At 72.5% G+C, this 228676-nt stretch carries 205 protein-coding genes, 2 tRNA genes and 1 pseudogene (2 of these 208 running past the window's edge); 108 read left to right on the top strand and 100 right to left on the bottom strand.

From position 1 onward, the window contains the following. Positions 1-882: the 5' portion of a glycerol kinase GlpK gene (gene glpK, locus FHU36_RS30270; RefSeq protein WP_185087161.1), read on the bottom strand. It extends 627 nt beyond the left edge of the window; 882 of the gene's 1509 nt are visible here — the first part of the coding sequence; the start codon lies at positions 880-882; its stop codon lies beyond the left edge, outside the window. A gap of 33 nt (positions 883-915) precedes the next feature. Beyond that, entirely contained in the window at positions 916-1683 is a 768-nt protein-coding gene (locus tag FHU36_RS30265; RefSeq protein ID WP_185087160.1) for an IclR family transcriptional regulator, read from the bottom strand. Between the two features lie 296 nt (positions 1684-1979). Between FHU36_RS30265 and FHU36_RS30260 the strand changes: the two genes are divergently transcribed. The 3 genes from FHU36_RS30260 (at position 1980) to FHU36_RS30250 (ending at position 6149) form a co-directional block, all read left to right on the top strand. Then, the gene (locus FHU36_RS30260; RefSeq protein WP_185087159.1) at positions 1980-2807 is read left to right on the top strand and encodes an MIP/aquaporin family protein; all 828 of its coding nucleotides are present in this window, start codon (positions 1980-1982) and stop codon (positions 2805-2807) included. 34 nt (positions 2808-2841) lie between these two features. Then, entirely contained in the window at positions 2842-4359 is a 1518-nt protein-coding gene (glpK, locus tag FHU36_RS30255; protein WP_185087158.1) for a glycerol kinase GlpK, read from the top strand. A 71-nt stretch (positions 4360-4430) separates the two neighbouring features. Further along, a complete protein-coding gene (locus FHU36_RS30250; RefSeq protein WP_185087157.1) occupies positions 4431-6149 on the top strand; it encodes a glycerol-3-phosphate dehydrogenase/oxidase in 1719 nt (572 codons plus the stop codon). Between the two features lie 5 nt (positions 6150-6154). On the opposite strand, the gene FHU36_RS30245 is transcribed toward FHU36_RS30250, so the two are convergent. Further along, entirely contained in the window at positions 6155-7114 is a 960-nt protein-coding gene (locus FHU36_RS30245) for a helix-turn-helix domain-containing protein (RefSeq protein WP_446685850.1), read from the bottom strand. 352 nt (positions 7115-7466) lie between these two features. On the opposite strand from FHU36_RS30245, the gene FHU36_RS30240 reads away from it, so the two are divergent. The 3 genes from FHU36_RS30240 to FHU36_RS30230 all read left to right on the top strand — a co-directional run bounded on the left by FHU36_RS30240 (position 7467) and on the right by FHU36_RS30230 (position 9949). Continuing rightward, positions 7467-8903 (top strand): vWA domain-containing protein, encoded by a 1437-nt coding sequence (locus FHU36_RS30240; protein ID WP_246502608.1) that lies wholly within the window; start codon positions 7467-7469, stop codon positions 8901-8903. 115 nt (positions 8904-9018) lie between these two features. Continuing rightward, positions 9019-9091, top strand: a tRNA-Ala gene (locus FHU36_RS30235). 108 nt (positions 9092-9199) lie between these two features. Further along, positions 9200-9949 (top strand): nucleotidyltransferase domain-containing protein, encoded by a 750-nt coding sequence (locus tag FHU36_RS30230; protein WP_185087154.1) that lies wholly within the window; start codon positions 9200-9202, stop codon positions 9947-9949. Between the two features lie 20 nt (positions 9950-9969). On the opposite strand, the gene FHU36_RS30225 is transcribed toward FHU36_RS30230, so the two are convergent. The 7 genes from FHU36_RS30225 to FHU36_RS30195 all read right to left on the bottom strand — a co-directional run bounded on the left by FHU36_RS30225 (position 9970) and on the right by FHU36_RS30195 (position 24377). Beyond that, positions 9970-10494, bottom strand: coding sequence for a hypothetical protein (locus FHU36_RS30225; protein ID WP_185087153.1), 525 nt, complete (start codon positions 10492-10494; stop codon positions 9970-9972). After that, complete coding sequence (locus FHU36_RS30220; protein ID WP_246502607.1) at positions 10487-11035, bottom strand: hypothetical protein; 549 nt, start codon at positions 11033-11035, stop codon at positions 10487-10489. Before FHU36_RS30220 ends, FHU36_RS30225 begins: the two co-directional genes overlap by 8 nt. Before the next feature lie 22 nt (positions 11036-11057). Further along, positions 11058-22199, bottom strand: a complete 11142-nt coding sequence (locus FHU36_RS30215) for a WXG100-like domain-containing protein (RefSeq protein ID WP_185087772.1) — start codon at positions 22197-22199, stop codon at positions 11058-11060. 66 nt (positions 22200-22265) lie between these two features. Next, the gene (locus tag FHU36_RS30210) at positions 22266-22601 is read right to left on the bottom strand and encodes a hypothetical protein (protein WP_185087152.1); all 336 of its coding nucleotides are present in this window, start codon (positions 22599-22601) and stop codon (positions 22266-22268) included. A gap of 5 nt (positions 22602-22606) precedes the next feature. Further along, a complete protein-coding gene (locus FHU36_RS30205) occupies positions 22607-23008 on the bottom strand; it encodes a YbaB/EbfC family nucleoid-associated protein (RefSeq protein WP_246502606.1) in 402 nt (133 codons plus the stop codon). A 98-nt stretch (positions 23009-23106) separates the two neighbouring features. Continuing rightward, a complete protein-coding gene (locus FHU36_RS30200) occupies positions 23107-23490 on the bottom strand; it encodes a UCP033725 family protein (RefSeq protein ID WP_185087151.1) in 384 nt (127 codons plus the stop codon). Then, positions 23487-24377 (bottom strand): SseB family protein, encoded by an 891-nt coding sequence (locus FHU36_RS30195; RefSeq protein ID WP_185087150.1) that lies wholly within the window; start codon positions 24375-24377, stop codon positions 23487-23489. Before FHU36_RS30195 ends, FHU36_RS30200 begins: the two co-directional genes overlap by 4 nt. A 201-nt stretch (positions 24378-24578) precedes the next feature. Here FHU36_RS30195 and FHU36_RS45925 point away from each other — a divergent pair, with 201 nt between their 5' ends. Then, a complete protein-coding gene (locus tag FHU36_RS45925) occupies positions 24579-24713 on the top strand; it encodes a hypothetical protein (protein WP_281394353.1) in 135 nt (44 codons plus the stop codon). A gap of 103 nt (positions 24714-24816) precedes the next feature. Here the strand turns inward: FHU36_RS45925 and FHU36_RS30190 are convergent, their stop codons facing one another. Beyond that, positions 24817-25779 carry a GlxA family transcriptional regulator gene (locus FHU36_RS30190; protein ID WP_185087149.1) on the bottom strand — a complete coding sequence of 321 codons (963 nt, stop codon included), beginning with the start codon at positions 25777-25779 and terminating at the stop codon, positions 24817-24819. A 72-nt stretch (positions 25780-25851) separates the two neighbouring features. On the opposite strand from FHU36_RS30190, the gene FHU36_RS30185 reads away from it, so the two are divergent. Together FHU36_RS30185 and FHU36_RS30180 are read left to right on the top strand one after the other, a co-directional pair. After that, positions 25852-27117, top strand: coding sequence for an MFS transporter (locus FHU36_RS30185; protein ID WP_185087148.1), 1266 nt, complete (start codon positions 25852-25854; stop codon positions 27115-27117). After that, the gene (locus FHU36_RS30180) at positions 27114-27788 is read left to right on the top strand and encodes a peptidyl-tRNA hydrolase (RefSeq protein ID WP_185087147.1); all 675 of its coding nucleotides are present in this window, start codon (positions 27114-27116) and stop codon (positions 27786-27788) included. Before FHU36_RS30185 ends, FHU36_RS30180 begins: the two co-directional genes overlap by 4 nt. 12 nt (positions 27789-27800) lie before the next feature. On the opposite strand, the gene FHU36_RS30175 is transcribed toward FHU36_RS30180, so the two are convergent. Further along, positions 27801-28775 carry a DUF3616 domain-containing protein gene (locus tag FHU36_RS30175; RefSeq protein WP_185087146.1) on the bottom strand — a complete coding sequence of 325 codons (975 nt, stop codon included), beginning with the start codon at positions 28773-28775 and terminating at the stop codon, positions 27801-27803. 162 nt (positions 28776-28937) lie between these two features. Between FHU36_RS30175 and FHU36_RS30170 the strand changes: the two genes are divergently transcribed. The 6 genes from FHU36_RS30170 (at position 28938) to FHU36_RS30145 (ending at position 35281) form a co-directional block, all read left to right on the top strand. Next, entirely contained in the window at positions 28938-29903 is a 966-nt protein-coding gene (locus tag FHU36_RS30170) for a hypothetical protein (protein ID WP_185087145.1), read from the top strand. A gap of 35 nt (positions 29904-29938) precedes the next feature. Continuing rightward, positions 29939-31900: an ATP-dependent zinc metalloprotease FtsH gene (gene ftsH, locus FHU36_RS30165; RefSeq protein ID WP_312891917.1), complete on the top strand. Its 1962-nt coding sequence runs from the start codon at positions 29939-29941 to the stop codon at positions 31898-31900. 86 nt (positions 31901-31986) lie between these two features. Continuing rightward, positions 31987-32637, top strand: coding sequence for a DUF937 domain-containing protein (locus tag FHU36_RS30160; protein ID WP_185087143.1), 651 nt, complete (start codon positions 31987-31989; stop codon positions 32635-32637). Between the two features lie 81 nt (positions 32638-32718). Next, positions 32719-33300, top strand: coding sequence for a Maf family protein (locus FHU36_RS30155; protein ID WP_185087142.1), 582 nt, complete (start codon positions 32719-32721; stop codon positions 33298-33300). A 10-nt stretch (positions 33301-33310) separates the two neighbouring features. Continuing rightward, positions 33311-34051, top strand: coding sequence for an EI24 domain-containing protein (locus tag FHU36_RS30150; protein WP_185087141.1), 741 nt, complete (start codon positions 33311-33313; stop codon positions 34049-34051). Positions 34052-34171: 120 nt separating this feature from the next. Next, a complete protein-coding gene (locus FHU36_RS30145) occupies positions 34172-35281 on the top strand; it encodes a DUF4192 domain-containing protein (RefSeq protein ID WP_185087140.1) in 1110 nt (369 codons plus the stop codon). A gap of 437 nt (positions 35282-35718) precedes the next feature. Here FHU36_RS30145 and FHU36_RS30140 read toward each other — a convergent pair whose 3' ends face one another. The 4 genes from FHU36_RS30140 to FHU36_RS30125 all read right to left on the bottom strand — a co-directional run bounded on the left by FHU36_RS30140 (position 35719) and on the right by FHU36_RS30125 (position 38518). Then, a complete protein-coding gene (locus tag FHU36_RS30140; protein WP_185087139.1) occupies positions 35719-36822 on the bottom strand; it encodes a CU044_5270 family protein in 1104 nt (367 codons plus the stop codon). Next, on the bottom strand, positions 36822-37409 hold the full coding sequence (locus FHU36_RS30135) for an RNA polymerase sigma factor (protein WP_185087138.1): 588 nt from the start codon (positions 37407-37409) through the stop codon (positions 36822-36824). The genes FHU36_RS30140 and FHU36_RS30135 overlap by 1 nt, the downstream gene beginning before the upstream one ends. 228 nt (positions 37410-37637) lie before the next feature. Further along, positions 37638-38078: a GNAT family N-acetyltransferase gene (locus FHU36_RS30130; protein ID WP_185087137.1), complete on the bottom strand. Its 441-nt coding sequence runs from the start codon at positions 38076-38078 to the stop codon at positions 37638-37640. Positions 38079-38173: 95 nt separating this feature from the next. Next, on the bottom strand, positions 38174-38518 hold the full coding sequence (locus FHU36_RS30125; protein ID WP_185087136.1) for a hypothetical protein: 345 nt from the start codon (positions 38516-38518) through the stop codon (positions 38174-38176). Between the two features lie 143 nt (positions 38519-38661). Here FHU36_RS30125 and FHU36_RS30120 point away from each other — a divergent pair, with 143 nt between their 5' ends. Further along, positions 38662-39249, top strand: a complete 588-nt coding sequence (locus FHU36_RS30120; protein WP_185087739.1) for a DUF1707 and DUF4870 domain-containing protein — start codon at positions 38662-38664, stop codon at positions 39247-39249. Positions 39250-39536: 287 nt separating this feature from the next. Here FHU36_RS30120 and FHU36_RS45920 read toward each other — a convergent pair whose 3' ends face one another. The 3 genes from FHU36_RS45920 to FHU36_RS30105 all read right to left on the bottom strand — a co-directional run bounded on the left by FHU36_RS45920 (position 39537) and on the right by FHU36_RS30105 (position 42590). Beyond that, complete coding sequence (locus tag FHU36_RS45920; RefSeq protein WP_185087135.1) at positions 39537-40196, bottom strand: septal ring lytic transglycosylase RlpA family protein; 660 nt, start codon at positions 40194-40196, stop codon at positions 39537-39539. Between the two features lie 393 nt (positions 40197-40589). Continuing rightward, on the bottom strand, positions 40590-42116 hold the full coding sequence (locus FHU36_RS30110; RefSeq protein ID WP_185087134.1) for an ATP-dependent DNA ligase: 1527 nt from the start codon (positions 42114-42116) through the stop codon (positions 40590-40592). Between the two features lie 99 nt (positions 42117-42215). After that, positions 42216-42590, bottom strand: coding sequence for an FKBP-type peptidyl-prolyl cis-trans isomerase (locus tag FHU36_RS30105; protein ID WP_185087133.1), 375 nt, complete (start codon positions 42588-42590; stop codon positions 42216-42218). Positions 42591-42982: 392 nt separating this feature from the next. Here FHU36_RS30105 and FHU36_RS30100 point away from each other — a divergent pair, with 392 nt between their 5' ends. After that, positions 42983-43420, top strand: coding sequence for a hypothetical protein (locus tag FHU36_RS30100; protein ID WP_185087132.1), 438 nt, complete (start codon positions 42983-42985; stop codon positions 43418-43420). A gap of 39 nt (positions 43421-43459) precedes the next feature. On the opposite strand, the gene FHU36_RS30095 is transcribed toward FHU36_RS30100, so the two are convergent. Next, complete coding sequence (locus tag FHU36_RS30095) at positions 43460-44899, bottom strand: GuaB1 family IMP dehydrogenase-related protein (protein ID WP_185087131.1); 1440 nt, start codon at positions 44897-44899, stop codon at positions 43460-43462. A gap of 97 nt (positions 44900-44996) precedes the next feature. Between FHU36_RS30095 and FHU36_RS30090 the strand changes: the two genes are divergently transcribed. Then, positions 44997-45449 (top strand): GyrI-like domain-containing protein, encoded by a 453-nt coding sequence (locus FHU36_RS30090; protein ID WP_185087130.1) that lies wholly within the window; start codon positions 44997-44999, stop codon positions 45447-45449. A 116-nt stretch (positions 45450-45565) separates the two neighbouring features. On the opposite strand, the gene FHU36_RS30085 is transcribed toward FHU36_RS30090, so the two are convergent. Then, positions 45566-46120, bottom strand: coding sequence for a TetR/AcrR family transcriptional regulator (locus FHU36_RS30085; protein WP_185087129.1), 555 nt, complete (start codon positions 46118-46120; stop codon positions 45566-45568). A gap of 89 nt (positions 46121-46209) precedes the next feature. Here FHU36_RS30085 and FHU36_RS30080 point away from each other — a divergent pair, with 89 nt between their 5' ends. Beyond that, positions 46210-47469: an FAD-dependent monooxygenase gene (locus FHU36_RS30080; protein ID WP_185087128.1), complete on the top strand. Its 1260-nt coding sequence runs from the start codon at positions 46210-46212 to the stop codon at positions 47467-47469. On the opposite strand, the gene FHU36_RS30075 is transcribed toward FHU36_RS30080, so the two are convergent. Then, positions 47422-48543 carry a CaiB/BaiF CoA transferase family protein gene (locus FHU36_RS30075; protein ID WP_185087127.1) on the bottom strand — a complete coding sequence of 374 codons (1122 nt, stop codon included), beginning with the start codon at positions 48541-48543 and terminating at the stop codon, positions 47422-47424. The genes FHU36_RS30080 and FHU36_RS30075 overlap by 48 nt on opposite strands. A 149-nt stretch (positions 48544-48692) precedes the next feature. Between FHU36_RS30075 and FHU36_RS30070 the strand changes: the two genes are divergently transcribed. The 4 genes from FHU36_RS30070 to FHU36_RS30055 all read left to right on the top strand — a co-directional run bounded on the left by FHU36_RS30070 (position 48693) and on the right by FHU36_RS30055 (position 53962). After that, on the top strand, positions 48693-50240 hold the full coding sequence (locus tag FHU36_RS30070; protein WP_185087126.1) for a serine/threonine-protein kinase: 1548 nt from the start codon (positions 48693-48695) through the stop codon (positions 50238-50240). Beyond that, positions 50237-51220, top strand: a complete 984-nt coding sequence (locus tag FHU36_RS30065; RefSeq protein ID WP_185087125.1) for an NAD(P)-dependent oxidoreductase — start codon at positions 50237-50239, stop codon at positions 51218-51220. The genes FHU36_RS30070 and FHU36_RS30065 overlap by 4 nt, the downstream gene beginning before the upstream one ends. Positions 51221-51351: 131 nt before the next feature. After that, a complete protein-coding gene (locus FHU36_RS30060) occupies positions 51352-52701 on the top strand; it encodes an FAD-binding oxidoreductase (RefSeq protein ID WP_185087124.1) in 1350 nt (449 codons plus the stop codon). 4 nt (positions 52702-52705) lie between these two features. Then, positions 52706-53962 carry an SAM-dependent methyltransferase gene (locus FHU36_RS30055; RefSeq protein WP_185087123.1) on the top strand — a complete coding sequence of 419 codons (1257 nt, stop codon included), beginning with the start codon at positions 52706-52708 and terminating at the stop codon, positions 53960-53962. Between the two features lie 82 nt (positions 53963-54044). Here the strand turns inward: FHU36_RS30055 and FHU36_RS30050 are convergent, their stop codons facing one another. After that, on the bottom strand, positions 54045-54491 hold the full coding sequence (locus FHU36_RS30050) for a MarR family winged helix-turn-helix transcriptional regulator (protein WP_185087122.1): 447 nt from the start codon (positions 54489-54491) through the stop codon (positions 54045-54047). Between the two features lie 94 nt (positions 54492-54585). Between FHU36_RS30050 and FHU36_RS30045 the strand changes: the two genes are divergently transcribed. Beyond that, positions 54586-55059 carry an SgcJ/EcaC family oxidoreductase gene (locus FHU36_RS30045; RefSeq protein WP_221496623.1) on the top strand — a complete coding sequence of 158 codons (474 nt, stop codon included), beginning with the start codon at positions 54586-54588 and terminating at the stop codon, positions 55057-55059. Here the strand turns inward: FHU36_RS30045 and FHU36_RS30040 are convergent. Continuing rightward, complete coding sequence (locus tag FHU36_RS30040; RefSeq protein WP_185087121.1) at positions 55040-56575, bottom strand: long-chain-fatty-acid--CoA ligase; 1536 nt, start codon at positions 56573-56575, stop codon at positions 55040-55042. The genes FHU36_RS30045 and FHU36_RS30040 overlap by 20 nt on opposite strands. A 146-nt stretch (positions 56576-56721) precedes the next feature. Between FHU36_RS30040 and FHU36_RS30035 the strand changes: the two genes are divergently transcribed. The 3 genes from FHU36_RS30035 to FHU36_RS30025 are packed head-to-tail and all read left to right on the top strand — an operon-like array spanning position 56722 to position 60453. Further along, positions 56722-58284 carry a GMC family oxidoreductase gene (locus FHU36_RS30035; protein WP_185087120.1) on the top strand — a complete coding sequence of 521 codons (1563 nt, stop codon included), beginning with the start codon at positions 56722-56724 and terminating at the stop codon, positions 58282-58284. Between the two features lie 33 nt (positions 58285-58317). Further along, positions 58318-59571 carry a cytochrome P450 gene (locus FHU36_RS30030; protein WP_185087119.1) on the top strand — a complete coding sequence of 418 codons (1254 nt, stop codon included), beginning with the start codon at positions 58318-58320 and terminating at the stop codon, positions 59569-59571. Positions 59572-59613: 42 nt separating this feature from the next. Next, positions 59614-60453 carry an alpha/beta fold hydrolase gene (locus tag FHU36_RS30025; protein WP_185087118.1) on the top strand — a complete coding sequence of 280 codons (840 nt, stop codon included), beginning with the start codon at positions 59614-59616 and terminating at the stop codon, positions 60451-60453. On the opposite strand, the gene FHU36_RS30020 is transcribed toward FHU36_RS30025, so the two are convergent. Beyond that, positions 60413-61654: a methyltransferase domain-containing protein gene (locus tag FHU36_RS30020; protein WP_185087117.1), complete on the bottom strand. Its 1242-nt coding sequence runs from the start codon at positions 61652-61654 to the stop codon at positions 60413-60415. The two genes, FHU36_RS30025 and FHU36_RS30020, sit on opposite strands and share 41 nt — an antisense overlap. A gap of 289 nt (positions 61655-61943) precedes the next feature. Between FHU36_RS30020 and FHU36_RS30015 the strand changes: the two genes are divergently transcribed. Continuing rightward, a complete protein-coding gene (locus FHU36_RS30015; protein WP_185087116.1) occupies positions 61944-63185 on the top strand; it encodes a cytochrome P450 in 1242 nt (413 codons plus the stop codon). Positions 63186-63189: 4 nt separating this feature from the next. Here the strand turns inward: FHU36_RS30015 and FHU36_RS30010 are convergent, their stop codons facing one another. Next, positions 63190-64743, bottom strand: coding sequence for a hypothetical protein (locus tag FHU36_RS30010; RefSeq protein ID WP_185087115.1), 1554 nt, complete (start codon positions 64741-64743; stop codon positions 63190-63192). A 589-nt stretch (positions 64744-65332) separates the two neighbouring features. Here FHU36_RS30010 and leuS point away from each other — a divergent pair. Beyond that, positions 65333-67816: a leucine--tRNA ligase gene (leuS, locus tag FHU36_RS30005; protein WP_185087114.1), complete on the top strand. Its 2484-nt coding sequence runs from the start codon at positions 65333-65335 to the stop codon at positions 67814-67816. Here the strand turns inward: leuS and FHU36_RS30000 are convergent. Next, complete coding sequence (locus FHU36_RS30000; RefSeq protein WP_185087113.1) at positions 67800-68285, bottom strand: hypothetical protein; 486 nt, start codon at positions 68283-68285, stop codon at positions 67800-67802. The genes leuS and FHU36_RS30000 overlap by 17 nt on opposite strands. 124 nt (positions 68286-68409) lie before the next feature. Here FHU36_RS30000 and FHU36_RS29995 point away from each other — a divergent pair, with 124 nt between their 5' ends. Then, positions 68410-71580: a S41 family peptidase gene (locus FHU36_RS29995; protein WP_185087112.1), complete on the top strand. Its 3171-nt coding sequence runs from the start codon at positions 68410-68412 to the stop codon at positions 71578-71580. A gap of 63 nt (positions 71581-71643) precedes the next feature. On the opposite strand, the gene FHU36_RS29990 is transcribed toward FHU36_RS29995, so the two are convergent. The 5 genes from FHU36_RS29990 to FHU36_RS29970 form a co-directional block, all read right to left on the bottom strand. Further along, complete coding sequence (locus FHU36_RS29990; protein ID WP_185087111.1) at positions 71644-72861, bottom strand: RNA polymerase sigma factor; 1218 nt, start codon at positions 72859-72861, stop codon at positions 71644-71646. Next, positions 72854-73195 (bottom strand): YciI family protein, encoded by a 342-nt coding sequence (locus tag FHU36_RS29985; RefSeq protein ID WP_185087110.1) that lies wholly within the window; start codon positions 73193-73195, stop codon positions 72854-72856. The genes FHU36_RS29990 and FHU36_RS29985 overlap by 8 nt, the downstream gene beginning before the upstream one ends. Before the next feature lie 82 nt (positions 73196-73277). Continuing rightward, a complete protein-coding gene (locus FHU36_RS29980; RefSeq protein WP_185087109.1) occupies positions 73278-73844 on the bottom strand; it encodes a hemerythrin domain-containing protein in 567 nt (188 codons plus the stop codon). Then, positions 73820-74011 (bottom strand): hypothetical protein, encoded by a 192-nt coding sequence (locus tag FHU36_RS29975; RefSeq protein WP_185087108.1) that lies wholly within the window; start codon positions 74009-74011, stop codon positions 73820-73822. The genes FHU36_RS29980 and FHU36_RS29975 overlap by 25 nt, the downstream gene beginning before the upstream one ends. Before the next feature lie 268 nt (positions 74012-74279). Further along, the gene (locus FHU36_RS29970; protein WP_185087737.1) at positions 74280-75284 is read right to left on the bottom strand and encodes a MalY/PatB family protein; all 1005 of its coding nucleotides are present in this window, start codon (positions 75282-75284) and stop codon (positions 74280-74282) included. A 323-nt stretch (positions 75285-75607) separates the two neighbouring features. On the opposite strand from FHU36_RS29970, the gene FHU36_RS29965 reads away from it, so the two are divergent. Further along, entirely contained in the window at positions 75608-76150 is a 543-nt protein-coding gene (locus FHU36_RS29965; protein WP_185087107.1) for a hypothetical protein, read from the top strand. 910 nt (positions 76151-77060) lie between these two features. Here FHU36_RS29965 and lexA read toward each other — a convergent pair. After that, entirely contained in the window at positions 77061-77768 is a 708-nt protein-coding gene (gene lexA, locus FHU36_RS29960) for a transcriptional repressor LexA (RefSeq protein WP_221496622.1), read from the bottom strand. A 3578-nt stretch (positions 77769-81346) separates the two neighbouring features. Between lexA and nrdR the strand changes: the two genes are divergently transcribed. After that, complete coding sequence (gene nrdR / locus FHU36_RS29955; protein WP_185087106.1) at positions 81347-81802, top strand: transcriptional regulator NrdR; 456 nt, start codon at positions 81347-81349, stop codon at positions 81800-81802. Further along, positions 81799-84618, top strand: coding sequence for a vitamin B12-dependent ribonucleotide reductase (locus FHU36_RS29950; protein WP_185087105.1), 2820 nt, complete (start codon positions 81799-81801; stop codon positions 84616-84618). Before nrdR ends, FHU36_RS29950 begins: the two co-directional genes overlap by 4 nt. 135 nt (positions 84619-84753) lie before the next feature. Here the strand turns inward: FHU36_RS29950 and FHU36_RS29945 are convergent, their stop codons facing one another. The 3 genes from FHU36_RS29945 to FHU36_RS29935 form a co-directional block, all read right to left on the bottom strand. Continuing rightward, positions 84754-85635, bottom strand: a complete 882-nt coding sequence (locus tag FHU36_RS29945) for an alpha/beta fold hydrolase (protein ID WP_185087104.1) — start codon at positions 85633-85635, stop codon at positions 84754-84756. A gap of 4 nt (positions 85636-85639) precedes the next feature. Continuing rightward, positions 85640-86056: a VOC family protein gene (locus tag FHU36_RS29940; protein WP_185087103.1), complete on the bottom strand. Its 417-nt coding sequence runs from the start codon at positions 86054-86056 to the stop codon at positions 85640-85642. A gap of 108 nt (positions 86057-86164) precedes the next feature. Next, entirely contained in the window at positions 86165-87154 is a 990-nt protein-coding gene (locus FHU36_RS29935; RefSeq protein ID WP_185087102.1) for an AraC-like ligand-binding domain-containing protein, read from the bottom strand. 46 nt (positions 87155-87200) lie between these two features. Between FHU36_RS29935 and FHU36_RS29930 the strand changes: the two genes are divergently transcribed. From FHU36_RS29930 to FHU36_RS29900, 7 genes are read left to right on the top strand one after another with little or no spacing between them, the layout of a single operon-like run. Beyond that, the gene (locus FHU36_RS29930; RefSeq protein WP_246502605.1) at positions 87201-87527 is read left to right on the top strand and encodes a PadR family transcriptional regulator; all 327 of its coding nucleotides are present in this window, start codon (positions 87201-87203) and stop codon (positions 87525-87527) included. Further along, on the top strand, positions 87524-88405 hold the full coding sequence (locus tag FHU36_RS29925; RefSeq protein WP_185087101.1) for a hypothetical protein: 882 nt from the start codon (positions 87524-87526) through the stop codon (positions 88403-88405). The genes FHU36_RS29930 and FHU36_RS29925 overlap by 4 nt, the downstream gene beginning before the upstream one ends. A 52-nt stretch (positions 88406-88457) precedes the next feature. After that, the gene (locus tag FHU36_RS29920; protein WP_185087100.1) at positions 88458-89303 is read left to right on the top strand and encodes a hypothetical protein; all 846 of its coding nucleotides are present in this window, start codon (positions 88458-88460) and stop codon (positions 89301-89303) included. Beyond that, a complete protein-coding gene (locus FHU36_RS29915; protein ID WP_185087099.1) occupies positions 89303-90184 on the top strand; it encodes a hypothetical protein in 882 nt (293 codons plus the stop codon). Before FHU36_RS29920 ends, FHU36_RS29915 begins: the two co-directional genes overlap by 1 nt. A gap of 9 nt (positions 90185-90193) precedes the next feature. After that, positions 90194-91966: a peptidoglycan-binding protein gene (locus FHU36_RS29910; RefSeq protein ID WP_185087098.1), complete on the top strand. Its 1773-nt coding sequence runs from the start codon at positions 90194-90196 to the stop codon at positions 91964-91966. Then, positions 91959-92633, top strand: coding sequence for an ABC transporter ATP-binding protein (locus FHU36_RS29905; RefSeq protein ID WP_185087097.1), 675 nt, complete (start codon positions 91959-91961; stop codon positions 92631-92633). Before FHU36_RS29910 ends, FHU36_RS29905 begins: the two co-directional genes overlap by 8 nt. Position 92634: 1 nt before the next feature. Continuing rightward, a complete protein-coding gene (locus FHU36_RS29900) occupies positions 92635-93810 on the top strand; it encodes an ABC transporter permease (RefSeq protein ID WP_185087096.1) in 1176 nt (391 codons plus the stop codon). Between the two features lie 5 nt (positions 93811-93815). On the opposite strand, the gene FHU36_RS29895 is transcribed toward FHU36_RS29900, so the two are convergent. Continuing rightward, positions 93816-94286: a pyridoxamine 5'-phosphate oxidase family protein gene (locus FHU36_RS29895; protein ID WP_185087095.1), complete on the bottom strand. Its 471-nt coding sequence runs from the start codon at positions 94284-94286 to the stop codon at positions 93816-93818. Between the two features lie 142 nt (positions 94287-94428). On the opposite strand from FHU36_RS29895, the gene FHU36_RS29890 reads away from it, so the two are divergent. Further along, entirely contained in the window at positions 94429-95526 is a 1098-nt protein-coding gene (locus FHU36_RS29890; protein ID WP_246502980.1) for a PrsW family intramembrane metalloprotease, read from the top strand. A gap of 12 nt (positions 95527-95538) precedes the next feature. Here FHU36_RS29890 and FHU36_RS29885 read toward each other — a convergent pair whose 3' ends face one another. Then, positions 95539-96882 carry an MFS transporter gene (locus FHU36_RS29885; protein WP_185087093.1) on the bottom strand — a complete coding sequence of 448 codons (1344 nt, stop codon included), beginning with the start codon at positions 96880-96882 and terminating at the stop codon, positions 95539-95541. 45 nt (positions 96883-96927) lie between these two features. Here FHU36_RS29885 and FHU36_RS29880 point away from each other — a divergent pair, with 45 nt between their 5' ends. Together FHU36_RS29880 and FHU36_RS29875 are read left to right on the top strand one after the other, a co-directional pair. Next, a complete protein-coding gene (locus FHU36_RS29880; RefSeq protein WP_185087092.1) occupies positions 96928-97449 on the top strand; it encodes a winged helix-turn-helix transcriptional regulator in 522 nt (173 codons plus the stop codon). A 32-nt stretch (positions 97450-97481) separates the two neighbouring features. Continuing rightward, entirely contained in the window at positions 97482-98102 is a 621-nt protein-coding gene (locus FHU36_RS29875; RefSeq protein ID WP_185087091.1) for a pyridoxamine 5'-phosphate oxidase family protein, read from the top strand. Between the two features lie 57 nt (positions 98103-98159). Here the strand turns inward: FHU36_RS29875 and FHU36_RS29870 are convergent, their stop codons facing one another. The 3 genes from FHU36_RS29870 to FHU36_RS29860 form a co-directional block, all read right to left on the bottom strand. After that, positions 98160-98312, bottom strand: a complete 153-nt coding sequence (locus FHU36_RS29870) for a hypothetical protein (protein ID WP_185087771.1) — start codon at positions 98310-98312, stop codon at positions 98160-98162. 122 nt (positions 98313-98434) lie between these two features. Next, on the bottom strand, positions 98435-98881 hold the full coding sequence (locus FHU36_RS29865) for a carboxymuconolactone decarboxylase family protein (RefSeq protein ID WP_185087090.1): 447 nt from the start codon (positions 98879-98881) through the stop codon (positions 98435-98437). 75 nt (positions 98882-98956) lie between these two features. Continuing rightward, on the bottom strand, positions 98957-99415 hold the full coding sequence (locus FHU36_RS29860) for a hypothetical protein (protein WP_185087089.1): 459 nt from the start codon (positions 99413-99415) through the stop codon (positions 98957-98959). 67 nt (positions 99416-99482) lie between these two features. On the opposite strand from FHU36_RS29860, the gene FHU36_RS29855 reads away from it, so the two are divergent. Further along, positions 99483-100622, top strand: a complete 1140-nt coding sequence (locus FHU36_RS29855) for an MFS transporter (protein WP_185087088.1) — start codon at positions 99483-99485, stop codon at positions 100620-100622. A 99-nt stretch (positions 100623-100721) separates the two neighbouring features. Next, positions 100722-100973, top strand: a complete 252-nt coding sequence (locus tag FHU36_RS29850; RefSeq protein WP_185087087.1) for a metallothionein — start codon at positions 100722-100724, stop codon at positions 100971-100973. A gap of 179 nt (positions 100974-101152) precedes the next feature. On the opposite strand, the gene FHU36_RS29845 is transcribed toward FHU36_RS29850, so the two are convergent. Then, positions 101153-102769 carry a ParB N-terminal domain-containing protein gene (locus tag FHU36_RS29845; protein ID WP_185087086.1) on the bottom strand — a complete coding sequence of 539 codons (1617 nt, stop codon included), beginning with the start codon at positions 102767-102769 and terminating at the stop codon, positions 101153-101155. Between the two features lie 128 nt (positions 102770-102897). Between FHU36_RS29845 and FHU36_RS29840 the strand changes: the two genes are divergently transcribed. Beyond that, positions 102898-103854, top strand: coding sequence for a DMT family transporter (locus FHU36_RS29840; protein WP_312891916.1), 957 nt, complete (start codon positions 102898-102900; stop codon positions 103852-103854). A gap of 52 nt (positions 103855-103906) precedes the next feature. Continuing rightward, positions 103907-104905 (top strand): ArsR/SmtB family transcription factor, encoded by a 999-nt coding sequence (locus FHU36_RS29835; protein WP_185087084.1) that lies wholly within the window; start codon positions 103907-103909, stop codon positions 104903-104905. An 89-nt stretch (positions 104906-104994) separates the two neighbouring features. Here the strand turns inward: FHU36_RS29835 and FHU36_RS29830 are convergent, their stop codons facing one another. Together FHU36_RS29830 and FHU36_RS29825 are read right to left on the bottom strand one after the other, a co-directional pair. Beyond that, entirely contained in the window at positions 104995-105726 is a 732-nt protein-coding gene (locus FHU36_RS29830) for a DoxX family protein (RefSeq protein WP_185087083.1), read from the bottom strand. A gap of 23 nt (positions 105727-105749) precedes the next feature. Further along, positions 105750-107291, bottom strand: coding sequence for an MFS transporter (locus FHU36_RS29825; protein ID WP_185087082.1), 1542 nt, complete (start codon positions 107289-107291; stop codon positions 105750-105752). A gap of 258 nt (positions 107292-107549) precedes the next feature. Between FHU36_RS29825 and FHU36_RS29820 the strand changes: the two genes are divergently transcribed. The 9 genes from FHU36_RS29820 to FHU36_RS29780 all read left to right on the top strand — a co-directional run bounded on the left by FHU36_RS29820 (position 107550) and on the right by FHU36_RS29780 (position 120844). Next, on the top strand, positions 107550-109682 hold the full coding sequence (locus tag FHU36_RS29820; protein WP_185087081.1) for a hypothetical protein: 2133 nt from the start codon (positions 107550-107552) through the stop codon (positions 109680-109682). A 135-nt stretch (positions 109683-109817) separates the two neighbouring features. Beyond that, a complete protein-coding gene (locus tag FHU36_RS29815) occupies positions 109818-112166 on the top strand; it encodes an AAA family ATPase (protein WP_185087080.1) in 2349 nt (782 codons plus the stop codon). A gap of 75 nt (positions 112167-112241) precedes the next feature. After that, complete coding sequence (locus FHU36_RS29810; RefSeq protein WP_185087079.1) at positions 112242-113228, top strand: ABC transporter permease; 987 nt, start codon at positions 112242-112244, stop codon at positions 113226-113228. Further along, positions 113225-114136: an ABC transporter permease gene (locus FHU36_RS29805; RefSeq protein ID WP_185087078.1), complete on the top strand. Its 912-nt coding sequence runs from the start codon at positions 113225-113227 to the stop codon at positions 114134-114136. The genes FHU36_RS29810 and FHU36_RS29805 overlap by 4 nt, the downstream gene beginning before the upstream one ends. Continuing rightward, positions 114133-116364 (top strand): dipeptide ABC transporter ATP-binding protein, encoded by a 2232-nt coding sequence (locus FHU36_RS29800; RefSeq protein ID WP_185087077.1) that lies wholly within the window; start codon positions 114133-114135, stop codon positions 116362-116364. Before FHU36_RS29805 ends, FHU36_RS29800 begins: the two co-directional genes overlap by 4 nt. Positions 116365-116383: 19 nt before the next feature. Then, on the top strand, positions 116384-118078 hold the full coding sequence (locus tag FHU36_RS29795; protein ID WP_246502603.1) for an ABC transporter family substrate-binding protein: 1695 nt from the start codon (positions 116384-116386) through the stop codon (positions 118076-118078). Positions 118079-118122: 44 nt separating this feature from the next. After that, a complete protein-coding gene (locus FHU36_RS29790) occupies positions 118123-119232 on the top strand; it encodes a winged helix DNA-binding domain-containing protein (RefSeq protein ID WP_312891915.1) in 1110 nt (369 codons plus the stop codon). 14 nt (positions 119233-119246) lie between these two features. After that, on the top strand, positions 119247-120089 hold the full coding sequence (locus tag FHU36_RS29785) for a PhzF family protein (RefSeq protein ID WP_185087076.1): 843 nt from the start codon (positions 119247-119249) through the stop codon (positions 120087-120089). Between the two features lie 107 nt (positions 120090-120196). Beyond that, positions 120197-120844, top strand: a complete 648-nt coding sequence (locus FHU36_RS29780; protein WP_185087075.1) for a dihydrofolate reductase family protein — start codon at positions 120197-120199, stop codon at positions 120842-120844. An 82-nt stretch (positions 120845-120926) separates the two neighbouring features. Here the strand turns inward: FHU36_RS29780 and FHU36_RS29775 are convergent, their stop codons facing one another. The 6 genes from FHU36_RS29775 to FHU36_RS29750 form a co-directional block, all read right to left on the bottom strand. Then, positions 120927-121781 carry a 5-oxoprolinase subunit C family protein gene (locus FHU36_RS29775; RefSeq protein ID WP_185087074.1) on the bottom strand — a complete coding sequence of 285 codons (855 nt, stop codon included), beginning with the start codon at positions 121779-121781 and terminating at the stop codon, positions 120927-120929. Next, positions 121778-122401: a 5-oxoprolinase subunit B family protein gene (locus FHU36_RS29770; RefSeq protein WP_185087073.1), complete on the bottom strand. Its 624-nt coding sequence runs from the start codon at positions 122399-122401 to the stop codon at positions 121778-121780. The genes FHU36_RS29775 and FHU36_RS29770 overlap by 4 nt, the downstream gene beginning before the upstream one ends. A gap of 88 nt (positions 122402-122489) precedes the next feature. Then, positions 122490-123245: a LamB/YcsF family protein gene (locus tag FHU36_RS29765; protein WP_185087072.1), complete on the bottom strand. Its 756-nt coding sequence runs from the start codon at positions 123243-123245 to the stop codon at positions 122490-122492. 22 nt (positions 123246-123267) lie between these two features. Further along, a complete protein-coding gene (locus FHU36_RS29760) occupies positions 123268-124038 on the bottom strand; it encodes a thioesterase family protein (RefSeq protein ID WP_185087071.1) in 771 nt (256 codons plus the stop codon). A gap of 173 nt (positions 124039-124211) precedes the next feature. Further along, entirely contained in the window at positions 124212-125756 is a 1545-nt protein-coding gene (locus FHU36_RS29755) for a hypothetical protein (protein WP_185087732.1), read from the bottom strand. 123 nt (positions 125757-125879) lie between these two features. Next, positions 125880-126104: a hypothetical protein gene (locus tag FHU36_RS29750; RefSeq protein WP_185087070.1), complete on the bottom strand. Its 225-nt coding sequence runs from the start codon at positions 126102-126104 to the stop codon at positions 125880-125882. A gap of 153 nt (positions 126105-126257) precedes the next feature. Here FHU36_RS29750 and FHU36_RS29745 point away from each other — a divergent pair, with 153 nt between their 5' ends. From FHU36_RS29745 to FHU36_RS29735, 3 genes are all read left to right on the top strand, one after another. Next, positions 126258-126827, top strand: coding sequence for an HhH-GPD-type base excision DNA repair protein (locus FHU36_RS29745; RefSeq protein ID WP_185087069.1), 570 nt, complete (start codon positions 126258-126260; stop codon positions 126825-126827). Between the two features lie 194 nt (positions 126828-127021). Beyond that, positions 127022-129115, top strand: coding sequence for a SpoIIE family protein phosphatase (locus FHU36_RS29740; protein WP_185087068.1), 2094 nt, complete (start codon positions 127022-127024; stop codon positions 129113-129115). Between the two features lie 242 nt (positions 129116-129357). Beyond that, on the top strand, positions 129358-130998 hold the full coding sequence (locus tag FHU36_RS29735) for an RNA polymerase sigma factor (RefSeq protein WP_185087067.1): 1641 nt from the start codon (positions 129358-129360) through the stop codon (positions 130996-130998). 358 nt (positions 130999-131356) lie between these two features. Here the strand turns inward: FHU36_RS29735 and FHU36_RS29730 are convergent, their stop codons facing one another. Next, positions 131357-132091 (bottom strand): YaaA family protein, encoded by a 735-nt coding sequence (locus tag FHU36_RS29730; RefSeq protein ID WP_185087066.1) that lies wholly within the window; start codon positions 132089-132091, stop codon positions 131357-131359. Positions 132092-132214: 123 nt separating this feature from the next. On the opposite strand from FHU36_RS29730, the gene FHU36_RS29725 reads away from it, so the two are divergent. Then, entirely contained in the window at positions 132215-132472 is a 258-nt protein-coding gene (locus FHU36_RS29725; RefSeq protein ID WP_185087065.1) for a hypothetical protein, read from the top strand. Positions 132473-132501: 29 nt separating this feature from the next. Here the strand turns inward: FHU36_RS29725 and FHU36_RS45005 are convergent, their stop codons facing one another. Beyond that, positions 132502-133071: a DUF418 domain-containing protein gene (locus FHU36_RS45005; protein WP_312891914.1), complete on the bottom strand. Its 570-nt coding sequence runs from the start codon at positions 133069-133071 to the stop codon at positions 132502-132504. 21 nt (positions 133072-133092) lie between these two features. Next, positions 133093-133341 carry a hypothetical protein gene (locus FHU36_RS45000; protein WP_246502602.1) on the bottom strand — a complete coding sequence of 83 codons (249 nt, stop codon included), beginning with the start codon at positions 133339-133341 and terminating at the stop codon, positions 133093-133095. 312 nt (positions 133342-133653) lie between these two features. Between FHU36_RS45000 and FHU36_RS46580 the strand changes: the two genes are divergently transcribed. After that, a complete protein-coding gene (locus FHU36_RS46580; RefSeq protein WP_185087064.1) occupies positions 133654-134352 on the top strand; it encodes a GNAT family N-acetyltransferase in 699 nt (232 codons plus the stop codon). A gap of 118 nt (positions 134353-134470) precedes the next feature. On the opposite strand, the gene FHU36_RS29710 is transcribed toward FHU36_RS46580, so the two are convergent. Further along, positions 134471-134701, bottom strand: coding sequence for a DUF7455 domain-containing protein (locus FHU36_RS29710; RefSeq protein WP_185087063.1), 231 nt, complete (start codon positions 134699-134701; stop codon positions 134471-134473). A gap of 246 nt (positions 134702-134947) precedes the next feature. On the opposite strand from FHU36_RS29710, the gene FHU36_RS29705 reads away from it, so the two are divergent. Then, a complete protein-coding gene (locus FHU36_RS29705; protein WP_185087062.1) occupies positions 134948-137014 on the top strand; it encodes a DNA gyrase/topoisomerase IV subunit B in 2067 nt (688 codons plus the stop codon). A gap of 342 nt (positions 137015-137356) precedes the next feature. On the opposite strand, the gene FHU36_RS29700 is transcribed toward FHU36_RS29705, so the two are convergent. Beyond that, positions 137357-138085: a tyrosine-protein phosphatase gene (locus FHU36_RS29700; RefSeq protein WP_185087061.1), complete on the bottom strand. Its 729-nt coding sequence runs from the start codon at positions 138083-138085 to the stop codon at positions 137357-137359. A gap of 353 nt (positions 138086-138438) precedes the next feature. Between FHU36_RS29700 and FHU36_RS29695 the strand changes: the two genes are divergently transcribed. Together FHU36_RS29695 and FHU36_RS29690 are read left to right on the top strand one after the other, a co-directional pair. Next, positions 138439-139626 carry an MFS transporter gene (locus tag FHU36_RS29695; protein WP_185087060.1) on the top strand — a complete coding sequence of 396 codons (1188 nt, stop codon included), beginning with the start codon at positions 138439-138441 and terminating at the stop codon, positions 139624-139626. Between the two features lie 62 nt (positions 139627-139688). Further along, positions 139689-140666, top strand: coding sequence for a zinc-binding dehydrogenase (locus tag FHU36_RS29690; RefSeq protein ID WP_185087059.1), 978 nt, complete (start codon positions 139689-139691; stop codon positions 140664-140666). Here the strand turns inward: FHU36_RS29690 and FHU36_RS29685 are convergent. Further along, complete coding sequence (locus FHU36_RS29685; protein WP_185087058.1) at positions 140663-141157, bottom strand: beta-class carbonic anhydrase; 495 nt, start codon at positions 141155-141157, stop codon at positions 140663-140665. The two genes, FHU36_RS29690 and FHU36_RS29685, sit on opposite strands and share 4 nt — an antisense overlap. Positions 141158-141295: 138 nt before the next feature. On the opposite strand from FHU36_RS29685, the gene FHU36_RS29680 reads away from it, so the two are divergent. Further along, complete coding sequence (locus FHU36_RS29680) at positions 141296-141610, top strand: hypothetical protein (protein ID WP_185087057.1); 315 nt, start codon at positions 141296-141298, stop codon at positions 141608-141610. Between the two features lie 26 nt (positions 141611-141636). Here FHU36_RS29680 and FHU36_RS29675 read toward each other — a convergent pair whose 3' ends face one another. Continuing rightward, complete coding sequence (locus FHU36_RS29675; protein WP_185087056.1) at positions 141637-142200, bottom strand: thioredoxin family protein; 564 nt, start codon at positions 142198-142200, stop codon at positions 141637-141639. A 51-nt stretch (positions 142201-142251) separates the two neighbouring features. Here FHU36_RS29675 and FHU36_RS29670 point away from each other — a divergent pair, with 51 nt between their 5' ends. Beyond that, positions 142252-142623 (top strand): VOC family protein, encoded by a 372-nt coding sequence (locus FHU36_RS29670; protein ID WP_185087055.1) that lies wholly within the window; start codon positions 142252-142254, stop codon positions 142621-142623. Between the two features lie 48 nt (positions 142624-142671). On the opposite strand, the gene FHU36_RS29665 is transcribed toward FHU36_RS29670, so the two are convergent. The 5 genes from FHU36_RS29665 to FHU36_RS29645 all read right to left on the bottom strand — a co-directional run bounded on the left by FHU36_RS29665 (position 142672) and on the right by FHU36_RS29645 (position 152282). Then, positions 142672-145728 carry a glycoside hydrolase family 3 N-terminal domain-containing protein gene (locus tag FHU36_RS29665; protein ID WP_312891913.1) on the bottom strand — a complete coding sequence of 1019 codons (3057 nt, stop codon included), beginning with the start codon at positions 145726-145728 and terminating at the stop codon, positions 142672-142674. A gap of 120 nt (positions 145729-145848) precedes the next feature. Beyond that, on the bottom strand, positions 145849-148239 hold the full coding sequence (locus tag FHU36_RS29660) for an ATP-binding cassette domain-containing protein (RefSeq protein WP_185087053.1): 2391 nt from the start codon (positions 148237-148239) through the stop codon (positions 145849-145851). A gap of 262 nt (positions 148240-148501) precedes the next feature. Continuing rightward, on the bottom strand, positions 148502-148858 hold the full coding sequence (locus FHU36_RS29655; protein ID WP_185087052.1) for a VOC family protein: 357 nt from the start codon (positions 148856-148858) through the stop codon (positions 148502-148504). An 82-nt stretch (positions 148859-148940) separates the two neighbouring features. After that, positions 148941-149390, bottom strand: a complete 450-nt coding sequence (locus tag FHU36_RS29650) for a helix-turn-helix transcriptional regulator (RefSeq protein ID WP_185087051.1) — start codon at positions 149388-149390, stop codon at positions 148941-148943. Positions 149391-149720: 330 nt separating this feature from the next. Beyond that, on the bottom strand, positions 149721-152282 hold the full coding sequence (locus FHU36_RS29645) for a DNA gyrase/topoisomerase IV subunit A (protein WP_246502601.1): 2562 nt from the start codon (positions 152280-152282) through the stop codon (positions 149721-149723). 337 nt (positions 152283-152619) lie between these two features. Here FHU36_RS29645 and FHU36_RS29640 point away from each other — a divergent pair, with 337 nt between their 5' ends. After that, the gene (locus FHU36_RS29640; RefSeq protein WP_185087050.1) at positions 152620-153441 is read left to right on the top strand and encodes a TauD/TfdA dioxygenase family protein; all 822 of its coding nucleotides are present in this window, start codon (positions 152620-152622) and stop codon (positions 153439-153441) included. Here the strand turns inward: FHU36_RS29640 and FHU36_RS29635 are convergent. Next, positions 153438-154280, bottom strand: coding sequence for a hypothetical protein (locus tag FHU36_RS29635; protein ID WP_185087049.1), 843 nt, complete (start codon positions 154278-154280; stop codon positions 153438-153440). The two genes, FHU36_RS29640 and FHU36_RS29635, sit on opposite strands and share 4 nt — an antisense overlap. Before the next feature lie 127 nt (positions 154281-154407). Between FHU36_RS29635 and FHU36_RS29630 the strand changes: the two genes are divergently transcribed. Continuing rightward, a complete protein-coding gene (locus tag FHU36_RS29630) occupies positions 154408-156522 on the top strand; it encodes a RecQ family ATP-dependent DNA helicase (protein WP_246502600.1) in 2115 nt (704 codons plus the stop codon). A 508-nt stretch (positions 156523-157030) separates the two neighbouring features. On the opposite strand, the gene FHU36_RS29625 is transcribed toward FHU36_RS29630, so the two are convergent. Continuing rightward, complete coding sequence (locus tag FHU36_RS29625; RefSeq protein WP_185087048.1) at positions 157031-157924, bottom strand: carbohydrate kinase family protein; 894 nt, start codon at positions 157922-157924, stop codon at positions 157031-157033. A gap of 181 nt (positions 157925-158105) precedes the next feature. Between FHU36_RS29625 and FHU36_RS29620 the strand changes: the two genes are divergently transcribed. The 4 genes from FHU36_RS29620 to FHU36_RS29605 all read left to right on the top strand — a co-directional run bounded on the left by FHU36_RS29620 (position 158106) and on the right by FHU36_RS29605 (position 163625). Beyond that, positions 158106-160928 carry a bifunctional acetate--CoA ligase family protein/GNAT family N-acetyltransferase gene (locus FHU36_RS29620; protein WP_312891911.1) on the top strand — a complete coding sequence of 941 codons (2823 nt, stop codon included), beginning with the start codon at positions 158106-158108 and terminating at the stop codon, positions 160926-160928. Between the two features lie 83 nt (positions 160929-161011). Next, entirely contained in the window at positions 161012-161602 is a 591-nt protein-coding gene (locus FHU36_RS29615) for a DUF5998 family protein (RefSeq protein ID WP_185087047.1), read from the top strand. Positions 161603-161661: 59 nt separating this feature from the next. After that, positions 161662-162789: an alkaline phosphatase family protein gene (locus FHU36_RS29610; RefSeq protein ID WP_185087046.1), complete on the top strand. Its 1128-nt coding sequence runs from the start codon at positions 161662-161664 to the stop codon at positions 162787-162789. A gap of 23 nt (positions 162790-162812) precedes the next feature. Then, positions 162813-163625 carry a sulfurtransferase gene (locus FHU36_RS29605; RefSeq protein ID WP_185087045.1) on the top strand — a complete coding sequence of 271 codons (813 nt, stop codon included), beginning with the start codon at positions 162813-162815 and terminating at the stop codon, positions 163623-163625. Here the strand turns inward: FHU36_RS29605 and FHU36_RS45915 are convergent. The 4 genes from FHU36_RS45915 to FHU36_RS29585 form a co-directional block, all read right to left on the bottom strand. After that, the gene (locus FHU36_RS45915; RefSeq protein ID WP_185087044.1) at positions 163565-166288 is read right to left on the bottom strand and encodes a CHAT domain-containing tetratricopeptide repeat protein; all 2724 of its coding nucleotides are present in this window, start codon (positions 166286-166288) and stop codon (positions 163565-163567) included. The genes FHU36_RS29605 and FHU36_RS45915 overlap by 61 nt on opposite strands. Before the next feature lie 545 nt (positions 166289-166833). Next, on the bottom strand, positions 166834-167280 hold the full coding sequence (locus FHU36_RS29595) for a hypothetical protein (protein ID WP_185087043.1): 447 nt from the start codon (positions 167278-167280) through the stop codon (positions 166834-166836). Next, positions 167277-167813 carry an RNA polymerase sigma factor gene (locus FHU36_RS29590; RefSeq protein ID WP_185087042.1) on the bottom strand — a complete coding sequence of 179 codons (537 nt, stop codon included), beginning with the start codon at positions 167811-167813 and terminating at the stop codon, positions 167277-167279. Before FHU36_RS29590 ends, FHU36_RS29595 begins: the two co-directional genes overlap by 4 nt. A 68-nt stretch (positions 167814-167881) precedes the next feature. Beyond that, entirely contained in the window at positions 167882-168895 is a 1014-nt protein-coding gene (locus tag FHU36_RS29585) for a S8 family peptidase (RefSeq protein ID WP_185087041.1), read from the bottom strand. A gap of 175 nt (positions 168896-169070) precedes the next feature. Between FHU36_RS29585 and FHU36_RS29580 the strand changes: the two genes are divergently transcribed. Beyond that, positions 169071-169565: a DUF3145 domain-containing protein gene (locus FHU36_RS29580; RefSeq protein ID WP_185087040.1), complete on the top strand. Its 495-nt coding sequence runs from the start codon at positions 169071-169073 to the stop codon at positions 169563-169565. Between the two features lie 253 nt (positions 169566-169818). Here the strand turns inward: FHU36_RS29580 and FHU36_RS29575 are convergent, their stop codons facing one another. The 9 genes from FHU36_RS29575 to FHU36_RS29535 all read right to left on the bottom strand — a co-directional run bounded on the left by FHU36_RS29575 (position 169819) and on the right by FHU36_RS29535 (position 178079). Next, positions 169819-171243: a carboxyl transferase domain-containing protein gene (locus tag FHU36_RS29575; RefSeq protein ID WP_185087039.1), complete on the bottom strand. Its 1425-nt coding sequence runs from the start codon at positions 171241-171243 to the stop codon at positions 169819-169821. Continuing rightward, positions 171244-172476 carry a beta-ketoacyl-ACP synthase II gene (gene fabF, locus FHU36_RS29570; RefSeq protein WP_185087038.1) on the bottom strand — a complete coding sequence of 411 codons (1233 nt, stop codon included), beginning with the start codon at positions 172474-172476 and terminating at the stop codon, positions 171244-171246. A 65-nt stretch (positions 172477-172541) separates the two neighbouring features. Continuing rightward, positions 172542-172781: an acyl carrier protein gene (locus FHU36_RS29565; protein ID WP_101788494.1), complete on the bottom strand. Its 240-nt coding sequence runs from the start codon at positions 172779-172781 to the stop codon at positions 172542-172544. A gap of 85 nt (positions 172782-172866) precedes the next feature. Beyond that, entirely contained in the window at positions 172867-173823 is a 957-nt protein-coding gene (locus FHU36_RS29560) for a beta-ketoacyl-ACP synthase III (protein WP_185087037.1), read from the bottom strand. Next, a complete protein-coding gene (locus FHU36_RS29555; protein WP_185087036.1) occupies positions 173820-174716 on the bottom strand; it encodes an ACP S-malonyltransferase in 897 nt (298 codons plus the stop codon). Before FHU36_RS29555 ends, FHU36_RS29560 begins: the two co-directional genes overlap by 4 nt. A 103-nt stretch (positions 174717-174819) precedes the next feature. Next, the gene (locus FHU36_RS29550) at positions 174820-175944 is read right to left on the bottom strand and encodes a PucR family transcriptional regulator (protein WP_185087729.1); all 1125 of its coding nucleotides are present in this window, start codon (positions 175942-175944) and stop codon (positions 174820-174822) included. Between the two features lie 153 nt (positions 175945-176097). After that, the gene (locus FHU36_RS29545; protein ID WP_185087035.1) at positions 176098-176529 is read right to left on the bottom strand and encodes a DUF350 domain-containing protein; all 432 of its coding nucleotides are present in this window, start codon (positions 176527-176529) and stop codon (positions 176098-176100) included. Further along, the gene (locus FHU36_RS29540) at positions 176526-177674 is read right to left on the bottom strand and encodes a glutathionylspermidine synthase family protein (RefSeq protein ID WP_185087034.1); all 1149 of its coding nucleotides are present in this window, start codon (positions 177672-177674) and stop codon (positions 176526-176528) included. The genes FHU36_RS29545 and FHU36_RS29540 overlap by 4 nt, the downstream gene beginning before the upstream one ends. Positions 177675-177677: 3 nt before the next feature. Further along, positions 177678-178079, bottom strand: coding sequence for a hypothetical protein (locus FHU36_RS29535; protein ID WP_185087033.1), 402 nt, complete (start codon positions 178077-178079; stop codon positions 177678-177680). A 96-nt stretch (positions 178080-178175) separates the two neighbouring features. Between FHU36_RS29535 and FHU36_RS29530 the strand changes: the two genes are divergently transcribed. The 3 genes from FHU36_RS29530 to FHU36_RS29520 all read left to right on the top strand — a co-directional run bounded on the left by FHU36_RS29530 (position 178176) and on the right by FHU36_RS29520 (position 180553). Then, positions 178176-179201 (top strand): PHP domain-containing protein, encoded by a 1026-nt coding sequence (locus FHU36_RS29530; RefSeq protein WP_185087032.1) that lies wholly within the window; start codon positions 178176-178178, stop codon positions 179199-179201. A 180-nt stretch (positions 179202-179381) separates the two neighbouring features. Next, on the top strand, positions 179382-180101 hold the full coding sequence (locus tag FHU36_RS29525) for a helix-turn-helix transcriptional regulator (protein ID WP_185087031.1): 720 nt from the start codon (positions 179382-179384) through the stop codon (positions 180099-180101). A 92-nt stretch (positions 180102-180193) separates the two neighbouring features. Continuing rightward, positions 180194-180553 carry a VOC family protein gene (locus FHU36_RS29520; protein WP_185087030.1) on the top strand — a complete coding sequence of 120 codons (360 nt, stop codon included), beginning with the start codon at positions 180194-180196 and terminating at the stop codon, positions 180551-180553. Positions 180554-180752: 199 nt separating this feature from the next. Here the strand turns inward: FHU36_RS29520 and FHU36_RS29515 are convergent, their stop codons facing one another. From FHU36_RS29515 to aceE, 3 genes are all read right to left on the bottom strand, one after another. Then, positions 180753-181694 carry a maleylpyruvate isomerase family mycothiol-dependent enzyme gene (locus FHU36_RS29515; protein WP_185087029.1) on the bottom strand — a complete coding sequence of 314 codons (942 nt, stop codon included), beginning with the start codon at positions 181692-181694 and terminating at the stop codon, positions 180753-180755. A 95-nt stretch (positions 181695-181789) separates the two neighbouring features. After that, complete coding sequence (locus FHU36_RS29510; protein WP_185087028.1) at positions 181790-183286, bottom strand: alpha/beta hydrolase; 1497 nt, start codon at positions 183284-183286, stop codon at positions 181790-181792. 159 nt (positions 183287-183445) lie between these two features. Continuing rightward, entirely contained in the window at positions 183446-186193 is a 2748-nt protein-coding gene (gene aceE / locus FHU36_RS29505; protein WP_185087027.1) for a pyruvate dehydrogenase (acetyl-transferring), homodimeric type, read from the bottom strand. 569 nt (positions 186194-186762) lie between these two features. On the opposite strand from aceE, the gene FHU36_RS29500 reads away from it, so the two are divergent. From FHU36_RS29500 to FHU36_RS29465, 8 genes are all read left to right on the top strand, one after another. Further along, positions 186763-186945, top strand: a complete 183-nt coding sequence (locus tag FHU36_RS29500) for a DUF1918 domain-containing protein (RefSeq protein ID WP_185087026.1) — start codon at positions 186763-186765, stop codon at positions 186943-186945. A 9-nt stretch (positions 186946-186954) separates the two neighbouring features. Next, positions 186955-187362 carry a secondary thiamine-phosphate synthase enzyme YjbQ gene (locus FHU36_RS29495; protein ID WP_185087025.1) on the top strand — a complete coding sequence of 136 codons (408 nt, stop codon included), beginning with the start codon at positions 186955-186957 and terminating at the stop codon, positions 187360-187362. 116 nt (positions 187363-187478) lie between these two features. After that, positions 187479-187907, top strand: coding sequence for a DUF3052 domain-containing protein (locus FHU36_RS29490; RefSeq protein WP_185087024.1), 429 nt, complete (start codon positions 187479-187481; stop codon positions 187905-187907). A gap of 41 nt (positions 187908-187948) precedes the next feature. Beyond that, positions 187949-188398 (top strand): peroxiredoxin, encoded by a 450-nt coding sequence (locus tag FHU36_RS29485; RefSeq protein ID WP_185087728.1) that lies wholly within the window; start codon positions 187949-187951, stop codon positions 188396-188398. 14 nt (positions 188399-188412) lie between these two features. Further along, positions 188413-188721, top strand: coding sequence for a hypothetical protein (locus FHU36_RS29480; protein ID WP_185087023.1), 309 nt, complete (start codon positions 188413-188415; stop codon positions 188719-188721). Positions 188722-188767: 46 nt separating this feature from the next. Next, positions 188768-189718 carry an ROK family protein gene (locus FHU36_RS29475; protein WP_312891909.1) on the top strand — a complete coding sequence of 317 codons (951 nt, stop codon included), beginning with the start codon at positions 188768-188770 and terminating at the stop codon, positions 189716-189718. 17 nt (positions 189719-189735) lie between these two features. Continuing rightward, positions 189736-189807: transfer RNA gene (locus FHU36_RS29470), tRNA-Val, on the top strand. A gap of 1249 nt (positions 189808-191056) precedes the next feature. Further along, positions 191057-192628 (top strand): TROVE domain-containing protein, encoded by a 1572-nt coding sequence (locus tag FHU36_RS29465; RefSeq protein WP_185087022.1) that lies wholly within the window; start codon positions 191057-191059, stop codon positions 192626-192628. A 91-nt stretch (positions 192629-192719) separates the two neighbouring features. Here FHU36_RS29465 and FHU36_RS29460 read toward each other — a convergent pair whose 3' ends face one another. After that, positions 192720-193448 carry a LysR family substrate-binding domain-containing protein gene (locus FHU36_RS29460; RefSeq protein ID WP_312891908.1) on the bottom strand — a complete coding sequence of 243 codons (729 nt, stop codon included), beginning with the start codon at positions 193446-193448 and terminating at the stop codon, positions 192720-192722. Between the two features lie 54 nt (positions 193449-193502). Here FHU36_RS29460 and FHU36_RS29455 point away from each other — a divergent pair, with 54 nt between their 5' ends. The 9 genes from FHU36_RS29455 to FHU36_RS29415 all read left to right on the top strand — a co-directional run bounded on the left by FHU36_RS29455 (position 193503) and on the right by FHU36_RS29415 (position 199642). After that, the gene (locus FHU36_RS29455; protein WP_185087021.1) at positions 193503-193874 is read left to right on the top strand and encodes a DUF5997 family protein; all 372 of its coding nucleotides are present in this window, start codon (positions 193503-193505) and stop codon (positions 193872-193874) included. 217 nt (positions 193875-194091) lie between these two features. After that, positions 194092-194937: an SDR family oxidoreductase gene (locus FHU36_RS29450; RefSeq protein WP_185087020.1), complete on the top strand. Its 846-nt coding sequence runs from the start codon at positions 194092-194094 to the stop codon at positions 194935-194937. Between the two features lie 219 nt (positions 194938-195156). Then, complete coding sequence (locus FHU36_RS29445) at positions 195157-195318, top strand: hypothetical protein (RefSeq protein WP_185087019.1); 162 nt, start codon at positions 195157-195159, stop codon at positions 195316-195318. A gap of 146 nt (positions 195319-195464) precedes the next feature. Next, entirely contained in the window at positions 195465-195974 is a 510-nt protein-coding gene (locus FHU36_RS29440) for an NUDIX domain-containing protein (RefSeq protein WP_312891907.1), read from the top strand. A 136-nt stretch (positions 195975-196110) separates the two neighbouring features. After that, on the top strand, positions 196111-196635 hold the full coding sequence (locus tag FHU36_RS29435) for a P-loop NTPase family protein (protein WP_185087018.1): 525 nt from the start codon (positions 196111-196113) through the stop codon (positions 196633-196635). 163 nt (positions 196636-196798) lie between these two features. Then, the gene (locus FHU36_RS29430; protein ID WP_185087017.1) at positions 196799-197080 is read left to right on the top strand and encodes a hypothetical protein; all 282 of its coding nucleotides are present in this window, start codon (positions 196799-196801) and stop codon (positions 197078-197080) included. A gap of 318 nt (positions 197081-197398) precedes the next feature. Continuing rightward, positions 197399-197767 carry a hypothetical protein gene (locus FHU36_RS29425; RefSeq protein WP_185087016.1) on the top strand — a complete coding sequence of 123 codons (369 nt, stop codon included), beginning with the start codon at positions 197399-197401 and terminating at the stop codon, positions 197765-197767. Between the two features lie 47 nt (positions 197768-197814). Further along, positions 197815-198198: an Imm10 family immunity protein gene (locus FHU36_RS29420; RefSeq protein ID WP_185087015.1), complete on the top strand. Its 384-nt coding sequence runs from the start codon at positions 197815-197817 to the stop codon at positions 198196-198198. Between the two features lie 157 nt (positions 198199-198355). Next, a complete protein-coding gene (locus FHU36_RS29415; RefSeq protein WP_221496619.1) occupies positions 198356-199642 on the top strand; it encodes an FAD-dependent monooxygenase in 1287 nt (428 codons plus the stop codon). A 13-nt stretch (positions 199643-199655) separates the two neighbouring features. Here FHU36_RS29415 and FHU36_RS29410 read toward each other — a convergent pair whose 3' ends face one another. Then, complete coding sequence (locus FHU36_RS29410) at positions 199656-200420, bottom strand: hypothetical protein (protein ID WP_185087014.1); 765 nt, start codon at positions 200418-200420, stop codon at positions 199656-199658. A 370-nt stretch (positions 200421-200790) separates the two neighbouring features. On the opposite strand from FHU36_RS29410, the gene FHU36_RS29405 reads away from it, so the two are divergent. Genes FHU36_RS29405 through FHU36_RS29395 form a run of 3 tightly spaced genes read left to right on the top strand, consistent with a single transcriptional unit; the run spans position 200791 to position 202376 of the window. Beyond that, positions 200791-201480, top strand: a complete 690-nt coding sequence (locus FHU36_RS29405; protein WP_185087013.1) for a helix-turn-helix transcriptional regulator — start codon at positions 200791-200793, stop codon at positions 201478-201480. 60 nt (positions 201481-201540) lie between these two features. Further along, entirely contained in the window at positions 201541-201966 is a 426-nt protein-coding gene (locus FHU36_RS29400) for a hypothetical protein (protein WP_185087012.1), read from the top strand. A 59-nt stretch (positions 201967-202025) separates the two neighbouring features. Beyond that, a complete protein-coding gene (locus FHU36_RS29395) occupies positions 202026-202376 on the top strand; it encodes a cupin domain-containing protein (RefSeq protein WP_185087011.1) in 351 nt (116 codons plus the stop codon). 45 nt (positions 202377-202421) lie between these two features. Here FHU36_RS29395 and FHU36_RS29390 read toward each other — a convergent pair whose 3' ends face one another. Beyond that, positions 202422-203036, bottom strand: coding sequence for a CGNR zinc finger domain-containing protein (locus tag FHU36_RS29390; RefSeq protein ID WP_312891906.1), 615 nt, complete (start codon positions 203034-203036; stop codon positions 202422-202424). 34 nt (positions 203037-203070) lie between these two features. Here FHU36_RS29390 and FHU36_RS29385 point away from each other — a divergent pair, with 34 nt between their 5' ends. Together FHU36_RS29385 and FHU36_RS29380 are read left to right on the top strand one after the other, a co-directional pair. Further along, a complete protein-coding gene (locus FHU36_RS29385) occupies positions 203071-203934 on the top strand; it encodes an SCO6745 family protein (RefSeq protein WP_185087009.1) in 864 nt (287 codons plus the stop codon). Continuing rightward, complete coding sequence (locus tag FHU36_RS29380; protein ID WP_185087008.1) at positions 203931-204446, top strand: GNAT family N-acetyltransferase; 516 nt, start codon at positions 203931-203933, stop codon at positions 204444-204446. Before FHU36_RS29385 ends, FHU36_RS29380 begins: the two co-directional genes overlap by 4 nt. Here the strand turns inward: FHU36_RS29380 and FHU36_RS29375 are convergent. Next, entirely contained in the window at positions 204441-204953 is a 513-nt protein-coding gene (locus FHU36_RS29375; RefSeq protein ID WP_185087007.1) for a class I SAM-dependent methyltransferase, read from the bottom strand. The genes FHU36_RS29380 and FHU36_RS29375 overlap by 6 nt on opposite strands. A 149-nt stretch (positions 204954-205102) precedes the next feature. Between FHU36_RS29375 and FHU36_RS29370 the strand changes: the two are divergent. Continuing rightward, a pseudogene (locus FHU36_RS29370) lies at positions 205103-206295 on the top strand (RNA-guided endonuclease InsQ/TnpB family protein); the annotation flags it as partial. Between the two features lie 93 nt (positions 206296-206388). Here FHU36_RS29370 and FHU36_RS29365 read toward each other — a convergent pair. Further along, positions 206389-207321, bottom strand: a complete 933-nt coding sequence (locus tag FHU36_RS29365; RefSeq protein WP_185087005.1) for a DMT family transporter — start codon at positions 207319-207321, stop codon at positions 206389-206391. A 39-nt stretch (positions 207322-207360) separates the two neighbouring features. Here FHU36_RS29365 and FHU36_RS29360 point away from each other — a divergent pair, with 39 nt between their 5' ends. Then, entirely contained in the window at positions 207361-207915 is a 555-nt protein-coding gene (locus FHU36_RS29360; protein ID WP_185087004.1) for a MarR family winged helix-turn-helix transcriptional regulator, read from the top strand. Here FHU36_RS29360 and FHU36_RS29355 read toward each other — a convergent pair. Beyond that, complete coding sequence (locus tag FHU36_RS29355) at positions 207896-209080, bottom strand: glycoside hydrolase family 64 protein (RefSeq protein WP_185087003.1); 1185 nt, start codon at positions 209078-209080, stop codon at positions 207896-207898. The genes FHU36_RS29360 and FHU36_RS29355 overlap by 20 nt on opposite strands. A gap of 203 nt (positions 209081-209283) precedes the next feature. On the opposite strand from FHU36_RS29355, the gene FHU36_RS29350 reads away from it, so the two are divergent. From FHU36_RS29350 to FHU36_RS29340, 3 genes are read left to right on the top strand one after another with little or no spacing between them, the layout of a single operon-like run. Further along, positions 209284-210048 carry a methyltransferase domain-containing protein gene (locus tag FHU36_RS29350; protein ID WP_185087002.1) on the top strand — a complete coding sequence of 255 codons (765 nt, stop codon included), beginning with the start codon at positions 209284-209286 and terminating at the stop codon, positions 210046-210048. Positions 210049-210094: 46 nt separating this feature from the next. Next, entirely contained in the window at positions 210095-211072 is a 978-nt protein-coding gene (locus tag FHU36_RS29345) for a GlxA family transcriptional regulator (RefSeq protein WP_185087001.1), read from the top strand. 2 nt (positions 211073-211074) lie between these two features. Further along, on the top strand, positions 211075-211680 hold the full coding sequence (locus tag FHU36_RS29340) for a DJ-1/PfpI family protein (protein WP_185087000.1): 606 nt from the start codon (positions 211075-211077) through the stop codon (positions 211678-211680). 33 nt (positions 211681-211713) lie between these two features. Here the strand turns inward: FHU36_RS29340 and FHU36_RS29335 are convergent, their stop codons facing one another. Next, positions 211714-212595, bottom strand: coding sequence for a hypothetical protein (locus FHU36_RS29335; protein WP_185086999.1), 882 nt, complete (start codon positions 212593-212595; stop codon positions 211714-211716). Beyond that, complete coding sequence (locus tag FHU36_RS29330) at positions 212592-212921, bottom strand: PadR family transcriptional regulator (protein WP_185086998.1); 330 nt, start codon at positions 212919-212921, stop codon at positions 212592-212594. The genes FHU36_RS29335 and FHU36_RS29330 overlap by 4 nt, the downstream gene beginning before the upstream one ends. A 119-nt stretch (positions 212922-213040) precedes the next feature. Between FHU36_RS29330 and FHU36_RS29325 the strand changes: the two genes are divergently transcribed. Next, positions 213041-213310, top strand: coding sequence for a DUF1876 domain-containing protein (locus FHU36_RS29325; RefSeq protein ID WP_185086997.1), 270 nt, complete (start codon positions 213041-213043; stop codon positions 213308-213310). Between the two features lie 35 nt (positions 213311-213345). Beyond that, a complete protein-coding gene (locus FHU36_RS29320) occupies positions 213346-213861 on the top strand; it encodes a GNAT family N-acetyltransferase (RefSeq protein WP_185086996.1) in 516 nt (171 codons plus the stop codon). A 78-nt stretch (positions 213862-213939) separates the two neighbouring features. On the opposite strand, the gene FHU36_RS29315 is transcribed toward FHU36_RS29320, so the two are convergent. Together FHU36_RS29315 and FHU36_RS29310 are read right to left on the bottom strand one after the other, a co-directional pair. Continuing rightward, positions 213940-214257 carry a hypothetical protein gene (locus tag FHU36_RS29315; protein WP_185086995.1) on the bottom strand — a complete coding sequence of 106 codons (318 nt, stop codon included), beginning with the start codon at positions 214255-214257 and terminating at the stop codon, positions 213940-213942. 83 nt (positions 214258-214340) lie between these two features. Further along, positions 214341-215288 (bottom strand): helix-turn-helix transcriptional regulator, encoded by a 948-nt coding sequence (locus FHU36_RS29310; protein ID WP_185086994.1) that lies wholly within the window; start codon positions 215286-215288, stop codon positions 214341-214343. A 52-nt stretch (positions 215289-215340) separates the two neighbouring features. Between FHU36_RS29310 and FHU36_RS29305 the strand changes: the two genes are divergently transcribed. Further along, positions 215341-216474 (top strand): epoxide hydrolase family protein, encoded by a 1134-nt coding sequence (locus FHU36_RS29305; protein ID WP_185086993.1) that lies wholly within the window; start codon positions 215341-215343, stop codon positions 216472-216474. Here the strand turns inward: FHU36_RS29305 and FHU36_RS45910 are convergent. Next, positions 216471-216698, bottom strand: coding sequence for a CDGSH iron-sulfur domain-containing protein (locus FHU36_RS45910; RefSeq protein WP_221496617.1), 228 nt, complete (start codon positions 216696-216698; stop codon positions 216471-216473). The two genes, FHU36_RS29305 and FHU36_RS45910, sit on opposite strands and share 4 nt — an antisense overlap. Positions 216699-217073: 375 nt before the next feature. On the opposite strand from FHU36_RS45910, the gene FHU36_RS29295 reads away from it, so the two are divergent. Both FHU36_RS29295 and FHU36_RS29290 read left to right on the top strand, forming a co-directional pair. Continuing rightward, positions 217074-217832: a hypothetical protein gene (locus FHU36_RS29295; protein ID WP_185086992.1), complete on the top strand. Its 759-nt coding sequence runs from the start codon at positions 217074-217076 to the stop codon at positions 217830-217832. Positions 217833-217975: 143 nt separating this feature from the next. Further along, entirely contained in the window at positions 217976-219898 is a 1923-nt protein-coding gene (locus tag FHU36_RS29290; protein ID WP_185086991.1) for a Xaa-Pro dipeptidyl-peptidase, read from the top strand. A gap of 237 nt (positions 219899-220135) precedes the next feature. Here FHU36_RS29290 and FHU36_RS29285 read toward each other — a convergent pair whose 3' ends face one another. The 9 genes from FHU36_RS29285 to FHU36_RS29245 all read right to left on the bottom strand — a co-directional run. Further along, positions 220136-222991: an RNA polymerase sigma factor gene (locus FHU36_RS29285; protein WP_185086990.1), complete on the bottom strand. Its 2856-nt coding sequence runs from the start codon at positions 222989-222991 to the stop codon at positions 220136-220138. A gap of 100 nt (positions 222992-223091) precedes the next feature. Continuing rightward, entirely contained in the window at positions 223092-224066 is a 975-nt protein-coding gene (gene hemB, locus FHU36_RS29280; protein ID WP_185086989.1) for a porphobilinogen synthase, read from the bottom strand. A gap of 2 nt (positions 224067-224068) precedes the next feature. Continuing rightward, positions 224069-224869, bottom strand: a complete 801-nt coding sequence (locus FHU36_RS29275) for an aspartate/glutamate racemase family protein (RefSeq protein ID WP_185086988.1) — start codon at positions 224867-224869, stop codon at positions 224069-224071. A gap of 1 nt (position 224870) precedes the next feature. Next, the gene (locus FHU36_RS29270; RefSeq protein ID WP_185086987.1) at positions 224871-226046 is read right to left on the bottom strand and encodes an FAD-dependent oxidoreductase; all 1176 of its coding nucleotides are present in this window, start codon (positions 226044-226046) and stop codon (positions 224871-224873) included. Beyond that, a complete protein-coding gene (locus FHU36_RS29265; protein WP_185086986.1) occupies positions 226043-226771 on the bottom strand; it encodes a maleate cis-trans isomerase family protein in 729 nt (242 codons plus the stop codon). Before FHU36_RS29265 ends, FHU36_RS29270 begins: the two co-directional genes overlap by 4 nt. Then, positions 226768-227196 carry a glutamyl-tRNA reductase gene (locus tag FHU36_RS29260; RefSeq protein ID WP_185086985.1) on the bottom strand — a complete coding sequence of 143 codons (429 nt, stop codon included), beginning with the start codon at positions 227194-227196 and terminating at the stop codon, positions 226768-226770. The genes FHU36_RS29265 and FHU36_RS29260 overlap by 4 nt, the downstream gene beginning before the upstream one ends. Next, positions 227181-227465, bottom strand: a complete 285-nt coding sequence (locus FHU36_RS29255; RefSeq protein ID WP_185086984.1) for a tautomerase family protein — start codon at positions 227463-227465, stop codon at positions 227181-227183. Before FHU36_RS29255 ends, FHU36_RS29260 begins: the two co-directional genes overlap by 16 nt. A 25-nt stretch (positions 227466-227490) precedes the next feature. After that, complete coding sequence (locus FHU36_RS29250) at positions 227491-227748, bottom strand: hypothetical protein (RefSeq protein WP_185086983.1); 258 nt, start codon at positions 227746-227748, stop codon at positions 227491-227493. A gap of 8 nt (positions 227749-227756) precedes the next feature. Continuing rightward, on the bottom strand, positions 227757-228676 hold the 3' portion of the coding sequence (locus tag FHU36_RS29245) for an MFS transporter (protein ID WP_185086982.1). It continues 670 nt past the right edge of the window; only the last 920 of its 1590 coding nucleotides appear in the window; its start codon lies beyond the right edge, outside the window; its stop codon occupies positions 227757-227759.

Below are 228676 nucleotides of genomic sequence, written 5' to 3'. Positions count from 1 at the left end.
CACCTGGTAGCCGACCGTGGTGAGCAGGCCGTGGGAGGAGCGGACCGGCTCGTTGCCGGTGTTGAGCATGAGGAAGCTGCCGGTGCCGTAGGTGCACTTGGCCTCGCCCGGCGCGAAGCAGGTCTGGCCGAACAGCGCCGCCTGCTGGTCGCCGAGCGCGGCGCCGATGCGCACGCCGGGCAGGACCCGGCTGGCCACGCCGTACGTCTCGGTGGACGGGCGGATCTGCGGCAGCATCGCCCGCGGCACGCCGAAGAAGTCGAGCAGTTCGGCGTCCCACTCCAGGGTGGCCAGGTCCATCAGCAGGGTGCGGCTCGCGTTGGTGACGTCGGTCAGGTGCAGCCCGCCATCGGGTCCGCCGGTGAGGTTCCAGATCAGCCAGCTCTCCATCGTGCCGAACAGCACCTCACCGCGCTCGGCCCGCTCGCGCAGCCCCGGTGTCGCGTCGAACAGCCAGCGGATGCGCGGGGCCGAGAAGTAGGTGGCGAGCGGCAGGCCGCAGCGTTTCTGCACCATCGACGCCTCGGGACGGGCCGCCAGCTCGTCGACCAGGGCGTTGGTCCGGGTGTCCTGCCAGACGATGGCTCGCCGGAGCGGCAGCCCGGTCCGCCGGTCCCACAGCAGGGTGGTCTCGCGCTGGTTGGCGATGCCGATCGCCGCGATCTCCTCCAGGCCGACGCCGGCCTGCCGGAGGGCTTCGGGGGCGATGCGCTCCAGGTTGCGCCAGATCTCCATGGCGTCGTGCTCGACCCAGCCGGGACGCGGGAAGTGCTGGCGGTGCTCGCGCTGCGTCACCGACACCAGGCGCCCCTGCTGGTCGAAGATGATGCACCGCGTCGACGTCGTACCTTGGTCGATGGACATCACATAGCGCATGACCATGTCGTTCACCTCGGTAGGTGTGGAAGTGGCTGTCTACCAGCGTGAGGCACCGAGGTCCCGGGACACCGCGCGCGCGGCGTCGCGCACGAACGTCACCAGGGTGGTGTTGGGCTGGCCTTTGGCGTCGCAGACCCGTTCGACGGCGCCGGTGATCCCGATGGCCCCGACCACCAGACCGCCGTGGCCGCGGATGGGCGCCGCGATGGCCGCCTCTCCCACGGTCATCTCCTCCACCGAGGCGGCCCAGCCCACCTCGCGGATGGCGGCGAGGGCGCGGGCCAGTGCCTTGGGCGCGACGATGGTGCGGCGGGTGAACGCGTCGAGCGGGCCGTTGCCGAGTGTGGCGGCGGCGCCCGAGTCGAAGGCCAGCAGCACCTTGCCCAGCGCGGTGGCGTGCATCGGCAGCAGGGAGCCGACGTCGAGCGTCTGCAACGAGTCGTCGGGGCGGAAGACGTGGTGCACCACGAGGACCTGGCCGTCGAGGACGGTGCCGATCTTCACGGATTCGCAGCTCCGCGCCGCGAGCGCGTCCGCCCAGTTGATCGCGCGGGAGCGGAGCTCGTTGACGTCCAGGTAGCTCGTGCCGAGGTGGAGCAGGGCGGCCCCGAGCTGGTACTTGCCCGTCGCGTCGTCCTGCTCCACGAAGCCGACCAACTGCAGGGTGCGCAGCAGGCCGTGGGCCGTGCCGCGTGGCAGGCCCAGCGAGGTGGCGATCTCTCCCACGCCGAGCCTGCCGGAGCTGCGGGCGAGCAGACGCAGGATCGCCGCTCCCCGCTGGATGGACTGCACTGGACCTGGCACGGTCCAGAGCGTAGCCCTCCCCCGGTCGTTGTTCGACATTGTCGGCAGAGCCAACCGGAAAATCTACGCATACCCGCTCATACTGGAAGAACTGTGGGCTGGGTCATAGCCCCTAGACGATAAACCGGTATGTCATAGCTGACTAGTGTTCGACATTGTCGGCACCTTGCCGTTGACCCGCCCGTTTTCCTCACCTAGCTTCCAGTCAGCTGTGAGGCACCCCAGCGCCTCACCGGACGTCCTGCCTGCGACGACGCCTGCTCTGGCGCGGTAGCGAGGCGGGTGAGGAGGAAACCATGGCGGAACGGCTCAAAGCCCGAGGACTGCTCGGGGAGATGGCCGCCGAGTTCGCGGGCACCATGATCCTGATCCTGTTCGGGGTCGGCGTGGTGGCGCAGGTCGCGGCGGCCGGCATCGGAGATCACGACAGCATCGCGTGGGCGTGGGGTCTCGGCGTGACCCTCGGCGTCTACGTCGCCGCCCGGACCAGCGGCGCGCACCTCAATCCCGCCGTCACCATCGCGCTGGCGGCGTTCAAGGGCTTCTCCTGGCGCAAGGTGGCCCCCTACGTGCTGGCGCAGACCGTGGGGGCGTTCGTCGCCGCGCTCCTCGTCCGCTTCAACTACGCCGAGGTGCTGACCAAGGCCGACCCCGGCCTCACCATCAAGACCCAGGGCGTCTTCTCCACGCTGCCGGGCAACGGCACCCTGCCGGTCGGCACCTGGGGCGCCTTCGGCGACCAGATCATCGGCACCGCGATCCTGCTGTTCCTCATCCTCGCGATCACGGACATGCGCAACAACGCGCCGCTCGCCAACCTCGCCCCCTTCATCATCGGTCTGCTCGTGGTGGCGATCGGCATGGCCTGGGGCACCAACGCCGGCTACGCCATCAACCCCGCCCGCGACTTCGGCCCCCGGCTGGCGTCGTTCCTCACCGGGTACGAGACCGCCTGGCAAGATCAGTACGGTCAGCTCTACTTCTGGGTGCCCATCGTGGCCCCCGTCATCGGCGGCCTGATCGGCGCCGCCCTCTACCAGCTTCTCGTGGGCCGTTTCCTGCCCGTCGACGACGACACCGAGCCGGGCCGCGTGCCGGAGAAGACCTCGTACGAGACCGTCTGACCCTTCCCACCCCCTTTCTAGGAGGCACGATTCCATGCCGGACTTCGTCGGAGCCGTCGACCAGGGCACCACGAGCACCCGCTTCATGATCTTCGATCACGGCGGCAACGAGATCGCCCGTCACCAGCTCGAACACGAGCAGATCCTGCCCCAGGCCGGCTGGGTGGAGCACAACCCGACCGAGATCTGGGAGCGCACCCGGGCGGTCATCGAGACCACGCTGAACAAGGCGAGCCTCAGCGCCTCCGACCTGGCCGCGCTGGGCATCACCAACCAGCGCGAGACCACGGTGGTGTGGAACCGCCGCACCGGCCGGCCGTACTACAACGCCATCGTCTGGCAGGACACCCGCACCGACCGGATCGCCTCGGCCCTGGACCGCGAGGGCAAGGGCGACGTCATCCGCCGAAAGGCGGGCCTGCCCCCGGCGACGTACTTCTCCGGCGGGAAGATCCAGTGGATCCTGGAGAACGTCGACGGGGTGCGCGAAGCGGCCGAGGCCGGCGACGCGATCTTCGGCACCACCGACACGTGGCTGCTGTGGCACCTCACCGGCGGCGTCGACGGCGGCCTGCACGTCACCGACCCCACCAACGCCAGCCGCACCATGCTGATGGATCTGGAGACGCTCGACTGGGACGACGAACTCCTGTCGTTCTTCGGCATCCCGCGCCGGATGCTGCCGGCGATCGTGCCCTCCTCCCACGCGGAGGCGTACGGGCGCACCCGGCCCGGCGGCCCGCTGGGCGGTGAGGTCACGCTCGGGGGCGTCCTCGGCGACCAGCAGGCCGCCACCGTCGGCCAGGTGTGCTTCGAGGTCGGCACGGCCAAGAACACCTACGGCACCGGCAACTTCCTGCTGCTCAACACCGGCACCACCCCGGTGCGCTCGCAGCACGGCCTGCTCACCACGGTCTGCTACCAGCTCGGCGACCAGGCGCCGGTGTACGCGCTGGAGGGCTCGATCGCGGTGACCGGCTCGGCCGTGCAGTGGCTGCGCGACCAGCTCGGCATCATCTCCGGGGCGAGCCAGAGCGAGTCGCTGGCCCGGCAGGTGGACGACAACGGCGGCGTGTTCTTCGTGCCCGCCTTCTCCGGGCTGTTCGCCCCGTACTGGCGCTCGGACGCCCGCGGCGCCATCGTCGGGCTGTCGCGCTACAACAACAACGCGCACATCGCCCGGGCCACCCTGGAGTCGATCTGCTACCAGAGCCGTGACGTCGTCGAGGCGATGCGCCAGGACTCCGGAGTCGCCCTCGACGTGCTCCGGGTGGACGGCGGCGTCACCGCCAACGATCTGTGCATGCAGATCCAGGCCGACGTCCTGGGCGTGCCGGTCTCCAAGCCCGTGGTGGCCGAGACCACCGCGCTGGGCGCGGCCTACGCGGCCGGCCTGGCGGTCGGCTTCTGGAAGTCCTGCGAGGAGCTCAAGCAGAACTGGCAGGAGGACCGCCGCTGGGAGCCCCAGTGGTCGCAGGACCAGCGTGACACGGCCTACGCCACCTGGAAGAAGGCCGTCACCCGCACCCTCGACTGGGTCGACGTCGGCTGAGCCGGGGCGACGCCCGGGGGCGGGTGCCCCCGGGCCCTCTTCCTGACTTTCATGAAATGAGGAGCTTTACTGTGACATCTGTACCGCTGGGACCGGCGTACCGCGCGGAAGCGCTGCGGCGGATGGGCGAGAGCGAGTTCGACGTGCTGGTCGTCGGCGGCGGTGTCGTCGGGGCAGGGGTGGCGCTCGACGCGGTGTCCCGTGGCCTCTCGGTCGCCGTGGTCGAGGCCCAGGACTGGGCGGCCGGCACCTCCAGCCGCTCCAGCAAGCTCATCCACGGTGGCCTGAGATACCTCGAACAGCTCGACTTCCGGCTGGTCAGGGAGGCGCTCAAGGAACGTGACCTGTTGCTGACCCGGCTGGCCCCCCACCTGGTGCGCCCGGTGCCGTTCCTGTTCCCGCTGCGGCACCGGCTCTGGGAGCGGTTCTACGTCGGCGCGGGCATCGCCCTCTACGACCTGCTCGACGGCGCCCGCACCCTGCCCCGGCACCGTCACCTGAGCCGGCGCCGCGCGCTCGCCGCCGCGCCGTCCCTCAACGCGCAGGCTCTCGTCGGCGCCGTCCAGTACCACGACGCCCAGGTCGACGACGCGCGCTTCGCGATGACGCTGGCCCGCACCGCCGCCCAGTACGGCGCCGCGGTGGCGACCAGGGCACGGGTGACCGGGCTGGTCCGCGACGACGGCCGGGTCACCGGCGCGCGGGTGCGCGACCTGCAGAGCGACGACGAGATCGTGGTGCGGGCCCGCCAGGTGATCAACGCCACCGGAGTGTGGACCGACGAGACGGGCGAGCTGGCGGCCACCCAGGGAGGCCTGCGCGTGCGCGCCTCCAAGGGCGTGCACATCACCGTCCCCCGGGACCGGATCACCCTGCACACCGGCCTGATCCTGCGCACCGAGAAGAGCGTGCTGTTCACCATCCCGTGGGGCCGGCACTGGATCATCGGCACCACCGACACGGACTGGAGCCTCGACAAGGTCCACCCGGTGGCCAGCCGCGCCGACATCGACTACCTGCTCGACCACGTCAACCAGGTGCTGGACACGCCGCTGAGCCACGACGACATCGACGGCGTCTACACCGGCCTGCGGCCACTGCTGGCCGGAGACGCCTCCGACACCGCCAAGCTGTCCCGGGAGCACACCGTCGCCCGGCCCGCGCCGGGGCTCGTGGTCATCGCGGGCGGCAAGTACACCACGTACCGGGTGATGGCCAGGGACGCCGTCGACGTGGCCGTGCGCGACCTGGGCACGGCCGTGCCCCCGTCCGTCACCCACCGGCTGCCGCTGCTCGGCGCGGAGGGCTACGAGGCGCTGCGCAACGCGCGCACCCGGCTGGCCGCCCGCGCCGGGCTGGACGTGGCCCGCGTCGAACGCCTGCTCACCCGGTACGGCTCGGCCGTCGTGGACGTCCTCGGCCTGGTCGAGGCCGACCCCACGCTGGGCGAGCCGCTCACCGGCGCCGCCGACTACCTCAAGGCGGAGGCGGTGTACGCCGCCTCGCACGAGGGGGCGCTGCGGCTGGAGGACGTGCTGGTCCGCCGTACCCGCATCTCGATCGAGGAGCGCGACCGCGGCGTCGCCGCCGCGGTGGAGGTGGCGGCGCTCATCGCCCCGATCCTGGGCTGGGACGAGGAGGACGTGCGGCGCGAGAGCGAGCGTTACCGGGCCATGGTGCAGGCGGAGATGTCGGCCGAGTTGCAGCCCGACGACGCGTCGGCCGACGCGGCGCGGGCGCGGATCTGGGAGCCGTTCGATCCGCGCACCGGCTCCCGCGCGGTCGCCTGACCCGGTCAGCCGGTGTCTCTGCCGCCGAAGGTGCGGCGGTAGGCCGAGGGGGAGATCCGCATGGCGCGGGTGAAGTGGTGCCGGAAGGTCACCGGGCTCTCGAACCCGACCGCCAGCCCCACCTCCTCCACCGGCACGGTCGTGCCCTCCAGCATCGGCAGGCTGGCCGCCACCCGCTGCGCGATCACCCAGCGCAGCGGGCTCGTGCCGGTCCGCCGCCTGAAGTGCCGGAGGAACGACCGCTCGGACATGTGCGCCGCCCCCGCCAGGCCGGCCACGCTGATCGGCTCGGCGAGGTGGTCCAGCGCCCAGTCCATGGCCCTGGCCACCGCGTCGTCGTCGGCCACCGGCCCGACGGCGGCCTCGATGAACTGCGCCTGCCCGCCCTCCCGGTGCGGTGCGATGACCAGGCGGCGGGCGATCGCGTTGGCCACCTTCGGGCCGTGGTCGCGGCGCACCAGGTGGAGGAGCAGGTCGAGCCCGGCGGCGCTGCCCGCGCTGGTCAGCACGTCACCACTGTCGACGTACAGCACCGAGGGGTTGACCCGCACCTCGGGGTAGCGCCGCTGGAGCAGGTCGGTGTGCTTCCAGTGGGTGGTGGCCTCGCGGCCGTCCAGCAGGCCGGCCGCCCCCAGCGCGAACGCGCCCGAGCAGACCGACACCATCCGGGCGCCCCGCCCGTGCGCCAGCCGCAGCGCCGCCACCAGGTCGTCGGACACGTGCCCGCGCACGTCGGGGACGCCGGGCACGATGACCGTGTCGGCCGAGGCCAGCGCGTCGAGCCCGTGGGCGGCCTGCATGGTGAACCCGCCCAGCGCCCGCATCGGCTCCCGCGTCTCGGCGCACACCTTCAGGTCGTACCAGGGCACCTCCAGCTCGGGCCGCGGCAGGCCGAAGATCTCCACGACGCAGCCCAGCTCGAACGGCCCCATCCCGTCGAAGGCCAGCACGGCGACGGTGGGCAGGCGCGTGGCGAGACGGGTGGGCGTGGCGAGCGCACGAGGCATGGCGGCATGGTAACCGGAGACCTCGCCACCGGTTAGTCCCGTATGCCCGATCGGGCGGTGGTAACGAACGGGTGCGGCGAGGACACCGGCGGGTGTCGCCCGGTCCCTTACGGACGGCCCTGAACCCGCCGCCAGGACGACCGGCGCGGGCCGGAGGTCGCCGGTCGGACACGGCCGATCACACGCTGATCGCGGTTTGCGCTCGCTTGCGTCACCGGCCCGGCCACCCGGCGGCGGGAGCCGTCGTACGGCATGGAGGTGGTTCGCAGTGAAATTCCGCCCTTTGGTAGCAAGTGTCGGACTTATCGGATTGCTCACGATCGCGGCGTGCGGCGGCCCGGGCGGCTCGCAGAGCGGCGCCGCAGACCGGGCCCCCGAAGCCGCCGCCGAGCAGGCCCCGGGTGACCAGGGCCGGCCCGCCCGATCCCCCCTGCAGAACGACCAGGACACCACCAGCGCCCAGATCTCCACGATCGCCCTCGACGTGGACACCGCCTCGTACGACTACGCCCGCCGCGCCCTGAAGGAGGGGAACCGGCCCGAGCCGGGACGGATCCGGCCGGAGGAGTTCGTCAACGCCTTCAAGCAGGACTACGCCGAACCCCGGGGCGACGGTTTCACCGTGCACCTCGACGGGGCGCGGCTGCCGACGGGCGACGAGGCCATCCTGCGGGTGGGGCTGCGGACCCGCGGTTCCGACGCCGCGGCCCGCCGCCCCGCGAACCTCACCTTCGTGGTCGACGTGTCCGGGTCCATGGCCGAGACGGGCCGGCTCGACCTCGTCCAGCAGGCCCTGCACACGCTGCTCGACCAGCTCGCGCCCGGCGACCAGGTGTCCATCGTGTCGTTCAGCGACCAGGCCCGGCTGGTCGCCTCCATGACGCCGCTCACCGCCAGGAGCGAGCTGCACGCCGCCGTGGACCGGCTCGCCGTCGACGGCGGCACGAACCTCGAGGCCGGAGTGGTGACCGGCTACCAGGAGGCCGCCAGGGCGTTCCGGCCCGCCGCCACCAACCGCGTCATCCTGCTGTCCGACGGCCTGGCCAACCAGGGCGAGACCGCCTGGCAGGCCATCCTCGACCGGGTCAAGGAGCACGCCGGCCGGCAGGTCACGCTGCTCACCGTCGGCGTGGGCCGGGAGTACGGCGACGAGCTGATGGAGCAGCTCGCCGACAACGGCGACGGCGCGGCCGTGTACGTCAGCACCAGGGAGGAGGCCGAGAAGGTCTTCGTCTCGCAGTTGCCCGCGACCCTCGACGTGCGCGCCCGCGACGCCAAGGCGCAGGTGGTGTTCAACCCGTCGGTCGTGGACGGCTACCGGCTCGTCGGATACGACAACCGGGCCCTGACGGCCGAGGAGTTCCGCGACGACGACCGCGACGGCGGCGAGATCGGCCCCGGCCACGCCGTCACCGCCCTCTACTCCGTGAAACTCAGGCCCGGCGCCACCGGCCAGCTCGCCCAGGCCACCGTCCGCTGGCAGCACCCCGACACCAGGGCGCCGTCAGAGGAGAGCCGCTCCATCGACGCCGGAGAGCTGGGGGAGTCGGTGTGGGACGCGCCGCTGCGCTTCCAGGTGGACGTGGTCGCCGCCGCCTTCGCCGTCCACCTGAGCGACCGGCAGGCGTTCGGCATGGACCTGCCGGCGCTGAGCACGCAGGCCAGGCGGCTGGCCGGCACCGCTGAGGACCCGATGGTCACCGAACTCGCCGGCCTCATCGACACGGCCCACTCGGTGACGGGCTGACCCCGCCCCGCTCCGGCACCCGGCGCGCTCCGGCCGGCCCCGTCAGCCACGGGCCGGCCGGAGCGCGCGTGTGCGTGCATGGCCGCGGATTCCGATACACTGGTGCACGCAGCACGGGGCTATGGCGCAGTTGGTAGCGCGCCTCCATGGCATGGAGGAGGTCTGGGGTTCGAATCCCCATAGCTCCACTTTTCCGAGATCCCGCCCTGGTCAGGGCGGGATCTCGTCGTTTGGGGCGCACCGCCGTCCAGCGGCCGCCCGCTCGCCGCCCGGACCGCCCGCCTCCTGGAGGAACGATGACGGCCACCCTGCCCGCCTGGCTGCCCGCCTGGCTGCCCCGCGTCCCCGGCGAGCAGCCGCATCCGGTGGCGTTCGCGACGGTCAGCGGAGCGCACCTCTACGGCTTCCCGTCCGCCGACTCCGACGTGGACCTGCGGGGCGTGCACGTGCTGCCGGCGGAGCTGGTCGTGGGGCTGCGCACCGGGCCGGAGACCCTGGAGCGCACCTGGACACGCGAGGGAGTCGAGGTGGACCTCGTCACGCACGACCTGGCGAAGTTCTGCCGCCTGCTGCTGCGCCGCAACGGCTACGTGCTGGAGCAGCTCCTGTCGCCGCTGGTCGTGACGTCCTCGCCGGTGCACGAGGAGCTGGTCGCGCTGGCGCCCGGCTGCCTGACCCGCCACCACGCCAAGCACTACCTGGGCTTCGCGCGGACGCAGTGGCGGCTGTTCGGCAGGACGGGCGAGCTGAAGCCGCTGCTCTACACCTTCCGGGTGCTGGCGACCGGGCTGCACCTGATGCGGGCCGGCGAGCTGGAGGCCGACCTGACCCGCCTGTACGCGTACGGCCCCGCGTACCTGCCGGACCTGGTGGCCGCCAAGCGGGAGGCGGAGCACGGGGCGGCGCCGCCCGTGCCCGCGGCCGGCGACGACGTGGCGCGGATGACGGCCGAGCTGGAGGCCGCGAGCGAGGCGTCCGCGCTGCCGGCGGTCGCGACCGCGCACGACGGGCTGCACGATCTCGTGGTACGTGCACGGCTGGGCTGACCCCGCCCCACCCGAGCGCCCTACTGGGTGGCGCCCCGCAGGCTCTGCTCGTAGAAGGCGAGGTCGCTTTCCAGGCGTTCGCGGGTGAACCGGTCGGGCTCCCGCTCGCGGGCGGAGGTGCCGAGGGGTGTCCAGAAGGCGGTGGGCGGCAGCTCGTCGGCGCCCTCCGGCAGGAACTTGAGCGCCTCCGCAGCCGCGTCTCGGGCCAGACGCCAGCCGTCGGCGGCGCCCGGGGCGGACAGCAGGTCGTCCTCCAGGGCCTGGCGGGCGTAGGCGGCGCCGGTCAGCACCCATGCGCCGGCGTCGACGAGGGTCGAGACGCCGGGCCCGAAGGACAGGCCCTCATGCCGGGCCGCCGCCTCGGTGGTGTGGGGGACGCGCAGCTCGATGTGGTGCTCGCCACGGTCGTAGACCAGCGTCCAGGAGCCGGGCCCCTCAGTGATCGTCGTCCACGGGCGGTGGTCGGGGGCGCCGCCCGGCTCGCCCTCCGCGACGGTCAGGCTGATGTGCAGGTAGGCCTCGGCGATGGTACGGGCTTCACGCATGGCCGTCGCCCCTGCCGGTGGCCTGGGCGGCCAGGTCGCGGTAGGTGTCGCGGACGACGAGCAGCCGGTCCAGCGCGAACCTGCCCGGCTCGGCGGCGCGCACGCCGCGGCCCTGAGCGGACCAGAACGCCTCGTCGGGCACCTCGTCCTGACCTGGTGGCACGAACTTGACGACCTCCTCGACGGCGGCCGTGGCGATGGTGAGCGCCTGCCGGGCGGCGGCCGGGTCGTCGGCGGGGACGTTGCCCGCCGTCAGGTCGGCCACCCAGAGCCATTCGCCCGCGTCGAGGAGCTGGGACGGCTCGCTCCCGCCGAACGTCGGGAACTCACCGGTCAGCGTCTCCCGCTCCGGCAGAGCGAAGAGGAACTCGCGCAGCCTGCCGCAGTCGGCGCAGCCGCCCGAGTAGCGCGAGACCAGCTCGCCTCCGGACTGGGTCAGCGTCGTCTCCCAGGTGGTCTCGACCGAACCACAGACGCACGGGTGCAGATCGAGGTACAGGTGTGCCTCGTCCCGTGTGCGGGCCACCGCGAACGGCATCATGCCTCCCTTGCTTTCAAGACCATCATGTCAGGACGCGTGGCTCGCTCTCCCCCGGCGACGCGGGGGCCGGGGGCTCGTCCGGACCGTCGGGCTCGCCGGGTTCCGTCGGCTGCGCCGGTGGCGGGGTGGCCGGTGGCGGAGTCGTGGGCGGCGGTGTCGTCGGTGGTGGCGTGGTCGGCGGAGGTGTGGTGGGTGGCGGCGTGGTGGGTGGCGGTGTGGTGGGCGGCGGTGTGGTCGGTGGTGGCGTCGTGGGGGGCGGTGTCGTCGGTGGTGGCGTGGTGGGTGGCGGTGTGGTGGGCGGCGGAGTCGCGGGGTCGGACGGCCGGGGCGGAACGGTGGGCTCCGCGGGCCGGGTCGGGTCCGAAGGCCGGGTGGTGGGCTCCGCCGGCCGGGTGGAAGGCACGCCGGTGGACGGGGTGGCAGGGCCGTCCGGGTCGGCGGACCGCTCAGGCGGCGCGGACGGGGTGGCGGCAGGGGTGTCGGGCTCGGCAGGCGGCTCGGCCGGCTTCTTCGGCGCCGGGCCGGGCTCGCGCGGGCCCTGCCGGTCGAGCTCGTCGGCCGCCGGCAGGCCTGCGCGCCTGCGGATCTCCTCCTCCGGAAGCCACCAGCCGGTGCCGTTGGCGAGCTTTCGCATGCGCTCCCAGAACTCGCGCCGCGACTCGCCCCTGACGCTGTGGTCGAGCATCGCGGTGAGCTGGGCGGCGAGCGGCGCGGGCAGCGCGGCGCGGGCGGCGTCGCGGCCGGGCGAGCGCCTGCCCAGCCCGTGAGCCTCCGCCACCCCGACGAGCTGGTCGAACCGGCCGGAGCGCTGCTGGGGCGTGGCCGTGCGGACCTGGTGGATCAGCTCGTGCAACTCGGCGACGAGCTGGGCCTTCGCCACGAACGCCGCGCTCTCCGCGGTGACCGGGCCGGTCCGCGGCACGCCGGACGCCGTCGCGACCAGGCCGGCCACGGTGACGGCCACGGCGCGCTCCACGAACGGCACCGGGTAGGTGCGGTTCACGGTCAGCACGTGCACCCCGTCCCGCTCGGACAGCTCGACGGGGCCGGCGATCGGGGTGTCGCTGACGACCACCCGCACCGGGACGGGCGTGCCCCGGCGGGTGGTGACGTCCACCAGGCCCGAGCCGTACGCGGTGGTGGTGGCGCCGTGCAGGGCGGCGGCGCGGGTCAGGGCGGCGACGGCCGCGGTGACGGCGTGGTGCGGGGCGCGGCCGGCGAACTCGTTGATGGCGTCCAGGTGCGCCGCGGGCAGCAGGCCGGCGCGGGCCGCGCCGATCTGCCGGGCCGTGGCCCCGTCGGTGCCCGGCGTGAGGCCCGCGTTGCTCAGCTCGGCCCGGAGCTGGTCCTCCACGAAGCCCCGCTCCAGCAGGGACGCCTCGGCGCGGGCAGCGATCAGCGCCCGGATGCGGACGAGCGTGGCGGCGTCGCCGCGCCGGAGCTCGGGGACGGCGTTCAGCGGGCCGGGGACCAGCGCGTCACCCGGCGGCAGGCCCGCCTGCCTGGCGACGGCCTCGGCGATGAGCTCGGCGACGCGCAGGCGGACGGCCGACCCGTCGGCGGGCGAGACGGCCACCGACAGCCGGCCGGGCTCCGACGCGCGAACCGCCACCTGTCCAGGCGGAAGGTCCGCCTCGGCCACGTCGAGGGTGAGGTTCCCGGCGGGACCGGAGACGGTGAACGTGCCGGAGGTCACGGGTGTGACGCTCGCCTGGGGAGTGCCGTCCGGGGTGACGGAGGTGACACCGGCCAGGTCGGCGAGCGTGCCGAGGCCCACGCCGGTGGTCGGCAGCGCGCCGATGGAACCCGCGTGGAAACCGGGCTCCGTCTGCCGCCCGGCCGACCACGGGAAGGACGGGTGCGCCTGGCCCTGCTGGAGCAGGGCGTCGGCCAGGGCACGCAGCTCGTGCGTCCACTTGCGCACGTCGTCGCGGGTCTGCGGCGTGGGATTCCGGTCGTACGCCGCCTGGGCGGCCACCCACCGGCGTGACAGGTGCCGGAACTCGTCGAAGCGGGCCGATACGCACTCGTCGCGGCCCACCGACGGCCGCAGCGCGGACATCCAGCGGCGCAGCACGCCCTGCTCCGACCTGGCCGCGTCGGCGGCGATGCGGCGGCCCGCGTGCGAGATCTCGTGCAGCACCGCGCGGGCGAGCTGGTCGTTGGCCGTGCGCGGCGGCACCGCCATGGCCCTGGTCCGCAGGTCCGTCTCGCCGACGTTGCCGGGGGTGATCTCGCCGATCGAGACGTCGAAGCGCAGCGTCCCCCACGACTCCGTCCGCACGGTCAGCGTCGAGCCGGACCACGTCCAGCCGAGCACCTTGCCGCCGAAGTCCGAGACCCGCAGGTCGCGCTCCACCGCCTCCTTCAGCTCGGCGAGCGTCACGTCCGGCAGGTGGGGCGCCCGGCCGTCGGCGACGAACGCCGAACCGGCGACCTCGGGGGCGTTCACCGACGGCGCGCTCGCCGACATCCCCTCCGAGCCCATGGCCCGGGCACCGCCGACGGGGTCGGTGTCGCCGTCCGGCTGCGGCGTCGGCCAGATCGCGCCGTGGTCGTGCACCGAGGACACGTCCACGCCGAGGCCGACCAGCTCGGACAGGACCCGGAGGGCGAAGCGCTCCTGCGTGCGCGGTCCCTCGTACACCTGACGCAGGTTCACGCGGGCGTCGTCGGCGAGCCGCACAAGCTCGGGGTCGAGGGTGGCGAACGCCGCGGCGAACCCGCGGTCGTGCTCGTCGCCGACCAGGGCGCCCTTCGGAGAGGCGAGGAAGACCCGCTCGGTGCCGTCCGGCTCCGTGATGCGGACGAGCACGTCCTCCCCCTTCACGTGGGCGTCGATCCGGGCCTGCAGCAGCGACGTCCAGGGCCGGGTCGGGTCGCTCTGCCGGGCGGCGCCGTCGGCGGGAGCCGGGGTGTTGTCGCGGAAGAGCTGCCACTCGGGGCCCAGCGTGCCGCCGGACTCCAGGATGGCGGTCATCGCCTTGTAGTCGGTCTCGGACATGATGACGACCGCCTCGCCCGTGGCGGCGTCGGGGATGTGGACGGCGTCGCCCTGCTTCTTCGGGCCCTCGGGGGTGAGCGCCTCCCGGACCAGGGTGAGGCCGTAGCGCGTGGAAAGCCGGACGATGACGGCGTCGTCCTTCTCGAACCGGCTCATCTCCCGGCGGATGCCGCCGCCGTCCGACACGCTCACCGACGCCTGCTCGCCGACCGAGGCGCCGCCGCTGAGGCCGCTGGCGCCGTGGTCGATTCCGGTGCCGCCGCCGATCGGGAAGGCCATCCCGCCGGAGCTGGACGAGCCGGTGGTCCGCTGGATACGCCAGACCTGGCCGATCTCGACGTTCTTCAGGCCGCGGGCCAGCACCTGCATGTCGGTCGACGACGCCTCGATGCGCATCGTCACCGCACGGTTGCGCAGCCCGTCCACCGGCAACGTCATCTGGTGTCCCTGCTCGCCGTTCATGCGCTCGAACAGGGTGGTGGTCGCCGTCTCCGACAGGAGGTTCAGCAGCTCGGTCTCCAGCCCCTCGACGCCGTCGCCGAGCAGCTTGTCGTTCCTGAGCGCCTGGGCGACCTTCCTGTACAGGTCGGTGCGGACGGAGTTCGCGGCGAAGCTGTGCGGCAGCGTGACCTGCCTCGGGTCGTAGCGCCTGGGCGGTTCGGCGGCCTGCTCCCCGGCGGTCCTGACGAACCCGCTGGGGATGAGCCGCACCATGGTGCCGTCCAGCACGATCGGGGCGCTGGTCACCGTGGGGCCCGCCTTGACCCCCACGCCGGCCGCGCGCACCTGCTGCGGGGTGCGCTGCACCTCGACGGTCATCTTGAACTTCTGGCTGACCCGCTCCATGCCGTCGCCGAACATGGCCACGCGCTGGATGCGGGTCTCCTGCTCGGCGGCCGAGCCGGTGGCCCCCTGGCCGCGGTCGGTGCCGACGGAGGCGTTGTTGCCGTGCCCGCCGGCGGACATGTCGCCGCCGGCGTTCACCGCGTTGCCGGTGGACCGGGTCTCCGCCAGGATCTGTTCCAGGTAGGTGTAGTCCTGCCAGATGCCGCCGATGTCGTGGACGTGTTCCAGGAGCACCGCCGGGTCGTCGGTGAAGTCGCCCCGGACGTTGACCACGATCTCCTCGCGCCGGCCGAACGCGTCGAACGGCGTGTAGTAGCGAAGCTGGAGCCCCTCCTCGCTGAAGATCGTGTCGATCGGGCCCGTCCAGCGGTCGTCCCCGAAGATCTTGCGCAGGCTGTCGGGGATCACCGGGTCGGACAGCGCCTGCGCGGAGACGGACCCGACGGCGTCGCGGACCGCGTCCAGGAGGTGCACGTCCTCGCCGTCCCGCTGCAGTCGCGCGGTCTCGATGAGGGTGTAGCCGATCCGATCCCGCAGCCACGACGGGATCTGTGCCTCCTGGACGGCCTCGACCAGCTTTTCGGCCCGCATGAGGAAGTCGTCCACCCGCGTGAGGATCGAACCGGCGTCCACGAGCGGCTTCAGCGCGTTGATCAGTGCCTGTGGCGTGTGCCTGTCGGCCAGCGGGACCGGAGTGGGGGACTGCCGCAACGCGGCCAGGTAACGCTTGACGAGCGGCACGGCGACCGCGCGGTCCATCTTGAGGTTGCCGTCGAGGAACCGCTCCACCACGTCGGCCATCTGGGCCAGCGGCAGGTTCATGGTGCCCTCGGCGTACATGCGCAGGACGTGACGCTCGGGCACCGTGTAGACCATGGCGCCGTCGGCCGTCCGGCCCACCGGCTCCGCGCCGGTCGGGCCGCCGGACACGTCGAACGCCACCTTGGCCACGAAGACGTACTGGTTGCCCGTCTCGATGGCGAGCCGTTCGCGGCCCCAGATGGACAGGTCGGTCTGGGCGCGGGCGTGCCCGCCGGAGTGGGCGCCGCCCACCTTGCCGCCCTCGCCCGAGCCGTCGGCGTGCTGGTGGCCCACACCGGCCGAACCCTCGACCTTCCCGCCGTGCGACCTGGCCGAGGTGACGCCCATGCTGGCCAGGGTGAGGTTGATCTTGCCGTTCACGTCCTTGACGACGCCGACGAGTGTCGAGTCGCCGATCGTCGCACGCACCTCGGCGGATCCCGTCGACGGGGTCACGCCCTGGGGCCGGACGAGGAGGCTGCTGCCGTACGCGCCCGTGAACATCTCCGGGTGGGCGGTGAGGGAGTAGCCGTTGACGAGCTCGGTGAGGTGGTGGTAGGCGGGCGAGTCCGGGTCCGTCATGTCGAGCATCCCCTGCAGCGTCTCCAGGAGGTTGCCCGGGTCGACCTGCTGGGCGGTCAGGTACTGCCGCACCTCTTGGGGAGTCTCGAACGTCTCGCCGTACGGCGACGGACCGTCCACGGGAAGCAGGTCACTGGAGATCAGCACGTGGGCGGTGCCCTCGCGCTCGGCCAGCAGCTCCGGCTCCCCGTCCGCGTGCAGCATCTCGACCCGGGCGGTGTGCCGGACGGCGAACTCCGCCAGCGGCGAGCCGTTCTCGTAGAGCCGCACGTTGTTGATCGTGAGGCCGTTCGTGTGCGAGGTCGTGCGGGAGTAGTCCCTGCCGCCGCCCGCGCTGAGGTTGGGGCTGATGCCTTCGGTCTTCTCGGGCACGACGTGCTTGACGCCGACGCCGGCGCCCCAGCCCGCGTTCTCCGTGCGGCTGTGCGACCAGACGTTGGTGTCGCTGCCGATGGGCAGGTTGGCCACCGCCTCGGACTCGAGGACCCTCACCAGCTTGGGCGGCGTCCTGCCGTGCTCGTCGGTGAAGTGCTGTTCGAGGGTGACGCGCAGGGTGATGACCTTCGGCTGGTGACCGCTGCGCCGGACGACCAGTTTGATCGGGATGCCGTCAGCGGCGGCCTGGTTGTAGCCCGACTGCAGCCGCTTCTTGTCGATCTGCTGGTCGATCTCCTGCTCGTTGAGCATCTGGCTGAGCCGTTCGAGCCGGTCGGTGCTGTAGACCCGCTCACCGTTGACGATGGGCGCCAGGATGCCCTTCTCGCGGAGCTTCTTCTTGACGTCCTCTCTCAGCTGCTCGGCTTCGTCGATGGCTCCCACGCGGCCCGGTCCGGCGCCGCGCACCTTGCCGGGCTCCGTGCCGTAGATGGGCGGCAGCTCCGCCTTGCGGCCCGGCGGCGGATCCGGGGTGCCGTCGTCGCGGTAGACCCGTTCGCCGTTCTCGACGGTGAACGCCTCGGCGTCCACGGGCAGGCCGTACTCGTGGGCGTCCTTCTCGGCGAACCTGAACAGGCCCTTGCCCTCGCCCCTGATCGGGCCGATCTCCGTGTCGTCGTCGATCAGCCGCCCGGTGACCACGTAGTCGAACTCCACCTCCACGCCCTGGGAATGGCCGGTGAAGCGCTGCACGCTCGGATGGTAGGTGACGCCCTCCACGCTCAGCCCGTCCGAGACGGAGGCGCCCGTGGACCCCCGCCCGCTGGGGCCGAACCCGACCGCGTACTCCCCGTCGCCCGGGTAGGCGTCGACCGTCGGCAGGCCGGCGATGCCGAGCGTGGCGGACACGCCATTGGACCGGCCCGCCGTCTGGTTGCCCGTGGCCTTGACCACTTCGACGCGCAGCCGCTCCTGCCAGTGCTCCGTGCTGGCCGCACCGACCCGCTGGGCGGTCTTCAGCCGGGGTACGGCCTTGATCTGGAGCTGGACGAACGGCTTGCCGTCGACGTGGATGATCCGCCGGATGCCGCTCGGGTCGTTGACGGCCTCGTCCATGCGGCCGTACAGGTCGTCGATCATGGCGGTGTAGAGCTGCCGGCGGGCGACGCTGCCGAGGGGGAAGTGCTTGTCGCCCAGCGCGCGCGCCGTGTCCTCGGCCAGCTTGACGAGCCCGGTCAGGCCCAGCGCGACGTATTCGGGGAAGGGCGTCTTGCCGGCCTCCTTCTCGGGCAGCCGCGCCTCGCCCGGTGGCGGGGGCTCGGTGTAGGCGTGGGAGACGTAGACCCGCAGGTTCGTGGGGTCGTTCTGGTCGCCGTGGTCCACGGTGACCGGGTCCGACCAGTTCGGCTGCTTGGCCGTGCGCACCCGGACCGTCCAGGCGGCGGCCGCGTCGTAGGCGATGGACTCGCCTCGGTCGTCCGCCACGCCGCCGGGCAGGGCGGGGTTGCCGGCGCCGCCGGTGAGCGACCTGCTCAGGCCGGCGTTGCCCGACACGCTCAGCTCGACGTGCTTGAGGAAGTCCTTGGCGGGGCCTTCGGGCAGCATCTGGACGAAGGTGTGCAGCTTGTGGCCGACGTTGTAGCCCTGGCTGTGGTTGGCGGAGGCTCCGATGCTCCGGCCGCCCTGCGGCAGGATGCCGTTCATGATCTCGGAGGCCACCTTGGTCGCGCCCAGCACCTCCACCAGGTCGGAGGGCGTGATGTGGATGAGCAGCTCGCCAGGCGTGCCGCGGCCCACCCGGACCAGCGCGCCGTCGCCGGAGATGATCCGGCTGAACTCCTCGAACAGGACGCGCTCCAGCGCGTCCGGGGTGAAGGTGTGGTCGATGCCGTTCCGCCACATCAGCTCGTTGACCGTACGGGTGAGCCGGTTGAGGTGCGGCAGCCGGTCCGCGGGGACGAAGCTGGGAGCGGCCTCCGAAGGGGGCGCCGTCTGCCGCAGCGCCTCCTGGAAGTCCGTCAGCCAGTTCTGGGCCTGGTCCGCCAGCGCGGCCAGCCTGTCGGAGGACGGCGGCGTGCCCTGCTCCAGCGCGGTCAGCAGGTCCTCGTAGGCCTCCCGCGCGTGCTCGGCGTACTCGCGCGCCTGCTGGTAGTTGTCCGCGATGCGCCCGTGCCGGTTGGCCTTGGTCTGGGCCTTCTCGGCATCCGCGAAGGCCTTCCTGGCCCGTTCCGGCGCGCCGCGGTCACGCTGCTCCAGCGCGGTGTAGTGCTCCGCGAGGTTGACCACCGCCTCTTCCATCGCCGTGGCCGCGGACTCGCGCTTGGAGTTCTCGCGCTCGGTCAGGCCCTCGACGGTCCTGGTCAGCGAGTCGATCGTGTGGCGGACGTAGGAGGTGAGGTCGGACAGCGGCGTGTCCGGCGCCGGCGGTGCCGCGGGCGTGTGGTGCTGTCCGCTCGACCACGGGGGCAGCGGCGGCGTCTGACCCCGCTCGCGCAGGTCGTCCAGCACCCGGTTGATCTCGTGCGCCCAGACGGTCCGCTCGTCCATCGTGGCCGCCGCCCGCCACTTGTCCGACAGCAGGCGGAACTCGTTGAGCCGCGGCAGCACGCAGGAGTCGGTACTCGGGCCCGCGGGGGTCCGTGAAAGCCAGCGCCGCAACATGCCCTGCGGCCGGCCGGCGGCCTCGGCCGTGTCGTCCTGGATGTGGTGGGAGATCTCGTGCAGGACGGCGCGGGCCAGCGACTCGTTGGGGCTGCGCGACGCGATGACCATGGTGATCGGGTCGGTGCCGGTGCCCCCGGTCGATCGGGCCATGTCGTCCCCGACGGGGCCGACCGTGACCCGGTAGTGGAGCGTGCGCCCGGACCTCGTCTTGACCACGAGGAGATCGGACGACTCCGGCCAGGTCAGGCTGAGGACGTGGCCGCCGAAGTGCGTCAGGGTCAGCTCGGCCAGGACCGCGGCGTGCACCTCCGCCACCGTGGCGTTCGGGTGGTGCGCGGGCCGACGGTGCTGGAACAGGGACTGCGAGATCTGCTCGGCGGTGACGGTGCCCGGCCGGCTCGTCGTCGCGGTGCTCGGGCCCGTGGTGGTCGAGCCCGTGGTGTTCGGACCCGTCGGGGAGGAGAACGCCGCCAGCCGGTCGGCGATCTGCTGGGCGGCCGTGTCGTAGAAGCCCGGCCGCAGCCCCGCGTCGGGGGCGGGGGCCCGGGCCGCCAGGTTCGCCGCGATCCGGTCCGCTCTGTCGGAGCCGGAGGTGTCCACGTCCAGGCCCTCCGCGGCCGCGTCCGGGGCGGCCTTGGGGTCGACGTGCGCGAGCTGGTCGAGGCCCTCCATGGCGCCCTCGGCCGGGGCGCGGCCGGCCGCGACGGCGATCTCGGTGCCCAGCGCGGCCGCCGCCGCGGCGCGCAGCCGTTCGGGGCTCGTGCCCTTCGCCGTCCGGATCATGACCAGGTCCTGCACCCGCTGCAGGGCGTCCGGCGTCAGGGTGACCACGCGGCCGCTCGGGTCGGTGATGAGCAGGCCGCCGCCGTCCAGCATGAGCCCGTGCGCGAACGCCGTGCGCTGGACCTCGGCGACCGTCCGCTGCGCGATCAGGGTGGCGAGGTTCTCGGCGGACGCGTTGGCGCTCGCGGCGGCGGTGGCGGGGTTCGCCGTCTGGCCGGGTGTCTGGGTGGGCGCCTGGCCGGGTGGCGGCGCCGTCTGCTGGGCCGTCTGCTGTGCCGTCTGCTGGGCCGCCTGCTGACCGGCCGGCTGGGCGGCGCCGTTGTCGGGCGTCCCCTGGTTCGCGGGCTGGCCGTTCGCAGCCGCCTGGCCGCTGTCCGGGGCCTGCCCGGTGTCGGGAGCCTGGACCGCCGGGGGGGACTGGGGTGGTGCCTGCCCGGTGGTGGGCCCCTGGCCCTGCGCGGGCGGCTGGCCCTGCGCGTCGGGCTGGCCCTGCGCGGGCTGTCCAGGTGCGGTGGGCTGGGTGGTGGGCGCCTGGGGCGAGCGCTGGTTCGCCGGGGTGGACGGGTCGTCGCCCTGGTCCGGCTGCGGGCCTTCGGGGGCGGGCTGCTGACCGCCCTGGCGCCCGGCGGCCGGCGACTGCGGCGACGCGGGCCCGTTCGGCGCGGAAAGCGCGTTCTGCTGGGTGGCGGACGAGGCAGTGGACGGGACGCCGGGCGGCGTGACCTGCGAGCCCGTCCGCTGCGGCGTGGCGGGTGAGCCCGGTGCGGGCGTGCCCGGCTGGCCCGCCGGCGCGGGACCGGTGGGCGAGCCCGGGGTGGGCGAGTCGGGCGAGGGCGAGCCGGGCGGACCGGACGGACCGGGGCCGGTCGGCGGCTCTGACCTGGTGGACATGGCCTGGTTGACCGCCCGGTCCAGGTCGCTGCGCGCCGCGAGGTCGGTCGCCCGGGCCAGCGCCGCGCTCGGGTCGGCCAGCGCCATGGCCACGTCCGGGTTGAACGGGCTGATCGTCCCGGTGCGCCCGACACCGCCCATGAACCCGCCGACGAACGCCTCCGGCCCGGGCAGCACGAGCCGCTGGTTCACCACCAGCTCGCCCAGCATGCTGCCGCCCGGAGAGGCGATCATGTTGTTCAGGCCGGTGTTCAGCGCCCGCTCCGGGAAGCGCATGAACGCGTTCCCCCAGCCGGGCGCGTCACCGGCCATGCGGCTGAGCCGGTCGATGCCGGGAATCTGGCGGGTGAGCCTGGAGATCCGGTCGGCGAACCTCATGCCGAGCGCGGCGCCGCCTCCGGCGCCGACCACCGACACCGCGGTCCTCTTCCAGTCCCACTCGTCGCGGGTGCCCATCCGCCACTGCTTCCACTGCGTGTAGGCGTCGATGAAGCCCTCTTCGCCGATCTCCTCCACGAGTTCGCGGCCCAGCGGTGAGGCCAGCAGCCGGGAGACGCCCGAGACGACGGCGCTCAGCACGGTCGTCCGGGCGACCGCGGCGGAGACGAAACCGCGGCCGGCGTTGATGGCGAGCACCTCGAGGATCCGGCCGACGGCCCGGCGCGCGGCGGCCGCGTACGGGCCGACCAGCCAGGCGGTGGTGCCCGCGGAGAAGAACGCGGCGACCAGCGCGATGAACGCCGCGATGACGGCCACCCAGAAGGCCACGTTGATCGAGATCTTGGAGTACTGGGTCTCGCGGGCGAAGGCGTCGAACTGCCTGGCGTAGCCGTCGGCCGAGGCTGCCACGCCCCCGGCCCCGGCTTCCATGCCGAACAGCTCGGCGACCCGCTTGATGTGGTCGGGGGTGCCGGGGGCGTCCCAGCCGTGGACGAAGCTGTTGACGGCCTTCTCCGTCGGGTCCAGGGCGTTGAGCACGGCGGCCGCCGTCCGCTCGTGCGGTCTGCTGAGCGCCCAAAGCCCGCTCTCGCTTGCCTGCGGCCAGGCCTGGCCGGAGGCAAGCAGGGGGATCAGGACATGGTTCACCCAGTCCGGCAGGGCTTCCGTCTCCCATACCGGCTGGATGTCGGTGGCCGACGTGCCGCCGCTCCCGCGGAACGTCTCACCGCCGGGGACGTCGCTGTTGACGTCACCGTTCCCATGCCCGTAACCCGCCATGTCACCCCCGCCCCGATCCCGTCACCTGCCGTCGCCCGTCGTCCCGGGCCGTGTCGAGGGTGCCGCTCAAGCCCCCATGAGCAACTGCTTGATGCGTTCGGCCTCGAAATCGTCGGCGGCGACCGAGATGGAGATGGTGTCGCGCATGGTGGGGCCGGCCGCCTCGATCTGGCCGAGGACGCGGCGTGCCGTCTGGACCATCTTCATCGGCCCACCGCTCTTGAGGAGGGCCTGCTGGAACCTGATGCCCTCGGCGCCGCCGCCCCACGGGGCCGCGGCGACCTGTCCCTCGATCTCCGTGACGGCCTCGTCCCACTCCTTCTTGAGGTCGGAGACCATCTCTCCCCACATGGAGATCCCCGTGGCGCAGAGCCGTTCGCTGAATCGCACTCCATCGCGCATCCTGCTCACCTCTCCCCGGTCATACGCTCCGCGAGCTGTCGCATCACGGTCTCGATGTCACCGTCGATGTGAGCCGCCATCTGCTCGGGCGGGATCACGGGCTCGAAGATCTCCACGACGCGTTCCCGAGCCTTGGCGGCGGCGCGGCCGACGGTCTCCGTGATGGTGTCGGCGAGGTGCCTGGAGTCGGGGCGGCGGTAGACCCGCGGGTCGATGTCGAGCCGGACGAGGTCGCCGCGCGGGCCCACGGTGGCCGACACGAGCCCGTCGCGCGACGTCTCCGTCACCTGGACGGCACGGGCCTTCTTGTGCAGATCGAGGGCCTCGTCCTGCATGCGCATGAACATGGAGCGCAGCTCCTCCGCGTACGCCTGCATCCCCGCGGCTTCCGGTGACCCGAACTCCAACGCTTCACCCCGACACCAACAGACACAAATTCCACTTCTGAGACTGATTTTCCAAAAAGTTAACAAAGTGCACAAGAGGTAAACGGAAAACGTCTATGTCACAGGATCACGGAGTGCTGGCGCAGGGCGGTCACCTCGTGCCGGGGCGCGCGGCCGCGGTGGACGCCGCGCTCCACCCGTTCGAGGCCGAGCCGCCGGGCCACGGTGACCCGCCCGCCGACGTACTCCAGCAGCAGGTCGCCGTCGCGCTCGCCGTACACCTGGAACGGTTCGCCCCGCCACTCGCAGACCGTCGTGACGAACACCGCGGCCTCGCACTCGGCGGCCGGGACCGCCCGGACGAAACAGCCCGGTGCCACCTCCTCGAACCCCTCGGCGGGCAGCGGGCCGCGCAGCCGCAGCCACAGGCCGTCGTCGCGGGACTCCGGCGTGGCCTCGTAGTCCGCTCCCTGCCAGCGGGCCCGATAGCCGGACCAGATCACGCGCTCTCCTCGCGCCGGGCGTGCTGGATCAGGAACCACCGTCCCGTGTCGCCGTCGTAGACGGCGCGGCGCCGCTCGACGCCCTCCACCGTCAGCTCCATGACCAGGGCGCCGTGGGTGAGGAGCACGCCGTCGACCTTGTACTCGCGGATCACCCGGCCGGGGCTGGGCACGAGGCCGAGGCCGACGAAGGGCGGCTCCTCGACCACCCACCCGGCCACCGCGGCCATGCCCTCCTCGTCCAGCCCCCCGTACGGCGTGCGGTAGAGCGCGGGCCCGGCGGCCCGCCAGCGCAGGATGTTGACCGACCCGTCGGGCGTCACCATCTCCGGCTGCCCGAGGGCGGCGGCCAGCACGGTGGGCGTGGCGATGTGCGCGACGTCCATGGCGTGGTGGCAGTAGCCCGACACCCGGGTCTCCCCGTCGCCGAACAGGGCGTGCAGATCACCGGGCCGCAGCAGCTTCTGCACGACCGGCATCTCCGACCCCGGGACGAGGGCGAGCTCCTGGGCCATGGTCGGGACGGCCAGCCGGGCTACCGTCCCCGACTCCAGAGGGAGGCCGATCGGCAGGCCGGGGTTGACCGCCAGCCCCCAGCGCGGGTCCGGCCACTCGGCGGCGAGCTCTGTGAGCGAGCTGACCCGGTAGGTCGCGAAGCCGGTGATCGCCCGCATCGCCTCCACGGAGGTGAAGGCGGCCACCCAGGTGCGCCCGCCGCCGTCCATGGTCGCCCAGACCGGCCGCTCCCGCCCGGCCGCCGCGGCCTCGGTGATCGGCAGCGCGAAGTCGGCGCCGCGCAGCAGGGCCAGGCCGCGGGCCACCTCGCCCGCGGCGAGGACGTCGCGCAACCGCTCCTCGAATGGACTTTCCGGCTCCCATCCCCCCATGGGGGCCTACTTTAGGCGGGGATCTTGGTCGGCATGGAGAGCGGGCCCGCCCTGCCCCCCGTCCTGCCCCCGCCCTGCCCCGGCCGGCCGCCGGATTGGCAGGATCGCGGCGGAAAGCGGCAGGGTTTCGGGTGATCTGTCCGGCATCGCCCATGCCACGCTGGAAGGGGGATCTGTCCCGACAAGGATGAGGAGAATTCCATGCGACGTATCGTCTTGGCGCTGGTGGCGGCGGGGGTCATGGCCGCGGGTCTCGCGGCGGCCACCGCGACCGCCGCCGTGGCCACTCCCGGTGGACCGGACAGCGTCCGGATCACCGACAACCGCGACATGTAGCGGATCCGGCCGGTGCCCGCCCGGACGGGCGGGCACCGGCCGGACGCGCGAGAGGCCGGTCATGGCCGGCGACCGCCACCGCGGAGAAGCCGTCGTGCGCGGATCAGCCGGTGCGCGAGGTGCGGCGGAAGGTGTGGCGGTAGGCGAGCGGGGCGACGCCGACGGCCGCGTGCAGATGCTGGCGCAGGGAGACCGCCGTACCGAAGCCGGCCCGGCGTGCCACCTCCTCCACCCCCAGATCGGTCGTTTCCAGCAGATGCCGGGCGTGCTCGACCCGCTGCCGGGTCAGCCAGCGGGCGGGGCTCATGCCCGTCTCCTCGCGGAAGCGCCGGGTGAACGTGCGCACGCTCATCCGGGCGTGCTCGGCCAGCGCCCCCAGGTCCAGCGGGGCGTCCAGGCGGGACAGCATCCAGGCGCGCGTCTCCGCCGTGCTCGCCCCCGCCGGGTCGGGGAGCGGGCGCTCGATGTACTGGGCCTGCCCGCCGTCGCGCCAGGGCGGCATGACACAGCGCCGGGCCGTGCGGTTGGCCACCTCGCTGCCGTGGTCGCGCCTGACCACGTGCAGGCACAGGTCCAGCCCGGCGGCCACCCCGGCCGAGGTGAGCACGTCGCCGTCGTCGATGAACAGCACCGACGGGTCCAGCCGCACCCGGGGGAACAGCGCGGCGAAGCGCGCCGCGTCACGCCAGTGTGTGGTCGCCGGCCGGTCGTCCAGCAGCCCCGCCGCCGCCAGCACGAACGCGCCCGTGCAGATCGACATGACCCTGGAGCGCCCCTGCAGCGCCTCGCGGACCGGCTCGGGCAGCGTGCCGTCCACCACCGCCGGACCGCCGTGGAGGCCCGGCACCAGCACCGTGTCGGCGGTGTCGAGCACGTCGAGGTCGTGGTCCGGCAGCACCGAGTATCCGGCCGAGCAGCGCACCGGCTCCCTGCCGGGGGAACACGTCACCACCTCGTACAGCTTCTCGCCCGACGGTGACTCCGCCGCCCAGAACACCTGCCCCGGCACCCCCAGGTCGAGCGGGGCGAACTGGTCGAGCACGAGGACCGCCACACGATGAGCCATGGCCGGATTCTTTCATATCCTGGCCTCCCGGCCACTCGTCGGACCGGCCGGAACTCCCCGAGGATGTCACCCATGACGTTGAGCACCACCCCCGCACGCGCCGGGCGGCTGCACCGTGCCTGGTTCGTGGCGGCCGTCGCGTTCGTGGCCATCCTCGGCTCGGCCGGCTTCCGCGCCACCCCCGGCGTGCTGATCAACCCGCTGCAGGAGGAGTTCGGCTGGAGCACGGGCACGATCTCCCTCGCGGTCTCGGTCAACCTGGTGCTCTACGGGCTCACCGCCCCGTTCGCCGCGGCCCTGATGGACCGCTTCGGCATGCGCCGCGTGGTCGCCTGCGCCCTGCTGCTCGTCGCCGTGGGCAGCGGGCTCACCGTCTTCATGACGGTGAGCTGGCAGCTCCTGCTGCTGTGGGGCGTGCTGGTGGGTCTCGGCACGGGGTCGATGGCGCTCGTGTTCGTGGCGACGGTGACCGACCGCTGGTTCGTCAGGCACCGCGGCCTGGTCACCGGGGTGCTCACCGCCGCGGGCGCCACCGGGCAGCTCGTCTTCCTGCCCGTGCTGGCCTGGCTCGCCACCGGTCCCGGCTGGCGGGCGGCCTCCCTGACCGTGGCCGGCGCCGCCCTCGCCGTGGTGCCGTTCGTGTGGTGGCTGCTGCGCGACCACCCCGAGGACGTGGGCCTGACCGCCCTCGGCGCCGAGCCCGGCGTCACCCGCCGCGCGCCCGCCACGGGCAACGCGGCCGCCCGTGCGCTGGGCGTGCTGCGCTCGGCGGCGCGCACCCGCCCGTTCTGGTATCTCGCCGGGGGCTTCGCCATCTGCGGCGCCAGCACGAACGGCCTGGTCGGCACCCACTTCATCCCCGCCGCGCACGACCACGGCATGCCCCAGGGGACCGCCGCCGGGCTGCTCGCGGTGATCGGCGTCTTCGACATCGCCGGCACGGTGGCCTCCGGCTGGCTCAGCGACCGGGTGGATCCCAAAGTGCTGCTCGGCGTCTACTACGGGCTGCGCGGGCTGTCGCTGATGGTGCTGCCGAGCCTGTTCGCCGCCACCGCCGAGCCCAGCATGCTGATCTTCATCGTCTTCTACGGGCTCGACTGGGTGGCGACCGTGCCGCCGACCGTGGCGCTGTGCCGCCGGATCTACGGGGCGGACGGGGCCGTGGTCTTCGGCTGGGTCTTCGGCTCCCACCAGGTGGGAGCCGCCATCGCCGCCGTCGGAGCCGGCCTGACCCGCGACCACCTGGGCGCCTACGACCTCGCGTGGTACGCCTCCGGCCTGCTGTGCCTGGCCGCCACCGCGATGTCGCTGGCCATCAGGCATGCTAGGAGCCGATGAACGACACCGAGCTGATGGTCCTGCCCCTCGTGGTGCGGATCGAGAGGGCCGCGCCGCCCGAGCGCACCGACGCGCTGGAGGCGGCGGCGATGGCCGTGCTGAGCCTGCTCGACGACCCGGGGGAGTGGGGCGCCGAGGTGCGCGCCTGGGAGTCCACGGGCAAGATCCGCAAGGTGGTGCGCCGCGCCAGGGGCGCCGAGTGGCGGCGGGCGGCCGCGCTGCCCGGCCGCACTCTTGAGCACCGCACGGCCGAGGTGCGCGTCCACCCGCCCGTGCCGCTCGACGACTGGCCGCGCGACCTGGCGCGGCTGCAGGTGTCCGGCACCGAGCTGACCGACTCCGGCGATCCGGAGCCGGTCGTGGCGGGCGCGGCCGGACCGCCCGTGCTGTGGGCGAACCCGCGCCTGGCCATGTCGGCCGGCAAGGCCATGGCACAGGCCGGGCACGCCGCCCAGCTCGCCTGGTGGGCCGGCGGGGCGGCCGAACACGACGCCTGGCGGGCCGCCGGGCTGTCGGTCCGCGTGCGCACCGCCGCCCCTGACGACTTCGCGGCGAAGGTCGCGGCCGGGCTGCCCGTGGTGCGTGACGCCGGGTTCACCGAGATCGAGCCGGGCTCGTGCACGTTCGTGGCCGAGGCGCCCTGGTTGTACGGGCGCCTGACCCGCTCCTGAGGCGGGGCGCGGTCACAGCGCGAAGACGTCGGCCAGCACCCCGCCCGCCGGGGTGATCCGGGCGGGCGACGGGCTGTCGTAGACCACCATCAGCCGGCCGTCGGCGAGCACGGCCAGGCCCTCGGGATGGTCGCACCCGACGCCGTACGGCAGCTCGGCGAGCGTCTCCAGCTCGTCCGACGGCACCACCTCGCCCGACTGCCTGATCCGCCAGCGCATCACGCGCACCGGCCCGTCCAGGTCCATGCTCGGCCCGGTGAGCAGCAGCAGGTCGTCGCCGTACGGGCACAGGTCGCGGACGCCGAGCCCGCCCAGGTCGAGGAAGTGCTTGCGCGGCGGCTCCGGCAGCCGCAGCCGCCCGCCGCCGGCCTCGACGGGCCGGACCTCCAGCACCATGGCCCAGCCTCGCAGCACCGGCCCGCGCAGCCCCAGGTAGACCCGCTCGTCCCGGACCGCTATGCCCTCGACGTCGAGACCGTTGTCCTTGCCCGGCAGCGCCAGGAACGGCGCCAGGTGCGCGTCGTCGCGCAGGTGGGCGGCGATGTTGTCGGCGCCGGACAGGATCGAGCCCGCGCGCGGCTCGTTCGTGACGGGGTCCAGCGGCAGCCGGACGAGGACGAACCGGTTCTCCTCCCTGATCACCGTGGCGAGCCGCCTGGCGGCCTTGGCGGGGTCCTTGGACTTGACCCGGCGCCGCTTGAGGCTGTGCGAACCGACCGCCCACAGGTGGCCGTCCGCCCTGGCCAGGCCCTCGATGTCGGCCTCGTCGTCCGGGCCAGCGGGCAGGGGCACGTAGTCGGCCAGCCGGAACGTGCGCTGGGCCCCGTAGTGGTCGCCGGTCCACGCCAGGTGCTCGACGGTCGCGGTCTCGTCGCCGGCCACCCACAGGCCGGTCCCGTCCTGTCGGAGCGCCGACAGGTTCGTGTGCGTCCGGGCCGCTCGCGAGGCGGGGTCGAACCGCAGCTCCACCTGTTCCACGAGCCCCATGATTGCACTTCGGTTGCTTCATAAGCGGAATGGCTGGATATGTCGTACGCTCCCGTCGTGCTCGATGGGGATGTGGGGACTGATGGTTCCCGTGGGAATGCGACCGTGAGACCGGGAACCCCTGCCTCTCCGCCCAGACGCTCCCGGATCGGCGATCTGCCGATGCGGGTCATCTACCGGGGGCTGGCCGTGGGCGTGACGGTGGCGGTCGCCGCCGTGGCGCTGGTCTTCGTGCTCCCGCAGGAGCCGGACGGGGTCGCCGCGGGGCCGATCGCCGCGCCATCGACCCCGCCGTCCTCGTCCGGCCCCGACCCCGCGTCCTCGGCCTCGTCGTCGGCCCTGTCGTCGGCTCTGCCGTCGGCTCTGCCGTCGGCTCTGCCGTCGGGAACGCCGCAGGCGGTCGCGGCGACCGCCGCCGCGGCCACCCCGCTCGCCTCCGGGTCCGCCGCCACGGCGGGTCCCGCATCACCGGGTCCCGCGTCGCCGGATCCCACGTCGCCGGATCCCACATCGTCGGGTCCCGCCTCGTCCGGGAGCGTCACGTCGGCCACTCCCCGGCCCACGCCCACTCCCGGCGCGTCGCTGGCGCCCGGCTACACGGCCATGGAGGCCCTGTACGCCGACGCCCGCCTGCCTCGGCTGCCGGAGAGGGTCCAGCGTGTCCCGCTGCGCAGTGCCGGCAAGTACGTGATCAGGGACCGGCGGAGCGGGCTGGCCGTTCCCCGGCTGGGCCGCCCGTGGAAGACGTACGGACCGGCCCCGTTCACCAGCAGGCAGGTGCTCCCCAAGGCGCGCGGCACCCAGCAGCGCGGCATGATCGTGACCTGCCCGCTGCCCATCGAGGCGCAGGAGCACCCCCGCGACACCGCGCTGCTGGCCGCCCGCTGGACGCTCAACCACCACCCGGAGGGCGCCACCATCAGGTGGTTCGCCTCGCAGCCCGTCAAGGACGGCTGGATGCTCGCCTACCAGGTGAAGTACGGCAAGCGCACCTCGCGGGCGGCGGTGGCCGTGGTCGACGGGGGAATGTCCAAGCCCGGTCTGGTGTTCGTCACTGTGCCTGACGCACAGAAGAAGCGCTGGCACGACATCACGCGGGTCGTGTCCGGGGTGCGTGCCCTAGGGTAGAAGATCATCATTGCGGCGATATGGGGAGTGACGCCGTGGAACGCTCGGAAACGCCGCAGCCGCCGGACCAGCGCACCGGGACACCGAAGGCGCCCGACCACAAGGGCAAGTCCAAGCCGCCATGGCGGACCGAAGGGCTCCCCGGCACACCGGGGGGCCGACCCAAGATCAACTGGTGGCGGTTCGCCGTCACCCTCTTCGTCGTGTACGCGGCGTTCTTCCTGGTCTCGTCGTTCACCGACAGCGGACAGGTCGAGACGATCTCCTACACCCAGTTCGTCCAGCAGGTGAACGCCAAGAACGTCAAGGAGATCTACGCCACCGGCCTGTCCGTCGAGGGTCACCTGAAGGCCGCGGCCAAGGACCCCGACAGCGGCAACCAGACCTACACCGAGTTCACGACCGAGATCCCGGCGTTCGCCGACACCGACGAGCTCTCCGGGCAGCTCCAGTCGGCCGGGGTGGACATCAAGGCCGAGCCGATCAGCGGCGGCCGTGGCTTCTTCCTCAACCTGTTGCTGTCGCTGCTGCCCGTGCTGCTGCTCGCCGGGCTGTGGATCTGGATCATGCGCCGGGGCGCCAGCATGATGGGCGGCGGCGGGCTGGGCGGGCTCGGCAAGTCCAAGGCGGCCAAGCCGGTCGAGGCGGCCAAGGTGCGGGTCACGTTCGAGGACGTGGCGGGCATCGACGAGGTCGAGAACGAGCTGGTCGAGATCGTCGACTACCTCAAGGACCCCGCCAAGTACCGCCGGCTCGGCGCCAAGCTGCCCAAGGGCGTGCTGCTGGCCGGCCCTCCCGGCACCGGCAAGACGCTGCTCGCGCGGGCCGTCGCCGGTGAGGCCAAGGTGCCGTTCTTCTCCGCGAGCGCGTCGGAGTTCATCGAGATGATCGTCGGCGTGGGTGCCTCCCGGGTGCGCGACCTGTTCGAGGAGGCGCGCAAGGTGGCGCCGTCCATCGTCTTCATCGACGAGATCGACGCCATCGGCCGGGCGCGTGGCGGCGCGGGCGGCATCGGCGGCCACGACGAGCGCGAGCAGACGCTCAACCAGATCCTCACCGAGATGGACGGCTTCTCCGGCGCCGAGGGCGTCATCGTCATCGGCGCCACCAACCGGCCCGAGGTCCTCGACCCGGCCCTGCTGCGTCCCGGCCGCTTCGACCGCACGGTCCAGGTCGGGCTGCCCGACGCCGCCGGCCGCATCGCGATCCTGCGCGTGCACACCCGGGGCGTGCCGGTCGACGACACGGTCAGCCTGGAGCAGATCGCCCGCACCACGCCCGGCATGACCGGCGCCGACCTCGCCAACCTCGTCAACGAGGCGGCGCTGCTCGCGGCCAAGCGCGGCAAGGAGAAGGTCACCGGCGTCGACTTCGCCGACGCGCTGGAGAAGCTGCAGCTCGGCGCGGCCCGCAGCATCGTGATGCCGGAGGAGGAGCGCCGGCGCACCGCCTACCACGAGGCGGGCCACGCGCTGCTCGGCATGCTGCAGCCGGGCGCCGACCCGGTCCGGAAGATCTCGATCATCCCGCGCGGCCGGGCGCTCGGCGTCACCCTCTCCACCCCCGACAGCGACCGCTACGCCTACGACGAGCAGTATCTCCGCGGCCGCATCGCCGGGGCGCTCGGCGGCATGGCGGCCGAGGAGGTGGTGTTCGGAGTGATCACCACCGGGGCGGAGAGCGACCTCGAACAGGTGACGATGATCGCCCGTGGCATGGTCGGCCGCTGGGGCATGTCGCAGAAGGTCGGCCCGCTGACCATCCTGCCCTCCGACGGCCAGCAGCCGCAGGCCTCGCCCGCCACGCTGGCGATGGTGGACGAGGAGGCGCGGCGGATCGTGGACGAGTGCTACGAGCGGGCGCTCCAGGTGCTGCGCGACAACCGCGACAAGCTGGAGGCGATCGTCGTGGCCCTGCTGGAGCACGAAACCCTCGACGAGGCCGACGCCTACGCCGCGGCCGGGGTGACGAGCGCGAGCGTCCCGGCGGGCGCCTGAGTCTCGGCTTTCCCGAGAATTAGCGCAAATCGGGATATAGAGGGATTTAGTGGTGGGAAGTCCCCCGGAGAGGAGGGGGGACTCCCATGACACTGCACGAGGAGCTTCTCGCCCGGCTCGGCGACCCAGGCATGGAACAGATCGCCGGGATGCTCGGCTCCGGCCAGCCGGCCGCGCGCACCGTGCTCCTGGCGGTCTCCGGCACCATCGTCGGCGGCCTCGCCCGCAACACCGGCGACCTCGACGGGGCGGAGGCGCTGCGTGCCGCGCTGGACGACCACGCCGACGCCGACCCCTTCAACGGCGACGTCGCCTCCCTCATGCGCGACGGCCAGAACATCCTCGGCCACGTCCTCGGCGGCCGCGGCATGGAACAGGCCACGGCCGTGATCTCCCGGCTGGGCGGCGTCGACCCGGCCGTCGTCATGAAGATCCTCCCCCTGACCGCCCCCATGGTCATGACGCTGCTGGCGACGCGGGCCGGCGACCACGACATGGACGCCGAGGAGGTGGCCGCGCTCCTCGACAGTGAGGCGACGGCCCTGCCCGACGACGTGCGCGCCGTGGTGAGCGACCTGCTGGCCGACATCTACGGCCACGCCGCGTACCCGCGAACCGGCGGCTACCGCGACACCCCGCCCGACACCTACGGCTCCCCGCCGCCTGGAGGGGCGGGCACGTACGGCGACATCATGCCCGGAGGGACGGGCATGTACGGAGACCCCCTGCCCCCGTGACCACGCTGCCCCGTGACCACGCTGCCCGGCCGACGGCCGGCCCGGAGCAGCCGCTCCGGTGGTGGCCGGTAAGCTGGGACAGTGATCGTTCTGGCCTCAGCCTCGCCCGCCCGTCTCGCCCTCCTGCGCAGCGCCGGCCTCGACCCCAAGGTGATCGTCAGCGGGGTGGACGAGGACGCCTACTCCGCCCACTCGCCGGCCGCGCTCAGCCTCGTGCTGGCGAAGGCCAAGGCGGCGGCGGTCGCGAGCGGGCTGGACGAGGGGCTGGTCATCGGCTGCGACTCGATCCTCGAGCTCGACGGGCGCCCCTACGGCAAGCCCGCCAGCCAGGAGGAGGTCGCGGAGCGGTGGCGCGTCATGCGCGGCCGCACCGGCCGCCTGGTCACCGGCCACTGCGTCATCGACGTGGCGGCGGGCCGGCAGGCCGCCGAGGTGGCCACCACCGTGATCCGGTTCGGCCGGCCGACTGACGAGGAGGTCGCCGCCTACGCCGCCACCGGCGAGCCGCTCGCGCTGGCCGGGGCGTTCAGCATCGAGGGGCGCGGCGGCTGGTTCGTCGAGAGCATCGAGGGCGACCACGGCAACGTCCTGGGCATCTCCCTGCCGCTCGTGCGCCACCTGTTCGAGGAGCTCGGCTGCGCGGTGACGTCGTTCTGGCGCTAGCCTGCCGGGCATGCGATCAGTGCGTGACTTCCTGGCGGGCCTGGGGTTCTTCCTCCAGGGGATGAGATGGGTGGCCGGGAACGGCCGGTGGTGGCTGTTCGGCCTGATCCCCGCGGTGATCGCTTTCGCGATCTACGTCGCGGCGCTGATCTACCTGGGGACGAACGCCCTGTCGCTCGCGGAGACGTTCACGCCGTTCGCCGACACGTGGGCGTGGCGTGAGGCGTTCCGGGTGATGGTGGCGATCGCCGTGTTCCTCGGCGGTCTGGCGCTGGCCGTGGTGACGTTCACGGCGGTGACGCTGGCCATCGGCGACCCGTTCTACGAGAAGCTCTCCGGGGCCGTCGACCCGCTGCCCGGCGAGGCCGACGAGCCCTGGTGGCGCACGCTGCCGCGCTCCCTCAGGGACAGCCTGGTGACGCTGGGCTACGTGCTGCTGTTCACCGTGCCGCTGTTCGCGCTGGGCTTCGTGCCCGTGGTGGGGCAGACGGTGGTGCCGGTGCTGGGGGCGGCGGTGTCGGGGTTCTTCCTCACGGTGGAGCTGACGACGCAGGCCCTGGAGCGGCGGGGCATGGCGCGCAAGCAGCGCTTCGCCCTGCTCCGGGGCAACAAGGCGACGTCGCTCGGCTTCGGGGTCGGGGTGTTCCTGCTGTTCCTGGTGCCGCTCGTGTCGGTGGTGCTGATGCCGGCGGCGGTCGCGGGTGCTGCCCTCATGGTTCGCCACCGCCTCTCTCCGCATCCGATCCCCTGAGGGCCCCGGGGACCCGCGTTCTCGCCGCTCATCCACAACCCGAGCGCCGTCAGCGCGCGTTGTCCCCAGAACCTCCTTCGGCTCCCCGCGGCCACCCCCACCCCCGGCACCCTCGTGCCCATGACGACCAACACGTCCGACCCCGTCCTCACCCTGACCACCCCCGCAGACATCCTGGCCGCCGTGCCCTACCTCGTGGGCTTCCACCCGGCCGACAGCCTCGTCATCATCGGCCTGGTCAACGGCCGGATCCAGGTGGCGGCCCGGTGGAGCCTGCCGTTCCCCTCCGGGACTCTCGCCCCCTTGGGGTCGTTGTTCGCGCGGGAGGCCATGACCCAGGTCGTGATCGTCGGCTACGGCTCCGGCGAGCAGGTCACCCCGGCGGTGGACGAGGCGCGGGCCCAGGCGGCCAAGGGCGGAGTGGAGGTCGAGGAGGCGCTGCGGGCCCACGAGGGCCGCTACTGGTCCTACATCTGCGACCTTCCCCACTGCTGTCCGGCCCAGGGCACCCCTTACGACCCCGTCGCCGGCAGGGTCGCCGCCGAGGCGACCGTTCGCGGCATGGTCGCCCTGCCCGACCGGCGCGCCCTCGAACGGACCACCGCCCCCGTCGCGGGCCCCGTCAGGGCGATGCGCCGTGCCACGGCCGAGGTCGTCGCCGACATACGCGCGGGGCTCGCGGCGGCCGGGCGGTCCGGTGCCGGCGCCGACGCGTTCGCCAAGGAGTTCGTCGGCCAGGGTCTCGTCCGGGTCCGGGCCGCCCTGGCCGCCCACGCCGCGGGCGGGCGGGTCGACGACACCGAGGCGGCGCGCATCGGCCTCGACCTGGCGGTGATCCGGGTCCGCGACGAAGCCTGGACCCTCATGGACGAGTCCCACGCCGGCCTGTGGAAAGACCTCATGCGCCGCCTGGAGCCCCGCTTCACCCCGCCCGCCGCGACGCTGTTCGCCATGGCGGCATGGCGCGGCGGCGACAGCACCCAGGCCACGATCGCCCTCGAACGCGTCCTCGCCCTCGACCCCGGCTACTCCATGGCCAACCTGCTCATGCACGCCCTGCAGAGCCTGCTCTCCCCGAGCATGCTCCGTGGCCGCCTCCCGACTCCGGCCGAGCTCGACACGGCCATGGGCGTTCCCCACGCCGGCTGGCTGCTTCCCCTGCTCACCCTCCTGGACCAGGAACCTCACGACGACCCGGTCGTCTGCTCGCCCGCCCCTTCTCCCACCTGAGCTGGTCCGCCCACCCGCGCCGAGCGACCAACCCGCGCGACCCCCACCGGCACACCCGCTAGGCGGGCTCCCCCTCCCGTGCCGTGCGGCCTGCCGCCGATGGTGATCGCAGGGCCGGGCGAGGTGCGGGGTTGGGCCTGCCGACGCGGAGCGAGCGGTGCGCGCCTGAGAGCCTGCTGACGAAGGGTTTGGGGGTCGCTGAATCCTCGAGGATGGCTGAGGGCGGAGCGGCGCTCGCCCAAGACCGTGGCATGACGCGGTCGCAGGGACACCGCTCTTGTCTTCCAGCGCCGCCACGCCCTTGTGCAGGTCGCGACCCTGTGCAAGGGCGGCTGGGGCACGGACTACGGATCGGATGGCGAGCGTCGAGCTCTCTTCAGGGCGGTCTCGTTGATCACGCGGGGTTACTCCAACAACCCCGCAACTTGATGATCGAGTCAGCAGAACATCGGCTTGCCAGCGTCCTTCGGAATCTCCGGCATGGAGTCGACGACCTTCACTGTCATCACCGCCGTACTGGCGCCAGGAATCTCTCTGACCTGTCCGCCCTCCTGCCGCCCGATCCAGCTTCGGTAGCCAAGGAACCGGTAGGTGGCCGACTCGAAGATGAGCTCCCCACGTTCCCAGCCGTCGGGGCTCTCAAGCTTGAGCGAGGCGCCCACCCCGTGTCGTCCGGCGGGGTCGGTGAGGTCTGGGACGATGGTCACGGTCGTCAGCTTCGACAGCGCGCCGAAGACCGTGGCCCTGCTCTGGGAGGAGGTGAGCGGGTCCTGCGCCAGCCTGAGCAACGAGCTCGCGACGACCTTCTCGACCCGCATGTTGATCTCGTTCTCGCCCAGGGCCGTCTCTCCTCGTCTGCGCTGGTCCGACCGGACGAACGTCTCCGCGTCCTGGCGGATCTTCGCCAGAACCCGATCCGGATCGGTGGGAAGATCGGCGGCCTGGAACGGCAGGCCCAAGGAGTGCTCGTGGCACTGCCCAGCACGCTGATACTCCACCGTTCCGGGGGATTGCACGTGCTCAGCGCGCCCGCTGGTGGCGCGTGTTTGCCCGTACGTCGAGCGCGTCAAAGCCTTGCCGGGATCCCCGGCGGGCATCCATACCTCTCGGCGCACGTCCTGGGTGTACTCGCCCTCGGAACCGGAGGCGAACGTGACGTTCTTCTGGTCGACGTAGACGAACTGCCCCGGCCCGGGCCGCACATCCTCCCGTGCCGCGACCGAGGCCGCATGCCGGAGCAACTCGGCGGCGCTGGCCGGAGGGGTCCCGAACGGGGCGGAGTCGTGACCGCCACGCACCATGACCAGTCCCGCGGTCACCGCCGCCGCGAGGCCCACGGCCACGCCGGCCCTCATCGCCCACCAGCCGGCCGGGAAACCGTGAAGAGGCCGCCGACGTGACCGCGCCGGCTGACGGTGGCCGCTCCCGATCCGCTCGGCCTCGATCTCTTCGGCCACCAGCACCCATGCACGCGCGGTCACATCGGGCGCGGGTTCGGGCAGGCTGTCGTGGTGGTCCTTGATCGCTTCGAGTTCGTTCATCACAGTGCCTCCCCGGCGGGACCGATGATCTTGCGGAGTTTCTTGCGGGCGCGGTTGAGACGTGATCCCACCGTTCCCTGAGGTATGCCGAGAGCCTCGGCCACCTCCTCGTAGCTGAGTTGGGCGCAGGCGACCAGCAGCAGGACGTCCCTGTCCCCGGCCGAGAGCCTGGCGAGACCTGCGGCCAGCCGCGGTTGCATGACCGCCGCAGAGACCCGCTGTATTACGCGCTCGTCGTGACTGGCGATCTCCACGGCATGGGCGCTTCTGGCCAGCGCCCGATACCTGCGCGCCTCACCGCGGTGGTGCTCGGCGACCAGGTTGGAGGCGATGCCGTACAGCCAGGGCCGCGCGCTGGAGCAGGTGAGGTCAAAGCGGTCCCGGCTGCGAAAGGCGCGCAGAAAGGTTTCCGCGGCGAGGTCATCCGCGGCCGACTCGCCCAAGCGCAGGTGAACATAGCGGTGGATGGATGCGAAATAGCGATCGAAGACGGCGCCGAAGCGGTCAGGGTGACGCCACGACGCCTCTATCACTTGCGCGTCGGTGCCCTCGCTGGGAGGCGCCGAATCTTTGGGGGGAGCTGTCATGCATGCCGGCCTTTCAGGCGGTTACGTTGGAACACCCCTAGTTCGGCGAACCCCCGATTCCTCTTCACGGTCCATCACGGCTTCCACGGCCGCCGGTTCATCGCGTCGCGCGTCCCAGAGGATTGCCTATGACCCGAAGATGACCGCATGCCGGCGATCTCCTGACCCTGCCACAGCACCAAAGCCCTTCGTCAGCAGGCTCTGAGGGTCGACGCCGGGCGGGGGCCCTCAGCGGACCGGCAGCGCTTTCTCGTAGCAGCGGCTCAGCGGGTCGTGCACATACTTTCCGTACGGCTCGACCCGCGTGTACGCGCACGTCTCGTACAGCGCGATGGCCTCGGGCTGCCGGGTTCCGGTCGCCAGCCGCAGCCTGCGGTAGCCCTGGTCGCGGGCCAGGTCCTCCAGCGCCCCGAGCAGCGAGCGCGCGATGCCGCGCCCCCGGTGGCCCGGCACGACGTACATCCGCTTCAACTCCCCGGTGAGGTCGTCCAGGTGCTGGACGGCGCCGCATCCGACCGCCTGCCCGTCGACCGCGGCGACCAGGAACCGGGCCCCGTCGCCGACCTGCGAGCGCCCATCGGGCCCGTAGCGGGCCACCAGTTCGCCGAACGCGGCATCGAGCAGGACGGCGAGGTCGACGTCGGTGCGCGGCCGCTCTTCGATCACCATGCCGACATGATGGAGAGCCTCCCCCGGTGAGGCGGCACGGGGCGTGAAAGGTCGAGTCGGCGGCTGTCTGAGGTCAGGGTGGTGGTGGAAGGGGATCAGAGGTGGTCGCCTTCGCGGCGGCGGCGTTCGTTGTAGGCGCGCATCCGCGCGGGATAGCCCGTGAGCTGGACGTCGTACACCGGCAGAGCGAGGTCGCGGGCCACCTTGTGGATCACCGCGGGGGAGCCCACCCGGCGCCGGGTCCATTCGCCGTCGTCGGCGACCGCGACGGCGGTCGTGTCGGTCGCGAACGTCTCCGGCTCCACATAGAACTCGACGCCACGCCGCGACCGGGCAAAGGCGATGAGCGCTTCGATGTCGGCGTCGGTGGCCTCACGGTCGAACTTCGCGATCTTAGGACCGCGTAGCCGTCGGATGCCGTAGCGGTCTCGCCATCTCATGCATCCTTTTTATACCGTCAAACGCTTGAGCGCGCCCGGGGTTGATCTAGGGGACACATCCGGGATCCTCCCGATGGCCACAGTGCGGAAGTAAGGAGCAGGATGAGAGTGACCGCCCCGATCTAAGGAGAGGCATGGGTGTTATGGCTGGGGTATCCACACCCGCGGGCCCGGGACAGGTGCCGCCGGCTCACCTGCGCGTCACCAACCAGGACCGCGAGCACGTCGTCGAGCACGTCAAGGCGGCCTACGCGGAAGGGCGCTTCGACAAGTTCGAGTTCGACGAGCGGCTGGAGCGCGCGATGACCGCGCGCACGCACGGCGACCTGATGCCGATCATGACGGAGTTGTACGGTGAGCAGGCGGTGCCCGCGCACCGGCCGATCCCCGCGCCGCCGCGGCGTCACGAGGCGCCGCCGGAGAGCAACGAACGGCTCGGCGCGTCCGCGGCCCACCTGCTCGCGGCTGTGGGCTTCCCGATCGCCGGGCCGCTGATCCTCATGCTCACCGGCGGCAAGACCTCGCCGTACATCCGCCGCCACGCCGTCGAGGCGCTCAACTTCCAGCTCACGATGCTGGCGGCGACGATCCTGCTGCCGCTCACCGTCATCGGCATCCTGCTGGTCCCGGTGATCTGGGTGGGAGCGTTCGTGCTCTCCATCGCCGGAGGCATCTCGGCGCTCTCGGAGAGCCCGTTCCGCTACCCGCTCACGATCCGGATGGTGAAGTAGGCCGGAGAAGGTCGCGGTGCCGGCCGGCGCCCGGGCAGCGGAGCGGCGCGGCCGGTGAGGTCGCGGTGCGGGCCGGCGCCCGGGCAGCGGAGCGGCGCGGCCGGTGAGGTCGCGGTGCGGGCCGGTGGGCCTGGGTAGCGGTGCCGCGCGGCCGGTGAGGTCGCGGTGCGGGCCGGTGGGCCTGGGTAGCGGTGCCGCGCGGCCGGTGAGGTGGCGGTGCGGGCCGGTGGGCCTGGGTAGCGGTGCCGCGCGGCCGGTGAGGTGGCGGTGCGGGTAGGGGTGCGGGGTCAGCGGGCGAGGACCTCGTACTTGACCGTCATGACGCCCGCGCCGGTGTTGCCGATCGAGGAGAAGGCCGCCTCTGACAGGTCCAGGCAGCGGCCGCCCACGAACGGGCCGCGGTCGTTGATGCGGACGGTCACCGAGTCGCCGTTGGCGGGGTTGGTCACGCGGACCTTGCTGCCGAAGGGCAGGGTCTTGTGCGCGGCGGTCAGCGCCGAGGGGTTGAAGCGCTCGCCGTTGGCCGTCTGCTGGCCCTCGTTGTAGTACGACGCGCCGCAGGTGCCGCGCGAGAGCACGCGGGTCTTGGGCTTGGCAGCCTGCTTCTCGGACTTCACCGTCTCGCCCTTCTGGCGGGCGGCGGTCTTCGGGGCGGCGCCGGTGCGGGCCTCGGCGGCGTTCGCGGTGAGGCGGGCGGCCTTGGCGCCGTCGGGCGAGCCGGCGTCAGCGGCGGCCTGAGGGGTGGCTGCAGGGGTGGACGAGACCGACGGCGCCGGCTTGGCGGCGTCGGCGGAGACGGAAGGCCGTGGCTGGGACGGGCGCGCCTCAGGGGACGTGCCGAGCGGCGAGACGCCGGCCGCGGTGGTGGCCTTGGAGGCGTCGTCGTTGGCGACGGCCGCCCACGCGGTGGTGGAGGCCGCGGCGATCACGGCTGCGCCTGCGGCCACGGTGGTCCACCGGCGCCTGCCCGGTGCCGTCGCGCGGGAGAGGGGGTTCGGCGTGGACGATTCGGTACGCGAGTGCTGGCCCAAGGAAAACCACGGTCCTAGCTAGGGGACAGAACGGGGGGCGGCCGGGACGAGGAGGAAAAGGGGTGCCACCGGCCGGTCCGGGGCGGGCGGAGGAGGCCCGCGTCCGCAACGGGGAAGACCATATCGGACAAACCACTAGTAAAGGCAAGATAATGCCACATTCAGTGGCATATCTTACTTTGGTAACGGGATCTTCCTGAGGCGCGGGATCCCGGTGACCAGGCAGCTCTCCAGGCGCGCACGGGGCATCGGTCGCCGTACGGGGAAGACGCGTCAGTCGGGGCGGTGACCGCCGTCAGCCCCGCCGGATCACAGCACCAACGAGCGGACGGTCTCCACCGTGTCGGCCTCCTCGGCCCGCTTGTCCGGGCGGTAGCGCAGCACGCGGGCGAACCGCAGCGCCATGCCCCCCGGGTAGCGCGGCGAGCGCTGCACCCCGTCGAACGCGATCTCCACCACCAGCTCCGGCCGCACCGTGACCGTCCACGCGTCGGCCGGACCGTCGGCCAGCTCCAGGAATCGCTCGGTCTGCCAGGCCAGCAGCTCGTCCGTCAGCCCCTTGAACGTCTTGCCCAGCATGACGAACCCGCCGCCCTCGGGGTCACGGGCGCCGAGATGGAGGTTGGACAGCTTGCCCTCGCGCCGCCCGTGCCCCCACTCGGCCGCCAGGACGACCAGGTCGAGCGTGTGGCGGGGCTTGACCTTCACCCAGCCGGCGCCTCTGCGGCCCGCGGCGTACGGGGAGGACAGCGACTTGACGACCAGCCCCTCGTGCCCGGCCTTGACCACGTCGGTGAAGAACGTCTCCGCCTGGGCCACGTCACCGGTGACCAGGCGCGGCGTGAGCAGTGCTGCTGGGACCGTGCGCCCGAGGATCCCCTGCCGCTCGTCGTAGGACAGGTCGAGCAGGTCGGCGCCGTCGACCCGCAGCGCGTCGAAGAAGAACACGCTCAGCGGCGTCCGCTCCCGCAGCCGCGCCACGTCGAGCTTGCTGCTCACCCGGCTCGCCGTCACCTGGAACGGGTGCGGCCGCCCGTCGGGGCGCAGCGCGATCACCTCGCCGTCGAGCACCAGATCGCCGGACGGCAGGCCCAGCACGGCCTCCACCAACTCCGGAACCTGGGAGGTGATGTCCTCCAGCGCGCGGGTGAAGACCCTGACCTCGTCATCCGCGCGGTGCGCCTGCACCCGGATGCCGTCGAGCTTCCACTCCAGCGCCGCCGGGGCGCCCGCCTTGTCCAGCGCGGCGGCGACGTTGGGCGCGCTGCCGGCCAGCATGGGCGAGACCGCCCGCCCCACCTCCAGCTTGAACGCCCGCAGCGCCGTCACCCCGCCCGCGAGCGCGGCGGCGCCCACCGCGGGCAGCCAGCCGCGCAGGGTCAGGGCCCGCCGCACGTCGGCCGCCGGAGCCCCGGACGCCTTGGCGACGGCCTCGATCATCACCCCGTCGAGCGCGCCCTGGCGCAGCTCGCCGCCGAGCAGCCGCAGCATGAACGCCTGCTCCTGACTGGTCAGCCCGGCGAACAACTCGTTCACCAGGGCCCTGCGCGCCGCCTGCGAGCCCTGCCCGGAGACGGCCTTGATCGCGGTCAACCGCGCGTCGACCTCGGCCAGCGTGGCCGTGGCCGCCAGCCTGGGCTGCGGCAGGTCCTGGAGGGTGCGCCAGCCGACGCCGATCTGGCGCTGCGGCAGCTCGCCGGAGAGGTAGGCGATGGCGATCTCCGCCTCGCCCGCGCCCACCCGGCCGAGCAGCTCGGCCAGGTGGCCGATCTTGCCCAGGCGGGCCGGAGTGCGCGTCACCGCCTCGGAGACCCGGACGACCTCGATCAGTAGCACACCGCCTATGGTGCCTCAAGACGCCGACATTTCCCCACCTGGAGGTCGGCCGGAGAAAAGGCGGGGCCGCGAGCGACCCCGCCCGGACCTGCCCGCGGGCTAGCGGACGGCCAGCAGGTCGACGACGAAGATCAGCGTCTCGCCCGGCTTGATGGCGGCCCCGGCGCCCCGGTTGCCGTAGCCCAGGTGGGGCGGGATGACCAGCTTGCGCCGGCCGCCGACCTTCATGCCGGCGACGCCGCGGTCCCAGCCGGCGATGACGCGCCCGCCGCCGAGCGGGAACTCGAACGCCTGGCCGCGGTTCCACGACGCGTCGAACTCCTCCCCGGACGAGAACGCGACGCCCACGTAGTGGACGCTGACCTGGTGGCCGGGCTTGGCCTCGGGGCCGTCACCCTCCACGATGTCGACGATCTCCAGATCGGCGGGCGGGTTGCCCTCCGGGAAGTCGATTTCCGGCTTCTCGAGTGCCACGAAACGCTCCTGTTGACGATGACTGCGAACCCGACGACTCTATGCGGTCGGGATAGGGTCGTCGGTCATGGCGGCCCTTTCTCCCGACGGGATCCTGCTCACCGGGCGCGTCGCGGTGGTCACCGGCGCGGCCCGCGGGCTGGGCCGCGCCGTTCCTGACCGGTGACCTGGCGCGGTTCGTGACCGGCACGACCGCGCACGTCGACGGCGGCATCCGCGCCGCAGGCGGCCGGCGTCGCATCGGCTGGTCCGGAGATCGATCGAGGGTTTCCGTCAACCCCCGCGCGCTACGGGCCGGCCGAGATCGCCTGGTTCCGTCAGGGGGTGGAGGCGGGCGTCGTTCCGCTCGCCGTCAACCGCCTGCCGGAGCTCTCGGCGCCGATCCGGTCGAGGTGCGGGCGTCGCGGGAGGAGGCGCTGCTGTGCGGTGTCACCCGCGAGGACGTCTCCAGGTTCGAGCTGACGGTCGCCGGCACCGCCCGGCTCCACCCCGGCGCGTGCCTCAAGTGGTGGAAGGACGGAAAGGACCAGCACGGCTTCTTCCAGCCCCTGCCCGGCACCACACTGAGCTCCGATCTCACAGCCGAGCGTCCGGTCGAGGTGTTCCTCGACGGGCGGGCCTTCCACGGCTTCGCCCTGCGGGGCACGGCCAGGGTCGGGGTCACCCTGGAGGACGGCGGCCGGGCCTTCGCCGACGCGGCGCCGGACCCGTGGGGGCAGGGCGTGGCGCTCTTCGGCGGGCAGGGCGCGCGGCCCGTCCAGCGCAGCGAGGAGATCACCGGGTACGCGGCCGACGGCGACGTCCTGTGGACGTACCGGCTGCCGGACTGACCGGCGGGCGGGACGGTCGCCCGTCCCGCCCGCGCGGCGTCACCAGCTCTGGTGCAGCGGCATGCCCTCGGCGTAGCCGGACGAGCCCTGGATGCCCACCACGGCGCGCTCGTGGAACTCCTCCAGGGTGGTGGCCCCGGCGTACGTGCACGACGACCGCAGGCCCGCCACGATGGCGTCGATCTGGTCCTCCACGCTCGGCCGGCGCGGGTCCAGGTACATGCGCGAGGTCGAGATGCCCTCCTCGAACAGCGCCTTCCTGGCCCGTTCGAACGCGCTGTCCTCGGCCGTGCGCAGCCGCACCGCGCGGGCCGAGGCCATGCCGAAGTTCTCCTTGTAGCGGCGCCCGTCGGCGTCGGTGCGGGTGTCGCCGGGCGACTCGTACGTGCCCGCGAACCAGGAGCCGATCATCACGTTGGCCGCGCCGGCCGCCAGCGCCAGCGCGACGTCGCGCGGGTGGCGCACGCCGCCGTCGGCCCACACGTGCCGCCCGAGCCGGCGGGCCTCGGTCGAGCACTCCAGCACGGCGGAGAACTGCGGCCGGCCCACGCCGGTCATCATCCGCGTGGTGCACATGGCGCCCGGCCCGACGCCGACCTTGAGGATGTCGGCGCCGGCGTCCACCAGGTCGCGCACGCCTGCCGCCGTCACCACGTTGCCGGCCGCGACCGGCACCGCCGGGTCGAGCGCCTTCACGGCGCGCAGCGCGGAGATCATCTTGTCCTGGTGGCCGTGGGCGGTGTCGACGACCAGGCAGTCGATCCCGGCGTCCAGCAGGTCGCGGGCCCTGGCGGCGACGTCGCCGTTCACGCCGACGGCGGCGCCCACGCGCAGCCTGCCGCCGGCGTCGATCGCCGGCCGGTAGAGCGTGGCGCGCAGCGCTCCCGTGCGGGTGAGGATGCCCACCAGGCGGCCCTCGCCGTCCACGATGGGCGCCAGCCGGTGCCGGCCCTCGTGCAGCCGGTCGAAGGCGACGCGCGGCTCCAGCCCGGTGGGCAGCGTCAGCAGTTCGCTCGACATCACCTGCGAGAGTTGGGTGTACATGTCGACGCCCTCGCAGTCGGCCTCGGTCACCACGCCGACCGGGCGGTTGTCCCAGTCGACGACGATGACCGCGCCGTGGGCGCGCTTGGGCAGCAGTCGCAGCGCCTCGCCGACGGTGTCGTGCGGCGTCAGGGTGAGCGGCGTGTCGTGGATGAGGTCGCGTTCCTTCACCCACTTGACCACGTCGGCGACCACGTCGATGGGGATGTCCTGGGGGATCACGGCGATGCCGCCACGACGCGCCACCGTCTCGGCCATGCGGCGGCCGGCGACGGCGGTCATGTTGGCCACCACGATGGGAATGGTGGTGCCCGTGCCGTCGCGCGTCGACAGGTCGACGGAGAGGCGGGAACCGACCGAGGAACGCGACGGGACCATGAACACGTCGCTGTAGGTCAGGTCGTGATGCGGCTGGAGGCCGTTGAGAAACTCCACGTTCGTCCATCTTATGTGGTGACAGGCTCATCTTGGGGTTTCCCCCTTTCCCGGGGCCTTATGATCTGCCGGGACAGTCGAGGGGGATGGAGGGCCTGTGGAGATCACAGACCGCGATGAACTGACCGTGGTCGGCTTCGTCGTCCGCACCACGAACGCCGACGAGCTGGACCCCGCGCGGGCCAGGCTGCCGGCGCTGTGGCAGCGGGCCGGCGCGCCGGGGGCGTTCGCGCACGTGCCGGGACGGATCGACGAGCACCTGTACGCGGTGCTCACCGACTACGAGAGCGACCACCACGGGGCCTACACGCAGGTCGTCGGCATCGGCGTGCGCACGGCGCCGCGCCTGCCGGAGGGGATGGTGGCGGTCCGCGTGCCCGCCGCCAAGGCGTTGCTGGTGGCGGCCCGCGGCACGATGCCGCAGGCGATCGTGGACGCGTGGCAGCAGGTGTGGAAGCACACCGAGTCGGGCGGCACGCCGCCGCGCGCGTTCACCACGGACCTGGAGGTGCACCACCCCGACGGGGTGGATCTCTACATCGCCGTCTGACCGCCCGCGCCCCGGACCGCGCCCCGGACACCGCCCGCGCCCTGGACCGTGGCTCGGACCGCCCCGGACCGCCCGTGCCCCGGGCCGGGGGATCGGCCGGGGGCCGTGTGCGGGCGTCAGGACGGGGCGGCCAGCCCGAGCGCGGCCGCCGCCGCCTCGACCGCCGGCCCCTTGACCTCCTCCAGCGGCAGGTGCGCGTACTCGACTGAGCAGTCGGACATCCCGCCGAGCGCCACCGTCGCCCGGACCCGCTGGGCGACTGAGACCTCGGGGCCGAGCAGCAGCGAGGTGAGTCGCCGCCGCCAGCCGAACATCCGCTCCGTCAGGTCCAGCTCGGTCAGCGTCGACACGTCGCGCATGATCATGACGATCACCTCGCGGTGCCGCCACATCAGCTCGAAGTAGTCCTCCAGGAGCAGCCGCGGGCCGCCGGGTCCGCGATCCGGCGCCTGCTCGCGCGCGGTCACGAAGCGGTCCGTGTCGTCGATCATCGGCTGGATGATGCTGCGCACCAGGTCCTCGCGCGAGGCGAAGTGGTAGTAGAGCGCGGGCTTGGTGATGCCGAGCCGGTCGGAGATCTGGCGCAGGCTGGTGTCGCGCACGCCCTGCGCCGCGAACAGCTCGCGCGCGACGGCCTGGATGCGGGTCCTGGTGTCACTCTGCCTCGCCATACGGCCAGCGTATCCCTTACCTATCGTTAAGTAAGTCCTTGTGGTCGTGGCTCGCGCCGACTTACCATCCGTTAAGTAAGGAGGCAGTCATGCACGTACTGATCTCCGGCGCCAGCGTCGCCGGACCCGCCCTCGCGTACTGGCTCGTCCGGTACGGCTTCGACGTGACGGTGGTGGAGCGCGCCCCGGCGCTGCGCAAGGCCGGAGGGCACGCGGTGGACCTCTTCAGGCCCGCCATGGACATCGTGGAGCGGATGGGCCTGCTCGGCCCCGTCCTGGACCACAAGACGGGCACCGAGCGGCTGGTCATGTCCGTGCCCGGCCGCGCCCGCCCCGTGGAGATGGATACGCGCCGGCTCGTCGCGGCGATCTCCGACCGGCACGTCGAGATCATGCGCGACGACCTCGGCGAGATCCTCTACGACGCCACCCGCGACGACGTCGAGTACGTCTTCGCCGACTCCATCGCCGCCATCGGCCAGGACGGCGAGGTGCGGTTCGACAGCGGGCGGGCCCGCGGGTTCGACCTGGTGATCGGCGCGGACGGCCTGCACTCCAACGTCCGCCGCCTCGTCTTCGGCCCGGAGTCGCGCTTCACCACCTGGATCGGCGCCTACCTGGCCGTCGCCTCCGTGCCCAACCACCTGGGCCTCGACGGCCGGATGGAGGGCGTGCTCGACATCGACCGGCTGGCCGGCATGTACGGTGCGGCCGGCCTCGACGAGGCGCGGGCCCTGTTCCTGTTCCGGACGCCGGAGCCGCTCGACTACCACCACCGCGACACGGCGCGGCAGCGGCGACTGCTGCGCGAGCACTTCGCGGATCTCGGCTGGGAGACGCCCCGCCTGCTGGACGAGGCCGACCGCGCCGAGGCGTTCTACTTCGACTCCATCACCCAGCTCCGCCTGGACACCTGGTCACGCGGGCGGGTGAGCCTGGTCGGCGACGCCGGATACTGCCCCGGCCCCGCCGTCGGCGGCAGCACCAGCCTGGCCGTCGTCGGCGCGTACGTCCTGGCCGGCGAACTGGCCCTGGCGGGCGGCGACCACGAGCGGGCCTTCCCCGCCTACGAGGCGGAGATCGGCGACTACGTACGGCGCAGCCGCGCCTTCGCGCTGAGCGCCGCCAAGCGCCTGGTGCCCCGCTCCCGCCTCGACCTGTGGGGGCTGGCGCAGGCGGTCCGGCTCCTCGCGGTGCTGCCCACCACCGTCACGCGGGCGGCGAGCAAGATCGGCGCCGGTGGGGCGCGGCTGCACGACTCGATCCGGCCGAAGGACTATCCGGCGCTCCTGCGGTCCGCCTCAGGCCAGCACGCCCTGGGCGCGGAGCTTGGCGGCGACCTCGGCTGACAGGCCCCACACGGACAGGTCGGCCAGCCTGGTGGCCGGGGCCAGCTCGGCGGCGGGCGCGCCGAGCAGGCGCGGCGCGGGGCGCGGCTGGGTGACGCCGCCGACGTCGACGAACGTGCCGCGCGCCACGTTGTGCGGGTGCTCCGCCGCCTCGGTCATCGACAGCACGGGCGCGACGCACGCGTCGGAGCCCTCGAAGACCGCCTCCCACTGCGCCCGCGTCCGCGACCGGAACGCCTCCGCCAGGCGTGCCCGCAGCGCCGGCCACTGCGTCCGGTCGGCGCGGTCGGGCAGGTCCGTCAGCCCCATGCGGGTGACCATCTCGTCCCAGAATTGCGGCTCCAGCGGTCCCACCGCCACGTACCGCCCGTCGGCGGTCTCGTAGGTGTCGTACATCGGCGCGCCCGTGTCGAGCAGGTTGGTGCCGCGCGGCCCCCAGAAGCCGCTCTGCACCCCGTGGGCGAACATCGCGAACAGCAGGGCCGACCCGTCGACCATGGCCGCGTCGATCACCCGCCCGCGGCCGGTCCGCTCCCGTTCGAGCAGGGCGAGCAGCACGCCGTAGGCCAACATGAGGCCGCCGCCGGCGAAGTCGCCCAGGATGTTGATCGGCGGAGTCGGCGGCCCGTCCGCGCGGCCCAGCAGCGACAGCACGCCGGAGATCGCGATGTAGTCGATTTCGTGCCCCGCGGCCGGAGCCAGCGGACCGTCCTGCCCCCACCCGGTCATCCGGCCGTAGACGAGCCGCCCGTTGACCGCGTGCAGGTCGTCCGGCCCGATGCCGAGCCGCTCGGCGACGCCCGGCCGGAACACCTCGATGACCACGTCGGCGTGCGCGGCCAGTTCCTTGAACGCCGCCACGCCCTCCGGCGCCTTCAGGTCCAGCCCGACCGTCCGCTTGCCGCGGTCCATCACGTCGGTGCGCGGCCGGTCGGAGACGGCGGAGACGCGGTCCACCCGCAGCACCTCGGCGCCGTGGTCGGCGAGCATCATCCCGGCGAACGGCCCGGGCGCGAGCCCGGCGAGCTCCAGCACCCGCACCCCGGCGAGCGGGCCCTGGGGGGTTCCGGTCATGGATCTCTCCTCACGTGCGAGCCGTCGGCGCCGCACCCAGTAGAATAACATTCGGTGAACTGTGGCAAGCCGCCTTCCCGACCACCCCGCGAACCAAGGTCATGTATGGGAAACTTGCCCACTGATCGGGTGGTCTACAGGGGTAGGACATGGTTTCGGAAAGCACGCCGCTGATCGCCGGGCGTTACCAGTTGCTCCGTGAGCTGGGGCGTGGCGGCATGGGAGTGGTCTGGGAAGGCCGCGACACGCTGCTCAACCGGCAGATCGCGATCAAAGAAGTGCTGCTGCCGGACGGGCTGCCGCGCGCGGACCAGGAGCGGCAGCTCCTGCGCACCGCCCGCGAGGCCAGGACGGCAGCCAAGCTCAACCACCCGTCGGTCGTCGCGATCTACGACGTGGTCGAGGCGGACGGCCGCCCGTGGATCATCATGGAGCTGGTGCGCCATCCCTCCGTCGAGGAGGTCGTCGCCAAGACGGGCGCGCTGCCCATCCGGCAGGCGGCCGACGTCGGCAGGCAGGTGCTCTCGGCGCTGCGCGCCGCCCACCAGGCGGGCATCCTGCACCGCGACGTCAAGCCGAGCAACATCCTGCTCTCCGACGACGGCAGGGCGGTGCTCACCGACTTCGGCATCGCCACGGCGGAGGGCGACTCCTCGCTCACCAGCACCGGCATGGTCACCGGGTCGCCGAGCTTCCTGGCCCCCGAACGGGTGCGCGCCGCCGAGGCCGGGCCGCCCTCCGACCTGTGGTCGCTCGGCGCCACGCTGTTCGCCACGCTGGTGGGCCGCTCGCCGTTCGAGCGCGGCGAGCCGATGGCCACGCTCAACGCCCTGCTCAACGAGGAGCCGGACTACCGCCGGATCCCCCCGGTGATGCATCCGGTCCTCAAGGGCCTGCTGCGCAAGGAGCCGGAGGACCGGCTCACCGCCGAGGAGGCCGACGGGCTGCTCGCCGAGATCGTCGCGTCCCGGCCGGCCGGCTACGACCTGGACGTGGCCGAGCCCCGGCCGTCGCGCGGACGGGGCCGGACCCTCGTCGCGGCTGCCGCGGCGGCGGTGCTCATGCTGGGCGGCGGCACGTTCGCCTACTTCAAGCTCACCCCGCCCGCCGAGGGCACCTCCGACGTCGCCGCGCGCGCCGCCGCCAGCAGCCCGCTGCCCGCCACGCCCGTCGCCTCCACCGCCGCGCCGAGGTCGTCGGCCAGCCCCACCCCGTCGGCCACGCCGACGCCGACCCGGGCGGTCGCGGCAGTGCGGGCGTGGAGGTCGCCCGACGGCTGGTCCATCGCCCGGCCCACCGGTTGGCGCGGGGCGCGTAGCGAGGCCTACACCGAGTGGACGCGGCTCGGTGGGCGGGCTCACCTCGGCGTGCGGGCCGTCTACGTCGTCCGCGACCCGTACCAGCTCATGCGCGACTCCGAGGACGAGCTGCGGGGCGCAGCGCCGGACCTGCGCGTGGTCGGCCGCAGGGCGATCACGCACCAGGGGGCCAAGGCCGTGGAGTGGGAGTTCGCCTACACGGCCGGCGAGGGCGCCGCGCCGTGGGCCCGGCAGGGGGAGAGGTACCGGGAGGTGCGCCGCGTGATCGTCGCCGCCGACGCCGCCTACGTCGTGTCGTGGACGATGCCCGAACCTCAGTGGAACCGCACCAGGAGCCTGATGCGGCAGGTCGTCACGAGCTTCACCGTGGGCGCATGACGCCCTGGACGCTCCTGGCCCTGCCGCCGCTGCCCGAGGAGGCGCTGCGCAGCCTGCTGGCGCCGCTCGGCGACCGCGTCGAGCTCCGGGTGCCGGCCGCCCGTGACCGGGCGGCGCTGCTCGTCGCGCTGCCGGAGGCGGAGATCGTCCTCGGCGACTGGACGGGCCTGCTCGCGCTCGACGCCGCGGCCGTCGCGGCCGCGCCGCGGCTGGCGTTCGTGCAGCAGCCGTCGGTGGGCGTGGACGGCCACGACCCCGCTGCGCTGGCCGCCGCGGGCGTGCCGCTGGCCAACACCGCGGGCGTCAACGCCGTCGCGGTGTCGGAGTGGTGCCTGGCCGCCGCGCTGTCGCTGGCGCGCAGGCTGCCCGCCGCCGACGCCGCCGTCCGCGCGGGCGGCTGGCCCCAGCTCGACCTGGGCCCTCGCGAGCTGAGCGGCCGGCGCGCCGGCATCGTCGGCTTCGGGCCGATCGGCGCCGCGTGCGCCGGGTTGTTCCGCGCCCTCGGCTGCCAGGTGTCCTACTGGACGCGTACGCCCCGCGAGGAGTCCGGCTACCAGGACCTGGAGGCGCTGGTCGCCGATTCCGACGTGCTCGTCGTGGTGATCGCCCTGACCGCCGAGACCCGCGGCCTGGTCGACCCGAGACGGATGAAGCGGGGCGCGTTGCTCGTCAACGCCGCCCGCGGCGGCGTGGTGGACCAGACCGCGCTGGCCGCCGCGTTGCGCGACGGGCACCTCGGCGGCGCCGCGCTCGACGTCTTCGAGACCGAGCCGCTGCCCGCCGGCGACCCGTTGCGCGAGCTGCCCGGCGTGCTGCTGTCGCCGCACGTCGCGGGGGTGACCCCGGAGTCCACCGGGCGCCTGCTCGAAGCCACGCTGGCCAATCTTGAAGCGGTCCTCGACGGGCGTCCGGTGGCCCACGTGCTGAACGGGGTTTCAGCCCGGGTCGAACGCAGATTTCCGGATATGTCTACCTTTTAGGCGCTTCACCTGGCACGATAAACAGTTTTCGTGTCTTTAACGACCCCGCTCTGTTCGATGTCGTACCTGGGAGATACCTTCTTACGGACGATCTCTACCAGCTCAAGGGGGTGCTTGAGGTGACGACGACGATGTCGACACACCGACGGGCAGTAGAGCAGATCCGCCAGTCCTACGCGGAGATCCCCGGCGGCGCCCCGCCCAGGCTCGCCAAGGCCACGTCCAACCTCTTCAGGTTCCGTGACCCGGGCCGCACCGCCAAGCTCTCGGCCAGAGACCTCGACGAGGTCATCAGCGTCGACCCGGTGACGATGACGGCCGAGGTCCAGGGCATGACGACCTACGAGCACCTCGTCGACGCCACGCTGCCGCACGGCCTCATGCCGTACGTGGTGCCCCAGCTCAAGACCATCACCCTGGGCGGGGCCGTCACGGGCCTCGGCATCGAGTCCACCAGCTTCAGGGACGGCCTGCCGCACGAGTCGGTCGAGGAGCTCGAGATCCTCACCGGCGACGGGCGCGTCGTCGTGGCCCGCGACGACAACGAGCACCGCGACCTGTTCCGCGCCTTCCCCAACTCCTACGGCACGCTCGGCTACGCCCTGCGCATCAAGATCAGGCTCAGGCCGGTCCAGCCGTACGTCAGGCTCACCCACATCCCGTTCACCGACGCCGGCAAGTGCATGCTGGCCATGCAGGAGATCTGCGAGCGGATGGAGCACGACGGGGAGCGCGTCGACTTCGTCGACGGCGTGTTCTTCGGCCCGCAGGAGATGTATGTCACGGTCGGCCGCTTCGCCGAGCGCGCCCCCTACGTCTCCGACTACACGGGCATGCGGATCTACTACCAGTCGATCAGGCGGCGCCAGCGCGACTGGCTGACGATCCGCGACTACCTGTGGCGCTGGGACACCGACTGGTTCTGGTGCTCGCGCGCCTTCGGCGTGCAGCAGCCCGTGGTGCGCTCGCTCATGCCGCGCCGCTGGATGCGCTCCGACGTCTACCGCAGGCTGGTGGCGCTGGACCGCAGGTTCGGGGTGACGGCGCGGTTCGACCGGTGGGCCGACCGGCCGGTGCAGGAGTCGGTCATCCAGGACGTCGAGACGCCGGTCGAGCGGGGGGCCGAGTTCCTCGAGTTCTTCCACGACAAGGTCGGGATGACACCGGTGTGGATGTGCCCGCTGCGGTCCTCCTCCACCTGGCCGCTCTACCCGCTGGAGCAGGGCAAGCTGTACGTCAACTTCGGCTTCTGGGGCATGGTGCCGCTGCCGCGCGGGCAGTTCGACGGCTACTACAACCGGCTCATCGAGAACACCGTGCACGAGCTCGACGGGCACAAGTCGCTCTACTCCACCTCGTTCTACGCCCGCGAGCAGTTCTGGCACCTCTACAACGGTGACGCCTATTGGCCGGTCAAGCGGGAATACGACCCGGACGGGCGCCTGCTGGACCTGTACGACAAGTGTGTGCGGGGAAGGTGAGCAGATGCTGGCATCCATCTTCGAGAAGATCGTCGGCCCCGAGGCGAACATCGCCTTCCAGGCCTACGACGGCAGCAAGGCGGGGCCCGACGGGGCGGACGTCACCCTGGAGGTGAAGTCCCCCATCGCGGTGGCCTACCTGGCCCAGGCCCCGGGCGAGCTCGGCCTCGCCCGGGCGTACGTGGCAGGGCACATGGACGTCCACGGCGACATGTACACCCTGCTGGACCGCATGTGGAACATCACCACCAACGACCTGACGACGGCCGGGAAGCTCGCCGCGGTCCGGTCGCTCGGTCTCAAGCCGCTGCTCATGCGGGTGCCGCCGCCCCCTCAGGAGGTGCGGCGCAGCGCGCTGGCCCGGCTCGGCTCGCGCCACGCCAAGCAGCGTGACGCCGAGGCCATCCACCATCACTACGACGTCTCCAACCGCTTCTACGAGTGGGTGCTCGGCCCGTCCATGGCCTACACCTGCGCGGTCTACCCCTCCGAGGGGGCGACGCTGGAGGAGGCGCAGTACGCCAAGTTCGACCTGGTGGCGCGCAAGCTCGGCCTCAAGCCCGGCATGCGCCTGCTCGACGTCGGCTGCGGCTGGGGCGCCATGGCCATGCACGCGGCCCGCCACTACGGCGTCAAGGTCCTCGGCGTGACCCTCAGCCGGCAGCAGGCCGAGTGGGCGCAGCGGGCCATCGCCGAGGCCGGGCTGCAGGACCTGGCGGAGGTCCGCCACATGGACTACCGCGACGTGACCGAGACCGGCTTCGACGCGGTCAGCTCCATCGGCCTGACCGAGCACATCGGCAAGGACAACCTGGCGTCCTACTTCTCGTTCCTCTACGGCAAGCTCAAGCCGGGCGGGCGGCTGCTCAACCACTGCATCACCCGGCCGACCGGCACCGAGAAGACCTTCAACAAGGGCGGCTTCATCAACCGCTACGTCTTCCCCGACGGCGAGCTGGAGTCGGTCGGCCATCTGATCAGGCAGATGGAGGACACCGGCTTCGAGATCCACCACCAGGAGAACCTGCGCCAGCACTACGCCCGGACACTGCGCCACTGGTGCGACAACCTCGACGCCAACTGGACCGAGGCCGTCCAGGAGGTCGGCATGGGCACCGCCCGGGTGTGGGCCCTCTACATGGCCGGCTGCATCGTCGGCTTCGAGCGCAACAAGGTGCAGCTCCACCAGGTGCTCGGCGTCAGGCTCGACGACGCCGGCCAGGCCGGCGTCCCCCTCCGCCCCGCCCGCGACTGGCCCTGATCCCGCGCACGGCTCCGGCGGCGACCGCCCGCCGGAGCCGCGGTGACGGCCGTGGCCGGCCGCCCGGCTCGGCGGATGAGCGTCAGCCCCGCCGGGCGCTGATCAGCTCGTCGGTGGCCTCGCGGTAGGCCGTGGCGGCCCGGCCGAAGTAGTCGAACAGCGTGGCCAGCTCATCCTCCGAGTAGCTCCCCAGCACCTCGCCGATCCGCCGCCTGGTGCCGGCCAGCACCTCGTCCAGGCCCTCCGGCTGCCCGGTGGTCTCCACGATCACCTTGCGGCGGTCGACGGGGTCGGGCACCCGGCGAACGTGCCCGCCCTTCTCCAGCCGGTCGATGAGCCGGGTGGTCGCCCCCGTGGTCAGCCCTGTGCGTACGGCCAGCTCGCCGGAGGTCAGCGGGCCGGACAGGTCGAGCAGGTTGAGCGCGTAGTAGTCGGTGGCGTTGAGCCCCGCGGCCTCGGCGGTGGCCAGGCTGTTGAGCACCATCGCGCTCAGGTACCGGCGGAAGACCTCGGTCGGCGGCGTTGACATCCGGAATTCCTCTTCTCTAATCTAATATCTGCAAGCGTGCAGATAAATCCTCGGTGCAGATACTGTTCTGAGGAAGCTATCAGAGGAGTTGCTCATGGCCATGACCCAGCCCGCAGAGAAGGCCGTCCGCGAGCTGTTCGCCGACCTGCGCGACGCCTGGGACCGCGGCGACGGCGACGCCTACGGTGCCTGCTTCACCGAGGACGCCACCTACACGACCTTCGTCGGCACCGTCTACCACGGCCGGGCCGACATCGCCGCCGGGCACCAGGCGCTGTTCGGCGCGTTCCTCAAGGGCACCCGCATGTACGAGCAGATCGACGAGATCCGCTTCCTCGGCCCCGACGCGGCCGTCGTGGTGGGCAGGGGAGAGGTGGCCAAGAAGCGGCCCCGCGAGCTGGGCAAGGTGCAGACCTACACGCTCGTCCGCGAGGCCGACGGCCGCTGGCGCATCGCCGCCTTCCACAACACCAAGCGCAGGAGCCTGATGGAGGCCGTCTCCTTCCGGCTCCTGCCCGCCAGCAGGCCCCTGGGCGCCGCCCCCGGCGCTAGCGCAGCTCGCGCTTGAGGATCTTGCCGGTGGCGGTCATCGGCAGCGCGTCGCGGAACTCCACGATCCGCGGATACTTGTAGGCCGCCATGTTCTCCCGGCACCAGGCGATCAGCTCCTCCTCGGTGATCGCCGAGCCGGGGGTGCGGATGACGTAGGCCTTGACCTCCTCGCCGTGGGAGTCGTGCGGCACGCCCACGACGGCGGCGAGGGAGACGGCCTCGTGCGTCATCAGCACCTCCTCCAACTCCCGCGGGTAGACGTTGAAGCCACCACGGATGATCATGTCCTTGGCCCGGTCGATGATCGCGTAGTAGCCGTCGGCGTCGCGGGTCGCGATGTCGCCGGTGCGGAACCAGCCGTCGTGCATGACCTCCGCTGTGGCCTCGGGCCGGTTGTAGTAGCCCTTCATGATGTTGTGGCCGCGGATCGCGATCTCGCCCGGCCCCTCGCCCTCGACCGTCTTCCAGTCGCCGTCGATCAGCTTCATCTCCACGCCCCAGATGGGCGTGCCGATCGTGCCGGGCTTGGTGGGCCGGCCCGGCTGGTTGAAGCTGGCCACCGGCGAGGTCTCCGACAGGCCGTACCCCTCCAGGATGCCGATGCCGAAGGTGCGCTCGAAGTCCCTGAGCACCTCCACCGGCGAGGACGCGCCGCCGGCCACCGCCACTTTCAGCGTGTCCGGCACCTCGGCGCCCTCGGCGTGGATCTTCGTCAGCAGGCCCCAGTACATGGTCGGCACCCCGGCGAAGAACGTGACGCCCTCCCGGCGCATCAGCGCGAGGGCGTCACCGGGCTCGAAGCGCGGCATCAGCACGACGGCGGCGCCCCGGCGGAAGCCGGTGTTCATGATGACCGTCTGCCCGAAGGAGTGGAACAGCGGCAGCACTGCCATGAACACGTCGCCGTCGGCTGCCGACGGGAACATCTCATCGCAGACCACGACGTTCATCAGCATGTTCTGGTGGCTCAGCTCGGCGCCCTTCGGCTGTCCGGTGGTGCCGGAGGTGTAGAGGATCACCGCGGTGTCGTCGCCCGAGGTCTGCACCGTCTCGAACTCCGCCGGCATCCCGCCGAGCGCCGCCCAGATCGACTCGCCGTGCACCGACTCGGTGGCCAGCGGCGTGGCCGGCAGCACGAAGAAGTGCTCGCAGCCCTCGGCCGCCTCGAAGCCCGCCCGGCCCCGCTCGCCCAGCGGCAGCTCCGGCGTGCCCTCGAAGCAGAACAGCGCCTTGGCCTCGCAGTCGTCGAGGTGGTAGGCGATCTCCCGGCTCTGCAGCAGCACGTTCAGCGGGACGACCGTCGCCCCGGCCTTGAGGATGCCGTAGTAGACGAAGGGGAAGTACGGCAGGTTGGGGCAGGCCAGCGCGACCTTGTCGCCCTTGCCGATGCCGCGCGAGACGAGCAGGTTGGCCACCTGGGACGCCACCGTGTCGATCATGGAATACGGCAGTCGCATGTCGCCGAAGACCACGGCCGTGCCGTCGGGGTTGTTGCGGGCGCTGTCCTCCAGGACGACAGACAGGTTGAGCATGGACGCCTTCCTCCCTCTTCGCGGCTTGCGCGCTATCCTCGCAGCGCACCCTACCGGCCAGTAGGTGACGAGGGCCACACACGGTTATGGACGAGCCTGTCCGCCTGGAGTAAGCAGGTACCACGTCGCTCATCCCTGGAGGAGTCATGGAGTACGACTACGTGATCGTCGGCGCGGGGTCGGCCGGCTGCGTGCTGGCCAACCGGTTGTCGGCCGATCCGGGGGTGTCGGTGGCGCTGGTCGAGGCGGGCGGTCGCGACGACAAGCTGGAGATCCGCATGCCCGCGGGGTTCGCCAAGCTGTTCAAGACCGCCTACGACTGGAACTACACCACGGCCAAGCAGCCCGAGATGTCCGGCCGGGAGCTCTACTGGCCGAGGGGCAGGGTGATCGGCGGCTCGTCGTCCATCAACGCCCAGATGTGGGTGCGCGGCCACCGGCTCGACTACGACCAGTGGGCGGTGCCCGGCTGGTCGTACGAGGAGGTCCTGCCGTACTTCAAGCGGGCCGAGCGCCGGGCCGGCAGCAACCGCGGCGGCGTGTACGGCGAGGCCGGCCCGCTGTACGTCTCCGAGCTGCGCAGCCCCAACATCACCACGGCCGCCTTCCTGCGTGCCTGCGCCGAGCTGGGACTGCACCGCCTGGACGAGCTCAACGGCCCCTCCAACGAGGGCTACAGCCCGACGCCCGTCAACCAGAACCGCGGCCGCAGGTGGAGCGCCGCCGACGCCTACCTGCGTCCCGCGCTCAAGCGGTCCAACCTCACGGTGATCACCGGCGCGACCGTGGACCGCGTGGTCTTCGACGGCACGCGCGCCACCGGCATCGAACACAGCGGGGGCGCCCAGATCAGGGCCAGGCGCGAGGTGATCCTGGCGGCGGGCGCCATCGGCTCGCCCCACCTGCTCATGCGCTCGGGCGTGGGCGCGGCCGACGAGCTGCGCGACGCCGGCGTCGCGCTCGTGCGCGACCTGCCCGAGGTCGGCAAGAACCTCCAGGATCACCTCTCCTCGGGGGTGTTCGTCCAGTGCCGGCAGCCGGTGACGCTGACCAAGGCCGAGTCGATCGGCAACCTGCTGCGCTACATCGTGCTGCGCTCCGGCATGCTCACCACGAACGTGGGCGAGGCGGTCGCGTTCGTGCGGACCTCGCCGCGGGAGCCCGCCCCCGACATCGAGCTGATCTTCGCGCCCGGGCCGTTCATCGACCACGGGCTCACGCCGCCGACCGGCCACGGCCTGACCGTCGGCGTGATCCTGCTGCAGCCGGAGAGCCGCGGCAGGGTCGGGCTCAACGGGCGCGACGTGGTGATCGACCCGGCCTACCTGTCGCGGGAGGCCGACGTCCGGCGGCTGGTCGCCGGCCTGAAGACGGCCAGGCAGATCTTCGCCACCGCCGCCATGAAGCCGTACGCGGGCGGGCCGATGCCGCCCTACCAGGGGCAGGAGAGCGACGACGAGCTGGCCCAGTGGGTGCGCGAGCGCGGCGAGACCCTCTACCACCCGGTCGGCACCTGCCGCATGGGCACGGACGAGGAGTCGGTGGTGGACCCCGAGCTGCGGGTGCGCGGTGTCGAGGGGCTGCGGGTCGTCGACGTCTCCATCATGCCGACGCCGAATCGCGGGCACACCCACGCACCTGCCATCATGATCGGGGAGAAGGGGGCGGACCTGATCCTGGCCCCCGGCGGGGGGCGTGAGCGCCCTTGACGCAACTGAATCACTCGCACAAGGCTGGTACGCATGACGCTCTACGCCGACCTGGAGATGTCGCAGCTCGACTTCTGGGGGCTGCCGCAAGCCGCGCGGATGGAGGCCTTCCGGAGGCTGAGGCGGCTCGACCGGCCGGTGTTCATGCCGGAGCAGACCGTGCCGTTCATCAAGGCCGGCCCCGGCTACTACGCGCTCGTCCGGCACGCCGACGTGCTGGAGGCCAGCCGCGACGCCGAGGTCTTCAGCAGTGAGCCGTGCGCCAACAGCATCCCCGACATGCCGCGCTGGCTCGCCGTCTACTTCGGCTCCATGATCAATATGGACGACCCGAAGCACGCCAGGCTGCGCCGGATCGTCTCACGGGCGTTCACCCCGCGCGTCCTGGCCAAGATGGAGAGCGACCTGGCCGCGGCCGCCGCCGAGATCGTGGACCGGGCCATCGAGGAGGGGCCGCAGGACTTCGTCACGCAGGTCGCCGCCAGGCTCCCGGTGCGCGTCATCTGCGACATGATGGGCATCCCGCCCGACCAGCACGACTACGTGCTGCGCCGGACCAACGTGATCCTCGGCAACGTCGACCCCGAGTACAGTGGCATCGGCGTCGAGATGGGCCGCCTCAACACGGCCCGCGGCCTGATCAGGCTGTTGCGCGCCGGCCGCCAGCTCAGCCGCCTGGCCATGCGGCTGGGCAAGGAGCGCCGCCAGCGGCCGACGGGTGACCTGGTCAGCCTGCTGGTCAACGGCGAGGAACGGCTCACGTCCCAGGAGCTCGGCTCGTTCTTCATCCTGCTCGTGGTGGCGGGCAGCGAGACGACCCGCAACGCCATCTCCCACGGGCTCAAGCTCTTCACCGACCATCCCGCCCAGCGCCGCCTGCTGCTGGACAACTTCGAGGGGCTCATCGGCAAGGCCTGCGACGAGATCATCCGCTATTCCACACCGGTGATCCAGTTCCGCCGCACGGTCACGCGCGACCACGAGATGAACGGCATGACCTACCGCAAGGGCGACAAGGTGCTGCTGTTCTACAACTCGGCCAACCGCGACGAGTCCGTCTTCACCGACCCCGACGTCTTCGACATCACCCGCGACCCCAACCCGCACGTCGGCTTCGGCGCCCCCGGCCCGCACCACTGCCTGGGCGCCCACCTGGCCCGCAGGGAGATGATCGTGATGTTCCGCGAGCTGTACAGGCGGTTGCCGGACATCAAGACCGTGGGCGAGCCCGACTACCTGCTGTCCAACTTCATCAACGGGATCAAACACCTGCGCTACACGTACTGATCCCCCATGCCCGGCCAGGTCCGGGTGCTAGGTTACGCAGCCATGGAGATCAGGACTATCCACGCCAATGGTGTGGAGTTCGCGTATCTGGCCGTAGGGGAGGGGCCGCTGGCCCTGTGCCTGCACGGCTTCCCCGACACGGCGCACACCTGGCGCCATCTGATGCCCGAACTGGCCGCGCGTGGCTACCGCGCCGTCGCGCCGTTCACCCGCGGGTACGCGCCGACCGAGATCCCCGCCGACGGAGCCTACGAGGGCGCCGCCCTGGTGTCGGACGTGCTCGCCCTGCACGAGGAGCTCGGCGGCGACGAGGACGCGGTCGTCGTCGGCCACGACTGGGGAGCCTTCCCCGTGTACGCCACGGCCGGGCGCTTCCGGCGGGCGGTGGCCATGGCCGTGCCGCCCGCCGGCGCCCTGCTGCCCGGGCTGCTGGAGTACGAGCAGCTCAAGCGGTCGTTCTACGTGTTCCTGTTCCAGACGTCCCTGGCCGAGATGGCCGCGTCGGCGCCGGGCTTCCTGGAGAGCCTGTGGCGTGACTGGTCGCCCGGCTACGACGCCCACCAGGATGTCGACTTCGTCCGGCGCAGCATCGGCCGGCCCGCCAACCTGGCGGCGGCCATCGGCTACTACCGCGCCATGCTCGGCACCACGCCGCCGTCCGGCCGCTACCCGGAGGTGGCTCCCGGGCCCACCGGACCGGTCCTCTACCTGCACGGCGAGCGGGACGGCTGCCTCGCGCCCGGTGTGGCCGCGGCCGTGCTCGACCACCTGCCCGAGGGGTCCCGCGCCGAGCAGGTGGCCGGCGCGGGACACTTCCTGCACCTCGAACGGCCCGAGGAGGTCAACCGGCTGGTGCTCGACTGGCTCGGCCCGGCCTCCTGACCCGCCGGCCGAGCACCGCGATCACCGGCCGCCGCCCGGACAGGCTCACCTCCAGCGCCTCCTCCACCCGGAACCCGCGCCACTCGTGCGGCGACCCGTGGAGCAGGGCCACGACCATGCCGTCCGCCGCCAGCACCCGGCTCACCTCCCGCCGCAGCAGGTCGCCGTCCGCCGCGAGCCGGCCCGCCGGGGGCACCTGCCGCCCCCAGGGCGGGTTCACCAGCACCCGGTCGGCCACGCCATCGGGCACCGGCAGCCGCCCGGCGTCCGCCCGCACCCACCGGAACCCCCCGCCGCCGGGCGGGGCGGCGAGGGGTTCGGGGGCGCGGAGCGCTCCGGGGGAGTGCCCGGCGAGCGGGCCGGTGCGGGCGCGGGCCGCGTTGGCGGCGGCCGCGCGCAGCGCGGCGGGGTCGAGGTCCACGCCCAGCAGCCGCGCGTGCGGCGCGAACGCGTACGCCTCGACGAGCGTCGTCCCGGCCCCGCAGCACGGGTCGAGCACGGTGACCGGCTCCCCCCGGCGGAGCGCGGCGGCGTCCGGTGGCACGGCGTGTCCGGCCGTCCCGACGTGGCGGGGTGGGGCGGGGTCCGGGGGGAGGGCGAGCCGGGCCATGGCGGCGGCCAGCGGCGGGTGCAGCGTCCCGCGTATCGACCCCAGCTTGTACGGCCTGCGGTGCAGCGGCCGGCCTGCGGCGCGTACGGCGATCACCGCCAGGTCGTCCTCGATCGTGACTCGCCACGCCATCGCCCCCTCCGGGGGCACCCGGCCGCCGCGGCGCGCGTGGTAGCGCAGCCCGAGCGGCCCGGCCAGCGCCTCGCCGACCGTGTCCTCGATGTCGAAGCGGGTGTAGGGGCGCCGTCCCACGAACGTGGCCGACACCTCGAACCCGGCCCCGGGACCGCCGCCGGCGTCGCCGGGACCGGCGGCCCCACCCACGACCCGCCGGAGCCTCACCAGCTCCTCGACGTCGATGTCACGGGCCGCCGCGGCCAGGCGCCGCAGGCAGGCCCGCTCGGGCCCGATCCCGTCCACGACGGCCGCCGCCAGCAGCACGTCGTCGGCAGTCCGCAAGCGCAGCAGCTCCGGCCCCGGCGCGGTCACCTCGAACCACACCTCGCGGTGGCGCACCCGCCGCACCTCACCGCCCCACGACAAGATCTCGGCGGCCACCAGGGGCTCGATGCCATGCACGGCCCTGGCCACGGCAAACGTATACGCGGTGGGCCGCCTCCAGCGGCGCACCGCAGGTAGCGGAATCCGCACCTACGTGTCCTTCTCCCACGTCGCGACCCGGGACGGCGGCCGGCCGTCCCGCATCGCCGGCGGTGGGTCGTCCTCGGCCCGCCGGCGGGTCGCTAACGCAGGAAGAAGAACGTCATGGCCGCACCCTAGCGATCGGCCCGGCGCGGACGCCAGCGATTTTCGCGTCGCGTACGTACGGCGTACGTCATAGCCATTGACGCGGAAGGGTGCTTCTCCGAATGATGGCCTCATGAGCGCCGTCGACTTCGATCTGTCCGAGAGCGACTTCTGGGCCAGGCCCATGGCCGAGCGGGAGGAGGCGTTCGACCGGCTGCGCGCCCTGGAGACGCCGGCCTTCTTCGAGGAGATGGAGGTCTCCTTCGCCCCCAAGGGGCCCGGCTACTACGCGCTGGTCAAGCACGCCGACATCGTCGAGGCCAGCCGCAACCCCGAGGTCTTCTGCTCGGGCGACGGCGGGGCGACGAACATCCCCGACATGCCCGCGGAGTTCGCCGAGTACTTCGGCTCCATGATCAACATGGACGACCCACGCCACGCCCGCCTGCGCCGGATCGTCTCGCGGGCCTTCACCCCCAAGATGGTCAGGCAGTTCGAGGCCGACGTGGAGACGGCAGCCGCGAAGATCGTGGACGACCTGCTCGCCAAGGGCCCCGGCGTCGACTTCGTCACCGACGTCGCGGCCCGGCTGCCCCTGAAGATCATCTGCGACATGATGGGCATCCCGGAGCGCGACTACACGTTCGTCTTCGACCGCTCCAACATCATCCTCGGCGGCTTCGACCCCGAGTACACCGGCGGCGACATGACCACCGTCGCCGAGCGCCTGCTCACCGCCGGCATGGAGCTCCAGCAGCTCGTGCAGGACCTGGCCGCCTACCGCGCCGAGCACCCGACCGGCGACCTGACCTCCTCGCTGGTCAACGCCAACATCGACGGCGAGCGGCTCACCATGCAGGAGCTCGGCTCGTTCTTCATCCTGCTCGTGGTCGCGGGCAACGAGACGACCCGCAACGCCATCTCCTACGGGCTGCGCCTGCTCACCCGGAACCCCGACCAGCGCGCGCTGTGGCTGCAGGACATCGACGGCCGGGCGCCCCGCGCGGTGGAGGAGATCGTCCGGCTCGCCTCACCGGTCAACTTCATGCGTCGCAAGGTCACCCGCGACTTCGAGATGAACGGCCACCTGTACCCCGAGGGCCACAAGGTCGTGCTGTTCTACTGGGCGGCCAACCGGGACCCCGAGGTGTTCGACGACCCCTACCGGTTCGACATCACCCGCGACCCCAACCCCCACGTCGGCTTCGGCGGGCCGGGACCGCACTTCTGCCTGGGCGCCCACCTGGCCCGCCGCGAGATCACGCTGATGTTCCGCGAGCTGCTGCGGCGCGTCCCGCAGATCGAGGGCGGCCGGCCCGACCGCCTGCACAGCAGCTTCATCAACGGCATCAAGCACATGGAGTGCGTGTTCTAGCCGCCTACGGGTTCGCCGTCACCTTGAGCTGCCGGACGACCGTGTTGACGTCCGGCAGCAGCTCCTTCGCCGTGGCCGGGATCGACATGTAGACGATCGCCGGGACGTCGTTGCCGGTGTTGACGGCGGCCGTGACGATGGTCGCCCGCTGCGTGGCCGAGGTCAGCGAGTAGGCGATGAGCTGGCCGGAGGCCGAGCCGACCTTCAGCGGCTGCTGGGCGATCTTGCGGACCTTGTTGTCCTCCGGGAAGAACTTCTTGCGCGCGTTCACCACGACCGCCTTGATCACCGGCTCCAGGTCGGTCTTGGAGGTGTGGAACGAGGCCATCCGCTCCGGCAGCGGACCCGTCATGACCTGGGCGTAGACGCCGGGGCCCGTCTGGACGTACTGGCGGGTGTCGAAGCCGTACGTGCCCTGCACGGTCGGGCGCTGGTCGAGTTGCCAGGTGCCGCCCAGGCGCGGCACGGTGACCCCGGCCTCGGCGTCCTGCACCACGCCGATGACCGGCGCGGCCTTGCCGCGGTACCTCGGCAGCGGCGGGATCGAGGTGGCGCGTCTGGTGGCGCTCACGCTGGGGGAGGGCTTGCCCGTGGGCGTGGCGGCGGTGGCCTTGGGGTCCTCGCCGGCCAGCGGGCCCGCCAGGAAGGCCCAGCCGAGCGCCGCCACCAGCGCGATCGCCACGGACCCCGCGAGCGCGTAGATCCAGATGGGCCGGCCCTGCTCCTCGTCGAGCTGCTCGGCCTCGCCCATGGCCTCGTAGTTGTCGCCGAAGACCGTGTTCCAGAGCTCCTGCTGGCGCTCGGGCGGCGGGGTGCGCGAGCCGCTGATCTGCCCGGCCGTCACGAACGGGCGGTCGGGGTCGGACGGGTCGCGGCTCAGGTTCGCGCCCGGCCGGGCGTGGTCGCCGGGGAACTGGCCGTCCCCGGGCGGGGCGGAACCGGGGTCGCCGGCCACGTGCTCGTCGCCGGGGTGCGCCCGGCCGCGGGGCACGGCGCGGTCGTCCAGCGGCGTGCCGTCGTAGCGGCCCCGCGGCGTCGCCTCCGGACCGTAGGGGTCCTGCTGGGCGGCGTTCGGGCCGTACTGGCCCTGCGGGGCGGCTCCCGGGTGGTAGGGGTCCTGCTGGGCGGCGTTCGGGCCGTACTGGCCCGGCGAGGCGCCGTTGGGGCCTGCGCCGTACTGACCTTGCGGCGAGCCCTCGGGGCCTGCGCCGTACTGGGGGGCCCGGCCCTCGGGGCCCTGGCCGGACGCGCCCGGAGGCGTGGGGCGGCCGGCCGGCCCGTGGGCGGCCGTGCGGTCCATCGGGTCGCCGCGGTCCGCGGGGGCGGCGGCCGGGCCGGGCTGCGCGTCGGCGCCCGGCCAGGGAGCGGGCGAGCTGAGGTTGGACCACGCGCCCGCCGACGGCCTGGCCTCCTGCCAGGCCGGCACGGGAGCCGGCTGCGCGGTGGACGGGTCGTCGCCCGGGCCCGCCCAGGAGGGGTGCGACGCCGGCGGGCCGGACGACTGCGCCGGTGACTGGCCCGTGGACTGGCCCGAGGACTGGGCCGAGGAGGACGCCACCGTGACGTCCGGCCAGGACGGCTGCGAGGGGGACTCGGGCCACGACGTGGGAACGTCCTGGCGACCACTCTCGGGCCAGGACGTGGGAACCTCGCGCCGGGGGGCCTCCCGCGGAGGCACCTCGGGCCAGGACGGTGGGGGGTGCGGTGCTCCGGAATGCTCCGTTGCCATGGCTCCCGTACCTCCTGGTGGTGTTATGTCCTCGTTTGGCGCATGGCGCATGATCTCATGGGATTTTCCAGGAGACTCAGCGCGTTCCGCAGCGAAACGAGCGAAGCCATAGGGATCCGTCGGCGGGTCCTGCATGGGCAGGCCGGCCGCGGATCCGTCGAACTCCGCCCGAGGTCTCACGGGGTCGAGGGTAATCTAATGGGACATATGAGGTCACAACGGATAGATCACCATCGGGTATCGCGTGACCTGAAGTGTCTATTGTGCCGGTGCGCCCGCGTCGAGTATCGGCAATCCCCTGAAGAGGTGCGCTAGGCTTGACCTATGCGTGCCGCGACCCTGCTTCTTAGCGGGCCGCGACGGCCCTGAGGTCTCGCCGTCGCGGCTGCCCCTCGTCCTGCGCACGAGGGGTTTTCTTATGGGTCCGAGTCGAGCCAGAAGGACAATCGCCGTGAGTGAGTACGATCCGCAGGCGCTGCAGGCCAAGTGGCGGCAGCGATGGGAGGAGCTGGACCCGTTCCGGGCGGGTGAGGACCCCGCCGACCCCCGGGAGCGGCGCTACATGCTCGACATGTTCCCCTACCCCTCCGGCGACCTCCACATGGGCCACGGCGAGGTCTTCGCGATCGGCGACGTCGTCGCGCGCTACTGGGTCCAGCGCGGCTACAACGTGCTGCACCCCATCGGCTGGGACTCCTTCGGCCTGCCCGCCGAGAACGCCGCCATCAAGCGCAACGCCCACCCGGCCGAGTGGACCTACGCCAACATCGAGACCCAGGCCCACTCCTTCAGGCGCTACGCGATCTCCTTCGACTGGTCGCGCCGCCTGCACACCAGCGACGCCGACTACTACCGGTGGAACCAGTGGCTGTTCAACCGGTTCTTCGAGCGCGGCCTGGCCTACCGCAAGGGCGGCCTGGTCAACTGGTGCCCCAACGACCAGACGGTGCTGGCCAACGAGCAGGTCGTGGCCGGCAAGTGCGAGCGCTGCGGCGCCGACGTCATCCGCCGTGAGCTGACGCAGTGGTACTTCAAGATCACTGACTACGCGCAGCGGCTGCTGGACGACATGCGGGAGCTGGAGGGCGGCTGGCCCGAGCGCGTGCTGACCATGCAGCGCAACTGGATCGGGCGCTCCGAGGGCGCCGACGTGCTCTTCGAGATCGAGGGGCGCGAGGAGCCGGTCCACGTCTACACCACGCGGCCCGACACCCTGTTCGGCGCGACGTTCTTCGTGGTGGCCGTCGACGCGCCGCTGGCCGACGAGATCGTCACCGACGAGCACCGCGAGGCGTTCGAGGCCTACCGCGCCGAGGTCGCCAAGCTGAGCGACATCGAGCGGCTGTCCACCGACAAGGAGAAGACCGGCGTCTTCCTGGGCCGCCACGCGATCAACCCGGTCAACGGCGAGCGCATCCCGGTCTGGGCCGCCGACTACGTGCTGTCCGACTACGGCCACGGCGCGATCATGGCGGTGCCCGCCCACGACCAGCGCGACCTCGACTTCGCGCTGAAGTTCGGGCTGCCGGTCAAGGTGGTCGTGCACACCGGCCTGGCCGACCCGGGCGAGACCGGCGAGGCCACGCCCGGTGAGGGCACCCTGGTCAACTCCGGCCCGCTCGACGGGCTGACCAAGGTCGAGGCCATCCGCAGGATCATCGAGGTCCTGCGGACCGGTGGCAAGGGCACCGCCTCGGTCAACTTCCGGCTGCGCGACTGGCTGCTGTCTCGCCAGCGGTTCTGGGGCACGCCGATCCCGATCATCCACTGCGTCGACTGCGGCGAGGTCCCCGTCCCCGACGACCAGCTGCCCGTCACGCTGCCCGACCTGCGCGGCGAGGCGCTGTCGCCCAAGGGCGTCTCCCCGCTGGCCAGCGCGACCGACTGGGTCAACGTCGAGTGCCCCAAGTGCGGTGGTCCCGCCATGCGCGACACCGACACGATGGACACCTTCGTCGACTCGTCCTGGTACTTCCTGCGCTACTGCTCGCCCGGCTACACCGACGGCCCGTTCGACGTCGAGCAGGTCCGCAAGTGGGGCCCGATCGACCAGTACGTCGGCGGCGTCGAGCACGCGGTGCTGCACCTGCTGTACTCCCGGTTCTTCACCAAGGTCCTGCACGACATGGGCATGGTCGACTTCACCGAGCCGTTCCTGCGCCTGCTCAACCAGGGCCAGGTGATCAACGGCGGCAAGGCGATGTCCAAGTCCCTGGGCAACGGCGTCGACCTGGGCCAGCAGATCGACGCCTACGGCGTCGACGCGGTCCGGCTGACCATGGTCTTCGCCGGGCCGCCGGAGGACGACATCGACTGGGCCGACGTCTCGCCGGCCGCCTCGCAGAAGTTCCTGGCCCGCGCCTTCCGGGTGATGGACGAGGTGAGCAGCGCGCCCGGCGTCCCGTTCGACGGCGGTGACCTGGAGCTGCGCAAGTTCACCCACCGCACGATCGACGAGGTCACCCGGCTGGTCGACTCCCACCGCTTCAACGTCGCGGTGGCGCGCATGATGGAGCTGACCTCGGCCGCGCGCAAGGCCATCGACTCCGGGCCCGGCGCCGCCGACCCCGCCGTGCGCGAGGCCGCCGAGACGCTGGCCGTCATGCTGTCGCTGGTCGCCCCCTACACGGCCGAGGAGGGCTGGGAGCGGCTGGGCCGCACGGGCACGGTGGCGCACGCCGGCTGGCCGGTCGCCGATCCGGCCCTGCTGGTGCAGGACTCGGTGACCTGCGTCGTCCAGGTGGCCGGCAAGGTCCGCGACCGCCTGGAGGTGTCGCCCTCCGTCGCCGAGGACGACCTGCGGGCGCTGGCCCTGGCGTCGGACAAGGTCAAGCCCTACCTCTCGGGCGAGCCGCGCAAGGTCATCGTGCGCGTGCCCAAGCTGGTCAACATCGTCCCCTGAGGTGTCGGCACGCCGGCCGCGCGTCGCGCGGCCGGCGGCTACAGCTCGCGGAGCGCGTGGGCAGCTCGTCCAGCACCAGCCCGAGCCCGATGCCCAGCAGCCAGGCGTCCTTGGCCAGCGGGATTCCCTGCTGAGACGGCCGGAGGCTGCCCTCCTCCCGCATGCCCGGCGTCTTGAGGTAGAGGCCGAGCAGCCCGCCCGCGAACCCGGTCAGGGCGGCGCCCGCCAGCAGCGACGGCACCGCGGGGACGAGCAGCGCCACCCCCATCGCGATCTCCGCCTTCGACAGCAGCCGGGTGAAGGCCTCGGGATCGAGCTTGCGCAGGAACGGATACGTGCCGGCGGCCATTCCGTGCACGCCCTGCGCGGTCTCCCGGTCGGCCCTGGTCTTGGACAGGCCCGAACTCAGGAAGAAGGCGCCGGCCGCCACGCGGGGCGGCATCTGGTACACCCGGGCGAACGTCATCATGATCCCTCGCAGTGTCTCTTGTGAGGTATCACCCCTGCCCAGGTGCCCTGCGCCCATCCCTGCCCGCCCACCAGGGCACGACAAATTTCCGCCCCTCCACTATCGGCGGCATTAGTGTTCACGTGTGACTACTGGCGCATACCTGAGATATCCGCATCTGCACGGTGATCTGGTCACCTTCGTCGCCGACGACGACGTCTGGCTGGCCCCGCTGGCGGGAGGCAGGGCCTGGCGGTTCACCGCCGACCGTATCCCCGTGTCGTACCCGAGGTTCTCCCCCGACGGCGCCCGCATCGCGTGGACCAGCCACCGCGAGGGGGCGCCCGAGGTGTTCGCCGCCGAGGTCGACGGGCCCGAGGGCGACCGGCTCACCCACTGGGGCAACGCGATGACGGGTACCCGGGGGTGGACCGGCGACGGCGACGTGCTGGCGATCACCTCCTTCGGTCAGGGCGGGCGCAGCCGGATGTGGGCGTACGCGGTCCCGCTCGACGGCGGGCCGGCCAGGCGCCTGCCGTACGGGCGGGTGAGCGACGCGGCGACCAGCGGCGACAAGGTCGCCACCGTCTCAGCCCTGTGGCGCGAGCCGTCACAGTGGAAGCGCTACCGGGGCGGCACCGCCGGCAAGATCTGGGTGGACGCGCAGGGGGACGGCGAGTTCACGCGGCTGTTCGCCGACAGCACGGCCCAGCACTGGTCGGTCATGTGGCTGGGGGAGCGGCTGGCGTTCCTGGCCGACACCGACGGCGTCGGCAACCTCTATTCCGCCCTGCCCGACGGCACGGACCTGCGGCGGCACACCTCCCACGAGGAGTTCTACGCCCGCCACGCCTCGACCGACGGGCGGCGGGTGGTCTACAGCCACGCCGGCGACCTGTGGCTGCTGGACGGCCTGGACGCCGAGCCGTACAAGCTGGACATCACGCTCAGCGGCCCGCGCCCGGCCCGCGCCAAGCGCCCGGCGCCGGCCCGCGTCGGCGGCTTCTCTCCGGACGCGACCGGGCGGGCGAGCGCGGTCGAGATCCGCGGCACCGCCCACTGGGTGACCCACCGCGACGGACCCGCAGGCACACTGCGCGCCCAGCCGGGCGTCCGGGTACGGCTGCCGCGCGTGCTCGGCGGCGACGGGTCGGCCGTCTGGGTGTCCGACGCCTCCGGCGAGGACGGGCTGGAGATCGGTACGCCCGGCGGCGAGATCCGCACGCTCGCCGCCGGAGAGCTCGGCCGGGTACTCGACCTGGCCGTCGCCCCCGACGCCAAGCACGTGGCCGTGGCCACCCACGACGGGCGGCTGCTGCTCGTCGACGTCGAGTCCGGGCAGAGCAGGGAGCTCGACCGCACCACCAACGGCGACATCAACGGGCTCACGTTCTCGCCCGACTCCGCCTGGCTGGCCTGGGTGCACCCGCACCAGCGGCCGCTGTCGCAGATCAGGATGGGCCGCGTCGACGGCACCTCCGTCATCGACGTGACGCCGGTGCGCTTCGCCGACTACGACCCCGTCTTCACCCGGGACGGCAGGCACCTGGCGTTCCTGTCGGTGCGGACGTTCGACCCGGTGTACGACGCGCACGTGTTCGACCTGGCCTTCCCCTCCGGGTGCCGGCCGTACCTGGTGCCCCTGCGGGCGACGACGCCCTCGCCGTTCGACCCGAACCTGCAGGGGCGGGGGTTCAACGGCGAGGACGACAAAGCCGGCAAGGACGACAAGGCGGGTAAGGGCGGCAAGGACGGCAAGGACGACGCGCCGCCGCGGACGGAGGTCGATCCGGACGGGCTCGCCTCCCGCGTCGTGCCGGTGCCCGTGCCCGCCGGTCGCTACGACAACCTGCGCACCGCCAAGGACGCGCTGCTCTGGCTGCGGCTTCCGCTGACCGGCCAGCTCGGCGACGGCACCGAGCCGGCAGGCGAGGTCGTCCTCGAACGCTACGACCTCAAGAAGCGCTGCAAGGTGGAGCTGGGCAGGGAACTGCGGGCGTTCGAGGTGAGCGGCGACGGCACCCGCCTCGTCCTCAACGGCAAGAACGGCCTGCAGACCCGCTCGGCCGGTGAGGGCGACGAGGTGGTCACCATCGACCTCGACCGGGTGTCGGTCCAGCTCGACCCGGTCGCCGAGTGGCGGCAGGGCTACCTGGAGGCCGGCCGCCTCATGCGCGACCACTTCTGGCGGGCCGACATGAACGGCGTCGACTGGCAGGGCGCGCTCGACCGTTACCTGCCGCTCGTCGAGCGCATCGGCGCCTACTCCGAGCTGATCGACCTGCTCTGGGAGGTCCAGGGGGAGCTCGGCACCTCCCACGCCTACGCCCGGCCCAGCGCCGCACCGGCCGACCCGCGCCGCCGCCAGGGCCTGCTCGGCGCCGACCTGGCCCGCGACGACGACGGCACGTGGCGGGTGACGCGGATCCTGCCGGGCGAGACGTCCGACCACGACGCGCGCTCGCCGCTCCTCGCACCCGGCGTCGCCGTACGGGAGGGCGACGCGATCGTCGCGGTCGGCGGGCGGCCCGTCGACCCGGTGCGCGGCCCGCTCGCGCTGCTGGCCGGCACCGCCGGGCGGCCCACCGAGCTGACGGTACGGCCCGCCACCGGCGGCGACCCGCGCCGGGTGGTCGTCACCCCGATCGACGACGAGACCACGCTGCGCTACCACGACTGGGTGGAGGGCCGCCGGGCCTTCGTCCGGGAGGCGTCGGGCGGCCGGCTCGGTTACCTGCACGTACCCGACATGGTGGCGTCGGGATGGGCGCAGTTCCACCGCGACCTGCGGACCGAGATGGCCCGCGAAGGACTCGTCGTGGACGTCCGCGAGAACGGCGGCGGCCACACCTCCGAGCTGGTGCTGGAGAAGCTGTCACGCCGGGTCAGCGGCTGGGCGCACGCCCGCGGCTACGAGCCCACCCGCTACCCCGACGACTCGCCGCGCGGGCCCATCGTGGCCGTCACGGACGAGTTCGCCGGGTCCGACGGCGACATCGTCAGCGCCGGCATCAAGAACCGCGCACTCGGCCCGCTCGTCGGCACCCGGACATGGGGCGGCGTGATCGGCATCGACTCGCGTTACTCGCTGGTGGACGGCACGGTGGTGACCCAGCCCCGCTACTCCTTCTGGCTGGAGGGGCCCGGGTGGGGCGTGGAGAACTACGGCGTGGACCCGGACGTGGAGGTCGTCATCACGCCGCAGGACCGGGTCGCCGGACGTGACCCGCAACTGGAGAAGGCGATCGAGCTGGCGCTGGCCGCCCTGGAGGAACGTCCGGCGGCCACCCCGCCGGACCTGCCCCCGCTCCCGTAGCGGCACGGGCGGGGGCCCGGGGCACCTCCCACCCGGGTCCCCGTCCGGCAGGCCCCGGTGCGATCAGGCGAGGAGTTCGTCGGCGCGGTCCAGCAGCGCCCGGCGCTCGGGCTCGACGGCGGTGCGGGCGGCGGCCCGGCGGAAGAGGGCGGCGGCGTGGCCGCGGTCGCCCAGGCGGGCGACGAGGCCGGCCCGCGCCGCCAGCGCCAGCGGATAGTCGTCCAGCGCGCCACCGGCACAGGCCTGCTCGATCAGCGCGAGCCCGGCCCGCGGCCCGTGGGCGTACCCGTGGGCCACGGCCCGGTTCAGGGCGATCACCGGTGAGGGGTGCAGCCGGGCGAGCCGGTCGTACCAGCGCGCGATGGCCGGCCAGTCGGTGGCCTCGGCGTCGGGCGCGGTGGCGTGGTGGGCGGCGATGCGGGCCTGCAGCGCGTACGGACCGTCACCCCGGACCCTCCCCAGCACCTCCAGGCCCTCGGCGATCGCGGCACGGTCCCAGCGGCGCCGATCCTGCCGGTCGAGGGGGAGCAGGCGGCCGTCCGCGTCGCGGCGGGCCTCGCGCCGGGAGTGCTGGAAGAGGAACAAGGCGAGCAACGCCGAGACCTCCGGCTCGCCCGGCGGCAACCGGTCCAGCAGCCGGGCGAGCCGGATCGCCTCGTCGGCGAACGCCGGCTCTCCACCGGCGTCGTATCCCCGGGTGAACAGCAGGTACAGCACGGCGAGCACGCCCGGCAGCCGCTCGGCGAGCTCCTGCCCGCTCGGCACCCGGTACGGGATGCGGGCGTCGGCGATCTTCGCCTTGGCCCGGGTCAGCCGCCGGGTCATCGCCGACTCGCTGACCAGGAACACCCGGGCGATGTCGGCGGTCGGCACCCCGCAGACCGTGCGCAGCGTCAGCGCCACGCGCGCCTCCAGGGAGAGCGCGGGATGGCAGCAGGTGAAGATGAGCCGCAGCCGGTCGTCCACCACCTGCTCCCGTCCGGCCGGGGCCGGGTCGGCGAGCTCAGCCAGTTCCTGCAGCTTGCGCCGCTCGACGGACGCGCGGCGCAGCACGTCGGTGGCGCGGTTGCGGGCCACGGTCATGAGCCAGCCGCCCGGGCTGGCCGGAACGCCGTCCCGGGGCCACCGTTCCAGGGCGAGCGCCAGCGCCTCCTGGGCGCTGTCCTCGGCCAGCGTCCAGTCGCCGGTGACGCGGATGAGGGCGGCGACGATCCGGGCGTACGAACCCGCACTCGCCGCCGCGACGGCCTCGGCCGTCGCGGCGGGACGCGGGTCAGTCATGCGGCCCGTCACCCAGTGAGGCGAACGGCCGCAGTTCGAGCCGTCCCAGCCGGGCCATCGGGTGGGCGCGGGCGACCTCGATCGCCTCGTCCAGATCGGCGCACTCCAGGATGTCGTAGCCCACGATCACCTCCTTGGTCTCGGTGAACGGCCCGTCGGAGACGAGGAGTTCGCCGTCACGGACGCGGATCGTCGTCGCGGCGGACGTCGGCGCCAGCGCGTCACCGTCGAGCCGCCGGCCGCGGGCGTCGTTGTCGGCCACCCACGTCTCGACATCGTCCGTCAGGTCGGTGTCCGGTTCGCTGTCGGTGCAGACGAACATCATGTACTTCATTCTTCGCTCCTCGGTGTCGAGTTCTCACCAGGGTGACGAACGGGCCACCCCGATCCGGACACCGCGCGAGCGCCGAATCCTGTCAGGAACGTCCCCGGCCCGAGATCGCGTCGCGGATGCGGTCCACGAGGCCGGTGCCGGGCCCGAGGAGCTTGTTGGCGGGCGGGGTGTCGGGCGCGGACGGGTGCGGCCGGGTCGGCGCCACCTTCTTCGCCCGCTGCACCTTGGCGCCCAGCTCGGTGAGCTGCTCGGGGGTGCAGGCCGCCCGCAGCCGCGGGAACAGGTCGTTCTCCTCGTCCTGGATGTGATGGCGGATCTGCCGCATCAGCTCCTCCAGGGTGGGCCAGAAGTCGTTGTCGCCCGGCTCCAGGGCCTCCAGCCGCTTCATGGTCTCCTCGGCCTCGGCGTGCTCGGCGATCTCGTGGTCGGCTTCCTCGTCGCCGCCGGGCACGTGCTCGCGCACCGCGGGATACAGGAACTGCTCCTCGGCCACCGAGTGGCGGACCAGTTCGATGACGACCTGCTCGGCCAGCGTCTTGGGCCGCTCGCCGATGGCGCCGACCATCGTCTCCAGCTCGGTGAACATCTCCTCGACCTCGCGGTGGTCGGTCACCAGGACCTCGATCACGTCCTGCTGCTGCTCGCCCATGTCCCCATCCCTTCCTCGACCGGATGCCGGGCCTCCTCACCCCGAGGCCCGGCCTGTCCTGCTCGGGCATCTGCTTTCCAGTCAGGGAGGGCGAAAACACGGACCACCGTCACGATCATCACGACCGTCACCGTCATTACGACCGACATGGCCGTCACCACCGTCATGGCGTCACCACCGTCATGGCCGTCACCACCGTGACGACCGTGAGGGCCGCACCGGTCACAACCGCGGACCGACCACGCCCGCGACTGGCCACGCCCGCGACTGGCCACGCCCGCGACCGGCCACGCCCGCGACCGGCCACGCCCGCGACCGGCCACGCCCGTGACCGGTGCGGTCACGCCCGGTGCGGCACGTCCGCGACCGGTGCGATCACGCCCGGTGCGGTAACGCCCGCGACCGGTCCGGTAACGCCCGGTGCGGTCACGACCGTCACGGCCAGAGGCGGTCCAGGATCTCGGTGAGGATCGCCTCGGTGGTCGCGAAGTTGAGCCGTACGTGATGCTCACCACCGGGGCCGAACGCGGCGCCGTCGCTCAGCAGGACCTTGTTCTCCCGCTCCAGCACCTCGGCCATTCCCGGCCGGCCGTAGTCGAGCCAGGCCAGGTAGGTCGCCTGCGGCACCCGGTAGCCGACCGTCTCGGGCACCCGGGCCGCGATCAGCTTGCGGTTGCGGTCGAGCAGGGCCCGGGTCTCCTCCAGCCATGCGTCACCGTGTCTCCAGGCCGCGACGGTCGCCTCCGCGCCGAACAGGTTGGCCGAGCCGTACAGGAAGGGTGGTTGCGCGTCGAGCGCCTCGCGCAGTTCCGGCACGCCGACGTGGGCGACCGAGCACCGGATGCCGCCCAGGTTGAACGCCTTGGTGGCGGAGGTCAGCGTGACCGTCCGTTCGGGCAGGAGGGTCGCGAACGGGATGTGCTCGTGCGGCGCGTACGTGAGATCGGCGTGGATCTCGTCGGCGATCACCAGCAGGTCGTGCCGTTCGGCGTGCTCGGCCAGTTCTTCGAGCTCCTGCCTGGTGAAGACGCGGCCGGTCGGGTTGTGCGGGTTGACCAGCAGCAGGACCCGGCATCCGGCCAGGTCGGGAACCTCGAACCGCCACGAGTCGCCGTCGGGACGGAACTGCACGGGCCGCAGCGGACGCTCCATGTCCTCCAGCGTGGCCAGGAACGGATGGTATGTGGGGGTGTGCACCGCCACACCGTCACCGGGCCGCGTCCAGACGTGCAGCAGAACCTGGAGCGCCTGGTTGACGTCGGTGTAGGCGCGCACGTACTCCGGTGCGGCCCGCCAGCCGTAGCGGGAGGCCATGCGCTCGGCGAACGCCTCGGCGAGCGGGCCGCCCCCGGGGCTGTCGAGCCAGGTCGGATAGCCGAGGTCGCCTTCGGCGCGGCGCTTGAGTGCCTGGACGACCGCCGGTGCGGTGGGCAGGTCCATGTCGGCCACCCAGGCGGGGATAACCCCTGGGCCGGCCTTGGCCCACTTCAATCCATCGTGTGTGGCTTTGAGGTCAGTTAGGAGCTTTGCGTCACTCACCGCATCAGTCTAGATATCCGGCTTTCCCTGGTCTCAGCGGGCTGATCTCCCCGTGGCCGGCCCGGCACGACAGCGAGATGAAGGCGAAACGACGTTGATCGGTAAGCGGGAACCCCTACCGTCGCGGGGTCCGGAGCGGGGCCGCCCACCGCACAGCCCATGTGCGGGGACGACCTCGCGCAGCCGAATCCAGTGCCCCACCGGCGCTGCAAGCAAGGGAACACATGATCAAGACACGTAAGATCGCCATGGTCGTGACGGCCGCGACGGCGGGACTGGTGCTGTCAGGAGCCCCCGCGAGCGCGAACGTCGGCGCGGGCGCGGCCACCGCGGGGGCGGGCACCGACACCAAGCCGCTCATCGAGATGGTGACCGGCAAGGGCTTCTTCTACACCGCGAGCAGCACGGAGGCCGAGCGCGCCGAGACGGTCCACCGGTTCAAGCGCACGGCGACTCCGCTGGGGCTGGTGGCGACCAGTCCGTTCCCGGGCGGCACACCGCTGTACCGCCTGCGTGCCGCGAACGTCTCCTCCTACCTGGTGACCGCCAGCGAGAGCGAGGTCGCCTCGCTGACCGCCTCCGGGAGGTTCGTGAAGGAGGGCGTGGTCGGCTACATCGGCAAGACAGGAGCCACGGCCAAGCGCCTCTGGCGGTTCCACTTCGACAACCAGTCGAAGTGGCGCATCGCCATCACGGCGCACAAGGACTCCATCGTCGCGAACGAGCCCGGCTGGAGCCTCGACGGCCCTGTCGGCTACCTGCGCTGAATGATCTCGCCGGGCGGTGTGAGAGCTCGCCGGGCGGTGTGACTCGCAGGGCGGTGTGACTCGCCGGGCGGCGTGAGAGGAGGCACGGCCTCCTCACTCTCCCTCACACCGCCCGGCGGCACTGGCCTCGACCAAGCGCTCAACAACCCTGCGACGGCCGGCGGGCGGTGGTGGCGGCCAAGTGGTGGCTGGGAACGGTGATCCAGGCGCGGCGGTGAAGACGTCCAGGGGACGTCCGGCGGGGAGCAACTCGCCGCGGATCTTGGGGAAGCCCGCCTCCGGATGCTCTGCAGCGGTGGACGCAACGAGTGACAGCCACGACATGCCGGGCGTTCCAGAGGTCGTCGAGCTCGGCCCAGCTGCGCTTCGGCCCCACGCCCGAGCGACCACACCCGGACGTGGGGCCGAAAGCAACGACTCTCGTGCCTGCCACTGCTCATCAGTCAGATCTGCCCGCACACCGTGATCACCGCAACGCGAGGCCACACAGAGATCGCCTCAGGGTCAAGCCGCCGTCCGACCTGCCGCGACGCGCCGTCACCGTCCACCAGGGACGCATGACCACCGGCACGAGCCGCCCCCGAGCCGCACGCCTGGTCGACGCCAGGCTCGTCCCCCTGGCTACTGCCGCTGAACCGCATGCGATCTCGCGCCCTACGGGCCGCTGCCTGTCGCCAGCGGCGACTGCCGAACCGCGTGTGACCTCGTCCTTACGGGCGACTGCGGAACCACGTACGACCTCGTCGCCAGCGGCGACTGCGGAACCGCGTGTGACCTCGTCCCTACGGGCGACTGCCAGTAGGGACGAGCGACCTCTACCTCTACCAGCGATGTCGGTAGCACGGGCGATCTCGTCCCAAGCGGCGGCCGGGACCACGTGCGACGACCGACCGGCTGGCGTGACAGCCGGTCAGAGCCGGCGCAGCACCGCGACCACCTTGCCGAGGACGCTGGCCTCGTCGCCGGGGATCGGGTCGTAGTTGGGGTTGTGCGGGACCAGCCAGACGTGACCGTCCTTGCGCTTGAACGTCTTGACGGTGGCCTCGCCGTCGATCATGGCGGCCACGATGTCGCCGCTCTCCGCGACCGGCTGCTGGCGGACGACGACCCAGTCGCCGTCGGCGATGGCGGCCTCGATCATCGAGTCGCCGGTGACCTGCAGGAGGAAGAGCGTGCCCTCGCCGACGAGCTGCTTGGGCAGGGCGAAGACGTCTTCGACGCTCTCCTCGGCCAGGATCGGGCCACCGGCGGCGATCCGGCCGACGAGCGGCACGTAGGCGGCGGTGGGCCGGTTGACCGTCGAGTCCTCGCCGGCGGCTTCGGGGTCGACCCAGAGCACGGGCTCACCGGGCAGACGGACCTCCAGGGCGCGGGGCCGGTGCGGGTCCCGGCGCAGGTAGCCCTTGCGCTGCAACGCCGTCAACTGGTGCGACACGCTGGACGTGCTGGTCAGCTGCACGGCCTCGCCGATCTCGCGCATGGACGGCGGATATCCGCGCTGCTGCACCGAGTCGCGAATCACTTCGAGAATCTTGCGCTGCCTGGGAGTCAGGCCCAGGGAGTCGCGTCGGCGCACCGCGAGGTCGGTGACCCCGTTTGCGTCATCTCGCTCGCTCATGCTCTCCTCCTTGCCAGCCGGGTCGCCGCAGCCGGCGCACCTCCCGGTCCGTGGTCTTCATGTCGCACACAGCGACCGTATCTCTGTTGAAGATCATCTTCAAACAATTGTTCGAGTCTTCCTCGAAATTGTCGCCAGTGTGGTGTACAACATCGTACGGGAGTTCGATCGACACCGTGTTCGATTTGCTGATCATTATCGGGGCTTTTTCTCGGACTGCGACGGTGTGGGAGGTCATCATGCGAACGACCACAGTCATCGACCTGACCGACGACGACACCGGGCGGCCGAGCCGGTTTCCCGGCGCTGTCCAGCACCGTTCCGGTCCCGCGAGGCGCGGGCCCAAAACACGGGCAAACCATGCGCTGAGCCGTTCACATGGCAATTTCGCCCGATGTCGTAGTTCGCGGGCGGGGGTGACACCGAGGCGCGACGTGCCGTTCACCGGGAGTCGTGCCGACGGGGCGGGTGCCCCGGTCTCGCGGGAGGCGGGCGTTTCGCGCCCTGAGGCCCTTTCTCGGCGGCGAAGCGGATCACCTGCCCGGCCCTCGACGGTGCGGGGGTTCGAGGGCCTTTTATGACGCCCTTCCGGCCTGGTCGGTGGTGGAGGGGTTGCTTGAGCGCGGGCCGGCACGGGACGGGCGGTTCCAGGCGGGCCACTTGGAGGGGTGGGGGTTCTCAATGCGGGAGGACAGGTCGCGGGGCGGCGGCGTGTCATCGGGCGGGGCCGAGGTTCCGGAGAGGGGGGCGGCTCTCGTGGAGAGGCACGACCAGATGGGCGGTGTCGAGCCAGGCCGGCTGGGCGGTGCCGGGTCAGGCCGGACGAACGATGTCGAGCAAGGCTGGATGGACGGTGTCGGCCCAGTTCGGAGAGCCCGGGTCGGGTCAGGCGGTCGGACAGGCTCTCGGCGTGGTGCCGTGGGTGAGGAAGGCGGTGCCCCACACAGCTCCAGACGTGACGGCACGCAGGGCTCCGGGTCGCATGACGGGGCAACCGGTCCGTCGCGGCGTCTGCCCGGCACCGCGAGGGCCGAACGCCGCTCTCCGGCGGGTGACCCGCTGGCGGGCGTTCCTTCGGCACACGGTTCTCCGGCCGGAGACTCCCAGGCAGGTGCCGCGCCGCCAGGAGACTCCTGGGGAGATGATTGGTTGCCAGGAGACTCCCCGGCAGTCGACTCTCGGGTGGGTGGTCCTGGGGTGAGCGAGTCTCGGGTGGGTGGTCCTGGGGCGGGCGGCTCTCGGGTGGGCGGCTCTTCGGCAGGCCGTCGCCGGCCGCAGCTTTGGCTTGTGCCGCCTCCGCGAGCCGAGGCGGACTCTGACGACACCACCCCACCGGTCAAGGGCTCCCGAGGGCGGCCCAGATCGGACCGGGAAGCGCGGCGTGCCGTTCGCCCGGACCGGGACGCGCGAGACACCGCCCGACCGGGCCAGGACACGCGACGCGTCACTCGGCAGGACTGGGACGGGCGACATGTCGCGCGATCGGGCCAGGACACGCGAAATGTCGCCCGGCAGGACCGTGACGCGCAGGGTGCAGCCGCGTTGGGCCAGGACGCAGCACGTGCCGCCCAAGTGGGCCGGGACGCGCAACGTGCAGTCCGGCCGGGTCAGGACACGCGGACCGCTGTCCGGCTGGGCAAGGTGGTGCGCGATGCCGCACCACGAGGCCGGGGGAGACGTGACGCCGCGCCACCGGTTGACGGGGTTCGGGATGAAGCCCGGCCGAACCAAGGGGCGCAGGACGCCACGGTGCGGGGCCGGGACGGAGGCGCCGGCTCGCCGGTCCGAGGGGTTCGGGACGCCGCTCTGCGGAACCGCATGGATCGGGATGCGGTGCGGCGAGATCGCGGGGTGCGGGACGCCGTCAATCGGGATCGTGGGGAAGCAGAGGTCGCTCCGCGGGGCCATGGGGGACGTGGCACCGCCTGGAGGGATCGTGGGGAGCGTGACGACGGTGGGCGGAACCGTGGGCAGGGCCACGGTGCGGCCCTGCCGGATCGTGGGGGTGATGCCGCTCCGCGCGATCGTGTGGAGCGAGGTGAGGCGCGGGGGGAACGCGGGGTAGGCGATGCCGCCTGGCGCGAACGTATGGAGCGAGGTGCCGTCCGGACGGACCGTGGCGTAGGTGATGCCGCTCCGCGTGATCGTGTGAAGGGAGGCGGCGCGAGGCGTGGGAAGAGCGCTGGGGCGAGGCAGGATCGTGGGAAGCGGGGGTCTGTGCGGCGGGATGGCGCGGAGCGGGATGGCGTCGCTCCGGGGCAGAAGGTGCGGGATGCCGTTCCATCCGGTCGAAGGGTGCGGCCGGGGTCGTCACCGGGTGGGGCGACGGGTATGGGTCAGCGGGGTGCGCAGAGGTGGCCGCGCGGGTCGCGAGGGGCGGGTCGTCGGCATCTCACCGTGGTGGCAGGTGGCGGCGAGGGTGCTGTTGCGAGAAAAGCGGCTCAGCGGTCGTTCCGGCGCAAGGGACGTGGGCGGCCGGTCTCGCCGCCCGTACGTCTGACGCGGCGGGGGAGGGCGGCGGTGCTGGTCTGCATGGTGCTGCTGTCGCTCGGTGGGTTCTGGCTCGGCACGCGAACGGCGAGTCATGCGGAGGTCCGTCCCGCATCTCGCCAGACGACCGTCGAGTCGGGTCATCGCCAAGGGGTGGTGCCTTCGGCTGCGGCGGACCGCTCCCGCAGGGGCGGCGCCCTTGAGGCGGGGTCTCGCGGGGTGAGTTGACCTCCGTCGGCCACCACGTGCGGCTGGTTGAGTCGGTCGGTACACCATGGGTCACGGCCCGGTGGAGTTGGCCGGTGTGTCACGGATCGGTGCTGGTGGAGTTGTGTGACTCCGTGTCGGGATCGATGGAGCTGTGTGACTCCGTATCGGGACCGATGGAGCCGTGTGGTTACGCATGGCGGCTGATGGAGTCGTGTGGTTCCGCAGCGGCGGGTGATGGAGCTGTGTGACTCCGTGTCGGGACTGAGGAGTCGTGTGGGTCCGCGTGGCGGCTGGTGTAACCGTGTGGCTCGGGCGTCGCGGTCGATGGAAACGGTGGCCGGTGGGCGTCGTGGTGGTGGGACGCCGGTTGGTGAGGTGTGCGTCCTGGGACCGGGACGAGGGACGGTGACCGGTGGGGGCGTGGCCGCAGGGGAGTGGGGTGGGGCGGCCCCAGGAGAGTTGGTGGTGTCCGGCTCCGGGGAGTGAGGGGTAGTCGGCGGGGCATACGGCTGGGTCGTTCGGTGTTTCTCGGCCGTGGGGTGCTTGGGCGGGGGTGGCCTGGGGGCGCGGCGTGGCTGCTGGGACAGATGGTCCAGAACGGCGCGGATGTGGCCGGACGGCGCATCTGAGGGCGACACGCCGGGCCGCCCGGGCAGGGGCGGGGCTGATCAGCGACTTCCCCGGCGCGTGCCCGGCCAACTTGCGTTCATGGTCGCGCGCTTCTACGGTTGGACCACAACATCTAGTAGTTACACCGATGTAGTTCACCACACCTTGTGTTTTCGTGACCGCTCCATGGTTTGCCATGGGGCGTGCGTGAGCGTCCCGCGAGGGGGGTTCGGCGTTTGTGGTGACCGCCGGTGGAGGAGGCGAAACGCGTGCATTGTCCGTTCTGTCGCCATCCTGACACCAGGGTCATCGACAGCCGCTCGACGGACGACGGTGCCGCCATCCGGCGTCGCCGCACCTGCCCCGAATGCGGGCGCAGGTTCACCACCCAGGAGACCGTACTCCTGATGGTGAGCAAGCGCAGCGGCGTGACGGAGCCGTTCTCCCGGGACAAGGTGGTCGCGGGCGTGCGCCGGGCCTGCCAGGGCAGGCCGGTCAGTGAGGACTCACTGGCCCAGCTCGGCCAGCGGGTCGAGGAGGCCATCCGGGCCAAGGGCGCGGCGGAGCTCCCCTCCAACGAGGTGGGGTTGGCGATCCTCGGGCCGCTGCGGGAGCTGGACGAGGTCGCCTACCTGCGGTTCGCATCGGTATATCGCGGTTTCGAGAGCCTGGCGGACTTCGAGGCCGAGATCGAACAGTTGAAGGCGGAGAAGGGGGAGTCATGACGGAGACGGCCAGCGGTTCAGTCGCGCGCGGTGGCAGTGGAGGCAAGCGCCCGCGCAAGGGCCTGAAGATGAAGCGGATCTTCACCACGCCCGGGGTGCACCCGTATGACGAGATCACGTGGGAGCGCCGCGACGTCGTCATGACCAACTGGCGCGACGGCTCGGTCAACTTCGAGCAGCGGGGTGTCGAGTTCCCCGAGTTCTGGTCGGTGAACGCGGCCAACATCGTGACGACCAAGTACTTCCGTGGCGCGGTCGGCACGCCCCAGCGTGAGTGGAGCCTGAAGCAACTGGTCGACCGGGTCGTCGGCGTCTACACGCGCACGGCCGTCGAGCACGGCTACTTCGCGGGTGAGGAGGACGCCGAGATCTTCGACCACGAGCTGAAGTACGCCCTGGTGCACCAGATCTTCGCCTTCAACTCCCCGGTCTGGTTCAACGTGGGCACCCAGTCGCCCCAGCAGGTCAGCGCCTGCTTCATCCTCTCGGTGGACGACCAGATGGAGTCGATCCTCGAGTGGTACAAGGAAGAGGGCGTGATCTTCAAGGGCGGGTCGGGCTCCGGCGTCAACCTTTCGCGCATCCGCTCGTCCAAGGAACTGCTGTCCAGCGGCGGCACGGCCAGCGGCCCGGTGTCCTTCATGCGCGGCGCCGACGCCAGCGCGGGCACCATCAAGTCCGGCGGCGCCACCCGCAGGGCCGCCAAGATGGTCGTGCTCGACGTCGACCACCCCGACATCGAGGAGTTCATCGAGACCAAGGCGCGCGAGGAGGACAAGATCCGCGCGCTGCGCGACGCCGGGTTCGACATGGACCTGGGCGGCAAGGACATCGTCTCGGTCCAGTACCAGAACGCCAACAACTCCGTCCGCGTCTCCGACGAGTTCATGCGCGCCGTGGAGAAGGGCGACCGGTTCGGCCTGCGCGCCCGCCTCACCGGCGAGGTCATCGAGACGGTCGACGCCCGCGACCTGTTCCGCAAGATGGCCAAGGCGGCCTGGGAGTGCGCCGACCCGGGTGTCCAGTACGACGACACGATCAACGACTGGCACACCACGCCGGAGACCGGCCGGATCACCGCCAGCAACCCGTGCTCCGAGTACGTGCACCTCGACAACTCCTCCTGCAACCTGGCCAGCATCAACCTGCTGAAGTTCCTGAAGGACGACAACACCTTCGACATCGCGAACTTCGTCAAGCTGACCGAGCTGATCATCACGGCGATGGACGTGTCGATCACGTTCGCCGACTTCCCGACCGAGAAGATCGGCGAGACCACCCGCGCCTACCGGCAGCTCGGCATCGGCTACGCCAACCTGGGCGCGCTGCTCATGGCCACCGGCCACGCCTACGACTCCGACGGTGGCCGGGCGGTGGCGGGCGCCATCACCTCGCTGATGACCGGCGTGTCCTACCGGCGCAGCGCCGAGCTGGCCGGGGCGGTCGGCCCGTACGACGGCTACGCTCGCAACGCCGAGCCGCACAAGCGGGTCATGCGCAAGCACGCCGCCGCCAACGACAGCCTGCGCACCATCGCCTCCATGGACAACAAGATCCACGCCGAGGCGTCGCGCCAGTGGTCGGAGTGCCTCAAGCTGGGCGAGAAGAACGGCTACCGCAACGCCCAGGCGTCGCTGCTCGCCCCGACCGGCACCATCGGCCTGATGATGGACTGCGACACCACCGGCATCGAGCCCGACCTGGCGCTGGTCAAGTTCAAGAAGCTCGTGGGCGGCGGCTCCATGCAGATCGTCAACCAGACGATCCCTCGCGCGCTCAAGCAGCTCGGCTACCTGCAGGAGCAGATCGAGGCCATCGTCGAGTACATCGCCGAGCACGGCCACGTCGTCGACGCGCCGGGGCTGCGCAAGGAGCACTACGAGGTCTTCGACTGCGCGATGGGCGAGCGGGCCATCGCCCCGATGGGCCACGTGCGCATGATGGCCGCCACCCAGCCGTTCCTGTCGGGCGCCATCTCCAAGACCGTCAACCTGCCCGAGTCGGCCACGATCGACGACATCGAGCAGGTCTACATGGAGGGCTGGCGGCTCGGCCTCAAGGCGCTGGCCGTCTACCGCGACAACTGCAAGGTCGGCCAGCCGCTGTCGGCCGGCGGCAAGAAGGACGACGCAAAGGACGCCAAGCCGGCCGAGCCCGAGGTCAAGGTCATCGAGGTCAACCGCCCGACCCGGCGGCGGATGCCCAACCAGCGCCCGAGCACGACGACCCGCTTCACGGTCGGCGGCGCCAAGGGCTACATGACGGCCTCCTCCTACCCCGACGACGGGCTGGGCGAGGTCTTCCTGAAGATGTCCAAGCAGGGCTCGACGCTCGCGGGCGTCATGGACGCCTTCTCGGTGGCGATCTCCATCGGCCTCCAGTACGGGGTGCCGCTGGAGACGTACATGAGCAAGTTCGTCAACATGCGCTTCGAGCCGGCCGGGATGACCGACGACCCGGACATCCGGATGGCCACCTCGGTGATGGACTACATCTTCCGCCGCCTGGCGCTCGACCACCTGCCGTACGACGAGCGGGCCGCCCTCGGCATCTTCTCGGCGGCCGAGCGGGCCGCCCAGCAGCGCGGTGAGGACCCGGCCGCCCTGCAGGAGACGGTCGACCGCGAGGCGCTCGCGCAGTCGGCGCCGATCGAGGAGAGGCCCGAGCCGCAGGCGTCGGCCAAGGAGCTGACGCTGGAGAGCCACCAGCGCTTCACGGCCGACGCGCCGCTCTGCATGACCTGCGGCACCAAGATGCGCCCGGCCGGCAGCTGCTACGTCTGCGAGGGCTGCGGCTCGACCAGCGGCTGCAGCTAGCACCCGCGACGCCCGGCCTGACCGGCCGGGCGTGACCACGCCCACCGGCGAGGGGGATCCGGACCATGGTTCCGGGTCCCCCTCGCCGCTCTCGCGTTCCGCGGGACGGCCGATCTCTTCCTGGCCGGCGACTTCCTAGCCGGCGACGAAGAACTCCAGGAGCTCCGGTGCCAGCGACCGCGCCGCCACGGCGTGGGTCTGGCCGTCGAGGACGCGATGGGCCGCGCCGGGCACGGCGGCGGCGACCGCTCGGCCCGCGTCGCGCATCCAGCGCGGGCTGTCGGCGCCGTTCAGCACGAGGGTGGGGGACCTGATCGAGGTGAGCAGCTCCGTGGGCAGGGCGTTGCCCGGACCCATGACCGCGGCCTCGTAGGCGAGCGTGTGGGCGAGCGCCTCCAGGCCGGGCCAGGAGGGTTCGGCGCGCATGGCGGTCACCGCCTCGGCCGGGACCTCGGCGGCCGCCACCATGAACAACTCGACCGCGTCCCCGCGCCGGCCCTGCCGCACCAGGCCCTCCAGTGTCGCCGCGAAGCCGGCGGGCAGGCTCGGCGCGCCGGCGCCGACGTGGTACGGGGGCTCCCACAGGGCGAGCTTGCCGACGGCCGGGTCCCGGGCGGCGGCGGTCAGCGCCAGCGCGGCACCGGACGATCCACCGAAGAGCATCACCGGCCCGCCGGACGGCTCACCGGAGAGCGTCACCGGCCCGCCGGACGACCCACGTGCCGACGGGCTCGCCGGGCCGCCCGAAGCTGCCAGGGCGACGAGAGCCGCGAGGTCCTCGACCTCCCGCTGGGCGGTGTGGGGCGGTGTGTCGCCGCTGCCGCCCCGGCCGCGGCGGTCGTAGTTGTAGACCGAGAACCACGGCGACAGCGCGACCGCCACCTCCCGCAGGGTCGGATGGTCCTTGCCGGTGAACGCGCCGTGCACGAGGACCAGGGGCGGCCCGGTGCCGGACCGGTGGAACGCGATGGGGGTGCCGTCGGCCGAGGTCACCTCGCCGGCCACGAGGGTGTCCATGCCGTCAGCTCGCCGGGGGCACCAGGCACAGGGCCGACCACTGGTGGCCGTCGGGGTCGGCGAAGCCGCGCTGGTAGCGCATGCCGTCGTTCAGCGGTTCGCCCACGGGAGTGGCACCGGCGGCGAGGGCCTGGTCGGCCAGTTCGTCCACCTCCTGCGGGGTGTCGAGGCCCAGGACGAGGATCACCTCGGTGCTCTTGCCCGGGTCGGCGACCTCCGCCCGCGCGTACGAGGCGAACGTCGGCTGGGCGAGCAGCATGACCTGGGTCCGCTCGCTGATGACCACGGAGGCCATGTCGTCGGTCGCGCCGTAGAACGGGAACCCGAGCGCGGTGAAGAACGCCTTGGACCTGGCGAGGTCGGACACCGGCAGGTTGACGAACAGCGTGGCGGACCGGGTGGCGGGCTGGGTGCCGGACATCGGTGGCTCCTCTTCCGGGGTGGGGGATGCGTACGTCTCCAGTGTGCTGACCGGCGCCCCGCCGGGCTTGTGTTCCCGTGCCGCCCGCTTGACGATCCGTGCCAGGCGTCAGAGCCGGGCGCGGCGGTACTCGACGGGCGGCATCCCGTACGCCTGTCGGAACACCCGGCTGAAGTGGGCCGGGTCGGGCAGGCCCCAGCGCGCGGCGACGCCGCCCACGGGCACGTCGCGCAGGGCGGGGTCGGCGAGGTCGCGGCGGCAGCGCTCCAGGCGGCGGTGCCGGATCCAGGCGGCCACGGTGCTGCCGCGCGCCTCGAACAGCCGGTGGAGCTGGCGCGGCGAGACGTGGCAGGCGGCCGCGACGGTGCGGGGGCCGAGGGCGGGGTCGGAAAGGTTCGCCTCGATGAAGGCGTCCACGCGCAGGGACAGCGTCCGCGCCCGCGACTCCTCGGGCAGGGCGCCGGCCTGCTCGGCCCGCTCGGCGACGACGGTGGCGAGCAGGTCCATGACGACGGTGGACAGCCGGGCGGCGCTGGCGGGTGAGTAGGTGTCGAGGTCGAGGGTCACCCGGCGCAGCAGGGGCGCGGCCAGTGCGGCGGTGCCGTCGTCCGTGGCGATCGGCACCGCGGTGAGGCGGGCGACGGACTCGTACGGCAGCGGCAGCGCCTCGCGGGGCAGGCTGAACACCGCGAGGTCCACGCCCGCGGTGTAGCCGAGCCGGTAGGGCCGGGCGAAGTCGTAGACGGTGAACTCGCCCGGCCGCAGCCGGGTGGACCTGCCGTCCTGCTCGACCACGGGGCCGCCGGCCAGCGCCAGCACCATCCGGTAGAGTTCGCCGCCGCCCCGGCGGATCAGGCCGGGGGTGCGGTGGACGCTGTGCGGTGTGGAGGTGCGCACCCTGCCGACGCCCACGGGTCCGAGCGGCCCGGCGTCGATCTCGCCGCGCAGCGGCGCGTCGGGGTCGATGCGGATGTCGAGCGGGCCGAGCGTGTCGCACACGATGCTCCGCCAGGACTCGTGGCGCCGGGCGGGCGGCACGTCGTCGGTGCGGATCAGGACGGACATCTCGTCGCCCTTCGTCGGCTGGTTGCCCGCCATCGTAGCCCCGCCGCCGCACGGCGCGAGGCGTGTTATGTTCGGCGGCATGCCCAGGGGGACCGGTGAAGTCAGCGAGCCCATGTACTACGTGCTCACCGCACTGCTCGACGGGCCGTTGCACGGCCACGCGATCATGAAGGTGGTGGCCGAGCTGTCGGGCCGGCGGGTGAGCCCGTCCGTGGGCACCCTCTACGGCGTCCTGGAGCGGCTCAACGACCGGGGCCTGATCGTGGTGGACCGGGAGGAGACGGTCGCGGGCCGCAACCGGCGCTACTTCCGCCTGGCCGAGGAGGGTCGCGCGGTGCTGGAGGCCGAGGCGCTGCGCATGCAGCGGGCCGCCGCCCTGGTCATCGACCGCCCCGCCACGGCGTGACGCCGCTCGAACGCCGCTACCGGCTGCTGCTGCTGGCCTATCCGCGCGCCTACCGGGCCGCCCACGGCGAGGAACTGCTGGGTGTCCTGCTCGACTGCGCCGAGCCGGGCCGTACGGTGCCGGAGGCGCGTCAGGCGGCCGGGCTCGTCGGCGGCGGGCTGGGCGAGCGGGTGCGGCACGCGGCGCGGGGCGACGCCTGGCGGGACGGCCTGCACCTGGGCGTGACGGCCGTGATGGCCGCGCAGCTCGCGGTGCTGTTGCCGTACGCGCAGACGGTTCCCGTGTGGGCGCTGGCGTCCGCGTTCGGGCTGCTGGCCGTGCTGCGCGGCCGCGTGTGGGCGGCGCTGGCCGGCGCGGCGCTGAGCGGGGCGAAGGCCATGATGATCGCCACGGCGTGGCAGCCGGTCGACGTGACGCTGCTGCCGGTCTATCCGGGGTTCTTCGCCGGCCGGCCGCTGTTCGCGGCGAGCGGGCCGGCGATCGTCGCGGTGGGGTACGCGGTGGTGTGCTGCGGCCTGCTGGTGCTGGCCGCCGGGGACCGGCCGCGACCCCGGTCCTGGTGGTGGTTGGCGGCGGTGCCGCCGGCGGCGTGGGCGGGGCCCGCCTGGATGCCGGACGGGCCGGCGCCCGCGATCGGCCTCGGCCGGCTGGCGCTTGAGGTGGGGGTGCTGTGCCTGGCCGTCTGGGCGGCGCGCAAGGCTCGTGACGCGCGCTGGGCGCTCGCCGCCTCGCTCTACCTGCTGGTGGTCTCCGCCCAGCTCGCGGAGCATCTCACCGGCCTGACGCGCCAGCATCTGGCCTACTGGGGACTGCTGGCGGTGCTGACGGCCGCCGCGGCGTTCGTGCCGGGAGACCATCGCCGCGCCGTCCTGGATTGACCATACTCCGTTAAACGGAGTATGGTCCTCTGCCATGCCCAGACGATCACTAGTGGCTGCGGCCTTGCTCGGCGTGCTCGCCGGATGCCGGATGAGCACGACGGTGCAGTCCTCGGCCGCGCCCGCACCCGAGAAGGACACGGCCCGCCAGATCCAGGCGGCGCTGGCGGACTGCATGAAAGGCAGGGGCTTCACGTACGTCCCGTTCGTGGCGCCCCCGCTCGAGTTCGGCGACGAGCAGGAGAAGGCGCACGGCGGCGACCACGCGGCGATGAAGGCGGAGCGCTCGAAGCGGGGCTTCGGCGTCTTCTACCACCTCGTTCATCCGCACCAGCCCAAGGACGTCGACGACCCCGGGGCCAACCCGAACTGGAAGATCAAGAGGGATCTTTCGCCCGCCCAGCAGGAGGCCTACGACAAGGCGGAGCCGTCCTGTCAGGCGGAGGCGATCACCAAGGTCACCGGCAAGGTCGTGAAGTCCGAAGAAGACCGGTTCGCCCAGATCAACCGGCTCATCGACCAGACCGTGAAGCGTGAGCTCGACGGGGACCCGGAGCTCGTCGGCCTCGCCTCGGCCATGGCCGACTGCCTCTCCGGCAAGGGCCACCGGATGACCTCGACCAAGCCGACGGCCCTGCACACCTGGGGGTGGGACCTGTTCACCGCGCAGAAGAACGAGATCGCCAAGAACGACGACATCCCGGACACCGGCCTGCCCGAGGGCGAGTACTACGAGCCGAGCCGGTTGAGCCCCGTGGAGGCGCGCCGTCACCTGGACCGGGAGATCAAGGTCGCCCTGGACGACCTGGAGTGCGGCAAGGACTTCTACGCGGCGTACCAGCCGAGGTTCCGGCAGATCGAGCGGCGGATCAGCGAGCAGTTCGGGGTGATGGGCTGATGATCGTACGATCGGCGCCCGCGGTGGCGGCCCTCGCCCTGGTCCTCGGAGGGTGCGCGACGAGCACGGCCACGCCGCCGTCGGCCACGTCCACGTCCACGTCCACGTCCACGTCGCGACAGGACCGCGAGCACCAGGTGCAGGTGCTCAAGGCCGACTGCATGAAGGGCAAGGGCTTCAGGTACGTCCCGTTCGTCTACCCGGACACCCCGCCGTCGGAGGAGGACCGGCGACTGCAGTCCGGCGACTACGAGGCCGACAAGGCCTACCGGGCGAAGTACGGATTCGGGATCTCCTCCATACTCGTCTACCGCGACGAGCTGCCGGGGAGCGTCACCCCGCCCGAGAATCCCAACCACGCCATCAGGAACGACCTGTCGGACACACAGCAGAAGGCGTACGCGAAGGCCTCCGACACCTGCGAGGCCCAGTCCATCAAGAAGGTCACCGGCATGGACGTCACCTCCGCCCATGACCACGGACTGAAGGTCAACGTGCTGATCAGCCGGCGCATGCGGAGCGAGGTCGACGGGGACCCCCAACTGGTGCGGCTCGCCTCCGCGATGGCCGACTGCATGGTGGCCAAGGGCCACCGGATGACCTCGGCCAAGCCGCTGGACGTCGCCAAGTGGGGCGGCGCGATGATCGGCCGGGAGTTGCACGAGCTGGCGCGCAAGGACGACGAGTCGATCCCCGCGTACGACCCGGACAACGACTCCGGCTACCTTCCGAAACTCTCGCCTGCCGAGGCCCGCCGCTTCCTGGACAGGGAGATCAGGCTGGCCCTGGACGACCTGGAGTGCGGCAAGGACTTCTACCGCGTCTACCGGCCGAAGGCCGAGAAGATCGCGGCCGAGGTCGGCGAGCGGTACGGCCTGTAGCCGACGATCATGAAATCCCCTCGTAAGGTTCTGCTCATCGTGCTCGCCGGCGTCCTCGTGATCGCGGGCGCCGGATGGGCCGTCAGCACCCGCCTGCGCTCCCCGGCCGACGAGGCCGCGCTGCGCAGGCCGCCGAGACCGTCGCTGGTCACGGCGCCCGTCGAGCGGGTCAAGCTGACCAGCACCGTCGTCGTCAGCGGCACCCTGGAGTACGGCTCCCCCCTCGCGGTCACGCTGGCCGGTGTCGTCGGCGGGCAGGACGCGCTGCAGCGGGCCACCCGGGCGCCGCGTCCCGGCCGGCTCAGGGAGGGCGGCCTGCTCATGGAGGTCAACGGCCGCCCGGTGTTCGTCCTCACCGGCAAGGTGCCGATGCACCGCACGATCGTCCCCGGCGCGAAGGGGGCCGACGTCAGACAGCTCCAGCGGGCGCTGCGCCGGCTCGGCCACCGGCCGCCCGTCACCGGGGTGTTCGACCGGGCGACCGTCGCCGCCGTCACCCGCTTCTACGCCAGGAAGGGGTACACCGCCCAGCAACCGACCCTGGAGGCCAGGCAGCAGCGCGAGACGCTGCGCAAAGCCGTACGGACCGCGCGCGAGACCCTCGCGGCGGAACGCAGGGCGCTCGACGCCGGCCGGGACGTGCTGCCGCTGAAGACCAGGATGAGCAACGCCGAGGCGGACCTGAAGGCGGCCGAGCGCGCGCTCGACCGGGCCGTGCGGCAGCGGCTCACTCCGGAGGAGGAGACGAGGTGGGACGCCGCCGAAGCCGCCGTGCGGGCCGCCGAGGAGAAGCTCCTGGAAGCCGAACAGGCGCTCGCCGAGGCCACGAGGCCGCCCACCGCCGCACCCACCGCATCCACTGCCGGGCCCACGCCCACGACCACAGCACCCTCTCCGGGACCCGCGCCCACGCCGCCCGCCGACACCCGGTTGCCGGAACTCCGGGTCGCCAACGCCCGGGCGGAGCTGGACGCCGCCCGGGCGGCTCTCGACCGGCTGGAACGCGAGGCCGGCGAGGCCCGGGCCGGGCGGCTGGAGGAGGCGCGCAAGACCGTACGCGACAGGAAGGAGGCCCTGCGGACCGCCGAGCAGGCACTGCGCCAGGCTCGGCACCTCTCACCGGCGCGGCTCAAGGTGGCCGGCGCGAAGGAGGACCTGGCAGCCGCGGGGGCGCTGCTCGCTGAGTTCGAGCGCACGTACGGCACCACCATCCCGCCCGGTGAGATCGTCTTCTTGCCCAAGCTGCCCGTCCGCCTGCACAAGACGCAGGTCAAGGCCGGTGAGACAGTCGAGAAGGCGGTCGCCACCGTGACCGGCTCGTCGTTCGTCGTCGCGGGCGCCGTCGAGGCCGCCGACGCCGACCTGCTCAAGGAGGGCATGCGGGCGGTCATCGAGACCGAGACCGGCAGGACGTACCCCGCCACGCTGACCGCCATCGGGGAGCGGGCGGCCGGCGTGGCCGCCAGGCAGAAGGACGACGGCGAGCAGGAGGCCGGCTCCGAGCCCGTCCTGATCACCCCGTCGTCGGCGGCCGGGCTGAAGCGCTGGTCCGGGGAGACGGTCACGGCCCGCGTGACGGTCGGCGCCACCGGCGCGCAGGTGCTGGCCGTCCCGTCGGCCGCCGTGGTGACCGCCGCCGACGGCCGCCCGCGGGTGCAGGTCGAGGTGGCGCCGGACCAGGTCAAGGAGGTCGAGGTGCGCACCGGGCTCACCGCGGACGGCAAGGTCGAGGTGACCGGCGACCTGCGCGCGGGCGACCGGGTGGTGGTGGGCGGTGTCTGAGCCGGTCATCGAGCTGGCGGGCATCGGCCGCGACTACGCCGCCGACCCGCCCGTGCGCGCCCTGTCGGGCGTCAGCCTGAGCGTCGGACGGGCCGACTACCTGGCCGTCGCCGGCCCGTCCGGCTCCGGCAAGTCCACCCTGCTCAACGTGCTCGGTCTGCTCGACCGGCCGTCCACGGGCAGCTACCGGCTCGACGGCGTCGAGACGACGACGCTCGCCGACGGCGCGCGGACCAGGCTGCGCGGCCGGCGCATCGGGTTCGTGTTCCAGGCGTTCCACCTGCTGGCACACCGCAGCGTGGTGGAGAACGTGATGCTCGCCGAGCTGTACGGCCGGCACCCCCGGCGCGGGCGGCGCGAACGCGCGCTGGCCGCGCTGGAGCGGGTCGGGCTCGGGCACCGCGCAGGGTTCCCGCCCGACCGGCTGTCCGGCGGCGAGCGGCAGCGGGCCGCCATCGCCCGCGCGCTGCTCGGCGGCCCGTCCCTGCTGCTGTGCGACGAGCCCACCGGCAACCTCGACAGCCGCAACACCGAAGGCGTCCTCGACCTGTTCGACGAGCTGCGGGAGCAGGGCCTGACCATCATCGTCATCACGCACGAGAGCGAGGTCGGCGAGCGGGCCGCGCGCCGGGCCAGGATCGTCGACGGCGTGCTGACGGAGGAGTGACATGGACGTGCGCGACCTCGCCGGCGAGGCTCTCGCCGGGATGCTGGCCCGGCCGGTCCGGACGGCGCTCACCACGCTCGGGACGGTGCTCGGCATCACGACGCTCGTCGTCACGCTCGGCGTGGCGGCCACGGCCGGCAACCAGATCGTCGGCCGGTTCGACGAGCTGACCGCCACGGCCGTCACCGTGGACGTGCCCGAGCACGACTCGCCGCTCGTGGCCTGGGACGCCGTCGACCAGGTGACCCGGCTGCGCGGCGTGTCGTCGGCGGCGGCGCTGGCCGAGAGCGACGAGAGCGCGAACGTCGCCGTGCGCGCCAACCGGCTCGTCGACCCGACCAGGGCCGGTGGGCGGACGCTCACCGTGGTGTCCGCCACACCCGGCCTGCCGTCCGCCGCGCGCGGGCGCATGATGCTGGGCCGCTTCTTCGACCAGGGGCACGTGGCCAGGAAGGAACGGGTCGTGGTGCTCGGTGAGCAGGCGGCCCGGCTGCTCGGCGTCACCAGGCTCGACCGGTCGCCCGCCGTGTTCATCGGCGAGCAGCCCTACACGGTCATCGGCGTTCTCGGCGACCTGCGCCGCGAGCGCAACCTGAGCAGCGCCGTGCTCATCCCGCCCACCATCGGCCGCAGGTTCGGACTGCGCGACGTCACCCGGGTGCTGGTCAACACCCGGCTCGGCGCCGCCGAGCTGATCGCCGGGCAGGCGCCGGCCGCGCTCAGCCCCGGCCACCGCAACCTGCTCCAGGTCACCGCCCCGGCCACGCCGACCAGGGCGCGGGACGCCGTGCAGGGCGACGTCAACGCCCTGTTCCTGATCCTCGGGCTGGTCTCGCTGGTCGTCGGCGCCGTCGGCATCGCCAACGTCACGCTGGTCACGGTGATGGAGCGCAAGCCCGAGATCGGGCTGCGCCGGGCGCTGGGCGCGGCGCGCCGGCACATCGCGGGCCAGTTCCTGCTGGAGTCGACGCTGGTCGGGCTGACGGGCGGGGTGATCGGCGCCAGCCTGGGGGTGGCGGCGATCGTGGCGATCTCGGCCGCCCGGCAGTGGACGCCCGTGCTGGACGTGCGGCTGGCGGCGGCGGCGCCGCTGGCCGGGGCCGTGGTGGGGCTGCTGGCCGGGCTGTATCCGGCGCTGCGCGCCGCCCGCATGGAGCCGGTCGAGGCGCTGCGCTGAGGGGGTCAGGGTCGGGTGGCCGGGACCACGGTCCCGTACAGCCGCGTCACCCGCAACCTGATCACCATGCGCCGGTCGGCGACCATCCGCCGCAGGTACGCGGCCTCCTCCGCCGCGTCGCGGGGCTCCGGCCGCAGGGCCAGCAGCTCCCGGCTCACCTCGTCGCCCGGCTCGGTGCTCACCGGCGACAGCTCCGCCAGGCCCTCGGCCACCGCGAACGACCCGAAGTCGTCGCTGGCCACGTAGAGGGCGCCGCGCGGGTCCTCGTGCAGCCGGCCCACCTTGAGCCGGTCGGCGGTCGTCGAGATCCGCACCACCCGCTGGGCGGGGTCCCAGGCGTACCGGACCGTGGACACGTGGGGGCGGCCGCCGCCCGTGCCGGTCGCCAGCGCGCCGAACCGCTGGCTGCCCAGCAGGCTCGACAACTGCTCGTCCCCGAGAGGCGCGCCGCCCGGTCCGTGGCTTTCGTCCGGCATTAGTGATTTTCCTCCCTCTTTACGGGCACTGTACCGGCGTTCCGCAGAAACGCACGGGTGGATCGGGGCCCGCAAGCGGCCGTCAAGCGTCCGTAGATGCCGCGGATCCATAGTGGGAGGCCCCAGGGAGAAAGGCGTGACGATGACGGTCCACCTTCGGTCCGCGCTGCCGATCCACCGGCCCAGCAAGGCCCTGCTGATCGGCCTGGTGATCTCGAGCCTGGCGGCCGTCGTCGTGCTCGGGATCTTCATGGCGGGCGGCGGGCCCGTCGGCTTCGGCCTGTCGCTGCTGCTGGCGGTCGCGCCGCTGCCCGTGCTGCTCGCCGCGGTGCTCTCCCTCGACCGGCTGGAGCCGGAGCCGCGCCTGCACCTGGCGTTCGCGTTCGCGTGGGGGGCGGGCGTGGCGGTCGTGCTGGCGATCGGGCTCACGCTGGCCGGCGAGGCGCTGTTCGCGCGGGCCGGGTACGGCTCGCAGGTGGTCGACGCGGTGGGCACCGTGTTCCTGGCGCCGGTGATCGAGGAGGCGCTCAAGGGGTCGGCCTTACTGCTGCTCCTGCGCCGCAGGCGGGAGATCGACGGGCTCACCGACGGCATCGTGTACGCCTCCCTGGCCGGGCTCGGCTTCGCGGCCGTGGAGAACGTCGGCTACTACCTGAGCGCGTACCTGCAGGGCGGGATGGGCGCGACGATGCAGCTCTTCCTGATCCGGGGGCTCATCGACCCGCTCGGCCACCCCGTCTACACCTCGATGATCGGCCTCGGCGTGGCCTACGCCCTGACCCGGCGCGGGCCCGCCCGGCTGGCCATGATCCCGCTCGGCTACCTCGCGGCGGTCGTCCTGCACGGGCTGTGGAACGGCGGCGCCTCGATGCAGTCGCTGCCCTGGCTCGGCGGCGCCTACCTGGTCATCATGGCTGCGCTGGTGCTGCTCGTCGTGGTGACGGTGCGCGAGCGCCGGCAGCTCGTCGGCCGGATGGGGGCCTACCTGCCCTGGTACCGGTCCACCGGGCTGGTCACCGAGCAGGACATCACGATGCTGAGCTCGCTGCCCGGCCGCAGGCGCGCCCGGAAGTGGGCCAGGGGCGAGGGCCTGGGCCGGGCGATGAGCGACTACCAGCAGGCGGCGACCGAGCTCACGCTGCTCCACCTGCGGGCCGAGCGCGAGGGCGTGGACCCGGACCGGTTCGCCGCCGAGCGTGACGCGCTGCTCGACGTCATGGCGCGCGCCCGCCGCTGGTAGCGCGTGCCCTGCTCAGCGACGGGTGAGCAGGGCCACGAGCGCCATGGCCGCCGTCAGCGCGACGCACGCGGCCACCGCCACGGTCGTCCCCTGCGCCGGTCCCCACTGCGCGACGGCCCCCGCCACGCCGGCCGCCCCGAGCGAGCTGCCCACGTAGCGGGCGGTGTTGTTGACCCCCGAGCCCATGCTCACCCGGTGCGCCGGCACGCTCTCGATCGCCAGGTGCGTGATCGAGGAGTTGATCAGCCCCGACCCGACCCCGCTCACCGCGAGCCCGGTGAGGACGAGGTCGAGCCGGAACAGCGAGCCGACGCCCAGCAGCGCCGCGAAACCGGCCGCGGTGAGGGCGAGCCCGGTCGCCAGGCGCGCGGCCGAGCCGAGCCGCAGCCGCCCGCCCAGCAGCGACCCGGCGAACGAGAGCACCGACCAGAGACCGAACAGCAGGCTCGTCTGCAGCGGCGTCAGCCCGTGCGCCTGCTGCAACACGGTCGGCAGGTAGGCGAGCAACCCGACGATCGCCGCCCCGACCACCAGCGCCCCGCCCGTCGCCACGAGGAACACCGGCCGCCGGAACAGCCCCAGGTCGAGCAGCGGCTGCGGTCGGCCGCGCTCCACCGCCACGAACGCCGCGACCAGTACGGCCGCCAGCGCCAAGGCCCCGACCACGACCGGGCGCGACCAGCCGAGACGCCCCTCGGTCACCCCCGCGACCAGCGCCGTCACGCCCAGGCCGAACAGCATGACCCCGGGCAGGTCGAGCCGGCGCGGATCGGCCGAGCGCGACTCCGCCAGCCTGCGGGCCGCCACGACCGCGAGTGCCAGCGCCGAGACGGCCGTCAGCCAGTGGATCGCCCGCCAGCTCGCCGCCGCGGCCAGCGCCCCGGACAGCAGCGGGCCCACCGCGGTGCCCAGCCCGATCATCGCCCCGTACCTGCCGGTCGCCCGCACCCGGTCACGACCCGCCGGATAGGCGTGGCCGACCAGTCCGAGGCTCGCCGCGAGCATCGCCGCCCCCGCGCCGCCCTGCGCGAAACGCGCCACCACGAACACCGGCACGGACGTGCTGAGCGCCACCGCCGCACTCGCCACCGCGAGGACCGCCGACCCGGCCACGAGCACGCGCCGGCGTCCGTGGTCGTCGGCCAGTCCGCCTGACACCAGCAGCAGCGCCGACAGCCCCAGCGCGATCGAGCCGAGGATCCACACCGGGCCCGTCGGCCCGGCGCCGAGCGCCCGTGCCGTGTCGGGCAGCGTGACCATCGGCGCGGTGAAGGCGGTCAGCACCAGCAGGGGCGCGGCGGACGCCACGGCCAGCGTCGTCCCCGGTCGCCTGGTCAGTTCAGTCATTGAACTCATGGACGGGACGGTACCACGGTTCGGTGAATGAACTAAGGTGGGTGCATGGCGCTCGGCAAGAACTACGACGGCCAGGACTGCTCGCTGGCCAAGGCCCTGGAGCTGATCGGCGAGCGGTGGACGATGCTCGTCGTCCGCGACGCCCTGTACGGCGTGCGCCGCTACGGCGACTTCCTGGCCCACCTCGACATCCCCCGGGCCGTCCTGTCGCAGCGGCTGACCACCCTGGTCGAGGCCGGCGTGCTCGACCGGCGCCGCTACCAGGACACCCCGCCGCGCGACGAGTACGTCCTCACCGAGACCGGCCGCGAGCTGTGGCTGCCCCTGCTGGCCCTGTCGCACTGGGGCGAGCGCCACCTCACCCGCACCGGCCCGCGCCGGCTGTTCTTCCACGCGGCCTGCGGCGGCCGGCTCGACCGGGCCGCCACCTGCTCCGGCTGCGGTGCCGGGCAGGTGCCGGTCGAGGAGGTGGAGGTACGGCCAGGCCCGGGCCTGGAGCACCTCCGCGACGACCCGGTCAGCGCGGCCCTGCGGGTGCCCCACCGGATGCTGGACCCGCTCCCCTGACAAGATGGGGCCGGACTTCGAAGGGAGATCGTATGAGCTGGGTGGAAATCGGGTCCGAGACCGAGTTGCGGGAGCTGCTGGGCGAGGTCAAGCCGCGCGCGGCCACCAAGGAGCGGCCCCGGCTGCACGAGCGGGACCGGCAGTGGCTGGCCGCCTCGCCGTTCTGCCTGATCGCCACCTCCGACGCGGAGGGCGGCTGTGACGTGTCGCCGAAGGGCGACCCCGCCGGCTTCACGTACGTCATCGACGACAGCACGATCGCCATCCCCGACCGGCCCGGCAACCGCAGGGCCGATGGCTTCCACAACATCCTGCGCAACCCGCACGTCGGGCTGCTGTTCCTGATCCCCGGCCGCAACGAGACCCTGCGGATCAACGGTCGCGCCCGGCTCCTGCGCGACGCCCCGTTCTTCGACGAGATGATCGTCAAGGGCCACCGTCCGCACCTGGCGATCGTCGTGGAGATCGACCAGATCTTCTTCCACTGCGCCAAGGCCTTCATGCGCTCCTCGCTGTGGCGGCCCGACCGCTGGGGCCCCGACCCGCTGCCCTCGCACGCGGCGCTGGTCAAGGAGGTGCAGCAGGTCGAGGAGCCGATCGAGCGGCTCGAGGCGTACTACGGCGACTCCTACGCCAATCAGCTCTACGCCTGACGGCGGACGGACGACGGCCCGCGCCCCCGTGAAGGGGGAACGCGGGCCGTTCGGTCGCTAGGCGGCGGGCGTCGGCCCGCCGGGGAAGCGGATCACGTTGCGACCGGTGTAGGCGCGCAGGTCGACGACCTTGGGATCGGGGGGTGCGGGCCTGCGGCGGCCGGCCGAACGGATGTCACGAACCTTGTGCCTGACGACATGCGGTGACACCACCGCCAGCCTCTTCAATGGAGCCCCCCGTGATGTTGCTGTTACCAAAGTTATCTACAGATACATCCGTAAGGCCAGTGTAAGAAGAGACTCGGCAGGGAAATCGTGTGCCGGACGTCTCGCTACGCGCCCGCCGGCACCTGGCGGGTCGGGACGGCGATCCGGTTCCAGGCGTTGATCATGGCGATCGCGACCACGAGCGTCGCGAGCTGCTCGTCGTCGTAGTGCCCGGCCGCCTCCTGCCACACCTCGTCGGGCACGGCCACCCGGTCGGCCAGCCGGGTCGCCTCCTCCGCCAGCGCGAGCGCGGCCCGCTCCGCCGGGGTGTAGCAGGTCGCCTCCCGCCAGGCCGCCACCGACCAGATCCGCTGGTCGCTCTCGCCGCTCCCCTGCAGGTCGCGGCTGTGCATGTCCACGCAGAACGCGCAGCCGTTGATCTGGCTGACCCGGAGCTTGAGCAGCTCGATCGTGCCGTGCGGCACGCCGCTGCCGGCCAGGAAGCCCTCCACGGCGAGGAAGGACTTGAACGCCTCGGGGGCGAGTTCCGCCACGTTGAGCCGTGGGCTCATCGTGAACCTCCTTGAGTCGGGATGTCGTACCGAGCCAAGGACGGGACAGCCCCGCCGGATGTGACAACCTCGCCGCTACCCCTGGCAGTTGCCCCAGGAGGTGCGGCCGCCCCACGCCGTGATCTTGTTGTCCGGGTCACGGGTCCAGCCTTCGTACGTCACGCACTTCCAGCTTCCGTCGACGTGGCCGGTCTCGGCGTAGTAGCGGTAGCGCTGCACGTCCTCCGACCTGCCGCCACCCTTCACCACCAGCCGTGCGCCGGTGACCGTGCGCTCCCCGGCCCAGCGCGTCTTGATCGCGGCCACGCAGTTCTTGCCGCTGCGCTTGCTGTACATGAGGTAGACGTGCCCGTATACCGTTCCCTTGCGCGTCTTCATCGCCCGGTGACCGTCCTTGACGCGGTGGAAGCCCTTGCCGCAGACCTGCTCCGGGGTGTAGGCGGCCGTGGCGTGGGCGGCGGCGTGGGCGGCGGCGGGCGTGGCGGCGATCCCGCCGGCGACCAGGGCGGCCGCGATGATCGTACGCGTGAGCACGGTGCTCCTTCCGTCGAATGGCATCGTCGATCTTTACCATGGGCTGACGACCGCGTGAGGGGAATCGGTGAAATATCGGGGCACTCCGCTCATCCTGGTCTGCGCGGCCTGGGGAGCCTTCTGGGGCGCGTGGTCCGCGCTGCTGCCGGCGGTCAAGGACCAACTCGGCGCCTCGACGGCCGAGCTGGGGTTCGCGCTGACCGCCGTGCCCGTGGGGGCGATCCCGGCGATGGCGCTGACCGGCCGGCTGGCCCGGGGGAGGGAGCGCGAGGCCCTGCTCGGGGTCACGGTGCTCTTCGCCGCCGCGGTCGCGGCGATCGGGTGGACCCGGTCCCCGGCGGCGTTCGCGGTGACGCTGCTGCTGCTCGGAGCCGCCAGTGGCGCGCTCGACGTCGCCCTCAACCTGGCCACCGGCCGGGCCGAGCGGGAGAGCGGCCGCAGGCTGTTCCAGCCGGTGCACGCGGCCTTCCCCGTCGCCGTCATCCTCGCCGCCCCGGCCACCGGGCTGGCCCGCCAGCTCGGGCTCGGCACGGAGGCGGTGCTGGCGGCCGTCGCCCTGCTGGCGGTCGCCGCCGCGGCCGGCCTGCTGCGGCTGCCGATGGGCCGCGGCCCCGCCTCCGGCGGGCACCGCGAAGGTCGGCGCCGGTGGTCGCACGCGGTGGTGCTGGGCGGGCTGGCCGCCTGCGTGCTCGTCGTGGAGAACGCGGTGGAGCAGTGGTCGGTGCTGCTGCTGGAGGAGCACCGCGCGGCGTCGGCCGTGCTGGCGGGCGCGGCGCCCGCGGCGTACATGGCGGCACTGACCGCGGGCCGGCTGATCGTCCAGGCGCTGCCTCCCGTGCCGATGCGCGCCCTCTACCTCGTGGCCGGGCTGGGCGGCGGGGCGGGCATCGCCCTGGCAGGCTGGGGCGGGCCGGCCGGGCCGGGCTTCGGCCTCGGCACGGGCCCCGGGCCGGTGGCGGTCTCCCTGGCGGGCTTCGCGCTCACCGGCCTCGCCCTGGGCCCGGTGGTGCCGGCGCTGCTCAGCCGCGCCGCCGCCGACGACCCGGGAGGCACGCTCGTGTCGGCCGTCTCGGCCATCTCCTACACGGCCTTCGTCGCCAGCCCGGTCCTCGTCGGCGTGCTGGCCGCCTGGCAGGGCCTGCCGGCGGCCCTGGCCCTGCTCGGGCTGCTCGCCCTCCCGCTCCTGGTCCGCGCGCTGCGCCCCTGACCTTGTTCGGCACCTGGCCCGAATATGGGCAGCGGTTGGGACAACCCGGGCACGGGACCGGGTATGGCACCCGCGAGCCCGCAGCCCGAGGAGAGCACCATGGCCGTCTGCGAAACCTGTGGCAACGACTACGACATGTCGTTCGACGTGCACGCGCAGGGCGCGGTGCACACCTTCGACTCCTTCCAGTGCGCGATCCAGGCCATGGCGCCCATCTGCGAGCACTGCGGCACCAGGGTCATCGGGCACGGCGTCCAGTCGGGCGAGCACTGGTACTGCTGCGCCCACTGCGCCCGCCAGGAAGGCAGCGACGGCATCGTCGACCGCGTCATGGCCGGGATGGCGCGGTAGCGGTCAGCCCGCCTCCTCGCCGGCCACCGCGAAGCGCCGCCCCTCCTGGTCGGAGCGGGCCGGCGCCTCGCTGAGGCCGTCACGCAACTACAGTCCGGCCGAGCATGTCGGCCAGGCTGACCAGCAGCCAGTGCTCTTTGTCACCATCCCCTCATGGCGGCTGAGCCGATCATCCACGCTCAGCCGTCGCCCGGGCCGTGCGCGCCTCGCTCCCTCATCCAGTCCGGCAGCATCCTCTTGTTCATGTCCCAGCCCTCCAGCACGTCCCTCATGTGCCGGTAGCCCAGGAAGGGCAGCTGCACCTCCTTGAACGGGATCTCGTCCAGCACACCCTCCGACGCCCGCAGGCGATGATTGCCGTCGACGACGAACATCCGGCCTTCGTGGTGCACCACGAAGATGGCGCGGCCCACCCACCCGTCCCGCGTCATGTTCTCCCGGATGCGCGCTATCTTCTCCTGGCTGTACTGCCCCGCGGGCGGATCGGTCGGCTCGAAGCGGTACGGGGAGGCCGTCCCGGCGCTGGGCGGTGTCGCCTGCACGGCCACCGGCGGGGGCGGCTCCTGCGCGACCGGCGGTGCCGGTTCCCGGGGTTCGGGTGGTGTCGGGCGCTGCGCGAGCGGGGGTGTCGGGTCCGGGGGTTCGGGTGGTGCCGCCCGCTGTGGGAGCGGGGGTGTCGGGTCTGGGGGTTCGGGTGGTGCCGTCCGCTGCGCGACCGGGGGTGTCGCCGTGGGAACGTCCGGTGGTGCAGCGGTCCCCGCTCGCGCCGGCGTGGCGGCCCGCTGCGCGGTGGCGGTGGCGCGGGGGCTCCGGGCGGCGAGAATCCGGCGCAGGCGGGCCTGGACGCCGCGGACCACGGCGTGGCCGAGGAGCTGTTCGAGCCGGCGACGGAAGGCGGTCACGAAGCGCTTGGCGATGCCCCGCAGCCCGGCGATCACCGCCCGCGCGTTCAGCGCGCCGATCCCGCCGCCGAGGACGGTCGCCATCGCGGCCCACACCAGCGCGGCGGCCACGAGGCTCGCCAGCACGAGCAGGAACCGTTTGACGCCCGCGACGAAGCGGGCGGACAGGTCGTGGAAGTCCGCCAGGGCGTCCAGCGCGGCGGCGAGGCTGGACAGGTGCCCGGAGTCGTCACCCTCGTGGTGGTAGCCGGCCCAGAACGCGATGGCGGTCTCGATGGCGTCCCCCGCGTTGTTCACCCTGGCGTGCCCGACGGCGTGGTGGGCGAGGGGGATGATCTCTGTGGTGAGCGCGCCGGCGCAGGCCCGGTAGGCCACGGCGCACGCGCGTAACCGGCCCTCGTCCTGGGTGGGCCACGGCACGCCCAGCATCGCGAAGGCGGTCTCCAGGCTCGGCGGGAGCATCAGGCCGTGCTCCTGGTCGGCCGTAGCCGGTGCGGCCCCGCGCGCTTCGACCGGCACGCGGCCGGACGAGTCCGGTACCCGGTCGGAGTTCGCGAAGCGGGTCGCGCTCGTGGCCGGATCCACGACGCCGTCCAGCGCGAGAACGGTGGCCAGGGCGGAGCCCCGGGCGGTGGCGTGCAGGTCGGCCATCGTCTGAAAGCCCGCGCCGCTCCCGTGGAGGTTGGCGTGCAGGTGACGGCAGGCCGTGCCGAGCAGCTCGTTGACCTGGTCCATGGCCATGCTGACGACGCCGACCCCCCAGGGCGAGCGTCCGCCGCCGGCGGTGACCGCCAGCAACGTCTCGGTGTGCCGCCCGAACAGCTCGGTGGCCTCCCTCAGGTCCCGCGCGGCCCGGGTCAGCGACGCCTCATGGATCTTCACTCCCGATCTCACCGGCACATCATCGGGGAGGCGCCTTCGACTACGCAGCAGCTTTGCGGTCGAAAATGCGGAAATATCCCTGCGACTTCGGTAGCCGCAGCCGCTACGCTCCGGGTGGCTCATCAAGCGGGAGGCACGGCGTGCGGATCAAGAACGCGGGGCGGTGGCTGCCGGGGTTCGTGGCGCTCGCCGCGATCTGGGGCAACAGCTTCTTCTTCATCAAGGTGGCGGTGGGGTCCCTCCATCCTCTGCAGGTGTCGTTCGGGCGGATGGCCGTGGGGACCCTCACGCTGCTCGTCGCCCTGGCCGTCGGCCGGAAGGCGCTTCCGCGCGACCCTCGCCTGTGGGGTCACTTCCAGGTGGCCTCCGTGGTGCTCACCACGCTGCCCTTCACCCTCTTCGCGTACGGCGAGCAGTACGTCTCCTCGGTCGTCGCGTCGATCTGGAACGCCACCACGCCCCTGTGCACCCTCGCCTTCACCCTGCTCCTGCGCACCGAGCGGGCCACCCGGAGCCGCGTGGCCGGGCTGGGGCTCGGGTTCGCGGGCGTCATGGTGGTGCTGGGCGTGTGGCAGCCGCTGGGCGGCGGGCAGCTCGCGGGCAGCCTGGCCTGCTTCGCCGCCGCGATGTGCTACGGCGTGGGCGGCGCGTACCTGGGCCGGTTCGTCACCGGCCGGCGGACCGAACCGGCGGTGGTGCTGGCCACCGGACAGCTCCTGAGCGGCACGGCGCAGCTCGCGGTCCTGACGCTGCTCGCCGGGGTGCCGCTGGTCGACACCACCGTCCCGGCGGCCGTCTGGTGGAGCATGCTGGCGCTGGGCGGGCTCGGCACCGGGACGGCGTACCTGCTGCTCTACTGGGTGCAGGTGCGTGCCGGGGTGACGACGACGTCCACGGTGACCTACCTGCTGCCGGTGTTCGCGGCGCTGTCGGGCGTGCTGGTGCTGGGGGAGGCGCTGACGTGGAACCAGCCGGTGGGCGCCGTGGTCATCCTGGCCGCCATCGCCCTCACCCAGGGGGTGCCGTTCCGGCGCGGGCGCCGGCGCGAGGCCGTGGCCGCCGAGCCGGGCGACAGGCGAGAGGAAAGGCGCCTGTAAGCCGGGAGTAAGCCCTCCGCTCTACCGTTCCGGCCACCGACAAGAACGACTTATGGGGGCCGAAGTAGCCAAGACCAACGTGTGGAGCGAACTGCGCATCTCATCCACGCCGCACCTGTCCGTGTCCATGTCGTCCAACCTCACTGTGCTCGCCATGATCGCCGACGCTCTCGCGGGCCGGCGGCGGGGGCTGCCCGAACCGCTGCGCAGAGCCATCGCCTCCCGGGTCGGCCGGTCGGGACACGCGGCCGTGCGGCCGCTGGCGGCGCCCGGCTACTCCGTCGCGCCCGACGCCGTCGTCCCGCGCGCTCCGGTGGGCGACGTCTCCGTGCACAGCCAGATCAGCGCGCTGCGCGACACCTCTCCGGACACCCTGATCAGAGACCTGGAACAGGCATTCGGCGCCGGGCCGTTGCCCGGTCACTGGCGTGCCGCCGCCGATCGCCCGGCGCAGTGGCTGAGCGGGTACGCCGACGCGCTGACCGACGTCTGGAACGCCGTCGAGCCGTTGTGGGAGCGGGCCCTGCCGCTGCTGCGCAAGGAGGTCGAGCGGATCGGCGTCGCCAGCGTGCGCGGTGGCCCCGAGCTCCTGTTCGGCTCCCTGACCGACCGCATCGTGGGCACCGAGGACGGGCTGCTCATCGGCGACATCGAGGCCAGCCGGTTCGAACTCGGCGAGCGGCCGGTCATCCTCGTGCCGATGCTGGCGGGCCGGGACGCGCTGATCGTCAGCCTGGACAACCCCGAGGTGGTGTGGATCGGCTACCCGCTGCCCGGCGCGGAGTCGCTGTGGCGCCCCGGCGCCGCCCCGGCCGTGGACGAGCTGTCGGCGCTCGTCGGGCCCGTCCGCGCCGCCCTGCTCGACATGCTGGACCGGCCCATGACCATGAGCATGCTGGCCGCCCGCCTGCAGATCGCGCCCAGCGGGCTCACGTACCACTGCGACCGGCTGAGCGCCGCCCGCCTCATCGTGAGGGAGCGGCGCGGCCGGGAGGTGTGGATCAGCCGGACCGAACGGGCCGGAGAGCTGCTCGGACTGTTCCGGGGCTGACGCCACCGGGCATCCACCCGCGGCCCCGCTCGCTGGGCGCACGCGACGTCATCACCGAGGGTGCGGCCCAGGTCGCCGAGGGTGCGGGCTCAGTCGCCGGATGGAGCACGGCGGCCGCGCGGCCGCGGCTTCTTGCTGCCGGCCACCAGCGTGTCGCCGGGCACGGCGGAGGAAGCGGACTCGTCGGCCGGTGCGGGGTCGGCGACGGGGAGGTCGGCCGCGGGCTGCGGAGCCGTGTCCGCCATGCGGTCCGCCAGGTCGCCTTTCGACCCGCCGGGCGCGCCGTCTCCCGCCGCGCCGCCCTCCGCCCGGGCGTCGGCGACAGGGGTCCCGCCCGCGGCGGTCCCGGGGGGATCGTCCGGGTCGCGGAGGGAGGCGATGACCCGGTCGGCCTCGGTGTCGGCGGCGAACTCGCTGGCCGCGGCCGACTCCCTGCGCCGGATCACCACCATGTGGTCGACCGACACGCGCCCCGCCCCCACCACGGCGAGCAGCAGCGCCGCCACGCCGAGCAGGATGAGCTCGTTCAGGCTGATCGGGTTGAGCGGCGGCGCCACCAGGAAGACCGCCAGCGACTCGGCGAACAGCAGCAGCCCCACCACCGGCACGATCAGCCCGGCGATCAGCAGCGCCCCGCCGATCAGCTCGGCCAGCATGGTCACCGTCGCCCAGGCCCGCGGCGCGGGCGCGCCCTGCGCCAGGAAGTCGGCCCCCGTGGAGTTGAGGCCCTCCTCCAGCTTGTGCCAGCCGTTGGCGAAGACGATGCCGCCCACGCCGAGGCGGGCGACTAACGCGGCGATGTCACGGAGGGCCTGTTTCACGGTAGATGTCTGCCCGGAGGGGGTCATGGCACACCTCGATCACGGCGCAGCAGCACGGCCACGGCGACGGCGGTGAGGCTGAGCAGGACGACGCTCACGACCACGGTCGTGTGCAGGGCGTTGACGAAGGCCCACCGGGCCGCGGACAGCAACGCGTCGCCGGTGCTACCGCCCATCTCACTCGCCACGTGGGCGGCTCCGGCGAGCGACTGCCGCGCCTGGTCCATGCCGACCTCGGGCACTCCGGGCACGGGTCGCAGCCCCGGCGCGTAAACGATCGCGGTGATCGTGCCGAGCACGGCGACCCCCAGCCCGGCCCCCAGCTCGTACGCGGTCTCCTCGATGGCGGCCGCGCCGCCCGCGTGGGACTCCGGACAGGCCGACATGATCGTGTCGGACGCGGCGAGCAGCGCCACCTGGACTCCGAACCCGATGCCCACGAAGCAGATCGCGAGCATCACCGGATGCCCCTCCACGCCCCAGCCCAACGTCGGGGTCAGGGCGAGCGCGACCAGGCCGAGCCCGCCGCTCATAGTGCCGCGCAGGCCGAGCCGGGGCAGGATGTGGGCGGCCGCGAGCCCGCCCGCGATGGCCGACAGGACGAGCGGCAGCATCCTGACCGCGGCGCGCACCGGGCTGTCGCCGAGCACGAGCTGGAGGTACTGGGCCAGCATGAGCTGCAGCCCCACCAGCGCGAACACGCCCAGCAGCACCCCGGCCACCCCGGTGGTGAACCCGCGGTCGCGGAACAGGCCCACCTCCAGCAGGGGCGTCGCCAGCCGCGACTGCCGCCGGACGAACCACACGAGCAGCGCCACCCCGCCCGCGAAGATCGCCAGAGCGGCGCCGACCGGCATCAGGCTGCCCGACCCGGCCTCCTTGAGCCCGAACGCCAGGGCCAGGATGCCCAGCACGGACAGCACCGCGCTCAGCCCGTCCCACGCGTGGTCGGCTCGCCCGCGCGACTCCGGCAGCAGCCGGACGGCGGCGGGCAGCAGGACGAGCAGGATCGGCACGTTGACGAGGAACACCGCGCCCCACCACAGGCCCACCAGCACCCCGCCGATCATCGGCCCGACCGCGGCGCCGGCGGCGGCGACCGCGCTCCAGACGCCCAGCGCGATGGCCCGTTCGCGGCGGTCGGTGAAGACCTGGCGGATCAGCGACAGCGTGGCCGGCATGATCATGGCTCCGCCAACGCCGAGCAGCGCCCGGGACAGGATGAGGGCGAGCGGGGTGGGGGAGAAGGCGGCCGCGGCCGAGGCCACCCCGAACAGCACGAACCCGGCCAGCACCAGCCGTTTTCGCCCGTAGCGGTCGCCCAGCGTGCCGAACATGATCAGCAGCGGCGCCACGACGAGCGAGTACACGTCGATGATCCACAGCAGTTGCACCGCCGAGGGCTCCAGCGCCGCGGTGAGCGCGGGAACGGCGATGTGCAGGACGGTGGCGTCGACGGTGATCAGCAGCAGGCTCAGGCAGAGCACCAGGAGGATCGCCCAGCGGTTGTCCTGTGGCTGCCGAGCCGCACGCCGGATGACGGGCGCGGCCTTCGTGACGGTCATGGGCCTCCTTGCGGGCCGGTCCGGTCACAACTGGCCCGCACGTGCTGGTGCTCGCCGCCGCCGCGGAACCCGCCGGCTCGTGCCTCGCTCTCTGCTCTCGGGCTCCCTGGCTCCGGCCTGCGTGGCAGCTTAGGCCATGGCATGCACTTGGTATAGCGGTATCGACGCATCCAAGGTCCCCACCCGTACCTCTCTAGAGAGATACAGCCCTATGTCGGGATCTGTTCAAGGTTCACCCACCGGCCGACGATGGGCAGCGTGGGGATAGCTCGAAATGGTAGCAAAAGTGACGAAAAAGCGGACAAATCCTCACGCGAATGGTGTGCGGAGGCCGCCGCCCGGCTCCACGCCGAACGCCCCGAGGACGCGCTGAGCGCGGCCCGCGCCGCCGCCGACCTGGACCCGGCCGGCGAGTGGCCGCACCGCCTCACCGGGCTCGCCCTCGAACGGCTCGGCCGCGACCGCGACGCCCTCCCACCGGCCCGGCACGCGGTACGGCTCGCGCCCGGCTCCTGGGCCGCCCGGCTGGGGCTGGCCACGGTGCTCAGCCACCTGCCCGGCCACTGGGACGAGGCCGCCGGCCAGGCCGCGCTGGCCCGCAGGTACGCGCCGGAACGCCCCGAACCCCTCGTCCTGGAGGGCGACCTGGCCCTGCTGCGCGGCACGCACGATCGCGCCGAAGCCGCCTACCGGACCGCCCTCGACCTCGACCCCGGCCACCTTCAGGCCCGCGTCAACCTCGGCCTCGCGCTGCTGCGCTGGGACCCGGCCCGTGCCCACCACGACCCCGCCTGGCCGATCGACCCGCGGGAGACCGGCCGCGCCAGACGGGCGCTGGAGGTGTGGTCGCGCCAGGCCCACCTCCTGGCGGCACTCGCCACGGTTGCGGCCACGACGCTCGCGACGGCCTTCGACCTCGGCGGCCCGGCCGGGATGGCAGGGCTGGCCGGGCTCGCCGCCCTGGTGCCGCTCACGCTCCGGCAGGCACGCCGGGTGCGGATCTGGCGGTGGGTGCCCGCGATGCTCGCCCGCGATCCGTGGCTCGGCGCGGCCGTGCTGTCGGCGGTGGTGTCGGTGGGGGCGTTCGCCGGGTGGCTCGGATCGGCCCTGCTGCCGGGAACGTCCCCCTTCCTGGGCCCGGTGTGGGGCGGGCTGGGGCTGATCGCGGTGCTGAGCGGGCCCGCGCACGCGGCCCTCCGCCTGCTCGCCCAGACCTGGCGCGGCCACCCCCTCCAGGCCCTCTCCCTCTTCACCACCGCCTCCTTCATCCCCCACCCCGCGAACGCGCCCGGCACGGACGGACCGGAGGCCACCTCCGACGCGAGCACCACCGAGGAAGGGGCGGCGCAGCACGACGCGGGCGGCCCGGCGGAGCGGGCGGAGCGCGCGGCGCGAGGGGACACGGGGGCGGGCGGCGTGCACGGGGTGCGGGTGGCCCGAGGAGACGTGGGGGCAGGCGGCGTGCACGGGGTGCGGGTGGCGCGGCGGAACGCGGGCGTGGCGCTGTGGATCCTCATCGGCCGCACCTGGTCGGTCCTCGCCGCCCTGACGGCCGTCGCGCTCGTCGCCGAACCGCGGGCGGCCCCGGTCGCGGTGGCCGCCGGAGTCCTCGCCGCCGCCGCACCGTACCCGCTGCTGCGCGCCTTCTGCCGCGTCCCCCGCCCCGCTGATCACGTCCACCGCGCCGCCGGCCGCGGCCCCCGTCCTGCTGATCACGTCTACGGCGCCTCCGGCCAGGTCCCTCGCCCCGCTGATCACGTCCACCGTGGCTCCGGCGGCGTTCCCCTCTCCTCCGGGCGCGCGCGGCGCGGCGTCGGTGCAACCGGGCGTGCGTATCGCGACGACCCCTGGCCGGCCGGCGCCGTCGTGCTGCTCGTGCTCGCCGCCGCCGGCTGCGCGGCGGGCGGCGCGCTGGGAGCCGTCTGGGCACGGCTCGCGGGCCCGGCCGCGCTGGCGGTCGTGGCGGTCATGTTCGCGCTGCTGTCGGCGCGCGCCTGGTGGCGCGGCGTGCCGGGCCCCTGGCGGTCCTCCCTGCTGCGGTGCGACCTGCCCGCCGGCGCCGACCCGTCCGTGCCGCTGCATCCCCGCGTACGGCGGGCGTTCGCCTACGCCCGGAGCGCCGTGCTGACCTTCGGCGACCCCCTCGGCCCCCGGATGGTGGGCGCCGCGACCTCGGTGGGGCCGGCCGGCGACCTGAGGGTGGTCGTCGAGGACGAGGCGTGGCAGGCGGTGGAGGCGGACCCGAGAGTGGCCGTGTTCGCCGCCGACCCGGAGCGCGGGCGGCACTGGGTGGAGGTGCGCGGCATCGCCGTCGCCGGACCGGGCAGCCTGCGCGTCACCCCCAAACAGGTGCTGGTAGGGGAGTTCCCGGGGCGGCACCAGCGCCACTAGCGCGACCCCCGGCGCCGGGCGGGCCCGTGGGGCGGGGAGTCGCGGGGGCGCCGGCCGTCACCTTCACCTGGCGTGTCAGGTCCGCCCAATCGGCCGTCCGGTGCGGTATAACCGGGGGCGGACCGGGGAGGCGTGATGCGTGAGTCCGGCAGGACCCAGGCCGCTGGGCGGGCCGCGGCGAGGGATCTGTTCGAAAGGGTGCGGCTGCGCTACTTCCGCCTTCCCCCGGCCGTCCGGCGGGTGATGTACGCCGGCGTGCTCATCGGCTCCGTGGGCCTGGCCGCCGCGCTCGGCTGGGACCTGTGGCAGACCTTCCTCATCACGCTCATCGTGCTCGGGTTCGCCGCGCTCGCGCTGCGCTTCCCGCGCGCCGCCGCGACCGCCCTGGTGGTGGGCGCCTGGGCGGCGCTGGTGCCCGTCATGAGCGTGCTGTTCCCCGGACGATCGCCGGCCCCGACGCTGCTGCTCGTGCTCGCCGTGCCCGTCGTCGCCGCCGCCCACCTGATCCGCTGGGTGGCGCCGTGGCTGACCGCGCTGCTCGCCCTCGTCCCCGCCGGGCTGCTGGCCGCCGCCGTGTCGCCGGTCTCCGACGGCATCGCCGTCTGGGTCGCGTACGGCGCCGCGGCGGTCGTGCTGCTCTACCGCTTCGTGCTCGCCCGCCGGGCCAAGGCCGAGCTGACCACGCGCGAGCAGGAGCAACTGCGCGTCCGGGTGCGCGAGGGCCGGCCCGGCCCCCAGGCGGACAAGGCGGCGGCGCCGCCCAGCATCTCGGTCGAGGAGGCGCTGGGCGAGCTGGAGAGCATGATCGGTCTCGCGCCGGTCAAGGAGCAGGTCCGCTCCATCGCCGCCTCCATCGAGGCGTCCCGGCTGCGCGCGGAGGCCGGCTACACCTCCGGGCGGCCGACCCGCCACTTCGTGTTCGTCGGCCCGCCGGGCACCGGAAAGACCAGCGTCGCCCGTACCCTCGCCAAGATCTTCTACGCTTTCGGCCTGCTGGAGACCCCGTACGTGGTCGAGGCGCAGCGGGCCGACCTGGTGGGGGAGTTCCTCGGCGCCACCGCCATCAAGACGAACGAGCTGGTGGACCGGGCGCTCGGCGGCGTGCTGTTCATCGACGAGGCGTACGGGCTGGTCAACTCCTCCGACGGGCAGCCCGACCGGTTCGGCGCGGAGGCCGTGCAGACGCTGCTCAAGAGGGCCGAGGACGACCGCGACAGACTGATCATCATCCTGGCCGGCTACGAGCAGGAGATGACCTCCTTCCTCGCCTCCAACCCCGGCCTGGCCAGCAGGTTCGCCACCAGGGTGCGCTTCCCCAGCTACTCGCCCGCCGAGCTGGCCGAGATCACCGGGCTGCTGCAGCGCCGCCGCGGCGACACGATGGCCACCGACACCGGGGCCGCGCTGCTCGGCCTGTTCGAGGACGTGCAGCGCCGCGGCCTGGTCGACGAGCTGGGCAACGCCCGGTTCGCCCGCAGCCTGGTCGAGGCCGCCGCGCAGGCCCGCGACGTGCGCGTGGTGGGCGCGGGCGGCACCCCGACCACCGAGGACCTGGTCACCACGACCACGCCCGACGTGACCAAGGCGTTCAACGAGCTGACCGCCCGCTTCCGCGGTTACGAGGCCACGCCCACCCTGGAGGAGGCGCTCGGCGACCTCGACCGCATGGCCGGGCTCGCCCCCGTCAAACGGCAGGTCCACGCCATCGCCGCGCAGCTCCAGGTGGCCCGGATGCGCCAGGAGCGCGGCCTGCCCACGCCGCAGCAGATGCGCCACTTCGTGTTCGTCGGCCCGCCCGGCACCGGCAAGACCACCGTCGCCCGCGTGGTCGGCCGTGTCTTCGCCGCGCTCGGCCTGCTCGCCCGGCCCGACGTGGTGGAGGCGCAGCGCGCCGACCTGGTCGGCCAGCACCTCGGCGCCACCGCCATCAAGACGAACGAGCTGGTGGACCGGGCGCTCGGCGGCGTGCTGTTCGTCGACGAGGCCTACAGCCTGGTCAACCCCGGCTACTCCGGCGGCGACGCGTTCGGCGCCGAGGCCGTGCAGACGCTGCTCAAGAGGGCCGAGGACGACCGCGACCGGCTCGTCGTCGTGCTGGCCGGCTACGAACGCGAGATGGACGCCTTCCTGGCCACCAACCCCGGTCTGGCCAGCCGGTTCAACCAGCGCGTCGCCTTCCCCAGCTACACCCCCGACGAGCTGTCGGAGATCGCGGTGCTGCTGGCCGAGAAGGCGGGAGACCGCTTCGACGAGGCGGCGCTGCGCGACCTGGACGAGGTCTTCACCTGGGTCTGCGAGGAACGGCTGATCGACGGGCTGGGCAACGGCCGGTTCGCCAGGTCGCTGTTCGAGCGGGCCGCCATGCGCCGTGACGTGCGGCTGGCGGCCGTGGCCGCGCAGGGCGGCTCCGCCACCTCGGCCGAGCTGACGACGATCACGAGTGACGACGTGCGCACCGCGGTGGACGAACTCTCCGGACGTTGAGCCCGCACTTGCGTGCACCCTCCCCCGCGCATGGTGTAGCTATATGACTACGCACCGTGCGCGGGAGGGGGGACGATGGCGGGGTTCCTGGCCCGCAGGCTGCTCAACTACCTCGTGCTCGTCGCCGTCGCCGCCAGCCTCGCCTACCTGCTGGCCGCCACCGCCCTCGACCCGCGATCCAACTACGCCGACCGCACCCCCAAGCCGCCGGCGGCGGTGGTCGACGCCCAGCTCACCGCCCTCAACCTCAACGACCGCACGCCGCTGGTCCAGCGCTACGCCACCTGGGCGGCCGGGGTGCTGCACGGCGACTTCGGCAGGAGTGTGACGGGCTCGCCGGTCGGCGACGACCTCAGGCGGCGGGCCGGTGTGACGTCCCGGCTGGTGCTGCTCGGGCTGGTCTTCGGCAGCCTGGCGGGGGTGGCCGTCGGCGCGCTGGCCGCAATCGGCCAGTACGGCTGGTTCGACCGGGTGTCGGCCGGCTTGTCGCTCGCGGTGCTGGCCGTGCCCGTGGTCGTCCTGGCCAACATGCTCATCCTGGCCGGCACCTGGGCCAACGAGCGCCTCTTCGGCCACCAGGTGTTCCTGGTGAGCGGCGAATACAGCGACGGGCTCGACGCCGGGCTCTGGGGGCAGGCGGTCGACCGGCTCCAGCACCTGCTTCTGCCCACCGTGTCGCTGTCGCTCGGGCTCGTCGCGGTGTTCAGCCGCTACCAACGCAACATGATGCTCGACGTGCTCGGCGCCGACTTCGTCCGGACGGCCAGGGCCAAGGGGCTCAGCCGGAGCGCCGCGCTCACCCGCCACGCGCTGCGCACGGCGCTGATCCCGGTCGTGACCTACTTCGCGTTCACCTTCGGAGTCCTGCTCACCGGCGCCACCTTCACCGAGAAGATCTTCGGCTGGCACGGGCTGGGCGAGCAGCTGATCAACTCGATCTTCACCAACGACGTCAACACGGTCGCCGCCATCTCCGTCCTCGCCGCGGTCGCCGTCCTGTGCGCGGCGCTGGCCGCCGACCTGCTGCACGCCGCGCTCGACCCGCGGGTGAGGGCCGGATGACGCTGTCCGACGAGGAACTGGCCGAGGACCTGACCCGTAGCGGCCCGGAGCCCCCGCCGCCCTCCAGGGGCCGGGTGGTGGCCCGTCGCTTCCTGGCGGTCCCGCGCGGGCGCGTCGGGCTGGCCACGCTCGGCCTGCTCTTCCTGCTCGCCTTCGCCGGCCCGCTGGTCAGCCCTTGGTCCTACACCGATCGCGACTTCACCGCCTTCCTGCAGCCGCCGTCGGCCGCCCACTGGCTCGGCACCCTGCAGACCGGCGCCGACGTCTTCGCGGTGACCCTGCGGGGCATGCAGAAGTCGCTGGTCGTCGGCCTGCTCGCGTCGCTGGTGTCCACCGCGCTGGCCGCCCTGGTGGGCGCCTTCGCCGGCTACTTCCTCGGCTGGACCGACCGGGCGCTGACCTGGCTCACCGACCTGCTCCTGGTGCTGCCCGCGTTCCTCATCCTGGCGATCATGTCGCCGCTGTTCGGGTCGGGGGCGTGGGTGCTGTTCGTGGTCATGCTGGCGCTGTTCCTGTGGATGGTCACCTCCAAGATCGTCAGAGGGATGACGATCTCGCTCAAGCAGCGCGAGTTCATCCAGGCCGCCCGGTTCATGGGCGTCCCGCCGGTGACGATCATCTTCAGGCACGTGCTGCCCAACCTGTCGTCGCTGCTCGTCGTCGACGCCACCCTCAACGTCAGCGCGGCCATCCTCACCGAGACGTCGCTGTCGTACTTCGGGTTCGGCATCCAGCCGCCCGACGTGTCGTTCGGCACGCTGATCGCCGACGGCGCCAGGACCGCCGTCTACGCGCCGTGGACGTTCTGGTTCGTGGCCGGGCTGCTGGTGGTCACCGTGCTCGCGGTCAACCTCGTCGGCGACGCCCTGCGCGACGCGTTCGACCCCGCCGCCACGAGGGCGCGATGACCACCGCGCCGGCCACCGAGGCCCTCCGGACCGCGCCCGTCCTGGAGGTGCGCGACCTCAACGTCTGGTTCGGCGACGTGCACGCCGTGCGGGGGGTCGGCTACGAGGTGCGCCCCGGCGAGGTCCTCGGCATCGTCGGCGAGTCCGGCTCCGGCAAGTCGGTCACCTCGGCAGCCGTGATGGGCCTGCTGCCGCGCGGGGCCCGCGTCACCGGCTCGGTGCGGCTGCACGGCAGGGAGCTGGTCGGCGCCCGCGAGAAGGAGCTGACCGCGCTGCGCGGCCGGGCCATGTCGATGGTCTTCCAGGACCCGCTGTCCGCCCTCACCCCCGTCTACCGGGTGGGCGACCAGATCGCCGAGGCCGTGCGCGTCCACCAGCGGGTCACCAAGGAGCAGGCCCTGGTCAAGGCCGTCGCCCTGCTCGACCTGGTCGGCATCCCCAACCCGGCGCAGCGGGCGCTGGCCTTTCCCCACGAGTTCTCCGGCGGCATGCGGCAGCGCGTCGTGATCGCCATGGCCATCGCCAACGACCCCGATGTGATCATCTGCGACGAGCCGACGACCGCGCTCGACGTCACCGTCCAGGCGCAGGTCCTGGAGGTGCTGAAGACGGCCCAGCGCGAGACCGGCGCCGCGATCGTCATGATCACCCACGATCTGGGGGTGGTGGCCGGGTTCGCCGACCGGGTGATGGTCATGTACGCGGGCCGCCCGGTGGAGGTGGGCGACGTGGACGACGTCTACTACCGGCCGCGCATGCCGTACACGGTGGGGCTGCTCGGGTCGATCCCGCGCGTCGACCGCGACGGGCGGCGGCCGCTGGCGCCCATCGAGGGCAGCCCGCCCTCGCCCGCCGCGCTGCCGCCCGGCTGCCCGTTCGCGCCGCGTTGCGAGCTGCGGGCGCCGGTGTGCGACGAGGCGGAGCCGCCGCTGTTCGACGTCGGCCCCGGCCACCGGGCGGCCTGCGTCCGGTGGGAGGAGGCGGGCCCGCGCCCGGCCGCCTCCGGCATGGCCGGCGACCGGGACGCCACGGGTGCCGCGGGTGCAGCGGGCGCAGCGGGTGCCGCGGGCGCAGCGGGTGCGGTGGCCGGCGCGCGGGTGGCGGGGGTGCGGCCGGAGGCGCCGGTGCTGCGGGTGGAGGGGCTGGTCAAGCACTACCCGCTGCTGAAGGGGGCGCTGTTCAGGCGGCGGGTCGGCACCGTGCAGGCCGTGGCCGGCGTCAGCTTCGACGTGCGCCGGGGCGAGACGCTCGGCCTGGTCGGCGAGTCGGGCTGCGGCAAGACGACGACGCTGATGGAGATCCTGGAGCTCGCCGCGCCGCAGCAGGGCCGGATCGTCGTGCTCGGCCGCGACACCGCCGGCCTCGGCGCCGCCGGGCGCAAGGAGATCAGGCGCGACATGCAGGTGGTCTTCCAGGACCCGCTGGCCTCGCTCGACCCGCGCATGACCGTGCACGACATCCTCGCCGAGCCGCTGCGCACCCATGCCGTCGGCGACCCGGCCCGGCGCGTGCGTGAGCTGCTCGACCTGGTCGGCCTCGCGCCCGAGCACGCCGGGCGCTACCCGCAGGACTTCTCGGGCGGCCAGCGCCAGCGCATCGGGATCGCCCGCGCTCTGGCTCTGGAGCCCCGCCTGCTGGTGCTCGACGAGCCGGTCTCCGCGCTCGACGTGTCGATCCAGGCCGGGGTGATCAATCTGCTGGGCGCGCTGAAGGCCCGGCTCGGCCTGTCCTACCTGTTCGTGGCGCACGACCTGGCGGTGGTACGCCACATCGCCGACCGGGTGGCCGTCATGTACCTGGGCCGCATCGCCGAGATCGGGGCCGTCGACGCCGTCTACGGCGCGCCCGCCCACCCGTACACGCAGGCGTTGCTGTCGGCGATCCCCCTCCCCGACCCGGTCCGCGAGCGCACCCGCGCCCGGATCCTGCTCGAAGGCGACCTCCCGAGCCCGGCGCACCCGCCGTCGGGCTGCCGCTTCCGCACCCGATGCCCGAAGTTCCGCGCCGAGCTGACGGACGGGCAACGGGTCCGGTGCGTCACCACCGAGCCCGCCGTACTGCCGCTCACGGGCCGTGCCGAGGGGCCCGGTGCCGGTGAGCACGGTGCCGGTGAGCCCGGTGCCGGTGAGCACGGTGCTGACCGGCCCGGTGCCGAGGGGCCCGGTGACGCACAAGGCGATGACCACGACGTGGCCTGCCACTACGCGCAGCGGCTCGACGTCGTCTAGACCAGGAAGGTCGCTTCTCATGAGAGCAACACGACTCGCCACCGCCATGATCATGGCGATGGCCGTGGCCGGCCCGCTGGCGGGCTGCGGCGGTCAGGGCGGTCCGGGCGGCGCCCCCGGTGACGACGGCGGCCTGGCCGTCAAGGCGTTCGACGTCAACCCGCAGCCGCGCGACCGGGTCAAGGACGGCGGCACGCTGCGCTGGGGGGTCAACGAGTTCCCCGCCCAGTGGAACCGCAACCACGTCGACGGCAACCTCGCCGTCGCCGCCATGATCACCAACGCGTTGCTGCCGTCGCCGTTCCTGTCCGACGAGACGGCGGAGATCACGCCCAACCCCGACTACCTGGTCAGCGCCGAGGTCACCCGCCGCGAGCCGAAGCAGGTGATCACCTACCGGCTCAACCCCGAGGCGAAGTGGTCGGACGGCAAGCCGATCACCTGGGTCGACTACGAGGCCCAGTGGCGGGCGCTCAAGGGCGAGGACCCCGCCTTCCACATCGTCTCGTCCACCGGCTACCAGGACATCGAGAAGGTGGCCCGGGGCAGGGACGACCACGAGGTGGTGGTGACCTTCGCCCGGCCGTTCGGCGACTGGCAGTCGCTGTTCGGGCCGCTGCTGCCCGCCTCGGCCAACCGGACGCCCGAGGCGTTCAACACCGCCTGGCTCAACCGCATCCCGGTGACGGCCGGGCCGTTCGCCTTCAAGGCGTTCGACCAGACGGCCAAGACGATCACGCTGGTCCGCGACGAGCGGTGGTGGGGCGAACGGGCCAAGCTCGACCAGATCGTCTACCGCGCCTCCGAGCAGGACTCGCTGATCGGCGCGTTCGGCAACGGCGAGCTGGACATCGCCGACATCGGCCCCTCCGCGCCCGACTACGCCCGCGCCCGCTCCACCCCGAACAGCCAGGTGCGCCAGGCGGCCGGGCCCGACTTCCGCCACTTCACCTTCAACGGCTCCAGCGACCTGCTGCGCGACGTACGGGTCCGCAGGGCGCTCCAGCTCGGCGTCAACCGGCAGGCGATCGCCCAGTCCGACCTGCAGGGCCTCGACTGGCCCACCACGCCGCTGAACAACCACTTCTTCATGAACACCCAGGACGGCTACCAGGACAACGCCGGCGACCTCGGCGCCCACGATCCCGCACGGGCCGGGAAGCTCCTGGAGGAGGCCGGCTGGAAGCTCGCCGGCGCCGTCCGCCAGAAGGACGGCAAGCCGCTGGATCTGAGGTTCGTGGTGCCGTCGGGCGTGCAGGTCAGCAAGTCGGAGGCCGAGCTGGCGCAGACCATGCTCGGGCAGATCGGGGTCAAGGTCACCATCCAGGCGGTGCCGAGCGCCGACTTCTTCACCAAGTACGTCATCCCCGGCAACTTCGACATCACAGCCTTCTCCTACATCGGCACCCCGTTCCCGGTGTCGAGCAGCTACGGCATCTACGCCGACAGCCCCGACGGCAAGACGTGGAACGCCAACTTCGGCCGCACCGGGTCGAAGGCCATCGACGACGCGATGAACAAGGCCGCCCAGAGCCTCGACCCGGCGCGGGCGCGGGAGGCCGTCAACGAGGCCGACCGGCTGATCTGGCAGGAGGTGAACGTGCTGCCCCTCTACCAGCGGCCGCAGAACGTCGCCGTCCGCGCGACGCTGGCCAACGTCGGCGCCCGGGGCTTCTACAACCTGCGCTACGAGGACATCGGCTTCACCGCCTGAACCCCGGCGCCCGAAATGTCGGCCGGGTCGGATAGAAGTGGACGGTGACCCTTGACCTGACCTGGCCGCAGATCCTGACGTGGCGGCTGGCCCGCCAGTTCGTGAGGGGCCCCGGCGGCCCCGGCGCGGTGGCGATCGCCCGACGGCTGGGCGGCGTGCAGACCCAGGTGCCCTCCTCGGCCCGGCTCGCCGTCGCCCTCAGGAGCGCCCGGCCGGCGACCGACGAGATCGACACGGCGCTGTGGGCCGACCGCACGCTCGCCAAGACGTGGGTCATGCGCGGCACCCTGCACCTTGTGCCCTCTGACGAGCTGCCCGCCCACTGCTCGGCCCTGTCCACGCTGCGCTTCTGGGAGAAGGGCTCCTGGCAGCGCGGCCACGGTGTCACCGCGGCCGAGATCGGCGCCGTCATCGAGGCCGTGCCGCACGTGCTGGGCGAGCGGCCGCTGACCCGCGAGGAGCTGGTCGACGCCGTCGTCGAGGTCACCGGCGACGCCCACCTGCGCGAGGGGCTCACCTCCGGCTGGGGCGTGCTGCTCAAGCCCCTCAGCCGGCTGGGCGAGCTGTGCTACGGGCCACCGCGTGCGGGCAAGGTGACGTTCACCGCGCCGCGCCGCTGGCTGCCCGGCTGGCCCGCCGAGCTGCCGCCCCAGGAGAAGGCCGGGGTCGCGGTCGCGCGCGCCTTCCTGGGTGCCCACGGGCCGGCGACGCCCGAGATGTTCGACGCGTGGCTGTTCGGCGGAGTGGCGCGCAAGGCCGTGCTCAAGGCGTGGTTCCGCGACCTCGCGCCCGAGCTGACCGAGGTGCGGACTCCCGACGGCCACACCCTCCTCGCCCTGACCGAGCACCTCGACGAGCTCGCCGCCACCCGGCCGGCCGGAGAGGTCCACCTGCTGCCCGGCTTCGACCCCTACATCCTGGGCGCGCCGCGCAGCCTGGAGCCGCTCGTCCCGGCCGGGGTCAAGGCGCGGGTCAGCCGCCAGGCGGGCTGGATCTCGCCGGTCGTCCTGCACGACGGCCGGGTCACGGGCGTCTGGGAGCCGAAGGACGGCCGGGCCGTCGTGGAGCTGTTCGAGCAGGTGCCGCAGCCCGCGCTCGACGCGGCCGTCGCCCGGGTCGAGGCCCTCCTGAGCGCCGGCGCCGCGCGGACATAGGGCAGGCTTGCCCCATGTCCCGTCCTTTCGCTCAGGTCGATGTCTTCACCGCCGTCCCCTACCACGGCAACCCGCTCGCCGTCGTCCTCGACGGCCGGGGGCTGACCACGGAGCAGATGCAGCGCTTCGCCCACTGGACCAACCTGTCGGAGACCACGTTCGTGCTGCCGCCGTCCGATCCGGCGGCCGACTACCAGGTGCGGATCTTCACCGGCTCCGGCGAGCTGCCGTTCGCCGGGCATCCCACGCTCGGCACCTGCCACGCCTGGCTGGAGGCCGGTGGCGTCCCCAAGGCCCCCGGCGAGATCGTGCAGCAGTGCGGAGCCGGGCTTGTGCGGGTGCGTTCCACCGGCTCCGACCGCGACCGTGCCCTCGCGTTCGCCGCTCCGCCGCTGCTGCGGTCGGGGCCGGTGGACGAGCCGCTGGCCGGGCACATCGCCGGCCTCCTCGGCATCGCCCGCGACGAGATCGTCGACCTGGAGTGGGCCGACAACGGACCCGGCTGGGTGGCGGTGCTGCTCCGCGACGCCGAGGCGGTGCTCGCGCTGAAGCCCGGGCGCGTCGATCTCGACCTCGGCGTGGTGGGCCCCCACCCGCAGGGCTCGCCCCACGCGTTCGAGTTGCGCGCCTTCTACCCGTCCGAGGTCGGCACGGTCGAGGACCCCGTCACCGGCAGCCTCAACGCCTCGGTCGCCCAGTGGCTGCTGCGCACCGGCCGCGCCGCCGCCCCCTACGTGGCCGCCCAGGGCACCGTGCTCGGGCGGGCCGGGCGCGTGCACGTCTCCACCGACGACGACGGCGGCGTGTGGGTCGGCGGCTCCTCCGTCACCTGCGTCACGGGGCAGGTCGAGCTGTGACCCGCCGCTGAGAAAAGTTCCGACGGCATGTCGAGAAGCCGCCGCCCGCTCCGACTCACCGGTGTAGGCCGCCCGGCGGCACCCCAGCAAACGAAGAAGGATCGACGATGCCGAAGCTGCGCGTGCACAACTTCACCCTCTCGCTCGACGGCTACGCCGCCGGGCCCCGCCAGCGCATGGACGCGCCGTTCGGCGACGGCGTCGAGGGCCTGCACGACTGGATGGTCGCCACCCGCACGTTCCGGGCGACGCACGGCCTGGACGGCGGCGAGGAGGGCCCCGACGACGAGCGCGTCCGCCGGGCCGAGGACGGGATCGGCGCCACGATCATGGGGCGCAACATGTTCGGCCCCCAGCGCGGGCCCTGGGCGGACCACTCGTGGAGGGGCTGGTGGGGGCCCAACCCGCCCTACCACAACGACGTCTTCGTCATGACCCACCACGTGCGGCCCACGCTCGCCATGGAGGGGGGCACCACCTTCCACTTCGTCGACGACACGCCCGGCGCGGTGCTGGAGCGGGCGTTCGACGCCGCGGGCGGCAAGGACGTGCTGGTGGCCGGCGGGGCCGCCACCATCCGGCAGTTCCTGCGCGAGGGGCTCGTCGACGACCTGTACCTCGTCATCGCCCCGATCCTGGCCGGCGCGGGCGAGCGCCTGCTCGGCGACCTCGACCTCGGCCGCTACGAGGTCGCGGACACGACCGTCTCCCAGACCGCCACCCATGTCCACATCACGCGCCGCGCCACTCGATGAGATGTCCGCCGGTTGGCGCGGGCGCGGGCGCGGCCGGGAACGGGGAGCCGGGACGGGCGCACAGGTCCGGTCCCGGCGGCCGTCACGGGTGCGGGCGGGTCGTGAAGCGGACCGGGTCCCCGGGGCGGAGCTGCGCGGCCACCGGCAGGTCGGCCGTCAGCACCACCGCGATCACCGGATAGCCGCCCGTGGGCGGGTGGTCGGCGAGAAAGACGATCGGCTGCCCGCTCGGCGGCACCTGCACCGCACCGGTGACCATGCCCTCGCTCGGCAGCTCGCCCTCCCGCGCCCGCACCAGCTCCGGCCCGTGCAGCCGCACCCCCACGCGGTTGCTGTCCTGGCTCACCATGTACGGCCGCCCGCACAGCACCTCCAGCGCGCCAGGCGCGAACCAGTCGTCACGCGGCCCCGGCAGCACCCGCAGCACTCCCGCCCGGCGACCGGGAGGGGGAGCCTGGTCGACGTGGATCGGCGGCAGCTCCCCGGTGTCGCCCACGGGCAGCAGCGTTCCCGCCCGCAGCGGCTCCGGCCCCAGCCCGGACAGCGAGTCGGTGGACCGGCTGCCCAGCACGGGCTCGACCGCGACCCCGCCACGCACCGCCAGATAGCTGCGCAACCCCCATGCGGGCGTCCCGAGCCGCAGCTCCCCACCGGCCGGAACCCAGAACGGCACCCCCGTCCCCGCCCGCGGCACGGCGGCCAGCGGGCAGGGCGCCCCCGTCACGGCCACCCAGGCGCCCGACCGGAACGCCAGCCGGGCCCCGCCGAAGGTCACCTCGATCCCTGCCGCCCCCTCGGGATTGCCGACGAGCCGGTTGGCCAGCCGCAGGCTCTCCGCGTCCGCCGCGCCCGAGCCGGGCACGCCCAGGTGGGCGAGACCCCGGCGGCCCAGGTCCTGCACGGTCGCGTACGGTCCCGGAACGAGCACCTCGATCATGCGCGCTCGAACCGCACCCGCGTGCCCGGCCGGAACAACGACGGCGGCACGGCCCCCGTGTCCCACACCCGCAGCGACGTGTGCCCCAGCAGCCGCCAGCCGCCGGGCGACGCGCTGGGGTAGACCGCCGAGTACGGCCCCGCGACCGCCACCGACCCGGCGGGCACCGAGGTGCGCGGCGTGTCGAGCCGGGGCACGTGCAGGTCCGGGTCCAGCCCGATGAGATAGGCGAACCCCGGAGCGAACCCCAGCCATCCCACCACCAGTTCACGCCCGGTGTGCCGGGCGACCACCTCCTCGGCCGTCAGCCCGGCGAGCTCCGCCACCGCGTCGAGGTCCGCCCCGTCGTAGACCACCGGGACCGTCACCACGGCCGCCCCCTCGGGGCCGCCTCCGGGCTCGGCGGCGGCGTCGCGGGCGCCGGCGAGCAGCGAGCCGAGCGCGGTGCGCAGCCGGTCCTGGTTCGCGCCGGGCGCCACCACGAGCACCGTCTCCGGCCCCGGCACGACCTCGACCACCCCTTCGGGCGCCCGGTCGCGCAGCAGGGCGTCCAGTCGGTGCGAGATCTCCAGCGCCCCGGTCTCCACGAGCAGCCCGTGCTCCCCGACCCTGCGGATCACGTCCCCGCCCCCGCCCGCACGCGCCCCACCCGCGCGCCGGTCACCACGCGCACTCCGGCATTCGGCCCGCTGCCGTCCGCCCCGCCGGTCACGTGAACGCCTGGAGGACCACCCCGGCCTCCAGCAGCCCGTCGCGCACGGCCCGCGCCAGGCGCACCGCGCCCGGCGTGTCGCCGTGCACGCAGATCGACCGCGCCCCCACCGTCACCGCCGTGCCCTCGACCGACGTGACCATCCCGTCCACGGCCATCCGCACGGCGCGTTCCACGACCGTCCCCTCGTCGTGGATCACCGCGTCCGGCTCGCGACGCGGCACCAGCGTGCCCGCGGACGTGTAGGCCCGGTCGGCGAACGCCTCGGTCACCGTGGGCACCCCCTCGGCCGCCCCGATCGCGTGGACCACCGACACCGGCAGCGTCAGCACCGGCAGCGAGGGGTCGTAGTCGGCCACGGCGTCGATCAGCGCCGCCGCCTGCTCCTCGTCGCGGCAGACCCGGTTGTACAGCGCGCCGTGCGGTTTGACGTACGACACCCGCCCGCCCATCGCCCGGGCGATGCCGTCGACCGCGGCGAGCTGGTAGAGCACCTCGGCGCACAGCTCCTCGGGCTCCACGTCCATCTCCCGCCGCCCGAAGTGGGCCAGGTCGCGGTAGGAGACCTGCGCCCCGATCGACACGCCGCGGTCGACGGCCGCCGCGCAGGTGCGCCTGATGGTCACCGGGTCGCCGGCGTGGAACCCGCAGGCCACGTTCGCGCTCGTGACGAGGTCGAGCAGCGCGAGGTCGTCGCCGAGCCGCCAGATGCCGAAGCCTTCGCCCAGGTCGGCGTTGAGGTCCATCACCATGCACCCATCATCGCGTGCCCGGCTACCGCGGCGCGACGAACAGCGTCTGCGTCGCCGTGCCGACCTCGCCGCTCTCGTCGTACAGGGTGGACCGGGTCAGGCCCCGCCCCGCCGGGCCGATGACGGTGGCGGCCTCCATGCAGACCCACTCCCCGGCGGGCGCGCGGAACAGGGAGATGGTCAGGTCGACGTTGACGAACAGGTGTGTGGCGAAGTCGAGGGCGTGGCTGACGCCGTTGCCGCTGTCGGCGAACACCGCCAGCCGCTCCAGAGGGCTGATCTCCTCATCCCCGACCAGCGGCACCGTCAGCCTGCCCCACACCGTGGCCGGCCCGGTCCGCATCGGCCCGCCGGTGACGAACCGCCAGTCGATCGCCCTGCCGTACCCGAATCCGGTGCTCAGCCACGACGATCGGTCGTCCGGCGACGGCGGCGGGCCGGGCGCGGGCGGGCCGGGCACGGGCGTCGCCGGCGTGCCGGCCTCCCGGATGCGCCACGCGGTGGCCCGGCACACCTCGCGGCCGTCCGCCGACACGCTCGCCGCCAGGCACTGCACCCGCTTGCCGTCGCGGACGACATCGGTGCGGACCTCCAGCTCACCGACCGGCACCGGCCCGAACACGTCCACCGCCAGCCGCGACATCTCCAGGCCCGGCCGGGGCGCGGTCCGCGCCAGTTCGTGCACGATCAGGGCGGTGACGGGACCCATGTGCTGCGTACCCGGATCCCACGGCCCCTGCGTGTGCTCGGCCGCCAGGTAGCGACCCGCCGCCAGACGCCTGTACATCGACATAGAACGGGATTCTATGGCGGGCCGCGTTCAGCGGACCGCCACAGGCCGCATGGTGTGCGCCTATGGCGGGCCGCGTTCAGCGGACCGCCACAGGCTGCATGGTGTGCGCTTATGGCGAACAGCGTTCAGCGGACCGCCGCGGGCGGCGGGACGTGCGCCATGAGCGACAGGACCTAGATCCCGTCGGGAATGTCGGCGATATCGTCGAGGGCGGAGGCCAGTTCGTCCGGGTCGTCGCCGATGCGCTCGGCGATCTCGATGAGCACGTGCAGCACGTCGTGGCGGTCGTGGCCCAGGTCGAGCAGCCGCTGCGCCGCCTCCCACAACTGCGGCGGGTCGCCCTCCCACAGCCGGGTCGCGATCTCCTCGTGCCAGGCCAGGTGCTCCTCGTCGATCGGGCCGACGTGGTCGATCTCCAGCAGCGTGCGCCGGTCGGCCTCGTCGGCCGGGTTGAGGTCGTCGAGGGTGACGCCGTTGTGCACGCCCTGCAGGAAGGGGAACGCGAACACGCGCCTGGCCAGCGCCGACAGGTCGCCGTCGGGCAGCAGCCGCCCCAGCAGCGCCCGGTCGAGCCCGAACGAGGTCGGATCGCGGTAGGCCTCGGGGAACTTGCCGATCGCCTCCCACACCGCGTCCAGCGTGGCCTTCAGCCCGCGCTCGGGCAGGCCGGTGCGGACGGCGGCGAAGCGCACCCACGCCGCCAGCACGTGCGGCATGGCCTCCTGCTCGGCCGTGCTCAGCATGACCTTGCGCGGCAGCCAGTCGAGCAGGAACGTCTCGCACTTGGTCGGGCTGACCCGCAGCGGCCGGCTGAAATCCTGCTCGCAGCCGTAGTCGATGATGTGGTCGGCGCAGCGTGAGGCGGCCGACGGGTCGGACAGGTGCTCGGCCGCGTCGGAGGCGAGGAACTCCGCGGCGAGCATGGCCCGCCGCTCGCGGCTGTAGGGCGCCTCGATGTGCAGCGGCGCCGGGCGCTTGCGGCCCGGGGGCAGCGCCTTGAGCCGGGCCCGGGCGAAGGCGTGGTAGGCGCTGTAACTGTCGCTGACCGGCGGCGTGGTCTTCGGCTCGCCGGTGGCCTTCATCGCCGACTCCAGCAGTGCCCTGGCCTGCTGGGGTTCGATCTCCTCGAACAGCAGCATCGGGTTCCCGGCCGCCTCGGCGCGGGCCTGTTCGAGCAGCTTGTCCACGTGGGAGGAGACCCAGGCGTCGCGCGCCATGCCCGACATGTTGTGGTCGACGACCATGACCAGCGCGTGGTGCTCGCGACCCTGCCCGACCGGATGGGCGCGCCCCCGCTCATTCGGCTCCTGCCCGGCGCGCGCCTGCTCGCCCTCGCCGAAGCGGTAGGCGAAGGTGCAGATCACGGTGTCCTGGTCGCCGTAGGCGTCACGGGAGACGTAGCAGCCCGTGGGCTTGACCGCGCCCACCCGGTCGGCCCAGCCCGGCCGCGCCACGCCCGACTCCATCATCGCCAGCGCCGCGCCCTCCGCCTTGGCGCCCTGGCGCGCCGTGCCGAGGTAGGCCAGGCAGATCAGCAGCGTCAGTGACGCCGGTGTGCCGGCCTTGGCCGCGTAGTCGACCAGCCCCTCGCCGAGCACCTGCTCGACGTCGCCGCCCCGGACCCTTCGGCCCCACCAGGCGCCGATCATGTCGGATACCATCAACTCCGCGTCAAGGGGGCTGCGCACGGCGAGCAGCTCGCGTGCCGCCTGGACCATTTCCTTGAACACTTCGTCCGGTGGAGTGCTCTCCCTGGGATCTCGTCGGTGTCGGCGCACGCCCTCACTCTCTCGCATTCCAGGCGCAAACGGTGCGTAGAACGCGGCCCGGTGACCTCGATGTTATCGGGGAGACCGGGGCGGCGGGGTGGAGTTGACGATCGCGAGCAGGTGCTCGCGGGCGATGCGTTCCACGATCTCGGGAGTCGCCGAGATCCCGAGGTGCTGCGTGCAGGCGCACACGTCGGCGACGCAACGGTCGATCGTGTCCACGGGCACGGTCAGGAACTCCTCGGCCAGCCTGAGACTGACCGGCTCCTTGAGGAAGCGTGTGGCCAGAGCGAGCATAGGTGTCAGATTCCTCTGGATGCCCAGGGGCAAACCCCTAGGAATGGTCGCAGGCGACTTGCGCTCCCATTCCATCTCTTCTCGGGCTCGTGTCAAGCCTCCACTACGCCTGTGTTCGCTTCTCGGCAACTCCTTTCGTGCGAAGCTGTTCCCATGCGCATCCAGCTAGCCCAGCGGGCGGAGGCCGACGACCTGCTCGGCCGCAGTCCGTTCGCCCTCCTCGTCGGCATGCTGCTCGACCAGCAGATCCCGATGGAACAGGCGTTCGCCGGGCCCTACACGATCTGCCAGCGGCTCGGAGGCGACCTCACCGCCGAGGAGGTCGCCTCCTACGACCCCGAAGAGTTCGCCGCGTTGCTGGCCGAGAAACCCGCCGTGCACCGCTACCCCTCCTCGATGGCCGCCAGGATCCAGCAGCTGGCCGCCTACCTCGTCGAACACCACGGCGGCCGGCCCGAGCGCATCTGGACCGAGGCCGCCGACGGCAAAGACCTTCTCCGCGGGCTTGAGTCGCTTCCTGGTTACGGCAAGCAGAAAGCCCAGATATTTTTGGCATTGCTCGGCAAGCAACTGGGCGTCCGGCCGCCAGGATGGCGCGAGGCGGCGGGGCCGTACGGCGAGGAGGGGTCCTTCCGGTCGGTGGCGGATGTGATCGACGCCGACACGCTGGGTCGCGTCCGGGCCGCCAAACAGGAGGCCAAGCGAGCGGCCAAGGCCAAGTAGCCTGATCTTGCTGCGCAACGTGGAGCGACTTTGACAGGATGCGTTGATGGTATGGCTGCCGGGACTTCCGTCCGCGCATGCCCATCGCCGATGATGTACTGCAGGATCCGGTCGCCCGGAGCCGCGCTACGCCGATACACAGTTATGGAGATGTGCCGCGTGGGAGACCCTGGCACGCGACGGAGGTGCCGAGCATGAGCGCCGAGACCTCCGTTCCCCGTCCCCGGGAGTCGGATGTGGACATCTCAGACTCCGCCCTGTTCAAGGGCCTGCTTTCCGAGGCGCAGTTCGCCTTCGCCTTCCTCGACCCCGACGGCCGCCTCCAGCGGGCCAACGACGTGTTCAGCGACGTCGTCGGCGTGCCGGCCGAGCGGCTCGCCGGGCGCGCCCCGGCCGAGGCCCTCGCGGCCGACCTCGCCCAGATCGTCACCCACGCGGTGCAGGGCGTCGTCGAGAGCGACGCGCCCGTCACGGAGAGCCGGGTACGGGTCCGCACTCCCGAGGGCGAGACCCGCCACTGGTCGCTGTCGTTCTCGCCCGTCCACGACGACACGGGCGAACTACGGGCCGTGGCGCTCATCGGCATGGACGTGACCGAGAGCCGCCAGACCGAGGAGGACCTGCGCCGCAGCGAGGAGCGCTACCGCTCGCTGGTCGAGGCGCAGTCGCAGCTCGTCTGGATCACCTCGCCCACCGGCACGGTGGTCGAGGACGCCCCGCAGTGGCGCGCCATCACCGGCCAGGGCCTCGAGGAGTACCTCGCGCACGGCTGGCTCGACGTGGTGCACCCCGAGGAGCGCCAGCAGACCGAGGAGGCCTGGAAGGAGGCGCTGCGCGGCCGGACCATGTTCGAGTGGAACTACCGGGTGCGCACCCGCGCCAGTGGCTACCGACACTTCGAGGTGCGTGCCGTGCCCATCATCCGCCACGGTCGCGTGGTCGAGTGGGTCGGCGCCAACACCGACGTCACGCCCCAGCGCGAGGCCGAGGAGATGCGCGGCCGGCTGACCGACCAGCTCGGCGCCGCTGCGCTGCGCACGGCGCGTCTGCAGGGCGCCACCGCGATGCTGGCCGAGGCGCTCACGGTCGAGCAGGTGGTGCAGGTCATCATCGACGTGGGCCGCACCGCGCTGGCCGCCGACCGGTCCGCGGTCGCGCTGCTCGACACCGACCGGGCCGCGCTCAAGCTGGTCAACGGCGAGGGCGTCCCCGAGGCGTCCGGCACGACCGGCGAGGAGATCCCGCTCTCCCACTCCAGCGTGATGACCATGGCGGTCAACAGCCGCAGGCCGGTGTTCGCCGAGTCGCCCGAGAGCCTGAAGTCGCAGCTTCTGGAGGCGGGCGGCGACGAGCGCGTGCTGGCCAACTACCTGACCAACAGCGACGAGCGCGCCTGGGTGGGCCTGCCGCTGCTGGCCGCGGGCCGCGCGCTGGGCGCGCTGCGCTTCTCGTTCACCCGGCCGCAGAAGATCTCGCAGGAGGACGGCGTCTTCCTCGAGGCGCTGGCCGGGCAGTGCGCGCTGGCGGTCGAGCGGGCGACGCTGTTCGAGCGTGAGCACCGCACCGCCGAGACGCTGCAGCGCAGCCTCCTGCCCGACCGCCTGCCGGTGATCAGGGGCCTGGAGCTTGCCCAGCGGTTCCGGTCCGGCAGCCGCCACGTGCAGGTCGGCGGCGACTGGTACGACGCGTTCGTGCTCCAGGACGGGCGGGTCGCGGCCGTCGTCGGCGACGTCATGGGCAAGGGCGTCAAGGCCGCGGCGGGCATGGGCCGCATCCGCAACGCCATGCGGGCGCTGGCGCTGACCAACCCGCCGCCCGCGGCCGTGCTGACCGGCCTCGACCGGGTCTTCGACGCGACCGAGGAGGAGGAGCAGGTCACCACTCTGGCCTACATGGTCGTCGAGCCCGTCACCGGTGAGGGCACCCTCGCGCTCGCCGGCCATCCGCCGCCCGTCCTCGTCTCGCCGCAGGGCACGGCCGTGCTGTGCGACGCCCAGCCCGGCACGCCGCTGGGCTGGCCGACGAGCCGCCGGCAGTTCAGGTTCGTGGTCCCGCCCGGCCACACCGCCGTGCTCTACTCCGACGGTCTGGTGGAGAACCGCAAGCGCGGGCTGGACGCGGGACTCGCGGAGATTTGCAGTGTTGTGACCGAAGCGCCGCCTGAGGTCGTGAGAAGTCCGCACATGTTGCTGGACTTCCTGGTTGACCGGATGTTGTCGGGATATGAACAAGACGATGACGTTACCGCCCTGGCCATCCACGTGCCGCCCGCCACGAAGAGTGACTGAATGAAACAGTCATAAGGGTTGCTTTCGGGTATCGGTGGCGCGCTTACGTACGCACTACTGTCTGGGTCGGCCTAGGGTGGAGGTCAACCGCCGGGAGGTGGCCGTATGGAGCGCGAGGTCGTGCCACAATGCTGGGCAGGTCCGTCGCGGTCCGCACGGCCTCACCGATCTCCGAGAGAGGCATCAGCCCCCCAGCGGGCATCTGGGTCCATTGTCGCCACGCGTTCGTTCGAGAGGTGTTCGTGTCGCCTGCAAGTTCGACTCGCTCGAAGCCACAAGAGCTGAACGAGCCCGTCATTCAGCGACTGCTCGAGCGTGGGCGCTCGCAGGGTTTCCTCGAGTCCGAGGACGTCCGCCAGGCCTTCGAGGAGGCGGACATCCCCATGTCGCACGCCGCCGCGTTCTTGCGGAACCTCAGTAAAGAGGGCGTGACCGTGGTGGTGACCGCCGCGGATTCGGCTGCGCCGAAGAAGTCTCGTGGTCCAGCAAAGCGCCGCACCGCCGCCCCCGTCAAGACCAAGCCCGCAGCGGCCGCCAAGGAGCAGCAGCCCGAGACCGTGACCGCGGTCGTGGGCGCCGCCGAGGCCGAGGCTGCTGCCAAGAAGCCGGCTCCCGCCAAGAAGGCCGCCCCGGCGGCCAAGAAGGCGGCGCCGGCCGCCAAGAAGGCCAAGCCTGAGACCGCTGGGCCTGCCGAGACCAAGCCGAAGCCCGTCGAGGGCGTGGACGACGACGAGGACATCGAGCTCGACGGCGACGTGGAGCTGGAGGACCTCGAGGACATCGCCATCGACGACGACGAGATCGTCGCCGAGGGCGAGACCGAGACCGAGTCCGACGACGACTCCGACGACGAGCCCAAGCCGGCCGACGTGGTCGCCACCGTCGCCACCGAGAAGACCGAGGACGAGGTCCTCATCCTGTCCGACGACGACGATGACGCCCCGGTCGCGCAGGTCGCCGCCGCCGGCGCCACCGCCGACCCGGTCAAGGACTACCTCAAGCAGATCGGCAAGGTCCCCCTGCTCAACGCCGAGCAGGAGGTCGAGCTGGCCAAGCGCATCGAGGCGGGCCTGTTCGCCGAGGAGCAGCTGGGCAGCCCCGAGGCGGAGACCCTCCCGGTCGACGTCCGGGCCGAGCTCGAGTGGATCGCCGAGGACGGCCGCCGGGCCAAGAACCACCTGCTGGAGGCCAACCTCCGCCTGGTGGTCTCGCTGGCCAAGCGCTACACCGGCCGCGGCATGCTGTTCCTGGACCTGATCCAGGAGGGCAACCTGGGCCTGATCCGTGCGGTCGAGAAGTTCGACTACACCAAGGGTTACAAGTTCTCCACCTACGCCACGTGGTGGATCCGGCAGGCGATCACCCGCGCCATGGCCGACCAGGCGCGCACCATCCGCATCCCGGTCCACATGGTCGAAGTGATCAACAAGCTGGCCCGGGTCCAGCGGCAGATGCTGCAGGACCTCGGCCGCGAGCCCACGCCCGAGGAGCTGGCCCGCGAGCTGGACATGACGCCCGAGAAGGTCGTCGAGGTCCAGAAGTACGGCCGCGAGCCCATCTCGCTGCACACGCCGCTGGGCGAGGAGGGTGACAGCGAGTTCGGCGACCTCATCGAGGACTCCGAGGCCATCGTCCCGGCCGACGCCGTCAGCTTCACGCTGCTGCAGGAGCAACTGCACTCCGTTCTCGACACGTTGTCGGAGCGGGAGGCGGGCGTCGTGTCGATGCGGTTCGGCCTCACCGACGGGCAGCCCAAGACGCTCGACGAGATCGGCAAGGTCTACGGGGTGACGCGCGAGCGCATCCGGCAGATCGAGTCGAAGACGATGTCCAAGCTGCGCCACCCGTCCCGGTCCCAGGTGCTGCGCGACTACCTCGACTGACCCACCACCCCGCCTGAGCCCCGCCCTGCCTCGCAGCGCGGGGCTCACGCGTGTCCAGGCCCGCTGGCTCGGTGAGCCGTCCGCGTCCGGGCCGCAGGATGGGTCGTGGGTGTCCGGGTCACGGACGACCCGCTGGGACCTCCCGGCCCGGGATCTCCGGCTCCGCGACCGGCCGAACCGTGACCAGCCGCCCTGGGACCTCCCGGCCCGGGATCTCCGACTCCGGGACCGGCCGAACCGATGACCAGCAGCCCTGGGACCTCCCGCCTCCGAAAGCTTCACCTGTCCGAAGGGGCCCATGCCCCCGGGACCTGCGCCTGCGCGGGAGCCTCACCGGCAGGGGCGGCCGAGAGGGCAGTCAGAGCCGGACGTCGAGGGTCCACGGGCGGGTCGGCCGGGCGGGGGCCGTCAGGTCCACGGTGTAGCCCAGAGTGTCCAGGATCTTGGCCAGCTCGTCCGGGGACGCCGGGTCGTCGCCGGACGCAAGGAGGGCCCTGGCGATCTCACCTCGGGTGGCCTTGGCCATGTGGCTGACCACCTTGCCGTCCTTGAACACCCGTACCGCCACCGACCGGTCACCCGGCTGCCAGGCCCCCGCGTACGTGGCCGAACGCAGGTCCACCACCAGCCCGGGAAGCGCGTCGAGCTGCTTCGTCACCAGCGGGCGCCAGAAGGCGGCCAGCCCGCCGAGCGGAGGCAGGCTGACCCCCATGGACAGCCGGTAGGGCGGCACCCGGTCGGTGATCCGCAGCACCCCCCACAGCCCCGAGAAGACGAGCACCGACTCCTCGGCCCGCAGCCTGGCCGCACCCTCCAAGGTGCCGAGACCGAGGTTGTCGTAGAGGACACCGGTGTACAACTCGGCGGCGGGGAGCGTGGCGGCCGTCTGGAGCACCAGGTTTTTCGCGAGCTCGCCGGCCAGCCCCGGGGTCAGGCCCAGCACGTCCAGGGCGTCACGCCGCCGCGACGCCTTGGCGAGCGCGGTCAGCACCCGCCTGCGCGCCCGGCCGAGGGCGGGGAACGACAGGTCACCCAGGGGAGGGCCGCTGCCTTCGGAGGCCTTGCCCTCGGACGGCGGCAACAGAATCAACACGTCCCCATTCTCCCAGGCCAGGCCGCCGCGTCCGGCCACCGCCGCCCGTCCGGCCGGAACGGCAGGGGTTCCACGGGGGCGCCCGGCCGGCGGGCCCGCGCTGGACCCTTGCCGGGCGGGAGCGTGCGCAAGCTCGCCGAGCACCTGGCCCGCCACGGCGACCGCCGGATGTTCATCGGGCGCGGGCACCTGCGCCGGCTGCCGCACCGGCACGGCATCTCCTTCCGACGCACCCGCGCCTGGAAGACCTCCTTCGACGCCAAGCTGGACCGGATCGAGGAGGTCACCGGCCGCTTCCCCAACCGGTGCTTCGCCTTCGACCAGTTCGGGCTGCTATCGATCCGGCCCGTCCAAGGCGCCGGATGGGCCGACCCCGCTTGATCAAATCCGGTGACGTTCGTAGTGACCCACTAGGCGTGCTGGAGGGCCGGGCGGCGGCCCCACGTGGCCCAGCGCCACAGCCATTCCAGCGGACCGAACCGGTAACGGCGCAGCCACAGCGTGGAAAACACCCACTGCGCGGAGAGGATCCCGACCGCTAGGGCCAGGAGTACGGGCTGGGTCCAGTCCTGCGGGCGGCCGTGCAGGTGCGCGACGGCCAGCACGAGGATGGAGGCGGTGAGGTAGTTCGTCAGCGCCATCTTCCCCAGCGGCGCGAAGAGCGCGTGCAGTGCCGCCCGCAGCGGCGTCCTGAGCATGAGCAGCAGCATGCAGACGTACACCCCGCCGATCAGCATGCCGGCGATCGCGGTCACGACGCCGGCGGCCCGGCCGGCGGGATTGTTCATCTGCACGACGACTTGTACCGCCAGCGTCGGTGCTGCGGCCACCGCGAGCAGCGCCCCCGTGATGGCCGGTCCCTTCGCGGACTGCTCGATCCGGTCGATCACGCCGTACCTGACCAGGGCGGCGCCCACCAGCAGCAGGCCGGGGGCGAGCAGGTAGCCGTCGGTCACGAACAGGGACGCCACGAGGACCACGACGGCGAGGACCGCGACCGCTCACCGCGGCAGCCAGGTCGACGGCAGCAGGATCACCAGCCCGGAGGCCGCGTAGATGGCGAGCACGTCACCCGGCCAGATCAGGAACAGGTGCAGGAGACCGATCGCAAGGAGCACGAGCAGCCTGCGCAGCAGAAGCAGCCGCGGACTGGCCGTACGGCCCTCGGCCGACTCCAGCAACAGCGCGAACCCCACGCCGAACAGGACGGCGAAGATCGGGAAGAACCGGTGATCGACGATGTACCCCATCCAGTCGCTCGTCCCGGGCCCCACGATCTTGCCACTGATGTTGGAAATCGGCCCGACATTGGCCAGCAAGATCCCGCAGAGCGCGAATCCGCGAATCACATCAAGCGCGTCGATACGCCGTCTTCTCTCTGACATGAGCCCCTACTTTGCGGGGCTGTGTCTTACCGCGGTATGGGCCGAAAGTACCGTCCAAGACCGTGCCTTCGGCCGGTTGCTTCCGCGAGCGCCTGGCCTCTAGTGGGGGGTGACCCCTCGGGACGACCGGCCGCCCGACCAGGCAAACGTTCGTGGTCACCCACTAGGCTCCTCCGGGTGAACATCGACCTCCTCGTCCACGAGGCCTGGCCCGCGTACGAGCAGCGGCGGCACGGCGGCTGGATCCTCCGATACGCGGGCGGGGTCACCAAACGGGCCAACTCGGTCCTCGCGCCGGACGTCCCCGCCGACCTGGACGCGGCCGTCGGCGTGGCCGAGGACTTCTACGCCTCCCGGGGACAGCGCTGCGTCTTCTCGGTGGGGTCGCGGACCGCGCCCGAGCTGGACGCCGCGCTGGAGGCCAGGGGGTACGCCCTCGTCGACCCCACCATCGTCATGGTGGGTTCGGGTGAGATGCCCGAGCCGGGACACCAGGTGCGCGTCGAGGACCATCCCTGGCCGGAGTGGCTGGAGACGTGGTGGGCCGTGGACGGTCGTTACGGCGACGGGCTGGCGGCCGCCGAGCGCATCTGCACCGGCGTGCCGGCCCGGTACGCCGCCGTGGAGGAGGACGGCGTGCCGCTGGCCGTCGGACGCGGTGTGCCGCAGGGGGACACGCTGGGCGTCTACTGCATGGCGACCCTGCCGCATGCCCGCCGCCGCGGGCTCGCCCGCAGCGTCCTGCGCGCCCTGGTGCGGCACAGCGGTGCCCGCTCGGCGTACCTCGTCACCACCGCACCCAACCTGGCCGCGCAGGCCTTGTACCGGACCGAGGGTTTCGAGGTACGCGGCGGCTACCACTACCGGGTCCTCTGACGACCCGGTGGCGGGGGGAGGACCGGGCCGGGAAACGCTGAACGGCGGCCTCGGGCATGCCGGACCGCCGTTCCACGCTTGTGCGATATGTGGTTATCTCATCACGACCAGCGCGCTGTCAGCGCTGGTCGTTGCGGGCAATGGAAGGGGTTTCGCTGAGCCGAGCCGACTCGTCCAGGATGTCGGCGCCCTTTTCGCGCAGTGCTGCGATGTGCTGACGCCCATGGTGGGCGCAGAACAGCAGCTCCCCACCCACGGGCAGGGTCGCGCGAATGTAGGCCTGGGCGCCGCAACGGTCGCAGCGGTCGAGGGCCGTCAGCGGCTTAACGGGGGCGAGAGCTCCAGTCACGTATCGCCTTTCGGGTCACCCCCGCCGAAGCGAGGATCTGGCGTCAGTCACTTGGAACAACATCTAACCGGACCTGGACGTTCCCAACCGCCCCCTCGCTACGCCGAGAGCGGAATGTGTCCGAAAGTAGTGACGGACAGCCGCCTGGTAACGGCAAACGTGACGGCGTGGCAAGCTTGTACGCGCGCGTGAGGGAAGAACGGTAAGCTACGCACTGGTGTTCGATGCTAGACCAGAGGAGCTGGAGTGACGCTAGTCGAGGCGGGTTACACGGCTCGTCACCTGTCGGTGCTGGAGGGCCTTGAGGCGGTCCGCAAGCGTCCCGGCATGTACATCGGGTCCACCGACAGCCGTGGGCTCATGCACTGCCTCTGGGAGATCGTGGACAACGGCGTCGACGAGGCGCTCGCGGGTCACTGCGACCGCATCGAGGTCGAGCTGCACGCCGACGGGTCCATCGAGGTGCGCGACAACGGCCGTGGCATCCCGGTCGACATCGAGCCCAAGAGCGGCCTGGCCGGTGTCGAGCTCGTCTACACCAAGCTCCACGCGGGCGGCAAGTTCGGCGGCGGCTCCTACGGCGCGTCCGGCGGCCTGCACGGCGTCGGCGCCTCCGTGGTCAACGCCCTGTCGGCGCGCCTCGACGTCGAGGTCGACCGCGACGGGAGGGTCCACGAGATCAGCTTCCGCCGCGGCGTGCCCGGCTTCTTCGACGGTGACGGGCCGACGGCCAAGTTCCGGAAGAAGTCCGGGCTGCGCGAGGGCGGCAGGCTGGCCCAGAACGTCACGGGCACCCGGGTCCGCTTCTGGGCCGACAAACAGATCTTCCTGCCCGACGCCGAGGTGTCGCTCGACGAGATCCACGTCAGGCTGCGCCAGACGGCCTTCCTGGTGCCCGGCCTCACGCTCGTGGTCGTCGACAGCAGGGACGAGGAGCCCGTCACGGAGGAGTTCCGCTTCGACGGCGGCATCTCCGAGTTCACCGACTTCCTGGCGCGCGACGAGGCCGTCTGCGACGTGCTGCGCCTGCAGGGGGTCGGCCACTTCCACGAGACCGTGCCGGTCCTCGACGACCAGGGCCACATGACGCCCACCGAGGTGCAGCGCGAGCTGACCGTCGACGTGGCGGTGCGCTGGGGCAAGGGCTACGAGTCCACCGTCCGCTCGTTCGTCAACGTCATCTCCACCCCCAAGGGCGGCACCCACCTCACGGGCTTCGAACGCGGCCTGGTCCGCACGATCAACGAGCAGCTGCGCGAGACCCGCCTGCTCAAGAACGGCGACGACCCCGTCACCAAGGAGGACATCCACGAGGGCCTGACCGCCGTGGTGACCGTCCGGGTGCCGGAGCCGCAGTTCGAGGGCCAGACCAAGGAGGTGCTCGGCACCTCCGCGGCCACCCGCATCGTCTCCCACGTCGTCAGCCGCGAGCTCAAGGAGATGTTCGCCAACCCGCCGCGTGGCTTCAAGCAGCCGCTGCGCGCCATGCTGGAGAAGATCGTCGCCGCCGCCAAGGCACGCATCGCCGCCCGCGAGCACCGCGACAACCAGCGCCGCAAGAGCGCCCTCGAAAACTCCGCGCTGCCGGCCAAGCTCGTCGACTGCCGCAGCGACGACGTCGACCGCAGCGAGCTGTTCATCGTCGAGGGCGACTCGGCGCTCGGCACCGCCAAGCTGGCCCGCGACTCGGAGTTCCAGGCGCTGCTGCCGATCCGCGGCAAGATCCTCAACGTCCAGAAGGCGTCGATGAGCGACATGCTCAAGAACGCCGAGTGCGCCGCCATCATCCAGGTCGTCGGGGCCGGGTCCGGCCGCTCGTTCGACATCGACGCCGCCCGCTACGGCAAGGTCATCCTCATGGCCGACGCCGATGTCGACGGCGCCCACATCCGGTGCCTGCTGTTAACGCTGTTCCACCGCTACATGCGGCCCATGGTCGAGGCCGGCCGCGTCTTCGCCGCCGTCCCGCCGCTGCACCGGATCGAGCTCACCAATCCGGGCCGGGGCAAGGACAAGTACATCTACTGCTACTCCGACGCCGAGTTGCAGCGGGTGCTGCGCGACCTGGAACGGCGGGGCAAGCGCTGGAAGGACCCGGTGCAGCGCTACAAGGGCCTCGGTGAGATGGACGCCGACCAGCTCGCCGAGACCACCATGGACCCGCGTCACCGCATCCTGCGCCGCGTCCGCATCGAGGACGCCGAGGGTGCGGAGAGCATCTTCAGCCTGCTGATGGGCAGCGACGTGGCTCCGCGCCGCGAGTTCATCGTCAACAGCGCCGCTGAGGTGGACCGCGACCACATCGACGCCTGACCTGCGGCGTGCCGGCATCCGTTGATGCCGGCACGCACGATGGCGGGAGTGCACCGTGGTGGGAATGCATGGTAGTGGGCGTGCACGGTGGTGGGAATGCATGGCGGCCCGTACGCCTGGTCGTCCGCACCGCTGGGAGTCGGTGCCCGAGAGCCGGTGCCCCGCTGGTGATGGCAGTCACCCTGTGCTGCCAGGTGAGCGGGTCCTCCTGTGGCCGGGAGCCGGGTTCCGTCATGCGCGACCGACGCCGTCCGTGGACGTCGGTACGCGCGGAGGTCGGCATGCGTGGATGTTCGCGGCTCATGGGAGCCGGTGCTTGCCGGTGGTGGCAGGGGGCCGGCGTCAGGGGGCGAGGAGCTCGTCGCGTAGCCGGTTGACCAGGTCGTCGTCCACGCCCAGCACGTCGGCGGCGTAGCCCCGTACCGACCCGTGCCGGGACGCCAGGTCGGCGAGGAACAGCCGCATGACCTCGGCCGGCGCCCGCCCGTATCCCGGCCACCGCAGCACCCGCGACGGATGGGCGGCCCGCCAGTCGGCGACCAGCCTGTCCGTGGCCAGTTCGGTCAGCGCGAAGTCCTCGACGATCTGCTCCTCCGCCACCCCGGCCAGCGACAGGACGAGGGCGGCCAGGATCCCGGTGCGGTCCTTGCCCGAGGCGCAGTGGAACACCAGCGGCCCCGCTCCGCCGGCGATCACCTCCAGCGCCTGCCGCAACTCACCGGCCCCGTCCGCGGCGACCTCGGCGTACCGGTCGGCGAGGTGGCGCCACGGGTCGACGTCCGGGTCGATCTCCGCCTGGTCGTAGGGCCGGTGCTCGATGCTCAGGTTCACGTACGTCATCCCGTCGTGTTCCGGCACCCGGCCCTTGGCCGCGATCTCCCACGGGTAGCGCAGGTCGATCACCACGCGCACCCCGAGCCCCAGGAAGCGGTCCCAGTCGTCGCCCGCCAGCTTGGCCAGCGAGTCGGACCGGTAGATCCGCCCCCACGTCACCGTCCGGCCGTCACCGGCGACGTAGCCGCCGAGGTCCCGGAAGTTGTGCAGGCGGTTGAACGCGACATGTCTTCTCACGTCCGACACCCTACGGCCGCCGAGCCCACAGGTCTGAACCACACAGGCCCCTCCTGCCCCACTCGTACCGGTCCTGGCGGGGTGGGCTCTCCTGTTGCCGTTCGTGCTGGTTCTGGCGGGGGTGGCTCTCCTGCCGCCACCCGTACCGGTTCTGGCGGGGTGGACTCTCCCGCCGCCGCTCGTACTGGTCCTGAAGACGCCGCCGCTTGTGGTGGTCCCGAACGTGGCGGACCCGCCCTGTACGCACTGGTCCGAAACATGCCAGACGCTCCCGCCGCCGCACTGCTTGGCTTGATCGCACCCGTCGCGCCCGCGAAGCGCGAGACCGCAGCGACCTGCCGAACGAGGAGCACATGCCGAGCCCCACTCTCGCCCGTCCCCGCCCCACTCTCGCCGGCTGGCCGGCCGTGGTGTCGGTGACCCTGGGCATCTTCACCATCGTCACCAGCGAGATCCTGCCGATCGGCCTGCTGACGTCCATCGGCGCCGGCTTCGGCGTCTCCGACGGCACGGCCGGCCTGACGATGGCCATGCCGGGCGTGGTCGCCGCGGTCGCCGCCCCCGTCGTCACCGTCACCACCGCACGGCTCGACCGTCGCCTCATGCTGTGCGCGCTCATGGCGGTGCTCGCCGTGGCCGACCTGCTGGCGGCCGTCGCGCCCGGCTACGGGCTGATGCTGGTGTCGCGGGTGCTGGTGGGCCTGGTCATCGGCGGGTTCTGGTCCATCGGCGCGGGGCTGGCCGCCCGGCTGGTGCCGCCGCGGTCGGTCGGCACGGCCACCGCGCTGATCTTCTCCGCCGTGCCGCTCGGGTCGGTGCTCGGCGTGCCGGCCGGCACCTTCATCGGGCATCTGGCCGGTTGGCGGGCCGCCTTCGCCGTCCTGGGCGGCATGTCGCTGCTCGTGCTGGCCGCCCTGCTGGTGCTGGTGCCGGCGCTGCCCGCCGTCCAGGTCACGCGGCTGAACGTGCTGCGCGGCCTGCTGCGCGAGCGTGGCGTGCGGGTGGCTCTGCTGGCCACGTTCCTCGTGGTGCTGGCGCACTTCGGCACGTACACCTACGTCACCCCCCTGCTGCAGCAGGTCACGCGGGTCGGCCCCGCCGCGGTCAGCACGTTCCTGCTGGCGTACGGCATCGCGGGCATCGCCGGGAACTTCCTGGCGGGCGCGGCCATCGGCCGCAGCCTGCGTGCCACGTTCGCCGGCGCCGGCTGCCTGATCGCGGCCGCCACGCTCCTGCTGCCCGTCGCGGGGAGCGACGCCACGGGGGCGCTCGCCCTGCTGCTGGTGTGGGGCGTGGCCTACGGTGCCGTGCCGGTCTGCTCGCAGACGTGGTTCGCCCGGTCGGCCCCGCACGCGCCGGAGGCGGCCACGGTGCTGTTCACCTCGTCGTTCCAGGCGACCTTCGCGCTGGGGGCGCTGCTCGGCGGGATCGTCGTGGACGTGGCGTCCGTCTCGGCGGTCATGGTGTGCGGCGGGGTGGTCGCCGCCGTCATGGCGGTGTCCACGTGGCTGCTCGGCGGGGCGGGAGCCGGCAGGGGTTGACCTCAAGTGCGCTTGACGTCGCACCCTCGAAGGGTCGAACCGATCCCGACCCTGGAGACACCATGCACGCCGTCGTCCTGCACGCCTTCGGCCCCGCCGAGAACCTTCGCTACGAGAGCGTCCCCGACCCCGTGCCAGGCCCGGGAGAGGTGCGCATCGCCGTCAGGGCGGCGGGCGTGCACCTGGTGGAGACCATGATGCGGACGGGCCTCGCCGGCGACTCGCTGCCGCCGCTGCCCGAGCTGCCGTCGATCTTCGGGGGCGAGGTGGCGGGCAGGGTGGACGCCGTGGGCCCCGACGTGGACCCCTCCTGGATCGGGCGGGACGTCGTGACCTCGGGCGGCCGGCCCGGCGGCTACGCCGAGCTCGCCGTGGCCGGCCTGGCGTCGCTGCACCCGCTGCCCGACGGACTCGGGTACGAGACGGCCGTCGCGATGGTCGTCACCGGCTCCACCACGATGGGGTTCCTCGACGTCGCCGGGCTCACCCCCGACGACGTCGTCCTGATCACCTCGGCCGCGGGCGGCATCGGGCGGCTGCTCGTGCAGTACGCCCGTGACCTCGGCGCCACGGTGATCGGCGCGGCCGGCGGCCCCGCCAAGGTGGCGGCCGTCGCCGAGCTCGGTGCGGACCTCGCCGTCGACTACGACCAGCCCTCCTGGGACAAGACCGTCGCCGAGTGGCTGGACGGCCGTCCGCTCACGGCGGTGCTCGACGGCGTCGGCGGCGACAGGGCGAGGGCGGCGTTCGAGCTCCTCGGCCGTGGCGGCCGCTACCTGACCATCGGCAACGCCTCCCGGCAGGACTTCTGGCCGGACGCCGGGACGCTGGCGGACCGCGAGATCACCGCGGTCAACGCCCTGCTGCACCTGCTGGGCAAGCCGGAGCAGCGGCCGGAGTTCGAGGTGCGGGCGCTCGCGGCGGCGGCCGAGGGCAGGCTCGTGCCGGCCGTGCAGACGTTTCCGCTGGCACAGGCGGCCGCCGCGCACGCCGCGCTCGAGAGCAGGGCGACGACCGGCAAGGTCGTCCTCGTCCCCTAGATCGCCACCGGCACCAGCCGGCCGGTGTGCACGTCGTAGATGGCGCCGCCGACCGGCAGGTCCTTCGGCAGGAACGGGCTCGTGCGGATGCGCGTCAGGTCGTGGCGCAGCGCCGCGTCCTGGTCGGGCACCGTATGGAACTCGAGGCTGCGGGTGTCGACCCCGCGCAGCTGGGTGAGGTCGTGGACGTCGGCGTCGGTGACCTTGGCCATGCCGCAGTCGGTGTGCGGCATCACCAGCACCCGCTCGACACCCAGCAGGTAGACGGCCAGGACAAGAGTGCGCAGGACGTCGTCCGTCACCCGGGCACCGGCGTTTCGCAGGATCTTCGCGTCGCCCGCCGCCAACCCGAGCAGCCCGAGGGGGTCGATGCGGGAGTCCATGCAGGTCACCACGGCGAGGCCGCGCGCGGCACGGCCAGTGAGGCCGGAGTTGGCGAACTGCTGGGCATACTCGGCATTAGCGGCCAGAACGTCGTCGAACGCACTCATGGCAGAGATAATCCCGCATGCCCGTTACGCGCGGGTTGCCGGGGGCCCGACAGGCGGGACTTGCCCAACCTCCCACGATCAGCACTGACGATGCGTGATGATGTCGTAGCCCAGAGTACGTGATCGAAGAAGGTTGTCGTGAGTAGGTCCGAATCGCTCGCCGCGTATCTCCGCGCCCAAGCCCGGCGCCGTCTCGACCGCGTGGAGTCCAACGACGGTGGCCGCAACGCCCGGACGGCCCTGGCGCTGCTCGACGCCGCGCTCTACGCCGACGGGCTCACGGACGACGACGCGCTCATCCGGATGCTCGAAGAGGCGGGCTGTTTCGGCCCGCAGGGGGGTGACGGCTTCGACCCGGGGCCGGAGGGTGCCCGCCTCATCCGCGACTGGCAGGGCGCCGAGCCGTACGAGCTGCTGCTCGCGCTGCCCGGCGCCATGACGACCTCGGCGTGATTCCGCGGGCCGCCGAGCACTGGGGCTCAGGCGGGGGCGTTGCCGGGCTTCCACTTGATGCCGCAGCCGATCGACGGCCGCTGGTCCGCCTCGACCGGCTCCCCCTTCAGCACGGCGTCGACGGCCGCCCGCAGCGAGGCGCCCGTGACCGGGAGGTCGTTGCCGGGCCGGGAGTCGTCGAACTGGCCCCGGTAGACCAGCCGCAGCTCCGCGTCGTACAGGAAGAAGTCGGGCGTGCAGGCGGCGCGGTAGGCCTTGGCCACCTCCTGCGTCTCGTCCAGCAGGTACGGGAAGGCGAAGCCCGCCCGGGCGACCTGCTCGGCCAGGTGTGTGGGGTCGTCGTCGGGGTAGTTCACGCTGTCGTTGCTGCAGATGGCGACGACCGACAACCTGGCGCCGTAACTCGCGGCCATGGCGCCCAGGGCCGCCTCGATGTGGCGGACGTACGGACAGTGGTTCGACAGGAAGACCACGAGCGTGGCGGGAGAGCCCTTGAAGTCGTCGAGCGCGACGCTGCCGCCGTTGACGGCGGTCAGGTCGAAGGCGGGCGCGGCAGTGCCGAGCGGGACCATGAACGAGTTGGCAGCCATGCTCCCATTGTCGTCGGTCGGCGCCGGAGACCGTATCCGGAGGTATGGCTGGTGAAGGGCATCGCGGAGTACCACTCGACCGTGCTCGACTGCGCCGACCCGCGCGAGCTGGGCGAGTTCTACGCCCGGTTGCTGGGGTGGAGCATCGCGTCGGACGAGGACGGGTGGGTGTCGGTAAGCGACGGCGGCTCGTCCGGGCGGCTGGCGTTCCAGAAGGTGGAGGACTACCGCCCGCCGCTCTGGCCGCGCTCGGAGCGGCCGCAGCAGCTCCACCTCGACGTGCTGGTCGACGACATGGACCAGGCCGAGAAGGCGGTGCTCGAGATCGGCGGGACCAAGCACGAGCACCAGCCCAGCGAGGACGACGGGTTCCGGGTCTTCCTCGACCCGGCGGGGCATCCGTTCTGCCTCTGCAGGCGGTAGACGGCGAGGACCGGCCCGCGATGGGCCGGTCCTGCCGTCGTCGGAGGGTCAGCGGGCCGCCCGTGCCAGGAGGGCCACCGCCTTACTCAGGTGACCGGCCGCCAGCTCGTGGTCGGCCTCCGCCTGCAGGTCCGGACGTCTCCCGGTGGCCTGCGCCACGTCCCTGGCGACCGACACGAGCGTGTCGCCCTGCGCGAACGTGTCCGTCCCTGACCTGTCCAGCAGCGTCGCGGCGGCGGACACCGCGCCGAGCACGACGCGCGGCTCGCGTACCGCGCCGCCGGTGGTCCAGTTGCGTTCCGGAAGCGCGGCCGTCAGCGTCATCGCCGCCGCCTTCGACGCCGCGTCGCCGCGCGCCAGCCGGTCCCTGAGTGCCTTGAGGCGGTCGCGGCCCGGGTCGGTCCGCAGCCCCCATCCGTAGGGGAAGAGCGGGTCGTACGCGGCGTCGCCCACGTTGATCGGCACCTGGGCGGCCGTACGGAACCAGGTGAACGGCAACCGCCCCGTGTACGGCACTGCGCCGAACAGCGGGTCGGCCACCCCCGCGCCCTCGGTGCCGGGCAGCCACGACGCCACCAGGGCAGGCACCCGCGACAGGTCGCCCAGTTCCAGCGGCCGTCCCGACACGACGAGCACGACGCACTTCATCGCGCCGCACACCCGGTCGATCGCGGCCCGGTCGGCGGCCGCCAGGCCGAGCGTGCGCCCCGCCCTGCCGACGTCGCCGAAGCCCTCCGCGTACGGCGTCTCCCCGACCACCACCACGCCCACGTCGTGGCCGGCCGGCGGCGCCGAGGCGTCAGGCGAGTGGGTGACGGCGGCGGCGCGCGAGCGGATCGCCGACAGGATCGTGGTGCCCGGCGTGATCGGCCCGGACGAGCCCTGCCAGGTGATCGTCCAGCCGCCCGACTGGTTGCCGACGTCGTCGGCGTTCGACCCGGCCACGTACACCTTCGCGTCGCGCCGCAGCGGCAGCAGTCCTCCCTCGTTCTTCAGCAGCACCTGCGACCTGGCCACCGCCGTGCGGGCCACCTCGCGGTGCGCGGGCGAGCCGACGTCGGCGAGCCGCGACCGGTCGGCGTACGGCCGCTCGAACAGGCCGAGCCGGAACTTCTGGGTGAGGATCCGCCTCACCGCGTCGTCCACCCGCGCCACCGGCACCCGCCCGGCCTCCACCTCGGCCTTGAGCGTCCGGCCGAACTCCTGGTAGGCGTACGGAACCATGATCATGTCGAGTCCGGCGTCGACCGAGGTTCGCACGTCGCTCGGGTAGTCGCCGGGGATCTGGTCGATGGCCTGCCAGTCGCTGATCACGAAGCCCTGGAAACCGAGCCGGCCCTTGAGCACGTCGGTGATCAGCTCGCGGTGGGCGTGCATCTTGGTCGGCCCCTGGCCGAGGTCGACGCTGGAGAACGACGGCATGACCGTGCCCACGCCCCGCCTGACCGCCTCGGCGAACGGCGCCAGGTGGACCGCTTCCAGCGTCTGCCGGTCGACCTCGGTGACGCCCTGGTCGATGGTGTAGTCGGCGGTGGTGGACGAGCCGTACGTGGTGCCGCCGTCGCCGACGTAGTGCTTGGCCGTGGCGAGCACCCCGTGCTCCTGCAGCCCGTTGACGATCGCGGCCATCCGGGTCACCAGCGCCGGGTCCTCGCCGAACGACTCGTAGACACGTCCCCAGCGGTCGTCGCGCGACACGCACAGGCAGGGCGAGAAGTTCCAGGGGATCCCCGTGGCCTTGACCTCGCGGGCGGTGATCTTGCCGACCTGCTCCACCAGGCCGGGGTCGCGGGCGGCGCCGAGCCCGATGTTGTGCGGGAAGATCGTGGCGCCGACCACGTTGTTGTGGCCGTGCACCGCGTCCACACCGTAGATCAGCGGGATCTGCAGCCTGGTCTGCCGGGCCCGCACCTGGTAGCCGTCCACCATGTCGGCCCAGGCCACCGGGGTGTTGGGCGTGGGGGTGGAGCCGCCGCCCGACAGCAGCGAGCCGAGCAGGTGGGTGGCGATGTCGTTCGGGGCGGCGAGCGCGCCGCGCTCCGCCTGCGTCATCTGGCCGACCTTCTCCTCCAGGGTCATCCGGCCGAGCAGGTCGGCGACGCGCTGCCTGACCGGCCTACGCGCGTCGAGGTACGGCAGGCCGTGCGCGTCGATCACGATGGCCGGGTGCTCCGCCGGCGGGCGCGTGCCCGCGCCGGACAGCTCGATCGGGATGGTCTCGGCCACCTCCGCCCGGCGGTCGCCCAGCGTCCTGACCGTGAACGCCTGCGCCGAGCCGGAGGCGGTGCCCGCCGGGAACGTCAGCGTGCCCTCGGCCGGCGTGTAGTCCTCGCCGGGGGTGGCCGTGCCGGTCCCGGTCCGGTAGCCGACGGTCAGGTCGGCGGGCAGCGGGGCGCCGGTGGCCGTCGTGACCGACACGCTCACCCGGACCTCGGCCTTCTCTCCGGTGGTGTAGACGGGCCGGTCCGTGGCCAGCCGTACCGGGCGCGGGGGAGCGGTGCCGTACACCTGCACCTCGTCCCAGACCAGCGTGCCGGAGTCGGCCGGCAGCCGCATCGAGTAGCCCCACATAGCGGCCAGGTCCAGCTCGCCGTCGGCCGGCGCGCCGCCGGGCTGGTAGTCGGGGCGGCGCACGAAGTCGGCGAACGGCACCTTCACCTGCCGCCAGCCGGCGGTGTCGTCGGTGAACGACGACTCGAACAGCTCCGAGGCGCCCGGCCCGGTGCCGCCGTCCTTCACCTCGAAGAAGATCTTCTGTCCTGATCCGGTGCCCTGCACCCAGAACGCGAACCCCTCGTACGGGGACCAGTCCTGGGCCGTGGCCAGGTCGTGCGACCAGCCGCCCCACTGGGCCACGTCGTAGACGGCCTTGAGCGCGCGGTTGCCGTCGGGGGCGCCGGGCCGGTCGGGTCCGGGTTCCACGGTCAGCACCGGGGTGGAGGGGCCGTCGTTGCCCCAGGCCACCACCCCGGGGGGCAGGGTGGTGGCCTCGAAGTCGGTGATCGTGAGGTCGGCCTGGAGCGTGGCGTGGACGGGGGGCGGCGCGACGAGGAGCGAGGCCAGCAGGGCTGCGGCCGCGCCGAGGGGGGCTGTCAATCGGAACACGGAACCTCCCGGGTTGGAGAGAGCGCTCTCTCCGATGAGATCGGGAGTGGGGGACATTTCATAACATCTCGTAATTCGCCGCCGTCAGCTTCGCGGTCGTGGTGTCCGCGAGGGCCTCGGTCAGGCGCCGACGTAGGCCGCGAGATGCTCCCCGGTCAGCGTGGAACGGCCGGCGACGAGATCGGCGGGCGTCCCCTCGAAGACGATCCGGCCGCCGTCATGGCCGGCACCGGGACCGAGATCGATGATCCAGTCGGCGTGCGCCATCACCGCCTGGTGATGCTCGATGACGATGACCGACTTGCCGGACTCGACCAGCCGGTCGAGCAGGCCCAGCAACTGCTCCACATCAGCGAGATGCAGGCCGGTGGTCGGCTCGTCCAGCACGTACACGCCGCCCTTCTCGGCCATGTGGGTGGCCAGCTTGAGCCGCTGCCGCTCGCCCCCGGACAGCGTGGTGAGCGGCTGGCCGAGACTCAGGTAACCGAGCCCGACATCGGCCAGCCGGACCAGGACGGCGTGCGCGGCCGGCGTGCGCGCCGGGCCGGCGCCGAAGAACTCCTCGGCCTCGGCCACCGACATCGCCAGCACCTCGCTGATGTCACGGCCGCCGAAGTGGTACTCCAGCACCGACGCCTGGAACCGCTTGCCCTCGCACTCCTCGCAGGTCGTGGCGACCCCGGCCATCATCGCCAGGTCGGTGTAGATGACACCGGCGCCGTTGCAGTTGGGGCAGGCACCTTCGGAGTTGGCGCTGAACAGCGCCGGCTTCACACCGTTGGCCTTCGCGAACGCCTTGCGGATCGGGTCGAGCAGCCCGGTGTAGGTCGCCGGATTGCTCCGTCGCGAGCCACGGATCGCGCCCTGGTCGATCGACACCACACCAGCCCCGGCCGGGATCGACCCGTGGATCAGCGAGCTCTTGCCCGAACCGGCGACACCGGTGACCACGCACAGCACCCCGAGCGGGATGTCGACGTCGACCTCGCGCAGGTTGTGCGCCGTCGCGCCGCGGATCTCCAGCATGCCCTTGGGCGTGCGCACCGTCTCCTTCAGCGCGGCCCGGTCGTCGAGATGGCGGCCGGTGAGCGTGCCGGCGGCCCGCAGCCCCTCGACGGTGCCCTCGAAGCAGACGCTGCCACCCGCCGTACCGGCGCCGGGGCCGAGGTCGACGACGTGGTCGGCGATCGCGATCGCCTCCGGCTTGTGCTCCACGACGAGCACCGTGTTGCCCTTGTCCCGCAGCCGCAGCAGCAACTCGTTCATCCGCTGGATGTCATGGGGGTGCAGGCCCGTGGTGGGCTCGTCGAAGACGTAGGTGACATCGGTGAGCGAGGAGCCGAGGTGGCGGATCATCTTGGTGCGCTGCGCCTCGCCGCCCGACAGCGTGCCCGACGGCCGGTCCAGCGACAGGTAGCCCAGCCCGATCTCCACGAACGAGTCGAGAGTGCGCTGCAGCACGCCGAGCAGCGGCGCCACCGACGGCTCGTCGAGGCCGCGGACCCACGCGGCCAGGTCGCTGATCTGCATCGCGCAGGCTTCGGCGATGTTGATCCCGCCGATCCGCGAGGAACGGGCCGCCTCGTTGAGGCGGGTGCCATCGCACTCGGGACAGGCGGTGAAGGTGACGGCCCGGTCCACGAACGCCCGGATGTGCGGCTGCATCGCCTCCCGGTCCTTGGAGAGGAACGACTTCTGGATCTTCGGGATCAGTCCCTCGTAGGTGAGATTGACACCGTCGACCTTCACCTTGGTCGGCTCCTTGTGGAGGAAGTCGTGCAGTTCCTTCTCCGTGTACTCGCGGATCGGCTTGTCCGGGTCGACGAAGCCCGACTCGGCATAGACTCGCACGGTCCAGAAGCTGTCCGACTTCCAGCCGGGGATGGTGAACGCGCCCTCGGCGAGCGACTTGGAGTCGTCGTAGAGCTGGGTGAGGTCGAGATCGGTGACCGTGCCCCGGCCTTCACAGCGCGTACACATGCCCCCGAGGCGGGTGAAGGTCGCCTTCTCGGTCTTGCGGGCGCCGCGTTCGACCGTGATCGCACCGCTCGCCCGGACCGTGGGGACGTTGAAGGAGAAGGCTTGGGGCGAGCCGACGTGCGGCTGCCCGAGCCGGCTGAAGAGGATCCGCAGCATCGCGTGGGCGTCGGTGGCGGTGCCGACCGTGGAGCGGGGGTCGGCGCCCATCCGCTGCTGGTCGACGATGATCGCGGTCGTCAGCCCTTCGAGGACGTCGACCTCCGGCCGCGCCAGCGTCGGCATGAAGCCCTGCACGAAGGCGCTGTAGGTCTCGTTGATCAACCGCTGCGACTCCGCGGCGATCGTGCCGAACACCAGCGAGCTCTTGCCCGAGCCGGAGACGCCGGTGAACACCGTCAGCCGGCGCTTCGGGATCTCGATGCTGACGTCCTTGAGGTTGTTCACGCGTGCGCCGTGCACGCGGATCAGATCGTGGCTGTCGGCAGCGTGCGGCGCAGGCGACTGCGTGTCCGTCGTCGTGGGCGTGCTCATCGTGTCTCCATCTGTTACGCGGGGTCGCCTCCGCGGTATCCGTGGTGTCGCCCGGCTCGCGCTGACCGGCTTCGAGCAGAACGTCTGGTTCTCTTCCGGTTCGGCCCCTGCCACCTCCGGACCCCCGGGCCACGCGGCGCGCCCGGCCGAGGCGTCAGCCCGGCCGGCGGCCGTCGCGCATCAGCTCGCGGCCGGGCAGCTCACTCACCCCGCGCCGGGCCTGGATGGGGCGCGGGGGACGCGGAACCAGCGGTACGGGCACTCACTGGTCCTGGAGCAGCCCGAGGACGTTGCCATCGAGGTCGGTGACGGTGGCCACCAGGCGGCCGCCACCGACGTCGTGCGCGGGCTCCTTCATGGTGGCACCCGCGGCGGTCACCTCGGCCAGCTTCGCCTCGATGTCCGGCACGTGCCAGTAGGCCACCGGCGCGGACATGCCCTGCGACCCGCCGCCCGGCACCAGCCCGATGTGCTGGCCCTCGACCTCGAAGCCGACGTAGAAGGACTCGTCGGTCTGCGGCGGGACGCCGAGCAGGGCGGCGTACACCGCCTTGGCCTTCGCCAGGTCGGAAACGGGGTGCAGCACGGTCTTGATTCCCTGGGTGGACGAGCCGGTCATGGTCACTCCTGAGGTCGTGGGTCCGGTCGGGATCTCCGGGCGGAAGGGGAGTCCGGAAATCGACGGGCGATGCCCGTGACAGTCACGCTAGGCGCGACTCTGGGGCCGGCGCTTCTCGATTCCTGACCGGTCTGGTCACCTGTTTCGCCACGCAGGACGGCATCCCCGCCGCGGCGTCCGCCGCCTGACGCTGGAAGGCGCTGGGCGGCATGCCGACCAGCTCGGTGAAGCGGGTGCTGAAGGTGCCCAGCGACGAGCAGCCGACCGTGAAGCAGACCTCGGTGACGCTCAGGTCGCCACGACGCAGCAGTGCCATGGCGCGCTCGATGCGCCGTGTCATCAGGTAGGAGTAGGGCGACTCGCCGTAGGCGAGCCGGAACTGGCGGCTGAGGTGCCCGGCCGACATGTTCACGCCGCGGGCGAGCGCCTCGACGTTCAGCGGCTGCGCGTACTCGCGGTCGATCCGGTCGCGGACGCGGCGCAGCCGCGCGAGGTCACGCAGGTGCTGCGCCGAGGCGGGTCTGCTGGTCACATGCGCGATCGTACGTCGTGCCGGAGTCACCCAGCGCCGTCGGTGCCCCGGGTCCGCTCCGTCCCCCCGCCTGGTCGCTTGCCTCCCGGGCCTGGTCCGCTTGGCTCCTTGACCTGCTCCGCTTGCCTCCCGGGGCCTGCTCCGCTTGCCGCCTCGGCCTGCTCCGGCCCCGAGGTAGCCGCCACTCCCGCACTCCGCCGGTCGGCTCAACCGCATCGAGGCCCCGTTCGCCGCGCCGGGCCACTGATGTCTCGACCGCACGGACCACGAGACCCACGAGGGGGCCGGCGGGGCGGCCCCTGACACGTGGGCCGCCCCGCCGGCAGGAGGTCAGAACAGGGGTGGCTCTTCCGCCGCCGTGGCCGTGGCGTCGTCCTGTCCGTCGGGGGCGCCCGGGGTGTTCGTGCCGTCCTGGTCGCCCTGTCCGTCCTGGGCCGGGGTGGCGGAGGCGGCCAGGGCGCCGCCCACGGCGCCGATGGTGTGGGTGAGGCGGACGCCCGAGCCGTCACGGCGGCCGATCTCGTCGGGCAGCGGCACCGGCTTGCCCACCGCCGACACCGCCTTGGCCGGGGCCGGCCCTGCCCAGGCCAGCAGCAGCACGTCCTCGCCCTTGAGGAACCGCTGGGCGCGCACGCCGCCCGTGGCCCGCCCCTTGGCCGGGAACTCCGCGTAGTCGGACACCTTGCCGCCTCCCACCTGGGTGCCGGCCAGGGCGGTGGCGGAGCCCGCGACGGTGACCACCTGGGCGGGCCGCGACGGGTCGACCGCGCCGAACCAGACCACCCGGGCGGCGCCGTCGAGCCGGATGCCCGCCATGCCGCCCGCCGGACGTCCTTGCGGGCGCACCACCGAGGCCTGGTAGCGCAGCAACTGCGCGTCGGAGGTGATGAACACCAGGTCGTGCTCCTCGGACTCCAGCTCGACCGCGCCCACCACCGTGTCGCCGTCCTTGAGGGTGATCACCTCGAAGTCGTCGCGGTTGGCCGGATAGTCGGGCACCACCCGCTTGACCACTCCCTGCGCGGTGCCGAGCGCGAGACCCGGCCCGTCGGGATCGAGGCCGCCGAGGCCGACGACCGTCTCATCGGGCTCCAGGGCGACGAACTCCGACACGGGATGCCCCCCCGACAGTGACGGCGGGTTGGCCGACGGCGGCAGGATCGGCAGGTCGACCACCTGCACCCGGATGAGCCGGCCCAGCGACGTCACCACGCCCACCTCGCCCCGGGCGGTGGTGCGTACGGCGGCCACGAGCACGTCGTGCGCGGTGCGGTCGCCCTCGCCCGCCAGCGGGGAGGCGTCGGTGGTGCGGGCCAGCAGGCCGGTGGACGACAGCAGCGCGAGGCACGGCTCGTCGGCCACCTGGAGCTCCACCGTGGCGGTGCGGGTGACGCCCGACGACTCCAGCAGCACCGTGCGGCGCGGCGTGCCGTACCTCTTGGCCACGTCGGCGAGCTCTCCCGAGACCACCTGGCGCAGCCGCGTCTCCGACGACAGGATGCCGGCCAGGTCGGCGATCTCGTCGGTGAGCTGCTGCTTCTCCCGGTCGAGCTCCAGCTTGTCGTAGCGGGTCAGCCGGCGCAGCGGCGTGTCGAGGATGTAGGCGGCCTGGATGTCGGTCAGGTCGAACACGTCCATCAACCGGGTCCGCGCCTCGGCGGAGTCGTCGGAGGAACGGATGACCTGGATGACCTCGTCGATGTTGAGCAGCGCGACGATGAGGCCGTCGACCAGGTGCAGGCGCTCCTCCCGCTTGCGGCGGCGGAACTCCGACCTGCGGCGCACCACTTCGAGCCGGTGGTCGACGTAGACGCGCAGCAGCTCGCGCAGGCCCAGCGTGCGCGGCTCGCCGTCGACGAGAGCCACGTTGTTGATGCCGAACGTCTCCTCCATCGGCGTCAGCCGGTAGAGCTCCGCCAGCACCGCCTCGGGGATGAAGCCGTTCTTGATCTCGATGACCAGGCGCAGGCCCTTGTGCCGGTCGGTGAGGTCCTTGAGGTCGGCGATGCCCTGCAGCTTCTTGGAGGTCACCAGCTCCTTGATCTTGGCGACCACCCGCTCGGGGCCGACGTTGTAGGGCAGCTCGGTGACGATGATGCCCTTGCGGCGCGGCGTGATCTGCTCGACCACGCACTTGGCGCGCATCCGGAACGTGCCGCGCCCCGTCTCGTAGGCGTCGCGGATGCCCTGCAGGCCGATGATCGTGCCGCCGGTCGGCAGGTCGGGGCCCGGCACGAACCGCATGAGCTCGTCGAGCGTGGCGTCGGGCTTCTTGATCAGGTGCCGGGCGGCGGCGACGACCTCGGTGAGGTTGTGCGGCGCCATATTGGTGGCCATGCCGACGGCGATGCCGGTGGTGCCGTTGACCAGGAGGTTGGGGAACGCCGACGGCATGACCGTGGGCTCGGTCTCCTGGCCGTCGTAGTTGGGCTTGAAGTCGACGGTGTCCTCGTCGAGCGACTCGACCATGAGCATCGCGGCCGGGGCCAGCCTGGCCTCGGTGTAACGCATGGCGGCCGGGAGGTCGTCGGGGGAGCCGAAGTTGCCGTGGCCGTCGACGAGGGGCAGCCGCATGGAGAACGGCTGCGCCAGCCGGACGAGGGCGTCGTAGATGGCGCTGTCGCCGTGCGGGTGGAGCTTGCCCATCACGTCGCCGACGACGCGGGAGGACTTGACGTGGCCCCGGTCGGGACGCAGGCCCATCTCGCTCATCGAGTAGAGGATGCGCCGCTGCACGGGCTTGAGACCGTCGCGCGCGTCGGGCAGGGCGCGCTGGTAGATCACCGAGTAGGCGTACTCGAGGAAGCTCGTGCGCATCTCGGAGGAGACGTCGATGTCGACGATCCGCTCCTCGAAGTCCTCGGGCGGGGGTGCAGTCGTGCGTCGGGCCATCTTGTGCTGCGCGGCTGCCTCGGCCGTCGCGCCGAGGGTTGAAGCGCATCCTCCTTTGCTTGTGCGGTAACCGTAGCCGTCGGTGCGCTGGAGAAGCGTCAGATCGGCGTGTGCGAGGTCAACGTAACCTACCTGTGGCATGACCATGATGCCCCTCGGCCTTGACACGGGCCCGGACGAGGAGCGCATGACGACGTCGCGCACGGCGCCGATGCCTGGCATCGTACTGGATGCCCGCCCCTTATGGCACACGTGTTCGACTGTGGATGGCTCTTGACCAAGCAATTGCTTGGGCGTTACGTTCCGGGAAGAGAGAACTCCCGGCCCCGGAGGCGTCATGATCGAGTTCCATCCTGTGACCAAGCACATCGGCGCCGAGGTGACCGGTGTCGACCTGCGCAAGCCGCTGTCCCAGGAAGAGGTCGCGACCCTGCGGGCGGGCTGGCTGAGACACCTGGTGCTGTTCTTCCGCGACCAGCCGATCGACGACGAGCAGCACCTGCAGTTCGCCCTGAACTTCGGCACGCTCAACCACCCGGCGTTCAAGAAGGACTCCGCCAGCCCCATCCACGTGCTCGACCAGACCGACCCCAAGGGGGAGGGCGGCGACGAGTGGCACAGCGACAACACCTTCGAGCCGGTGCCGCCCATGGGGTCGCTGCTGCGGTGCGTCCAACTGCCCGGCGTGGGCGGCGACACCCTGTGGGCCAACACCTACCTGGCGTACGAGACGCTCTCCCCGTCGATCCAGCGGCTGTGCGACGAGCTCACCGCCGTTCACGACATCACGAACTCGATGCGCAAGGCCATCTCCAAGGGACACCCGTTCGACCTGGCGGAGGTCCAGGCCAAGTGGCCGCCGATCGAGCGGCCGGTCGTCCGGGTGCACCCCGAGACGGGCCGCAAGGCGCTGTTCGTCAACCGCTCCTCGACCACGCGGCTCGTCGGGCTCACCGACCGCGAGAACGAGGCGCTGTTGCCGCTGCTGATCGACCACATCCGCTCGCCCGAGTACCAGGTGCGGCTGCGCTGGCGCCCCGGGACGCTCGCGTTCTGGGACAACCGGCCCACCCAGCACTACGCCGTCGCCGACTACACCGAACGTCGCCGGATGCACCGGGTCACCATCAACGCGTTCCCCGAGCACGCGGGCCGCTAGTCCAGCCGCAGGCCCGCCCACCCGGCGAACGCGAAGAACACGAACACCAGGGCCTCCACCCCGTAGACGATGTTGCGTGCCGTCGGGCCGAAGAACATGTACGCCACGGCGGCGAGGAAGGTGGCGGCCACCAGGAGCAGGTCCACTAGGCCCAGGACGATGGCCAGCGCGAGCCGGGCCAGGAACCAGGCGAAACCCAGGCCGTACAGGCTGCCCATGGTGGAGTCGTCGTACGCCCACCTGGACAGCGCCATGGGGGAGTAGAAGCACGTCTCCCAGTGGCTGCGCCAGCGGTCGTCGATCCCGGCCGCGCGCTCCTGGACGGCGGCCTCGGCACCCCGGAACTCGACGGTCCGCACCGTGCCGTGGGTCACGTCGATCAGCACCTGGCGGTCGACGATCTGGATGACCGCGGTGCCGTTGACGACCGCCGTGAACTCGCCCGTGCCGCTCTTGACCTTGTAGATGTGGTCGAAACCGGCGACCGAGGGATCGGCGGGGCTCTTGCGGGCGTTGCGGATGATCACGTAGAGGGCGTCGTCGGCCGTGCCCGCCAGGGAGTACGCGGCCCCGATCGAGAACACGCCGATGGGGGTGACGAGAGAGCTCTCCCCGGTGACCTTCACGCCGGAGGAGTCCCACTCCAGCTTCACCGGCAGCAGGGCCGGCTTGTACGAGCCCTTCGCCTCGCCGGCGGCGCAACCGGCGCTCGCCACGATCGCCAGCGTGGCGAGCGCGACGCGCGCGAGACGGCGTAAGCCGCCCGCGACCCCCGCACCCCGGCCGGCGGAGGATCCGGAGGGGGACGAGGAGGGGCGCGCGGCGGAAAGCATGGTCATGAGCCCTCCCGCGGGCACTCTGCGTAGCTTTATGCTTGCCCAACGTCTCGGCGCCTCCGCCGGTTCCGCGGGGCGGGACGACCGCGCCGGTGCCGGAATGTCGGCGAAACCTGGTAACAAGGAGGGCATGACTGAAGCCCCCGACGTGGCGATGCTCCGCGAAGAGGCCGAGGCGCGGCTGCGGGCACTCGCCGGAGACCACGCCAGGCTGCGCGACGACCAGTGGGCCGCCATCGAGGCGCTCGTCGTCGACCGCCGCCGGGTGCTCGTGGTGCAGCGCACCGGATGGGGCAAGTCGGCCGTCTACTTCGTGGCGACGGCCCTGCTGCGCGAGCTCGGCGAGGGCCCCACCGTCATCGTCTCGCCGCTGCTGGCTCTCATGCGCAACCAGATCACGGCCGCCGAGCGGGCCGGCATCCGCGCCGTCACGATCAACTCCGCCAACCCCGAGGCGTGGGAGGAGATCTACGGCCAGGTCGCCGACGGCATGGTCGACGTGCTGCTGGTCAGCCCCGAGCGGCTCAACAACCCCGACTTCCGCGACCACGTGCTGCCCGAGCTGGCCGAGAGCGCCGGGCTGGTGGTGGTCGACGAGGCCCACTGCATCTCCGACTGGGGCCACGACTTCCGCCCCGACTACCGCCGGCTGGCCACGCTGTTCGAGGAGCTGCCGCCCGGCATCCCCGTGCTGGCCACCACCGCCACGGCCAACGCCCGCGTCACCCGCGACGTGGCCGAGCAGCTCCGACCGGATGCCGACCTGCGGCCCGACGCCGCCGACACGCTGGTGCTGCGCGGCCCGCTGGAGCGGGACAGCCTGCATCTCGGCGTCGTCCGCCTGCCCACGGCCGAGCAGCGGCTGGCCTGGCTGTCGCAGACGCTGCACGAGCTGCCCGGTTCCGGCATCGTCTACACCCTCACCGTGGCGGCGGCCCACGAGATCGCCGCCCACCTGCGCGAGCAGGGCCACGAGGTGGCCGCCTACTCCGGGCAGAGCGAGCCGGCCGAGCGGCTGGCGGCCGAGGAGGCGCTGCTCACCAACAAGATCAAGGCGCTGGTGGCGACGAGCGCGCTCGGCATGGGGTTCGACAAGCCCGATCTCGGGTTTGTCGTGCACGTGGGCGCGCCGCAGTCGCCCGTCGCCTACTACCAGCAGGTCGGCCGCGCCGGGCGCGGGGTCGAGCGGGCCGAGGTCATCCTGCTGCCCGGCGCCGAGGACCGCGACATCTGGGCCTACTTCACCTCGCTGGCCTTCCCGCCGGAGCCGGTGGTCCGCGCCACGCTCCAGGCGCTGGAGGAGCACGGCATCCTGTCCACGCAGGCGCTGGAGACGAGGGTCGACCTGAGCCGCAGCCGGCTGGAGATGATGCTCAAGGTCCTCGACGTGGACGGCGCGGTGCGCCGCGTCAAGGGCGGCTGGGAGGCCACCGGCGAGCCGTGGGCGTACGACACCGAGCGCTACTCCCGTATCGCCGCCGAACGGCGTGCCGAGCAGGAGGCCATGCTCGGCTACCTCACCACCACCGAGTGCCGGGAGCGCTACCTCCGCTCCCACCTCGACGACGACACGGCCGGGCCGTGCGGCCGCTGCGACAACTGCACCGGCCGACACCGCTCACCCGACATCGCCGCGCCCGCCGTGGAGAGCGCCCGCCGCAGCCTGACCCGGCCGGGCGTCACGGTCGAGGCGCGCCGGCAGTGGCCCACCGGGCTGCCCGACCTGTCCGGCCGGATCAAGCCTGAGCTGGGCGCCGAGCCCGGCCGGGCGCTCGGGCGGCTGACCGACATCGGCTGGGGCAACCGCCTGCGCGAGCTGTTCGCCGCCCCGGACGCGCCGATCGCCGACGACATGTTCACGGCCGTGATCCAGGTGCTGTCGGCGTGGGAGTGGGGCGAGCGGCCCGTCGCCGTGGTCAACGTTCCGTCGGCCACCCGGCCGGTGCTGGTGCGCAGCTTCGCCGAGCGGCTCGCCCAGGTGGGGCGGCTGACCTACCTCGGCGAGCTGGGCTACCGGGCGGGGCCGCCGGGGCAGCAGTTCAACAGCGCCAAGCGGGTGCAGGCGGTCCGGGCGACGCTCGCCATGCCCAAGGAGCTCGGCGCGGCCGTGGCACAGTGCGGCGGCCCGGTGCTGCTGGTGGACGACCGGATCGACACCGGCTGGACGATGACGCTGGGCACGGCGCTGATCCGGCACGCGGGCGCCCCCGCCGTCCTGCCGCTGGCCCTGGCCACGACCTCCTGAAGCCGTCAACTTCTGAAGCGAAGAGCGAGAAGGCGTGCCGTTGTTCTCGACGGGCGAGTCCTACGATTTTTGGTAGACCCAGAGCTGGTAATTTTTGTTGGCCTTTTTCCACCGGCATTCTGCACGGATCGTATCTCTCCACCCACCATGTGGCCCGCTGCCGGCAGGCTGCCCGCTTGTTGAAGCGTTCCTTCGTATCCCGCCAGTGTCCAGCCTGCGTGGTGGTTCTCGCGGAGAAGGCGGTGGTCGTGGAACCCGTGGAGGTGGCGGCCACGGCCGGGGCCGTGAGGACTGTGCCGGTGAGCACGGGGGCCACCATTGCCGATCAGACCTTCACGCGGACTTCTCCCGTCTGGATGCCCTTGCGTACATCGCCATGATGGACGCAAGGTCCATCACAGACAATGCCAGGCGGTCATGTGAGGCGACGAGCGTATAGCGGGCCATTGGCCGCAGGAAGAAAGTCCGCCCCTGGCGCCGAGGCCGCGTGATCGCCGCCTCATCCGCATCAGAGTCGCGGGCGCGCACCCAGGTGCATGATCGCCTTGGCGGCCAGGCGGCACCCGGCGGCCAGCGACTCGGCCGGCGGCTTGCCCTCCAGCCACGACGGCAGGAACCCGGCGCAGAACGCGTCGCCCGCTCCGGTGCCGTCGACGATCCGGTCGACCGGGTCGGCCGGCGCCCGCGTCGGCTCGGGACGGCCGTTGCCGTACCACAGCGCGCCCTCGTCGTTCATCTTGATGACGACCTGCGGGAACCACGCGGTCAGCACCTTGGCCGCCGCCTCCGGGTCGTCGCGGCCGGTCAGCACCTTGGCCTGGTCGGCGTTGGCGAACAGCAGCTTGGCGCCGCTCGTCCACTCCAGGAACGGCTCGGCCCCGGTGCGGTCGAGCGGGGCCGACGAGGCGCAGTCGACCGAGATCGACATGCCGGAGCGGTGAGCCATGTCGAGCGCGGCCAGCCCGGCGTCGCGGGAGCCTTCGTTGATCAGGGTGTAGCCCGACAGGTGCAGGTGGCCGCCACCGTTGAACAGGTCGCGCGGCAGGTCCTCGGGGGACAGCGCGGCGTTGGCGCCCGGGTCGGACAGCATCGTGCGCTCGCCCTTGTGCGTGACGAGCACGACGCAGGTGCCGGTCGGGCGCTCGGGGTCCATGACGAGCCGGGCGTCGACGCCGTAGCCCATCAGCTCCATGTCGCGGTTGCGCCCCGTGATGTCGGCGCCCCTGCGCCCGATGAAGGCCACCTCGGCCCCCTCGACGGCCAGCCAGGAGGCGATGTTGGCCCCCGAACCGCCACCGTGCATGGTCACGATCGCCGGGGTGTCGCTCGCCCTGGCGAGGGCATAACGGGCGCGCGCGACCGCGTCGGTCATGAGATCGCCCACCACGACGACCCGCGTCATGATGTCACCACCTTGCTGCCTTCAGAACGAGCCTGGCCACGGCAAAACGCCACCGCAAAACTAACAGCTTCCGGACCGCTCGTGGGGCGGACCTCCGACACCGGTCGGCAGTCGATGCACAAGCGTTGCCCAACTGGCCCTGAGGTCCTGCGAAAAGGGACGCGGGGCTACTCTCTGGTCTGTGGACGCCGAGTCTGTGGAGGACCGGAACGTGGATGCCCCGAACACGGACGCCCCGAACACGGGTACCTCGAACACGGGTACCTCGAACACGGGTACCTCGAACACGGACGTCTCGAACACGGACGTCTCTGGCACGGACGTCTCTGGCACGGCTGTCTCCGACGCGAACACCGATGCCCGGTACCCGGCCCATTGGGAGGCCGACGTCGTCCTCGCCGACGGCGGCACCGCGCACCTGCGCCCGATCAGGCCCGCCGACGCCGACCGGCTGCGTTCCTTCTACTCCCGCCTGTCCGACGAGTCGATCTACTTCCGCTTCTTCGGGCCCCGGCCGCGGCTGTCCGACAAGGAGGTCGCCTGGTTCACCACGGTCGACTACGTCGACAGGGTGGCGCTGATCGCCACGATCGGCACCGAGATGGTCGCCGTGATCCGCTACGACAGGGTGGCGCCGGGCGAGGCCGAGGTGGCGTTCCTGGTGGAGGACGCCCACCAGGGCAGGGGAGTGGCGTCCGTGCTGCTGGAGCACCTGGCCGCCACGGCCCGCGAGCGCGGCATCGAGAGGTTCGTCGCCGACGTGCTGCCGGCCAACATGAAGATGATGGGCGTGCTGCGCCAGGCCGGCTACACCGCCGAGAGCAGCTTCGCCGACGGCGTGGTCCGCATGACGCTCGACCTCACGCCGACCGAGACCTCCACCGAGGTCACCATCGCCCGCGAGCACCGCGCCGAGGCCAGGTCCATCGCCAGGCTGCTCACCCCGGGTTCGGTGGCGGTCGTCGGCGTCTCGCGCGAGCCCGGCGGCGTCGGGCAGACCGTGCTGCGCAACCTGCTCGCCGCCGACTTCACCGGACCCGTCTACCCGGTGCACCGCGAGGCGCGCGCGGTGGCCGGGGTGCGCGCCCACCCGAGTGTGTCGGCCATCGACGACGACGTGGACCTCGCCGTGGTGGCCGTGCCCGCCGAGGGCGTCGCCGACGTGGTCAAGGAGTGCGCCGAGAAGGGCGTGCACGGGCTGGTCGTGGTCTCGTCCGGGTTCGGCGAGACGGGTGACGAGGGGCGTGCCCGGCAGGACGAGCTGGCCCGCATCGCCCGCGCGTACGGGCTGCGCGTGGTGGGTCCCAACTGCCTCGGGATCGCCAACACCGACCCCGCCGTACGGCTCAACGCCACGCTGGCCGCCACCGTGCCCGACCGCGGCAGGGTGGGCTTCTTCAGCCAGTCGGGCGCCCTCGGCACGGCGTTGCTGCAGCGGGTGGCGCAGCGCGGCATGGGCATCTCGTCGTTCGTCTCCGCCGGCAACCGGGCCGACGTGTCGGGCAACGACCTGCTGCAGTACTGGGAGGAGGACACCGCCACCGAGGTGATCCTGCTCTACCTGGAGTCCCTGGGAAACCCGCGCAAGTTCGCCCGCCTGGCCAGGCGCATCTCCCGCAGCAAGCCGATCGTCGTGGTCAAGAGCGGCGGCACCCCGTCCGGCCACTCCGCCCGCGAGCTGGGCCTGCCGGACTCGGCGGTCAGCTCCCTGTTCGCGCAGGCGGGCCTGATCCGGGTGGACGACCTCATCCAGCTCTTCGACGTGGGCCAGCTCCTGGCCTACCAGCCGCTGCCCGCCGGGCCCCGCGTCGGCCTGGTCACCAACTCCGACGCCCTCGGGCTGCTCGCCGCCGGCTTCTGCGTCTCCGCCGGCCTGTCGCCCCGTCCGCCGGCGAACCTCGGCGCCTCCGCCGGGGCCGCCGAGTTCGGCGCCGCGCTGGCCGAGCAGCTCGCCTCCGACGAGGTCGACTCCGTGGTGGTGATCTACATGCCGCCCATCCCGGGCGCCTCCGACGAGGTGGCCGCGGAGCTGCTCAGGGTGTCGCAGGGGTCGGCCAAGCCCGTGCTGGCCACGTTCGAGGGGCATCTCGGTATGCACCCGGCGCTGCGGACGGGCCCGGCGCCCGAACGGGGCTCCATCCCGTCGTACGCGGCGCCGGAGGAGGCCGTCAGGGCCCTGGCACACGTGGTGCGCTACGCCACCTGGCGGGCGCACCCGGCCCCGCCGCCGCCCCGGCTCGACGACATCGACACCGCCCGGGCCCGCGAGCTCGTCGCGCGGGCGCTCGGCGACGAGGGGCCCGCCCCCGCGCCGGGCGCGTTCGCCGAACCCGGTCCGCCGGTCGAGCTGGACGCCGCCGACCTGCTGTCCTGCTACGGGCTGAGCGTGTGGCCCGCGGAGCTGGTGCGCTCACCGGAGGAGGCGGTCGACGCGGCCGAGCGGCTGGGCTGGCCCGTGGTGCTCAAGGTGGCCGACCCCGACGCCTCCCGCCGGGCCGGCACCGTACGGCTGGGCCTGGCCGGGCCCGACAGCGTCCGCCACGCCTACGCCGAGTTCGCGGCCCAGCTCGGCGCGGACACCGAGCTGGCCGTGCAGCGGATGGCGCCGCAGCCGGCCGTGCCGACCGTGGTGGGCGTGGCCGACGACCCGGGGTTCGGGCCCGTCGTGTCGTTCGGGCTGGGCGAGGTGACCGCGCGCCTGCTGCTCGACCAGGGCTACCGGCTCGCGCCGCTCAGCCGCGAGGACGCCGCCGAGCTGGTGCGCTCGGTCCGGGCGGCGCCGCTGCTGTTCGGCGAGTACGGCTACCCGCCCGTCGCCGTCGACGCCCTGGAGGACCTCCTCGTCCGGGTGGGCCGTCTGGCCGGCGACCTGCCGGAGCTGGCCCGGCTCGACCTCGACCAGGTCCTCGTGGGCGAGTCGGACGTCATCGTGCTCGGCGCCCGGGCGCGGCTGCGCACCCCGGCGGGGCCGCGCCTGGACGCGGGGCCGCGCCGGCTCGCCTGACGTCCGTACGCACAGATTCAGACCGTTATAGAGCGTTATGTACGGCGGGTGAGGGTGCAGCGCGCTCCTGGCAGGATGGACCCATGAGGGAAACCCGAGTCTCAGCCGCGGGACTGCGCGAAGCGATCGAGCGCAGCGGCTACTATCCCGACCTCGTCACCGATGCGGTCGAATCCGCGCTGGGCAAGGAGGCCGTGGCCGCGTTCGTGGTGCACCACGAGGCCACCTTCGATCCCGCCATGGAGGTGCGCCGGCACGTCACCGTGCTGGTGCTGACGACGTCCAGGCTGCTGGTCTGCCACACCGACGAGCACCCGGCCGTCGAGGGCGTCTCCGCCTCCCACGCCTCGACCACCACCGAGGCGGTCCGCCTGAGCCGGGTCCAGTCGGTCGCGGTCACCCGCGTCGTCCCCGACCCCGCCTCCTACTCGCCCGGCTCACCGCCCACCGAGGTCACGCTGACGATCGGCTGGGGCGCCATCTCCCACGTCGACCTGGAGCCGGCCACCTGCGGCGACGAAAACTGCGAGGCCGACCACGGCTACACGGGCGCGATCACGGCCGACGACCTGTCGCTGCGCGTCAGCGAGGCGGCCGACGGGCCCGAGGCGGTCGGCCACGTCCTGGCGTTCGCCAAGGCCCTGTCCGAGGCCACCGCCCACGTCACGGCCTAGACACCGACTCTGCGGCCGGAAGCACTGGGCACGCGCGTCCGCGCCGATAAGCTCGGGGAATGGTGGACACCGCGCCCCTGATCCCGGCCTACGGCGGAGCGTCGCTGGCCGACCTGCCCCACTCGCTGCTGGCCGCCCTCGGGCTCGACGGCCCTAACCCTCTCGGCGTCCGGCCGGCCGAGAGCGTCTGCATGTTCCTCGTCGACGGACTCGGCGCCGAGCTGCTGCGCGCCCACGCCGACACCGCCCCCTTCCTCACCGCCGCGACCGGCCGGACGCTCACGGCGGGGTTCCCCGCGACCACGGCCACGAGCCTGTGCTCGCTCGGCACCGGAGTCCCGCCGGGCGAGCACGGCATGCTCGGGCTGATGCTGGCCGTCCCCGGCACCGGCCGGCTGCTCAACTGTCTCAGGTGGACGATGCCCGACGGGCTCGCCGTGGCCCCCGAGACCTGGCAGCCCGCCACCACCGTCTTCCAGCGGGCCGGCCGGGCCGGGATCGCCGCGAGCTACGTCGGCCCCGCCGAGTTCCAGGGCACCGGGCTGACCGAGGCCGTCTACCGGGGCGTGCGCCACCTCGCCGCCGACACCGTCGACGAGCGCGTCGAGGCGGTCCGCCGGGCGCTGCTGGAGCCGCCCGCGTACGTGACCGTCTACTACGGAGACCTCGACTCCGCCGGCCACCGGCACGGATGGGGCGGCGAGGAGTGGCTGCGGCAGCTCGCGATCGTCGACCGGATGGCCGAACGGCTGGCCGAGGCGCTGCCCGGCGGCTGCGCCCTCTACGTCACCGCCGACCACGGCATGGTCAACGTCACCACCAAGCTCGACGCCGAACGCGAGCCCGCCCTGACGCGCGGAGTGGCCCTGCTGGGCGGCGAGGCGCGGGCCCGGCACGTCTACGCCGAGGAGGGCGCCGCCGGTGACGTGCTGGCCGCCTGGCGAGACACCCTCGCCGGTCAGGCCTGGGTGGTGTCCCGGCAGGAGGCCGTCGAGTCCGGCTGGTTCGGCCCCGGTGTGCGGGCCGAGTGGCTGCCGCGCATCGGCGACGTGCTGGCGGTCCCGTACACCGACCTGGCCATCACGGCCCCCGGCGCGCACCGCGTCGAGGCGGCGTTCGTCGGCTACCACGGCTCGATGACCGCCGCCGAGCAGCACGTGCCGCTGCTGGAGGTGAGCACCCGTTGACGTCCCGCCTGGAGGAACCTGTTATGAACCCGCTGATCACCCCCGCCGGCCTCGCCGCACTCGACGCCGCGAGCGTCCTCGACGTCCGCTGGCGCCTCGGCGGACCGGCCGGCATCGACCTCTACCGTGAGGGGCACCTGCCGGGCGCCGTCTTCTGCGACGTCGACGCCGACCTCGCCGCCTCGCCCGGCACCGCCGGGCGCCACCCGCTGCCGTCCGCCGAGCACTTCCAGCGCGCGATGCGGCGGCTCGGCGTGCGCGACGGGCGGCCTGTCGTGGTGTACGACGACGCGGGCTCCACCATCGCCGCCCGCGCATGGTGGACGCTGCGCTACTTCGGCCACCAGGACGTGCGGGTGCTCGACGGCGGGCTGGCCGCCTGGACCGAGGCGGGCCTGCCGACCGACAAGGAGCCGGTCGCCGCCGCCCCGGGCGACTTCACCGCCAGGCCGGGCGGGATGCCGATGCTCACCGCCGAGCAGGCCGCGGCGCTGGCCGGTGACGGGGTGCTGCTGGACGCCCGCGCGGGGGAGCGCTACCGGGGCGAGGTGGAGCCCGTCGACCCGGTGGCCGGGCACATCCCGGGCGCCGTCAGCGCGCCGACCACCGACAACGTCGGTCCCGACGGCAGGTTCCTGCCGCCGGACGAGCTGCGGGCCCGCTTCGCCGGGCTCGGCGTGCGCGACGGCGTGGCGGCCGGGGCCTACTGCGGCTCCGGCGTGACCGCCGCCCACCAGGTGCTCGCCCTGGAACTGGCCGGGCTGCCCGCCGCCCTCTACGTCGGCTCCTGGTCGCACTGGGTGGCCGACCCGGGCAGGCCCGTCGCCACCGGCTGATCCCCGGCGCCGAAACACGCGAACCCCGCCACCCCCGTCTCGGCCGCGGCCGCCGCCAGCGCCGAGGCGGGGGACCGACCGGCGGCCAGCAGCCCGTGGAACGCCGTCATCACGGCGAGCGCGTCGGCGTCGCGCACCGGCACCAGCCCGGCGACCACGCAGGTGGCGCCCCTGGCCAGGAACGTGCCCGCCAGCCCGAGCGGCGCGCCCTCCGCCGGCGTGCGCGCCATGCCCGAGTCGCACGCCGACAGCACCACCAGCCGGGCCGCCGCGTCCACGTCCAGCAGGTCGTACGCCATGAGCGGCCCGTCCTCCAGCGTGATGGCCGACAGCAGCGGGCTGCGCGCGTGGAACACCCCGTGCGCCGCCAGATGCAGCACGTCGGCCCCGGCGAGCGCCGCCAGCACCGTGCCGGCGCGGGCGGGCACCTCATGCCCGCCGGGATGCAGGCGGAGCACCCGGCCGACCTCCTCCCGCGCGTGCGCCAGCCCCGGCCCCGCCGCCGCGGCCACCACGAGCCGTCCCGCACGGGTGCCGGCGCACGGTGGGGTGGCATCGCCCGGGTGCGCGCACGGGTGTGAGCACGGGTGTGAGGACGGTGGGGCAACGGCGGGTCGGGCGCCGCGGGTGGCCGCGAGCCAGGCCGCCGCGCTCGCGGCCACACTCACCGGACGGCCGGTCAGGCCCGGCAGCGCCGCCCAGGGCAGCGTGTAGAGCGCCCCGGCGGGCACGACCACCATCGGCCGCCCCTCCAGGTCCCCGGCCAGCGGCCACAGCAGCAGCCGCTCCACCTCCTCCGCCGCGGCCCGCACCAGCCCGCCCCCCGCGCCGGAACCGCGTCCGGAACCACTGCCGTGGCCAGCGCCGGAAGCAACGCCGGAACCACTGCCGTGGCCAGGGCCGGAAGCAACGCCGGCACCAGTGCCGTAGCCGGGGCCGGAAGCCGGGCCGGGACCTGTGCCGGGATCCGTGCCGTCAGGGAGGGCGCCGTCACGCAGGGTGTGCCTGCGCAGCGCGTAGCGCAGCCGGATGACCGCCTCGGTGACCGCCTCGATCCGGCCCAGCGCCCGCAGCCTGACCCCACGGCCGGTGACGACCAGCGCCAGCAGCGACGACTCCTGCGCCACGAATTCCACCAGCGCCGCCTCGCCGAGCGCGTCCCGCACCAGGCCGACGTCGATCGGCCCGCCGGCGTCCGCCGGACCGGCCAGCGCCCGCCACCGCTCCGCCCACGCGAAGACGCCCTCGGCGCCGCCGTCTCGCACCGCCAGCCGCAGTCCGAGCCCCGCCAGCCGCGCCCCGGCCCGCGCCGCGTGCGCCCGGAGCGCCGGGTCGTCGAACGTCCTGACCTGGCCGCCCACCTCGGCGAGCCCGTCCCGTACGGCGCGGAGCGCCCCGCCGGGGTCCCCGCGCAACTGGGCCTCGAGCGCGAGCGCGTGGTGCCGCACCGGCCCCGGCACCTGGGCCGCCTTCACCGGGGCGGCCACGGCGGCCTGCTCGCTCTCCGGCCGGGCGAGGCGGGCGAGCTGACCGGTGGCTGTTCGCTCGTCGCCCAGCGCCAGCGCGATCTCGGCCGCCTCCAGCCGCAGCGCGGCGGCGGCGGCGCGGTGGGCGGTGTGCCCGTCCAGCTCACCGGCGCAGTGGACGACCTCCGCCAGCAGCGCCGGCGTGGGGCCGTCGAGCGCCAGGCGCGCCCGCAGCACCACCTCCCGGGCCGGCGGCAGCCACGACCGCCTGCCCTGGAGCGCCAGCTCCCGTTCCGCCCGTTCCGCCACCGCCAGCGCGCGCCGGGCGTCGCCGGTGAGGAGCTCGGCCTGTGCCAGCTTCAGCCGCGCGTCGGCCAGCGCCACCTGCGCCCCGGACGCCTCCAGCTCGGGTACGGCGCGGCTGAGCAGTTCCCTGGCCTCGCCCGCCAGATGGGCGGCCAGCAGGGCTGCGGCGAAGTCCGCCCGCATCGTCGCCAGCCTTTCCGGGAAGCCGAACAGGGTGTCCTCGGCCGCCTGGTAGTGCCCGAAGGCGCCCGCGATGTCGCCCCGCCGTACGGCGAGGAACGGCAGGTTGGCGGCGGCCAGCCGGGACAGGTGGTCGAGCCCGGCGTGCCGGGCGATGCGCAGGCAGCCGGCCACGTCGCGGGTGGCGGCGTCCCAGTCGCCCCGGTAGGCGTGCACCAGCCCGCGGTTGAGCAGCCCGCCGGCCAGGAACCTGCGGTCGTCGATCGTGCCCGGCGCGCCGGTGAGCGTCGCCACCGCCCGATCGCACGCGGCGACGGCCTCCGCGTAGCGGCCCAGGTGGGCCAGGGCCACGGCCCGCTGGGTGTCGAGCTTGGCCCGGTCCAGCGGCGACAGGTGCGGCCGGGCCAGGGCGGCGATGCCGAGCGCCTGCAACGGGTGGCCGCGTTCGGTCCGTACGGTCACCAGGGAGAGCCGGGCCTGGGCGAGCCGGGCGCGCGGCGCGCCGCGGGAGGCGATGGCGCGGCGCAGGTGCTCCTCGGCCGCCTGGAGGTCGCCCAGCTCGCGGGCGGCGAGCGCCATGGCGCGCAACGCGATGACGACAGCCTCGACGGCGCCGGCGGTCTCGGCCGCGGCGAGCACCTCGCGGCCCGCGTCGAGCGCCTGGCGGGGGTCCACGACGGCCTGCGACACCGCAGCCTCAGCCTCGGCCACCAACGCCTCCACGGCCGCCGCCCGACCACGGGCCGCCGGACCACGGGCCGCCGGACCGAGGACAACCGGGCTGTGGGGTCCAGGGCTGTGGGGCGCAGGGCTGTGGGGTCCAGGGCTGTGGAGCGCAGGGCTGTGGGGCGCAGGGCCGGGGACCGCAGGGCCGTGGGGTGCCGGGTCATGGGCGCGTGGCACGCCCGCGGCTGGATCGGTCTCGCGTGACGCGTCGTGGGCGGGTTCATCCCCGGCCGGCGCGTGCCTGTGCGGCGTGTCCCGGTGGAGCGCGTCTTGGGGTGGGTGGTCCTGGGCGGGTCCGTCCTCGGGTGGGTCGTCTGGAAGGTGTCCTTCTCGGAACGGCTCGCCGGGGTCGGGGCGATGGAACGTTCCAGAGAGCGCGTCCGGTTCGGGGCATGCGGGGGGTTCGTGGAGTGCGGTCAAGGGTGGGGTCGCGGGCCTCTCGGGCGGGGCCGCCGAAGGCGGCGACGGGGGCGGGCGGGGAGCCGGTGCGGCGCCGCGCGCAGGCGGCGCCGCACCGGCTCCGTGCCCGGTCAGGGACGGATACGCACCCACCTGGTCTGGACGGGCGCGTGACCCGGCCGGTGGCAGACCACGCTGAGCCAGCCCGGAGGCAGGCCTGTGGCCGCGAACTGGCCGGTGGTGGGCAGACGCCTCGTGAGCGTCAGATGGGGGGTCCGGACATCGACATGGCTGCCCTCACCCGGGGGCGGGATCACCTGCCCCGCGATGTCGATGAGCCCGTCGCCCACCGTCACCTCCAGGTCGAAGGTGAGGCCGGAGGCGACGAACCGGACCATGTGGCAGCCGTCCGAGCCCCGCACCTCGGCGGGTGCGGGAAGCTCGGCGGGCGCGGCGGTGACCGCTTGGGGGACCCTGAGCCCGTAGGCATCGCGTGCGGCGGCGGACACGTGCCCGGGGATCGGGTCGTTCCCGGCGGCCAACCGGAGGGCCGCCAGGAAATAGTCTTCGTTGATCATTGCACCGTCTCCTGTAGTGAGAGCAGGGTGCGCAGTTTTTCCAGGCACCGCGTCCGGGTGGGGCCCACGCTGCCGATGGGCACTCCCAGACGAAGTGCGACTTGCTGGTATCCAACATCTGCCGCGACCAGCTGGAGCAGTGTGCGACAAGGTTCGTTCAGGGAGGAGACCGTCTTCCAGAGCAGGCGGCTGCTGTCGGCCTCCAGGACGGCCGCCGCCGGGTCGGGCTCACGCACCAGGTCGAAGCGCGGGGCGAAGGTGAGGTCCTTTCTGGAGATGAGCATTGCTTCGCGACGCGTGGTCGTGGCGAGCCACGCGCCGACCCCCGCCGGGTCCCTGATGGTGTGGAGATGCTCGAGCAGACGCAGCCACGCTCCTTGGACAGCGTCCGCGGCATCGGATTCGTTCAGCCCGCAGGCCCGCGCGACGGCCCACATGCGGGGCCCGAAGCGGGACTCGAGCTCGTCCCAGGCCGTCTGGTCGTCGTCGGCCGCGGCTTCGAGCAACTCCTTGGGATCGCGTGGCTCCCGCATGCGGCCTCCTTCGCCCAGTGCCCCACGATGTTGTCTCATCGTGATGGGTCGAGGACTGAGCGTAAACTCTACAGACTCGCCGGGACGAGAACTCCGAGATCGGGAATTTGCCGGGACTCCTCGGGGTCCAGCAGTCCCCTGACCGCCTCCAGGGCCGGCCGGTCCCTGGCGGCGTCGGCGACGGCCCCCGCGACCAGGGCCGCGGCGAACGACGTGCCGCTCCACGCCGCGTACCCGGCGAACCCCCCGCCCTCCAGGTACGTGCTGGTCAGCCACTCGCCGCGGGCGCAGGCGTCGACCCAGGAGCCGTAGGAGGAGAACGGCGACCTGCGCTCCTGCGCGGCGTCGACCGCGCCCACGCCCACCACGCCCGGCAGCGCCGCCGGCCAGAAGGGCCGGTCGCCGGCGGTGTTGCCGGCGCAGGCGACCGTCACCGTGTCGGGGAACGCGCTGAGCGCGTCGGCCAGCAGGGAAGGCGGCCGGTCGTCGAAGGTGTGGCAGCCGAACGACAGGTTGAGCACCTGGGGGGCGCGGTCACGCAGCCGGTTGAGTGCCCGGATCACGTGGGCCTCGTCGCCGACGCCGTCGCCGTTGAGCACCCGGCAGGAGGTGAGCGCCACGCCGGGCGCCTGCCGCAGGATCAGCCCGGCGATGAACGTGCCGTGCCCCGCCTGGGCGCCCTCGGTGGAGTCGCCGTCGTCGCGGCCCAGCCCGCCGTACCACTCGCTGCCCGTCCACCAGGGGTGCTTGGCCACGCCGGTGTCGAGCAGGCCCACGACCACGGGCGAGCGGGCCCGCCCCGGCCGGTAGGGGAGGGGGCGGACCGGGAACGGCCGGGAGGCGGGCCCGCCGAAGAACAGCGGCTGCCCGACCACGACGTGGTTGGGCGAGGCCCGGAACCCGCGTTCGCGCAGATCCCTGGTGATCTCGCACGGGTCGGCGCCGGACGACAGGTGGATCACGCAGACGCCGTCGCTCTCGGACACCGCCCGGGTCCAGCGCGCCACGACCGACAGCGCGCTCCGATCGGCCAGCACCTGACCTGGCCGGATGAGCGACTCGCCGGCGGATTGGATGTCCATGAGCCGTTATCTATCCGCGCGCGGGCCGGTGTCACACGCCGACGCCGCAACAACTTGGTATGTCCCCCCTCTGGCATCGGATTGCGACCGACGGTAGTCTCTCCCTAGTCACTTGTGATCATCCCAGGACGAGGCCGTTGGGGAAGGCGCACCTCGTACCGAAACGGGAGGTCCGGTGTCTGCTCGTGGCGTGCTGTACGTCCACTCGGCTCAGCCCGCGCTGTGCCCTCATATCGAATGGGCGGTCGCGGGCGTCCTTGGCGTGCCCGTGGACCTGACGTGGACGCCGCAACCCGCCGCGCCCAACGTCGTACGGGCGCAGGCGGAGTGGGAAGGCCGCCCGGGCATCGCGGCGGCCATCGCGTCCTCCCTGATGGGCTGGCAGCGCATCAGGTTCGAGATCACCGAGGACGCCTCATCCGGCGTCGACGGGTCCCGCCATGCCTACACCCCGACGCTCGGCGCCTTCAGCGCCGTCATCGGCGCCGCGGGCGACATCATGGTCCCCGAGGACCGGCTGCGGGCGGTCATGCTGACGGCCTCCCAGGGGCGCTGCGTGCTGGAGGACGAGCTCGACAGGATGCTGGGCAAGCCGTGGGACGAGGAACTGGAGCCGTTCCGCTACGCGGGGGACGGCGCGCCGGTCCGCTGGCTGCACGCCGCCGTCTGACCCGCCCCGGGCGGGTTCTCCCCTCGCCCGGCCGCCCCGGCGGTGGCCCGCGCCTGGCCCGCCCCGGCGGATCGCCCCGACTGACGTCTCCTCCCCACGCCTGCCGTCCCGAACGGTCGCCGGACACACGAACGGCCCCGCACCGGTCATCGGTGCGGGGCCGTCGCGTGTCGTGTGCAGGGGCTGTCCGACCTGGTGGCCGGGGCTGGGCCGGCCGGTCGCCGTGACGGCCGCGGGGGCCGTCACGCGTCGGTTAGAGGGGGATGTTGCCGTGCGCGCCCCTGGCCGGGGTGGCCTGGGCGAGCACCTTGGCGATCGCGCCGCGCGTCTCCGCGGGCTTGAGCACCTCGTCGATCACGCCGAGCTCCTGGGCGCGGGCGAGCCCACCGGCCGTCTTCTCGTGCTCGGCGGCCAGGCGCTGCTCCAACTCGGCGCGCTCCTCCTCGGGCGCCGCCGCGAGGTCGCGCCGCTTGAGGACGCGCACCGCGGCCACCGCGCCCATGACCGCGACCTCGGTGGTCGGCCAGGCGAACACCTTGGTCGCGCCGAGCGCGCGGGAGTTCATCGCGACGTACGCCCCGCCGTATGCCTTGCGGGTGACCAGCGTGACCCGCGGCACCGACGCCTCGGCGAACGCGTGCAGCAGCTTGGCGCCCCGCCGGACCACGCCGTCGTGCTCCTGGCCGACACCCGGCAGGTAGCCCGGCACGTCCACGAGGACCACCAGCGGCACGCCGAAGGCATCGCACATGCGGACGAACCGGGCGGCCTTCTCGGCGGAGGTGGCGTCGAGGCACCCGCCGAGCCGCAGCGGGTTGTTGGCGACCACACCGACCGTCCGGCCGCCGAGACGGCCGAGGGTGGTGACGATGTTGGGCGCCCACTTCGGATGCAGCTCGACGCCGGGCTCGTCGAGCAGGCCGTTGACCAGCGGCTTGACGTCGTAGGCGCGGCGGGCCGACTCGGGCAGCAGGGTGGAGAAGTCGACCTCCTCCACGGCGGAGGTGCGCACCCGGCCCTGGTGGCCGAGGAGCACGGCGAGCTGGCGCGCCTTGAGCAGCGCGTCGGTCTCGGTCTTGGTGACGACGTGCACGACACCGCTGCGCTTGCTGTGCGGCTCGGGGCCGCCGAGCGCGGCGCTGTCGACGTCCTGACCGGTGACGCTGCGGACCACGTCGGGCCCGGTGACGAAGATGCGGCCGGAGTCGGCGAGGATGACCAGGTCGGTGAGGGCGGGGCCGTATGCGGCGCCACCGGCGGCCGGGCCGACGACCACGGAGATCTGGGGGACGACGCCGGACGCCTTGGTCATGGCGGCGAAGACCCGGCCGACGGCGTGCAGCGACTCGACGCCTTCGGCGAGTCGCGCACCACCGGAGTGCCAGATCCCGATGACCGGCACCCGTTCGCGGACGGCCACGTCGTAGGCGTGCACGATGTGCTCGCAGCCCTCGCTGCCCATCGCGCCGCCCTGGAAGCGGGCGTCACTGCAGAAGGCGACGACGGGGACGCCCTCGACGCGGCCCATGGCGGCGAGCACGCCGCTCTTGTCCTGGGGAGTGATCAGCAGCAGTGAGCCCTCGTCGAGCAGCGCGGCCAGCCGGACGGCCGGATCGCGGGGATCGGCGGGCTCCGTGTCGGAGCCCCGCGTCACCCCCCTGTTGTCGATCACGGTCATCTAAGCCCCCTTGAACACGACGGCCACGTTGTGACCCCCGAACCCGAACGAGTTGTTGACCGCGGCGATGTCGCCTTCGGGCAGCGAGCGGTTGGCCCCGTGGACGAGGTCCACCTCGATGCCGTCGTCGGGGTTGTCGAGGTTGATGGTCGCCGGCACGACGCGGTCGTACAGCGCCTTGATCGTGAAGACGGACTCGATGCCGCCCGCGCCGCCCAGCAGGTGGCCCGTCATCGACTTGGTGGAGGTGACGAGCGGGTGGGTGCCGATGGACTTGGCCACGGCCTGCGCCTCGATCACGTCGCCGGCGGGCGTCGAGGTGGCGTGCGCGTTGACGTGCTTGACGTCGAGGCCGGTGACGTCGGCGTCGTTGAGCGCCTGCGTCATCGCCATGATCACGCCACGGCCCTCGGGCTCCGGCTGGGTGATGTGGTGGGAGTCGGCGGAGTAGCCGACCCCGGCGGCGTAGGCGTAGATGCGGGCGCCGCGAGCCCTGGCGTGCTCCTCGGACTCCAGCACGATGATGCCGGCGCCCTCTCCGAGCACGAATCCGTCGCGGTCGCGGTCCCACGGCCTCGACGCGCCGGCCGGGTCGTCGTTGCGGGTCGACATGGCCCGCGCCGCGGCGAAGGCCGCGATGTTGAGCCCGTGGATCGCGGCCTCGGTGCCGCCCGCCACGACCACGTCGGCGCGGCCCGCCCGGATCATGTCCATCGCGTAGCCGATGGCCTCCGCGCCGGAGGCGCAGGCGGACACCGTCGCGTGCACGCCCGCCTGGGCGCCCCGGTCGAGGCCGATCCAGGCGGCCGGGCCGTTGGGCATGAGCATCGGCACGGTGAACGGCGACAGGCGGTTCCAGCCGCGTTCCTTGTAGGTGTCGTAGGCCGACAGCGTGGTGTTGATGCCGCCGATGCCACTGGACACCACGACGCCGAGCCGCTCGGGCGCCACCTCGGGGGCACCCGCGTCCTGCCAGGCCTCGCGGGCGGCGACCATCGCGAACTGCTCGCTGCGGTCGAGGCGGCGCGCCTCCGGCCTGGGCAGCACCTCGGCCGGGTCGACCGCGGCCGTCCCCGCGAACGTCACGGGGACGGTGTCGACCCAGTCTTCGGTGAGGGTCTTGACACCCGACTGACCGGCGAGGAGCGCCGACCAGGTCGAGGTGACGTCTCCACCGACGGGCGTCGTCGCGCCAAGCCCGGTGACGACGACACGTACCCGGTTCGCACTCACGTTTTCGCGCTCCTTGTCGATCTGAAGGGTCGTTCGGCAGGGCCGGCCCGCGCGGGGCCGGGCCGCTAGTTCTTGATGAAGTTGAGCACGTCCTGGACCGTCTTCAGGTTCTTGAGCTGGTCGTCGGGGATCTCGACGCCGAACTCGTCCTGGGCGGCCACGGCGATCTCGACCATGGACAGCGAGTCGATGTCGAGGTCGTCCACGAAGCTCTTGTCCGGGGTGACCTCGCCGGCCGGGATGCCGGTGATCTCGTTGATGATCTTGCCGAGGCCCGCGAGGATCTCCTGCTCGGTGGCAGCCATGTCGTTGGTTCTCCTTTGGTTTCTTTGGTTCGGTACGGCTCACGCCGTACGAGCTGATGAGGTGCGGCGTGAGCCGTACCGGATCCTACGGAATCTCGATCACTTGGCCCGCGTAGGTCAGGCCGGCGCCGAAGCCTAGAGCGAGCACGAGGTCGCCCGAGCGGACCTCGCCACGCTCCAGCATGCGCGACAGCGCGAGCGGGATGGACGCGGCGGAGGTGTTGCCGGCGGTGACGATGTCACGCGCGATGACGGCGTTGTCGGCGCCGAGCTTGCGCGCGATGGCTTCGATGATGCGCAGGTTGGCCTGGTGGGGGACGAACGCGGCCAGCTCCGACGGGTCGACGCCGGCGCGCTCGCAGGCCTCCTTGGCCACCGGGTGCAGCGCGGTGGTGGCCCAGCGGAAGACGGTCTGGCCCTCCTGGTGGAGGAAGCTGTCGCGGTCGTTGATGATGATCGCGTCGGACCTGTCGCCCGCGCTGCCCCACACGACCGGACCGATCCCGGGCGTGTCGGACGGGGCGACCACGGCGGCGCCCGCGCCGTCGGCGAAGATCACGGCGGTCGCCCTGTCGGTCCAGTCGATCCACTGCGACAGCTTCTCGGACCCGATGACGAGCACGTTGCGCGCGGTTCCGCCGCGGACGGCGGCGCTGGCGGTGGCGAGCGCGTAGCAGAACCCGGCGCAGGCGGCGTTCACGTCGAACGCGCCGGGGGACTCGATGCCGAGGCGGTGCGCGACGACGGCGGCGGCGTTGGGGATCTGGCTCTCCAGCGTGCAGGTGGCCACGATCACCAGGTCGATGTCGCTGGCCGCCAGCCCGCTGGCGGCCAGCGCCTTGCCGCCGGCCTGCACGGCCATGTCCTCGACCGTCTCGCCTTCGGGGGCGACCCTGCGCTCCTTGATGCCGACCCGCGACTGGATCCACTCGTCGTTGGTGTCCATGGTCTTGGCCAGGTCGTCGTTGGTGACGATGGTGGCCGGCTGGTAGTGGCCGAAGCCCAGCACCTTCGCGCCGGCGGCGACGTCGGGAATCCTCACTTGATCAGCTCCCTGGCAGCGTCGAGGTCGTCGGGGGTCTTCAGGGCGACGGTGGGCACGCCCCGCAGCCCTCGCTTGGCCAGGCCGGTCAAGGTGCCGCCGGGCAGCAGCTCGATGATCGCGGTCACGCCCAGCTCGGCCATGGCGGTCATGCACAGATCCCACCGGACGGGGCTGCTGACCTGCCCGACCAGCCGCTCGACGAGGTCGGCGCCGTCGGTCACGGTCTGGCCGTCGGCGTTGGACAGCAGCCTGACCGCGGGGTCGGCGGGGGTGACGGAGGCGGCGGCCTCGCGCAGGTGGGCCACGGCCGGCGCCATGTGCGCCGTGTGGAAGGCGCCCGCGACGGACAGCGGGATGAGGCGGGCGCGCGCCGGGGCGTCGTCCTTGAACGCGGCGAGCTGCTCCAGGGTGCCGCCGGCGACGATCTGGCCGGCGCCGTTGATGTTGGCGGGGGTCAGGCCGTGTCGCTCGACGGCGGCCAGCACGTCGGCCTCGACGCCGCCCAGCACCGCGGTCATGCCGGTCTCGGTGACGGCGGCGGCCTTGGCCATGGCCTGGGCGCGCTCGCGGACCAGGGCCAGCGCCTGCTCGGCGGTCAGCGCCCCGGACAGCGCGGCGGCGGCGAACTCGCCCACGCTGTGTCCGGCCAGCAGGCCGGGCGTGACGCCAAGCGCCTCGGCCGAGGCGAGCGCGGCGGCCACCAGCAGCGGCTGGGCCACGGCGGTGTCACGGATCTCGTCGGCGCCCGCGGTGGTGCCGTAGGCGATCAGGTCGAGGCCGGCGACGTCGGACCAGGCGGCGAGCCGGTCGGCGAAACCGGGCACTTCGAGCCAGGGCGTCAGGAAACCTGGAGTCTGGGCGCCTTGGCCCGGCGCGACGATTGCTAGCACGCAAACAACCCTGCCCTGTAGAACTCCGACACGCGGCTAAGGAAGCGTACGAACTTTGTCCAAGGTCTTTTGTAGGTTCTCTACAGTGGGGGTTTCTGGCAGATTACGTTAGCGCCCGCCACATCACGGCGGACTCCGTGAGCCTGCCGAGGATGAGCCCTACCTGCAGGGTGAAGGCGGAACGGCCCTCGGTCGGCTGGTAGCCGGTCAGCTCGGTGATCTTCTTGAGGCGGTAGCGGACCGTGTTGGGATGCACGAACAGCAGGCGGGCCGTGGCCTCCAGAGAGGTGCCCTGCTCCAGGTAGGTGGCCAGCGTGTCGAGCAGCGGGGTGCCGGCCAGCGGCAGGTAGACGTTCTCGACGAGCTGCTCCCTGGCGTCCTCGTCGCCGTCCAGCGCGCGCTCGGCGAGCAGGTCGTCGGCGTGCACGGGACGCGGCGCGTCGGGCCAGCCGGCCGACGCCTTCAGCCCGGCCAGGGCGGCCCTGGCGGAGCGCGCGGCGGCGTGCAGGTCGGGCACCTCGGGGCCGATGACGATGGGGCCGGGACCGAAGCGGGCCACGACCTGCCTGGCCGCGTGCTGGACGCTGTCGGCGCCGCCGACGATGACGATCAGCCGGTCGGCCTGCACCCCGGCGAGCAGGTCCATGCCGATGCGGCGGCCCTTCTCCCGCAGCCCGTCGATCACGGCCCGCGGGTCGTCGTCGGGGGCGTGGCCGGCGATCACGACCACGGGGGCGGAGGTCCAGCCGAGCGCCGCGGCCCAGGAGTGGAGGCCGTCGTCCACCTCGCCCCGCACCAGCGCGTCGACGATGAGGGCCTCCAGCCGGGAGTCCCAGGAACCGCGCGCCTCGGCCTCGCGCGCGTAGACCTGCGCGGCGGCGAAGGCCACGTCGCGGGTGTAGCGCAGCATGGCCTGCTGGAGCTGGTCCTCGCCGCCCGGCGCGGCCAGTTCGTCGGTCTGCGCCTCGACCACCTCGACCACGATCCGGACGATGTCCACGGTCTGCTGGAGCGAGATCGACCGCTTCAGCTCGCGCGGCGCGGTGCCGAAGAACTCGATGCTGGGCGTCGGACGGTCCTCGCCCGCGTGCTGGAACCACTCGACGAAGGCCGCGATGCCCGCCTGGGCCACCAGGCCCACCCACGAGCGGTCCTCGGCGCTGAGCGCGCGGAACCACGGCAGCTGCTCGTCCATGCGCGCCATCGCCGCCGTGCCGAGCGAGCCCATGGCCCGCTCCAGCCTGCGTGTGGTGTCCTCCCGGGTCCGGTCTGTCACTCCTCTAGACTGCCAGGTCCAGCCGGTCGCCGGTCCCGCAGGCCGCGAGCCGCGCGTCCGCCCGCGCCCGGAGCCGTTCCCGGGGACGGGCCGGGCGGACCGCGATCAGATGACGGCGACGGCGGTGATCAGGCCGATCGCCAGGTGGGTGACGGCGAGCAGCCGCGCGCCCGGCTGCAGCTCCGGCTCCTTGACCAGCTCGCGCACCGAGATGCCGACCACCTTGTCGAAGGCGAGCATCGCGACCGTCTGCACGACGATGCCGACCAGGCCGAACACCGCGGTGCCCGCGAGCCCCTCGGCGAGCCTGCCGCCCGACGACCAGATGGACGCCGCCACGATGAGCCCCACGGCGGCCAGCGCCGAGGTGGCCAGCAGCGTGGCGTTGGGGTTGCGCTCGCTGCGGATGATCGCGCTGAGCTTGCCCGGCGTGGCCAGGTCGATCACGTAGAAGCCGATGATCATCAGGATCATGCCGACGGCGGCGTACGCGGCGATGGCGCCCGAGCCGCGGAGCAGGGTTTCCAGCAGGGTCATGGTCGCTCGATTCGGTGAGGTACGAAGGACGATGTGTCGTCGGTGATGAGTCCGGAGGTCTCTCTGATGCCCAGTCCGGCCGACTCGTCGGCGACCATCCAGGCGCCGAGCACGGGACGCTGGCCGTCGAAGTCGGGCAGCGCGTCGAACGCCTGGTGGACGAACCCCTCCTGACCGTAGGAGCCGGGCGTCTCCTGCCCGCCGCCCGGGGTGACGACGCGCATCGAGGCGCCCTCCCGGCCGAGCAGCGGCTTGACGATGTACGAGGTCAGCTCGCGCGGCCCGTCGAGGTAGGCGGGCAGCAGGCTCGGATGCCCGGGATACAGCTCCCACAGGATGGCCAGCAGCGCCTTGTTGGACAGCAGCGCCTTCCACAGCGGCTCGATCCAGGTGCCGTGGCGCACGGCGTGCCGCCCGAACGGGTCGGCCAGCATCCACTCCCACGGGTAGAGCTTGAACACCGACCGGATCATCCGCTCCTCCATGTCGACGAAGCGACGGTTGAGCGAGTCCCAGCCGATGTCCTCCATGGCGACGGCGACCGTGTGCAGCCCCGCCTGGTCGGCGGTCTCCTGCAGGTAGGCCAGCGTCATCGCCTCCTCGCCCGTCTCGTCCATGTTGGTCCAGGCGAAGTGGGTGGGACCCGGCGGCAGCGTCATCGCCGACCAGCGGTCGATGAGCCGCTCGTGCACGGAGTTCCACTGGTCGTCGTCGGGGTGGGTGTCCTTCAGCCAGAACCACTGGACCACCGACGACTCCAGCAACGAGGTCGGGGTGTCGGCGTTGTACTCCAGCAGCTTGGCCGGGCCCGTGCCGTCGTAGCGCAGGTCGAAACGGCCGTACAGGTGGGGGTCGCGGCGCTCCCAGGACCGCGCGACGTCCTCGGCCGCCCACTCGGGGATGGCGAACTCGGCGAAGCGGCCGGCCTCCACGACGTGGCCCGCGGCCTGCAGGCACATCTCGTGCAGCTCCTCGACCTGCGCCTCCAGCGCCTCCACCTCGTCCATGGAGAACACGTAGTGGACGGACTCGTCCCAGTAGGGGCGGTTCAGCCCCTCGGGATGGGCGGCCCGATGGTAGGCCAGCCCCTGACTCTCTATGATCTTTTCCCAGCCGGGCCTGGGCGCCCTGTGCTCACGCCGCACGTGTCAGCTCCCGCTGCTCGACTTACTGCCGAAGCCGCCGCGCTGGATCGTCTTGCCGCTGCGTGAGTTGATCTCCACGTCCGACGGGCGGAAGGTGGTGCCGCTACGCACGCGGGTGCCGACCCGGTTGCCGCCGTAGTACCAGTGGTAGGCGCCGTGCGAGCCGCGGTAGTAGGTGGTGGTGCCGTTGTCGTCGTCGCAGTAGTCGTCGTCGACGACCTCGTAGGAGCCGTCCGGCAACTGCTCCTCCATGTTGACGCAGTCGGCGGCGACCTCGTCCTCCTGCACGGCCGAGCAGAACCCGACCACCATGAGGGAGACGACACCGATGACGGTCAGCGTGATGACCTTGGACGACTTGCCCGGTGGTTTCTGCTGCTGACCGGGAGGTTTCGGTTGCGCCATGAAGCTCCTGCTCTCATTGGCCGAACAGCTTATCGGTGACGTTCACGCCACATCAATCTGCAAAAAGGACGAACGCCGAGGGGGTAGGAGTTCCCCATGACACCGGTCGAGGCGCTGCGTGAGATCGCGTTCCTGCTGGAACGCGCGGGGGAGCCGACCTACCGGGTGCGCGCCTTCCGCCGCGCCGCCGCCGTGGTGGACGAGCTGCCCCCCGGCGAGCTGGAGCGACTCGCCGGCTCGGGCGGGCTGGCCGGTCTGCCCGGCATCGGCAAGGTCACCGCCCTGGTGATCACCGAGGCGCTCGCCGGGCAGGCGCCCACCTACCTGCGCCGGCTGCGCGACACCGCGGGCGCCGACCTGGGCGAGGAGGCGGCGGCGCTGCGCCGGGCGCTGCGCGGTGACCTGCACAGCCACTCCGACTGGTCGGACGGCGGCTCCCCGATCGAGGAGATGGCCGAGACCGCCCGGGCGCTCGGCCACGAGTACTGGGCGCTGACCGACCACTCGCCGCGCCTCACCGTCGCCCGCGGCCTGCCGCCCGACCGGCTGCGCCGCCAGCTCGACGAGGTGGCCCGGCTCAACGAGCGGTTCGCCCCGTTCCGGATCCTGACCGGCATCGAGGTCGACATCAACCCCGACGGCACGCTCGACCAGGAACCCGCGCTGCTGCGACGGCTCGACGTCGTCGTGGCGAGCGTCCACTCCAAGCTGCGCATGGAGCGCGGCGAGATGACCCGCCGCATGGTGACCGCGATCGCCGACCCCGACGTCGACGTGCTCGGCCACTGCACCGGGCGCGTGGTACGCGGCGACGGCAGGCGGGGCGGCCGCCGTCCGGAGTCGGAGTTCGACGCCGAGCTGGTCTTCGAGGCGTGCCGCCGCTTCGGCGTGGCCGTCGAGGTCAACTCCCGGCCGGACCGGCTCGACCCGCCCAAGCGGCTGCTGCGGCTGGCCTGCGAGATGGGGTGCCACTTCGCGATCGACTCCGACGCTCACGCGCCCGGTCAGCTCGACTGGCAGCGGTTCGGTTGCGAACGGGCGGCGCTGTGCGGCGTCCCGGCGGAGCGCGTCGTCAACACCTGGCCGCTCGCCGGCCTGCTCGCCTGGACCGGCCGCCGCTGACGGCCCCGGTACGGCGGCACGTGTCAGAGCACCTGCCGGGGTGCCTGGAGGGGTGCCTGGCGGGGCCTGGCGGGGCCGCCTGGCGGGGACGTGAGAGGGCTGTGGCGTGGTGGTGACGGGCACGTGCCTGTGGCGGTGCGGGGCGCGCGATTGTCGGTGGCCGCGCGTACCGTCCGGGTTGTGAACCGTACCGACCGGCTGTACGCGCTCGTCGAGGACCTGCGCGCGATCTCCCCCCGCTGCCGCTCCGCGCGCGAGCTCGCCGGGCGGTTCGAGGTGAGCGTCCGCACCATCGAGCGCGACATCGCCGCGCTGCAGGAGTCGGGGGTGCCGATCTACGCCGAGCCGGGACGCAGGGGCGGCTACGCCATCGACAAGACGATGTCGCTCCCGCCGCTCAACTTCACACCGGCGGAGGCGGTGGCCATCGCCGTGGCGCTCAGCCGGGCGGGCGACCAGCCGTTCGGCAGGCAGGCGCGCAGCGCGTTACGCAAGGTGGTGGCCGCGATGCCGGGCCCGGAGGGCGAGCTGGCCAGGGAGCTGGCGCGCCGGGTCCAGCTGATCGCCGAGCCGGGCGGCGCGGAGCGGCCGCTGGGCGCCGAGGGGGTCTCGCGCGCGATCGAGGAGGCGTTGCTGCGCCGCAGGGTGCTCAGGCTCGACTACGCCGACGCCAAGGGGGCGCTGACCTCGCGGGAGGTGGAGCCGGGGGTCTTCCTGGGCGGGCGGGGCGGCTTCTGGTATCTCGTGGCCTGGTGCCGCCTGCGCGACGACGTGCGCGTCTTCCGGCTCGACCGCATCGCCGCCGCCGTGGTCACCGGGGAGCGCTGTCCCGACCGGCCGGTGGAGCGGTTCGCCACGGACGTGCCGGAGATGATCGTGCACGGAGCCGTCCTCGACTGAGCACAGATGTTCGACAAGTCAAGCGAAAACACCGACATAGGGTTGTCGCTCCGCCGTTGGATCGTTGTCCTGTTCGAGAAAGTGAGGAAACGATGGACAACACGGTGACCTGGTTCGAGGTGGCGACGGCTGACCCCGGGAGCGCCGAGCGCTTCTACGGGGGTCTGTTCGGCTGGACGTTCGCCCGTGACGAGGGCCCGCTCGACTACCGGCTGATCGGCTATCCGGCGGGCGGTCAGCCGGCGGGTGGCCTGTTCAACACCCGGGGCGAGTTCCCCGACCACGCGGTCTTCCACGTGCAGGTGGCCGACGTCGAGGAGACGTGCCGCCAGACGGAGGAGCTCGGCGGCAAGGTCGTCACGAAGGTCATCGACGACGGCGCGGGCACCGACTTCGCCTACCTGCGCGACACGTCGGGCAGCCTCTTCGGGGTCTTCCGCCGGAGGTCCTGACCTGGAGGGGGTCCGCGCCGGCGCCTTCCCCGCCGGTCGGGTCCCGTCCACACGGGCTCAGTCGCTTTCCGTCACTGAGCTCGTGCACCGGGCCGCGTCGCGAGCGGCCCCGTCCTGGACTCGCCGCCGACCGCCGAGCGGCGGCGCGTCCAGGGTTCGGTGCCTAGGCCGGGCAGGTCCCCGAACGGGCGCGGGGCGGTCAGATGGCGGCCTTGTCCAGCCAGCGGTCCAGGAAGGCGTGGTCGCCGTGGACGGTGAGGGTGGCGGCGAAACGCCTGCCGTACAGCATCAGCAGCAGGTCCCTGGCCGGGCCGCGGACCGCGACGTCGGCCTTGGCGTGTCCGCGTTCGCAGGTGAGCGCCCCGGCGGGGCCCTGGGTGAGGGTCCACTCGCCCTCGGCGGGCGGCTCGCTCCCAGCCGGTGACCTGCCGTCAGCGGGTGGCTCGTCCTCAGCGGGCCCGCCTTCAACCGGTGGCCTGTCCCGGGCGGGTGGCCTGTCCAGGGCGGGTGGCCTGTCCCCGGTGGGTGGCCCGTTCCCGGTGGGTGGTCCGTCCCCGGCGGGCCGGTCGTGCGGGTGGGTGTCCGTCGCGTGGAAGTGGAGGGTGGCGCCCGCCGCGTCCAGCTCCGCGAGGTGTCGGGTGACCCAGCGGGCGTGCGGCAGGTTGCCGAGCAGCTCGTCGATCGCGTCGAGGGCCACGGCCCAGGGGACGTCCGACTCGACGCCGAGGGCGAGCTCGGCGTCGATGCGGTGGATCAGCAGCTCGTAGGCCATCCGCCGCGCCCACCACGCGGCCGAGCGGCCCGAGCCCCACGTCCACACCGGCAGATCGGGGTCGGTCGAGCGGAGCGTGGCCAGCAGCCTGCCGGCGCCGTCCGCCAGCCAGGCGCCATCGCCACTTTGGCCCTCGGCGAGCCCGTTGGGCACCTCGCGCGACCAGATCCGTTCCTGGACCCGGTGTTCGAGGATGTGGATCACCCACCGGTGCGTGGTGCCGACGTGGGTGATCAGGTCGGCCATCGTCCAGCCGGGGCAGGAGGGCACCGGCGTGCCGGGATCGGCGCCGGCGGCCAGCTCGACGAGGCGGTCGGCCTCGTCGCGGACACGATCCCGGTAACGGTCGAGCGCGCTGTCGGCGGTCACCTGACCGACACTAGATCACACCGCCGGATACGTCACGCTGCCCGGCATCTCACCCATGCCGGGCAGGTCACGCTGAGCGGGTCATGCCGGGGGTGTCAGGCCGCCGGGCAGCTCACGTTGCGGCCGGGCACCTTGTCGTTGAGCAGGTAGCCGTCGACGGCCCGCCGGATGCAGGTGCTGCCCGAGGTGTAGGCGCCGTGCCCCTCGCCCTCGTAGGTGATGAGCGTGGCGGTCTTGAGCTGACTGGTCAGCCTGGGCGCCCACTGGTACGGCGTGGCGGGGTCGCCCTTGCCGCCGACGACCACGATCGGCGCGGACCCGGTGGCGTTGACCCGCTTGGCCTCGTTGCTGCCCTGGGCCGGCCAGATGCTGCACAGCCCGCCCGAGCCCTCGCTGCCGAACAGCGGCGAGATCCGCAGCGCGGCCTGCCACGTGCCCAGCAGCCGGCTCTCGTCGGGCCGTTCGGCGGTGTCGACGCAGGTGATCGCCGGGAAGCTGGACATCTGCGTGGAGTAGGTGCCGTCGGGGTTGCGGCCGGTGTAGGAGTCGGCCAGGTACATCAGCGTCTCGCCCCGGCCCTTGATCGCCTGGCTGACCGCCTTCTCCAGGAACGGCCAGGACAGCTCGGAGTAGAGCGCGGCGGCGACGCCGGTGGAGGCCAGACCCTGGGTGAGCTGCCGGCCGGCGACCGGCAGCGGCTTCCTGACCAGGCGGTTCATCAGGCGGTCGACGTTGGTGTTGGCGGCCTGCACGGTCTTGCCGATCTCGCAGCCGTCCTTGACGCACGAGCGCAGGAAGCTGCGGTAGGCGTCCTGGAAGCCGCGCGTCTGGGACAGGGTGCGCTCCCGGAAGGTGACCGTCGGGTCGAGGGGGGCGTCGAGCACCATGCGGCCCACGTTCTTGGGGAACATGGTGGCGTAGACCGCTCCGAGGTGCGTGCCGTACGACATGCCCAGGTAGTTGAGCTTCGCGTCGCCGAGCGCGGTCCGCAGCCGCTCCATGTCGCGGGCCGCGTTGACGGTCCCCACGTACGGCAGCACCCGGCCGGAGTCACGCTGGCAGAGCCGGGCGAACTCCGCGTTGGCCGCCTTGCTGGCCTCGCGCGTGCGCCGGTTGGCCGGCAGCGTGTTGAGCGCCACCCAGCGGTCCATGTCGGCGCCGGTGCCGCAGCGCACGCCGGAGCTGCGTTCCACGCCGCGCGGGTCGAAGCTGACCAGGTCGTAGCGGGTGCGCAGCGTCGTGAACGCCTTGGCGGCCTGGTCCAGCGTGTCGACGCCCGAGCCGCCGGGGCCGCCGAAGTTGAACACCAGCGAGCCGATCCGCCGGGCCGGGTCCGTGGCCGCGACCTTGATCAGTGCGAGCTGGATCGTGCCGGCGTCGGGTTTGGCGTAGTCGAGCGGCACGGCGAGCTTGGCGCAGCGGACGTTCGGGTCCTGCTGGACCGGCGGCTGGCCGTCAGGTCGCTTGATGTCCGTACAGGGGCCCCAGGAGATGGGCGGGATGGTGCCCTTGGGATCGGTGTCGGGCTTCGCCGTGCCGGCGCAGGCCACGGCGGACACGCTCAGCGTGACAACGGCAAGGACATGACGCATGGAACTTCCCCTCAGACGTGTCCGGGGGGAAGTAGTGCCCACAATACGTGAGATCGCGCCAAGAGGGGTGTGACGGCACGAACCTGTGCCGGGGTTCTTCAACGCGGAAGGGGTGTCCCCCGCGAGCCTCGCGGAGGACACCCCTGGCCGGTGAGCCGGTCAGACGCCCATCGACTGGGTGTCGTTGCTCTCGGCGCCACCGGCCTCGGTCACGCCGTTCTTGAGGTGGTAGCGGGCGATCGCCTCGCGCAGCACCTCGCCGTCGAGCTCGCCCCGCTGGACCAGGCTGGTCAGCACGGCCAGCGTGATCGACGCGGCGTCGACGTGGAAGTGGCGGCGCAGCGCCGAGCGGGTGTCGGACAGGCCGAACCCGTCGGTGCCCAGCGACGACCAGTCACCCGGCACCCACTGGGCGATCTGGTCCTGGACGGCCTTCATGTAGTCGCTGACGCCCACGAACGGCCCCTGCGCCTGCGACAGCGCCTGGGTCACGAACGGGACGCGCTTTTCGGCGTCGGGGTTGAGGAGGTTGTGCTCCTCGCACGCCAGCGCCTCGCGCCGCAGCTCCGTCCAGGAGGTCGCCGACCACAACGTGGCCGACACGCCCCAGTCCTCGGCCAGCAGCCGCTGGGCCTCGACCGCCCACGGCCCGGCCACGCCGGAGGAGAGGATGTTGGCCTTCGGGCCCTGGGTCGCGGGGCCGTCGGCGAACTTGTACAGGCCCTTGAGCAGGCTCTGCACGTCGAGGTCGGCCGGCTGCGGCGGCTGCTGGTAGGGCTCGTTGTAGACGGTCAGGTAGTAGAAGACGTCCTCGGGCCGCTCGCCGTACATCCGGCGCAGGCCCTCCTTGACGATGTGCGCGATCTCGAACGCCCACGACGGGTCGTACGACACCGCGGCCGGGTTGGTCGAGGCGATGAGCGGCGTGTGACCGTCCTCGTGCTGCAGGCCCTCACCGTTGAGCGTGGTGCGGCCCGCGGTGGCGCCCAGCAGGAAGCCGCGGGCCATCTGGTCGCCCATCTGCCACATCTGGTCGCCGGTGCGCTGCCAGCCGAACATCGAGTAGAAGATGTAGATCGGGATCATGTGCTCGCCGTGCGTGGCGTACGCCGAGCCCGCCGCGATCGCCGAGGCCATCGAGCCCGACTCGCTGATGCCCTCGTGCAGGATCTGACCCTCGGTCGACTCCTTGTACGACAGCAGCAGCTCCCTGTCGACGGCCTCGTACGTCTGGCCGTGCGGGGAGTAGATCTTGGCCGTCGGGAACATCGCGTCGAGACCGAACGTCCGGGCCTCGTCCGGGATGATCGGCACGAACCGGTGGCCGATCTCCTTGTCGCGCATGAGGTCCTTCAGCAGCCGCACGAACGCCATCGTGGTGGCGACCTGCTGCTTGCCCGAGCCCTTGCCGAACTGGTCGTAGACCGAGTCGACGGGCAGCTTGACCGGCTTGGCGCGCACGACGCGCTTGGGCAGCACGCCGCCCAGGGCCGCGCGGCGCTCCTTCATGTACTGGATCTCGGCGTCGTTCTCGCCCGGGTGGTAGTAGGGCGGCAGCTCGCCTTCGAGGGCGGAGTCGGGGATCGGCAGGTAGAGCCGGTCGCGGAACTCCTTCAGCTCGGCCTTGGTGAGCTTCTTCATCTGGTGTGTGGCGTTGCGCGCCTCGAAGTCCTTGCCCAGGGTCCAGCCCTTGATGGTCTGGGCGAGGATGACCGTCGGCTGGCCGACGTGCTCGCGGGCCGCCTTGAACGCCGCGTAGACCTTGTGGTAGTCGTGGCCGCCGCGCGACAGCTTGCGGATGTCGTCGTCGCTGAGGTGCTCGACCATCTTGCGCAGGCGCGGGTCGCCGCCGAAGAAGTTGTCGCGGATGTAGCCGCCCGACTCGACCGAGTAGGTCTGGAACTGCCCGTCGGGCGTGGTGTTCATCTGGTTGACCAGGACGCCGTCGACGTCGGCGGCCAGCAGCGGGTCCCAGTCGCGGCCCCAGACGACCTTGATGACGTTCCAGCCGGCGCCGCGGAAGTAGGACTCCAGCTCCTGGATGATCTTGCCGTTGCCGCGGACCGGGCCGTCGAGCCGCTGCAGGTTGCAGTTGATGACGAACGTGAGGTTGTCGAGCTCCTCGCGGGCGGCCAGGCCGATCGCGCCGAGCGACTCGGGCTCGTCCATCTCGCCGTCGCCCAGGAACGCCCAGACGTGGCTGCGGCTGGTGTCCTTGATCTGGCGGTTGAGCAGATAGCGGTTGAACCGCGCCTGGTAGATCGCGCCGATCGGGCCGAGGCCCATCGAGACGGTCGGGAACTCCCAGAAGTCGGGCATCAGCCGCGGGTGCGGGTAGGAGGGCAGGCCGTGGAAGCCGTGCGACAGCTCCTGCCGGAACGCGTCGAGCTGCGCCTCGTTGAGGCGGCCCTCCAGATAGGCGCGCGCGTAGATGCCGGGGGCGGCGTGGCCCTGGAAGTAGACCTGGTCACCCGACTCGCCGTGGTCCTTGCCGCGGAAGAAGTGGTTGAAGCCCACCTCGTAGAGCGACGCGGCGGAGGCGTAGGTCGCGATGTGGCCGCCGACGTTCGTCCGGGCGTTCGCACGCGAGACCATGATCGCGGCGTTCCAGCGGATATAGGCGCGGATGCGCCGCTCGACGTGCTCGTCACCCGGGAACCACGGCTCCCGCTCCGGCGGGATCGTGTTGATGTAGTCGGTGCTGCGCAGGCCCGGCACGCCGACCTGATGCTCGCGGGCCCGCTCCAGCATGCGGAGCATGAGGTAGCGGGCTCTGGTGCGGCCTTCGGTCTTGACGACGTTGTCGAGAGACTCGAGCCACTCGTTGGTCTCGCTGGGATCGACATCAGGCAGTTGGCTGGGTAGGCCGTCGCTGATGATCGAGAATCGCTGGCGTCCGGAAGCCACTGGGTCTCGCCTTCCGAGGATGACTGATGTCTGGTCTGGGTCGCCTTCCATCCTGGTCGCTTGCCGTAGAAAGTGCATCTCTACTGACCGGTAACCAGGACGTCCCCGCTGGCAGGGCGGCTATCGGTGGCCTAGACCACCGATGGTAGGACGAATCCGAGGCCAAGGTTACATTGGGCCGCCAATTTAACAAGTCCGGAAAACCTTGGAAATTTCGCCCTCATGTCTGGAGTATCCCCCGAAGGGGAGGGCCGTCACCAGCGAGGCCCCGAAGGCGTCGCGCGAGTCTAGCCGGACGCCCGTCCAGTGGCCCGCGCCGGGGCGTCCTTTCGCAGGTCGCGGCCAATTTCAACGTCTGCCGCAGCGGCCGTTCCGGTGAATCGCCCGAACGTCCCGCACCCGGTCGGCGGCCTTTCCCGGCGAAGGGTTACCGGGCGGCGCGGCGGGCCCCGCGTCGCCCGGGCGTGTCGGCCCTGGGCGTAACGGTTCGGTCAGGATTCCCCCTCTCTCTTCCGAGGCGCCCGGCAGGCCCCCTTTCCGTGCGGCTCGGGGCGTACGAATCTGGAGGTATGAATGCGACGGTAGGCGACCGGCTCCTCGTACACGGCAACACGGTGGGGGAACGGGACCGGAGCGGGGTCATCATCGAGGTGCAGGGCGCCGACGGCGGCCCGCCCTACATCGTGCGGTTCGACGACGGTCACACCGGGCTGGTCTTTCCCGGCCCCGACGCCGTCGTCGTGCCTCAGTAGAATCCTCGTGTGAGATCCCAGATCATTTCCGTGACCACGGGTTCGCGCGAGACGGTGCACGACATCACCGCGGAGTGCGCCGCGTTCGCGCGTGAGCAGGGGCAGGACGGGCTGCTGCACGTCTTCGTCCCGCACGCGACCGCCGGCGTGGTCCTCATGGAGCTGGGATCGGGCAGCGACGACGACCTGCTCGCCGCGCTGCGCGACCTGCTGCCCGCCGACGAACGGTGGCGGCACGCCCACGGCTCGCGGGGCCACGGCCGCTCGCACGTCATGCCGGCGATGATCCCGCCGTACGCCACCGTCCCCGTGTTAGACGGTCGGCTCGCACTGGGCACCTGGCAGTCGATCGCGCTCGTCGACCTGAATGTCGACAACGCGCAACGCCAGGTTCGCCTGTCATTTCTGGCCGATTGACATCGGCGGACCACGGCCGTACCCGTGGCGACCGTTGACGACTGAGGGTCACAGCGTGTGGACTGTCCCGAAGCGATAACCGCACAAGCGGGGCCACTCAAGCAGGAGGGATAAACGTGAGCGCGACCGCGGGTCAGGCGCAGGGCGAGCGCGGCCTGGCCGAACGACTCGGCCTCAAGCCGGGTCAGGTGGTGCAGGAGATCGGTTGGGACGAGGACGTCGACGACGAGCTTCGCGACTCCATCGAGGACCTGACCGGCAACGAGCTGTTGGACGAGGAGACCGACGACGTCGTCGACGTGGTGCTGCTCTGGTGGCGTGACGGCGACGGAGACCTCTTCGACGTCCTGAGCGACGCCATGCGTGCACTCGCCGACGGCGGCCAGATCTGGTTGCTCACTCCCAAGGCCGGACGCGAGGGCCACGTGGAGCCGAGCGACATCGGGGAGGACGCCACGACCGCGGGTCTCTCGCAGACCAGCAGCATCTCCGCAGCCCCCGACTGGTCGGGGACCAGGCTCGTGACACCCAAGGGCCGGCGTTAGGGAGCCCGAGCGGCGGCCGTAGGGCAGGATGTACCTCCGTGATGACACATCCGGCCGCGGTGGGCGCCCAGGCTCCGGACTTCGAGCTTCAGGACCAGCACGGCACTCCGGTGAGGCTGTCGGATCTTCGGGGAAGGAAGGTCGTGCTGGTCTTCTACCCGCTTGCCTTCAGCGGGGTGTGCCAGAGCGAGCTGGCCGCCCTGCGTGACCTCCCCGCCGACGCGCAGGTGCTCGCCGTGTCCGTCGACTCGGTCTTCGCCCAGCGGGCCTGGGCCGACCGCGAGGGTTACGCGTTCCCGCTGCTCTCCGATTTCTGGCCACACGGACAGGTCGCGCGGGCGTACGGTGTCTTCGATGAGGTGAAGGGTCACGCTCGGCGGGGCACCTTCGTCATCGACGGCGAGGGCGTGATCCGCTGGTCGGTGGTCAATCCGATCGGGCAGGCGCGCGACGTCGCCGCCTACGTCGAGGCACTCGCCGGCATCTCTTAAGACGGAGGGACACCATGCCCTGCTACCACTGCGGGGCCAGGCAGACGGACCCCGTCCGTGGCGCCAGCCCGTGGAAGCGCGGCGTGCGCCAGGAGTCCCAGGTGCTCATCTGCCCGGACTGCCAGCACCGGCACGACCTCGACCTCGACGCCTGCCGCACGTGCGGCTCCACGGCGCTGATCTGCCGGCTGGGCGAGGTCGAGTGCCGCTCCTGCGGCGCGGTGCGGCTGGCGGGGGCCCGCGAGTTCGCCTGCTCGGCGCCGCCGCCCGGACTGTCGGCCGAGGTCGAGGCCGCTCTCAACCGGGTGCTCGGCCGTCCCTGACCGGGGCTTTCCAGACATGTACTGAGCTGCGCTATCGTCTCCTATCGTGTCCGCATCTAGTTCGTTCGTCGTGGCGCTCGACGTCGGTGGCACGTCCATGAAGGGCGGCCTGGTCAGCGACTCCGGCGCGGTGCTGCTGAGCGAGCGACGTCCCACTCCGCGCGAGCAGGGCCCCGAAGCCGTCGTGGCCGCCATCCGCGACTTCATCGGCCACCTGGCCGCCTCCGGCGACGGCCGCCCGGCGGGCGTCGGCCTGGCCGTGCCCGGACTGGTGTCGGCGGACACCGCCCTCTACGCCGCCAACCTAGGCTGGAAGAACGTCCCCGCCGGCGACTTCACCCCGCTCGACGTGCCCATCCTGCTGGGCCACGACGTCCGCACCGGCGGGCTCGCCGAGAGCGTCCTCGGCGCCGGGCGTGGCGTGCCCGACTTCCTGTTCCTGCCCATCGGCACGGGCATCGCCGGCGCCATGATCGTCCACGGCGAACCGTACGGGGGCGCCTCCGGCTGGGGCGGCGAGATCGGCCACATCCCGGTCTTCCCCGACGGCGAGCAGTGCGCGTGCGGCCAGTTCGGCTGCCTGGAGACGTACGCCTCGGCGGCCTCCGTCGGCCGGCGCTACAGCCTCCGCTCGGGCCAGGAAGGCGTACGGGCCGAGCAGGTGGTCGCCTCCGACGACCCGATGGCCATCGAGGTGTGGGACGAGGCCGTCGAGGCCCTGTCGCTGGCGCTGGCCACGTACACGCTGCTCCTCGACCCATCCATGATCGTCCTGGGCGGCGGGCTGGCCGAGGCCGGCCCCGCCCTCCTCGACCCCGTCCGCACCCGCCTGGTCAAGCGCCTGACCTTCCGCGACGCCCCGCCCCTGCGCCCGGCGGCGCTCGGCGTGGACGCCGGCATGCTCGGCGCGGCCCTCCTCGGCTGGCGCGCCGCCGACCGCCCGGACCTGGGACCGGGGTGGACGGTGGATGTGCGAGCGGAGCCGTTGGTGTCGTAAGGTGTAGTGCCGATCAGGGGCGGTTAGCTCAGCGGTAGAGCACTCGCCTTACAAGCGAGGGGTCACTGGTTCGAACCCAGTACCGCCCACCTGCATCGAGAAGCTCCGAAGCGATCATGCTGCGGGGCTGTCGCGCGACCAACTCGTTCACGTGCTGGCTCACAGGCAAATGTAACCATGAGTCGGTTACATTTGCTCGGGGTCTGGTTATATTTCGGTTCTCTTCCGTTCGGCGCCCCAGACGCGTGACCGCCGAGAGAGCCCGGCGTCCCGGAGGCTGACAACGGCCATGGACGAGCGAGGACGGCTGAGGACCCGGGAGGAACGTTTTCCCAGGCGAGACGCTGAATCACCCAAGATCCTGTGTTCCGGCGCGACCATGGGAACGTCGTCCTCATCCATCCACACCTTGTGCGAGTGGCACAGTGCGTGGACCTTCGGCCCGCAGCGGAACGGAAGCCACGACACCAGGTGGTGCATCCCTGCCGCCGCGGAGGGTGTGGACCTCACGCCCGCGGCCGGCCACGATGCGGAGCCTCCGCAATGTCAGCAAGCACTGGACAGGCTCTGGTTGCCGCCGCCCACTTTGGATCCGATATCGCGGGATGCGACTTTCAAGGTCATCGCTCTCGCCGGACGGCGCAAAAGCGTTCCGGTGCGAGGTGTCCACCGAACTGTCGCGCTCGTTCCATCGGTTGAGTCTCGCGACTCAAGTCGAAGGGGACGCTCGTCAACCCGCAGACGCTTGAAGAGGACGACCAGGAGTGACCCGCTGGCAGCCCGACAACGTAGAAATCGCGGCATATGAGCTGACCTGCGGCAACCATTCCGCTTCGTGAGGAGTGGCCGGAAATCCCGCTGAGCTCAGCCGCATCGTGGGTTACGCTGGCGGTGGCTCAGGTGTGAAAGCTCCGGTTCCTTCATCTCCTCAATGAAACCGACCCGGCGCTGTCTCTGATCTCTGAGCCTCACAACTGGATACGCACCTCCCGGTGCGCAGGCAACGGATACTTCCTCTCAACAAGGAGCGACGCGGGTTCGAATCCCGCCGCCCACCTCGGTGGGTGTCGTCTAGTGGCCCAAGACGCTTACGTCTCCGTCGCCGACTTTGATCTCGGGAGGGACACAACTTCAGAGGCGTGCCCGGTGCGCAGGCTACGGATCCTTCAATTGAGAACCAGGTGTCGCGGGTTCGAGTCCCGTCGCCCTGCGCATCCGCGGGGTGTAGCTCAGTGGGCAGAGCGTTGGTATGTGAGCCCGTCGCCGACTTCGATCTCGGGCGCGATCTCTTGGACGAGGCCCCCTTCCGGCTATTTGAGAAGGGGGCCTCGTCGCGTCATGGCGAAGTTCAACAACACACCCACCAAGGCCGCGGTATCCAGCCCGGTCAAGTCGGCGGCGACGCCGTCCGGCCGTACGCACGAGGGAGCTCCCGGGTACTCGCGGGACGCCAAGGGTGAGCTGTTCCTGCTAGCCGTCGCCAACATGGCGGGGGAGAACACCTTCTACGAGAAGGCGGGTGACAGGGATGAGCGGTTCCGGGCGTTAGCCCATGAGGTCGCGGTCGAGGACGGCGAGTGGCTGGCCCGCTTCCTGCCGTGGCTGCGCTCCGAGGCGAACATGCGGTCGGCTCCCGTCGTCGCGGCGCTGGAAGCGGTCAAGGCACGGCTCGGCGCCGGTATGCAGGGGCTGAACCGGCAGCTCGTCGACTCGGTGCTCCAGCGCGCGGACGAGCCGGGGGAGGCGCTCGCCTACTGGACGTCCACCTACGGCCGGGCCATCCCCAAGCCCGTCAAGCGGGGTGTGGCCGACGCTGTGCAACGGCTGTACACCGAGCGGAGCCTGCTCAAGTACGACACCGACACCAAGGGCTACCGGTTCGGCGACGTCATCGACATCGTCCACCCCAGCCCGGACCCGGCGCGACGCTGGCAGGGCGACCTGTTCCAGCATGCTCTCGACCGGCGCCACAACCGGGACAAGGAGATCCCGGCGACCCTGTCGACGCTGATCCAGCGGGAGCGGCTGATGGCGCTGCCCGTCGACCAGCGCCGCGAGGTCCTCGCCCGGCCGGATGTCCGCGAGTTGCTCACCCTTGCCGGTATCACGTGGGAGGCGCTGGCGGGCTGGCTGCAGGGGCCGATGGATGCTGCGGCGTGGGAGGCGGTCATCCCGTCCATGGGGCTGATGGCGCTTACCCGTAACCTGCGCAACTTCGACCAGGCGGGCGTCTCCGACGAGGTCGCCGCGCCTGTGGCGGCGCGACTGGCCGACGCGGAGGAGGTGCGCCGGTCCAAGCAGTTCCCGTTCCGGTTCCTCGCCGCCTACAAGCATGCCCCGTCTCTGCGGTGGGCCTACCCGCTGGAGCAGGCTCTCGGCCACTCGCTGGCCAACGTTCCCGCCCTGACCGGCCGCACGCTGATCCTGGTGGACCGGTCGGGGTCGATGTTCGACGGGGTCTCGGCGAGGTCCGGGCTCAACCGCGCCGACTCCGCCGCGGTGTTCGGTGTGGCGCTGGCGATGCGCGCCGAGTCGGCCGACCTGGTCGAGTTCGGCACCAGTTCCCGGCCCGTGTCCTACAGCGCGGGTGACTCGGTGCTGCGGGTGGTGGAGCGGTTCGGCAACCTCGGCGGCACCGACACGGCCGAGGCGGTCCGCGCTCACTACCGCAGCCACGACCGTGTCGTCATCGTCACGGACGAGCAGGCGTGGGCCGGGAACCACGGTGCCGACCCGACCAGGCAGGTGTCGCTGAACGTTCCCGTCTACACGTGGAACCTCGCCGGCTACCAGTACGGGCACGGCCCATCCGGGAAGCGGCACCGGCACACCTTCGGCGGCCTGTCGGACGCGGCGTTCCGGATGATCCCTCTGCTTGAGGCCGGCAAGAACGCCGACTGGCCGTTCTAGCCCGGCACGACCCGGCTGTGTGGATGTCGCGCATCGATGCGGGCCGGCCGCATCCATTGCCGGGGCCGGACCGGAGGTCAGGGGCTGCGGGTCACCGGGGCCGATGGCCCTTCCTCTTGCGGCTGGCCGGCGCGGCCCGGCGGCCGGAGCGATTCTGTGCGGGTTTTGGGGCCTGCCGCTGTGCCGGTTTCTCCGCAGGGGAGGCGGAGGCGCGGCCGCGTGAGCTGTTCACCGTCCGGCCGCGGACGATGCCGATGAAATCTTCCACCAGGTCGGTGGTCGCGTCCGTGGGCCAGGCCAGCGCGACCTGGGACTGCGGCGCGTCCGGCACCGGCCGGTAGGTGAGATCCCTGCGGTGGTGGAGGCGTGCCAGCGACTGCGGAACCAGGAGGAGCCCGGTGCCGGCCGCCACCAGCTCGATCGCGTCCGCCGTCGTGGCCGGGCGGGTGAGCGCGGGCAGCCCGGGCCGGACCGTCCACTCGAGGGTGTCGTCCAGAGGATGGAACACCTCGTCGTCGGTCAGGTCGGCGATGGCCACCTCGTCGGCGGCGGTCACCGCATGGTCCTTGGGCACCACGACCACCGTGGTCTCCACGTAGAGAGGAATCACGCTGAGCCCGTCACGGTCGACCGGCAGCCTGACGAATCCGGCGTCGGCGCCGCCCTCCCGCAGGAGTGCCACCACCTCGGAGGCGGGAACCGTGACCAGGGCAACCGGCACGCCGGGCATCCTCTCGGTCCAGACGTTGACCCATTTCGCGGGTGTCACCCCGGGCACGTACGCCAGCCGGAACACCCTGCCGGTCTCCCCATCAGTCACTTCCTCAGGGTACCGATGTCAGAGGACCCGTTCCGACTGACTACTCTCGACGCCATGACCTCGTCCAAACCGAAGACCATCCAGACGATGAAGCCCGAGACCGCGGCCAAGAAGCTGGGTGTCCTCCTCTCGGCCACTCCCGCCGAGTTCCAGGCGGGTGTCGTCTCCAGGGACGAGCTGAACGCGTTGCAGTCGACGCCACCCGCCTGGCTCGCTGACCTTCGCCGCAACGGCCCGCACCCGAAGCAGGTCGTCGCCGCGAAGCTCGGCATCTCCATTTCCGGCCTGAGCAGAGGCGGGATCACCGGACCGCTCACCACCGCTGAGATCGATGCGCTGAAGGCGGAGAACCCGGTGTGGCTGGAGCGCGAGCGGTCCATCCAGGCCGAGACCCGCAAAGAGGCACTCCGGCTCAAGCAACGCTAGACAGTTGCTCCGGCCCGAGACGAGCGCGTCGGATGAGCCGCAGAGAGGTCTTCGCTGCCTGGGGAACCAGAGGGCTTACGCACGGTGACTGGGGAGCTGTGGTTCGCGCCGGGTCACGCGTGGCCCACCTGCGACGAGAGCCCCGTTCTCGATTGAGGAAACAGGTGGTGAGTCCGGCGGCCGTCTCGGAGCGGCTGATCAACTATGGTGACCGGCCATGAGAACCCTCGTCGTCGGCGGCAGTGGCTTGCTCGGCAGAGAGCTCGCTCGGCAGTGTTCGCTGGCGGGACACGAGGTCGCCGCGACGTATCTGACCCGATCGGGAGAGACCACCGGGGTTGAGTGGTTGCCGCTCGATGTGCGCCGACGCGAGGACGTCGATGTGCTGATCGGCGCATTCCGGCCAGAGGCGGTCATCAACGCCGCCTACCGGCAGACGGATTGGACGACCACGGCGGTTGGCGCCGTGAACGTGGCTCTCGCTGTCTCCAGGGCCGGCGGACGCCTCGTCCATGTGTCCAGCGACGCGGTCTTCTCCGGCGCCGCGATTCACTATGACGAGACGTGTGTCCCTGACCCGATCAGCCCGTACGGTGCGGCCAAAGCCGCCGCCGAGACAGCGGTGAACGCGATCGTGCCGGCTGCGGTGATAGCCCGGACATCCCTGATCATCGGCGACGGCGGCTCCTCGCACGAGGCCCTGGTGCGTTCACTGGCCACCGGCAAGGGGAGGGGGGTGCTGTTCACCGATGACGTGCGGTGTCCCGTGCATGTGGTTGACCTTGCTGCGGCGCTCCTGGAACTTGCCGCAGCCGAGTATCGCGGTATCCACCACGTCGCGGGCGCCGATGCCGTGAGCCGGTACGAGCTCGGGCTGCTCATCGCCCGCCGCGATGGGCTCGACGCGAACCGTCTGCCTTCAGGCAGGCGGGCGGACACCAGGTTGCCCGGCCCTCTGGACGTGCGCCTGGACTGCGCCATGACGCAGCGCCGGCTTCGGACCAGGTTGCGCGGCGCACGGCAATTCCTGGGTGACGGTCAGCGGTTCGTGGCCTTCGGCTGAAGATCAAGCGGCGCCTGTCGCTTGCTGTCATGGCGTGGTGGTGAGGCAGCCGCTCGACCTCGTGCGTGGTGCCTCTCGTGAGTGATCAGGGAGAACGGGGCCGCCGGAAGCGGGCGCTTCTGGCCGCACCATCGTGCCTGTCATGCAGCCGTCCGGTGGGCGGCCTCACGCTGGGGCGCGAGTATTCCGGCCCTTCGCGCAGCGGATAGTTTCACCGAGGTGGACGATGATCTCTCAAGCAGGCCGTTGACCGACGCCGAGCTCGCTCTTGGGGCTGGTTTCGTGGTGCTGCTGCTTCTCCTGCCCACCCTCATCTGGCTCGCCACGGTGTTGCTGCGCCGCCGCAGACAGGGCCTCCGGCGGGGCCGCGGCTCCGGATGATCCTGCGTACCACGGACGCATGGGTCGGGATGGGCCACCCGCCGCATCGAGGCGGTCGGCTACGTGTGGGAGAAGCGACCAGCGGAGTGACAACGGTTCGGGACGAGTGGGGAGAGCCGAGGCGTGTGGGCGGAACGTCCGTCGAGGTGAGTGAGGCGAAGTCGCGTAAGGTCCGGAGGGTGAGCAATCACGATACGCCGCCGTTCACCCGAGCCCGCGCCGCTGCCGGGGCGCTGTTCTGTGACGCGGAAGGCCGGGTGCTGCTTGTGCAGCCGGTCTACAAGCGGCAGCGGGAGATCCCGGGCGGGATCGTCGAGCCGGGGGAGACGCCCTACCAGGCGTGCGTGCGCGAAGTCCGCGAGGAACTCGGCATCGAACCACCCATCGGCCGGCTGCTCGTGGCCGACTGGGCACCTCGCCCTGACGAAGGCGACAAGATCCTCTTCGTGTTCGACGGCGGTGAGATCGACGGAGCACTGCTCAAGCAGATCAAGTTCGCCGACAACGAGTTGAGCGCGTACGGCTTCTACCCGGCCGATGAGCTCGACGATCTGCTGATCGAGCGTCTGGCCCGCCGGGTCAAGGCCGCCGTCACCGCTCGGGAACTCGGCGAGACGGTGTATTTGGAGCACGGGCGGGCCGTAGTTCCGGAATGACCGGCTGAGCGACGACCCGTCCGGGCTTCCCGGACTCCGGCGGGCGTGCATGCGGACGGATCCTGTACGCCTCGCCCTACGTCGACGTGGCGGCGCACCCTGCTCGTCCCTCCCCGTGAAAGGGCGAAATGATCTCGTGAAGAGGATTCTGGTCGCGGGCGTCTCCGGCTCCGGGAAGACCACGATGGCCCAGGCGTTGGAGGGGCGGTTCAAGCTCCCCCGCTGCGAACTGGACGCGCTCCACCACGGGCGAGGCTGGGTCAGGCGACCGGAGTTCGAGTCGGAGGTGGATGCCTTCTCCTCCGGGGCGTGCTGGGTGACGGAGGATCAGTACCACTCCGTCCTGCACGACCTGTTGTGGGAGCGGGCCGACACCGTCGTCTGGCTCGATCTGCCGCGCCGTACGGTGATGCAACGGGTCGTCCGGCGCTCGATCGCCCGCGCGGCGACCCGCCGGGAGCTGTGGAACGGCAACCGGGAGAGCTTCCGGGACTGGCTGGAGCCGGAGCACCCGATCCGCTGGGCATGGTCCCAGCACGAGCGGAAGCGGGTCGATACCCTGCAGCGCGTCGCCCGGCATCCGCGGATCGCCGTCGTCCGCCTGCGCACCGCCGGAGAGGCGCGCCGCTGGCTGAGCGGCGTCGCCTTGAGTCCATCGTGAGCCGCCGGCCGGGTGCGTCCTCCCTGGACCGCGTGGAGGTCGACTTCGCTGCTCGACGCCTCGCGGGGCAGTCGGTTCGACGGCGTGGGTGAGGCGCTCTCCGCGGGAGCCGCCGTCATCCGACCGAACGTTGTACGGTGCGATGGAGGAGGGCTGACGCTTTATGGCGGACGAGCAGATCACGACAATCGGCGGATGCTACGTATGCAAGCGCACCTTCACTTTCACCCCTGCGAGTGTCATGAAGGTCATGATCGATCCCGAGACCGGTCTTCCTCCAGGCGTCACGGTGTGGGGGGCCTTCCGCGAGCCGACACCGGAAGCCACTGCCCGATCGGTTGAGCGACCCATCTGCCCCGACTGCGTGGCCAGGGCCGAGCGGCTCGGGGAGTTCGCGCAACCGCCGCCGCCTTCTTTCGACACCTGGCGCAGCGGCGGACCTTGACCGTGGCTGGCGCGTACCGGCGTGCGCTGATCACGAGCGTGCCCGGGTGGGCTGAGGGTTGCGGGCTCTGGGGATGATTGTCGGCCGACGTGCCGCTCTGCCAAGATCGGCTGATATGCGCGCACCGTGAACGTCCGAGCTTGACGAGAGGAGGAGCGGGCTCATGACGAGACACGAAGAACTCGGCGCGGAAGGGCTTGATCGCGTGATCGAGCAGGCCGGCAGGCACTGACTCTCGCCCAGGCTCCCGGCGACCGATCCGGCGGCTCCCACGGCGAGCAGGGAACGTCGCTCCTGGACGAGGGCACGGCGGCCGGAGTGGATGCGGACGGGCTCGACGACAGGGCGTTCGAGCCGTACCTGCGGCTGGCACGCGAGTCGGGCGTCAGGTTCACCACGATGGCCGAGCTCGGCGACGCGGCGGACCACCGGCGCGCGCTCCACGACCTCACCAGGTCGTGCTCGGCCGACATCCCCGAGCGGGGAGAGTTCTCCACGGACGACGAATACGTCGCGCAGCGCATCGAGGTAGCCACCTTCACGCCGGACGGCGTCACCCTCGCGATGCGCGACGGCGTGTGGATCGCAAGGTCGGCGACCTCCTTGCACGCGGCCCACGGGATCGCGTTCGGCGAGATGAACCGGCGCCTCGGCTTCGTCGACCCGGACGGCCCGCCGGTCCCGTGACTCCGCCGGAGAGTGAGGGGAGCCGTCGGGCCCGGCCGCTCGCGACGATGGTCGTGCGGGCCGCGAACCGGGATGAGGACGACGAGCTGATCATGCTGGGCATGGCCGAGTACGAGGACGGCTCGGGAAACTCCTTGATCTTCATCGTGTCCAGGGAGGGTGAGCAGGACGTCGAGCTGGAGATGGACGCGTACTGCATCGTGCGGGAGACCCAGGCCACGACCTACGGCGGGGTGACCGCTTGTGAGCTTGCCTCGGGCCGGCTCACCGTGCACTTCACGGAGGAAGCCGCGGGAGAGCTGGATGTTCGGCCTGTTCTCCGGATGGATCTACAGCTCGATGACCGCGGTGTGGGCCTGGTGAGAAGCGGATTGCGGGAGATCCTCTCGTCGGGGTGTCGGGACGAGCGTCCTCGGCTCTCCGGTCTGTGATCGCCGGGTCGTTCGGTCGGCTCGACGATGGCTTTCCCGGGGTGTGAGGTGTCCTGGTATTTGGGTCTTTCGTGACCGGTGGCTCACCTGGTTGAGGTCGCCTTGCGGCGCATGTCTCCTGCTACTGTAAGTGACTGATCGAATACCATTCGTCACAATGGGAGCTCTTGTGAAGGTCGCGTGCGTCGGCGGCGGTCCCGCCAGTCTGTACTTCTCGATCCTGATGAAGAGGGTGGACCCCTCCCATGAGATCACCGTCTACGAGCGAAATCCGGCCGGGTCGACCTACGGCTGGGGCGTCACCTACTCCAACGAGCTGTTCGGCTACCTCCAGGGCGCCGACCCCGAGTCGGCGCGCGCCATCAGGGAGAACTCGGCCCGCTGGGACACCTGGATGGTGCACGTCCAGGACCGGATGACGGCGACGGTGGAGCACGGGGACAACGGCTACGGCATCGGCAGGCACCGGCTGCTCGACATCCTCACCGAGCGGGCCCGCTCCCTCGGTGTGCGCGTCGAGTTCGAGCACGAGATCGCCGGCCCGGAGGAACTGGCCGGCGCCGACGTGGTGGTGGCCGGTGACGGCGTCAACAGCGTGTTGCGCGAGCGCCACGCCGACCACTTCGGCAGCGAGGTAGCGGTCGGGCGGAACGTCTACGTCTGGCTCGGCACCACCAAGGTCTTCGACTCCTTCGTCTTCTCGTTCGTGGCGACCGAGCACGGCTGGATCTGGTGTTACGGCTACAAGTACAGCGACGACCACAGCACCTGCGTCGTCGAATGCTCCCCCGAGACCTGGAAGGGGCTGGGGTTCGACCGGGCGAGCGAGACCGACTGCCTGGCCCTCCTGGAGAAGCTCTTCGCCGAGATACTGGACCGGCACCCCCTGATCGGCCGGGCGAACGCCGACGGCAGCGCACACTGGCTGAACTTCCGCACCCTGACCAACCGGACGTGGTACCACGACGACCTCGTCCTGCTCGGCGACGCCGCGCACACCACCCACTACTCCATCGGCGCGGGCACCGCCCTCGCGCTGGCGGACGCCGCGTTCCTCGTCAACGCGCTGCACGGGGACACGCGGCTCCAGCGCGCCTTCGCCCGCTACGAGCGGGAACGCCTGGCGGTGATCCGGTCGGCCCAGCGCGCCGCCGGCAACAGCGCCCAGTGGTTCGAGAACCTGCCGCGCTACATCGACCGTCCGCCGGAGCAGATGGTCGCGCTGCTCGACCAGCGGCACTCCTCACTGCTCCCGCGGATCTCACCGGCGCTGTACTACCGGATCGACCAGGTGTCCGAGGGGCTGGAGCCGTTGCGCAGAGTCACCCGCTGGATGGCGTCGAAGGTCACGCGTACGCCGCACGCCGGGGCGGCCGGGTGCGACGATCACGCGGCGCCACCGCCCCAGGCCGGGACCGGCGCGGGGTCGCCGCCGTCGCCCTGAGGGAGCCCCCGGCTCAGTAGACCCGGTCGGGCCAGTGCGGGTCGTAGCAGCGATCGGGACCGGTGAGGCCGAGCAGCCGGATCCGGTGGTGCAGCTCGTCGGACGCGCCACCGGCGCGCAGGCGGGCGGGTGCGTGGCCGAGCAGCCACGCCGTCAGCTCGGCGCACGTCGTCGCCTCCGTGTCCCCGCGGACGGTCCAGGGAAGTTCGTCTCCCAGGAGGTGGTACTCCCAGTGTGTGAACGCCAGGACCAGATGCCGGTCGGCCACGGGGTGTGTCGACTCCTCCCACACGCGCAGCCAGGGGGTGAGCGTGGTGGAGGCTTCGGTGCACAGGGCGAGGAGCTCGTACGCGGGTACGGCGGGTTCGGGGTCGGTGAGAGTGTGCGCCCACCAGGCGTGCAGCCATTCCCGCACTGCCGCGGCCTGCTCGGCGGGCCACTGCTGCCACTCGCCGCGAGCGAGCGAACGTCCGGCCTCCTCCATGCCGAAGAGCGGCTCGACGCGACCGCCGACGAGCGCCGCGGCGAACTGGGGCAGAATGCGGCGCAGCACGGCCGCGGGGTTGTCCCAGTCGGTCGCCGTCCAGGTGCGACGCAGGAGGTCGGGCTCCAGCTTGACGCCGGGCACCTTCAGGAGCGCGAGCTCCTCCTCGCTGCCCCAGTGGCACGTGCAGTTGGCCTCGTCGGGGTGGGCGGTCATGTCGCGGAAGGTGACGGCGAGGTGGTCCAGCGTGGCGTCGAGGCGCAGGCGCGCGGACGTCCGGTTGCGGTAGGTCATGGTCGTTCGCCCTTGAGGACTCCGGGGGCTCGCGCCGGCCGAAGATCCGTACCCTACCGGGTGGTCCCTGCGCTGCGAGGCGCGGTCGGCACACCGGTCGCCAGTGCCGACATGTCGGTCCGGTTGTACGTCGGCTACGGCGACGCGCTCGCGGTGGCCCGGCGTTCCGTGGACGCGGTGAAGAGCGGCGAGCCCACGGCGGGGCGGAAGTGACCGGGTCGCCACGCGGGCCTGCGTCGGGGGCGGCCGGCGGGCCGCGCCCTGGCCTCACATCGCACGGGCGGAAGGTGTTCGGGCGACCGTCTCAGGTTGCGCACGCGGGCGCGACGTCGAGCTATTTGTACAAGTGGCTTTTGTGTAAACTCGAAATATGGAGAACGTCGACGAGGCGGGTGGGGGCTCCGGGGTCGCGGTGCCGGTGACCGGCCGGCGGCGGCTCATCCTGACGATGCTGCGCGAGTCCCGGTCGCCGCTCGGCGTGACCGACATCGCCGAGCGGGTCGGGGTGCACCCCAACACGGTGCGCTTCCACCTCGATGCCCTGGTCGAGAGCGGCCGCGTCGAGCGGGTGCACGCCGCGCCGGCCGGTCCGGGGCGGCCGCCGCTGGTGTTCCGGGCCCGGCCGGGCATGGATCCCGGCGGGCCGCGCAGCTATCGGCTGCTGGCCGAGATCCTGGCCGGCAACCTGGCCGCGGGCCCGGAGCCCGCTGCCAGGGCGACCGAGGCCGGACGGGCGTGGGGCGGCTTCCTGGTCGACCGGCCCGCGTCGCCTGACGCGCCCATCCGGGAGGAGTCCGTGGGCAGGCTGGTCCGCCTGCTCGACGACCTCGGTTTCGCGCCCGAGGAACGGCCGGGCGGCCAGGGGCGGATCGCCCTGCGACACTGCCCCTTCCTCGAACTCGTCGACACCCAGGCCGAGGTGATCTGCCCGCTGCACCTCGGGCTCATGCAGGGGGCGATGACGGCGCTCGGCGCCCCGGTGACGGTGGATCGGCTCGACCCGTTCGCCGAGCCCGACCTGTGCCTGGCGCATCTCGCGACCGCGGGCGCCGCGCCATGACCGGCTGTCCGGGTGGGAGGAGCCTCGCATGACCGGCCGCCCGAGTGGGAGGACCCTCGCATGACCGCGGCTCCGGCCGTCGCCGCCGGCGTGACGTTCGTGTGGCTCGGGATGGTGCTGGCCATCTCGTTCCTGGAGGCGCCGCTGAAGTTCCGCGCGCCCGGCGTGGACCTGCGCGTCGGGCTCGGGATCGGGCGCCTGGTGTTTCGCGCGCTCAACGGCGCCGAGGCCGTCCTCGCCGCCGTGCTCGTCACCGCGATCATCGCCGGGGGCCTGCCGCCCGGGAGCGTGATCGCCGCGGCCGTGGCGGTCACGATCCTGGTCGTGCAGGTCGGCGTGGTCCGGCCGCGCCTGACCCGGCGTTCCGACCACATCCTCGCCGGCGGCCAGGCCCCCCGCTCGACGAGCCACTACGCCTACGTCGCCCTCGAGGCCGCCAAGGTCGCGGTCCTGCTCACCGCAGGTGTCCTGCTCCTGGCGACGTGAACCCGACGCCGGCCCGACCGGCCCGGCCCCAACCGAAAGGCTCCACCATGCAGCCCACCATGCAGACCATCTCCCTGGACACCCTGGCGGACGAGCACCTGGCCGCCGCGCGGGAGGCCGCCAGCGGGCGCAGTGCCCGCACCGTCCACGGCGGGCACGATCACTCCCTGCGCCAGACACTCCTCGCGCTGGCCGCCGGCCGGGGCCTGGACGAGCACGAGAGCCCGGGGGAGGCGACCTTGCAGGTGCTGCGCGGCCGCGTACGCCTCGCGACCCGCGAGGACGCCTGGGAGGGGTCGGCGGGCGAGTACGTCGTGATCCCGGCCGAACGGCACAGCCTGACCGCGATCGACGACTGCGCCGTCCTGCTCACCGTGGCGGTCCGTCCCGGCCCCCCGGAGGCGGTCTGACCCGGCGAGCGCCGGTGTGCGGTGGTCTGCCCGCGTGACACGTGGTCACGCCCGCCGCCGGGCCCGGTAGGCGCTGGCCTTGGCGCGGTTCTGGCACGACAGGTCGCAGAAGCGGCGCGAGGCGTTGCGCGTGGTGTCGAAGAAGACCAGGCAACAGTTGCCGGCCTGGCAGGCGCCGAGCCGGGCCGCCTGGCCGACGCCGATGACCATGGCCAGGGCGGTGCCCATGTCCGCGGCCCACGCGTCGACGAGGCCGGCGTCGGGCCGGTGGAAGGCGAGGACGAGGGGCCGGTCCGGGTCGCCGTGCAGATTCGGTACGGCGCCGTGCCGTACCAGCAGCCGGTTGAGCCCCGCGGCCGCCTCGACGATGCGCGGGCCCGCGCCGAACATCGGGCGCAGCTCGGCGGCGACCTCGGCCAGCCGATCGGCGTCCGCGGCGGTCAGCGCGCTGGTGAGCGGCCCGGGCGGGCGGCCGGACTCTGCCCTCCCGGCGGAGATCGCGGCGAGCCGTTCGTCACCGGAGCTCGGCGGCGTGACGGGACGGCCATGCGCCGACGTGGCGGTGAGGCGGTTCGCCAGCAGGACGGCCAGCTCGACCCTGCTGCCGACATAACTGTCTATCTCGGATTGACCAGTGATGCGCCAGGGATCTATAGTCACCGTCATAGCTTATCTAGACAGTGATGGAGTGGCGATGTCCGGACAGCTCGCACGGCAGATGTGGCACCAGATCGAGCCGGTGCACGCGACGCTCTACTTCAGCCCGGCCGCCTTCGAGGAGTCGGCGAAGCTCGGCCATGACGCCGGGTCGCGCTGGCCGAGCTACTTCGCCTGGCGTATGGCGCCGCTCGGCGCGGCGGGGCCGAAGCTGGTGACCGCCACCTGCTACAGCTTCAGTCCCACGATGATCGCCGAGTACGTGCCGGCGATCTGGGCCGCCGCCGGCCCCGTACAGGTGCTCGATGCGCGCCTGCGGGCGATGGACCGGACACTTCGCGCCCTGCTCGGCGACCACCTCGACCTGAAGGAGGCGGCCGGGCTCGCGGTCAGGGCGGCGGAGAGCGCCCAGGTCGCCCACCGCCCGCTCGCGGCGGCCAACCTCGAACTGCCCTGGCCGCAGGAGCCGCACCTGGCCCTGTGGCAGGCGTACACGGTGCTGCGCGAGCACCGCGGTGACGGCCATCTGACGGCGTTGCAGGCCGCCGGGCTGGACGCCTGCGAGGCGCTGGTCTCCTTCGCCTCCGTGGGCGCCGCGCCGGTCGGCAACTTCGCGGGACGCGGCTGGAGCGCCGAGGAGTGGGCCGCCGCACGTGACCGACTGGCCTCCCGGGGCCTCGTCGACGCCGACGGCCTCGCCACCTCGGCGGGGCGGGCGCTGCGCGACCAGGTCGAGCGCCTCACCGACGACCTGGCGGCCGGGCCGTGGCGTGCGCTCGGCGAGGCCGGCGCCGAACGGCTGGCCCACCTCAACCGGCCCCTGCTGGGGGCGGTGTTCGAGTCGGGGATGCTGCCCGCCGAGAGCACGCTGGGCATCGGCAGGATCCAGGTGTCCGCGTGAAGCTGGAACGGCTCACCGGCGAGGAGACGCTCGCCCGCGCCGCCGAGCTGATCGACCTCTACCGCGTGTCGTTCGACGGCCCGCCCTGGTACGAGGACGGGCACGGCGCGGCCGACTTCGCCAGGCGCCTGACCGTGGACGCCCGCCGCCCGGGCTTCACGGCGGTGCTCGCCGGCCAGGACGGCGAACCCGCCGGATTCGGCACGGCATGGCCGACACCGCGCCCCTTCCCTGCCGGTCGCGCCTACGACCGGGTGCGCCGCCTGCTCGGTGACGAGGTGGAGACGCGCCTGGTCGGGGCGCTGGAGGTCGACGAGCTCGCGGTCGGCCCGCATGCCCGCGGGCGCGGCCTGGCGGCCCGCATCCTCGGCCTGCTCTGCGCGGACGCGGCCGACTGCTGGCTGCTGACGGCGCCGAAGGCGTACGACGCGATCAGGCTCTACGAACGGCTCGGCTGGCGGCGGTTGACCGGCCCGGCCGCGGACGTCGTGGTGTTCGCCCGCTCCTCATGATCGGCGGGCTGTGACGCGGACCAGGGGAGAGGCGGTCACGCTCTCGACGTGGAAGCCACCTTCCGCGAGGGCCGGGGGCACCTTGGCGGCGATCTCGGCGGCCTTGGCGTCGCCGGGTGCCTGCCAGAACAGGTGGAGGCCGCCGCCCGGGGCGAGCCAGCGGCTGATGAGCCGCAGCTCGCGAGCCGGCGACCGGACCCAGAAGAGGTTGACGTTGACGGCGAAGACCTTGTCGAAGGCGCCGTCCTCGAACGCGGCGTCCTCCAGGGAAGTGGCGTGCAGGACCGCCGTACCGGCGGCCGTCGCCGCCGCGTTGCGCTCCTTCGCGGCGGCTATCGCCGTCTGCGAGCGGTCGATGGCCGTGATCGTGCCGCCGGCCAGGCGCGCGCAGACGAGGGCGACGGCGGCGCCGCGGCCGCAGCCGATCTCCAGGACGCGGTCGGCGGGCCCGACGGCCATCGCCTCCACGGCTCGGACCAGGCGGTCGGGCGTCGATGCGGCGGTCATCAGATACCTCCGAGGAGACCCCCGCCTTCAGGCGGGGGAGAAATCGGACCCTTGCGGAGCAGGGCAGGAACAGGCGATTCGCCGCCGGGCGGACCGCCGTCTATGACAACAGGCCAGCGCTCAACCGATCTCGCGATAGATTGTGAGGCGTGGCGCAGATCGTCAAGCGTGCCTACAAGTACCGCTGCCATCCGACCTCCGAGCAGGCGGATCAGCTTGCCCGGACGTTCGGCTGCGTCCGCCTCGTCTACAACAAGGCGCTGGAAGAACGCACCCGCGCCTATGCGCTGGACGGCAAACGGGTCTCCTACGTGGAGTCCTCCGCAGCGCTCACCCAATGGAAGAAGACACCCGAGCTGGCGTTCCTGGGCGAGGTGTCGTCGGTGCCGTTGCAACAGGCGCTGCGCCACCTTCAGGCGGCGTTCGCGAACTTCTTCGCCCGTCGCGCCAGATACCCCACGTTCAAGAGCAGGAAGAACTCGCGCGCGAGCGCGGAGTACACCCGCTCGGCGTTCCGCTTCCGGGACGGGCAGCTCACCCTGGCGAAGATGGACGCGCCGCTGGCGATCGTGTGGTCGCGGCCCCTGCCGGAAGGTGCGGAGCCGTCCACGGTCACCGTGTCGAGGGACGCGGCCGGGCGCTGGTTTGTGTCCATCCTGGTGGAGGAGAAGATCAGCCCGCTGCCGCCCGTCGAGCGGTCGGTGGGTGTGGACGCGGGCATTACGGCGCTGGCGACGCTCTCGACCGGCGAGAAGATCGTCAACCATCGGCATGAGCGGGCCGACCGGCGCAGGCTGGCCCGCGCTCAGCGGGCGCTCGCCCGCAAACAGAAGGGATCGAACAACCGGGCCGGGGCCCGGCTGCGCGTGGCGAAGGTGTATGCCCGGATCGCCGACCGGCGCCGGGACCATCTGCACAAGGTCACCACCCGGCTTGTTCGCGAGAACCAAGTGATCGCCGTGGAGGACCTGACCGTCCGCAACATGGTCAAGAATCGGTCGCTGGCCCGCGCCGTCTCGGATGCGTCCTGGCGGGAGTTCCGCTCGATGCTGGAGTACAAGGCGGCCTGGTACGGGCGCACGCTGGTGGTGGTGGACCGCTGGTTCCCCTCCTCCAAGCTGTGCTCGGCCTGCGGGACGCTGCGAGTCGAGATGCCGCTGAACGTCCGCGCGTGGACCTGCGACTGCGGCCAGGTGCACGACCGGGACGTCAACGCGGCACGCAATGTGCTCGCCGCCGGGCTGGCGGAGAGCTGAAACGCCTGTGGAGCTGGTGTGAGACCTCAACGAGGGTCCTCTCTGCGAGGCGACCGGCGGTGAAGCAGGAAGGCCAACCGGCGACGGTTGGACTCCCTTCCCTTCAGGGAGGGGAGGAGGTCAAGATCCCAAGCTACAGCGGCGGTGACCGAGGACCTCGGATCGGTTCCGGTCGGCGGTCACGGCCTTCGTACGAGGTCCGGGGCAGGTCGCCGGGTCGTGAGGTCCGGCGCGGGGTGTGGCCGGAGGCGCCGGGGGAGGACGCGGGCCGCCGCGGGCTGGCCGAGCAGGATGCCGAGGACGACCAGGACGAGGCCGCCGAGCTGCTGCGGCGTGAGCGTCTCGCCGGCCAGCGCGGTGCCGAGCAGGACGCCGGTCAGCGGGTTGAGCAGCCCGATGAGCCCCACCGTCCCGGCGCTCAGGTGGCGCAGCCCCTGGAACCAGGCGGCGAAGGCGAGGGCCGTCGCGACGACCGTGACGTAGCCGAAGCCGAGGAGAGCGGGCCCGTCCAGGGGCGGTGGCGGCCCCTCCACGACGACGGCGACCGGGACCAGCACGGCCCCTCCGGCGACGAGCTGCCACGAGGTCAGCGAGAAGACGTCGATCCCCGCCCCCCACCGCTTGGCCAGCACGTAGCCGAAGGACGACATGACCATGGCCAGGACCGAGGCCAGCACCCCGGAGACCTCGACGGCGGCCGTGCCGTCGAGGAGCAGGAGGCAGACGCCCCCGATCCCGAGGCCCGCGCCGGCCAGGTGCGCCACCCGCGGCCGATCGGCCAGCGCCGCCCAGGCGAAGAGCATCATCATGACCGGCGAGGTCGCCATGATCGTCGAGGCGATGCTCGTCGGGAGCGTCTGCGCCGCCAGGTAGACCAGGGCGAAGAACGCGCCCATGTTGAGGCTGCCGAGCACCAGCGACCGCCACCACCACACACCCCGCGGCAGCCTCCTGACCACGAGGAGCAGCAGCAGGCCCGCGGGCAGTGCCCGGATCGCGGCGCCGTACAGCGGGTGGTCGGGCGGCAGGAACCGGTGGGTGACGAGGTAGGTGGAGCCCCAGGCCACGGGCGCGAGCGCGGTGACGGCCGCCCACCGGAAATTAGCTTCCATGGAAGACAATATAGCTTCTCTGGAAGTTATATTGGTGGGGTGAGCGAACACCTCGACCACGTCGCGCGCATCCAGCAGGCATGGGCCCGCGAGCGGCCCGACGTGGACGTGAGCCCGCAGGGCGTGATCGGGCGGCTGCACCGGCTGGCCGGCCACCTGACCGAGCGGCTGTGCGTCGTCTACCGGCGCTACGGGCTGGGGGAGGGGGACTTCGACGTGCTCGCCGCCCTGCGGCGCGCCGGGGAGCCGTACGAGCGGGCGCCCGGGGAGCTGGCGGCGTTCACCATGGTCACCACGGGGGCCATGACCAAGCGCGTCGACCGGCTCGAACAGGCCGGGCTCGTCACCCGCCGCCGCAGCGCGCGCGACGGCCGGGGGCGGGTCGTCGCCCTCACCGCGGCCGGCAGGGAGTTGATCGACCAGGCGTTCACCGAGCACATGCGCAACGAGCGCGACCTGCTCGGCTGCCTGACGCCGGAGCAGGCCGGCCAGTTGGAGTCGCTGCTCGCCACCTGGCTGGCCTGCTTCGAGACGCCCCAGGAGACGCCCCAGGAGGTGCCCGGGGTGTCCTCGGTCAGAACGGGGTCAGGGTGATGTAGGCGTGGACGGGGTCGCCGTCGTGGACGAGCGACTCGAAGCCACCGACGTCGTCGAAGGCGAACGCGTACGCCTTGCCGTCCACCATGTGGTCGTGGATCTTGCGCGCGTAGTGGTTGGTCACCGCGTCCTGGTAGAACCGGCTCGCGTCGGTGCTCGGCTGGGTGGTGACGCGGTCCAGCGTGGTGCGGTTCAGCGCGGCGCACAGGGTGCGCGCGATCGGGCCGACGACCTCGTCGTTGGGAGCGTGCAGGTTGCCGTCGCAGCCGAGGACGTGGGCGGTGCTCGGCTTGTCGAACGTGGCCACCTGCTGCCCGGCGCCGTTGGTGAACACCATGGCGTTGCCCTGAGTGCGGCCGTGGAAGCGGACGTCCGGCCGGTCCTTGAACGGGATCACCGTCAGCGTCCTGGTGCGGTAGGCGTCCCACGCCCTGGTGATGTAGTCGTCCATGATGGTGGGGCTGAGCAGCCCGGCGTCGATGCCCTTGCCCGGCGCGAGCGCCCTGACGCGCAGCCCGTCCGCACGGGTGTGGATGAGACCGGCCCAGCCGCCGGGCTGGTTCCTGATGGCGTCGAGGAGCCGGTTGCGCCCGTCGGGCACCAGGTGGCCGGTGTTCCGCACGGCGCCGGCGGCGTTCTTGACGCCGACGGCGTGGGGCACGCTGAACATGTCCACCTGCGAGCTGTTGAGCCACAGGCCGCCGTCGTCGAGCGTGAACTCGCTCCAGTCGAACAGGATGTCGCGGTTCGGGTCGGACGGGTTCCAGGGGGCGGGCTGGACCAGGCCCGTCGGGGTCAGGAAGAACCTGATCTTCTGGCCGAACGAGAAGTAGACCCGGCCGGAGAGCCTGGGGATCTGGATGGTCTTCGTCTGTCCGTCGGCCGGCCCCGCGATGGACACGTCGGGAGCCGGGCTCGGCGGGATGCTGCCGCCGCTCCACTCCCGGAACTGGCCGTTCGCGTCCGCGTAGCCGAGCCGGTGGGTGGTGAGGCTCTCGCCGAGCACGTAGATCCACAGCGCTTCGCCGCGGCCGGAGGTGTTCTTGACGGTGAGCGGGATGGTCTGCGGCACCGCCGCGGCGGCCTCGCGCGGGACCAGGAGGAGGGCGGACAGGAGCGCGAGCGCCACGGTGAGCGCGCACCTCTTCAGGATGGTGGTCATGTCACTCCCGGGGGGTGGAACGGGCGAGAGAGCGCTCTCTCATTCAACAGATCTGACCGACCTTGTCAAGTAGACTTCCTTGAAGAGCGCTCTCTTTCCGCGCGTGTCCATGCGAAGGCGGCCGTGGAACGACGAGCCCCGGCTGCACCTGATCTCGACGGCTTCTCCTCGGAGGCTGCACACCGGTGTGCTTCGCTGGAACCATGATCGACATCACCGTTCCCGACCCCATTGACTACCTGGACGAGGTCGCCGCGAGCGCCGCCGGGCAGGCCGTCAAACAGCGGGCGCTCCACCTGCTGGACCTCAGAGCGGGGCACACCGTCGTCGACGTCGGCTGCGGGCCGGGGACCGATCTCGGGACGCTGGCGGCGGCCGTCGCGCCGGGTGGCACGGTCGTCGGCGTCGACCGGGACCCCGTCATGGTCGCCGCCGCCCGTGCCAGGCTCGCGGGGGAGGCCGGGGTGCGGGTGCGTCCCGGTGACGCCCACGCGCTGCCGCTGGCCGACGACAGCGCCGACCGGGCCCGTGCCGAACGCGTCCTGCAGCACGTGGACGACCCCGTGCGGGCGCTCGCCGAGGTGCGGCGGGTGGTCCGGCCGGGAGGGCGCGTCGTGCTGGCCGAGCCCGACTGGGACGGCCTGCTGATCGACTCCGACGAGCCGGAGCTGAGCCGGCGGTTGACCCGCTTCGTCGCCACGGAGATCGTCCGCAACGCGACCGTCGGCCGGAGCCTGGCCCGGCTGTGCGCCGGAGCCGGGCTCGTCGTGCGGTCCGTGGAGGCGCACACGCCGGTGTTCCGCGACTTCGGCACCGCCGACCGGCTCCTGGGGCTGCGGCGGAACGTGGGCAGGGCCGTCCGGGCGGGTCACCTCGACGCCGGGGCCGAGGCGTGGCTGGAGGCGGTGGCCGCGCGGCCGTTCCTGGCCACGTTCGTGCTGTTCCTGGTCACGGCCGAGGTGGCGTGATCTGCAATGACCGTGTCATTGACGCCATGCCCACGCCCTGACCAGCATGGTGGGTGTGGACAGGCGGATCGTGATCGTGGTCTTCGAGGGGTTCCAGCTGTTCGACATGGCCGGGCCCGCCGACGTGTTCGCGCTCGCCTCCACCCTCACGGGCGGCGGTGACGGCTATCGGATCGAGCTCGCCGCCGTGCGCGCCGGTGAGGTGACCGCGCAGAACGGCGTCACCATCGCGGTGCGGACGTCGCTTGGGCAGGTCGGCGGTGACGTCGACACGCTGATGGTCGTGGGCGGGTTCTCCACCGGCGAGTGGATGCGCGACCGCGAGCTGGTCGAGGGCATCCGCCGGCTGGCGGGCACGGCGCGCCGCGTCACCTCCGTCTGCAGCGGCGCGCTCATCCTGGCCGAGGCCGGACTGCTGGACGGGCGGCGGGCCACCACCCACTGGCTGGCGTCCGGCGTGCTCCGCGACCGCTACCCGGCCGTCGAGGTGGACGCCGACCCCATCTACGTCAGGGACGGCCACACCTGGACCTCCGCCGGCGTCAGCGCCGGGGTGGACCTGGCGCTGGCCCTCGTGGCCGAGGACCACGGCCACGAGGTGGCCAGGCAGGTGGCCTGCCGTCTCGTCGTGTACCTGCACCGGCCCGGCGGGCAGAGCCAGTTCAGCACCCCGATGGGCGCCGCCGCGCCGCGCAGCGAGCCGCTGCGGGAACTGCAGGCGTTCATCGACGCCAACCCCGCCGGCGACCTCAGGGTGCCCGCCCTGGCCTCGCGGGCCGGGATGAGCGAGCGGCACTTCTCGCGCGTCTTCACCGAGCAGACCGGCGTCTCGCCCGGCCGGTACGTCGAGCGCGCCCGCGCCGACACCGCCCGGCGGCTGCTGGAGATCACCGACCACCCGCTCGACCGCGTGGCCAGGGAGTCGGGTCTCGGCAGGCCGGAGACCCTGTACCGCGTCTTCCGTCGCACCTGGCGAATCTCACCCGGCGACTACCGGCGCCGGTTCCGAACCAAGGAGAGCTGACCATGCACGTCGCGATTCCCCTCTATCCGGGCTTCACCGCCCTCGACGCCGTCGGGCCGTACACGGTGCTCGCCTTCGCGCCGGGCGTCACCGTGACCTTCGTCGCCGGCGAGGCCGGGCCGGTCACCGACGACCGGGGCACGCTCACGCTGACGGCCACCGCCGGCTACGCCGACCTGCCCCGGCCGGACGTGGTCGTGGTGCCGGGCGGGGTCGGCACGTTCGCCGCGCTGGAGGACCGGGCGCTGGTCGACTGGATCAGGACGGCCCACGAGCACGCCCGGTGGACCACCTCGGTGTGCAGCGGGTCGCTGCTGCTGGGGGCGGCGGGCCTGCTCGGCGGGCTGAAGGCCACGACGCACTGGGCGGTCCTCGACCACCTGTCCCGCTACGGAGCCGAGCCGGTCAGCGAGCGGGTGGTGACGCAGGGCCGGATCGTGACGGCCGCGGGCGTGTCGGCCGGCATCGACATGGCACTCGCCCTGCTCGCCGCGGCGAGCGACGAGGAGACCGCCCGGGCCGTGCAGCTCGTCATCGAGTACGACCCCGAGCCGCCGTTCCCGATGGACCGGGGGCTGGCCGAGCGCGCCATCGGCCTCCTCGTCTAGCGGCCTGTCACCGAACGCCGCCGTGTCCGCTGATCACGCCGGGCTGAGCTGACCCATCGCGCTCCGGCCGTGTCCGAGTGCGCTCCTCGCGACCAGCGCGGACATCCCGACGCTGATCAGCGCACCCGCCGCGACCGCCGCCGTGAACGTCCACGACGCCTTCGGCAGGCCCAGCGCCAGCAGGATCAGGACGGGAACCCAGGCCAGCGCGTTGAGGACGGCCGCCACCGTGAGCACCTTGCCACTGGCCCGCACGCCGGGCGCCAGAGAGGGAGCGGATGCGGCGATCGTGGGAAGCGGCAGCACCAGCGCCAGCATGACGGGGATCAGGAAACCGCCCACCATCGTCTCGCCGAGCGGCCCCACGGGCGCACCGAGGTGGGCGAAGGCCATGCCGTAGAAGGCGCAGCCGACCAGCGCGACGGGGACGGCCAGGAGCAACGCTGTCACGACCACCCGTCGCGCGGTCGTCCGCGCCACCTGCCCCTGGGCGGGGTGTCTCGTGACGGTGTACGAGGTGATCAGCAGGGGCACCACCGCGAGCACGCCCAGGGCGGCCGACACGACGAACAGTGACGTCGCCGTCGCGCTCAGGTGGCCGGCGAGCGCTCCGGCGACGGACGCCTCGGCCCACGTTCCGTTGAGGCTGGCCGGGTCGCGTACACCCGGGTTCCACAGCAGGAGCAGTGCCGTCCCGGCGATCGTCAAGACGGCGGCGAGCGGGATCCGCGCGGGCCCGGCCCCCGGGACGCGTCGGCGGTGGATCCACGCGTCGGCCGCGCCGGCGACCAGATCGAACACCGTGCGCAGGCGAACGGTCCGTGAGGCGATGAGGTCGGCGACCTCGTCGCCGTAGCGATCGCGCCACGCCTTCGGATAGAGGCTGAGCATCGCCCCGGCCAACGCTCGCATCATGACAGCCCCCAGGCCGGACCCGCGCGCCTGGCGCCCGCCTGCTCGATCCGGCGGAGGGTGGCGAGTTGCTCGCGCAGCGCGTCGCGCCCGCATTCGGTGATCCGGTACGGTTTGCGCCGCTCGGACGACTCGACCGGCTCGATCCAGCGGCGCTCCTCCAGCCGCATCAGCGCGCCGTACAGTGTGCCGGGCTCCAGCGAGGTCCCCGAGAATTCCTCGATATCGCCGATCATCCGGTAGCCGTGCTTCTGTCCCTCAGCCAGGCTGACGAGTATCAGCAGGGCCACGTCCGTGAAGCGGCCGAGCTCTTGTGTCCTTCGTGACATTTACTCATTAAAACTTAGTAAGTTTCACTGAGCAAGCCGTCCCGGCGCCATGATCAGGGCAGGGCAGGTGCCTGGCGGCTCACCAGGGGTAGGGGAACCCAGAGTGAGGAGGCGCAGCCATGAACGACAAACACTGGGACGTCCAGATCGACATCAGCGAGAACGACGACGTCACGACGGCGCGGGCTGTCCTGACGATGCCCGAGCAGTCGCGGCTGACGGGCCACGGCGAGGCGCACCGCAACCCGGTGGACCGCCCGGCGGCGGAGATCGGCGACGAACTGGCCGCCGCGCGGGCCCTGGAGGACCTGACCGGCCAGTTGCTCAGCGTCGCCAACCAGGACGTCGTGCGCAACGCCCGGTCGCGGGCGCCGATGCCGCCCGGCTGAGAACGCGGCCCGTCGGTGCCCGTACGCTGGAACGCGTGATCCGACCAGCGACTCCAGCCGACGTGCCCGCCATCCTCCAGCTCGTCCACGACCTCGCGACGTACGAGAAGGCCGCGCACGAGGTCCGCGCCGACGAGGAGCAACTGCGCGCCGCGCTGTTCGGCTCCGCACCGGCCGTCTTCGCGCACGTCGCCATAGAGGAGAGCGAGGAGAGCACGGGGGAGGGGAGCACGGGCGCGGGTGAGGTCGTGGGCTTCGCCATGTGGTTCCTCAGCTTCTCCACCTGGCGCGGCACGCACGGCATCTACCTGGAGGATCTGTTCGTGCGCCCGGACCGGCGCGGCGGCGGCCACGGCAGGGCGCTGCTCGCCGAGCTGGCCCGCATCTGCGTCGAGCGCGGCTACCAGCGGCTCGAATGGTCGGTGCTCGACTGGAACGAGCCGGCCATCGGCTTCTACCGCACGGCCGGGGCGGTCCCGCTGGACGAGTGGACCATGTTCAGGCTGACCGACGAGCCGCTGCTGCGGATGGCGGAGCAGGCCGCCCGCTAGCGTCGTCCGGACGCGGGTGGTCCGGACGCGGTTCGCCGCGGGCGGCCCCGGCCGCCCGCGGCGAACCGCGAACGTGCGCTACACGCCAGTGTGCGAGCGCTGCGTCATCCCGCTCGACGTGCGGTCGAACACTTCGGACTCCGTGCGCCCGGTCTCCATCTCACGCATCTCCTCGGGCTCCATCTGCATCTCCTCCAGGCGCAGAGCCACGCCCAGGGCGTAGAACGTGGGCGCCCACTCGCCGATGAAGATGCCCCAGCGGTCCGCCCTGTCCATCCCCGCGTGCTCCGCGGTGTTCGACATCAGCCACGAGGCGAAGGCCAGGCCGATCGAGGCCGTTCCGGCCATGTACGCGTGATGGGACCTGATGCCCATCTTGTGCAGCATTCTGATCATGATTCCCCCCTTGCTGGAGTGCTGCTACCCCCCGGGCGCGGAGCGATAACCCCAGGTTGTCGCGCTTTGCCCGGTCTTGGGGCTCAGTCGGACGGCGCGGGAGCCGCGCACCGGGACGACAGCACGGACAGCATCTCCAGTAGTTCCGGCGGGCCGTCCACCGAGAAGTCGGCGTCCAGCATGAGGATGTGCAACGCGAGCCGCAGCGGCGTGTCGCCGCCCGCGTGCACCACGCACGTGTGCTCGTCCACGCTCTCCACCTGGATCGAGTCGGGCACCTTCGCCAGCACCACGGACGCGGGCGCCGCCACCGTCACCTTCGCCCGGTGACGCGACAGCGCGGTGTCCACCCCGCGCGGCACCACCTCCGGCGGCGGCTCCGCCCGGGGGATGAACCGCGGCCCGTGCGGCACCCGTGGCGTGACCCGGTCCACGCGGAAGGTCCGCCAGTCCTGCCGCGCCACGTCCCAGGCGATCAGGTACCAGCGCCGCCCGGTGTGCACCAGCCGGTACGGCTCCACGTCGCGGACCTGCTCCGAGCCGTCGTGGGTGCGGTAACCGAAGCGCAGCCGGTGCCGGTCGCGGCAGGCCGCCGCGACGGTCACCAGGGTGTCCGCCGCCACCGTGGGGCCCTCCCGGGCCAGCGACACGGTGTGGTCGTGCAGGGCGTTGACCCGGTGCCGCAGCCGCGACGGCAGCACCTGCTCCAGCTTGGCCAGCGCGCGCAGCGAGCTGTCCTGGATGCCCTCGACGCCGCCCCCGGCGGCCGTGCGCAGGCCGACGGCCACCGCCACGGCCTCCTCGTCGTCGAGCAGCAGCGGCGGCAGCTTGGCCCCCGCCCCCAGCCGGTAGCCGCCCGCGGCGCCCGGCACGGCGTGCACCGGATAGCCGAGGCCGCGCAGCTTGTCGATGTCGTAGCGGACCGTGCGCGGGCTCACCCGGAGCCGTCGGGCCAGCTCGGCGCCCGTCCAGGACGGGCGGGTCTGCAGCAGCGACAGCAGCTTCAGCAGCCGCGCCGAGGTTTCCAGCATGCCCCCATTATCAAGGCAAGTGGTTTGCCACATTGGGTGAGACGGTTCTTCCATGAGCGAAGAGATCCGCGCCTTCACCCTCGATATCCCCCAGGCCGACCTCGACGACCTGCGAGAGCGCCTGTCCCGTACCCGCCTGCCGCGCCAGCTCCCCGACACCGGCTGGGAGCGCGGCGTCCCCGCCGGGCACCTCGCCGAGCTGATCGACCACTGGGCCACCACCTACGACTGGCGGGCCCACGAGGCCGAGCTGAACGCCCATCCGCAGTTCGTCACCACGATCGACGGCCAGGACATCCACTTCCTGCACGTCCGCTCGCCCGAGCCGGACGCCACGCCGCTCGTCCTCACCCACGGCTGGCCCGGCTCGGTGGTCGAGTTCCTCGACGTCATCGGCCCGCTGTCGGACCCCCGGGCGCACGGCGGCGACCCGGCCGACGCCTTCCACCTGGTCATCCCGTCGCTGCCCGGCTACGGGTTCTCCGCTCCCCTCGCCGAGGGCGGCTGGACGCTGAAGCGGATCGCCAGGGCCTGGGCCGAGCTGATGGCGCGCCTCGGGTACGAGCGCTACGGCGCCCAGGGGGGCGACTGGGGGTCCGGCGTCTCCCGCGAACTGGGCCGCGTCGACGCCGAGCACGTGATCGGCGTGCACGTGAACTACCTGCTCACCTTCCCCTCCGGGCAGCCCGGCGAGCTGGACGGGCTCGGCGACGCCGACCTGAAGCGGCTGGAGGCGCTGGAGAGGTTCCGGGGCGACCTGGGCGGCTACATGGCCATCCAGACGACCCGCCCGCAGACGCCGGCCTTCGGGCTGGCCGACTCGCCCGCCGGGCAGCTCGCGTGGATCGCCGAGAAGTTCCAGGAGTGGACCGAGGACGGCGTCGACCGCGATCGGATGCTGACCAACGTCTCGCTCTACTGGCTGACGAACACCGCCGACTCGGCGGCCCAGCTCTACTGGGAGTTCGCCCACGCCTGGAGCATGCCGGAGCGGTCGCCGACGCCGACGGGGGTGGCCGTCTTCCCGTACGACATCGCCCCGCCGGTGCGCAGGCTGGCCGAGCGGACGGACCGGATCACGCACTGGACGGAGTTCGAGCACGGCGGCCACTTCGCCGCGATGGAGCAGCCGGACCTGCTCGTCGGCGACGTCCGCGCGTTCTTCCGCTCCCTGCGCGTGCGTTAGGGGGCGGGGTCGGGGGCGCTCGTGGCCCGGAAGCCGCCGGCCCGGTGCGAGCCGTCGCAGAACGGCTTGGTCGACGACAGGCCGCACCGGCACAGCGCGACCGTGGACCTGCCCGGGTCGATCGGCGTGCCGTCCTGGGCCACCAGCTCGAACCGCCCCCTCAGGAGCAGCGGCCCGTCCTCGCAGGGCGTCACCGTCACCACGTCGTCACCATCGATGTGCACCGCTGCCCCCTGCCCGGACCCCCGACCGGGAAACTCGCTCACCATGATCTTCACAGGAGTTGCGAGATCGGTCAGTGGTCCGATCGTGACCGGCACGCGACCAACCTCCGGGGGTGCCGCCGTAACGTCCTCACGGTGCCCGATATGGACTCGAATGTGACCATCGATCCCGTCGGCCGGCCGCAGCCCGAACCGGCCCCGTTGCCACAGCGGGGGGAAGCCGAGCGTTGCGCCAGCGTCGAGTCCGGGCGGCGCTGCGTACTGCCACCTGGTCACCCCAGCGCGCACGTCTACCCACCCGCCGAGGCCACGCCCTAGCCGCCATCCGGGTGGAACCTCGCGGCGCCGGCCGGTGTACCTCCACCGGAGGTGCGTATGAAGAGAATCACGATCGTTCTGCTCGCCCTGGCCCTTCAGGTTGGGGCCGTGGGGGCTCTCCCGGTCAGCGCGGCCGGCAACTGGGCGGTGACCTATCTCGACCCGGCGCCGGAGCGGTTCGCGCCGGACACGCCGTACACGCTGGGGTACTGGGTGCTCCAGCACGGCACCCACCCGTACGAGGGCGACGACCTCGGGCGGACCGGGCTGCGGCTCACCGGAGGCGACGGGCGGGTGCTGGAGTTCGACGGGACGGCGCTGCCCGAGGCCGGCCACTACGCCACCGCCGTGGCCGTGCCCGCGGGCGTCTGGCGGGTGCAGGGCGTCCAGGGGCTGTTCGAGCCGTACGAGGTGGGGACGCTCCGGGTGCCGGGCGGGCTGACCGTCCACCCTCTGCAGCGGGGGCTGGCCGAGGCGATCCGCTCGGGTGAGCACCGGTACTGGGGGGCCGTCCGGCCGCCCGGGTTCCCGGCGGGATCTCCCCCGGCGTCGGTCACGCCTTCGGCCACGTCTTCGGTCGCGCCTTCGGTCACCGCTTCGGCGCCGGCCACCGCTTCGGGGGGCGCGACCGGCGTGTCCGGGGTGCGGGCCGGGTTTCCGGCGTACGCGCTGGTGATCGCCGCCGTGGGCGGGGCGCTCCTCGCGCTCGCCGCGCTGCGGCTCACCGGGCGCGACTCCCGGGCAGGAGGGGACGGGCGGACCGGGGAGGGCCGGTCCGGGGACGGGCGGACGGAGACGCTGTCCTCGCGCGGGTGAGGCCGAGGGCACGCAGCGGGGCCAGGCGGGGCTGGGCGGGGGCGGACACGCCTCCGTACACGGCTCGACGGGATCTTGTCAGGGTGGCGGACGTCTGAGAGATTGCGCGGGGTACTCACGACCATTCGTCACGGAGGTCACGCGTGTCACAATTACGCCCAGCCCTCGTCGCCGTCGCCCTCACCCTGGCGATCGCGACCCCAGCCGAGGCGGCGACCGGTCCCGTCGTCACCGTCGAGAACGGCCGCACCCAGCCCGTCTTCTCCTACGCGGACGCGGTCCGCGAGCACGTGTACGTCGAGTCGAGCCTCGACAGCGACGCCGACGGCCGCCTGGACCGGGTGCGCGTGGACGTCATCCGGCCCAAGGAGTCCGGCCCCGGGCTCAAGGTGCCGGTGATCATCGACGAGAGCCCGTACTACGACAACTCCGGACGTGGCAACGAGGGCGAGCGGAAGGTGTACGACGCCGCCGGGAACGTCACGAGATTTCCGCTCTTCTACGACAACTACTTCGTGCCGCGCGGCTACGCCGTCCTCAACGTCGACATGCTCGGCACCACCAAGTCCGACGGCTGCCCGGACATCGGGGGCAAGGCCGACGTGCTCGGCGGCAAGGCCGTCATCGACTGGCTGAACGGCAGGGCCAAGGCGTTCCGCGCGGACGGCAGCCCGGCCGTGGCCGACTGGACCACCGGCAAGGCCGCGATGATCGGCAAGTCGTACGACGGCACCCTCGCCAACGCCGTGGCCGCCACCGGAGTCGAAGGCCTGGAGACGATCGTGCCCATCGCGGCGATCAGCTCCTGGTACAAGTACCAGCGCTCCAACGGCGTGATCTACAACTACGACTACGCCTCCTGGCTCGCGAACTACATCGACACCGACCCCGAGGCCAAGTGTCAGGCCGTGCGCGACAGGATGGACGCCGAGGACGGCGACGCCACCGGCGACTACAACCCGTTCTGGGCCGAGCGCGACTACATCTCCGGCCTGCTGGGCGACGTCTCGAAGGTGCGGGCCAGCGTGTTCGTCGTGCACACCGGCAACGACCTGAACGTCAAGCCGGACAACTTCTCCACCTGGTGGCAGGCACTGGCCAAGCGGAACGTCCCGCGCAAGATCTGGGTCGGCCAGTACCACCACGTGGACCCGTTCGACTTCGAGGGCCGCAGGGGCGTGTGGGTGGACACGCTGCACCGCTGGTTCGACCACGAGCTGCACGGCGTGCGCAACGGCATCATGACCGAGCCGCGCGCCGACGTGCAGGTGGGGCCGACGCAGTGGATCCGCCAGCGTGACTGGCCGGCGCCGTTCGCGGCCGAGGTCGCGCTGCGCCCGGCCGCCGACGGCTCGCTCGGCCTCAAGCGGGCCGCCACGGGCGCGACCGCGACGTTCGCGGACGTGGCGATGGAGGAGGAGGACATGATCGCAGACGTCGGCACGGCCAAGCCGGGCCGCGTGGCGTTCACGACCGGCCCGCTCCCGCTCAGCCTGCGCCTGTCGGGGACGCCCACGGCCGACCTGCGGGTCAAGCTCGACAAGCCCACGGCCAACCTGACCGCCCTGCTCGTCGACTTCGGCGACGCCACCCGGCTGGACTGGCGGCGCGGCCAGGGCATCACCACGCTGACCGAGGAGGACTGCCACGGCGAGAGCACCGCGGCCGACGACGCCTGCTACCGGAAGGTCGTCACCAACGTCGCCGACCGTCCCGCCGAGATCGTCGCCCGTGGCTGGATCGACGTGCAGAACCGCTCCTCGCTGAGCAGCCCCTCGCCGCTGCCCGCCGGCACGTACGGCACCGTCCGGTGGCAGACGCTGCCGCACGACTACACCTTCGCCAAGGGGCACCGGCTGGCGCTCGTGATCGCGGGCACCGACGCCGACTACAGCTCCGAGCAGGGCACGGGCGCGAACGTGACGCTCGACCTGGCCGCCAGCAACGTGTCCGTGCCGTTCGTCCTGGGCACCCCGCTCGCGGACGTGCCGAAGGACCGGACCACCTTCCGCGGGCCTGAGCGGTTCGAGCTGCCGGAGCCGGAGCGGGAGTTCAGCTTCTTCTAGCTCCGCCGAAGTCCTCCCGGGCCTGCGGGTCCTTCCGGGTCTGCAGATCCCTTCGGGTCTGCGGGCCCATCCGGGCCTCCGGGCCCTTTCGCGCCCGGGGCGGTCCGCGGTCCTTCGGGTCCTCCGGGGCCGCGGGTCCCAGCGGGTTCGACCGGAGGGCCGGTGCCGACCGGCGGCGGTGGGGGCGCCGGGCCGGTCGGCACCGGCGGGCCGGTGCGCGGGGCGAGTGCCGGTGGGTCAGTACCGGCCGCAGTTCGTCCAGGTGCCGCCGCCCTCGTCGGTGAGCACGTATGTGCCGGGATCCCGGGCGATCGTCCACGTCACCCGCAGCCTGAGAGTCCCGCCGCCCGTGGTGGTGCCCGCCGTGGTCCGGCCGTCACCCCGGGCGAGGCCGGTCCAGCGGACGAGAACGGTGCCGGTCCTCGTGACAGCGGGGCCGGCGCAGTCGGGGCGCGCGGCGGGCGCCTTCACCCGGAACGTCCGCCCCGACACCACGATGCCGGACGAGCCGCGCACCGACGTGACGCGGCACGCCCCGCCCCTGCAGGCCAGCGCGAACGTGCCGGTACGGCGGGAGCCGAGCCGGACCGAGGCGGGCGACAGGGACGCCACCGGAGGCCGGGGGCGGGGGAGGGCCTGCCGGGTGGGCTGCTGCTTCCGGTTCTGGCCGGTCTCGTTCCGGGTCATCACGCCCGGCTCGGCCCGCTCCCGTTCGGCCGGGCTCATGGTCCCCGCCACCGCCGGGCGTTCGGTGGCCGCCGCACTCGCTGCCCGGGTGGCCTCGCGCGTGGGGGTCGGGAGCGGGGTCGCGGGCGCCGGGCTTGCGGCCAGGGAGGGGGCGGTGTCCGTCCCCGCCTCGGGGCCCGTCCCGGTGGCGGCGTCGGCGGGCGGGGGCACCGCCACCGCCGGGCCGGGCGACGGGCGCTCCTCCGGTGCGGGGCTCATCGCCGGGCCGGGGGCCGACACCTCGTTCACCACAGGCATGCGCTGGCGGGCGTTGAGACCCGACCACGCCAGGCCCGCCACCAGGATCCCGACGCCGACCAGCAGTCCGACCCGGGCGACGGTCCTGACGGTGATGACCGTGTCGGGGTCCGTGTCGTCGGGCCGGTTGCGCCAGAACTCCTCGTCGCCCTGGAGGTCCACCACCTGGCCGACCTCGGCCCTGCGTGGGTCGGGGAACGGGACGCCTCCGGCCACCAGGCGGTCCCGCGGCGGCTCGGCCCCGCGCGTCCCGAGCACCCACGCCGGACCGTCCGCCTGAGGAGGCACGGCCCGCTGGGGCAGCCCCGCGCCGGCCCGCTCGGGCAGGCCCGGTGAGAACCGTTCGGGAAGAGACGGGGCGGCTGGTGCTGAGCGCGGCGGCGGGATCGGGCCGGGGTAGGGCGTGGCCGTCGGTGCGGACCGTGACGGCGTGATCGGCTCGGAGCGGCGCGGGGCGATCGGCTCGTGGTGGGGTGGGGTGGCGCGCTCCGACCGTGACGGTGAGAACCGCTCGGGGCGGGGCGAGGCGGTCCGTGCGGAGCGCGGCGTGGCGATCGGGCCCGGGTGGGGCGGGGTGGCCGGGGTGGCGGGAGGCGCGGAACGGGGCGGGGGGACGTGCGGGGAGCGCGCCGGGGTGGCCCGCTCGGGCGGTGGGGCGACGGCGAGTTCGTCGCCCGGGATCGGGGCGCTGAGGATCAGGCGGCCCTTGCGCGGGGCGCCGGCGGCCGGGCGGTCCACGGGCGCTGTTGCGGGGGTGCCGGCGACGTGGCGGTCTGTGGGGAGGGTGGTGGGAAGCCTGCGGTCGCCGGTGGGCGGCCTGTGGTCCGTCGTGCGGCGTCGGGCGGGGACGGGGGCGGAGCCCGCCTCGCGATTCCGCGGCTCGGGGGTCCGTGGTTCGGGGAGCAGTGGTCCGGGGGTTCGTGGCTCCGGGGTCCGGGGTCCGGGGGTCCATGGTGGGCCATCGTCCGGGTGGTGCTCCCAAGGCGGGCCACCTTCGGCCCGGCGTGAGGGGTGCCGCTCCTGACCGGCCGGGCCACTACTGCTCCGGTCACGAGCGGACGCCGCTGGAAGGTTCCGGTATGGCACGCCTCCGCGGTTGCGGCGGACGATGGCCCACTCTGGAGACCGGTCCGCGGACCGGTCGTCATCGGTGCCGGCGCCACTGACGCCGGCACCGGTGCTCTCACCGGCGGCCGGGCCCCGGTCGGGAGGGCCCGGCCGGGCGTGCTTGCTGGCGAGGCGGGGCGCGGCCGGTTCAGGTGTGTGCTCCGGGCCGGCGGCGGCCGCGCCCGCCGCCGGCCCGGAGCTTTCCCAGGTCCCCGTCGTGGGGCCGGGGACCGGAGAGATCGGCGGGGGGACGGGCTCCGCCAGGCCGTGTGCCTGCACGGGGAACCCGTCCTCCCGCCACAGCCCGTCGTCGCCCGGGAGAGGCAGCGCCCAGGCGAGCTGCTCGTGCAGCGTGCCGGGCGCGGGCGAGATGGGCATCTGCCGCAGAAGCGTGTCCGCCACCATGGTGCGCGGCGCACGCCGGCAGGCGTCGCAGTGGGCGATGTGGCGGCTGATCCGCGCGCGGGTCCGCCTGCCCGGAGCCGAGGTCCAGTCCGTCACCCGCGATTCCAGCGCCGGGCACCCGTGGCGGGTCCTGGCGGCGATGACGGCCGCGAACCACTCCTCCAGCCCGTCGGCCGCCTCCAGCACGACCAGTTCCACGTCGTCGGGCGGCACGTCGAAGATCACCGCGATCTCGCCGTGCGTCAGGCCGTGCCGTACCGACAGGTCGAGCAGCTCGCGGTGCGGGGCGTCCAGGGCGCGCAGCGCCTCGGGCAGCAGGTCCGACATGCGGCCGGGCCGCGACCACGAGCCGACGCTCGTCGGGGTGGACAGGTACGTGCGGTGCGCGCGGGCCAGCGCGTAAAGCCAGGGCCGCAGCAGGGAGCTCTGGTCGACTCGGTCGGCTCGGGCGTGCGCCGACAGCAGGGCCCCCGCCACGGCCAGCTCGGCGTCGCTCGACGACAGCTCCGTCCGGCAGTAGTCGTAGAGATGGGGACCGTAGCCGTCGCACAGCTCGCGGATGGCCTCGCGAGCGTCCTCCGACAGCGTGCGCCACATCCGAGTCGCCTCTCCTCCCGTGGTCCCGGCGCGCCCCAGGCGCGATGGTCAGCAGCGATGGCCGGCCGCGGTGGTCGGCCGCTGTGGCCGGCCGCGGTGGTCAGCGCAGCCGCTCGGCGACCTCCGTCGCCCAGTACGTCACGACGCTCCCCGCCCCCGCCCGGCGGATCGCGGTGAGGCTCTCGACGATCGCGCGGTCGCGCACCAGCCAGCCGTTCGCCGCGGCCGCCTCGATCGCCGCGTACTCGCCCGACACCTGGTACGCCACCACCGGCACGTGGACGGCGTCGGCGACCCGGCGCACCACGTCCAGGTACAGGCCGGCCGGTTTGACCATCACCATGTCGGCCCCCTCCTCCACGTCGAGCAGCACCTCGCGCAGCGACTCGCGCAGGTTGGCGGGGTCCTGCTGGTGGGTGGAGCGGGTGCCGACCAGCCGCGACTCGACCGCGTCGCGGAACGGGCCGTAGAAGGCGGAGTCGTACTTGGCGGCGTAGGCGAGGATCGGCACGCGCTCGTGCCCGGCGGCGTCGAGGGCGCGGCGGATGGCGCCGACCTGGCCGTCCATCATCCCGCTCGGCGCGACCACGTGGGCGCCGGCGGCGGCCTGCGCCTCGGCGACCCTGGCGTAGGCGCGCAGGGTGGCGTCGTTGTCGACGTCGCCGTCCGGTCCGAGGATGCCGACGTGGCCGTGCTGGGTGTACTCGTCGAGGTTGATGTCACCGATGACCACGGTGGCGTCGCCCACCTCGGCCGCGACGTCGGCGATGGCGAGCTGGGTGATGCCGTCGGGAGCCCACGCGCCGCGCCCGTCGGGGTCCTTGGCGGCAGGGATGCCGAAGATCAGCAGCCCGCCGACGCCGGCCCGCACGGCCGCGGCGGCGGCCTTGCGCACGCTGTCGCGCGTGTGCTGCACCTGGCCGGGCATGCAGACGATCGGGCGTGGCTCGTCGATGCCCTCGCGGACGAACAACGGCTGGATCAGGTCGGCGGGATGCAGGCGGGTCTCGGCGACCAGGCCGCGCAGGGCGGAGGTGCGCCGCAGCCGGCGGGGACGTTCTGCGGGATAACTCACGGCTAGCCTCCGATGACCTTGCCGAGCAGGACGCTCTCGGCGTGTTCGACGGCGGCGGCGGGGGGACGCCGCAACCAGTAACCGGCCGTGCTGCGCGCGGTGATGCGCAGCGCGCGCAGCTCGCACAGGTGCTCGGCCGTCTTGATCGCCAGCCCGCCGGGGTCGATCACCGGCAGGCCGTGCAGTTCGTGGACGCGCAGGTGGACCAGGATGACGTTCGGGATGCCCTCGGCCGGCACCAGCCACTGCGCCCCGGCCTCGGCGGCACGCAGCGCGGCGTGGGTGTAGGCGTCGAGGAACGGCTCGAAGTCGCCGTCCAGCGCCCGCTCGACGAGCGCCCGGCCGTCCTCGACGACCTGGTAGGAGGCCAGGTCGGCGCCGGCGACGCGGATGTTGTCGGTGATCGGCTCCCGCAGGTGGTCGATGAAGCCGAGCACGCCGAGGCGGTGCCGTTCCATCCGGGCGGCCTGCCAGACGGCGTCGCCGTACCCGACGACGGGGATCGAGACGCGGGTGCGGGCCGCCGCCAGGCCGGGGTCCTGGCCCGCGCCGCTGATCCAGGCGGCGCAGCCGTCCCGCTCGGCCTGTACGGCCGTCCGCGCGAAGTAGTGGCCGAACAGCAGGCCGATCTCCCCGTAGCCGACCAGGTGCTCGGGCAGCGCTGTGCCGTACGTCTCGGGCGGCAGCGTGTGGATCTCCACGGTGGTGCCGGGCCCGGTGACCATGGCCAGGTGCTCGGCGTACATCTTGTCCAGAAGTGCCGAACGGCCCTCGACGGTGTGCTTCTGGAACCAGATCCGCATGTCAGCGATTCCTTACCGCTTGGGGGAGGGTGTCGAGCATGGACGCCTGCGCCAGGTAGACGCGGGTGGCGCCCGGGTCGCCGGCGATGGCCCGCAGCCCCGCCATCGCCGCGGCCAGCCGGGAGGTGTCGCGGTCCTGCACGCCGGCCACGCGCGCCTCGCTGCGTGGGATGACCTGGTCGAGCAGGACGGCCCGCCGCCGCGTCGCCCACGTGTCGAGCGCGCCGGGCCCGGCCTCGCCGGCCAGCACCCGGGCGAGCGTCCGGCCGAGCTCGACGGCGTCGTGGATGCCGGCGTTCATGTTCAGCCCGCCGGCGGTGGAGGTCAGGTGCGCGGCGTCGCCGGCGAACAGCACCCGGCCGCACCGGTACGAGGGCAGCACGCCGCGGGCCAGGCCGTACCGGTCGGCGCCGACGACGCGGACCGGGCGGCTGACTCCGGGCAGCGCCCGCCGGACGAGGGCGGCGACGCTGGAGGTGGCCAGGGGGTTGCGGGCGTCGCACGGGATGCGCACGATGATCCGCCAGTGGTCGGGCAGGGCGAGCAGGCTGCACGACTGGCCGACGTCGCGCACGTACGTGAGCGGTGCGAGCCGCGGCAGCAGCTCGTCCAGCGGCGAGTCGGTGAAGACCCGCAGCGCCTGGGTCGGGTAGGCGACACGGTGGAACGGCAGGCCGAGCGAGCTGCGCACGGTGCTGTGGGCGCCGTCGGCCGCGACCACGTACCTGGCCCTGGCCCAGCTGCGGCCCATCCGGATCCGCACCCCGGTGCCGCCCTCGGCCAGGCCGTCCACCCGCGTGCCGAACCGCACGTCCGCCTCCGGGACGGCCTCCAGCGCCGACAGCAGCAGCGGGGTGAGCACGGACTGCTCGGCGTGCAGCCGGAACGGGTGCCGGGTCAGCCCGTCGAGGCTGCCCATCCCCATCTCGGCCAGCACGAGTCCGGCCCGGTCGCGCCACTGGACACGGTCCACCACCCGGCCGCGGGCGATGAGCGGCTCGGCGACGCCCAGGTCGTCGAGCAGGTCGAGCGTGGCCGGGTGGAAGGTGGAGGCGCGCGACTGGGAGCCGAGCCCCTCCTCCCGCTCGAACACGGTGACCGGCACGCCGGCCCTGGCCAGCGTGAGCGCCGCCGTCAGCCCGACGGGCCCGGCGCCGACCACGATGACGCCCTTCATGTCCGCTGCCCCTGCGCCGCCGGACGGTGCGGCACCCGGCCCAGCCCGATCGGCATGCCCGTCACCCGGGACAGCGCCCACCACGCGCTGCACAGGTTCGAGGTGAGCAGGACCCGGTCGTTACCGGCGCCGATCGGGACCAGCGCGGGCAGCGTCAGCATGCCGGTGCCGCTGATCAGCACCACGGCGTCGTCCGGCAGGCCCGCCTGCTCCACCTGTTCGACCAGCTCGGCCTGGGCGACCTTGTACGGGGCGAACCTGCCGCGGGCCCGCACCTCGACCACCCGCCCGACGTGCACGCCGGCCGCCTTCCAGAACCGCTCGGCCAGCTCCGTCAGCCACGGCTCGTACGGCGAGACGAGGATGATCTCCTCGGCGCCCAGGTGCTCGATGGCCTCCAGCGTGGCCAGCGTCGCCGTGGCGAACGGCACGCCGAACCGTCTGCTCAGCTCGTCGCAGGCGAGGCGGTCCTCGTCGGGGCCGAGCAGGTAGCGCGAGCCGCTGCACGCCGAGACGATCGCGTCGAGGCGCAGGCCGCCGAACGAGCAGATCATCGCGGGCAGCGCCTCGTTGTAGGTCTCCAGCCGTTCGGCCAGCGTCAGGCCGGGCCGTACCGGGAACCGGGTGACGTGCATGTCGGCGCGGGAGCCCAGCAGGCGGGCCAGTTCGGGTTCGGCGGCCGGGTTGGCCGGGGGCACGATCACGCCGGCCCTGCCGCGGCTCATGTGGTCCTCCCGCTCCGGTGGTCCGGCCGGGCCCGCGGCCCGCCGGGTGGGACGGCCTGCCCGTCGAGGGCGAACAGAGCGCGCACGGCGTCGGCGTAGCTCTCGCCGAGGGAGGAGCCGGCGTTGCTGGTGAGCTGCGTGATGGGGGGCGCGAGGAAGGCGTCCACCACTCGCTGGATCGCCAGCCGGACCTCGTCGCGCGCCGCGTCGTCCAGGGCGGGCGCCCGGGCGGCGAGCCGCCCCAGCTCGGCGTCCGCGACGGCGTCCGCCCGGCGCCGCAGGGCGATGACGACGGTCCGCGCCCCGGACGCCGCCGTCCGCAGCCGCGACGCGGCCCGCCAGGCTCCCGCGTCGTCGTCCCGGGCGCGGTCGTCCGGCAGGACCGGTGTGGGGGCGAGGGCGGCGGCCATCAGCAACCCGACCAAGCCGCTGCCCAGAAGGCCGCCTCCCGTCGGGCGCGGGCCTCGTCCTCCTCGGTGGTCCCGAGCGAGGTGACGAGCCGGGCGCCGTCGAGCCCGGTGCGGTCGAGCCCGGTGCGGTCAAGCTCGGTGCGGTCAAGCTCGGTGACGTCGAGGCGCACCCCGGCGCGCTCGGCGCCGAGCAGGTCCACCGCGGCCCCGATCACGGTGTCGGCGAACTCCTGCCGCTGTTCGGCGGCGACGTCGTCCGGGCATTCGACCTTGATGGTGACCATGGTCTCCTCCTGCGGTTGGGGGTTGTCAGGACGCGTGCTCGAGCACGTGGTCGATCACGCTGATCGCCTGGTCGGACACCAGCCGGATGTGGTGCAGCCGGTGCACGGTCCGCTCGGGGGCGCGCTCCGCGGGGCGCTCGTCGGGCTGCGCCGCGGGGCGCTCGGAGGCGGTCGCGACGCGGTCGCGGAGGGTGCCGGCCGGGGGAGGCGGCAGGTGCCGCTCGCCGCGTGAGGTGACCTGGTAGGGGTGCGGGTACGGCCTGCGGACATCGTCGGCGATCATGACAACTCCTAGTTCTTGACGGCCCTGTGTGCGGACAGGTCACGCGTGCCGAAGCGGGCGAGCTCCTCCTCGGCCTCGTCGCGCACCTGGACGAAACTGGCGCGGAGCTCGGTGAGGAGCCGCCGCAGCATGATGTTCTCCGCCTCGACCTCGCGCCGGGACATCCGCACGGCCCGGCGGCGCGGCCGGCCGGCGACCCGCATCAGCGCCACGGTGCCGAGCACCAGGGCCACCACCAGGCAGCCCACCAGCACCGAGGCGAACCCCGGCAGCGGCCCGTCGAGCACCGGCTGGTCGACCAGCGCCGAGGCGCCGGCCACGCCGAGCGCGCCGCCGAGCATGCGGGCGGTGTTGATGGCGCCGACCGCGGAGGCGTACTGGGTGGGGTGGGCGGCCATCGTGCCGACCGTGAACGTGCCGGTGGACAGCGCGCCGAACCCGCCGCCCAGCAGCAGCGCCGCCAGCATCGTCCACCAGGTCGGGTAGGGATGGGCGAGCATGAGGGCGCAGCCGCCGCCGAGCGCGAGGGCGCCCGCGTAGATGACGCCGTTGAGGCCGATGCGCCGCCCGGCCAGCATCGCCAGCGGGCTGGAGACGATCATCGCGATCGAGATCGGCGTCAGCCAGAGCCCGATGGTGACCGGGTCGAAGCCGGAGGTGCGCAGGTACAGCGGTCCCATGGTGAGCACCACGAACGACGCCGCCCCGTACAGCAGGGACGCGCCGCCCGCCCACAGGAAGCCGGGCCGCCGCCACAGCCCCATGTCGATCGCGCCGGCCGAGTGGCGCCACGAGGTGGCGACGGCGCCCGCGAGGAGCAGCCCGGCGACCGCCGCGCACGCCAGCGTCCGGCCGGAGGACCAGCCCCAGGTGCCGCCGCGGGAGACCGCGAGCACGACCGCCGTGATGGCGCCGATCAGCAGCACCG

This window comes from Nonomuraea muscovyensis (assembly GCF_014207745.1).
In the GTDB taxonomy this organism is placed as follows: Bacteria; Actinomycetota; Actinomycetes; order Streptosporangiales; family Streptosporangiaceae; genus Nonomuraea; species Nonomuraea muscovyensis.
This window is presented reverse-complemented; position numbering and strand designations above follow the sequence as displayed.

Excerpts from the sequence above, each read along its gene's own strand:
- FHU36_RS30040 (WP_185087121.1), bottom strand. The coding sequence starts at position 56,575 with ATGCTCAACCTGTCTGTCGTCCTGGAGGACAGCGCCCGCAACAACCCC.
- FHU36_RS29465 (WP_185087022.1), top strand. The coding sequence starts at position 191,057 with ATGGCGAAGTTCAACAACACACCCACCAAGGCCGCGGTATCCAGCCCG.
- FHU36_RS30150 (WP_185087141.1), top strand. The coding sequence starts at position 33,311 with ATGCGATCAGTGCGTGACTTCCTGGCGGGCCTGGGGTTCTTCCTCCAG.
- FHU36_RS29400 (WP_185087012.1), top strand. The coding sequence starts at position 201,541 with ATGACCGCGGCTCCGGCCGTCGCCGCCGGCGTGACGTTCGTGTGGCTC.
- FHU36_RS29945 (WP_185087104.1), bottom strand. The coding sequence starts at position 85,635 with ATGGACACCCTCGTGGCCGGCGAGGTGACCTCGGCCGACGGCACCCCC.
- FHU36_RS29590 (WP_185087042.1), bottom strand. The coding sequence starts at position 167,813 with ATGCGGGAGCCACGCGATCCCAAGGAGTTGCTCGAAGCCGCGGCCGAC.
- FHU36_RS30225 (WP_185087153.1), bottom strand. The coding sequence starts at position 10,494 with ATGCGTGAAGCCCGTACCATCGCCGAGGCCTACCTGCACATCAGCCTG.
- FHU36_RS29970 (WP_185087737.1), bottom strand. The coding sequence starts at position 75,284 with ATGGACCTGCCCACCGCACCGGCGGTCGTCCAGGCACTCAAGCGCCGC.
- FHU36_RS29915 (WP_185087099.1), top strand. The coding sequence starts at position 89,303 with ATGATCGTACGATCGGCGCCCGCGGTGGCGGCCCTCGCCCTGGTCCTC.
- FHU36_RS30085 (WP_185087129.1), bottom strand. The coding sequence starts at position 46,120 with ATGGCGAGGCAGAGTGACACCAGGACCCGCATCCAGGCCGTCGCGCGC.
- FHU36_RS29545 (WP_185087035.1), bottom strand. The coding sequence starts at position 176,529 with ATGACCCTGCTGGAAACCCTGCTCCGCGGCTCGGGCGCCATCGCCGCG.
- FHU36_RS30080 (WP_185087128.1), top strand. The coding sequence starts at position 46,210 with ATGCACGTACTGATCTCCGGCGCCAGCGTCGCCGGACCCGCCCTCGCG.
- FHU36_RS29610 (WP_185087046.1), top strand. The coding sequence starts at position 161,662 with ATGGTGGACACCGCGCCCCTGATCCCGGCCTACGGCGGAGCGTCGCTG.
- FHU36_RS29930 (WP_246502605.1), top strand. The coding sequence starts at position 87,201 with ATGCCCAGGGGGACCGGTGAAGTCAGCGAGCCCATGTACTACGTGCTC.
- FHU36_RS29895 (WP_185087095.1), bottom strand. The coding sequence starts at position 94,286 with ATGCCGGACGAAAGCCACGGACCGGGCGGCGCGCCTCTCGGGGACGAG.
- FHU36_RS29755 (WP_185087732.1), bottom strand. The coding sequence starts at position 125,756 with ATGGTCCAGGCGGCACGCGAGCTGCTCGCCGTGCGCAGCCCCCTTGAC.
- FHU36_RS29660 (WP_185087053.1), bottom strand. The coding sequence starts at position 148,239 with ATGAGCACGCCCACGACGACGGACACGCAGTCGCCTGCGCCGCACGCT.
- FHU36_RS29765 (WP_185087072.1), bottom strand. The coding sequence starts at position 123,245 with ATGGTGATGGACCTCAACGCCGACCTGGGCGAAGGCTTCGGCATCTGG.
- FHU36_RS29635 (WP_185087049.1), bottom strand. The coding sequence starts at position 154,280 with ATGACCATGCTTTCCGCCGCGCGCCCCTCCTCGTCCCCCTCCGGATCC.
- FHU36_RS29305 (WP_185086993.1), top strand. The coding sequence starts at position 215,341 with ATGAGCGAAGAGATCCGCGCCTTCACCCTCGATATCCCCCAGGCCGAC.
- FHU36_RS29875 (WP_185087091.1), top strand. The coding sequence starts at position 97,482 with ATGAGCTGGGTGGAAATCGGGTCCGAGACCGAGTTGCGGGAGCTGCTG.
- FHU36_RS29850 (WP_185087087.1), top strand. The coding sequence starts at position 100,722 with ATGGCCGTCTGCGAAACCTGTGGCAACGACTACGACATGTCGTTCGAC.
- FHU36_RS29835 (WP_185087084.1), top strand. The coding sequence starts at position 103,907 with ATGGGGGCCGAAGTAGCCAAGACCAACGTGTGGAGCGAACTGCGCATC.
- FHU36_RS29625 (WP_185087048.1), bottom strand. The coding sequence starts at position 157,924 with ATGACGCGGGTCGTCGTGGTGGGCGATCTCATGACCGACGCGGTCGCG.
- FHU36_RS29980 (WP_185087109.1), bottom strand. The coding sequence starts at position 73,844 with ATGGGCGAGCAGCAGCAGGACGTGATCGAGGTCCTGGTGACCGACCAC.
- FHU36_RS29355 (WP_185087003.1), bottom strand. The coding sequence starts at position 209,080 with ATGACCACCATCCTGAAGAGGTGCGCGCTCACCGTGGCGCTCGCGCTC.
- FHU36_RS29795 (WP_246502603.1), top strand. The coding sequence starts at position 116,384 with ATGAGAGCAACACGACTCGCCACCGCCATGATCATGGCGATGGCCGTG.
- FHU36_RS30180 (WP_185087147.1), top strand. The coding sequence starts at position 27,114 with ATGAACGACACCGAGCTGATGGTCCTGCCCCTCGTGGTGCGGATCGAG.
- FHU36_RS30145 (WP_185087140.1), top strand. The coding sequence starts at position 34,172 with ATGACGACCAACACGTCCGACCCCGTCCTCACCCTGACCACCCCCGCA.
- FHU36_RS29265 (WP_185086986.1), bottom strand. The coding sequence starts at position 226,771 with ATGAGCCGCGGCAGGGCCGGCGTGATCGTGCCCCCGGCCAACCCGGCC.
- FHU36_RS30175 (WP_185087146.1), bottom strand. The coding sequence starts at position 28,775 with ATGGGGCTCGTGGAACAGGTGGAGCTGCGGTTCGACCCCGCCTCGCGA.
- FHU36_RS30125 (WP_185087136.1), bottom strand. The coding sequence starts at position 38,518 with ATGAGATGGCGAGACCGCTACGGCATCCGACGGCTACGCGGTCCTAAG.
- leuS (WP_185087114.1), top strand. The coding sequence starts at position 65,333 with ATGGGTCCGAGTCGAGCCAGAAGGACAATCGCCGTGAGTGAGTACGAT.
- FHU36_RS29690 (WP_185087059.1), top strand. The coding sequence starts at position 139,689 with ATGCACGCCGTCGTCCTGCACGCCTTCGGCCCCGCCGAGAACCTTCGC.
- FHU36_RS30070 (WP_185087126.1), top strand. The coding sequence starts at position 48,693 with ATGGTTTCGGAAAGCACGCCGCTGATCGCCGGGCGTTACCAGTTGCTC.
- FHU36_RS29760 (WP_185087071.1), bottom strand. The coding sequence starts at position 124,038 with ATGTCGATGTACAGGCGTCTGGCGGCGGGTCGCTACCTGGCGGCCGAG.
- FHU36_RS29405 (WP_185087013.1), top strand. The coding sequence starts at position 200,791 with ATGGAGAACGTCGACGAGGCGGGTGGGGGCTCCGGGGTCGCGGTGCCG.
- FHU36_RS30215 (WP_185087772.1), bottom strand. The coding sequence starts at position 22,199 with ATGGCGGGTTACGGGCATGGGAACGGTGACGTCAACAGCGACGTCCCC.
- FHU36_RS29595 (WP_185087043.1), bottom strand. The coding sequence starts at position 167,280 with ATGATCAACGAAGACTATTTCCTGGCGGCCCTCCGGTTGGCCGCCGGG.
- FHU36_RS29935 (WP_185087102.1), bottom strand. The coding sequence starts at position 87,154 with ATGGCGGGCAACCAGCCGACGAAGGGCGACGAGATGTCCGTCCTGATC.
- FHU36_RS29480 (WP_185087023.1), top strand. The coding sequence starts at position 188,413 with ATGCCCTGCTACCACTGCGGGGCCAGGCAGACGGACCCCGTCCGTGGC.
- FHU36_RS45925 (WP_281394353.1), top strand. The coding sequence starts at position 24,579 with ATGCGACGTATCGTCTTGGCGCTGGTGGCGGCGGGGGTCATGGCCGCG.
- FHU36_RS29585 (WP_185087041.1), bottom strand. The coding sequence starts at position 168,895 with ATGGACATCCAATCCGCCGGCGAGTCGCTCATCCGGCCAGGTCAGGTG.
- FHU36_RS29900 (WP_185087096.1), top strand. The coding sequence starts at position 92,635 with ATGGACGTGCGCGACCTCGCCGGCGAGGCTCTCGCCGGGATGCTGGCC.
- FHU36_RS30185 (WP_185087148.1), top strand. The coding sequence starts at position 25,852 with ATGACGTTGAGCACCACCCCCGCACGCGCCGGGCGGCTGCACCGTGCC.
- FHU36_RS29375 (WP_185087007.1), bottom strand. The coding sequence starts at position 204,953 with ATGACCGCCGCATCGACGCCCGACCGCCTGGTCCGAGCCGTGGAGGCG.
- FHU36_RS30195 (WP_185087150.1), bottom strand. The coding sequence starts at position 24,377 with ATGGGGGGATGGGAGCCGGAAAGTCCATTCGAGGAGCGGTTGCGCGAC.
- FHU36_RS30060 (WP_185087124.1), top strand. The coding sequence starts at position 51,352 with ATGTCGACACACCGACGGGCAGTAGAGCAGATCCGCCAGTCCTACGCG.
- FHU36_RS29950 (WP_185087105.1), top strand. The coding sequence starts at position 81,799 with ATGACGGAGACGGCCAGCGGTTCAGTCGCGCGCGGTGGCAGTGGAGGC.
- FHU36_RS30140 (WP_185087139.1), bottom strand. The coding sequence starts at position 36,822 with ATGAACGAACTCGAAGCGATCAAGGACCACCACGACAGCCTGCCCGAA.
- FHU36_RS29530 (WP_185087032.1), top strand. The coding sequence starts at position 178,176 with ATGACACCGGTCGAGGCGCTGCGTGAGATCGCGTTCCTGCTGGAACGC.
- FHU36_RS30055 (WP_185087123.1), top strand. The coding sequence starts at position 52,706 with ATGCTGGCATCCATCTTCGAGAAGATCGTCGGCCCCGAGGCGAACATC.
- FHU36_RS30050 (WP_185087122.1), bottom strand. The coding sequence starts at position 54,491 with ATGTCAACGCCGCCGACCGAGGTCTTCCGCCGGTACCTGAGCGCGATG.
- FHU36_RS29890 (WP_246502980.1), top strand. The coding sequence starts at position 94,429 with ATGACGGTCCACCTTCGGTCCGCGCTGCCGATCCACCGGCCCAGCAAG.
- FHU36_RS30210 (WP_185087152.1), bottom strand. The coding sequence starts at position 22,601 with ATGCGCGATGGAGTGCGATTCAGCGAACGGCTCTGCGCCACGGGGATC.
- FHU36_RS30045 (WP_221496623.1), top strand. The coding sequence starts at position 54,586 with ATGGCCATGACCCAGCCCGCAGAGAAGGCCGTCCGCGAGCTGTTCGCC.
- FHU36_RS29485 (WP_185087728.1), top strand. The coding sequence starts at position 187,949 with ATGACACATCCGGCCGCGGTGGGCGCCCAGGCTCCGGACTTCGAGCTT.
- FHU36_RS29520 (WP_185087030.1), top strand. The coding sequence starts at position 180,194 with ATGGACAACACGGTGACCTGGTTCGAGGTGGCGACGGCTGACCCCGGG.
- FHU36_RS29695 (WP_185087060.1), top strand. The coding sequence starts at position 138,439 with ATGCCGAGCCCCACTCTCGCCCGTCCCCGCCCCACTCTCGCCGGCTGG.
- FHU36_RS29885 (WP_185087093.1), bottom strand. The coding sequence starts at position 96,882 with ATGAGTTCAATGACTGAACTGACCAGGCGACCGGGGACGACGCTGGCC.
- FHU36_RS30190 (WP_185087149.1), bottom strand. The coding sequence starts at position 25,779 with ATGGCTCATCGTGTGGCGGTCCTCGTGCTCGACCAGTTCGCCCCGCTC.
- FHU36_RS29645 (WP_246502601.1), bottom strand. The coding sequence starts at position 152,282 with ATGGCCCGACGCACGACTGCACCCCCGCCCGAGGACTTCGAGGAGCGG.
- FHU36_RS29565 (WP_101788494.1), bottom strand. The coding sequence starts at position 172,781 with ATGGCTGCCACCGAGCAGGAGATCCTCGCGGGCCTCGGCAAGATCATC.
- FHU36_RS29535 (WP_185087033.1), bottom strand. The coding sequence starts at position 178,079 with ATGGCGCAACCGAAACCTCCCGGTCAGCAGCAGAAACCACCGGGCAAG.
- FHU36_RS29430 (WP_185087017.1), top strand. The coding sequence starts at position 196,799 with ATGGCGGACGAGCAGATCACGACAATCGGCGGATGCTACGTATGCAAG.
- FHU36_RS29285 (WP_185086990.1), bottom strand. The coding sequence starts at position 222,991 with ATGTGGCGCACGCTGTCGGAGGACGCTCGCGAGGCCATCCGCGAGCTG.
- FHU36_RS30000 (WP_185087113.1), bottom strand. The coding sequence starts at position 68,285 with ATGATGACGTTCGCCCGGGTGTACCAGATGCCGCCCCGCGTGGCGGCC.
- FHU36_RS29865 (WP_185087090.1), bottom strand. The coding sequence starts at position 98,881 with ATGAGCCCACGGCTCAACGTGGCGGAACTCGCCCCCGAGGCGTTCAAG.
- FHU36_RS29350 (WP_185087002.1), top strand. The coding sequence starts at position 209,284 with ATGATCGACATCACCGTTCCCGACCCCATTGACTACCTGGACGAGGTC.
- FHU36_RS30130 (WP_185087137.1), bottom strand. The coding sequence starts at position 38,078 with ATGGTGATCGAAGAGCGGCCGCGCACCGACGTCGACCTCGCCGTCCTG.
- FHU36_RS29345 (WP_185087001.1), top strand. The coding sequence starts at position 210,095 with ATGGTGGGTGTGGACAGGCGGATCGTGATCGTGGTCTTCGAGGGGTTC.
- FHU36_RS29455 (WP_185087021.1), top strand. The coding sequence starts at position 193,503 with ATGACCTCGTCCAAACCGAAGACCATCCAGACGATGAAGCCCGAGACC.
- FHU36_RS30015 (WP_185087116.1), top strand. The coding sequence starts at position 61,944 with ATGAGCGCCGTCGACTTCGATCTGTCCGAGAGCGACTTCTGGGCCAGG.
- FHU36_RS29310 (WP_185086994.1), bottom strand. The coding sequence starts at position 215,288 with ATGCTGGAAACCTCGGCGCGGCTGCTGAAGCTGCTGTCGCTGCTGCAG.
- FHU36_RS29550 (WP_185087729.1), bottom strand. The coding sequence starts at position 175,944 with ATGGGCTCGCTCGGCACGGCGGCGATGGCGCGCATGGACGAGCAGCTG.
- FHU36_RS29385 (WP_185087009.1), top strand. The coding sequence starts at position 203,071 with ATGTCCGGACAGCTCGCACGGCAGATGTGGCACCAGATCGAGCCGGTG.
- FHU36_RS30065 (WP_185087125.1), top strand. The coding sequence starts at position 50,237 with ATGACGCCCTGGACGCTCCTGGCCCTGCCGCCGCTGCCCGAGGAGGCG.
- FHU36_RS29780 (WP_185087075.1), top strand. The coding sequence starts at position 120,197 with ATGCCGAAGCTGCGCGTGCACAACTTCACCCTCTCGCTCGACGGCTAC.
- lexA (WP_221496622.1), bottom strand. The coding sequence starts at position 77,768 with ATGAGCGAGCGAGATGACGCAAACGGGGTCACCGACCTCGCGGTGCGC.
- FHU36_RS29745 (WP_185087069.1), top strand. The coding sequence starts at position 126,258 with ATGCGCATCCAGCTAGCCCAGCGGGCGGAGGCCGACGACCTGCTCGGC.
- FHU36_RS29685 (WP_185087058.1), bottom strand. The coding sequence starts at position 141,157 with ATGAGTGCGTTCGACGACGTTCTGGCCGCTAATGCCGAGTATGCCCAG.
- FHU36_RS29250 (WP_185086983.1), bottom strand. The coding sequence starts at position 227,748 with ATGATCGCCGACGATGTCCGCAGGCCGTACCCGCACCCCTACCAGGTC.
- FHU36_RS29805 (WP_185087078.1), top strand. The coding sequence starts at position 113,225 with ATGACGCTGTCCGACGAGGAACTGGCCGAGGACCTGACCCGTAGCGGC.
- FHU36_RS30230 (WP_185087154.1), top strand. The coding sequence starts at position 9,200 with ATGACGGCCACCCTGCCCGCCTGGCTGCCCGCCTGGCTGCCCCGCGTC.
- FHU36_RS29330 (WP_185086998.1), bottom strand. The coding sequence starts at position 212,921 with ATGTCACGAAGGACACAAGAGCTCGGCCGCTTCACGGACGTGGCCCTG.
- FHU36_RS29450 (WP_185087020.1), top strand. The coding sequence starts at position 194,092 with ATGAGAACCCTCGTCGTCGGCGGCAGTGGCTTGCTCGGCAGAGAGCTC.
- FHU36_RS29750 (WP_185087070.1), bottom strand. The coding sequence starts at position 126,104 with ATGCTCGCTCTGGCCACACGCTTCCTCAAGGAGCCGGTCAGTCTCAGG.
- FHU36_RS29615 (WP_185087047.1), top strand. The coding sequence starts at position 161,012 with ATGAGGGAAACCCGAGTCTCAGCCGCGGGACTGCGCGAAGCGATCGAG.
- FHU36_RS30025 (WP_185087118.1), top strand. The coding sequence starts at position 59,614 with ATGGAGATCAGGACTATCCACGCCAATGGTGTGGAGTTCGCGTATCTG.
- FHU36_RS29340 (WP_185087000.1), top strand. The coding sequence starts at position 211,075 with ATGCACGTCGCGATTCCCCTCTATCCGGGCTTCACCGCCCTCGACGCC.
- FHU36_RS29275 (WP_185086988.1), bottom strand. The coding sequence starts at position 224,869 with ATGCGGATCTGGTTCCAGAAGCACACCGTCGAGGGCCGTTCGGCACTT.
- FHU36_RS29910 (WP_185087098.1), top strand. The coding sequence starts at position 90,194 with ATGAAATCCCCTCGTAAGGTTCTGCTCATCGTGCTCGCCGGCGTCCTC.
- FHU36_RS29775 (WP_185087074.1), bottom strand. The coding sequence starts at position 121,781 with ATGATCGAGGTGCTCGTTCCGGGACCGTACGCGACCGTGCAGGACCTG.
- FHU36_RS29500 (WP_185087026.1), top strand. The coding sequence starts at position 186,763 with ATGAATGCGACGGTAGGCGACCGGCTCCTCGTACACGGCAACACGGTG.
- FHU36_RS29975 (WP_185087108.1), bottom strand. The coding sequence starts at position 74,011 with ATGACGGTGGTGACGGCCATGTCGGTCGTAATGACGGTGACGGTCGTG.
- FHU36_RS29630 (WP_246502600.1), top strand. The coding sequence starts at position 154,408 with ATGACTGAAGCCCCCGACGTGGCGATGCTCCGCGAAGAGGCCGAGGCG.
- FHU36_RS29740 (WP_185087068.1), top strand. The coding sequence starts at position 127,022 with ATGAGCGCCGAGACCTCCGTTCCCCGTCCCCGGGAGTCGGATGTGGAC.
- FHU36_RS29365 (WP_185087005.1), bottom strand. The coding sequence starts at position 207,321 with ATGGAAGCTAATTTCCGGTGGGCGGCCGTCACCGCGCTCGCGCCCGTG.
- FHU36_RS29510 (WP_185087028.1), bottom strand. The coding sequence starts at position 183,286 with ATGCGTCATGTCCTTGCCGTTGTCACGCTGAGCGTGTCCGCCGTGGCC.
- FHU36_RS29940 (WP_185087103.1), bottom strand. The coding sequence starts at position 86,056 with ATGTCCGGCACCCAGCCCGCCACCCGGTCCGCCACGCTGTTCGTCAAC.
- FHU36_RS30170 (WP_185087145.1), top strand. The coding sequence starts at position 28,938 with ATGCGGGTCATCTACCGGGGGCTGGCCGTGGGCGTGACGGTGGCGGTC.
- FHU36_RS29815 (WP_185087080.1), top strand. The coding sequence starts at position 109,818 with ATGCGTGAGTCCGGCAGGACCCAGGCCGCTGGGCGGGCCGCGGCGAGG.
- FHU36_RS29415 (WP_221496619.1), top strand. The coding sequence starts at position 198,356 with ATGGGAGCTCTTGTGAAGGTCGCGTGCGTCGGCGGCGGTCCCGCCAGT.
- FHU36_RS30220 (WP_246502607.1), bottom strand. The coding sequence starts at position 11,035 with ATGATGCCGTTCGCGGTGGCCCGCACACGGGACGAGGCACACCTGTAC.
- FHU36_RS30120 (WP_185087739.1), top strand. The coding sequence starts at position 38,662 with ATGGCTGGGGTATCCACACCCGCGGGCCCGGGACAGGTGCCGCCGGCT.
- FHU36_RS29640 (WP_185087050.1), top strand. The coding sequence starts at position 152,620 with ATGATCGAGTTCCATCCTGTGACCAAGCACATCGGCGCCGAGGTGACC.
- FHU36_RS29255 (WP_185086984.1), bottom strand. The coding sequence starts at position 227,465 with ATGGTCACCATCAAGGTCGAATGCCCGGACGACGTCGCCGCCGAACAG.
- FHU36_RS29985 (WP_185087110.1), bottom strand. The coding sequence starts at position 73,195 with ATGAAGTACATGATGTTCGTCTGCACCGACAGCGAACCGGACACCGAC.
- FHU36_RS29315 (WP_185086995.1), bottom strand. The coding sequence starts at position 214,257 with ATGATCAGAATGCTGCACAAGATGGGCATCAGGTCCCATCACGCGTAC.
- glpK (WP_185087158.1), top strand. The coding sequence starts at position 2,842 with ATGCCGGACTTCGTCGGAGCCGTCGACCAGGGCACCACGAGCACCCGC.
- FHU36_RS30075 (WP_185087127.1), bottom strand. The coding sequence starts at position 48,543 with ATGACCGGAACCCCCCAGGGCCCGCTCGCCGGGGTGCGGGTGCTGGAG.
- FHU36_RS29675 (WP_185087056.1), bottom strand. The coding sequence starts at position 142,200 with ATGGCTGCCAACTCGTTCATGGTCCCGCTCGGCACTGCCGCGCCCGCC.
- FHU36_RS29420 (WP_185087015.1), top strand. The coding sequence starts at position 197,815 with ATGGTCGTGCGGGCCGCGAACCGGGATGAGGACGACGAGCTGATCATG.
- FHU36_RS29810 (WP_185087079.1), top strand. The coding sequence starts at position 112,242 with ATGGCGGGGTTCCTGGCCCGCAGGCTGCTCAACTACCTCGTGCTCGTC.
- FHU36_RS29800 (WP_185087077.1), top strand. The coding sequence starts at position 114,133 with ATGACCACCGCGCCGGCCACCGAGGCCCTCCGGACCGCGCCCGTCCTG.
- FHU36_RS30030 (WP_185087119.1), top strand. The coding sequence starts at position 58,318 with ATGACGCTCTACGCCGACCTGGAGATGTCGCAGCTCGACTTCTGGGGG.
- FHU36_RS29325 (WP_185086997.1), top strand. The coding sequence starts at position 213,041 with ATGAACGACAAACACTGGGACGTCCAGATCGACATCAGCGAGAACGAC.
- FHU36_RS29295 (WP_185086992.1), top strand. The coding sequence starts at position 217,074 with ATGAAGAGAATCACGATCGTTCTGCTCGCCCTGGCCCTTCAGGTTGGG.
- FHU36_RS29575 (WP_185087039.1), bottom strand. The coding sequence starts at position 171,243 with ATGACCGTGATCGACAACAGGGGGGTGACGCGGGGCTCCGACACGGAG.
- FHU36_RS30160 (WP_185087143.1), top strand. The coding sequence starts at position 31,987 with ATGACACTGCACGAGGAGCTTCTCGCCCGGCTCGGCGACCCAGGCATG.
- FHU36_RS29410 (WP_185087014.1), bottom strand. The coding sequence starts at position 200,420 with ATGACCTACCGCAACCGGACGTCCGCGCGCCTGCGCCTCGACGCCACG.
- FHU36_RS29395 (WP_185087011.1), top strand. The coding sequence starts at position 202,026 with ATGCAGACCATCTCCCTGGACACCCTGGCGGACGAGCACCTGGCCGCC.
- FHU36_RS29990 (WP_185087111.1), bottom strand. The coding sequence starts at position 72,861 with ATGACTGACCCGCGTCCCGCCGCGACGGCCGAGGCCGTCGCGGCGGCG.
- FHU36_RS29270 (WP_185086987.1), bottom strand. The coding sequence starts at position 226,046 with ATGAAGGGCGTCATCGTGGTCGGCGCCGGGCCCGTCGGGCTGACGGCG.
- FHU36_RS30135 (WP_185087138.1), bottom strand. The coding sequence starts at position 37,409 with ATGACAGCTCCCCCCAAAGATTCGGCGCCTCCCAGCGAGGGCACCGAC.
- FHU36_RS29880 (WP_185087092.1), top strand. The coding sequence starts at position 96,928 with ATGGCGCTCGGCAAGAACTACGACGGCCAGGACTGCTCGCTGGCCAAG.
- FHU36_RS29785 (WP_185087076.1), top strand. The coding sequence starts at position 119,247 with ATGTCCCGTCCTTTCGCTCAGGTCGATGTCTTCACCGCCGTCCCCTAC.
- FHU36_RS29965 (WP_185087107.1), top strand. The coding sequence starts at position 75,608 with ATGATCAAGACACGTAAGATCGCCATGGTCGTGACGGCCGCGACGGCG.
- FHU36_RS30260 (WP_185087159.1), top strand. The coding sequence starts at position 1,980 with ATGGCGGAACGGCTCAAAGCCCGAGGACTGCTCGGGGAGATGGCCGCC.
- FHU36_RS30035 (WP_185087120.1), top strand. The coding sequence starts at position 56,722 with ATGGAGTACGACTACGTGATCGTCGGCGCGGGGTCGGCCGGCTGCGTG.
- FHU36_RS29655 (WP_185087052.1), bottom strand. The coding sequence starts at position 148,858 with ATGACCGGCTCGTCCACCCAGGGAATCAAGACCGTGCTGCACCCCGTT.
- FHU36_RS29825 (WP_185087082.1), bottom strand. The coding sequence starts at position 107,291 with ATGACCGTCACGAAGGCCGCGCCCGTCATCCGGCGTGCGGCTCGGCAG.
- FHU36_RS29335 (WP_185086999.1), bottom strand. The coding sequence starts at position 212,595 with ATGATGCGAGCGTTGGCCGGGGCGATGCTCAGCCTCTATCCGAAGGCG.
- FHU36_RS45000 (WP_246502602.1), bottom strand. The coding sequence starts at position 133,341 with ATGGGGTACATCGTCGATCACCGGTTCTTCCCGATCTTCGCCGTCCTG.
- FHU36_RS29605 (WP_185087045.1), top strand. The coding sequence starts at position 162,813 with ATGAACCCGCTGATCACCCCCGCCGGCCTCGCCGCACTCGACGCCGCG.